Source organism: Stenotrophomonas sp. C-A (assembly GCF_054030835.1).
The window spans coordinates 2,137,928-2,366,687 of record NZ_CM132916.1 but is presented as its reverse complement, the minus strand read 5'-3'; the positions used below and the strand labels follow the sequence as shown (position 1 = coordinate 2,366,687).

Sequence of the window (228,760 nt, the reverse complement as noted above, 5' to 3'; positions counted from 1 at the left end):
CTGGCACGCTGGACCCAGGACGCCCAAGCGTTGGAGAGCGCACGGGTCAAGCTGGCCAATGCTCACGCCGACTTGGCCAAGGAGCGAGAACGGCGTGAACAAGCCGAGGCCGAAGCGTTGCGTGCCGGTGTGCGCCAGGACACCTTGGAGCAGTTGCTGGCGCAGTTGCGGCCCGATCGCGCCGACAGTTCAGGTACCAACAAAAATCCGGCAACCAAATGATTTCACGGAAGAAAAAAAAATTCTGGGGGGCATTTTTGCACGTATCTCGGCTTAACCCCACATCCGCCATCCTTATGGGGTTTCCATGGGGGGTGCGCGTGACTTTGTCCGTCGACTCAACACCGACCTTCGCTCGACGCCTCCAACAAGCCCGCCTGCACACGGGTTTGTCGCAGAAGGAGTTGGGCATCCGGGCCGGTCTGGATCCTTACGTGGCCAGCCCCCGAGTCAACCAGTACGAACGTGGCAAGCACGAGCCCAAGCTGGAGACTGCTGAGCGGTTGGCCCAAGCGTTGGGGATCCCCGCCGCCTTCCTTTACACCGACGATGATCTGCTGGCCAAGTTGCTCCTGCGCTGGGGCTCGCTAAGCAAGCAGCAGAAGCGGGAGTTGGTGAAGCTGATCGAGGCCACACCCGAGAAGTAAACCGAACAAGCGCTAGCCCTATGGGCAACCCTTCGCCTCAACCCGCCCATTGGGCGCTCCTGGAGGGAGCTGCAGTGGCCGTGACTAGTGCGACTGACAAGTGGCGGCATCTCAGGCCTACTTGAGATTTTGTTCACGACCGATACACACGCGCCTTGTCTAAAGTGATTTACAATGTCGCCCGTGTCAGCCTCCTCACTTCTACTGCGACTGCTCCTGATCGTCATGCTCGTGCTTAACGGCGCGTGGTCGGCATTTGCGTCGATCAGTATGAACCCGGCCATGGAAGCGCAGGCCAGCGAAGTGGCTGCCGCGGTGCAAGGCGACGAAGACTGCGTCGCCCATCACAGTGCTGAGAATCATCCCGATGCCACCTCGATTGAAAGGGCTGGCACTGGGCATGGCGACCATGCCGGTCCCGACTGTTGCAAGTCTTCTGCGTGCCGGTGCGCCTGCGTACACGCGTGCGCGAGCGCACTTCCGGCGCGCCTGCATGTTTCGGTGCAACTGGCCTTGGGCCTGGATGTCATGCCGCTGCCCCTAGGGCATGCGGCACCTGCCTTGCCTCATCTGATCCGACCACCGATCGGCTAAGCGTCCCTAAGCGCCGCAATGGCGCCGTTGGTGTGGCTTGCATGCCTATTTATAGGCCAGCCGCCCGCTCTGTACCACCGCCCGCCGGTGGCAACACGACGCTTGGAGCATTTTCATGTCGCATGATGATTTTCGTGGTCCACACGGTGGACCGCCGCTGCTACCTTCGCGGCGGCGATTTGTCCAGGGCTTGGCCTTGGGAGGCGCAGTCGCAGGATTAGGTTTCTGGCCCAAAGCCAGTTGGGCGCTCAAGGGCCCGGGACAACCCAACGTACTATCGGGCACCGAGTTTGACCTAACCATCGGCGAGACGCCGATGAACTTCACCGGCAAGACCCGCACCGCGATCACCGTCAATGGGTCCGTTCCGGCGCCGTTGCTGCGTTGGCGGGAAGGCACCACGGTCAACCTGCGTGTCTCCAATGCATTGCCCGCTAACTCCCTCCATGGCGCGGACACCTCCATCCATTGGCACGGCATCATTTTGCCGGCCAACATGGACGGCGTGCCGGGCCTGAGCTTTGACGGTATCGGACGTGGTGAGACCTACCACTACCGGTTCACCCTGCATCAGGGCGGCACCTACTGGTACCACAGCCACTCGGGGTTCCAGGAACAAGCCGGGCTCTATGGCCCGATCATCATCGACCCATTGGAGCCGGAGCCCTTCAGCTTCGATCGCGACTACGTCGTGATGCTGAGCGATTGGACAGACCTGGACCCGACGGCCCTGTTCGATCGTTTGAAGAAGATGCCGGGCCATGACAATTACTACAAGCGCACGGTCGGCGATTTTGCGCGCGATGTGAAGCGCAACGGCCTGTCGGCCACGTTGGAAGATCGCAAGATGTGGGGCGTGATGCGGATGACGCCCACGGATCTGTCCGACGTCAACGCCAACACCTACACCTACCTGATGAACGGCACGACCTCGCTGGGCAACTGGACCGGTTTGTTCCGCAGTGGCGAGAAGGTGCGCCTGCGTTTCATCAATGGCTCTGCCATGACGTACTTCGATGTGCGTATTCCGGGGCTAAAGATGACCGTGGTGGCAGCAGATGGCTTGTATGTCCATCCGGTTTCCGTCGACGAGTTCCGCATCGCGGTAGCAGAAACCTTCGATGTGATCGTGGAGCCCTCCGGGCAGGACGCATTCACCATCTTTGCCCAAGACTCCGGTCGCACCGGCTACGTCAGCGGCACGCTCGCCGTGCGCGAAGGATTACGCGCGCCCGTTCCGTCTGTGGATCCCCGGCCGCTGCTGACGATGGCAGACATGGGCATGGATCATGGATCGATGGATATGTCTGGCGGCAGCAAGGGCATGGAAGGCGGCTGTGGTGCGGCCATGGGCATGCCTGGCATGACCCCACCTGCCAGCGGTAACGCGACCTCGGCCCATGCAGGCCATGCGATGCCCGCCGCCGGCGATGGTGCCATGGCAGGCATGCAGCACGGGGGCATGCAATCACACCCTGCCAGCGAGACCAACAATCCCCTGTTGGACAACCAGGCCATGAGCGTGAGTTCGCGCTTGGATGATCCGGGTAATGGCCTGCGCGATAACGGCCGTCATGTACTGACGTATTCCATGCTCAAGAGCACCTTTGAAGACCCTGACGGACGCGACCCCGGTCGCGAGATCGAGCTGCATCTGACCGGACATATGGAGAAATTCTCCTGGGGCTTCAACGGTCAGAAGTTCTCCGATGTCAAGCCGCTGCGGCTGAACTACGGCGAGCGTATGCGCATCGTATTGGTTAACGACACGATGATGACCCATCCCATCCATTTGCACGGCATGTGGAGTGACGTGGAGGACGACAACGGCAACTTCATGGTGCGCAAGCACACGGTGGATATGCCGCCGGGTAGCCGACGCACGTATCGCGTGCGTGCCGATGCGTTGGGCAGCTGGGCGTTCCATTGCCACCTGCTTTATCACATGGAAGCCGGAATGATGCGCACGGTGAGGGTCGACGAATGAACATCAATAGACGCGATACCACCCTGACTGCGCTGACGCTGGCTATCTCGCTGGCCCTGGCCAATGCGGCCAGCGCCCAATCCATGCAGCACGGCTCCATGCCGATGGAGCAGGGCGCGCAGACCCAGACTCAGGATCACTCTGCACAACAGGCGCCGACATCAAAACCTGCGCCAGCCCAAAAGCCTGCAACACCGGCCAAGCCGAGCGAAGCGACGATCGATCATGCGACGATGGGCCACGCCGCGCCGCAGGCTAAAGCAGCCGAGCCTGCCATGCAGGGCATGGACCATTCGCAAATGGGGCACGTCTCGCCCGCGAGCACACCTGCGGCGCCCACAGCACAGGCGCAGTCGATGCAGGGCATGGATCACAGTCAGATGGCACAGCCCGCTGCAGCCGACACCTCTAGTACGGCCACGCCTGCGATGCAGGGGATGGACCATTCCAAGATGGGGCACGGCGCGCCTCCGAGCACGCCCGCAACGCCCAAAGCGCAGACACAGTCGATGCAGGGCATGGACCACAGTCAGATGGGACACGGGCCTGCAGTGCCAACGCAGCCGCGCACCCCGATACCCGCGGTGACGGACGCGGATCGCAAGGCGGCCATCGCGCCGGAACACGCGCATCCGGTGCATGACAACTCGATCAAGAGCTACGTGCTGCTCAATCGCCTGGAAGCCTGGGATGCCGATCCGGGCACCGGGCTGGGCTGGGAGGGCCAGGCTTGGATCGGTACGGACCTCAATCGCGTCTGGCTCCGCAGTGAAGGCGAACGCACGGATGGTCAGACCGAGTCGGCTGATCTGGAAGTGCTCTACGGCCGCAGTATCTCCACGTGGTGGGATGTGGTGGCCGGTGTGCGTCATGACTTCAAGCCTGGGGCATCTCAAAACTTCGCCGCTATCGGTGTACAGGGCTTGGCGCCGATGAAGTTCGAAGTGTCCGCCACAGCCTATCTCGGCGAAGGGGGCCAGACTGCCGCCAATGTCGAGGCCGAGTACGAATTGCTGCTAACCAACCGGCTGATCTTGCAGCCGCTGGTGGAAGTCACCGCCTATGGCAAGAACGATCCATTGCGCGGGATAGGTTCGGGTCTGAGTACCGCTGAGGCGGGGCTACGACTTCGTTATGAGTTCACCCGAAAGTTCGCTCCCTACATCGGCGTGGTGTACGAGCGCGCGTTTGGCAATACCGCAGACATGCGACGCGAGCATGGCGAGTCCTTTGAAGACACGCGCTTGGTCATCGGCCTTCGTACCTGGTTCTAAGGGGAACTGACAATGAAATCCAACAAAAGGATGTGGGTATGGCTCGGTGCCGGCGTGGGATTGGTTGCGGTCGCGGCAACTGCCACGGTCTCTCTGGGCGTGTACAACGTGGCCGCCGACGATCCGCATAGTCGCCCGGTGTATGCGCTACTTGAAACGGCGCGCGAGCGTTCCATTGAGGTGCGCGCCGCCAAGCTTCAGGTGCCCACGAACCTGGATGATCCTGAGCGTATCCGCCAGGGTGCGGGCAACTACAACGCCATGTGCGTGACCTGCCATCTTTCGCCAGAGGCGGCGGCCACCGAGATGAGCAAGGGCCTGTACCCCGCGCCACCGAACCTAAGCAAACAGTCGGTCGCTCCAGCTGAGGCGTTCTGGGTGATCAAGCACGGCATCAAGGCCAGCGGCATGCCCGCGTGGGGCGGCAGCATGGACGATGAGTTCATCTGGAACATGTCGGCCTTCCTGCAGAAGCTGCCCACGCTGGACAAGGCCGGTTACCAGGCGTTGGTGGCCAGCAGTGATGGTCATTCGCATGGCGGCGGCGAGACGCAAGGCCACCATGACGACGAAAAGGCCGAGGATCACCCTGCCCTATTCGAGCCGGGCAACAACTCCATGCCGCATGCGCACCCGCCGGGCGTGGACGACGATCACCACGGCCCGACACCCAGCGACACGGAAGTCGGGTTGGTGAGCCACGGCCATCCCGACGGCAAGGTGGAGTCGCACCCTGCACCACACACGCCCGTGGCCGATGACGGCCATGCGCACACCCATTGATCTCCTTGGAGCCCACGCAATGAACGCAACAGCAATCTCGTTCACCCTCGCACTGGCACTGGCCGTCGTGTCCCCCGCAATGGCGCAGGCGACACAGCCGCACGCACATCACCCCGCTGCCGCGGCATCTGCGGACGTCGACGTCCCAGTCACTGCAGAGGCCGCGGTCGCCGTAGCGGAGCGTTTCAACAGGGCCCTGTCTAGCGGCGATCTGGCCACGGTCGAAGCCCTGCTCGCTGCCGACGTCCTCATCCTCGAGTCCGGGGGTGCCGAGCGCAGCCGCGAGGAATATCTGGGTCATCACGCAGTCAGCGATGCGGCATTCCTCAAGGGCGCCCATCGCCAGCTGCTCCGTCAGCGTGCACGCACCGCTGGTGAGTTCGCATGGGTCGGAACCGAAAGCGAGCTGCACGCCCAGAAAGACGGTAAGCCACTGACCGTCCAGAGCACCGAGACCATGGTGCTGAAGCAGACCACCGACGGTTGGCGGATCGCCCACATCCACTGGTCTTCGCGGACCAAGCGCTAAGCGGAGAACCAGAAATGAAAACCTGCAGATTGAACCGACTGGCGTGGGCGGCTTTTGCGGTCGCCGGCCTGGGTGCCTGCACCCAAGCGGCTACACCCGCGCAATCCACCATCGCGCCCACTGCACAGGTCGTCCCGGAAACAGCCGACGCGACTCCAGCCGCCCTGCCACGCATGACCGTCCACAAGACCCCGACCTGCGGGTGCTGCGGTAGCTGGATCGACCACGTGAAGAAGGCGGGGTTCACCGTGGATGTGCATGACATGGATGACCTGGGTCCGGTCAAGGAGCGCCTGGGTGTCCCCTATGCAAAGGGCTCCTGCCACACGGCCGAGGTCGACGGATACGTCATCGAAGGCCATGTCCCGGCCGAGGACATCAAGCGCCTCCTCGAAGAAAAGCCGGACGCACGCGGCCTGGTCCTGCCCGGAATGCCGCTCGGTTCGCCGGGCATGGAGGTCCCGGAAGGACGCCAGCAGCCGTATACGGTCGAGCTGGTCCATCACGACGGAACCACCGAACCCTTCGCACAGCATTGATCCGCAAGAGCAACAGGGGGCGGTGTTGCGGGCGCGCCGATTCTCGTCCGCGATGAAGCAGGAGATCCACATGACTCACCATTCCGAAGACCACCGGTCTCAGGCCATGAACGAGTGCATCGACAACTGCACGCAATGCCACGCGATTTGCCTTGAGACCATCAACTATTGCCTGAGCAAAGGAGGTGCCCACGCAGCCCCGGAGCACATCGCCCTGCTGGCGACGTGTGCCGATATCTGCGCCACCAGCGCCGACGCCATGTTGCGTGGCGCCAGCGCTCACTCGGTGGTTTGCAGTGCCTGCGCGGAGATCTGCCGCCAGTGCGCCGAAGCATGCGACGCCATGAACGGCCCGGAGATGGCGCGCTGCGCCGAAGTTTGTCGCCGTTGCGCGGAAAGCTGCAGCGCCATGGCGGCTTGACGCGTCGAGGATCCCGCCTGAGCGGCGGGATCCTCATCTCAAATATCAAAAGCCGACCAACCGTGGTTTCGGTGACAGCCCGACACCTAACGCTTGTCGGATCCAACACAGCACGGCGCCGAACGGGGCTTTGCATCACATTCGCAATGAGGATTTATCCCTATGAAATCATCAAACGTCCTTCGCTCCTTCGCGCTCGTCCTCGCGATTGCGGCTGGGCAGTTCTCCCTGCAGATCGCGCACGCCCACGCCGCGCTGCAGCAGTCCACACCGGCGGCAAATGCGGTGGTGGCTTCGCCGGGCCAGATCGATCTCGTGTTCAACGAAACATTGATTCCGCGGGCGTCGCGTCTCAAGTTGCTCATGAAGCACGGCAGTTCCACCATGCCGATCGAGAATTTCACGACCGAGATCGTCAACAACGGTAAGACCCTGCGTGCCAAGTTGCCCCAGCCGCTGACTCCGGGCGTCTATACCGTGGAATACCGCGCCGTCGGTGGTGACAACCACCCCATGCCGGGCAGCTTCAGCTTCACGGTGCGCTGAGGAGTCGCGAATGTTCGACCTGTCGGCTTATGCACTGAGATTCCTGGAATACCTTGTCATCATGGTTCTTTTCGGGGTTCCACTCTTCGGTTGGTACGGGTCGCGTCGATCGGCACTCGCCGACGCCTTGGCCGGGTGGTCACTCATGGGCGTTCTATTGGCGGGTGCCGTAGCCGGTCTCGTGCTCACCGGGCTCGATGTCGTCTTCAAGACCGCGGGCATCATGGGAATGCCGCTTGCCGAGGTTGATCGCGCATCGCTTGGCTGGTATCTGCTCGAGACGTCCGCGGGCCGGGCAGCCATGGCGAGAGGCGCGCTGCTGGTCGCCCTGATGTTCGTGCTCGGATGGCATCGTCGCCGCGGGAAGGTGGAGACCGCCTTCCCGCTGGGGGCGATGCTGGCGGGCGGCGCACTCGCTTCGCTGGCATGGAACGGCCACGCCGCCGCTGGCGAGGGCTTGGCAGGCGCGGTCCGGCTTGCTGCAGGCATCGTCCATCTTCTCGCGGCAGGCGGCTGGATCGCAGCGGTCCTGATGTTCCTTGCCATGCTGCTGCGCGGCAAAGAGACGAACGGCAGCGGGCGTCTGCGATCAACGCATGACTTTCTGCATGGTTTTTCGACGCTGGGAACGATCTTCGTTGGTGCGCTCATCGTGTCCGGCATCGCGCACTACGGGGATCTCACCGCGTGGTCGTTTTCGGCCCTGTTCCAGAGCACCTACGGGAAGTTGCTGCTGTTCAAACTGGCCCTGTTCGCTGGAATGCTGGGTTTGGGAGCGCTGCACCGATGGACGCTGGTGCCGCGCTTGGAACGAGCGCTGACCAGCGGAGATCCCGCGCAGGAGGTGCGGGCTTTGCGGCAGAGTGTTACGGCTGAGGCCGCGCTGGCCATCTTGATCCTGATTGTTGTTTCAGTGCTCGGGACGCTCAGCCCCGAATAGCTGTGTAACCCGCAATGGCACACTGCCTTGGCAGTCCATCCCCACTAAAGCGAGCATCGGCATGAACTCACCGTCGTCCCATGACCATCACCATTCTGCAGGCGCAGCCCCTGTCGAGGCTGCGGATGGACGGGTCACCGATCCGGTCTGTGGCATGCAGGTCGATCCCGCCACGACGCAGCATCATGCGACCCACGCCGACACACCTTTCCACTTCTGCTCGGAGCGATGCCGCGCGAAGTTCGTGGCCGATCCGGAGCGCTATCTGACGCCCCAGGACGAACCCGAGGTGGCACAGCCCGGCGCCATCTACACCTGCCCGATGCACCCGGAAGTCCGGCAACAAGGTCCAGGCAACTGTCCCTTCTGCGGCATGGCGCTGGAGCCGGAAATGCCGAGCCTGGAGGACGATGACAATCCGGAACTTCGCGACTTCTCGCGCCGGTTCTGGTGGACGCTTCCGCTGACTGTGGTGACGCTCGTGCTGGCCATGTTCGGCCAGTACCTCCCGCGTGTCGTGCTGGGCGACGTGCAGATCCTGCCGTTGTCGATCGACGTGCAGACCTGGGTCGAGCTGGTCTTGACCACACCAGTCGTGCTGTGGGCCGGCTGGCCGTTCTTCGAGCGCTGCGTGCAGTCGATCCGCAACCGCAGCCCGAACATGTTCACCCTCATCGGGATTGGCGTTGCGGCCGCCTTTGGCTACAGCCTGGTCGCCACGCTGGCACCCGGCTTGTTCCCACCGTCGTTTACCGAACATGGGCGCGTCGGGGTGTACTACGAGGCGGCGGCGGTGATCGTTTCGCTGACCCTGCTCGGCCAGATGCTGGAACTGCGGGCGCGCTCGAAAACGTCCGCGGCGATCAAGGGCCTGCTTGGCCTGGCGCCGAAGGAAGCCCGGCGGGTCAACGCCGACGGCACCGAGGAAGACATCCCGCTGACCCACGTCCACGTCGGCGACCACCTGCGCGTGCGTCCCGGCGAGAAGGTGCCGGTGGATGGCGAAGTGGTGGAAGGCCGCTCCAGCGTCGACGAGTCGATGCTCACGGGTGAACCGATTCCGGTCGAGAAGACCGCAGGCGACCAGGTCATCGGCGCGACCCAGAACGGCACCGGCGCGCTGGTGATCCGCGCCGCCAAGGTGGGCTCCGACACCGTGCTGTCGCAGATCGTGCAGCTGGTCGCGCAGGCGCAGCGCTCCCGCGCGCCGATGCAGCGGATGGCCGATATCGCGGCCTACTGGTTCGTGCTCGCGGTGCTGGCGATCGCGGTGGCCACCTTCTTTATCTGGGGCTCCTTCGGTCCGGAGCCGGCCTGGACCTTTGCGGTGCTCAACGCGGTCTCGGTACTGATCATCGCCTGCCCCTGCGCGCTGGGCCTGGCGACGCCGATGTCGATCATGGTCGCCACGGGCAAGGCGGCGCAGGTGGGCGTGCTGTTCCGCGACGCCGAGGCCATCGAGCACATGCGCCGCATCGACACCCTGATCGTCGACAAGACCGGCACCCTCACCGAGGGGCGCCCCGCCTTCAAGGAAGTCGTGGCCTTCGAGGGCTTCGACGCCGACCGGGTCTTGCACCTGGCCGCCAGCCTGGACCAGGGCAGCGAGCACCCGCTGGCCGACGCCATCGTCGCCGAGGCTCGACGCCGGAACTTCGAGTTCGACCGCGTGGAGGACTTCGACTCGGTGACCGGCATGGGTGTGCGCGGGTCCGTGGCCGGCCATGCGCTTGCGCTGGGCAATACCGCGCTCATGGACGACCTGGGCGCCAATCCCGCTGCGCACGTCGACGTGGCCGAGCGGATGCGCCGCGAGGGCGCGAGCGCCATGTTCCTGGCCGTGGACGGGCGCCTGGCGGGGCTGGTCGCGGTTGCCGACCCGATCAAGGCGTCGGCCGCGGCGGCCATCAACGAGCTCCACGCCGCCGGGCTGCGCATCATCATGGCCACCGGCGACGGGCTCACCACCGCACGGGCCGTGGCCACCGAGCTGGGCCTGGACGAGGTGCATGGCGAAGTCCGCCCCGAGGACAAGGCCGAGCTGGTGCAGCGCCTCAAGCGCGAAGGCCGGCGGGTGGCGATGGCGGGCGACGGCATCAACGACGCCCCGGCGCTCGCCGCGGCCGACGTCGGCATCGCCATGGGCACGGGCACCGACGTCGCGATGTCCAGTGCCCAGATCACCCTGGTCAAGGGCGACCTGCGGGGCATCCTGCGCGCCCGGAAGATCTCCCAGGCCACCGTGGCCAACATGAAGCAGAACCTCACCTTCGCGTTCCTCTACAACGCGCTGGGGGTGCCGGTCGCGGCCGGGGTGCTCTACCCCGCATTCGGGATCTTGCTGAGCCCGATGGTCGCGGCGCTTGCGATGAGCTTGAGCTCGGTGTCGGTGGTGGCCAACGCCCTTCGCCTTGCCAAGTCGGCCGCCGTACCGTCCTCGCCGACCACATCTGTGCCGCGCCAGCCCCTGGGCCTGGCCAAGGATTGACTTGGATCAATTGCATCGGTTCCAGTAAGAGGTAAGCTCACGCCATGGTCCGCATCCGCCATCGGAACTTGTTCCAGCGCACCGCCCTCCTCGCGATGGTGGCCCTGCTCTGGTCCCAGTTCGCGCTCGCAGGCCATGGCGATTGCCTGGATCTCCCAGTCACGCCGGCGGCGTTTGTCGCTGCCGCCACCGACACCCGACACGACCATGGCCACGGCTGCGATGCCGAGCTCCCCTCAGCGAGCAAGGCAGTGTGCGACGCGCACTGCACCGAGGGTGACATCTCGGCGGACAGTGGGCGCATCCCTTCGATTCCGCCGCTGCTGGCCGAAGCCTGGTTCTCCTGGCTTGCGATCGCCGCGATTGCGGATGCTGCGCCAGGTGTCACGGCTACATGGGTGGATTCGCCGCCCAGACCCGCCTGGCACCGACCTACCGCCCATCCAGCGGCACTCCTGCTGATCTGATGCCTGGACGCTGACTGCTCCGCACGTCTGTGCGGCGCAGTCCTGTGCGTTCGCGCCGTGGCTGCGTCACGGCATGTGTTCCTGCCCTCGTCCGAGCGACCTGCGTCGCGTCGGCCCAAGGACACTGATATGGCATCCCCGTTCGACCGACTGCCGGCCAGGCGCCTGCACCCTCGCCCTCTGTCCCGCCGTCTGCCACCGCTCCGGCACCTTCTTGCCGGCGTGCTTGCCGGCGCCTTGTGGGCCCTGGCGCTGCCGGTGACCGCCACCGAACCCGTCCCGGGGCACAGCCTCGAGTCGATCCGCGCCTGGGTTCTGGAACACAACCCGGAATTGCGGGCCATGGACTTCGAGGCCCAGGCCGCCGAAGCACGGATCCAGCCAGCGGGCGCCCTACCCGACCCGACGGCTTCCCTTGGATTCCGCGGCCTCGATCCGGACAAGCCCTGGCGCTCCGCCGGTGCCGAGCGCGAGGTCAACTACGCGCTGCGCCAGCGCCTCCCGCTTTGGGGCAAGCGCGCCCTGGCGCGGACCGCGGCCAGCCAGGACGCGGTCGCGGTCGGACTCGATCGCCTCACCACTGCGCGCGACTTGCTGGCCGACGCCGAGGCGGCCTACGCACGCTACTGGCATGCCGACCAGGCCGTGGCCGTGCTTGATCGCCGCATCGCCCTGCTCCGCCAGGTGGAAGAGATGGCCGGCGTGCGCTACGCCCTGGGTCGCGCGGCGCAGCAGGATGCCATCCGCGCCCAGGTCGAGCAGACCAGCCTCCAGCGCGAGCGGATCGAACGCCTCGCGACCAAGCAGGAGGCGGCCGCCACCTTGAACGCGGTGCTGGGGCGCCGGTCCGATGCACCGCTGGCGACTCCCGACGAGGCGCCGCGCCTCGCCGTCCACAGCGCCTCGCTTGCCGAGGCACTGGATGACGCCGATGCGCATCCCGCGGTGCGCTCGCAGCAGGCTCGCGCCGAGGCGGCGCGCACGAACGTGGTACTGCAGCGTCGCAACCGCTTTCCCGACATCACCCTGGGCGTGGGTGCGATGCAGTTCGGCAACGGCATCGAGAGCACCGAGCTGATGTTCGAGGTCGAGATCCCGTTCCAGCAGCGTGCCCGCCGCGAGCGCGAGCGCGAATCGCGCCTGCTCGAAGACGCAGCGCTTGCCCGCAGGGACGCCACGCTGCGGGCCGTCGAGGAACGCGGCGCTTCCGCCTGGTCGCAGTGGACCAACGCGCGCGAGCGTCGCGGACTGATCGAGAACACGCTGCTGCCGCAGGCCGACGCCACCTGGCAGTCCGCCCTGGCCAGCTACCAGGTCGGTGAAGTCGACTTCGGGACGCTGCTGGAAGCACTCAATGAATGGCAGGGCGCCGACCTCGCACGGGTCGATGCACTGCGTGACGAACTGTTGGGCGCCGCCGCCGTGCGCGCCATCGAAGGAGAGATCCGATGACCCGTGTCCAGACCCTGTCGCTCGCCATCGGCGTTGCACTCGCCGCCCTCGCCGTCGGCTGGATTGCCGGCCGCGCCACGAACGACTCCCCGACCGCGGGCACGTCGATCGACGGCCCGGCCGCAGAACGCAAGGTGCTCTATTACCGCAATCCCATGGGCTTGGCGGACACGTCGCCGGTGCCGAAGAAGGATTCGATGGGTATGGACTACGTCCCGGTCTATGCCGACGACGCACCGCCGGCGGCACCGGGCACGGTGGTGCTGCCGCCGGACAAGGTGCAGGCGCTGGGCGTGCGCACCGAAGCGGTCAAGCGCGGAGCCCTGTCCGCTACCGTGCGCACCAGCGGCACGGTCGAGGTCGACGAGACCCGGCAGTACGCGATCGCCCCGCGCTTCGAAGGCTGGGTGGAGCGGCTGTACGCGAACCAGACCGGCATGCGGGTCAGCGCCGGGCAGCCGCTGCTCTCCGTCTACAGCCCGCAGCTGGCCGCGGCGCAGCAGGAATACCGGCTGGCCGACGAGACCGCCCGCAGGCTGGCCGGGTCCGATCCCGCGAGCGCGGCGTCGATGGTCCGCCTGCGCGATGCCGCCCGCACCCGCCTGCGCAACTGGGAAATCAGTGACGCGCAGATGGGCAAGACGGGCCTGGTGCTCACCGCGCCCGCGGACGCGGTCGTGATCGAGAAGCCGGTGGTCCAGGGCGCGCGTTTCGAGCCCGGCGAAACCATCCTGCGCCTGGCGGACCTGTCGAAGGTGTGGGTGATCGCCAAGGTGCCGGCGGCGCAGGCCGCGGGTATCCAGCCCGGCCAAACGGCCCGCTTTGAAACCGTGGCCCTGCCGGGCCAGGTGGCCGAGGGCGAGGTCACCTTCGTGCAGCCCGTCATCGATGCGATGACGCGCACCGTGGATGTGCGCATCGCCCTGCCCAACCCCGCTGGCGACCTGCGGCCCGGGCTGTATGGGACGGTGGTGCTGGAGGAGCCGGGGGCTGGACCGGTCCTGACCGTTCCGCGCTCGGCCGTGCTCGACAGCGGCACGCGCCAGGTGGTGCTGGTCGAGACCGGCCCTGGCCGCTTCGCACCGCGCGATGTCAGCCTGGGGCGGCGCGGCGGCGATCGCATCGAGATCCTCGACGGCCTGACCGAGGGCGAGCAGGTCGTGGTCTCCGCCAACTTCCTGATCGACGCCGAAAGCAACCTGCAGTCGGCACTCCAGGGTCTTGAGGGTCACACAGGACACGGCGCGCCTTCGGGCACCGCTGAGGATCCACACGCCGGGCACGGCGAGGACGCCGCCGACCCGCACGCAGGTCATGGTGACGAGGCCTCTGATCCGCACGCCGGTCATTCCATGCCGGCTAGCCCGGAAGAGACTCCGCCCGCCCCCACCGGCCACGAGGGGCACTGACATGCTTGGCCGTCTCGTTGAATGGTCGGTGCGCAACGTCTTCCTGGTGCTGCTGATGGCGCTGGCGATTGTCGCCGGTGGCATCTACGCACTGATGAACACGCCGCTGGACGCACAACCGGATCTGTCGGACGTGCAGGTGATCGTGTTCACGGAGTACCCGGGGCAGGCGCCCCAGGTGGTCGAGGACCAGGTCACCTATCCGCTGACCAGCGCCCTGCTCGCGACGCCGAAGTCGAAGGACGTCCGCGGCTTCTCGTTCTTCGGCGCCTCCTTCATCTACGTCATCTTCGAAGAAGGCACGGACCTGTACTGGGCGCGCTCGCGCGTGCTCGAGAACCTCAACGTCGCGTCGAAAAACCTGCCGGCTGGCGTGGCACCGGCACTGGGACCCGACGCGTCCGGCGTGGGCTGGGTCTACCAGTACGTGCTGCAGAGCGACCGCCACTCGCTGGACGAGCTGCGCGCGATGCAGGACTGGTACCTGCGTTACCAGCTCACCACCGCGCCCGGCGTGGCCGAGGTCGCCAGCGTCGGCGGCTTCGTGCGCCAGTACTCGATCACCGTCGATCCGGTCCGGCTGCGCGAGTTCGACATCCCGATTTCACGCGTGTCCGAGGTGATCGCCGAGAGCAACCGCGACGTCGGCGGCCGCGTGATCGAGATGGCCGAGACCGAGTACATGGTGCGGGGCCGCGGCTACCTGCGCGGTATCGAGGATATCGAGAGCCTGGTTCTGCGCGCCGAAGGGGGCGCACCGGTGCTGATCGGCGACGTCGCCCGGGTCGAACTGGTACCCGATGAGCGCCGTGGCATCGTCGACCTGGACGGCGAAGGCGACGTTGTGGGCGGGATCGTCATTGCGCGCTTCGGCGAAAACGCCCTGGCCGTGATCGGGGGGGTGAAGGACAAGATCGCCCAGCTTGCGAGTGGACTCCCCGAGGGCGTCAGCGTCCAGGCGGTCTACGACCGCTCCGATCTCATCGTGCGCGCGATCAAGACGCTACGCACGACGCTGCTCGAGGAGAGCCTGATCGTCGCACTGGTGTGCCTGGTATTCCTGTTCCATGCGCGCAGCGCGCTGGTCGCGATCGTCATGCTGCCCGTCGGCGTGCTGATCGCGGTGATCGCGATGCGCATGCTGGGCATGAACTCCAACATCATGAGCCTGGGCGGCATCGCGATCTCGATTGGCGTGATGGTCGACGCGGCGATCGTGATGATCGAGAACGCGCACAAGCACATCGAGCGCTCCGACGGCTCCCGCAGCCGGACCCAGCTGATCATCGATGCCTGTCGCGAGGTCGGGCCGGCGCTGTTCTTCAGCCTGATGATCATCACCGTCTCGTTCCTGCCCGTGTTCGCCCTGGAGGCTCAGGAAGGTCGCCTGTTCAAGCCGCTGGCCTTCACCAAGACCTTCGCGATGGCCGGTGGCGCGCTGTTGTCGATCACGCTGGTACCGGTACTCATGCTGCTGTTCGTGCGCGGCAAGATCGTGCCCGAGCACAAGAATCCGGTGAACCGGTTCCTGGTTGCGGCCTATCGGCCGGTGATCAACGTCGTTCTGCGGCATCGCATGGCCACAATCATGTTTGCGTTGGCCGCCCTGTTTGCAAGCCTGTGGCCTGCATCGCGGCTGGGCAGCGAGTTCATGCCAACCCTCAACGAAGGCACGCTGCTGTACATGCCCGCGTCGCTTCCGGGCATGTCGGTGACCAAGGCCTCGGAGCTGCTGCAGCAGCAGGACCGGATCATCAAGGGCTTCCCGGAAGTGGAGTCGGTGTTCGGCAAGGCGGGCCGTGCCCTGACGGCCACCGATCCCGCACCGCTGGAGATGTTCGAGACCGTCATCAACCTCAAGCCCGAGGACGAATGGCGGGACGGCATGACCACCGACAAGCTCATCGCCGAGATGGACGCGGCGCTGAAGTTCCCGGGCGTCGCCAACTCCTGGACGATGCCGATCAAGGCGCGCACCGACATGCTGGCCACCGGCATCCGCACGCCCGTGGGCATCAAACTCTTCGGCACGGACCTTGAGCAACTCGACGCGCTGGCCACCGAGATCGAAGCCGTGGTGCGCGAAGTGCCGGGCACGACCAGCGCGTTCGCCGAACGCCTGACCGGCGCCTACTACCTCGACATCACCCCCGACCTTGGCAGCCTGGCCCAGTACGGCGTCACCCTGGGCGAGGTGCAGAACGTGGTGGCCGCCGCGCTGGGCGGCGAGATCGTCACCACCATCCTCCAGGGCCGCGAACGCTTCAGCGCGATCGTGCGCTATCCCCGCGAACTCCGCGACGATCCGCACCGGATAGGCAGCCAAGTCCTTGTGCCGGTGCCCGGCGGCGCCCAGGTGCCGCTGGGCGAACTGGCGCGGATTGAGGTCAGGAAGGGTGCGCCGAGCATCCGCACCGAGAACGCGATGCTGGCGGCGTACATCTACGTCGACACCCGAGAGAGCGATCTCGGCCGCTACGTGAAGGCTGCGCAGGAAGCGGTCACCGAGCAGGTGCAGTTCCCGCCTGGCTACTACGTGACCTGGAGTGGACAGTACGAATACATGCAACGTGCCGCGGAGAAGATGCGTGTCGTCGTTCCGGTGACGCTGGCGCTGATTTTCCTGCTGCTGTACCTCAACTTCCGCCGTGTCACCGAGTCGCTGATCGTGATGCTGTCGGTGCCCTTCGCACTGGTCGGTGGCATCTGGCTGATGTGGATGCTCGACTACAACACCAGCGTCGCGGTGATCGTGGGCTTCATCGCGCTGGCCGGCGTCGCCGCGGAAACCGGCGTGGTGATGCTGATCTACCTCGACCACGCACTTGAAGCGCGTGCCGCGCAGAGGCAGGCCGAAGGCCGGGCACTGGATTCACGGGACCTGCGCGAGGCCATCATCGAAGGCGCGGTCGACCGCGTGCGCCCGAAGATGATGACCGTGGTCGCGATCATGGCGGGCCTGCTGCCCATCATGTGGAGCAGCGGTACTGGCTCGGAAGTCATGCGCCGAATCGCTGCGCCGATGGTAGGTGGCATGGTGTCTTCGACCATCCTCACCCTGGTCGTGATCCCGGCGCTGTACTCGCTGATCAAGCAGCGGCAGCTGGCCAGGAAGCCGCACCCCTCCTCCGCACTACCCAAGGAGAAGTAGTGATGGGGCCGTTCAACGCAGGCAGGGACCGACGGCTCATGCAACTGTGGCCGCGAACATCCGTCCGTCCACGGCCAATTCGCGCGTTACTGGCTTCGCCCACCGCAAGGCCGGTTGACCTGTGTGCGAGACACAGGTCTAGCCTGATCAACACCTCGCCGGGAGCAAGCCGATGACGACCAAGGAAGAAGTGACGCTGCCGCTGATGACGGTCCGCCAGCTGGCACGGCAGGGCGATGTCACGGTGCATGTGGTGCGCAACTACCTGCGGCGCGGTCTGTTGCAAGCGGCCACGCATACCGAGGGCGGCTACCAGTTGTTCTCCACCTCGGAGCTCCTTCGCCTGCACTTCATTCGCACGGCGCAACACCTTGGCTTCACGCTGGGGGAAATCGAGGAAATCATCCACCACAGCCTGCTGCGACATAGTCCCTGTCCGCTTGTGCGGGACATCATTCGGCGCAGGCTCGACGACACCCGCCAACAACTGGACAGGCTGCTCGCCATGCACGGACGAATGGAGCGTGCCATCCACGCCTGGGCGGAGCTTCCGGACTCCATTCCGACTGGCGATGACGTCTGCGCATTGATCGAATCTGTTGCCGCTGCTGAAGGCGGCGGGTTCGTCAAGTCCACCCCCCGGCGACTTCTTGGACGCCGCCCCACAGAGGAGAATTTGCCATGACAGCCTCCAGTCCTGCCCCCTCAGGCTCCCGACGCTGGGTCTTCTGGATCTTCCTGGCGCTGGCCGTGTTCTATCTCGCCGTCGAGCACCGCGCCCACCTTGGGGGGACGCTTCGCTGGTTGCCCCTGGCCATCCTGCTGCTATGTCCCTTGATGCATGTGTTCATGCACAAGGGGCATGGCGGTCATGGAGGTTCCGGAAGTCATGGGCGCGACGGCAATGCCGACGACACACCCCATGGCCAGCATGAGAGCCGTAGCAAGCGGGCACTGAACGACGAAACGTCCGACACCTCGAACGGAGGGCACTGACATGCAGGCACCCGACTCCGGCTACGGTCTTTGGCTCCTCGCCGCCATCAACGCCGCGTTCTTCATCTTCTTCGCCTGGAGCTTCTACAAACCGCTGACCCGTTGGGACTGGCGTGGGTTCGGTATGTTCTCCGCCTTCGTCGTGGCCCTGTTCGCGGAAATGTATGGCTTCCCGCTGACGCTGTACGTCCTGGGCGGCTGGCTCAGCGCCAACTATCCGCAGGTGGACTGGCTGAGCCATGACGCGGGCCATCTGCTCGAGATGTGGTTCGGCTGGCGCGCCAACCCGCATTTCGGCCCATTCCACATCGCAAGCTTCGTCCTGATCGGCGGCGGCTTCTGGCTGCTGTCGGCCGCCTGGCCGGTGCTGTATCGGGCACAGCGTGAAGGCCGGCTCGCCCGCGAGGGCGTGTATGCGCGCATGCGTCACCCGCAGTACGTCGCCTTCCTGCTCGTGCTGACCGGTTTCCTGCTGCAGTGGCCCACGCTGCTCACGCTCGCCAGCTATCCAGTGCTCGTGTGGGCCTATGCCCGCCTGGCGCGTCGTGAGGAAAAAGACTGCTTGAGCCGCTTCGGCGACGACTACGTCCGCTACATGCAGGAAGTGCCGGCCTTCATCCCGCGACGCCGGCGCGGCCCCGCTCCATCCCAAGGAGAAACCCGATGACGCACGTCCACAAACCCACTGTGCGCACGCGCACCTGGCCCATCGGCGACATGGTGAGTGCCGGCTGCGCGCGCACGCTGGAGAAGGCCGTGGCCGCGCTGCCTGGAGTCAACGCCACCAGCGCGAATTTCGCTACCGCGACCCTGCAGGTGTCCTACGACCCGGCCCGCCTGTCGGCGGGCGCGGTCGCCACCGCGATCCGCGACTGCGGCTTCCAATGCAACGCGCCGATGCCCGATGCCGACCCCGCCGCAGGCGCGCACGCCCATGCTGCGCATGCCGGGCACGGACAGGAATTGGCCGCAGAGCGCCCCGCTGACGCCCACGCCGGCCACGGCGATGACGCCACGGATGCCGGGGGCCACGACGCCCATGCGGGCATGAACCACGGCAGCGATCTGCACGCCGCGGCGCGCGACATGGGCCGCCGCTTCCTGGTCGCCCTCGCCTTCGCGATCCCGGTATTCGTGTGGTCGCCCATGGGCGGGCTGATAGAGCCGCCGCCGGTGCCGTTCGGACTGCGCGAGAACGTCTGGTTGTTCCTGCTGGCGACCGGCGCCGTGCTGTATCCGGGCTGGCCATTCTTCAGCGCCGCGATCCGGTCCCTGCGACGGGGTGTGCTGGACATGGCGGTCCTGGTGCTCCTGAGCGTGGGCACAGGTTACGGTTTCAGCATCGCGTCGACGTTCTTCTTCGACGGGCCGAACTTCTACGAGGCCTCGGCCGTCCTGCTGACCTTCGTCCTGCTTGGCCACTGGCTCGAGATGCGGGCTCGCGCCGGCGCCTCGGACGCCATGAAAGCGCTGCTGAAGCTGTCCCCACCCCGCGCGGTCGTCCGGCGCGAGGGGCAGGAGCTCGACATTCCCACCGCTGAAGTGCTGGTCGGCGAGACCGTGATCGTGCGGCCCGGGGCGAAGATCCCGGTCGATGGCATCGTGACGGAAGGCAGCTCTCAGGTCGACGAATCCATGCTGACCGGCGAGTCGATGCCGGTGCGCAAGGATCCCGGAGAGTCCGTCGTCGGCGGATCGATCAACAAGAGCGGCGCATTCGCCTACACCGCCACCAAGATCGGCAGCGACACGGCACTGGCGCAGATCATCAAGCTGGTCCAGACCGCGCAGAACTCCAAGGCGCCCGCGCAGCTGCTCGCCGACCGCGCCTCGCAATGGCTGGTGCTGGCTGCGATCGTGATCGGGCTGCTGACCTTCGCGGTCTGGTTCTGGTGGCTGGGACAGCCGCTGCTGTTCGCGCTCACGCTGACGATCACCGTCTTCGTCATCGCCTGCCCCGATGCACTCGGTTTGGCCACGCCGATGGCGATCATGATCGGCACTGGCCTGGGGGCACGACACGGCATCCTCTTCAAGCATGCCGAATCGATTGAGAAGAGCGCACGCCTGGACGTGGTGATCTTCGACAAGACCGGCACCCTGACGGTCGGCGCCCCCGAGGTGGTCGACATGGCGGTCGCGCCGGGCTGGACGCAGGAGCGGTTGCTGGCCGCGGCCGCCGCGGTCGAGGCGCACTCCGAGCACCCGCTGGCGCAGGCCATCCTGAAGCGTGCCGGTCCGGTAGCCGAGCGCGCTACCGCGTTCACCAACATCGATGGCCAGGGCGCTACCGGCGTGGTTGACGGGGTGCAGGTGGTGCTGGGCAACCGGATCCTGATGGTCGAGCACGGCATCGACCTCTCGGTATTGGAAGCGGAGGCTGCGCGCCTCACCGGTGCCGGTCGCACGGTGATCTATGCCGGGGTGGGTGACCGGCTCGCAGGCTTCTTCGCGATTGCCGACGCGATCCGGGAGACCTCGCGCGCGGCCATCGACGAATTGCACCGGCGCAACATCAAGGTGGCGATGATCACCGGCGACAACCGCCCCACGGCCGAGCGCGTGGCACAGGACCTGGGAATCGACATCGTGCTGGCCGACGTGCTGCCGGGCGGCAAGGCCGATGAGGTCATCAAGCTGCAGTCGCAGGGCCTCAAGGTCGGCATGGTGGGCGACGGCATCAACGACGCACCGGCGCTCACCCAAGCCGACGTTGGGTTCGCGATCGGCGCCGGCACCGACGTCGCCATCGAGAGTGCCGACATCGTGCTCATGCACAGCGACCCTTATGACGTCGTTCGCGCGACCACCATCGCCCACGCCACTCTGCGCAAGATGCATCAGAATCTGGGCTGGGCCGTGGGCTACAACGTGCTGGCCTTTCCGCTGGCGGCCGGTGTGCTCTATCCGTTCGTGCTGTCGCCAGAAATCGCCGCGCTGTCGATGTCGGGCAGTTCGGTGATCGTCGCCCTCAACGCGTTGCTGCTCAAACGCCTTCCACTGGCGGATGCCGCCACCCCTCGCAGCCCATCTAAGGAGTCCACACCATGAATACGGTCACACACGTCGCCCATTCCAGACCCCGAGGTACCAATCGCAGCCATTGGGTCGCCGCACTGGCCCTCGCGCTCGCGTTCGCATTGCCGGGGGTCGTCTCCGCGAACGAGGGTGGGTTCCGCCACAACGTGTTGATGCGCGGCCAGGTGCTGGAAAAGCAGGACGGAACGCTTGTGGTCTGTGTCGGGCAGGCCGACGGTGCCCAGGTCGGGCAGGTGCTGGACGTGATCCGGCACAAGCGCCGTATCCGGCATTCGCGGGCCGGCGGTCCACGCTACCGCCGCGAGAACGTTGGCCAAGTGCGCATCGTCGAACTGTTCGACAGCCACTACGCGGAGGCTGAAGTGATCTCCGGGAGCCCCAAGGTCAACGACACAGTGGAGCTGATCCGCCCCTGACAGGCGCGCGGGCGATGCAGATGCGCCTCGGCCCTCGCCATGCCCTCCGCAATCACTTCCCTTCCAGGACAGGAGCCACACCATGACAGCGTCTTCCAACCCCACCCTGCAATTCCTCGGTGCCGCGGGCACCGTGACCGGCTCGCGCTACCTGGTCGAGGCCAACGGTCAGCGCGTGCTCGTGGACTGCGGCCTGTTCCAGGGCTACAAGCAATTGCGCGAGCGCAACTGGGCTCCGTTTCCCGTCGAGGCGTCATCAATCGACGCGGTGGTCCTGACCCACGCCCACCTGGACCATTCGGGCTACTTGCCCGCACTGGTCAAACAAGGGTTCCGCGGCCGGATCCACTGCACCCATGGCAGCGTGGCCCTGTGCGGCCTGCTGCTTCCCGACAGCGGACACCTGCTCGAAGAGGAGGCCAAGTACGCGGCCCGCAAGGGGTACTCCAAGCACAAGGAACCACGGCCGCTTTATACCGAGGATGACGCCCGCCGCAGCCTGAAGCAGCTCAAGGGGCATGACTATGGTCGCGACATCGAGGTCGCATCAGGCGTCACGATCCGCTTCCATCCTGCCGGCCACATCCTGGGCGCTGCCCATGTCAGCCTTGACGTCCAGGGCCAGCGCCTGCACTTCAGTGGCGACCTGGGACGGCAGCAGGAGTCGCTGATGAATCCGCCGACGCCCCTGCCCGCCTGTGACGTCCTGGTCTGCGAATCCACATATGGCAATCGGGAACACATTCCGATCGACCAAGAAGCCGAGCTGGCACCGATCATCCGCCGCGTTGCCGCCCGCGGGGGCGTGATCGTCATTCCCGCCTTTGCCATCGGCCGCGCCCAGGCGCTCATGCTGCATATCGCCCGGCTGCGTGAGCGCAAGGACATCCCTCACGTGCCGGTCTACCTCAACAGCCCGATGGCGATCAACGCGACCCGGCACTACCACGACCACCACTCCGAGCACCACGTGTCCGACGAGGACTGCCAGCGGATGTTCGACGTGGCCACCTTCGTCAACACTGTAGAAGAGTCGAAGGCACTCAACCGCCAGCGCGGGCCGATGATCATCATCTCGGCCAGCGGCATGATCACCGGCGGGCGCGTGCTGCACCACATCGAGGCGTTCGGCCCCGATGACCGCAACGCGATCCTGCTCGCGGGCTACCAGGCCGGAGGAACACGCGGTGCCGCGCTGGCGGCAGGCAAGCGCACGTTGCGCATGTTCGGCCGCGAGGTCCCCATCCGCGCCGAGGTGGTGCAGCTGGAGGGCTTCTCCGGCCACGCCGACGCCGGGGAGCTGCTGGACTGGATGCGCACCGCGCCGTCCGCGCCGCGCATGGTCTACCTCACCCACGGCGAGCCCGACGCTGCAGACATGCTGCGCGGGCGCGTGCAGCGTGAACTGGGCTGGCGTGCGCGCGTGCCGGGGCACCTGGAGCAAGTCGGATTGGAGGATGCGAGATGACCACGCAGGCCCCGGGCCACACCCGCCTGCGCGTCACCCGTGCCGGCATCGACACCTACCAGCAGCCGGTGGTCTATATGCACCGCGACTGCGAGGTCTGTCGCTCGGAAGGCTTTGCCGCGATGACGCGCGTCAGGCTGGACGTGGACGCCCGCACGCTGGTGGCGACGCTGAACGTGGTCATCGACGATCGGCTCGGCCTGGACGAGGTGGCGTTGTCGGAGGCCGCGTGGACGCTCCTCGATCCCGCGCCCGACGCCCTCGCCGGCGTCAGGCACGCGGAACCCGCGGCGTCGGCGGGCGCGCTCCGTGCCAAGGTGTTCGGCGCCCGGTTGGACGACGCGCAGTACTTCGCCCTGGTGCAGGACGTGATGGAAAGCAGGTTGTCGGACCTGGAGCTTGCAGCTTTCGTCACTGCCAGCGCGGGTGACCGCCTGGACCATGCGGAGACGACCGCGCTGACGCGAGCCATGATCTCCGTGGGCCAGCGCCTGGACTGGGGCGAAGGGCCGGTGCTGGACAAACACTGCGTAGGTGGCCTGCCGGGCAATCGCACCACCCCGATCGTGGTGGCCATCGTGGCTGCGCTGGGCTACCGCATCCCGAAGACCTCGTCGCGCGCGATCACGTCGCCCGCGGGCACCGCCGACACCATGGAAGTGATGGCGCCGGTGGCGCTCGACCTGGCGGCGATGCGCCGGGTGGTGGAGCGCGAGGGCGGCTGCATCGTGTGGGGTGGCAACGTGCGCCTGAGCCCGGCCGACGACATCCTGATCCGGGTCCAGCGCCCGCTGGATTTCGACAGCGACGGCCAACTGGTCGCCAGCGTGCTGTCGAAGAAGATAGCCGCGGGCTCCACCCACGTCCTGATCGACATGCCGGTGGGTCCGACGGCCAAGGTGCGAGGTGAGGCCGCGGCCCACAGCCTCGGCACGCGGCTTGCCCACACCGCGGGCGCGCTGGGATTGCAGTTGGGCATCCATCGCTCCGACGGCACCCAGCCGGTGGGTCGGGGAATCGGCCCGGCGCTCGAGGCGCACGACGTGCTCAAGGTGCTGCGCAACGCGGCCGATGCACCCGCCGACCTTCGCGAACGCGCACTTGCGCTGTCCGCGGCGCTGCTGGACATGGCAGCGGGCAGCAACGCCGGCACCGGACTGGAGCGCGCGCGCGGCGTGCTGGATTCCGGGGCGGCGCTGGCCAAGTTCCTGGCGATCTGCGAGGCCCAGGGAGGCTTCCGCGAACCGCCACGGGCGGCGTTCACCGCCGACGTCCCGGCGCCTGCATCGGGCCGCATCGCGGCGATCGACAACCGCAGGCTGGCCAAACTGGCCAAGCTGGCCGGCGCCCCGACATCCCCCACCGCCGGCCTCGAAACCGGTCTGCGGATCGGCGATACGGTCGAGCGCGGACAGCCCATGATGACCCTGCATGCGGAGTCGCCGGGAGAACTGGCCTACGCCCTGGAGCACGCCGCGACGCTGCAACCCTTTGTGCTTGGAGAGGTTCCATGACCCGTGTGCTGATGCCCTTCCCGGCCGATGCAGTGTTGGCCGGCACCATCAACCAGCCCCTGCAGGCGCGCATTGCACCCGTGGCCTGGCGGCACTTCCCCGATGGCGAGTCGCTGGTCACCCTGGACGACGCACTGGACGGCGCCGATGTGGCGATCCTGGCCAGCCTGCGCAACGCCGATGCCCTGGCCCTCCCGCTGCGCTTCGCCGCCCGGACCGCGCGCGAGTTCGGGGCTCGTTCGGTCGGCCTCATCGCACCCTACCTGGGGTATATGCGCCAGGACACCCGCTTCCATCGCGGCGAGGCGGTCAGTACACCGCTGTTTGCGCAATTCCTCGAAGAGGCTTTCGACTGGCTGGTGACCGTGGACCCGCACCTGCACCGCGTCGAGCGCCTGCAGTCGCTCTACCGCATTCCGACGGTCCACGTATCGGCGACGCCGGCCGTGGCCCGCTGGATCGCTGAGACCGTCCCCGACGCTGTGCTGATCGGCCCTGACAGCGAGAGCGAGCAGTGGGTAGCGGACATCGCCGCCCTGTCCGGCATGCCCTACCAGGTGCTGGCCAAGGAGCGGCACGGCGACTACGACGTGCGCGTCAGCCTGCCCGACCCGCAGGCCGTGGCGGGCCGGACCCCGGTCCTGATCGACGACATCGTGTCGTCCGGCCACACCATCCTGGAGACCCTCGCACACCTGCGCCGGTTGTCGTTGCCGCCGCCACTGCTGGTCGCCATCCATCCGGTGTTCGCCGGCGATGCCTATGCCCGCCTGCAGGAAGCAGGTCTGGCCCGCATCGTCAGTACCGACACCATTGCCCACCCGTCGAACGCGATCGCGCTCGGCGCGGACCTCGCTGACGCGGCATCGACCCTGATGTCCGCTTCGGCCGACTCCCCGGAGGACCCATGAACCTGCATCTCAACTGCTGCACCGCCGACCAGCTGTCGGCCGCCGAGCGCCAGCGGACCCTTGAACTCGCCGACGCCCACCGGCGGGCCGATCCCGCGTTTGACCATTGGGCGGCCGGCTACGGCGTGATCCGACATGACCCGCTCACCCAGCTCCGGGTCCGCCAGATGGTGCACGAGCTGGTGGCCCTGGGCCGCACGCCCGATGCCGGCACCGCCTGGCAGCGGCTCGCCGCGGCCGATCGCGTCACCAGCGCCGGCATGTGGCTGGTGGCCCACATGACCTACAGCCAGCGGGTCCGCACCGACGGCGCGACCCTCGAGGCCGATGACTTCAAGGCCACGCCCGAAGGCCACACTGGCGGGTCCCTCAACATGGTGCCGGCCTACGCCGGCTACCTGCTGATGGACGCCCTGGATGGCGTCACCCGCGCATGGATGATGGGCCAGGGGCACTGCGTGGCCGCCATCGACGCGCTGAACGTGCTGGTTGGCAACATGACCGCCCGGCACGCCGAACGTTACGACCGCTCCGACGCGGGGCTGAGCCGGTTCGTCGGCGACTTCTATGCCTACACCCTCAATCCGGACGGAACACCGGCGTCGCCCCTGGGCTCCCACGTCAATGCGCACACCGCCGGGGGCGTGATGGAAGGCGGCTATCTCGGCTTTGCCGAACTGCAGTACGTGCATGCACCGCTCAAGGACGAACGCCTGGTGGCGTTCCTCAGCGACGGTGCGTTCGAGGAACAGCGCGGCAGCGACTGGGCGCCGCGCTGGTGGCGTGCCGAGGACAGCGGGCTGGTCAGCCCGATCATCATCCTCAACGGGCGGCGCATCGAACAGCGCAGCCAGATCGCCCAGCAGGGCGGCGAGCGGTGGCTGGACCGGCACCTGCGATTGAACGGCTTTGATCCGATCGCGCTGGACGGGCGCGATCCGGCCAGCATCGCGTGGGGTATCCATGTGATGGAGTCGCGCCTGCAAGCGGGCGCCGCCGTTCCCGATGCCGACGTGCGGCTGCCCTATGGCATTGCCGAAACCGTGAAGGGCTTCGGATTCCCCGGCGCCGGGACCAACGCCTCGCACAACCTGCCCCTGCCCGGGAATCCGTCGAAGGAGGCCGAGGCACGCGCGCTCTTCAATCAAGGCGCCGCGGCGCTGTTCGTGGCCGCGTCCGAGCTCGAGGAGGCTGTTGCCGCACTCAACAGCCACGACCTCCAGCAGCGCGTGCGCGAGCGCGACCATGCGCTGGCCGATCGCCAGGTGGAACCGCCCCGCGTCCCGGCGATCGCCGACCGCGGCGCCGGCGGCGAGAGCTCGCCGATGACCGCGCTCGACGAGCAGTTCGTCGCCATCGCCGAAGCGAACCCGGGGCTGCGCGTGCGCGTGGGCAATCCTGACGAGCTGCGCAGCAACAAGCTCGATCGCACCCTGGACGCAATGAAGCACCGGGTGCACGAGCCCGAGCCCGGTGTCGCGGAATCGACCACTGGCGCGGTCATCACCGCGCTTAATGAGGAAGCCGTGGTATGCGCCGCGCTCGGCAACAAGGGCGGGCTGAACCTGGTGGTCACCTACGAGGCGTTCGCACCGAAGATGCTTGGCGCCGTGCGCCAGGAATTGATCTTCGCGCGTCACCAGGCACAGGCGGGGCGACCGCCCGGCTGGCTGGGCGTGCCTCTCGTGCTGACCTCGCACACGTGGGAGAACGCGAAGAACGAGCAGTCCCATCAGGATCCGACCATGGCCGAGGCGCTCCTGGGCGAAATGGCCGACATATCGCGCGTGGTGTTTCCCCCGGACGCCAACGGCGCCGCCGCGGCCCTCGCCCACGCCTACGCGCAACGCGGCACGGTCACCACCCTGGTCGTCCCCAAGCGACCGGTGCCGCACGAGCTGACACCGACGCAGGCGCAGGCGCTGGCCACCCAAGGTGCGCTATGCCTGGCCGGCAACCCGGCGACAGCGGCGATCCTGCTGGTCGCCACCGGTGCTTACCAATTGCAGGAAGTGCGCCACGCGCAGGTGCGCCTCGTTGAACGTGGCGTGTCGGCCGCGATCGTCTATCTCGGCGAGCCCGGCCGGTTCCGCACGCCGCGCGATCCGGACGAGGCGCGGTACGTGCACTCCGACAGCGAGGTCCATGCACTGTTCCCGGCGGAACGGCCGCGCATATTCGTCACGCATACGCGGCCCGAGCCCTTCCTGGGCGCGCTGCGCCGGCTCGACACTGGCCCGGCCACGACCGCGGCGCTCGGCTTCGTCAACCGCGGCGGCACGCTGGACGTGCCGGGACTGCTGTTCGCCAACCGCAGCACCTGGGCGCACGTGGTCGATGCGGCCGCGGGCGTCCTCGGCCAGTCCCGGGGCGGCCTGTTGTCGGAAGCGGAGCTGGCGGCAGTGGATGGTCGGGGCGATCCGGCCACGATCCTGCGTCCTGCAAGTGGGTCGACGCCATGAGTTGTCCAACCGGGAGCGCGCGTTGATGGCGGGCACGGTGCGGCGCGGAGGCCAGATTGCCTGGGCGGGACTCAAGCTCGGCGTCGCCGTGCTGCGCCTGCGCCGACGTGCACCCGACCTGCTTCCGGCATACGTCAGCACCACACTGGTGGGGTTGGGCACCACCTTCGTCAAGCTGGGCCAGGGCTTGAGCCTGCGCTGGGACCTGCTGCCGGCGCCCTATCGCGAGGCGCTGTCGCGATTGCACAGCGATGTGCCCCCCTTCCCGGCGGAGGAGGCCATGCGTATCGTCGAACAGGCGTTTGGCGCGCCGGTCGGCGAACTTTTCGCCAGCTTCGATGACAAGCCCCTGGCCGCGGCTTCAGTGGCCCAGATCCATCCAGCGCGCATGCATGATGGTCGCGATGTGGTCGTCAAGATCACCCGCCCCGGGATCCATGCCCAGGTGCAGGCGGATCTGCTGCTCCTGCGGCGCACGATGCGCGTCGCCCAGTGGATCTGGCCGCCACTGAAACGCCACCGGCCGCTCGAACTGGTGGACGAACTAGGCGCATTCCTGCGTGACGAGATCGACATGCGTCACGAGGCGCAGAACATGCGGCGCATGGCCAAGGTGCTGGATGCCCTGCCCGGCATCACCCAGCCGCACGTCGTCGAGCCGTATGCCACCCGCAACGTGCTTGTGCAGGATCGAAGCCACGGGACCCGTCTGGAGGCCGCGTACGGCACAGCGGCCGCTCCCGCACTGGCAAGGGCGCTGCTCGGTGCCTACGTGCATCAGCTCTTCGGCGCCGGCGTCTTCCATGCCGACCCGCACCCGGGGAATCTGTTCTTCTTTGACGACGGTCGCCTGTGCCTGCATGACTTTGGATCGATCGGCGTGCTCGACCCTGCATCCCGGCTCGCGCTCGGCGGCATGGTCGAGGCCATTGCGGCCGACGACGCCGAGGGCGTGCTGGATGCAGCGATCGCCATGGGCTTCTTCCCGTCGCAGGTCGACCGCCGCTCGCATGTGCGCGAGATCCACCTGATCCTGGCCGAGATGGCCAGCCGTCCGCTGGCGCAGTGGTCCATTGCCGAGGCAATCTGGCGCGTGGCACGCATTGGGCAGGGCGCTGGCTTCCGGCTTCCGGCCCACCTGCTGTCCCTGATCCGGACGCTGTTCCTGGTCGAGAACACGCTGCGGGCGCTGGATCCGAATCTGGACCTGCTGGGGACGCTGTCCGCGCAGGCGGCCGCGATCGCCGACATTGCCGAAGCCAGCCGCCCCAGCGGCAACAGGCCGCTTGCCATGCGGCTGGCCCGCACTGCGCGCCAACTGCCACAGATCGCCACCGACCTGTTGCGGCAGGCGCAACTGAGCGACGGACGACCCGCCTTCTCCGTACACCACCATGGCCTGAGTTCCACGCAGGAGGCAATCGCGCGCACGGGCAACCGGCTGGCGTTGGCCCTGGTCACCTTGGGCCTGTACGTAAGCGGTGCGCTGTTGAGCCTGCATTCCGACGGCCCGCAAGTGTTCGGTCACATGCCTTTCCTGGCTATGGTGGCTTTCGCTGCTGCGGGATTGCTCTCACTGCGGCTGGTGATGGCCATCGCCAGATCGGGACACTTGTAACAGAACACTGATCTATCTCCCCGCTGGTGCCCGGCGCATCAGTGCATCCAGGAAGGCAGACCCATGACGCAACACAATCATCATCATCAAGATCATCAGGCGCACGGCGAGCAACCGCCGCATCCCCGCACGGGTGCTGAAGGTGACGTCCATGCCGGGCACGACAAGCATGCCGGCCACAGCGTGGCGAGCTTCCGCGACAAGTTCTGGCTCACGCTGCTGCTGACCATCCCCACTCTGATCTGGAGCGGGATGATCCAGCATTGGTTCGACTACACCGCACCACAGTTCCCGGGGTCGGCGTACATCCCGGCGGTGTTCGGCACGATCGTGTACTTCTACGGCGGCTCGCCGTTCCTCCGCGGCGGATACCACGAGCTGAGAAATCGCCTGCCGGGCATGATGACGCTGATCTCGCTTGCGATCACCGTCGCCTTCCTTTACAGCGCGTTGGTCACGCTCGGCGTTGTCGAGGGCTTGGACCTGTGGTGGGAGCTGGCGACGCTGGTGGCGATCATGTTGCTCGGCCACTGGATCGAGATGCGTTCGATCAACCAGGCACAGGGCGCTCTCAAGGAACTCGCGAAGCTGCTGCCTGATATGGCGGTGCGGTTGGATGAGGCCGGTACCGCGAAGGAAGTCCCTGTCGCGGAACTGAAGCGCGGCGACCTGCTGCTCATCAGGCCCGGCGCGAGCATTCCCGCCGACGGCGTCGTGAAGGAAGGGACCAGCGCCGTCAACGAAGCGATGATCACCGGCGAGTCCAAGCCGATGGACAAGTCGACGGGCGACCGGGTGATCGCCGGCACCGTCAACGGACAGGGCTCGTTGCGTGTCGAGGTGACGGGAACCGGCGACGAGACCGCGCTCGCGGGTATCATGCGGCTCGTCGAGCAGGCCCAGACGTCGCGCTCGCGCGCCCAGGCCCTGGCGGACCGGGCGGCGTTCTACCTCACGATCATCGCCATCGTCTCCGCCGCGGTTACCGCCATTGTCTGGCCACTCCTCGGTCGACCGTGGAGCTTCACGATCGAGCGCGTAGTGACCGTGCTCGTGATCGCCTGTCCCCATGCGCTGGGTTTGGCCATCCCGCTGGTGACCGCCATCTCGACCACGATTGGCGCACGGAACGGCCTGCTCGTGCGCGATCGACGCGGCCTGGAAGAGGCCCGTTTGCTGAACACGGTCGTGTTCGACAAGACAGGCACGCTCACGCTCGGTTCGCACCGCGTCGTGAAGACCACTGCCGCCGATGGACTCACCGACGACGAGGTGCTTCGCGTGGCCGCGTCGGTCCAGCGCGACGCTGAACATCCGATCGCGCAGGCGCTGATGACCAGCGCCAAGGAACATGGCATCGACGTTCCGATGTCGCAGGACTTCGAGTCCATGCCGGGACGCGGCGTGCGCGCAGTCGTCGAGGAGCGCTCGCTTCACGTTGGCGGGCCGGGTCTGTTGAGAATGCTCGCGGTCGAACCGCCGGAGACGCTTCGGCGGGCTGCCGAATCAGCGGCAGCCGATGGTCAATCTGCAACCTACCTGGTGGAAGGCGACCGGGTGCTCGCCGTATTTGCGATCGCGGATGCCATCCGTCCCGAATCGTTCGACGCGGTCAAGCGGCTGCACGACGAAGGACTGGAGGTTGTCCTGCTGACGGGTGATTCCACGGCGGTCGCAAACGCGGTCGCGAAGGAACTCAACATCGACACCGTCTTCGCCGAGGTATTGCCCGAGGACAAGGTGGCAAAGATCGAGGAGCTGCAGGCCCAGGGCAAGCGCGTCGCGATGGTGGGTGACGGTGTCAATGACGCTCCGGCGCTGCTCACGTCCGACGTCGGCATCGCCATCGGCACAGGGACGGACGTCGCGGTCGAGGCCGGCGACGTCGTACTCGTGCGCAGCGACCCGCGCGACGTGCCAGCGATCATCGAATTGAGCAAGGCCACCTATCGCAAGATGATCCAGAACCTGTGGTGGGCCGCCGGCTACAACATCGTCGCCATCCCTCTCGCCGCTGGCGTTCTCGCCGCATGGGGGATCCTGCTGCAACCTGCGCTTGGGGCAGTGCTCATGTCGCTGAGCACCGTCGTTGTGGCAATCAATGCGCAGTTGTTGCGCCGGGCGGTGCGGTCCCCATGAACATGATTCGGGGACACCTGTGACCACGCGCCGGCTTCTTGCACTCAACGTTGGCTCGTCCACCCTCAAGGGCGCGTCCTATCTGTTCAACACTGAGGGACACGGCGCGCAGTCTCGTCTGCTCGAGCGCTCCCGGGCCGAAATTCCAGTCGGCGTGGATGCGCAGGAGCGCCTTGCCACCCTGCTCGAGGCATTGTCGGAGCCGTGGCCCAGCCCCGACGTGGTGGTGCACCGAATCGTACATGGCGGTGACCTGCACGACGCCCGCGAGCTCGACGAAACCGTGCTCGCGAAACTGGATGCATTGGTGCCGTTCGCACCCTTGCACCAGCCGGTAGCCCTCGCTTTCGCGCGTGCCGCGCGCATGCGTTGGCCGCACGCGCGCCAAGGCGTGGCCTTCGACACCGACTTCCACGCGTCGCTCGCGCCCTGGAGCCGGCGCTTGCCTGTCCCTGAAGCATGGGATGCGCTGGGCATCCGCCGCTACGGTTTCCATGGACTCGCCTTTGCCTCCGCGCTCCGCATAGTGGCCAGCCACGACGCTGGAATCCTGAAGGGCCGCGCTGTCTTCGCGCATCTGGGGGGGGGCTGCAGCGTCTGCGCCGTCGAGGGCGGCCGCAGCCGCGACACCACCATGGCGCTCACTCCGCTGGGTGGAATCCCGAGCCCTACCCGCTCCGGAGATCTCGATCCCGGCGCGTTGCTGTATCTGCTGAGGCATGAACGCCTGGATGCGCAGGCGCTTGAAAACGGCCTGTACCGCAGTGCAGGCCTTGCCGGAATCGCCGGCCATGGCGACATGCGCGTGTTGCTGACGGATCCCGGCCCGCAGGCCCAGCTTGCCGTGGAGCTCTTTGCAGTCCGGATTGCGCAGTCCATCGCGGCCATGGCCACGGCAATTGGCGGTCTCGACCATGTCGTCTTTTCCGGCGGCATCGGCCATCGCGCGCCGGTTTTGCGGGCTCGCATCGTCGCGCGACTGGCCTGGCTCGGCCTGGCGCTGGCACCTGACGTCAACGATGCTGGAGCCACGCGGATCGACCGCGGGGGCGGGCCGAGCATATGGAACGTCGCGATCGATGAGGAGCGCGAACTGGCTGAATCGGCACTCGCCTGGCTGTAGCCACGACACGCCCCAAGGGTCGGCTCCGGTGGGGAATCACTCCTCGATCCGTGACGACGTGAGCACCGCTGCGAATCCACCACCGGGGGTGCGCATGTTCGTGGTCTGGCCCTGGTACAGCCTGGCCGCGAACAACAGGACACCCGCCTCGGACGCGAAGCAGCGCACATCCGCCTTGAGGGACTGGCCCCCATGCACGATCCGCATGCTCGGTGGCGCGAAGGCCTGTGCGATGTAGGTCGCCGACGCCATAGACGCCCAAGTCCGCCGGGTCAACTTGTCGCCCCGATAACTCCCACGGCTGCCAAACCCTGCTGCAGGCTTGAAGAAATATCCGTTGCGCACTGCCCACAACGCATCCCGGTTCGCGGGCACGAGTTCGACCGTGGGCGGGATCACCTGGCCCAGCAGTGCCGTCGAACCCGCATCGACCCCGAACCCGCCGAGCAGAGCCGGGTCCCCGAGCACCGCAAGGTTGCGCTTGTCGGCAAACAGCGCGTGTGCTCGGGGATGCGGCATCAGCGCGACGTCCCCTGCCAGGTAAGCCTCACGAATGTCTGCATGCGAGGCATCCTCGAGCGCGAAATCGGTCAACCGGTTGTAGACAGTGTCGATTCGACCGTGGGCATCCTCAAGCCCGTCCGAACCAAACGACAAATCCTCGGGAGCGCTGATCACGCAGTCCACGCCATGGTCCCGAAACGCGTTCGCGTACAGCACAAACTCGGGGTAAAGGAACTGCGCTCGCGGAGTGCTGTCCACGATGGCCAGGCGCGACGGCGTGCGCCCGGATTGCTGCCGAGCATCCTCCATCCAGGCCGTGACGGCCGCATCACGCGCTTGGGCCGCGTTGGTCCAGGTGGCCCATGCTGGCGGCGCGCAAGACCGCACGGCATCGAGCAACAAGGCATTGAGGAGCAGACCGCCTGGATTGGTGTTGACCTCGATCAGCCGCGGGCCATCGACCGTCAGGTGAAAGTCCAGACCCAGGACGCCCCCCGCCGAACCCGGATCATGGGTTGCAATGTCAGGGGCCCATTGCAGGACCCGTTGGCTATATCCCGGGTTTCCTGCGACGTCGAAGACCGCCGCCGCGACTCGTCCCATGGCCTCCAACGCGGGCCGATCAACGAACAAGGCATAGGGTGAAAATAAGTGCGCGTGTACGGCGGGATCAGTCGTGAACTCCGGAAAGGCACCCCGGATCGACTCGTGCAGACGGAGGATGTCGACCACTTCGCATGCACACCGCTGGTTGAGCGGCGCGCTTTCCAGGGTGGCACAGTCGATCTCGCAGCCTGTCTGTCCAACTATTATCGGAGTCCGCGGTTCAACCACAACAGGGATTGTTCTGTTGGATCGGTGGACATGGCACTGTTCCGAACGAGCAGAACACACAGCAGTCGCCTTGATGCGGACGCAAAACCGCTCCACAGCCCGTGCACTCATAGAAGAATTGACACGCTGTGATGGGCATTGTCTCGGTCGCCCGATGGCCGCACTCCGGGCAGGTCAAGATGCTTTCCAGCTTGACGTCACTCACCGCCAGTCCGCACCTTGGCCGGGAAGCCTGCTTCCGTGACTGCACGCGCGATTCCGGCTGCATCCGTCTGGCTCGATTCGAACGTCACCGTGACTGTTTCAGCCCGGGTGTCCACCTTCACATCGGCCACGCCCGGCACCTTCTCCAGCGCCTTCCTGATGGTGATGCCGCAGGCGGGACAGGTCATGTTCTCAGCATCGAGCATCACTACGGTTGCGGGCGTCGCAAGAGCGGCACCGACCGACAGAGCAGCCACCAGGGCCAGTATCCACTTGTGCATCGCGCCTCCTACAGAATCCAGACGATGTAATAGGGAAACAGCAGCAACAGGACGATGAGGGCTGTCGCCAACCAGAGCCAACGTCGCCTGCGTCGCAGAGCGTCCGGGGCGATGCAACTGCCATCCACACCGCACCGTGCCGCCGGTCGATACAGCATCCAAAACGCCACGGCCAAGGACAGTACGGCGGCGGCGCTGAACCAGGGCCTCAAGGGATCGAGAGCTGTCAGGGTGCCGATCCAGGCGCCACTGATGCCCAGCAGGACCAGCACCAGCGGCACGACGCAGCAGACCGATGCGCCAATGGCGGCGATGCTCGCGCCAACGATGGCTGGAACAGACGATTTGGCCGGGGTTGTTTGCATCAGAGCATACTAGCCTCTGTACCTAGGTACGGAGTCAAGCCGTGCGTCCGAACACGTTTACGATCAGCCGGCTGGCGGCGGCGGCCGATGTGCACGTCGAAACCGTGCGCTACTACCAGCGGCGTAGGCTGCTGCGTCAACCCGAGCGACCCATAGGAGGCGTGCGTCGTTACGACGAAAACGATGTCAATCGGCTTCAGTTCATCCGGCGCGCTCAGATGATGGGATTCAGCCTCGACGAGATCGCTGGCCTGCTAGAGATCACAGGCGAAGGTTCTTGCGAGCAGACCCGTCAGCTGACCGAGCGAAAGCTCGTCGATGTCCGTCTACGAATCCGCGAGCTGCGACAGCTGGAGAGGGATCTCGAACAGAAAATAGCGCGGTGCGCCCAAGTGCCGGCGGGAGAGTGCTGCCCAACCCTCGATTTTCTGGAGCGGCCAATAAAGCCAGCTGCGACAGGCAGTTAGCTCACTTTCGGCCCGTTTTTACACGAATCCCTGCCGACCCTCGACCCGCTCGCTGCCCGCACCGTTGAGGCTGCCCGGACGCCGTACCAGCGCGGTCAGATGGCCGACATGCGGTGAGCGCTGGCAGGCCAGCGCCACGCCCTGCCCCACCAGCCCGGCGGCGCCGGTCAACAGAACACGCAATGCTTCTACCCTGGCCATCACCGTCTCCTGCCCCGCTAGAGCTTCACGAAGCGCTGGATCTTCCGCGCCAACCAGCCACTGAATACCAGCGGCGCATCCAGCGCCGAAACGCAGATGCACGGCACCCCCGGCGCGGTCACCGGCTGGTGCTCCACGTCCTCATCCAGGTCCGCCACGTCGCCGGGCGCGAACAACCCCAGCGCATCGTTGTACGAGCCCCGCAGGATCTGGGTCAGCTCGCTGCGGCCGTGGCTGTGCATCGGCAGGCACTTGCCCGGGGCGATCTTCAGCATGATCAGCGAAGGCATCTGCTCTGCACGGATGCAGTGCACGCCCGGCGCCATCCAGCGCCAGCGCAGGCCGCTGAGCGACGCGCCGAAATACGGGTGAAGCGAAGCAGGAAGATGGTCCGGATCGGCTTCGGGCCGCTCTCTCGAAGCGGGCCGCGACGCCACTGCCACGGCAGGCGCGTCCGTCGCCAGCCGCATCAACATCGCGTCGCGCAACTGCTCGCGGCGTAGATCGCCCGTGGATGGCTGGGTCTGTTCCAGCAAGACCGATCCGATCGCCTCGGCCTCGCGGAGGCGCTGGCGACAGTGCGGGCACTGCTCCAGATGCGCGCCCGCCACGATGCTCAACGGCGCCGGAAGCGCGCCCGCGGCGTAGCTCATCAGCGTGGATTCGTGTAGATGGTGGTGCGGATTCACAGCGCACCTCCCACTTTCGACTGCAATTGCAGGAACGCACGCCGCAGGTGCGATTTCACCGTGCCCAGCGGCATGCCCAGCGCCTCGGCGATCTCGCTGTGGCTCTTGGCCTCGAAGTAGGACATGCGCACAAGCCGCGCCTGCACCGCAGGCAGCTCGTTGATGCGCTGGCGCAACCGGGCCTGTTCGGCGAACTGTTCGGCGCTGCTGCGCTCGACCACGTCCATCATCGCGGCGTGCTCCACCGCCACCTGCACCTGCATCCAGCTGCGCTCGCGGCGCACGCGGTCGATATGCAGGTTGCGGGCGATACGGTACAGCCAGGTGCTCAGCGCACCCTGCGCGGCATCATAGTCGGCCGCCCGCAGCCACAGGCGCAGCAGGCATTCCTGCGCCAACTCCTCGGCCACCGCTTCGGGTGCGCCCAGCCCGCGCAGATAGACGCACAGGCGCGGCATGAAATGGTCATAGATCCGCATGAAACAGTCGCGGTCGCGCAGCCGCGCGACACCGTCCATGTCACCGGCCCAGTTTTTCGGCTCGCTGCTGGGCTGCTGGGAGCTGGACACGGTGCGTGCGCTGTTGAAGTTGGCAAGGGTGCTGGCGGCGTCAGGGTACATCTGCGTTCGCGGCGGGCGGGTGAAGGTCTGTTCCCTGTACGGGCGGGAATGGCAATTGGATGCAGCCCGCATTGCGCATCCAACCCGCCCCTCCTGCCGTACCACCTGGACACGCCCTAACGGATGAATTCCATGCGCATTGCCTGGCTGTTGTTGTGCCTGCCCCATGCCGCGCTGGCGGCCCCCTGGCTGCGAAGCGAGGGCGTGGCAACGTCCTCGCAGGGCCGGATCCTCTACCGGGAAGTTCACTGGCGCCGCGATGCAAGCGAGGGTGCCGAGCGCTGGGTGCTGTACCAGTGCCCGGGGGGCCAGCCGTTCGCCCGCAAGCACCTGCCAGCCAGCACCCGTCCGCAGGCACGCGGCTATTCACTGCAGGACCGGCGCAGTGGCCAGACGGCCGAGATCGAGACCGCCAGCGGTGCCGTGTCGGTCGCCTGGAAGGAGGATGCCGCCAGCCCGCCCCGGCAGCGCAGGCTCGATCTGCCGCCGGACGCAGTGATCGATGCGGGATTCGACGCGGCGGTCCGCCTGCACTGGACAGCGCTGATGCAGGGCGAACGCATTTCGCTGCCCTTCCTGGTGCCCGGGCGGCAGCGCTACTTCCCGGTGCAGGTCCGGCATACCGGCACCCTGCGCTGGCAGGGCATCGACGCCCAGTCCATCGAGGTCAGCCTCGACACCTGGTATGGCGGCATCGCGCCCCGCCTGTCGCTGGTCTATGCCAGCGCCGACCGGCGCCTGCTGGAATTCAACGGCACCAGCAACCTGCGCGATGCGCGCGGCACCTATCCGCAGGTGGCGGTGCGCTTCGGCTCACCTCCCGCGCAACGCCCCGCGTCGGAGTGGCAACAGGCGTGGGCGCAGCCACTGGTCGACCGCTGCCCCGTCACGAACACGTGAAGCCGACATTCACCGCAACACGTCGCATCCATTGCGCATTCTGCTACGTACAGGAAGACACGACACCCGCCGAGATCCGCCATGGCCTCTGTATCGCCCCTCCCCCGTCGACGCTGGCGCCTGCTGCGCACCCTGCAACGTTGGGTTGATACCGGCGACGCCGCAGATGCCGGCACGGAACAGCCGGGCCGCATCGACTGGCTGCGCGCGGTGCCGTTCGCGCTGATGCATGTGGCGTGCATCGCGGTGATCTGGGTGGGTGTCTCATGGACGGCCGTCATCGTGGCCATGGCGCTCTACTCGGTGCGCATGTTCGCCATCACCGCGTTCTATCACCGCTACTTTTCGCACCGCACCTTCCAGGCACCGCGCGCCGTGCAGTTCGTGTTCGCGGTGATCGGCGCGTCCAGCGTACAGCGCGGGCCGTTGTGGTGGGCTGCCCACCATCGCCACCACCATCGCCACGCCGACCAGCCGCTGGACCCGCATTCACCGCGCGAAGGCGGCTTCTGGCGCAGCCACATGGGTTGGTTCCTGACCCGCGAAGCCTTCGCCACCGACCTGTCGCGGGTGCCGGACCTGGCGCGCTTCCCGGAGCTGCGCTGGCTGGACCGTTTCGATACCGCCATTCCCGTGCTGCTGGCCATCGGCCTGTATGCATTGGGTGCAGCACTGGAGCAATGGGCTCCGGGCCTGCACACCTCCGGCCCGCAGCTGCTGGTGTGGGGATTCTTCATTTCCACCATCGTGCTGTTCCATGCCACGGTCACCATCAACTCGCTGGCTCATCGCTTCGGTCGTCGCCGCTTTGAGACCCGAGACGACAGCCGCAACAATCTCTGGCTGGCTCTGCTGACGTTCGGTGAAGGCTGGCACAACAACCACCACTTCTTCCCGGGCACCGTGCGCCAGGGCTTCCGTTGGTGGGAGATCGACCTGACCTGGTATGGGCTGCGTGCAATGGCGGCGTTCGGCCTGGTCAAAGGCCTCAAGCCCATCCCCGAATGGGTGCTGGCCAAGGCGAGGTACTGACATGCGCATCGCCATCATCGGTTCAGGCATCTCAGGGCTGGCCAGCGCCTGGTGGCTGCAGGAACGGCACGACGTGACGCTGTTCGAGGCGAGCGATTACCTGGGCGGCCACACCCATACCCACGACGTGCAGATAGACGGCACGCGCATGGCCGTGGACACCGGCTTCATTGTCTTCAATCCCCAGCACTACCCGCTGCTGACGGCGCTGTTCGAAGAGCTGGGAGTGGCGTCGCAGCCGACCACGATGAGCTTTTCGATGCACAGCGAACGCAGCGGCGTGGAGTACAACGCCACCTCGCTGGATGGCCTGTTCTGCCAGCGACGCAACCTGGTATCGCCGCGCTTCTGGGGCATGCTGGCCGATCTGCGCCGGTTCTACCGGGATGCCCCGCTGTTGCTGGCCGAGGAGGAAGGTCCAACGCTGGGCGAGTACCTGCGAGATCAGCGCTACGGCGAGGCCTTCATTGAAGAGCACCTGCTGCCGATGGCCTCGGCGCTGTGGTCGTCGCCCACCGCCACGGTGCAGGACTTCCCCGCGCGCTATCTGGCCCAGTTCATGGCCAACCACCAGATGCTGCAGATGACCGGGCGGTCGTCCTGGCGGGTCGTTACCGGCGGCTCGGCCCGCTACGTGGATGCATTGCGCCGCCGCTGGCGGGTGCATGAGCGCCTGCAGTGCCCGGTGCAGCGGGTGGAACGCACGCCTGGGGGCGCACGCGTGCACAGCGCCGCAGGCGTCGAGGCCTTCGACGAAGTCATCCTGGCCTGCCATAGCAACCAGGCGCTGGCCCTGCTGGGTGATGCCGACCCCGCTGAGCGCGAGGTACTGGGTGCCATCCGCTACCAATCCAACGAGGCGGTACTGCACACGGATGCATCCTTGCTGCCGCGCAACCGCAAGGCCTGGGCGGCCTGGAACGCGCATGTCCCGCAGGATCCAGCGGCGCCCTGCACGGTCAGCTACTGCATGAACCTGCTGCAGGGCCTGCACGGCAGCACGCCGCTGGTAGTCACCCTCAACCGCAGCGAGGCCATCGATCAGGCGAGGGTGCTGCGCACGCTGCACTATGCCCATCCAGTGCACGATCATGCTGCGGTTCGCGCGCAGCAGCGCTGGGCAGAGCTGCAGGGCCATCGCCACACCTGGTTCGCAGGGGCCTACTGGGGCTGGGGCTTCCATGAAGATGGCATCCGCAGCGCCCGCCGCGTGGTGGATGCGCTGGAGGCCTGCGCACCGCATCGCGAGGTATCGCTGCCGGGCGAGGTGGCGGCATGAGCGCCAGCGCACTGTATTTCGGGCAGGTGATGCACCGCCGGCATCATCCGCACCCGCATGCGTTCCGTTACCCCGTTGCGCAGCTGTTGCTCGACCTGGATGAGGTGGAGACCGTGTTTGCCGGGCGCTGGCTGTGGTCGCTCAATCGCCGCAACCTCGCCGAGTTCCGGCGCAGTGACTATTTCGGCGATCCCGCACAGCCTCTGGCCGATGCCGTGCGCGACCATGCCGCGAAGACGCTCGGTCATCGGCCTTCAGGGCCGGTGCGCCTGCTCACCCACCTTCGCTTCGCCGGGCGTGTGTTCAACCCGGTCAGCTTCTATTACTGCTACCAGGCCGACGGCAGCACGCTGGACTGCATCGTGGCCGAGATCACCAACACGCCCTGGAAGGAACGGCACGCTTATGTATTGCCGGTCGCTACGGCCACGCACGACGGCACCTCACTGCGTTGGCAGTTCGACAAATGCTTCCACGTCTCGCCGTTCATGCCGATGGACTGCCGCTACGACTGGCGCTTCAGCAGCCCCGATGAGGACCTGCGCGTGCACATGCAGGTCTGGCGCGACGGCATCCGGCAGTTCGATGCCACCCAGACGATGCACCGCCGCCGCCTGGATGGCCGCGGGCTGGCGCGGGTCCTCGCCTGCTACCCACTGATGACCACCCAGGTGGTGGCCGCCATCCACTGGCACGCGCTGCGGCTGTGGCTGAAGCGCAACCCCGTACACGACCACCCCACCCTTGCCGGGAAACCACGATGAACTCGATGACGCCTTCGGTGACCCTGCCGCGCCCTGGCGCGCTGGACGCCTTCCTGCGCCGCCGCCTGCTGGCGCAGCTTGCCCCCTTGCGCGATGGCCACCTGTGCGTGCGCGATGCCCTTGGCGAGGTCCGGCTGGGCAACGCCCACGCCGCGCTGCAGGTGACGGTGACCATCGAAGACCCGGCGTTCTATCGCAAGGTCGCTGCGCAGGGCAGCGTTGGTGCTGGCGAGAGTTACATCCAGGGCGAATGGCACTGCGATGATCTGGTGGCTCTGATACGCCTGCTGGTGCGCAACCGCGACCTGCTGGACGGCATGGAGCGCGGCCCGGCCCAGGTGGGTGGGTGGCTGCTGCGCGGCTGGAACCGGCTGCATCGCAACAGCCGTGAGGGCAGCCGGCGCAACATCGCCGCCCACTACGACCTGGGCAACGATTTCTTCGCCCTGTTCCTGTCACCGGACCTGATGTATTCGTCGGCGCTGTTCGCCAGCGAATCCGAATCACTGGAGTCCGCCTCGCGCCGTAAGCTGGACCGCATCTGTCAGCAGCTGCAACTCAAGCCCGGCGATCGCGTAGTGGAAATCGGTACCGGCTGGGGTGGCTTCGCGGAGCACGCGGCGCGGCACTACGGCTGCCATGTCACCACCACCACCATCTCTGCCGAGCAGCATGCGCTGGCCACCGAGCGCGTGCGGGACGCAGGACTGCAGGACCAGGTCACATTGTTGATGCAGGACTACCGCGACCTGCAGGGCCAGTTCGACAAGCTGGTATCGATCGAGATGATCGAAGCGATCGGCGCCGAATACCTGGACACCTACATGGCCACGCTGCAGCGACTGCTGAAGCCCGATGGTGTTGCCCTGCTGCAGGCCATCACCATCGAGGACCATCGCTACGAGCAGGCCCGGCGCAGCGTCGACTACATCAAGCGCTACGTGTTCCCGGGCAGCTTCATCCCATCGATCAATGCGATCATGGCCGCCAAGAGCCGATCCAGCGACCTGCAGCTGATCGCCCAGCAGGATTTCGGCCATTCCTACGCGCTGACCCTGCGCGCCTGGCGCCAGCGCTTCCTCGCACAGCTGCCCGCCGTGCAGGCACAGGGGTTCGATGCGCGCTTCTGCCGCCTGTGGGACTTCTACCTGGCCTACTGCGAAGGCGGCTTCCTGGAGCGTTCGATCGGTGTCTCGCATCTGCTGCTGGCACGCCCGGGCCATCGACCTGCGGTCCCGGCTGGCGAAGGTGACTGACATGTGCCGGTTCTGGGCCAACCTGCTTGGCAACCAGCTGGTCTGGCTGTGCGCGGTGGCCGGCGCCGGGCGCGGCTGGCAGTGGCCCGCGTTGCTGGCTGCGTCGCTGTATATCGGCAGCCAGCTGCTGACGTCGGCGCAACCACGGCTGGACCTGCGGCTGCTGCTGCTTGCGTTGGCCTGCGCCTGGCTGGTCGACGCCAGTGCGGCCGCCAGCGGCACCGTGCGCTACGCCGCGTCTCCGCTGGGATGGGCGCCGCCACCCTGGATCATGGCCTTGTGGGCGGCATTCGCCATGACCCTGACCACCTCGATGCGCTTCCTGCAGCGCCACCCTGCCCTGCCGCCCCTGTTCGGCCTGCTGCTGGCGCCACTGGCCTACCTGTCGGCCGCGCGTGGATTCGATGCGGTGCAGTTCAACAGCCCGATGTGGCATGGCGTCCTGGTGCTGGGCGCAGGCTGGGCCATTGCACTTTCCCTCCTGTGCCGCGCCGCCCGTAGCGGCCCGCGTACTACGCCACAACCACCTCTCGTCGGAGCGTCATCATGATCAACCTGCTCTGGGTGCTGCTCTACGCGCTACTGGTGATGAGCTGGGGCTGGGCCTGGCAGCGCCGCCACCACAACATCGGCGTTGTGGATGTGCTCTGGGCCAAGGGCGTGGGCGCCGCCGCGCTGTTGCTGGCGCTGCTGGGCGAAGGTGCGGTGACACCACGGCTGGCGCTGGCGGTGCTCGGTGGCCTGTGGGGCGGTCGCCTGGCCCTTCATCTCTGGCATCGGGTCCGGCACGAAGCAGAGGACGGGCGCTATCGCTACCTCCGTGAGCACTGGCAGGGACACCAGGGAAAGATCTTCGGGTTCTTCATGGCGCAGGCACTGCTGGTGGTGCTGTTTGCCCTGCCCTTCGTCGCGGTCGCCGCCAATCAAGCCGCTGACACGACGCCCTGGGTGCTGGCGGCCGCGCTCGTCTGGCTGCTGAGCGTGGGCGGAGAAGCGCTGGCCGACCGGCAGCTGGCCCGGTTCCGCGCCAACCCGGCGAACAAAGGCCGCACCTGCCGTGATGGACTCTGGCGGTATTCCCGCCACCCCAACTACTTCTTCGAGTGGCTGCACTGGTTCACCTACGTGCTGCTGGCCGTCGGCTCCCCGCTGTGGTGGCTGGCCTGGCTCGGCCCCGTGCTGATGTATGTGTTCCTGCGCTATCTGAGCGGCATCCCGTTCACCGAGAAGCAGGCCCTGCGCAGCCGCGGCGACGACTACCGCGCCTATCAGCGCAGCACACCGATGTTCTTTCCCTGGTTCCCCCGCCCTTCCAAGGAGCATTCCGCATGAGCGCGATACCGTCACTGAATCCGACCGAGGAAGCAGAAACCGGGCTGACCGCCTGGGCCGAACGCGGCCTGCTGCCGGACGCTGCGCTGCGTGCTGGCATCCGACGGCTGTGCGCGCAACGCCTGCAGGAAGAATCGGCAGGTGGAATCGAAGCGCAGTCCGCGCGTTTCAGCCACCGCATCGCCGAACTGGCCAACAGCCCGCTGGCCCTGCACACCGATGCCGCCAACCGGCAGCACTATGAAGTGCCCGCGGCGTTCTTCCAGGCCTGCCTCGGCAACCGGTTGAAGTACAGCAGCTGCTATTACCCCACCGGGCGCGAAACATTGGACCAGGCTGAAGAAGCAATGCTGCAGTTGTACGGCCAGCGCGCTGGCCTGGCCGATGGACAGCACATTCTCGAACTGGGCTGCGGCTGGGGCTCGCTGACGCTGTGGATGGCCGAGCGCTATCCGCGCGCAACGATCACGGCCGTGTCCAACTCGCACAGCCAGCGCGAACACATCATGGCCCAGTGCCAGGCGCGCGGACTGCCCAATGTTGAAGTGCTCACCCGTGACGTGAACCAGCTGGAACTGGCCACCGCGCAGTTTGATCGCTGCGTTTCGGTCGAGATGTTCGAGCACGTGCGCAACTACGAGCGCCTGCTGGCGCGCATCGCACAGTGGCTGAAGCCGGACGGTGCGTTGTTTGTGCACATCTTCGCCCATCGCACGCTGATGTACCCGTTCGAAACCGAGGGCGGCGACAACTGGATGGGCCGCCATTTCTTCACCGGCGGACTGATGCCGGCCGCCGATACCCTGCTGCATTTCCAGCGCGACCTGCGGCTGGATCAGCGCTGGTTGCTGGACGGCACCCACTACCAACGCACCGCCGAGCACTGGCTGGCCAATCAGGATGCAGCACGCGACCGGGTGATGCCAATACTGGCAGCGACCTATGGGCCGGCGGCTGCGCGCATCTGGTGGCAACGCTGGCGGATGTTCTGGATGGCGTGTGCCGAGCTGTTCGGCTACGACGACGGCCAGCAGTGGCTGGTGGCCCACTACCTGTTCCGGCCCCGCTGAGGTGTGACATGCGAAAGTTTCCACTGCTTCCCCTGATCGCGATCGGCCTGTTCGGTTCCGGCTGCAGCTCCAGCGACACGCGCCCACTGCCGCGTCCGCCATCGGTGGATGTGCCGCGTTTCATGGGTGACTGGTACGTGATCGCGCATATCCCATCGCGGCCTGAACGCGAGGCCTTCGACGCCGTGGAGAGCTATGCCCTGCGCTCCGATGGGCGCATCCAGACCACCTTCACCTATCGCAAGGGCAGTTTCGATGCCCCGCAGAAATCGATGCACCCCATCGGCCGTGTCGAGAAGGAAGGCAATGGCGCGATCTGGGGCATGCAGTTCATCTGGCCGATCCAGGCTGAGTACGTGATCGCCTGGCTCGACGAAGGCTACCGCCAGACCATCGTGGCGCGAAGCAAGCGTGATTACGTCTGGTATATGGCCCGCACCCCGCAGGTGTCGGACAGAGACTACCAGCAGGCAGTCGAGCGGATTGCGGCGATGGGTTACGACACCCGCACGCTGAGACGGGTACCGCAGTCGGTGCGATGACACCGCACCTTCGTCCCAGGTGGATCGTCCTCGAGCAAGAGTCGATCATCAATCATTGCAACGTGGTGCTTTCGCCATGCGCCCTTCAGATACGATGCTGGACAAGCCAGCAGGGTCTGAACGGATACACGACCAATGAATAGCACTCCTGGCAGTACCATCACAGCCTCCTGGAATGGCTTCGCCGTCCGGCAGATCCTTCCGTGCGACCTCGACCTCATCTGCGCTCACCGTGAAGCGATGTTCCGTGAAAGCGGCCGGAGCGAAGAGGTCCTGCAGCAGATGGCAGCCCCGTTCCGTAGATGGCTGGAGCCGCGCCTGGTGTCGGGCGACTACTTCGGCCATGTCCTTTCCGACAATGGACACCCCATCGCAGGCATCGGCCTGATGCTGATCGACTGGCCACCCCACCCCGCCCATCCAGAGCAGGACTCGCGCGGCTACGTACTCAATGTCTACGTGGAGCCCGGCTACCGGCGTCGCGGCATCGCCCGCCAGCTGATGAAGCTGGCCGACCACGCGTTCGCCGGGCGAGGGGTGGCCTACGCGGTGCTGCACGCTACCGCCCAAGGGAAGCCCCTGTATGCCGATCTCGGATGGGCTGCGACCAGCGAAATGGCCCGCGACCTGCGCAGCGGGGGCGACGTGCCCTGAAGGGTCTGACTGTGGCCTGACAATCCACTGCATCAACCGGCAATACTGGATTGATAGATCTTGCACATCGACCCTTAGGAATAATCGCAAAAATCCAACAAATTCGATGCTCGACGCGACAGCAGCGCCAGAATGATCGCCACGCCCTTCGGGCGCCGATCACCTCCCAGCGCATGAATGGATACCCTGCACCGCGCCGACTGCGGCTGGCACTCCTCGACGATCACGAAGTCGTCCGCCGCGGCACCGTCCTGCACCTGTCCCGCGACCTCCGCTTCGATATCGTCGCCAGTCACACCCGCAGCGATGAGCTCGTTGGCAGCCTGCGCCAGCTGGCAGTGGATGTCGCCATCATCGATCTCACCCTGGCGCCCGGCGACCGCAGCAGTGATGAACTGGTCTCCCTGCTGCGCCAGTGTTTTCCTCATGTTCCCCTGCTCGCCTTCGCCACGCTGACGCCAACCACCCGCATCGACCACCTGCTGACGGCCGGCATCAGCGGCGTGGTCAGCAAGTCCGAGCCCCTGGAGATGTTGTCTGAAGCCATCGTGCGCATCTCGCAGGGACTGTGCCGCCTGCCCACCGATTGCCTGTTCCCGGCCAATCGCGAGGAGCTCAGTCGCAATGAACGCGAAGTGCTGGACCTGCTTCTGGCCGGCCTGACCGTCTCGGAGATCGCGCTGCACCGTCATCGCAGCGTCAAGACGGTCAGCACCCAGAAGATCGCCGCCCTGCGCAAGCTAGGGTTGCGCAATGACGTGGAGATCTATGCACTGCGGCGGCAGCTGGAGGTGCGATGAGGCGCCGCGCTCGTCTCCGTCTGCGCACTTCGTGCACCTTGCTGCTGGCCCTGATCCTGCTGCCCGCAGCCTCGGCCGAGGATGCGCAACTGCAGGAATGGTCCGCCGGCCGCGAAGTGCGGGTCGCCACCGCGCCATCACTGCGCCCGCTACCTGCAGCGCTGGCAGATTCAAGCACGCCCCTCACCCTCGCCCATGGTTATGCCGACCTTGTCGCTCAGCATTCCGGCCTGCGCTTCCGTGATCTCACCTACACCAGCACGAGCGCGGCGGTCGCTGCCGTCTGCCGGCACGAGGCCGACCTGGTGCTGGTCATGGGCAATCCTTCGCATCGCCCGCTTCCCTGTCCCGACCTGATGGCATCGGGCGCTTTCCATGGCGGCAGGACGGTGCTGGCCTCGCGTAAAGGCGAGCGCCCACCCCGTGACGTCACCGGGGTGAGGGCGCAGGTGCTGGCCGTAGTTGACGGTGGCCCCTATGCCGACTGGCTGGCGACCCACCATCCACAGATCCACCTGCTGCGCCTTCACGACCGCCATGCGGCGCTGGCCGCCGTAGAGAGCGGTATCGCCGATGCGGCCATCGGCCTGGAAGCAACGCTGCAGTCGATGATCCGGAAGCACTTCGCGGGCAACCTGCAACTGCACCCGTTCGACAGCGATTTTTCCACCGATCTGCACCTGTTTGTCCGCCGCGAGGACCAGCAGCTGCTGGCGCGCATCGATCAGGCGCTGCGCGCCATCACGCTCGAAGAGCACGCAGGCCTGCTGGAGTTGTGGGCACAGCAGATGCTGCCCGCATCCATCGAGAGCACACTTGACCAGATGCGCCTCCCGCTCCTGCGATGGCTGCTGTGTCTGGCCACGGCACTCATCGGCCTACCTGTGCTCTGGCAGGCGCTACGTTGGCGAATCGGCCGCACGGAACGCCGCTTGGGGCGCGCGGCGGGGATGATCAGCCATGAGGTGCGCAATTCCGCGCAGACGATTCTGGCTTCGATCGACCTGCTGAGCCAGTCACACCTGCCCAAGGGGCAGCGCGAACTGCTCGCGGCAGCGCTTGCCGCCGGCCACTCGCTGCGCAGGCTGCTCGATCGCTCACTGACGTTCTCGCGCCTTGCCAGCGGCAGCTTCAGGCCGCATCCCGTGCCCTGTGACGTCGGTCAACTCTGTACGCGTGCACTGGAAGCGATCCGGCCGGAGGCACTACGGAGAGGCCTGTCACTCCAGCTCGATCGCGCGCCCGACCCAGCGCCGGTGGTCGCGCTGGATGCTGATGGACTGCGCCAGATTGTCGACAACCTGCTGGGCAATGCATTGAAATTCACGGATGTCGGCGGTATCGAAGTGCGCCTGCAACTATCGCCCGCCCTGTCTCCCCGGGAGCTGTTGCTGGATGTGATCGACAGCGGCATCGGCATTGCGCCCGCTCAACTGGCGCTTCTGTTCCGGCCATTCCAGCAGAGCGAGGAGGGCCAGAGACGTGGCGGCAGCGGGCTGGGCCTGACGATCGCGCACGAACTGGCCGTTGCCATGGGCGGCAACCTGACCGCACACAGCGTGCATGGGCGCGGCAGCCGCTTCACCCTGCGATTGCCGGTCCGCGCCGTCCACGGCGATCCGCCACCCATCGAGCCGCTGCAGCAGACACCACTGGCCGGCATCGACCTGCTCCTGGTAGAAGATCATGCACTCAGCCGGCACATCGTCGCAGAGCAGCTGCGCCGGCTGGGTGCGGATGTACGCGCGGTTGCCGATGCCGACACCGCACTGGCCGAGCACGCGCTACGACCGCGCGCCACGGTCGTGCTGGACATCGGGCTTCGCGACTCGGATGGCTACGCTCTGGCGCAGCAGCTGCGCGCGCAGGCAGAGCCCCCCCTGCGAGTGATTGCCCTGTCCGCCCGCATGGGGCGCCGGCACGCGGCGCGCTGCCGAAGGGCCGGATTCGACGCCATCCTGGTCAAGCCATTGCAGGTTGCGAGCTTGCTGCAGGCGCTGGGCCTCCCGCCCCCGGCGCACGGTACTGCGCCGGATGACGCCCCTGGCGTCGAGCCGGATTACGCTGCAGACATTGCCTATGAGCTGGACAGGATCGAACAGGCCGTGCAGGACGTCGATGCTGCGACACTACGCCACCATGTGCACCGCCTGCAGGGCACGCTGCAGATGTGCCGGGCAATGGATCAGGCCGGCATGGCGGCCGCTCTGTGGGAGCTGGGGCATGAGACCGCGCCTGACTGGGTCCAGGCGCGGCGGCTGCTGCAGGGATTGCAGCAGTGGCACGGCTCCCGCAGGGCGGAAGCCGCACCATCGGCCTGATCAGGCCGCCAGGCGCTCGACCTGGCGACGGGTCAGGTCATTGAAGCGACCCAGCGACATCAGGTGCTGGTGGATCAGCGCCAACCAGCCGCTGCGGTGCCACTCGACCACGGTCGCTTCCGGCAGGGCCACGAACTTCTCCACGTCCACCACCAGGAAGCCGTTGAGATTGAACTCGCGGCCATCCGGGGTGCGGACGGTGGCATTGCGCTCGACCAGCAGGCCGTTGTCGATCAGGGCCTTGGAGAAAGCCTGGGTCTGTTCATGCTCGCGGGTGTACTGGCCGCAGAACTCCAGCGCCTGCTGCACCATGTCGGTGGCCTTGCCGTCCACGAACAGCGGCTGGCCTTCGTCACCGCCCTTGACCACGCGCGAGCTCTCTTCGTCGATGCCCAGCAGGAAGTCGTTGTCCGCACCGGTGTCGATGAAGATGAAGGGGTGGCGACGCAGGTAGGCCGGGATATAGGCCTCGTCTTCCCACAGGCCGTCCTTGATGAACAGGTTCTGGTCGGAAACACCAACGGCGGCCATCGGCACGGCGGTCGGGCCAGCGAACAGGATCGGGAAGTGGTGCAGGGCCAGCGAGAACTCGCCCAGCACCAGCGGAATGGCGTTGTTGCCGGCGGCAAACTCGAGCTTGCCCGGCAGGATGCGCAGATTGGCATGCACATCGGCCTGCAGCGGCACCGGACGGGTGTAGAACAGGGGGGCGCTGCTCGGCGCCGCTTCGGTGGTGGTGTCGCTGGTGGTCGTCATCTTGGGAACCGTTCGATCATGCGCGCCTGCCATCCCGGGCGCGCCAGCGGGAACAACCTGAATCCCGCATTATCAACAAGCTCGATGACAACGGCCACCCCACCGACGGCCTATTTCAGCTGCAGGGGGTAGCGCTGCCAGAGCACGTGGACCAGGAAGCCGGCCAGCTCGGTGTCGCGCGCGCTGACTGCGGCGCGGATCTTGTCCAGCAGCACCATGTCCGAGCAGGCGCGCACATCGGCGTGGTTGGCCTGCCCTGCCCGGCGCGCGCGGTAGCGTGCGGCCCGCTGCGCGTCACTCATTGCGTACCCGAACTTGGGCGGACGGCCGCGCTTTCGCGGCAGGGTCAGCTCCAGGGTTCCGGGGTCTTTGTCATCACGCATGAGAGGGGTGCGGGCGGCGGCGAGCAACGGGGGGTGCGCAATTTATCGTGAGGCATCACTTTAATCCAGCTTTTTCTGCAGTTTTGTTGCAATGCAATGCAAAAAGCCGTCGCAAAAAAGGGAGCCCGCGAACGGGCTCCCTTCACCTTCCTCATGCAGCGCGTACCGGCTCATAGCCGTGCAGGTGCGCCTCGCTGCTCGCCCGCCCCTGGCTGAGCGAACGCAGCGACGTGGTGTAACCCACCAGCTGCGCCAGCGGCGCAAAGCCACTGACCTCGGCGCGACCGTCCTGGTCGTCGATGCGGGCAATGCGACCATGGCGACGGTTGAGGTCGCCCACCACATCACCCACCGACGCTGATGGCGAATGCACCGTCACCGCCATCACCGGTTCCAGCAGCTGCGTGCCACCCTCGGCCAGCGCGGCCTTGATCGCCTCGGCACCCGCACGATGGAACGCCATCTCCGACGAGTCCTTGGCATGGGTCTGGCCATCGACAAGACTGACCTCGATACCGACCACCGGATGGCCCTGCGGCCCTTCCGACAGCGCGGCACGCACGCCCTTCTCCACCGCAGCGATGAAGCTGCGCGGCACCACGCCACCGACAATGCGGTCGTTGAACACCACCTGGTCGTCCTCGCGCGGCAATACATCCAGTACCACGTGCGCGAACTGGCCCTGGCCACCGGTCTGCTTGACCAGCCGCCCGACGACGCCGGTCATCGCACGCATCGGCGTCTCCTGGTAGGCCACGCGCGGCGAGCCCACGCCCACATCCACCTTCCATTCGCTGCGCAGGCGTTCGACCATCACCTCCAGGTGCAGCTCGCCCATTCCCCAGACCAGGGTCTCCGCCGTGTCGCGATCGGTTTCGACGCGGAACGACGGATCTTCCTGGGCCAGGCTGGCCAGGCCCTGCGCCATCCGGATCAGGTCGGCCGCACGCGCCGGCTCCAGCCGCCAGGCCAGCACCGGCGCCTGTGCCTGGATGTTCTCCAGGCGCAGCGGCTGCGCACGGCCGCTCAGCGTTTCGCCGCTGACCGCATCCTTCCAGCCCAGCACCGCGACGATGTCACCGGCCACGGCCTGTTCGATGTCGTGAGTCTGGTCGGCCTGCACCCGCACCAGCCGGCTGACACGCCGGCCCTGCGGATGCTGCGAGCTGGCCACCGCGTCGCCCACCTTCAAGGTGCCCGAGTACAGGCGCACGAAGCTGAGGGCGCCGTGCTGCTGATGGGTGATCTTGAACAGCAAGCCTGCCAGCGGACCATCCGGGTCCGGCGGCAGTACCACCTCGCCGCGCTCGCTTTCAGCGGTCACGGCAGGCCGGTCCAACGGCGATGGCAGGTAATCGACCACGGCGTCCAGCAGCGTCTCGATGCCCTTGTCCTTGAACGCGGCACCGGCCAGCACAGGCACGCCCGCACCCGCCAGCGTCGCCCGACGGATCGCTGCGCGCAGCTGTTCGGCATCGATCACGCGCCCTTCCAGCCAGGCATCGGCCAGCTGCTCGTCGTGATCAGCCACGGCTTCGACCAGCGCATCGCGCTGTGCCTGCCACTGGGCGCGCACCGCGCCGTCCCACGGGGTCATCGTGGTTGCGGCACCATCCTGCCACTGCAGCACGCGCTCATCGACCAGATCGACCCAACCGTTGAAGCCACCTTCGCTGCCCAGCGGTACGCCCAGCGCCCACGGACGTGCCTGCAGCTTGTCCTGCAGCTGCTCCAGCACGCGCTCGAACGAAGCGCCGACGCGGTCCATCTTGTTGACGAAAGCGATCAGCGGCACGCGATGGCGGCGCGCCTGGCGCCACACCGTCTCGGACTGCGGCTGCACGCCGTCCACGGCCGAGAACACGGCCACGGCACCGTCGAGCACGCGCAGTGAACGTTCGACTTCGATCGCGAAGTCGATGTGGCCGGGGGTGTCGATCAGGGTGAGCCGATGCGGCGGCAGGTCACGCGGCGCCCACTGCGCCTGCACGGCGGCAGCGCCGATGGTGATGCCACGCTCGCGCTCGATCGCCGAAAAGTCGGTGGTCGCATTGCCGTCGTGCACTTCGCCGACGCGATGGATCTCGCCGCTTTTCCACAGCAGGCGTTCGGTCAGGGTGGTTTTGCCGGCGTCGATGTGGGCAATGATGCCAAGGTTGCGACGGCGGGAAAGGACTTGGGTATTCATGAGAAAGGTTCCTGCAAAGCCAACTTCGGGGGCCGCGCACCCCGGTTGGCGACAGGGTGCGCGGCTAGCGTTCGGTCTCGGCGATCTGGTGCATGGCACGTTCTCCTTGCGGTACATCGGGTTACGGGAAATGGAACTGCGGAAACGAAAAGAGCGCCCCGGAGGGCGCTCTGTCGAAGGTCCAGCGATGGCCGCTTCAACGGCCTCGTGGGGCTCCAGGCAGACACGCCCGTTCCGCGCTTGCGCGGGTCAGGGTGAAAAACTTCAGGAGCGGCATCCGGTTCATGGGGCGCATTCTAGACCTGCCAATCTGGCGCGCAAGTGAATATTGCGCACATAAATGGAACGATGAAGCCGGCGGGCATCGGGGTCGGACCCCTTTGCGACGGCCAAGGGCTCTGACCCCTCCCCTGCCTTAGTTGCAGTTGTGCAGCTTGCGCGCCTCACCCACGGTCGCCGCCTGGTCGCCCCCCATCGAGATCCATCCCTTCAACGACATCGCCAGATCCACCTGCGCCTGGCGCGGGCCACCATGGATCACCACCTCGGTCCAGCTGCCGACCGGCGCCAGCTCCGACAATCGTGCAGCCTGGTCGTCTTCGGTGCTGAACATATCGCCTGGCTCCGCAGGCTTGGCCTTGTTCATGGTCTCGGTCTTGCGCGCCCGGATCCGCAGCGCGCCATCGGCCATGCGTTGGGTGGTGACTTCATGGCGTTCCACCCCGTAGGCCCAGCTGCTCTCTCCCGCGCGACGGGTCTCGCTACCGTCGTCTGCCACCACCACGGAATCACCCGCCGCTTCTGCCACGGCCGCAACCGAACCCATTCCGGACATCAGCGCCTGGTAGGCAATCATCTGCCGCTGTTCGGTGGCCAGCGCAACGTCACCTGCCTTGCCGGCAGGAATCTGAAGGTACACCGCCTCCCTGCACAACATCAGTACCTGCTGGTCGTCCCAGCTGATGAGCACTTCATCACTGGCGAAATAGCGGGTCGCCACCGGAACCACAGGAGCGCTCCCGCCAGCGGAATACCGGCTCTCGATCAGCGAGGCCTGCTCGGCGGCCTTGATCAGGGAAACCGAGGATGCCGACGCAGTGCTGGCGGCGCATACGGAGGCGACCATTGCCGAGAGCAGCACGCCATGTGAAACAGTACGGATCATTGCATCAGTCCATTGAAGAGAACGAACCGCACATGATACGTCGCCTGGCAGAGCGCGTTGATGCTCAGGTCACCACCACCAGCGGCACCCCGCGCCGCGGATGCTCCAGCACCACCACATCCTGCTGGTAGACCCGCTGCAGGTTGTCTTCGGTCAGCACCTGCAATGGTGTTCCGTCGGCCGCCACCCTGCCCTGCTCCAGCAGCACGATGCGATCGGCATAACCGGCCGCCAGATTCAGATCGTGCAGCACCACGATCACGCACGCACCGGCCTCGGCACAGGCACGCACACTGCGCAGCGTGCGCTCCTGATGACGTAGATCCAGTGCGGCGGTCGGCTCGTCCAGCAGCAGCAACGGGGTGTCCTGTGCCAGCACGCGCGCGAACGTGGTACGCGCGGATTCGCCACCGGACAGCTGCTGCACCTCGCGCAGGCGCAGCGCCTGCAGTTCGGCGGCATCGATGGCCGCTTCCACCTGGGCGTCATCCACCACTGGATCCGGCGGATGTGGCAACCGCCCCATCGCCACCACTTCCTCCACGCTGAAGGCAAAGCGCACGCCGTGCTCCTGTGGCATCACCGCGCGCTCGCGCGCCAGTGGTCCGGCCTTGTAGCTGGCCAGCGGCTTGCCCAGCAGGCTCACCTCGCCCGCATCAGCGCGCAGGTCGCCGGCCGCGACCGCCAGCAGCGTGGACTTGCCCGCGCCATTTGGGCCAACCAGAGCGGTCACCGTACCCGGTTCGAACGCCAGCGAGATACCGTGCAGGATTTCACGCTGCTGGCGGCGGACCACTACCTCATGCAGCTTCAATAGCACGCTCATGGGGCAGCCTTGCGGCGCTGCTGCAGCACCAGCCAGAGGAAGAACGGCGCACCCAACGCTGCCGAGAACAAGCCCAGCGGAATCTCTGCCGGCGGATCCAACGTGCGAGCCGCGGTGTCGGCCACCACGATCAGCAGCGCGCCCAGCAGGCCGGACAACGGCAGCAACCAGCGATGACCGGGACCGACCAGCAGGCGCGCCACGTGCGGCACCACCAGGCCAACGAAACTGATCGAACCGGCAAACGCCACCGCCGCCCCTACCAGCAACGCACTGAACGCCACCAGGCGACGGCGCGTGCGGGTGACATCCAGCCCGAGGTGCTGTGCCTGGCACTCGCCCAGCGCCAGCATGTCCAGCGGCGTGGCCAGCCGCTGCAACGCGAACACGCCAATCGCAAACAACGGCACTACTGCCGCCACGTCGGCCCAGTTGGCGCGCGCCAGCGAGCCCATCTGCCAGAACACCAGCGACTGCAGCTCGCTCTCGCTGGCGATGTACGTGAGGAAACCGATCAGCGCCGAGCAGAACGCGGCCATCGCGATACCGACCAGCAGCAGCGTGGCATTGCCACTGCCCTTGCCGGGCCGCGCCAGCGCGTAGGTCAGGCCGATCGCCAGCGCACCGCCGGCGAACGCCGCCACAGGCACCAGCCAGCCCGCCGCACCCGCAGCGCCCAGCACGATGGCGGCCACCGCGCCCAGCGCAGCACCCTGGCTGACACCGACGATGCCGGGGTCGGCCAGCGGGTTGCCGAACAGGCCCTGCAGGCTGGCACCGGCCATCGCCAGCGACGCGCCCACCATCGCGCCCAACAGGGCGCGCGGAATGCGCAGCTGCCAGACCACGGCGAGGTCGCGGCTGCTGACCGCCTGCGGATCGAGCAGGCCCAGCTTCACCGCCAACGCCTGCATCACCTCCAGCGGCGGCAGCCGCAGCGGGCCCACGGCGAACGAGGCCAGCACCGCACCCAGCAGTGCCAGCAACGCCACCATCAACATCGTCCGCCCGCGACGGCGGCGGCGATCCGCTGGACTCATGCCTTCGGCATCGCCGCGAACGCCTTCGCCAGCGCCTTCGCCAGCGCCAGCGCACCGGCACCGGAGCCGACACTGGTGTACTTCAGCTGCACATCCGGCATTACCCAGACCCGGTTGGCCTGCCCAGCCGGGGTCTGCCTCAGCGTCGGGTACGCCTTCCACAGGCCTTCGGCACCGCCGAACAGCTGCAGATCGTGCTCGGTCACCAGGATCACCTCCGGTGCCGCGGCAACCACGCCTTCATTGCTCAGCTGCGAGTAGTTCTTCACCCCGGCCTCGGTGCCGATGTTGACGCCACCGGCCAACGCGATCAGCTGCGCCGACGCGCTGTCGGCGCCCGCAACGGTCGGCGAGCCACCGGCACCTGTTGCCGAGACATGGATCACTCGTGGCGCATGGCCCAGGCCCTTGCCAATCGCTGCAGCCTCGTCGAGCTGACGCTGCACCTGCGTGGCAAGTGTCTGCCCTGCCTCGGCCAGCCCTAGTGCGGCGGCGACCTTGCGCACCTTGTCCGGGGCCGGCTGCAGGTCATCGATGACCACGGCCGGCTCGCCCACTTCGCGCAGCTTCCTGGCCAGCTCGGTGTGGCGGCGCAGGCTGTTGCCGAGGAACAACGAGCCCTGCAGGCTCAGCACGCCCTCCACGCCAGTGGTTCGGTTGAACAGGAACTGGTGCGGTGCGGCCAGGCCGGCGTGGGTGGTGGTGTTGGTTGGCGCAGCGAACACCTGCTTGCCCAGCCCCAGCGCCTCGATCACCGCGATGACATCGTCACCACCGGCAATGATCCGGCTGGTGTCGGCCACTTCGACGTCGGCGCCATCATCGGAATGCACCTTGGCCGGAAGCACGGCCTTCTGGTCGTGTACGGCCGGCATTTCGGCACCGGCCACACGCTGCCAACCTGCCGGCAGCGCGGTTTCCGCAGCCGCCGCCGTTGCCGCGGGCGGCTCGGCCGGCGCCTTGCCATCGGAGGGAGCCGACGAGCCGCCACAGGCGGCCAGCGCCAGCGAAACGGCCAGCGGGAGCGCACACAGGCGCAGACGGGACGCGATGTTCATGGACGTTCTCCTTGCTGGCAGGGCGACGCGCACGCCGCCCTGCCCTGTGACTTACTGCTTCGGGGTGATACGGGTGATGCGGTCACCCTTCGGGTCTTCAGCGCCACGCGACTTGTTCACCGCGAACACGTTGCCCTTGCCATCGGCGCGGACGTGGTTCGGCAGCGTGCCGCCATCAAGGTTGGCGACCACCTTGCCGTCACCGTTCACCACGGTGACCGTGCCAGCGCCACGGTTGCTGACGTAGGCCAGGCCGGAGGCATCATCGAAGGCGACGTTCAGCGCGCCGGCGCCGACCGGCACATCGTGCAGCACCTTGCCGGCGGCCACATCAACGATCAGCAGGTTGTCGGTGCCCTGCGAGGCCACGTACAGGCGGTTGCGCGCGGCGTCGAAGGCCACGCCCGAGGCACTGATTGAGTTGCCCAGGTCGATGACCTTCTCGACCTTGCCGCTGGCCACATCGATCACCGCCGCTTCCGGGGTGCCGATGCTGACGGTGAACAGCTTGCCAGCCTTTTCGTCCAGCACCAGGCTCATCGGGGTGAACTTGCCGTCATCCACGCCGGATTCCAGCGTCACCTGCGGCAGTTCCTCGAACGTCTTCGCATCGAACACCGACAGATGGTCCTCTCCCGTGGCCGAGGCGAACACCTTGCCGTGGGTGCCGTCGACCACCACGTCACGCGCATGCGGCACGGCATCGATCGGGAACTGGTGGACCAGCGACAGATCCTTCTGGCGATAGACCGCAATCGAATTCTGGCGGGTATTGGTCACCCACACATTGCCGTTGGTGTCATCCACGCCCACGCCATAGACCGCGTACACCGCACCATTGGTGCTGCCCGGCACCTGCGCCGGGGTGATCGCCCTGGTCACCTTCAGGGTCTTCGGGTCCAGCTTCAGAAGCTGCGACTGGGTCACCGGCGGGCGGCCCACGGCCGAGGTGACGAACACGGCATTGCTGGCGGCGCTGTAGGCGGACTGGTACAGGCCCGGCACCAGCTTGTTGGACTGGGTGGCGAACTGCGCCTGGCCGGACAGCGGCAGCTGCGGCGACACGCGCAGCTTCAGCACGGTGGCTGCAGCCGGCTGGCTGGCGCGTACCACCACCGGGTGGGTACCCGGCACCGCATCGCCCGGAATGCTCAGCTGGGTCTTGAAGTTGCCATCAGCATCGACCACCACCGGCTGCGTGTTGAGCACGCTGTCGCCACGCAGCAGGCTGACTTTCTGGCCCGGCACGAAGCCGCGACCGACCACGTCGGCAGTGCTGCCGGGAACCACGTTCTCACCGCGCGAGACGACCTCGCCCTTGAAGGTGGCGTTGGCCGGCTGATCGAACACCGGCTGCGCGGTGGCGGTCACGGCCAGCAACAGGCCGGCGGCGAGAGAGGTAAGACGGAAAGACGGACGGAACGACATGGAAGGCTCCTTGCACACGTAGGCCGCGCCACGTAGCGCGGGATTCATCGGTTGCCTGGGCCGCTGCACGTCGGCAGCCTCGCCTGGGTAGTGGGGTCGCACGACGTCGCGTGCGAAGGGATTCATTCGGCGCCGTTGTCACCACCGCTGGGCGCGCCATCGCCGGCACTGCGGTCGGTTACGCCGTACAGCTCATGCAACGCGGCATGGAACGACGCGGGCAGCATCGGGCCGTGGCCGAGGCCGTCGAACTCGCGGTACTGCACGCTCAGGCCCGGCACCTTGGCCAACCGTTCGGACAACTGCATCGCCGCATCCGGGGTGGCGCCACCGATGCGGCGCAGGTGCGCGACCACGCGCGGATTGTTCATGTCGCGCTTGCCACGATCACCGACTCGCTCGGCGCCGCCCAGCATCAGCCAGAGCTTTGCCGGCTGGCCATGCACGTTCTGCACGAACTGCTGTTCCGGATCACCCAGCGCCGCGCCCTGGCTCCACCACAGCGACGGGCTGGCCGCCAGATAGGACTGGAAGGCGGCGGGACGGGTGTACAGCGCATTGAGCACGAACAACCCGCCCAGCGAGTGCCCCCACAGCGCTTGCTGCTGCGTATTGATGCGTGCACGACGCTCGACTTCCGGCTTGATGCGGCGCTCGATCACATCCAGGAAGGCCGCGGCACCACCACCGACCACCTGGGTTGTACCGCTCTCGTCGTCGGCACGGTCGATCCACGCGGTGTAGTCACGGGTGCGCGCCTTGGAATCGATGCGCAGGTCATTGTCGTAGCCCATCAGCACCAGCACCGGTGGCGCCTTGCACGTGGCCAGTTCGGCCAGCAGCGGCTGGTCCAGGACCATGGCGACGGCGTTCCCGTCCAGCGCGTACAACACCGGGGATGGCGTCTTGCCGGCCTTGGCCGGGATCGCCAGGTTCACCCGCCAACGGCGCTGCTGGTCCGGGCTGTCCACCACGAAATGCTCGAAGCGATAGCTGGCCGCCGGCTCGTCAAGCACGGTGTGGCCGATCTTCTGCAGCGGATTGCGCTGCTGTGCATAGGCATACGGGGTGGCCAGGAGCAGACCCATCATCAAGGCGGCCAGGCCGCGGGCCAGCAGGCCACGGCGCGAAGGCGGGACGAAATGCTTCATCAGCGGCGGCAGAAGCGGCCCAGGGCCGCCGGTTCACAAGGGACCGCAGTCTACCTTAAACGCGAATGATTATCACATCGATCGAACGTCACGCTGTGTATCGCGCGTGCGACGACCCGGTTGCGCTGGGCACGGCATTTCCCCTATTTTGCCGGCCACCGGGGCATTGGATCGCCCCGCTTACAGCGCGGCCACGGAGGGCGGGCACCTGCCGCCGGCCGGGTCGCGTTCATCGCGCCACGACCGCCATGGGATTGGATCCCATGATTGTGAGACCCCCTTGAAGCACACCGCACTGATCGCCCTTACCCTCGGCCTGCTTGCACCGTTGGCCGCGCACGCCGCGCAGGATCTGCCGACGCTCTACCAGGCCTATGAAGAGGCCGGCAATTCGACCCTGAGCATGGAAGAACTCAACCAGACGGTGACCTTCACCGCTGTGGCGCTGGGCGTCTCCAGCAACCTGGCGGGCGAACCGCTCATCGAGGCCGGCGATGACCAGGGCAATGTCCTGGCCCGGCTGACCACCTCCGATGACCAGCAGGCCGCCAGGCTGGGCGCCCTGGAGGAAGGTGCCATCTTCACCGCCAGTTGCACGCTGCAGTTCAGCTCCGGCACGGACTACCTGTCCTTCGGCGATTGCAGCCTGAAGTAACGACGAAGCCGGCGAAATGCCGGCTTCTCTTCCTTGCCTCTGTAGAGTCGAGCCATGCTCGACTCGCGCAGCGTCACGGCCCCGAAGGCACCGGACCATAGACATTCTCCTGCGGCGTGCCCGGCAGCAGCGAGAAGATCATGATCACGATTCCACCGCCCGGCACCAGCGCCAACAGGAACAGCCAGCCCGACTGGTTGCAGTCATGCAGGCGCCGCACGGTCACCGCGATCAGCGGCACGATCGTCGCCAGCCACATCACACAGAGCAGCACCACCATCCCGATCAGGATGCCGGCCAGCGCATCGGGACTGTTGCGCAGCAGGATCGCCAGCACGCCGGCCAGCAGCATCACCGCCGTCGCCACCAGGAACAGGAACAGCTGGTACATCCAATACTCGCGGCGGTTGGCGCGGCCCTCGAACTGGGCATAGCGCTTCAACGGCAGAATCATTTCCTGCACGGCATCGATCCTTGAAAAGAGAAGCCGCGCAGTGTGCCAAATGAACGCGCGCAGGACAATGTAGCGCCGAGCCCTCCTCGGCTACCTTAGTGAGGGACGCCTCCGGGCGCCCCTTCTGTTCCTCACCGCGGCATTTGCGTCAACGCCATTTGCACAGCGCAGCAACATCACTACGCTGGGCAAATGAAGAGCATCCTGATCGCTTTACTGCTGACGTCCGCACTGCCCTCAAAAGAACCTGACTACATAGAGCCCGGCTACATAATGGGCAGCCTCAAGGCAAACCCGCCACCGATGCCTGGCGCACTCAAGGCAGTGGATGCGCAATGGGAAATGGACTACAAGGCGCTGCGCCGCGCCCTGTTAAAGGCTGGGTGGGTCGCAACGCCACGCGAGTATTCTCACCCTACCGTCCAGGGATTCCCCGAGGTCAACTGTGGGCAAGGCTGGCAAGCAGTCTGCTCGTCTGGCTTCCGCAAGGGCAAGCAGGAAGTCTTTCTCTGGCTTCATCCCACAGGCACCAACCTGATCCTAATCGGCGCAGATTGACGTATCCGCCACACAAGCAGGGTCAACGGCCCTTTGCCGCCCGCGCCGCTTCGCGTTCAGCGCGCAACCGATCCAGCTTTTCCTTCAGCTTGATCTCCAGGCCACGCGGCACCGGGTTGTAGTACACCCGTTCGCCCATCGCATCCGGGAAACCGGTCTGGTCCAGTGCGATGCCGCCTTCGGCGTCATGGTCGTACTGGTACTCGGCGCCGTAGCCGAGTTCCTTCATCAGCTTGGTCGGCGCGTTGCGCAGGTGCAACGGCACTTCTTCGGTGCCACTTTCGCGCACGTCGGCCTTGGCCTGGTTGAAGGCCGCGTAGCCCGCATTCGACTTGGCGGTGCTGGCAAGATAGAGCACCAGCTGCGCGAATGCCAGCTCGCCTTCCGGGCTACCCAACCGCTCGTAGATGTCCCAGGCTTCCAGCGCCATGCTCTGCGCGCGCGGATCGGCCAGGCCGATATCCTCGATGGCCATACGGGTCAGCCGGCGCGCCAGGTAGGACGGATCGCAACCGCCATCGAGCATGCGGGTCAGCCAGTACAGCGCCGCATCAGGATTGGAACTGCGTACCGATTTGTGCAGGGCCGAAATCTGGTCGTAGAACTGCTCGCCACCCTTGTCGAAACGACGGGTACGATCGGCCAGCACCTGGGTCAGGGTCTGCGGCGTCATGCGTCCGCCCTCCCCGCCTGCCAGTTCGGCGGCGATCTCCAACAGGGTCAGCGCACGACGCACATCACCATCGGCGGCGGTGGCGATTTCCAGCAGCAGTTCGGGAGCGACCTCGATGCCCTCCTCGCCCAGGCCACGCTCGCGATCACCCAGCGCACGTTCCAGCGCCTCGACGATGTCGGTCGGCGAAACGCCTTCCAGCACATGCACGCGGCAACGTGACAGCAGCGCCGAGTTCAGCTCGAAGGACGGGTTCTCGGTGGTGGCACCGACGAACAGGATCGTGCCGCGCTCGATGTGCGGCAGGAACGCATCCTGCTGCGCCTTGTTGAAGCGATGCACCTCGTCCACGAACAGCACGGTGCGACGGCCTTCGGCGAAGCGCTGCGCGGCCTCGGCCAACACCTGGCGCACCTCCGGCAGGCCGGACAGCACCGCGGAGATGGCACGGAATTCAGCGTCGGAGTACTCGGCCAGCAGCAACGCCAGCGTGGTCTTGCCGCAGCCGGGCGGCCCCCACAGGATCATCGAATGCACGCGCCCGGATTCGACCGCGCGGCGCAGCGCACTATCCGGCGCCAGCAGGCGTTTCTGCCCGACCATTTCGTCGAGGGTGCGCGGACGCATGCGCTCGGCCAGCGGGCGCAGGTGATCCCGATCAACGCTCAGCAGATCGGGGCCGGGGAAGGAAGTGGAGCGATGTCTTGGCACGCGGCTATTGTACCGCGCCGGGTGACCACGATTCCGGTAGTGCCGGCCGCTGGCCGGCAGATCAAGAGCGTGTCAACCAAGGTTGACACCTGCCAAAGCAGATCAAGAGCGTGCCAACCAACGGTTGGCACCCACCAGGGCACGGACTGAATCAATTACCGATGACGTCGGTGCCCTTCGGCGGGGTGAAGCTGAAGGTACCGGCGGCGAAGCCCGGGTTGCGCTTCCAGCCACTGAAGCTGATCACGGTGCGCTGGCCGACCGCGTCGGTGATTTCCATCTTGGCCAGGCCCTGGGCGTTGAAGCCCAGCGCGGCGTACTGGAAGCTGGCTTCGGTTTCGCGCTTCGGCGACAGCGACAGCCACTGCAGGCCATCGCGCTGCGCGGCCTCTTCGCTGACGTCGTATTGCTGCTCCAGCAGCGCCGGGTTGATCAGCGCGGTCAGTGGGCTGTTCTGCTCCTCCTTGCCCTGCTCGCGCACGGTGGCCTGTTCCAGGTCCGGCTCGTACATCCAGACCTTCTTGCCGTCAGCCACGATCAGCTGCTCGTGCGGGCGCACGTATTCCCAACGGAACAGGCGCGGCGCCGACAGGGCCACGCGGCCGCTGGTCGATTCCTTCACCTTGCCGCGGCTGTCAAACACCTGCTGGCTGAACTGGCCATCCAGACCCTTCAGGCCGCTGGTGAAGGTCTTCAGGTCATCGCGGGCGCCTGCCCAGGCGCTGCCGGCGGCGGTGCAGGCCACGGCCAGGGTGGTGGTGGCAAGGAAACGGCGGAGGCGGAAGTTCATGCGGGAATCCTGTGGGCGCGGGCGCCAGGAAAGGTGGTTGCCAGTGTGCCCGGATAAAGATGAATGGGCGATCAGGGCGACATTATGCCGCCCTGAACGTCCATCGGCGATTCAGCCGCCCGAGCCGGGCAGCTTGCCGTACAGCACCTGGCCACGGAAGCCGCGCCGCACTTCGCGATACAGCGCGCGGAACGCCGGATAGTCCCGCGGCTGGCACAGCGCCTCCGGCCCACGCACCGCGTTCTGCTGCAAACGGTGATGCACGATCACGTCCTGCCCCTCGCGACTCCAGTCCACGCGGTACTCGCCGGCAGCATTGCTGAACCGCTGGCTCGCCGGGATGGCGATGATCGGTGCATTGGCCGGGAACTGCAGGCGATAAGTTTCCTCGCGCAGGCTGGCGTTGCAGTAGAACGGCGTTTCGTTGGCCGGCGCCGAGGCAGTGGCGTACAGGCCGCGCACCGACTCGCCACCCGGCGGGTCCGGCACGGCCATGCCGCCGGCCACGCTGAAGTCGGCGTAGTCCTCGGCCTGGAACGCCATGCGATAGCCGAAGGGCCGGGTCAGGTCGCCTGGCACGCCCTGGATCTGCAACTGCCCTCGCCCATCGAAACCGGACGCGGCCATGATCTGCTCTTCAGCACGCGCACGGTTCTGCGCGTTGAGCTGGGAGAACTGGGCGCGCATGCCGATCTCGGCGTTCTCGCCCAGCTTCGGGATCGTCTCGCCGCGCAGGTTGCCGTTGGCGTCGAAGGTGAAACGCACCTCCATCGAGGTGGCGTTGCGTTCGGGCGTGTTGGCCGGGGTGCGTGCCAGCGTGGCGTCGCGTGTGCGCATCACCGGCGCACCCAGGTCACCCTCCGGCAGCTGGCCGAAGCGCGCCCACGCGGTGGTCGAATCGAGGTACAGATCGAATTCGGGGATGTAGGTGATGGCGTGGTTGAAGCGGCCCAGCACCGGAATCTTCGGCAGCGTCGGGCCGCCGCCCGCACCGATCAGCACCGGCGAGCTGGCGATGCCCTTGGCCGCCAGCAGTGCCTCGAGGATCGTCACGTGATCCTTGCAGTCACCATAGTGGTTGTCGAGGATGCTCTGCGCGCTGTTCGGTTCCAGGCCACCGTTGCCCAGGTACACCGCCACATAGCGGATGTTCTGCGCGACCCAGCGATACAGCGCATCAGCCTGCTCGCGACGGTCGCTGATGCCGGCGGTGATCTGGTCGGCCAGCGCCTGCAGTTCCGGCGTGACCTGCGCCGCCGGGCCAGCCTTGAGCTGGTAGGCGCGACCCATCTGCGACCAGTCACGATACGTGCTGGCCATGATGTTCGGGCCGAACTCCCAGCCCGCCGCCGACCAGTTCTGTGCTGGCATGGCTTCACGCCGCTGGTAGCGCCAGCGCCACTGCGCCTGTCCATTCTTGACCGTCGGGCGATCGCTGCCCTGCACGCCGCGGCTGTCGACGAACATCGGCAGGTTGGCCGGTGCACTCAAGGTGACCTCGGCGTCCTCGTACTCGGTGAAGACATTGAAGGTTTCCCACAGGCCGAAGTAGCCGGGGAAGTACGGCGTGGCCTGGGTGCGGCGCACCTGGTAATACAGGCGCGTGCCCGGGGCCAGGTTCGGGAATACGATCACCCTCACCTTGCGGTCGGCATACATTGCCGCCGAGGCGCTGGAGTAGCTCTCCTGGGTGTAGATGCGGTCGGCTGGCACGTCGCGGCGCTGGCCGTCGGCGGTGATGGTATAGGCGCCGAGTACTTCCAGCGTCTCCATCTTCTCGCTGTAGCTCAGCCGCACCTGGCTGAACTGCTCGACCGAGGCCTTGGTCTTGAGCAGGACTTCGTAGGTTTCGGTCTGCACATTGCCCGCGTCCGGCCGCACCTGGTAGTCGGCGCGGTAACGGACAATGCTGAAATTATTGCTGGCTTCGGTATCGCCGCTGGTGGAAGGCGGCGCCGTGGCGGGCGCGGAGGTGGCGGTGTCTGCCAGTGCCGGGCCAGCAGCCAGGAAGGCTGCCAGCGCCAGTGCCAGCGCGCTTGGTACGGGGTGAAGCATGCGTCGGTTCCTTGGACGTCGTGGGGGATACGTCAGGTCTTACTTCGGCGGCGGCGGTGCCAGCACCGTGCGGTCGCCGTTGTGCTCGGGCGAACTGACCACGCCGGCCGCTTCCATGGCCTCGATCAGTCGCGCCGCGCGGTTGTAGCCGATCTTCAGCCGGCGCTGCACGCCGGAAATCGAGGCACGGCGGGTCTCGGTGACCACCCGCAGCGCTTCGTCATACAACGGGTCGGACTCATCGCCGGCAGCGCTGTTCTCGGGCAGGCCGGTGGCGCCGACGACCACGCCGTCACCCATCGTCTGCACTTCGTCCAGCACGCCGTCGACATAGTCGGCGGGGCCCATCGCCTTGAGGTGTTCGACAACGCGGTGGACTTCCTCGTCGGAGACGAAGGCGCCGTGCACGCGCTCGGGCATGGCGGTGCCCGGCGGCAGGTACAGCATGTCGCCGTGGCCCAGCAGGGTTTCCGCGCCGGACTGGTCGAGGATGGTGCGCGAGTCGATCTTGGAGCTGACCTGGAAGGCGATACGGGTCGGGATGTTGGCCTTGATCAGGCCGGTGATCACGTCCACCGACGGGCGCTGCGTGGCCAGGATCAGGTGGATGCCGGCCGCACGCGCCTTCTGTGCGAGGCGCGCGATCAGCTCTTCCACCTTCTTGCCGACGATCATCATCATGTCGGCGAATTCGTCGATGAAGATGACGATGAACGGCAGTGTCTCCAGCGGCCGCGGCGCCTCGCCCAGCTCCGGGTTCGGCTTGAACAGCGGGTCCATCAGCGGCTGGCCGGCGTCCTGGGCTTCCTTCACCTTCTTGTTGAAGCCGGCCAGGTTGCGCACGCCCACCGCGCTCATCAGCTTGTAGCGGCGCTCCATTTCGGCCACGCACCAGCGCAGGCCGTTGGCAGCCTCCTTCATGTCGGTGACCACCGGCGCCAGCAGGTGCGGAATGCCCTGGTAGACGCTCAGTTCGAGCATCTTCGGGTCGATCATCAGCATCCGCAGGTCTTTCGGCGAGGCCTTGAACAGCAGGCTCAGCACCATCGCGTTGACCGCCACCGACTTGCCCGAACCGGTGGTACCGGCCACCAGCAGGTGCGGCATGCGCGCCAGATCGGCCACGGTCGAGCGCCCGGCGATGTCCTTGCCGAGCGCCAGGGTCAGCACGCTGGCCGACTTGTCGTATTCCTTCGAGCGCAGCAGCTCGGACAGGTAGATCATCTCGCGGGTGACGTTGGGAATTTCCAGGCCGATCACCGACTTGCCCGGAATCACATCGACCACGCGCACCGACTTCACCGACAGGCCGCGCGCGATGTCCTTGTCGAGCGAACTGATCTGGCTGACCTTGATGCCCGGCGCGGGCTCGATCTCGAAGCGGGTGATGACCGGACCGGGGTTGGCGCCGACCACCTGGGCCTCGATGCGGAAGTCCTTCAGCTTGAACTCGATCTGCCGCGACAGCGCGTCCAGGGTTTCCTTGTCGTAGCCCACCGGCTGCGGCTTGGGGTCGTCCAGCAGGGCCAGCGGCGGCAGGTCCGAGCCGTCGCCGTTGACGCCACGGAACATCGGGATCTGCGTGTCCCGCTTGGCCCGATCACTCTTCTCGATCACCGGCTCCGGGCGCGGCTCGATCTTCACCGGCTCGCGCTTGGCGCGCACCTCGGCGTCGGCCTTGCGCACTTCCTGGCGCTCCTCGCGCATCACCCGCGTCTGCTGCCACTCGGTGACTTCTTCCTTCTTGCGCGCCAGCAACGGCGCCAGTGACATCACCCCGCGGCCGATCTTCTCCATCACCGTGAACCAGGACAGCCCAGTGGCCAGGGTGATCGAGGCCAGCAGCAGCACCAGCACGAACAGGTTCGCGCCCAGCGCGCCGAAGCCCACCGTGAGCGAGTTGCCGACCAGCTTGCCGAGGATGCCGCCGGCACTGGAGACATCGCCACTGAACAGGCGCACATGCAGGAAGCCGGTGCCGGCGATCAGGAAACCGACCAGGCCAACCAGGCGCAGCGCCGGGTCCAGGTCGTTCTCGCCCTTGCTCTCGCGCTTGAGGCCGAACATGGCGATCCACGCCAGCGCGCCCAGCACCACGGGCAACAGGAAGGCGATGTAGCCGAACAGCTGCAGCAGCACGTCGGCGATCCAGGCGCCGGCGCGGCCACCCAGGTTGTGCACCGGCGCGACCACGCTGCCGGTATGCGACCAGCCCGGATCAGTCGCTGAATACGTGAAGAGACTGGCCGCCAGATACAACAGGGCCGGCGCGATGGCGATCAGGCCCAGATCGCGCCAGAGGCGCTGGCGGCGTGGATTGTCGGTCGTCGCCGCCGCGGCCGTGCGACGTGACGCCTTGCTGTCGTCGGACTTGGAGCGTTCGGGGACCTGCTTCGCCACCTTAGACCATACCTTTGGAATGCGCTGTTAGTGATTGATAATAAATGAGACGGCGTCAGTTTTCAGTTATGCGACATCCGACAGGGCATTCAGAGCGCCGGAACCACCGCTGGATGACGGCGTTCTGTTCATCGGCTTGAATCGCCCTGTCCCAGCCGCCACTCTATGACCTGCCACGGATGCTGCGCAAATATCGCCAGCGCCTTGTCCCATCTACCTTTTCGCGAGTTTACATGAGCACCAGCCTGCCCTCCCGCCACCAGCGCCTCGTCATCCTCGGTTCCGGCCCGGCCGGTTGGACCGCCGCCGTCTACGCCGCCCGCGCCAACCTGAAGCCGGTCGTCATCACCGGCCTGCAGCAGGGCGGCCAGCTGATGACCACCACCGAGGTGGACAACTGGCCGGGTGACGCCCACGGCCTGATGGGCCCGGACCTGATGGCGCGCATGCAGGCCCATGCCGAGCGCTTCGAGACCGAGGTCATCTTCGACCACATCCACACCGCCGACGTGTCGCAGCGCCCGTTCAAGCTGATCGGCGACAGCCACGAGTACACCTGCGATGCGCTGATCATCGCCACCGGCGCCACCGCCAAGTACCTGGGTATCCCGACCGAAGACGAGTTCAAGGGCCGCGGCGTCTCCGCCTGCGCCACCTGTGACGGCTTCTTCTACCGTGACCAGGACGTGGTCGTGGTGGGTGGCGGCAACACCGCCGTGGAAGAGGCCCTGTACCTGTCCAACATCGCCCGCAAGGTCTACCTGGTCCACCGCCGCGACACCCTGAAGGCGGAAAAGATCATGCAAGACAAGCTGTTCAAGAAGGTGGCCGAAGGCAAGATCGAGACCGTCTGGCACCACCAGGTGGAGGAAGTGCTGGGCAACGACGCCGGCGTGACCGGTGTGCGCGTAAAGTCCACCCTGGACGGCAGCACCCGCGACATCGACGCCCACGGCTTCTTCGTGGCCATCGGCCATCACCCGAACACCACCCTGTTCGACGGCCAGTTGGCGATGAACAACGGCTACCTGGAAATCCGCTCGGGCCTGGGCGGCAATGCCACCCAGACCTCGGTGGAAGGCGTGTTCGCCGCCGGCGACGTGGCCGACCAGCACTACCGCCAGGCGATCACCTCGGCCGGCTTCGGCTGCATGGCCGCACTGGACGCCGAGCGCTACCTGGACGCACAGGGCAAGGCCAGCTGAGACGCTGACCCGCTTCTGTAGGGTTGAGCCATGCTCGACTCCGGATAGAAGGCCGACGCCAGTGCGTCGGCCTTTCTGTTTCATCTGCCCTATCCTTCCCTCATGCCCTCCCCCCGCTTCCTCGACTCCCTGCAGTCCATTGCCGCAACCGACTGGGACGCCCTGCACGACGGCTGCAATCCCTTCGTCAGCCATGCCTTCCTTTCCGGGCTTGAACAGCACGGTTGCCTGCGCGAGGACTGGGGCTGGCAGCCCCGGCACTTCACGCTGTGGGAGAGCGGCACGCTGGTCGGCGCCATTCCGGGCTACCTGAAGACCAATTCGCACGGCGAGTTCGTGTTCGACCATGCCTGGGCCAATGCCTATGCCCGCCATGGCCGCGACTACTACCCGAAGTGGCTGGGCGCGGTACCGTACTCGCCAGTCACCGGCCCTCGCCTGCTGGCCCGTCACGATTCAACGCGCGCCACATTGCTGTCGGCATTGCGCGAGGCGCTGCCCGCGCTGCACGTATCCTCGGCCCATATCAACTTCCACACCGCCAGCGATGAAGCTCTGTTCGGTGACGACTGGCTGCTGCGCGAGGACGTGCAGTTCCAGTGGCAGAACCCGGGCGACTGGGCCACGTTCGACCAGTTCCTCGCTGCGATGGACCACAAGCATCGCAAGAACATCCGCCAGGAACGGGCCAAGGTCACCCGCCAGGGAATCACGTTCCGCGCGGTACATGGCGACGAGGCCAGCCGCGCCGACCTGCAGGCGATGTACCGCTTCTACCTGCAGACGTTCCTTGAGTATGGCAACGCCCCGGCCCTGACCGAGGCCTTCCTGCGCCATCTGGCCATTTCATTGGGTCGCGGGCTGGTGCTGTTCCTGGCCGAGCAGGACGGCGAGCCGATTGCCGGCGCGCTGTGCCTACGCGGTGGCGATACGCTGTACGGCCGCTACTGGGGCGGCGCCACCCTGCCCGGCCTGCACTTCGAGGCCTGCTATTACCAGGGCGTCGAATACTGCCTGCGCGAAGGGCTGACCCGTTTCGAACCCGGCGCACAGGGCGAGCACAAGCTGGCGCGGGGCTTCCTGCCTGCGCTGGTGCGCAGCCGGCACTGGGTGGCGGATAAGGACTTCGCAGAAGCGCTGCAGGACTGGTGCCGGCAAGAGCGGCAGAGTGTGCGGCGGTACCAGCAGGAGCTGCGGGGGCATGGGCCGTTCCGCGCAGGAGCGTAGAGTCGAGCTTGCTCGACTTAGGCGCTGTGCTCAGGTGCACTGCCAGAAATGCCCACTCACCCGGCATTTCGCGCACCAGAAGGTGTAGAGCATGCCGCCGCTGCCCCATAGCAGCGCGCCTCCACCGGTGGTCGGCAGCGTCGAATCCAGCTGCATCACGAAGGGCATTTCCTCGCCGCAATCCGAGCACGCTGGGTACCAGGCACTCTGCACCCAGCTTGGCGCACCGCCCACGCGCGACAGGTTCTGCCGATGATTGGACTGGCCCCAGTCCTGCTGCTCCCACCGCATGGTGTCCATGGCGACCAGGCCGACCTCGGCCTGCATCAGGTCACCGCTGTCGGTCGGCGTGGCCGGCACCTCCAGACGCTGACTGGGGTGGCAGCTGGGCAGGCCGCTGGCATCGTGGCGATAGAAACGCACGGGCGGATCTTCCCAGCCGCAGCAGTCCAGGCACAGGCCCAGCGTGATCTCACCCGCCGCGCCCGGCTGCAGCGCGGCAGCGTCGGTTCGCAGCAGGCGCTGCAGCGGTGCATGGCAGCTGCCACACAGCGCTTCCAGCGGTCCTCCCATATGCCCGGCGTGACGCACCTGCCCACCATTCCAGGTCGGGTGCAGGCGCCAGATACGCTTGCGCCAGCTCGGCTCGTCCGCCTGCTGCGCGCGATGCTGCTCGCGGCCGAAGCGGATGTGCAGCGGTCGCTCCCCATGCAGGCGCCGCGGTTGCGGTCCGTCGGCGACGCCGACCCAGTGCGCCCAGACCTCGGCGTCCAACCGCCCCCAGTCGACCACGTAGCCGCGGGCAATGGCATAGGTCTCGGGCTGGGCGACGAGCAGCAGCGCGCTGGCCCGCGCCATCTCGCGATCGTCATCGGCCTCAGACAGGATCTGCGCCCACTGTGCAGAAATGGCAGAGGGCAGGCCCTGCCATACCTGCGAAGCCAGCTGCAGCTCGTCTTCGGTGGCCAGCGCCAGCAAGGCCTCCCAGTCGTCCTGCAGCACCTGCGGCGCCTGGTAGCTCGTGAATTCGATCACGCTGGACAGCAGTTCGCCGCGCTCGCCATCCCGATAGCGGCGCCAGGCCTCGGCACAGACCGGCACAATCGCTTCATCGGGCAGCAGATCCAGCGCCATGTCGAGAAAGGCCGAGCTGGGTGAACGCCGGGCAAGGGCCAGCAGCATCAGCGCACCGAGCTGGCCGGGCTGTTCAGTGGCCAGCGCCAGCAGCATGCCCTGGCTGTCGTTGCGCGTGCGCGGGGTATCGTGCACATCGAGGATGGCGGTGATCGCGTCACTCATGCGTGGGCTCCTTGCCGTTGGACGCTGATGGTGCCAGACATCAGCGATCGCCACGACGAATACAATGGCGGCATGACCCGCCAGCTGCCCTGGCGCCTGGCCGATGCGCCGGACGCTCCCTTCCCTCCGGCTGAAACCGCACTGCGCCAGCCCGACGGCCTGCTCGCGGTGGGCGGCGACCTGCATCCGGTGCGCCTGCTCAATGCCTACGCCGGCGGTATCTTTCCTTGGTTCAGCGAGGGCGAGCCAATCCTGTGGTGGTCACCGGACCCGCGCATGGTGTTCCGCACCGAGGGCGTGCATCTGTCCAGCCGCTTCCGCCGCCAATTGCGCGGCAGCACGTGGGAGATCACGGCCGACACCGCTTTCAGTCGTGTGATGCGCGCCTGCGCCGCGGCACCGCGGCCCGGCCAGGATGGCACCTGGATCAGCCCGGCGATGGTCGAGGCCTACAGCCAGCTGCACGATCTCGGCTTCGCCCATTCCTTCGAGGTCTGGGATCGGCAGACGCTGGTCGGCGGCATCTATGGCGTCGCGATCGGCGCCATGTTCTTCGGTGAGAGCATGTTCAGTGGCGCCAGCGGCGGCTCCAAGATCGCCTTGGCCGCCCTCGCATCCACCCTGCGTGACTGGGGCTGGGAACTGATCGATGCCCAGGTGGAGAATCCGCACCTGCTGCGGATGGGCGCCGAGCACCTGCCGCGCGCGGACTTTCTGGAGCACGTCCGCCAGGCCGTACACCGTGACGGCCGTGAAGGCGCCTGGACCCAGGCGGTAGGACGCTTGCCAGCACAGCGTTTGGCCGGGGGTTAACACAAACTTTGCAAGCCGGGCCCATCACGCGTAAAATACCGCGCCTTAGGCCCAGCGTGGCCGTTTTCTGAACCGCACAGGACTACATGTCGAAAGACGATTCCATCGAGTTCGAGGGCACCGTCAGCGAGACGCTGCCGAACACCACTTTCCGCGTTCGTCTGGAAAATGGGCACGAAATCATCGCCCACATCTCCGGCCGCATGCGCAAGAACTACATCCGCATCCTCACCGGTGACCGGGTCAAGGTTGAAATGACCCCGTACGACCTGACCAAGGGTCGTATCACCTACCGCATGAAGTAAGCGGTCGGCGCAGTGCGCCACTCCGACAGGGCCGGCCTCGCTGCTGGCCCTTTGTCGTGCGCGGAAGAAAATACGCGGCACCGAGATCGTCCGATTTTCGTCCTTGTCTGAAATCCAGCATCGCGCCGGAACTCTAGACTCAACGCGTTCTTCACAGAGGGCGCTGCGCGCATGACCTACCTGATCGTCCTGGACCCGCAGTCCGTCACCAGCCGCTGCTACGCCAGCAAGGGCCCGGACGGCACCTGGTTCGGCCAGCCCTGCCTGGTCTGCACCAGCATGGACGCCTCGCACCCGCTGTACCTGGCCGTGCAGCGCGAGATCGCACATGCGGGAGTCACCCTGAAGCAGCGCCTGCACATTCCACATGAGGCCGTCGCATTCGTCATCGAGGATGGCGGCGACCAGGGGCGCCAGCAGGGATTCCGTTCGATCGCAGCCTGATGCGCCAAAGGTCATCGTGACCGATCTCACCGTGACGTCGGTCAGCCCTGCTTGCGGCAGATTCGCATTTGCAGCGGCGGCGGCATCCTGGGATCCGATCCAGCCCGGATCGCCGCCCCCTGCCCCGCCATGAACCTCTCTTCCCTGCTCATCCCCCTGGCTTTGTCTGCCGTCACCCTGCTGGCATCATCCGCCCATGCCGCCAACACCCCACCGGCGCAGTGCGTATCACTGGCCGGCGAACAGCAGATCGTTCGTGCAGGCGCCGACAAGAACATCCTGCTTCGCTCCGGCGAAGACCACTATGTCGTGCATTTCCGAAACAGCTGCCCTTCTGCCGTGCTGGCCACCCGCCTCGGCTTCAAGACCGACGGCAAGGAGGCTGACCAGCTGTGCAGCGAGGGCCGAAGCGCACTGGACACCGGTCGCGGCAGCTGCGAGGTTGCGCGCATCGAGCCGATCGATGCCGAGCGGTTCAAGCGCGAAGCGCGCCGCCGCAGCCGCTGACCCCGGACAGGACAAGGGCGGCCGAAGCCGCCCTTGTCGCGATATACGTCAACGCGTCGCAGCAACCAGCGACAACACTCTCGGTTGCGCGCGCTGCCGTGCCAACCAGAGATCGTAACTGGACTGCAGCCCCATCCAGAAAACCGCAGTACTCACTCCCGCCATCTCAAGGCGGATGGCCAGGTCAGGACTAATACCCGCCTTGCCGTTCAGAACCCGCGAAAGGGCTACCCGCGACATTGCCAGGCGCTCGGCCGCCTCGGTTACAGACAGATCCATTGGATCAAAGACCATTGCCTTGATCGTCTGCCCCGGATGCGGATGGTGATGAATCATGCGCGGCCTCAGTGATAGTCCAGGTAATCCAGCAACTCCACGTCGCTGCCGGTGAAACGGAAGGTAATCCGCCAGTTTCCGTTGACCCATACAGACCAATGCCCTTTCAGGCCGCCCCGGAGCTTATGCAGGCGCAATCCAGGCATGGCAAGATCCTCAGGACCCGAAGCCACATCCAGGATCGACAGGATCATCAACACCTTGCTGGCATGACTGTGGCGGATTCCACTACTGCTGCCGGAACGGTAGAGCCGCTCGAGGCCCTTGTGACGAAAACCAATGATCATCACTGTATCCTGTATCGTTTCGCGATACAAACAGGGCGACACCCCATCGCGATCGGAAGACAGCATTGACACCTCCATTCCGCTCAATCAAGGCCGCGGACGACAGGCCCACTGAAAACAACAAGGGCGGCCGAAGCCGCCCTTGTCATTTCCAGTCTTTCACGCCAAGCCTTCAGCTCACTCCACCGTAACCGGCAGCAGCCGTTCCGGTTCGGCCTGAGTCTCGACCACCAGCTCGTCGTCGCGGACGTCGATGCTGACCTTGCCGCCGTTGACCAGCTTGCCGAACAGCAGTTCGTCGGCCAGCGGGCGCTTGATCTTGTCCTGGATCACGCGGGCCATCGGGCGCGCACCCATCAGCGGGTCGAAGCCGTGGTGAGCCAGCCAGTCGCGCGCGGTCGGGGTGGCCGACAGGCTGACGTGCTTGTCCTGCAGCAGCATCTCCAGCTCGATCAGGAACTTGTCGACCACGCGCAGGATGTGCTCGAAGCCCAGCGCCTGGAACTGCACCACCGCGTCGAGGCGGTTGCGGAATTCCGGGGTGAAGCTGCGGCGGATGGTCTCCATCGCGTCGGTGGCATGGTCCTGCTTGGTGAAGCCGATCGAACGCCGCGAGGCCTGCGCCGCGCCGGCATTGGTAGTCATCACCAGCACCACGTTCTTGAAGTTCGCTTCACGACCGTTGGTATCGGTCAGCACGCCGCGGTCCATCACCTGCAACAGGATGTTGAAGATGTCCGGGTGCGCCTTCTCGATTTCGTCCAGCAACAGCACGCAGTGCGGCGTCTTGACGATCTTCTCGGTCAACAGGCCGCCCTGGTCGAAGCCGACGTAGCCCGGAGGGGCACCGATCAGGCGGCTGATCGAATGCGGCTCCATGTATTCGGACATGTCGAAGCGGACCAGCTCGATGCCCAGCTGCAGCGCAAGCTGCTTGGTCACCTCGGTCTTGCCGACACCGGTCGGACCGGCGAACAGGAAGTTGCCGATCGGCTTCTCCGGATTGCCCAGGCCCGAGCGGGCCAGCTTGATCGCCGAGGACAGCGTCTCGATGGCCGGATCCTGGCCAAAGATCACCATCTTCAGGTTGCGCTCCAGGTGCTGCAGCACATCCTTGTCGGTGGCGCTGACCTGCTTGGTGGGGATGCGTGCCATCTTGGCGACGATCGCCTCCACTTCCTCGACGTCGATCAGCTCCTTGCGCTGGCCTTCCGGCAGCAGGCGCTGGCGGGCGCCAGCCTCGTCGATCACGTCGATGGCCTTGTCCGGCAGCAGGCGGTCGCCGATGTGCTTCACCGACAGGTCCACCGCGGCCTGCAGCGCCTCGTCGGAATAGGTCACGCCGTGGTGCAGCTCGTACTTGGACTTCAGGCCCTGCAGGATCTCGTAAGTCTCCCCCACCGTCGGCTCGACGATGTCGATCTTCTGAAAACGGCGGGCCAGCGCCCGGTCCTTCTCGAAGATGCCACGGTATTCCTGGAAGGTGGTCGAGCCGATGCAGCGCAGCTCGCCGGACGCCAGCGCCGGCTTGATCAGGTTGGAGGCATCCATGGTGCCGCCCGACGCCGAGCCAGCACCGATGATGGTGTGGATCTCGTCGATGAACAGCACCGCGTTGGGCACCTTCTTCAGTGCCGTCAGCACGCTCTTCAGGCGCTTCTCGAAGTCACCACGGTACTTGGTACCAGCCACCAGTGCGCCCAGGTCGAGCGAATAGATCACCGCATCGGCCAGCACTTCAGGCACCGAACCTTCGACGATGCGGCGGGCCAGGCCCTCGGCGATGGCGGTCTTGCCCACGCCGGCCTCGCCCACGTACAGCGGGTTGTTCTTGCGGCGGCGGCACAGGACCTGGATGGTGCGCTCGATTTCGTCGGCACGACCGACCAGCGGGTCGATGCGACCGGCCCGGGCCTGTTCATTGAGGTTGCTGGCGAACTCGGTCAGGGCATCACCCTTCGGCTCGCCCTCCCCGCCTTCGATGCGGCCTTCGCCTTCGGAGGAGGAGGACGGCTGCTCGCCTTCCTCGCCCAGCTTGGCGATGCCATGGGACAGGTAATTGACCACGTCCAGCCGGGTGACGTCCTGCTGGTTGAGGTAATAGACGGCGTGGGAGTCCTTTTCGCCGAAGATGGCGACCAGCACATTGGCGCCGGTGACCTCCTTCTTGCCCGAGGACTGCACGTGGTACACGGCCCGCTGCAGCACGCGCTGGAAGCCCAGGGTCGGCTGGGTATCGCGGCCGTCATCTTCGGCCAGGCGGGACACGGAAGCCTCGATGGCCTGCTCCAGCTCCTGGCGCAGGCGTTCGGCGTCGGCGCCACAAGCCTTCAGTACGGCCTGGGCGGACGGGTTGTCGAGCAGTGCCAACAGCAGGTGTTCGACCGTCATGAACTCATGCCGGGCCTCACGGGCGCGCTTGTAGCACTGGCCGATGGTGTGTTCGAGGTCTTTGCTGAACATGGATTACTCCGGCGGCAGATGGGGACAATATGCGGCCTGACTACGCGATTTCCATCACCCTAGCGGATTGCTGCGTTCAGATGGCGTTAGCAGTACACATCGCTTGATCTTCATTCACTCCAGGACAGCCCGCCCAGCATGAGCGAACCCTACCTGAGCCGCTGGCGATTGCGGCGTGATGGCGCGTCCATCGAAACGCCCCATGCCCAGCTCTGGCCGGTGCTGACCACCGCCGGCGAGCCGGCCATGCTGAAGATCAGCAGCGAAACCGAAGAGCAGAACAGCCATCGCCTGCTGCGCTGGTGGGAAGGCGATGGCGCCGCCCGCCTGCTGGCCCACGAGGGGCCGGCGATCCTGATCGAACGTGCCGGCGGCGACTCGCTGCGGCAACGTTCGATAGAGGGCGACGATGACGCCTGCACCACGATCCTGTGCCAGGTCCTGCAGCGGCTGCACCGGCCACGGAGCGCGCCACCAGCGGAACTGGTCTGCCTCCGTAGATGGTTCGCCGACCTGCTGCAGCCAAGGGCTGCGCTGCCGCCACTGCTGGAACAGTGCAGATCACTGGCGGAGGCGTTGCTGCAGGAAGAGCGCGAGATCCGACCGCTGCACGGTGACCTGCACCACGACAACGTGCTCGATTTCGGCGCGCGCGGCTGGCTGGCGATCGACCCGAAGCGGCTGCTGGGTGATCGCGCCTTTGATTACACGACACTGTTCAGCAACCCGGACCTGTGCGGTCCGGGCATCCACGTTGCGACGCAGCCTGAGCGGTTTGCCGCTCGGCTGGAACAGGTCAGTGCACTGGCGGGCCTGGAGCGCACGCGCCTGCTGCGCTGGATCGCAGCCAGCGCGGGGCTGTCGGCAGTCTGGTTCCGGGATGACGGCGACCCCGCCGAGGTCGACGAGGCAGTGGCGCGCATGGCGCTGGAGGCGTTGGCGGAGGCCTGATCCAGCTGTAGAGCCGAGCCTGCGCTCGGCTGCTGCTGGCTGCCTGGGTGAACAGCAGCCGAGCGTGGGCTCGGCTCTACAGGTCGGGGCCGGTCAGGCCTTTTCCATCGTGCACAGCAGCGGGTGCTGGTTCATCCGCGAATACTCGTTGACCTGGGCAACCTTGGTCTCGGCCACTTCGCGGGTGAACACCCCGCACACACCGCGGCCGCGGGTATGGACGTGCAGCATCACCTGTGTGGCCTTGTCCAGGTCCATGGTGAAGAACTGCTGCAGGACGTCCACCACGAAATCCATCGGGGTGTAGTCGTCATTGAGCAGCATCACCTGGTAGAACGGCGGCGGCGCCACTTCCGGGCGCGCGGGTTCCACGGCAACGCCGTGCTCGTGATGGGAATCGGGGGAAGACTCGCGGGGCATCTGCTCATTATAGAGGCTCGAGCGGGCCTGCGTCGGCCCGCCTCAGATTGGACGGCACGCACGGCCGCCGTCACAATTGCATCCTCTCTCAACACTGTTTCACAGAATCTTCATGAAAAGGACCCTTCTCTCCGCCCTGCTGATCGCCCTGGCCGCCGCCGGCTCCGCCGCCGCTGCGCCGGAGGGCGACAAGGCCGTGGCCCGTCACCTGGACAAGCTGGGCTACACCTACGAGCTCGACGAGGACGGCGACTACCGCATGGTGTTCGACGTCGAGGGTGACCGCACCCAGATGGTCTACGTGCGCTCGTCGGTGGAAGACTTCGGCACCCACAACATCCGCGAGATCTGGTCGCCGGCCTACAGCGCCAAGACCAAGCAGTTCCCGGTGGCCGTGGCCAACCGCCTGTTGGAAGATTCGCAGGACGCCAAGATGGGCGGCTGGGTGAAGCAGGACACCACCGCCATGTTCGTGGTCAAGATCGACGCCGATGCCACGGCCGACCAGCTCAGCGACGCCATCGATGCGGCCATCCGCACCGCCGACGCGATGGAGCTGGAACTGACCAAGAAGGACGAGTTCTGAGTTGAACGCCACGCCGGACCCGCGCTGGGCACCGCACGCCACCGTCGCCACCGTGGTGGTCGACGGCGGCCGCGTGTTGCTGGTTGAAGAGACCGTCGACGGTCGCCAGGCGCTGAACCAGCCGGCCGGCCACCTTGAGCCGGGCGAAAGCCTGGCCGAGGCAGCCCTGCGCGAGACCCGCGAGGAAACCGGCTGGACGGTGCAGCTGACCCACTTCATTGGCTGCTACCAGTGGACCGCCGGCGACGGCACGACCTTCCTGCGCTTCTGCTATGCCGCACGCCCGGTCTCGCATGACCCGGCGCAGCCACTGGACACCGGCATCGACCGCGCACTGTGGCTGACCCCGGCCGAACTGCAAGCCGCCGGCGAGCGCCAGCGCAGCCCGCTGGTCTGGCAGGTGGTGGCTGATTACCTGGGTGGCCAGCGCCATCCGCTTTCCCTGGTCCGGGAGGTCGCATGAGCACTCCGCGCGTGATGGTGGGCGTCTCCGGTGGCGTCGACTCCTCGGTCGCCGCCTGGCGCCTGGTACAGCAGGGCGAGGCCGTAGCCGGCCTGTTCATGCAGAACTGGGCCGACGACGGCAGCGGCGACTGCCGTGCCGAGGACGACCGCCGCGATGCGGTGGCAGTCTGCGGCCTGCTCGGCATTCCGTTCCACTTCCGCGATTTCTCCAGCGAGTACTGGCAGGGCGTGTTCGAGCACTTCCTGGCCGAGTACGCGGCCGGGCGTACCCCGAACCCGGACGTGCTGTGCAACCGCGAAGTGAAGTTCAAGCACTTCCTGGATGCCGCCCGCGAGCTGGGCGCCGAGCGCATCGCCACCGGCCATTACGCGCGCGTGACCCAGCGCGGCCACCAGTGGCTGCTGCTGCGTGGTGCCGACCGTTCCAAGGACCAGAGCTACTTCCTGCACCAGCTGGGCCAGGAGCAGCTGGCGGCCACCCTGTTCCCGATCGGCGACCTGGAAAAGACCGACCTGCGCCGGATCGCGCGTGACGTCAGCCTGCCGACCCACGCCAAGAAGGACTCCACCGGCATCTGCTTCATTGGTGAGCGCGACTTCCGTGAATTCCTCGGCCGCTACCTGCCGGCCAAGCCCGGCCAGATCCTCGACCCGACCGACGGTAGCGTGATCGCCGAACATCCGGGCGTGTTCTATTTCACCCTTGGCCAGCGCGAAGGCCTGAACATCGGCGGCGTGCGTGGACGTCCGGCCGCGCCGTGGTACGTGGTCGGCAAGGATGTGGCCAGCAATGTGCTGTACGTGGATCAGGACCGCGACAGCAAGTGGATGCTGTCCCAGCGCCTGCGCTCGGAAACCGCGCACTGGATCGCCGGCGCGCCGCCGGCACGGCGCTTTGAATGCACCGCCCAGACCCGCTACCGCCAGCCCGATGAGCCGTGTACGGTCGAGGTGCTGGACGATGGCAGCGTGCTGGTCACCTTCGCGCGCCCGCAGCGCGCCGTTACCCCCGGTCAATCACTGGTGCTGTATGACGGTGACGTGTGCCTGGGTGGCGCGGTGATCGCCGCCACCGATGCGCCGCTGGAACAGCGCCTGCGCACCACCCCCTCCCCTTTTGAGGTAATCGCTGCATGAGTTTCACTGTCGACGACCGCGTCCTGGCCTTGGCCGGCATTGCCCAGGCCCTGCAGCAGGTACGCCGCATCGCCGATACCGGCCACTCCGACGCCGCCGCCGTGCGCACCGCCGTGGACAGCGTGTTCCGTGTCGATGCGTCCTCGCCGCAGGAGGTGTTTGGAGATCGCCATGCACTGAAGGCCGGCCTGCGCCTGCTGCACAATTACTTCCGCAGCCAGGGCCAGGACCCGATCCTGCCCAAGCTGGCCCTGTCGGTGCTGCAGCTGGAGCGCCGCTTCGTGCAGGACGGCGCCACCGTGAACAAGGTCGCCTCGGGCATCGAGCGCGCCCAGCGCCAGGCCACCGAGCTGGGCGACAGCGGCCATCCGGACGTGCTGGCCAATCTCGGCGGCCTGTACGCCGACACCATCAGCCACCTGAAGCCGCGGGTGATGGTGCAGGGCAACCCGCACTATCTGGGCCAGGCCGGCGTGGTCGCCGAGATCCGCGCCCTGCTGCTGGCGGCGGTGCGCTCGGCGGTGCTGTGGCGCCAGCTGGGCGGCAGCTACTGGGACTTCCTGTTCAGCCGCAAGGCGATGATCGAGGCCGTGGACCGGCAGCTGGCCTGAGCCCGAGGGTCGGATCCCTTTCCGGCACGGAAAGGGCTCTGACCATGAAGCCGCCAAGGCGCCGGAAAACCGGCGCATTCAGAATGCACTTCCGGGCACATCGACGTTAAAGAGAAAGGGGGTACGGCCGATACATCCTCCGTGCACCTCCCGAGAACGTCCATGTACTCACGCATTTTCATCCGTCTGGCCGCCCCCCTGGCTCTGACCCTGCTGCTCCCCTTCGCCATCGGTTTCGAATGGCCGGCCGCCCTGCGCTGGGCGATCCTGACAACGATGACGCTGAGCTGGCTTGGCTTTGCGTGGTGGACCACCCGCGCCCAGGCGCACCGTTCCCCCGAACATGCCCGTGTCCTGCGTGAGCAGGACCAGCTGCTGACCGAACTGCGCAACTTCGTCGGCAACGAGATCGACGGTTCGCGTGGCGAAGTGGAACGCGCCCGTGACCTGATCCGCCAGGCGGTCTCCAGCCTGGGCGGCAGCTTCGATGCCATGAACCGAAAGTCGCGCCAGCAGAGCCAGGCCCTTTCGCGCATCGTCGATCGCGCCGGTGATGAAGGCAATGCCGGCCTCGACGTTGCCCGTTTCGCCCAGCACGCCAACCACCGCATGGAACAGCTGGTGGAAGCACTGGAACAGGTCAGCGGCCAGAGCAGCACCACCGTGCAGCACATCGACCAGATGGCGCAGCACCTGGATGGCATCTTCGCGCTGCTGGAAGACGTCAAGTCGATCGCCGACCAGACCAACCTGCTGGCCCTGAACGCCGCAATTGAAGCAGCGCGTGCCGGTGAAGCCGGTCGTGGCTTCGCCGTGGTGGCCGACGAGGTCCGCAACCTGTCCGAGCGCTCGACCACCTTCAACGAGCAGATCCGCAAGCTGGCGCACAGCTCCAAGGACGCCATTGCCAAGGTGCGCGAGACGGTCTCGCACATGGCGTCGCGTGACATGGATCGCTCCCGTGAAGCGCGCCAGGAAGCGGCCGCGATGCTCGACAACGTGGCCCAGATCAATGCATCGCTGGGCGACGGCATGCGCGAAGTCTCCGAGTGCGCCCGTTCGATCGATGGCAGCGTGGCCGAAGCCGTGCGCGCCCTGCAGTTCGAAGACATCGCCACCCAGGCGCTGGGCGGCGTGCACACCCACCTGGACCGCCTGACCGCGATCAACCGCGAAGCGGTGGCCCTGCAGGAACTGCTGCACCGCAATGGCGGCGTGTTCGACGAAGAGATCGCCACCGCCCTGCAGCGCACCGGCAGCCGCCTGCGCGAACTGCGCAGCGAGTGGGAACGCCCGCCGCACAAGCCGGTTGCCCAGCAGAGCATGGGCGCCGGCACCGTCGAGCTGTTCTGAACCTGATGTCCGCTGCCTTCGCCGGCAGCCCGCAAGGCCCCGGTTTGTCCGGGGCCTTTGCCTGTAAACTGCCGTTGGATGCATCCTGTACACGCACCATGACCCTGATCCGCGCCCTGCCCTCCCTCACCGATACCGAGCGCCCGCGCAACGCGAGCGTGCGTGAGCAGCTGCAGCAGCTGGAAGATGTGGCACGCGAGGAGATCCGCGAGCTGCAGCAACTGGCGGATGCACGTCCGGCGCCGTCCCGCGCGGACGAGGAGCTGCTGGGGCTGGCATGGGACCTGGGGCTGGATGGCGAAGCGTTGAGGTAAATCCACGCCATGCGTGGATGGCGTCCGGGAACACGCGCTGCCACATCATCCACGCATGGCGTGGATCTACCAGATGGGCTGAATCGCTGTGGCATGATGCACCGGTCCCGCTCATGGAAGACCGATGGCCATCGCCGTAATCGCATTGATGGTGTTGGAACTGCTGCTTCTGTTGTTCTGGGCACCGATCTTCTTCCGCACCGGCATCGTCCTGTTCAACCAGCGCATCACCGCCTCTCCGGCTGAACTGACCCAACTGTCATTGATCGGGCTGGAGTACGACCTTCCTACCGACAAGTGGCTGAGCTTTGTGTTCCGTGTACTGCCCGACCGCAGTGTGGCGTTCCGGGAGAGCTTCGCGCCGGGCTATGGCGGCCGCTATTTTCCGTTGATGCACGGCCAGCTGGTGGTCGACAAACGACGCCGCGAGGTGCGTGTGATCGGGCGATGCAGCTGGTTTGCGCTGGCCCTGACCGTGCTGGTGCTGCCCATCATCCTGGTGCGCCCGGTGGCGTGGCCGATGCTGGGCATGCTGCTGGTGTTCTATATCGGCTATCGCATCCAGCGGCGACGCTATGTCGAAGTTGTGGAAGCCGTTCGCGCGCGGGTGCGCTCCGAGCTCCCGCGACGGTTCGTTGACCCTAGCCGGTAGATCCACGCCATACGTGGATGATCGCGAGTGCAGGCATTAGTGCCGACCAAGGTCGGCACCCACCAGAGCGGCGTTACACCAGAGTCGGGCCACACCTGGGCCGGCATCCGCCAGCACAGACCGTCACCGCACCAGCACCACTTCCCCGCTGGCATCGGTACGCAGCGAAACCGGCTGTGGCTGGCGCAACCACTGCGCCAGGTCGCGCGGGCTGAGCGGGCGCGAGTACAGGTAGCCCTGGATCTCGTCGCAGCCCTGGCGGCGCAGCATGTCTTCTTCCTGGTGTGTTTCCACGCCCTCGGCCACCACCTTCATGCCCAACGCGTGGCCCAGGTGCACGATCGCCTGGGTCACTTCGGCCGTGCCCGAATCGTGCAGCATGCCTTGCACGAAACTGCGGTCGATCTTCAGGCGGCCCACAGGGAAACGGTTGAGATAATTGAGGTTGGAGAAGCCGGTACCGAAATCGTCCACTGCCAGCGGCACGCCGTGGCGCTCCAGCACATCGAAGCAATGCCGCAGGATGTCGGTGTCACGGATCAATGCCGACTCGGTCAGTTCCAGTTCCAGCCGCTGCGGTGGCCAGCCATGGGCGTGGCAGATCTCGATCACGCGCTCGGCAAAGCCGCGGTCACGCAGCTGCACCGCGGAGACATTCACCGCAATGCGGTCGAAACGCAGGCCGGCGCGATCCCAGGCTGTGGCCTGGCGGCAGGCCTCGTTCAGTACCCAGTCGCCGATCCGTACGATCTCGCCGCACTTCTCGGCGATGGGGATGAACTCGGCCGGGCTGCAGTAACCGATCCCGGGCCGGTGCCAGCGCAGCAGCGCCTCGATTGCAGGTGGCTCGCCGTGGTGGGCGTGCAGCAGCGGCTGGTAGGCCAGGCTGAACTCTTCGCGTTCGATCGCCCCATGCAGGGCGTGCTCCAGCTCCAGCTTGCGCTGGATGCGGGCCAAGGCGTCCTGGCTGTAGTACTGGTAGGTGTTGCGCCCCGCTTCCTTGGCCGCGTACATCGCCGCATCGGCGGCGCGCAGCAGGGAATCGAAGTCGGTCTGCGCGTCGCCCAGCATCGCGATGCCGACACTGGCGCCGACCTTCAACGTGGTTTCGCCACGGCGCAGCGGCTCGGCCAGCGATGCGATCAACTTACGCGCCACGTGGCCGGCATCTTCCGGCTCGGCCAGATCGCGCAGCACCACGATGAACTCGTCGCCACTGAAGCGGCCAAACAGATCGTTGTTGCGCAGGTTCTGGTGCAGGCGCGTCGCGGCGGCCTTCAGCAGGGCATCGCCGGTGGCGTGGCCGAAGCTGTCATTGATGGTCTTGAAACCGTCCAGATCGATGAACAGCATCGCCAGCGAGGAGCCACGGTCGCGTGCTTCCTCGATGGCTTCTGCCGTCTGCTCGCCGAGCAGCACGCGGTTGGGCAGGCCGGTGAGCAGATCGTAGTGGGCCAGCAGCTCGATGCGCTCATTCGCCTCGCGCTCGCGGGTGATGTCACGGAACAGCACCACGAAGCGCGGCGGCAGGCCGTCGCGACGGTCCAGCTCGATCAGCACCTGCACCCAGACGCGCAGGCCGGACTGGCGGTAGAAGCACAGGTCCAGCTGTTCGGGCAGTCCGCCATCGGCGATGCGCCCCAACGCCGCTTCGAAGGCGTTGCGTGAGTCCTCGGTGTAAAGCGCCAGCGCCTGGTCGAGGGTGATCGGCTCCTTGCGCAGGCCGTGGATGCGATAGCACTCCTCGGTCCACTGCATGTGCCGGGTCTGCACCTCGATCTCGCAGCCGCCGATGCGGCCCAGCGCGGAGACGCGGTTGAGCAGCTCGGTACGCCAGCGGATCAGCGCATCGGTCTGGTGCTGCTCGGTGATGTTCTGCACCTGTCCGAGCAGCCGCTTGGGCTGTCCGTCCATGTCCAGCAGCGGCTGCATCCATAGCCGCAGATGCTGCGACGGTTCATGGCCGCGGGTCAGTTCCAGTTCGATGTTGGCGGCCCGGCCATCACGCCACAGGCGCCGCCAGGCTGCGCGCAACGCACCCCGCGAGCGCGGATGCAGCTGCTTCATCCAGCGTCGCTGGCCGGGCGCGCTGCCCTGCTCCAGCGCCAGCATCGAGCGCAGCTCCGGCGACCACCAGAAATGACCGCTGTTGGGGTCGAACGACCAGCTGCCCATGCTGGCGATGCGCTGGGCCTCGCTCAGGTGCAGCTGCTGTTCCTGAAGCAGCCCTTCCAGCTGCTTCTGTTGTTCGATATCGGTATGCGTGCCGACCATGCGTAGCGGCTGGCCATCGGCGGTGCGCGCGACCACGCGCCCGCGGTCCAGTACCCAGCGCCACTGGCCATCGGCCTGGCGGAAACGGAACTGTGCGCTGTACTGCTCGCTCAAGCCACGCAGATGCTCGTCCAGTGCGACCCGCACCTGGGCGATATCCTCGCTGTGCACGCGGGCCAGGATCTCGGTGGCGGTTTCGTCACCCAGCGCCGGGGTGCGCACCACACGGTCGCTGGGAATGTCCCAGTCCCAGAGGCTGTGCCCGGCACTGTCCAGCGCCAGCTCCCAGCGCCCACCGCCGCCAAGCGGCACCGGTTCGGGAATGCTCAGCGTGAAGGCCAGCAGATTGCCGGCGCCATCGTGCACGGCCCGCAGGTGGCCGTCGTAGTGCCCGTGCGGGCCACCCGGCAGCGTGCAGGCCACGATGCCGCCATCGGCGGCCATCAGGCGCAGATCTTCCAGCATCGGCGCATACGCAGCCACGGTAGCCGGCAAGCCGTGCTCGCACGCAGCCGGATTGGCCGCCAGCGGGCGGCCCGTGCGGTCGACGATGACCAGCGCCGACGCAAGCGGGTGCTGCAGCAGGCTGGCGATGATCCCTTGGTCCACGCGATCTTGCTCCGGATGACACGCCCGTCAGCGGGGCACGCAGTGGTTAACGGCGCCTGCGGCGGATAATTGAGTGGTCTGGGCGCACCTGCGCGGTAAGATGGCCGGCGCCCCTTTCTTCCACCCTGTCCATGCCCGCAGAACCGACCGGCAACGCCCCAGTTCCCGACCCGCGGATGGCGCAGGCGCTGAGCCGCGACCGGCGCCGGGTGGTGCTGAGCTACCTGGCGATGGCGCTGGCCTGGATGATCTCCACCGACAGCGCGGTGCAGGCACTGGTGCCCGACCCGCAGCAGGCGGCCTTGTGGCAGGGCCTGAAGGGCTCGTTCTTCGCCCTCGCCAGTGCCGGCCTACTGTATCTGCTGCTGCGCCCGCTGGCCGAGCACGTGCTGCACACCCATGCACGCCAGCAGGCCTCGGAGCTGCGCCTGCGGCAGATGTTCGAAGGCAACCCCGGCCCGATCCTGGTCTATGACCTCGATACGCTGGCGATCCTCGATGCCAATCCGGCGGCCTGCACCGCCTTCGGCTGGGACCGTGACGAACTGCTGGAGCAGACCATCGACGCGTTGTGGCCGCCAGGCCAGGACCAGGCACTGCAGACCAAGCTGGAGGCGATCCGCGAGGCACCGGAGGAACTGTGCATCCTGCGTACCCAGCTGCAGCTGCGTGACGGCTCGCTGCGGCAGATGGAGCTGCGCTCCAACGCCATCAGCTACGACGGCCACAACGCCCGCTTGTTGATTGCCATCGACCGCACCGCCGAAGACCTGGCCCAGCTGCGCCGCGACCAGGCGCTGGCCCGGGTGGAAGAAGCCCATGAGCTGGCCCGCATCGGCGCCTGGGAGCTGGACCCGTCCACCGGGCTCGGCCGTTATTCCAACCAGGTCTACCGCCTGCTCGGTCGCCGCCCGCCCGAGGCCCGGCGCTGGCATCGCTTCGACGAACTGCTGGTGCCGGCCGACCCGGCCACCGCCACCCAGACCGAACAGCTGCTGGCTGAACTCTGCTCCGGCGATCCCGTACACGTGGACGTGCTGCTGCCGCTGTTGTCGATGGATGGCCGCGCCTTGATGGTGCATCTGCGTGCTGCCAGCGGCATCGACGAGGCCGGCCGCAACCGCGTGCTGGGCACGCTGCAGGACGTGACCGAGCGCGAGCAGTCGCGACGCCTGCTGCGCGAGCGCGAGGAGCAGTTCCGCGAGCTGGTACGGGTACTGCCCGATGGCGTGGTGATCCTCTCCGAAGAACACGTGTTGTACGCCAATGCCTGGGCCGCCAGCCTGTTCGGCTATGGCAGCCACACCCTGCTGGGCGAGCCGCTGTCAGCACTGGTGGACAACGCCGATCTGTCCCGCGTGCGCAGCCAGCTGCGTGCCGGCCAGCCTCACTTGGGGCCCGGTCACAGCAGCGTGGTGGCGATGCAGCGCGCTGATGGCCGCAGCTTCCATGCCGGCCTGGCGGTAGGTGAAGTGCGTTATGGCGGACGCGACTGCAAGCTGCTGATCGTGCGCGACCTGAGCGATTCCGAGCGGACCCGCAGCGCACTGGAAACCAGCAACCGTGAACTGCAGGCGATGGCCGGCCGCCTGTTCTCGCTGCAGGAGGATGAACGCCGCGCGATCTCGCGCGATCTGCACGACGACATCGGCCAGGCGATCACCGCGATCAAGCTGTCCGCCTACGCAGCACAGGACGAGGATGATCCGCAGCGCCGCGCCGATGATCTGGCGCAGATCGTCAGCCTGGCCGATACCACGGTGGCCAAGCTGCGCGACATCTCTACCCTGCTGCGCCCGCCGCAGCTCGACGCGCTGGGCCTGGAAGCAGCCTTGAGCTGGCAGGCACGGGTACTGTTCCGTTCGTCGCCGGTGGAACTGCTGGCCGAGATCGAGCCCCTGCCGCACCGTCCCGACAACAGCATCGAGCAGGCCTGCTTCCGTATCGCGCAGGAAAGCCTGACCAACGTATTGCGCCACGCCCGTGCCAGCCAGGTGCTGCTGCAGCTGCGCGATGTCGGCCAGCGCGGCCTGCACCTGCAGATCCGCGACGATGGCGAGGGTTTCGACCCCGATGGTCCGCGCGGGCTGGGCCTGATCGTGATGCGTGAGCGCGCGCAGAGCGTCGGTGGCCATGTGCGGATCGAATCCGCGCACGGCGAAGGCACGCTGATCGACGTTCACCTCCCCTACCAGGCGGCCAGCATGGCCGCCGTTGAGTCACCGGAATACTGAGCCTATGTGGAATCCCAACCAGCCCCCGGTCAGCATCGATGATGCGCCTGATCGCCTTGGCGCCGGCAACCCCGAGCTGCAGGTAATGGTCGCCGAGGCGGCCTCGGGCGGCACCGCACTGATGCTGATGCATGTCGACATCGACCACTTCGCCTCGGTCAACGAAAACATGAGCGCCGAGGTGGGTGACCAGGCACTGGCGCTGGTGGCGCAGCGGTTGCAGTCCTATCTGCGCGGGCGCGGCAAGCTGTGGCGCCACGGCAGCGATGAGTTCCTGATCGCCGTGCCACGCACCGCCGACGTGCCGCTGCCGGAGGACTTTGCCGAGGAGATCCGGCAGCAGATGGAACTGCCACTATCGGTGCTGCCGTACACACTGTTCATGACCGGCAAGCTGGGCGTGAGCCTGTGCCCGGACCATGCCAGCAGTGCCTCGCGCCTGCTCGATCATGCCGAGGATGCGCTGTACCAGGCGGCCCGCGAAGGCGGCAACGCGGTGCGCATCCACGCCGTGGACACGCCGCCGAGCGCGCACAGCGAAAGCATCATCGCGCGCCAGATCGTCGACGCGATCCCCAACGGCGAGCTGAAACTGCGTTACCAGCCGCTGGTCAGCGCCCGTGATGGCCACGTGGTGGGCATGGAGGCGCTGCTGCGCTGGCAGTCGCCGACGCTGGGCATGCTGGTGCCGGAGCGCTTCATGCGCACCGCCGAACGGCTGGGCATCATCGTGCAGATCGGCACCTGGGTGCTGGAGGGCGCATTGAAGCAGGCCCGCCTGTGGCGCGACCAGGGCTTCGACGACTTCACCATCGCCGTGAACGTGTCGACCCTGCAGCTGCTGCGGCCCAATTTCTTCGCCGAAGTGATGGGCCTGATCCAGGCGGCAGGCGTGCCGGCGCAGATGCTGACGCTGGAGATCAACGAAAGCGCGCTGACCAACAACGTCAACTTCGTGCACGAGACGCTGGCCAACCTGCGCAACGAAGGCATCAGCCTGAGCCTGGACAATTTCGGCACCGGCGATTCCAGCCTGAGTGCGCTGGTGCGCTACCCGGTGGACAAGCTGAAGATCGACCGCAGCTTCATCAAGAGTGCGCCGGCCGGTAACCGCGAAGCGGCCATCGCCCGCGCGATCATCGCCATGGGCCACCAGCTGGGCATGACCGTGATCGCCAACGGCGTGGAATCGCAGGCGCAGCTGGGCTTCCTGCGCCGCAACGACTGCGACGTGTTCCAGGGCTACCTGTTCGGCGAACCGATGTCGGCCGATGCCTCCGGCATGACCCTGCGCCGCCGCTACCTGCGCCCGGAGGCCTTTGCCGAGACCCGTCCCGACCGCACGCTGCTGTTGCTGGACGACGAGGAGAACGTGCTGCGCTCGCTGGTGCGCCTGTTCCGCCGCGATGGCTACCGCATCCTGGCGGCCGGCAACGTGCGCGATGCGTTCGACCTGCTGGCGATCAACGACGTGCAGGTGATCCTGTCCGACCAGCGCATGAGTGACATGAGCGGCACCGAGTTCCTGGGCCGGGTGAAGATGCTGTACCCGGACACGATCCGCCTGGTGCTGTCCGGTTACACCGATCTGAACACCGTGACCGACGCGATCAACCGCGGTGCGATCTATCGCTTCCTGACCAAGCCGTGGAACGACGACGAGCTGCGCAAGCACATCCACCAGGCATTCCGCACCTATGAGGAGCAACGCCGCAGCAACGCCGGTCCGGCGCCGGTGGAGAACGGAGATGGTGGTGAGGATCGTCCGCTGCGGTGACCCACATGTAGAGTCGAGCCATGCTCGACTACGGCGAAAAGCAGTCGAGCATGGCTCGACTCTACAGAAGCGATCAGCGCGGCTGCTTCACCGGCAGTACCACGCGGAAGCGCGAGCCGACGCCCGGGGTGCTGTCCAGGTCGATGCGGCCATGGTGCTTGTTGATGATGCTGTAGGAGATCGACAGGCCCAGGCCGGTGCCACTGCCCACCGGCTTGGTGGTGAAGAACGGATCGAAGATGCGCTGGCGCAGTTCCGGCGAGATGCCACCGCCGGTGTCTTCAAATTCGACCCACACGTGATCGCCATCAACGCCGGTGCGCACCGTGATCGTGCCGCGCTCGGCGATGGCGTGGCCGGCGTTGAGCAGCAGGTTCATGTAGACCTGGTTCAACTCCGACGGCAGGCATTCCACCAGCGGTAGCTGGCCGAACTCCCGCACCAGGGTGACCTTGTACTTCAGCTCGTTCCAGATGATGTTGATGGTCGATTCCAGGCCTGCATGCAGGTCGACCAGCTTCCACGACTCGTCGCGGCCGGAATACGAGAAGTCTTTCAGGTCACGCACGATACGCGTCACCCGCTCGATGCCTTCGCGCGACTCGGCCATCAGCTGCGGCAGGTCGCGGCTGATGAAATCGATGTCCAGGCGGTCACGGATATCGTCGATTTCCGGGATCAGCGCCTTCGGGTCCGGCGCACGCAATGCGCGTTCGTAGGCTTCGATCACGGTGAACAGGCTGCGCAGGTACTCCTGCAGGCTGCCCAGGTTGGAGTGCACGTAGCCGATCGGGTTATTGATCTCGTGCGCGACGCCGGCAGCAAGCTGGCCGATCGAAGCCATCTTTTCCGACTGCAGCAGCTTCTCCTGGGTGCCGTTCAGACGCAGGTAGGCCTGGCGCAGCTCGGCGTGGCGCTGCTGGAGTTCGCGCTCGTAGTCTTCCTGCCCCTCGATATGGCGGAACAACGCCAGGAAGTGCCCCTGGCCCACCGGGCCGTGGTGATACAGATGGGCGATGACCACGCCCTCGCCCAGCGGCAGGCTGCCATTCCAGTGGCCATGCTGGCGCGCCTGCTCCAGCGCATCGGGCGGCAGCAGTTCACGCAGCCGCTGCGGTGGCGGCAGACCGCCACCCTCACCACTGGCCAGCAGGTTCTGCGCGGCCGGATTGGCCAGCGCCACCTGCCCGTCTTCAGTGAAAAGCAGCAGCCCTTCGCGTAGGCGCTCAAGCAGGGCCTGCAGCACCGGCTGTGGCGGAAGGGGGGCGGTAACCAGGGCGTTGGCAGCGGACACGGCGACTCGGGGCGTTCGAACAGGCGCCCAATATACGCGGTCACGCAGCGGGCTTCAGCCCGCTTGATGGGGTTGTGCGGCCGCCGTCGCGTCAGGCGACAGCGAGTGGGCGGCGCGCAGTGACGGTGTGCGCCTGGCCCTTGGCATCGTAGGCCGAGGCATCTTCAGTGCGACCGAGCTGGCGCAGCGCCCAGTTGACCTCGCGGCGGCGGCGCGACAGCAGTACGCCGTTGGCGCGGTTGCGCTCGGCCAGTTCCTGCAGCTGTTCGCCCTCGCCCACCGGCGGCGCGCCTTCCAGCGCACGCAGCGCCTCCAGCTTGGCGCCGGTGGCCCGGATCAGGGCGTGCACGTCGTGCTCGACCAGGGCCTGGCGTTCAACGTCCAGGGCCTGGGCAAGACGCTGCAGCGGCTCGCTCATCGCCGCAGTCATCCGTGCAGCTGCTGGTCCAGCTCGAGCATGCGCGATGCGATCGCGTCCGGATTGATCTTGTAGGTACCGTTCTGCAGTGACTCGCGCACGGCGGCCACGCGCTGGGCGTCGATCGCCGGGGCGGTGGTCAGCTCACGCTCGATGGCCTGCAGATTGGTGGCCTCGCCGGTCAGGCGCAGGCTGTCGGCCGCCTCGACCGGGCGCGCCGCCGCATCGGTGCTGACGCCGGGCTTGTTGGCCGGGGTCGTCACGCTGCGCAGTGCCTGGGGGACCTGCAGGTTGCCGTCGATTTTCTGGCTCATGGGGTGTCCTGGAGTTGCCGTTCACAAGGGATAACGGCCGCAGGGCCGTGATCTTTAGGGATATTCTGCAGTAATTCAACGCGCCACGATTACGTCACCAGCGGCATCGACCGTGCCCTGCACGATCCGTCGCGAGGACAGGTTCTCTACCGAGACCCGTTCGTTTTCACCGGCATCGCCCATCGCGCGACCGGCAATGCGGACTTCGACCGAGCCGCGACGCGATACCAGGGCCACATTGTCTCCCCGTTTGATGAGACGCTGCACCACCAGATCGTTGTTCGACAGCAGGGCTCCGGCCTGCAACGGACGGCGGGCGATGCGGCCGATTGCTGCGTTGGGATCGGCCAGCACCGCACCGGCAATCCGGGCGGCGTCACGCTGGGCAGTGGTGATATCGGCAGCGGTGAGGGTTTCTCCAGTACCGATTCCGCGATTGAGCACCAGCACGGTCTGGTTGCGCCGCACCTTTACGGGCACGAACAGGCGCCAACCACCGGCATCCGGGCAGCTGACTTCGACCGTGGTGTTGGCGGTGGGCTGCACCTGCAGCGCGCCACCACACTTGGGCAGGCGCAGCGCATCGGCCACCTGGGCCTCGCCCTCGCTGCCGGCCGGCAGCGTCGACAGCGCCGCGGTGCGAATGCTGGCCACCGGCTGCCAGTCGGAGGCGGCCGCCCACGGCGAGCCCAGCGCGAGCGCGATGGCGAGTAGAGATGTGACCCGGCGCATGGCGCCTCCTGTCGAGGGGATCTGGCCCTGCTGCGTGCAAGCGGTGTGCCAGAGCACTGGCTTTGCCGCGACGAGCCCTGCTCCACCCCACAAAAGGCCGCGTGGAGCGCGCGGGCGGCAGAGCGCCCTCAAGTTCGCCCCCTGCCACGCCGATACAGCAGCCATGTCCCATGACCTGCTCAACCGGATCGACCAGCGGACCCGTCTGGCCGGCCACAATCGCCTGGCGCTGCTGCTGTTCCGTCTCGGCGGACGTCAGCTTTTTGGCGTCAATGTCTTCAAGGTGCAGGAAGTCCTGCGGCGCCCGGAGCTGTTCCAGGTGCCCGGGCTGCCCAGCCAGTTCTCCGGCGTGGCCGACGTGCGCGGCCGTTCGGTGCCGGTGCTGGACCTCGGGCTGGCGATCGGCCATCCCGAGCGCGAGCCCGATGCGGACACCTCGCCCGGCTATCTGGTCGTCACCGAATTCAACCGTTCGATCCAGGGCTTCCTGGTCAGCGGCGTGGAGCGCATCGTCAACATCGCGGTGGAAGACATCCACCCGCCGCCGGAACTGGGCGCCGAATCGAGCTACCTGACCGCGGTGACCCGCTTCCAGGGCGAGCTGATCCAGGTGATCGACGTGGAAAGCGTGCTGGCCGACATCGCCCAGGTACGCGGTGAAGCAGTACTGGACCCGGCCATGGCAATGCCGGCCGACGGCCCGCAGCTGCAGGTGCTGGTGGTGGACGACTCGCGCGTAGCCCGCCAACAGATCCGCAGCGTGCTGGACCAGCTGGGGGTGGGCGCCACCCTGCTTTCCGATGGCAAGCAGGCACTGGACCACCTGCTGCAGATCCATGCCTCCGGCGAGAACCCGGCCGAGCGCTACGCCATGGTCATCTCGGACATCGAGATGCCGGCCATGGACGGCTATACGCTGACGACGGAAATCCGGCGCCATCCGGGCCTGGCCGGCCTGTACGTGCTGCTGCACACCTCGCTGTCGGGCGTATTCAACAATGCGATGGTCGAGCGCGTCGGCGCCAACGCCTTCGTCGCCAAGTACTCGCCCCACGAACTGGCCGACTTCGTGCTGGACCGCCTGCGCAAGGTCGCGATGGCGGCGTAGGGCCCTGTCCTGTAGAGCCGGGCCCATGCTCGGCTTGTGCGGCGCCTGAACGAAATGCAGCCGAGCATGGCTCGGCTCTACCAAGACGCACCGTGCTTTGGCACACCCCTTGCAGCTTCCCGGGCAACGTTCCTGTGGGAGTGCACCGTGCGCAACCTGATTACCGACTACCTGGGCGTCCACGCCCAGGCCATGCCGTTGCGCGAACAGCGGATGAAGCTGATCGCCAGCAACCTCGGCAATGCCGACACTCCCGGCTACAAGGCCCAGGACCTGGACTTCGATGCCGCCCTGCGCCATGCCCAGGGGCAGGATGCCAACGGCCTGATGACCACCACCAACGAGCAGCACTACGAAATCAGTAGTGGCTTGAACCCGTTCCAGATCGCGCGCGACGGCGTGCAGCCCAGCCTGGACGGCAACACCGTCGATCCCGATGCCGAGCGTGCCGCCTATGGCCGCGCCGCACTCGAATACCGCGCTTCGCTCAGCTTCGTCGAGAGCAAGGTGCGTTCCATGCTGACCGCGATCACGGGGCAATAAGCCATGAGCAACCTGCCGATCTTCGATATCGCCGGCTCCGCGCTGCAGGCGCAGTCGGTGCGCATGAGCACCATCGCCTCCAACCTCTCCAACGCCGACACCGTCGCCGGTTCCGCCGACGCCGTGTACAAGCCGCTGGAGCCGATCTTCCAGGCCGTGACCAGCAAGAACGATCCGAACATCACGTCAGTGAAGGTCAAGGAAATCACCCAGAGCGAGGCCGCGCCGATCAAGCGCTATGAACCAGGCCACCCGCTGGCCGATGGCGATGGCTACATCTACCAGCCCGACGTCGATCCGGTGGCGCAGATGGTCAACCTGATCTCGACCTCGCGCAATTACCAGGCCGGCGTGGAGATGCTGACCACCGCCAAGGAACTGGCCCTGGCCACCCTGACCATGGGCCGCTGAGGCCCGCAGCACCGGACACCGCCATGACCACCGCCGTCAACAACCAGACCAGCCAGGACGTCTATTCCGCGCTGGGCCTGAACGCTCCGAACAGCAACGCCACCAAGAAGAAGAACACGCTGGACCAGGCCGATTTCCTGCGCCTGATGACCGAGCAGCTGCAGCACCAGGATCCGCTGAAGCCGATGGACAACACGCAGATGGTCGCGCAGATGGCGCAGATGTCCACCGTGCAGGGCATCACCGATCTGAACAAGACGGTGAAGGGCTTCCAGGAGTCGATGGCCAGCGACCAGGTGTTGCGTGGCGCTGCGCTGGTCGGCCACCAGGTACTGGTGCCATCGGAAAAGCTGGTGCTGGAAAAGGAAGGCAACGTCGAGGGCACGGTGGCCGCACCCTCGGCCGGCATCATCACCGTGGACATCACCGATGCCAACGGCACCAAGGTCACTTCGCTGAGCGTTGAAGCCAAGGCCGCCGGCGAAACCGCCTTCCAGTGGGACGGCAAGGACGCCAACGGCAAGCGCATGGAACCGGGCAAGTACTCGGTCGTCGCCAACCACGTCGACACCGCCGGCAAGAGCACCAAGCTGTCCACCTACGTACAGGCACCGGTGGAGAGCGTGACCGTCGGTTCCGACGGCCTGTACCTGAACCTCAAGGGCCTGGGCACGGCCCCGATCGACTACGTGCTCCGCGTCAGCTGAGCCGCACACCCCGTACTTATCAGGAGCATCCCATGGGATTCAATGTCTCGCTGTCCGGCATCAATGCCGCCAATTCCGACCTGAGCGTTACTGCCAACAACGTCGCCAACGTCAACACCACCGGCTTCAAGGAATCGCGCGCCGAGTTCGCCGACCTGTTCTCGGCCACCGGCTACGGCCTGTCGAAGAACGCGGTCGGTTCGGGCGTCCGCGTCTCCAACGTCGCCCAGCAGTTCAAGCAGGGCCACAACGAACAGACCGGCCGCAGCCTGGACATGGCCATTTCCGGTGAAGGCTTCTTCACCATGAACATGAACGGCAGCCGCGTGTACTCGCGCGCCGGCAACTTCCAGACCGATCCGTCCGGTTACGTGGTCAACCCGCAGGGCGCACGCCTGCAGGTGTTCGCGCCGAATGCGGACGGCACCAACTTCGATGCCGGCCGCATGGTCGACCTGCAGCTGCTGACCACCGACAGCCCGCCGAAGCAGACCAGCGAAGTGAAGGTCGGTTTCACCCTGCCGGCCAACGCCAAGCAGCCGACGGTCACCACGTTCGACCCGACCGACTCGAACAGCTACAACCACTCCAGCGGCGGCATCACCGTGTACGACTCGCTGGGCGTCAGCCACATCCAGGTCTCGTACTTCGTGAAGGGTGCCAACCCGAACGAGTGGACTGTGCGCAACTACGTGGATGGCCAGCCGGCCGGCGCGCCGACCCCGGTCACCTTCGACAACAGCGGCAAGCTCACCGCGCCAGCCAACGGCAAGGTCAGCCTCGGCACCTTCACCCCGACCACCGGTGCGGGCGTGCTGAACATGACGCTGGATGTGAGCGGCTCGACCCAGTACGGCGAGAAGTTCGCCCTGCGCAACACCCAGCAGGACGGCTACGCCGCCGGCAAGCTCAACGAGATCACCGTGTCGGAAACCGGCGTGGTCTATGCGCGTTACTCCAACGGTGCAGACAAGCCGCTGGGCCAGGTCGCGCTGACCACCTTCAACAATCCGCAGGGCCTGGAATCGAAGGGCAACAACCTGTGGGTGGACACCTTCAGTTCGGGCACGCCGCGCACCGGCATGCCGGATACCTCCAACCTCGGCAAGATCCAGGCCGGCTCGCTGGAAGCGTCCACCGTCGACCTCACCGAGCAGCTGGTCAACATGATCACCGCGCAGCGCAACTTCCAAGCCAACGCGCAGATGATCACCACCCAGGATCAGATCACCCAGACCGTCATCAACATCCGTTGATGACGCGCTGACCTTGTCACGGAACTCCCCGCATGGATAAAGCCCTTTACGTGGCGATGACCGGTGCCCGCGCCTCCCTGCAGGCGCAGGGCACGCTCAGCCACAACCTCGCCAACTCCGACACCCCCGGCTTCAAGGAAGCGCTGGCCAACACTGAAGCCTTCCCGATCCGTGGCCCGGGCTTTGCCTCGCGGGTGGATGCGCTGCATGTCGACGCCGGGTTCAACCGCACGCCCGGCTCGCAGCACATCACCGGCAAGCCGCTGGATCTGTCCCTGCAGACCGGCACCTGGCTGGCCGTGCAGTCCAGTGACGGCAGCGAGGCGTACACGCGCGGCGCGGCGCTGTCGGTGACGCCGAACGGCCAGCTGGTGACCTCCAGCGGCCGTCCGGTACTGGATGACAACAACAACCCGATCGCCATTCCGCCCTACCAGGCGATGGAGATCGGTGCCGACGGTACGCTCTCGATCATCCCGCAGGGCGAAGGTCCGCAGACCATGGCGCAGATCGGCCGCATCAAAGTGGTGCAGGCACCGGATGAACGCCTGGAGCGTGGCCTGGATGGCCTGTTCCGCAACACCGACCCACTGCAGCCGTTCGCACCGGCACAGGGCACGGCCGTGCACAGCGGCCAGCTGGAAGGCAGCAACGTGGATGCCGCTGGTGCGCTGGTGCAGATGATCCAGCTGCAGCGCCAGTACGAAATGCAGGTGCAGGTGATCAAGCACGGCGACGAAAACGCTCGCAGCGCCAACAGCATGCTGCGCCTCGGCAGCTGACGGAATTCCGGCGCCGGCTGATGCAGGCGCTGGCACACCACTTGCACACCCGCATTCAAGGGCCGCACCACGCGGCCGGCTTCACCAGACAGGACACCGAAGATGAACCAGGCATTGTGGATCGCGAAAACCGGACTGGATGCGCAGCAGATGCGCATGTCGGTGGTTTCCAACAACCTCGCCAACACCAACACCACCGGCTTCAAGCAGGACCGTGCCAGTTTTGAAGACCTGCTGTACCAGCAGGTGCGCCAGCCCGGCGGCTCCTCGTCGGCGCAGACGCAGCTGCCGACCGGCCTGCAGTTGGGTACCGGCGTGCGCGTGGTTGCCACCGCCAAGAATTTTGAACAGGGCGGCCAGCAGCAGACCGGCCGCGCCCTGGACGTTATGGTCAATGGCCGCGGCTTCTTCGAGGTTCAGATGCCTGATGGCAGCTCGGCCTACACCCGTGATGGCTCGTTCAAGATCAACCAGGACAGCGAGCTGGTCACCAACAGCGGCTACCCGGTGCAGCCGGGCATCCAGATTCCCGAAGGCGCGCAGTCGGTGACCATCGGTACCGACGGCACCATCAGCGTGAAGATGGCCGACGGTGCGGCGTCGGTGGAAGTGGGCGCGCTGACCCTGACCGACTTCGTCAATCCGGCTGGCCTGCAGGCTCGCGGCGAGAACCTGTTCCTGGAGACCACCGCTTCCGGTCCGGCACAGAACGGCAACCCCGGGCTCAACGGCCTCGGCACCGTGGTGCAGGGCGCGCTGGAAGGCAGCAACGTCAACGTGGTGGAAGAGCTGGTGTCGATGATCGAAACCCAGCGCGCCTACGAAATGAACGCCAAGGCGATCTCCACCACCGATTCGATGCTCGGCTACCTCAACAACAAGCTCTGACCGGCCAAACCGGGAAACTGCCATGTCGCCCATTTCCAACTTCGCCCGCACTGCCCTCGCCTGCGCCGTGGCCGCCCTGCTCGGTGGCTGCGTGATCGCCGGCGACGTGCGTCCCTACCCGACGATGGCACCGATCCAGCCGATCATGCCGCCGCAGGCACAGCCGACCGCGGGTGCCATCTATGCCGCCGGCCCGACCCTGCAGCTGTATTCGGACCGCCGCGCACGCGATGTTGGCGACCTGCTGACCATCACCCTGCTGGAAAACACCACCGCGCAGACCAGTGCGAATACCGCAACCAACAAGGAATCGAACCTGAGCCTGGGCACGCCGTCCATTCTCGGCGCGCCGGTCACCCTCGGCGGCAAGGACATCCTGAGTGCCACGGCCAAGGGCGCGCGTGACTTCACCGGCAAGGGCAACAGCGCGCAGAGCAACCGCCTGCAGGGCAGCGTCACGGTCACCGTGGTCCAACGCCTGCCCAACGGCAACCTGGTGGTACAGGGACAGAAGAACCTGCGGCTGAACCAGGGTGATGAACTGGTGCAGGTGCAGGGCATCGTCCGCCCAGGCGACATCAGCCAGGACAACACCATTCCGTCCAGCCGCGTGGCCGAGGCCCGCATCGTCTACGGCGGCCGCGGCCCGGTCGCGCAGTCCAACGCGATGGGCTGGCTGAGCCGCTTCTTCAACTCCGGCCTGACGCCGTTCTGAGTATGGCCATGAAACTCTTTTTCATTTCCTCCTGGCAGCGCCGCGTGGCGTCGTTCGCCGCGCTGATGCTGCTGGCCGTGACGGCGCCCGCCAGTGCCGAGCGCATCAAGGACCTGGCCCAGGTCGGCGGCGTTCGCGGCAACGCGCTGGTGGGCTATGGCCTGGTGGTCGGCCTGGATGGCAGCGGCGACCGCACCAGCCAGGCTCCCTTCACCGTGCAGAGCCTGAAGAACCTGCTCGGCGAGCTGGGCGTCAACGTACCGCCGAACGTCAACCCGCAGCTGAAGAACGTGGCCGCCGTGGCGATCCACGCCGAACTGCCGCCGTTCGCCAAGCCCGGCCAGCCGATCGACATCACCGTGTCCTCGATCGGCAATGCAGTCTCGCTGCGCGGCGGTTCGCTGCTGATGGCGCCGCTGCGCGGTGCCGACGGCCAGATCTACGCGATCGCCCAGGGCAACCTGATCGTCGGCGGCTTTGGTGCGCAGGGCAAGGATGGTTCCCGTGTCTCGGTGAACGTGCCCAGCGTCGGGCGCATTCCCAACGGCGCCACGGTTGAACGCGCCCTGCCCGATCCGCTGGCCAACGGCGGCGACATCACCCTGAACCTGCACAACAACGACTTCACCACGGTCTCGCGCATGGTCGCCGCGCTCAACAACGCCTTCGGCGAAGGCGCAGCGCGTGCGGTCGACGGCGTGACCGTCGCCGTCACCGCACCGACCGATCCGGGCGCACGCATCGGCCTGCTGGCGCGCATCGAGAACCTGGAACTGACCCCGGGCAGCGCCCCGGCCAAGGTGGTGGTCAATTCGCGCACCGGCACCGTGGTCATCGGCCAGCAGGTACGCGTGGGACCAGCTGCGATCTCGCATGGTTCGCTGACCGTGACCATCCAGGAAAACACCAACGTCAGCCAGCCCAATGCGCTGTCCGGCGGCCGCACCGTGGCCAGCCCGCAGTCGACCATCACTGCCACCAACGACGGCAGCCGCATGTTCAAGTTCAGTGGCGGCACCACCCTGGACGAGATCGTGCACGCGGTGAACGCGGTAGGCGCGGCACCGGGCGATCTCATCGCGATCCTGGAAGCCCTGAAGCAGGCCGGCGCCCTGAGTGCCGAGCTCGAGGTGATCTGATATGCGCATCAATCCCGCATTCGATCTGCACCCGGCGCAACAGAACGATCCGGCCAAGATCGACAAGGTCGCGCGACAGCTGGAAGGCCAGTTCGCGCAGATGCTGGTCAAGAGCATGCGTGACGCCAGCTTCGGCGACTCGCTGTTCCCCGGCGAAAACAAGATGTTCCGTGAGATGTACGACCAGAAGATTGCCGAGGCGATGACCCGCGGCAAGGGCCTGGGCCTGTCGGGCATGATCAGCCGGCAGCTGTCCGGGCAGGCCGCCGAGGGTCCGGCGCTGGATACCCGCGTGGACCCGGCCAAGGCCAGCCGTGCTTACCAGCTCAATGCACCGGCCAAGCCGGCGCCGTCGCTGCCATTGGAAGATGGCAGCCAAGCGGTGCGCCTGCTGCAGCAGATGGCCGCCGGCGCACAGCAGGGTGCACAGGCGGCTGTCGCGCCGATGGAGCAGGCCTTGGACCTGATCGCCGGCCGTGAGAGCAGCAGCATGCACCGCTCGCTGGGCACCGAGGATCCGTACATCGGCAGCCTGCAGGGCGAGGACTGGGCCGCCAGCAGCGATCAGTGGTCGGCTACCGCCAGCAACCGCGGCACGGCCATCAGCCCAGCCGATGCGATGGCCACGCGCACCGCCGTCGCCCAGCTGGGCGAACACACCCCGGAAGGTTTCGTTGCAAGCATCTGGCAGCACGCACAGAGCGCAGCCAAGGAGCTGGGCGTGGATGCCCGCGCCCTGGTCGCCCAGGCGGCGCTGGAAACCGGCTGGGGCAAGCGCCACATCAAGCATGCCGACGGCAGCACCTCGCACAACCTGTTCGGCATCAAGGCCAATGGCTGGAACGGCCAGCGCGCCACGGCCGGCACCCATGAATATGTCGATGGCGTGCGCCGCAACGAGACCGCCAGCTTCCGCGCCTACAGTTCGCCGGCCGAGAGCTTCGCCGACTACGTGCGCCTGCTGAAGACCAGCCCGCGTTACCAGCAGGCCCTGCAGGCCGGCACCGACGTGCAGGGCTTCGCCCGCGGCCTGCAGCGCGCCGGCTATGCCACCGATCCGCGCTATGCGGCCAAGATCGCCGCGATCGCCGGCGGACCGACCATCGAGCGCGCCGTCAGTGCCGTCGCCGATGCCGGCTCGCGCATTGGCCAGACCTTCGCCAGCACCGCAACCGCGGCGCTGGGTATCACTCGTCGTTGAGGAACCCCATGTCCAGCGTACTTTCCACCGGTACCGGTGCCCTGCTCGCCTTCCAGCGTGCGTTGGCGACCACCAGCCACAACGTGGCCAACCTCAATACACCCGGTTACAGCCGGCAGAAGGTCAACTTCGCCACCGCCGATCCGCAGAACTACGGCTATGGCACGGTCGGCAACGGCACCCGTATCACCGACATACGCCGCACCGCCGACCAGCTGGCGATCTCGCGGCTGCTCGACAGCAGCGGTGAACTGGCGCGCCTGAAGCAGCTTTCCAGCATGGCCGACCGCGTCAACGCGCTGGTCTCCGATCCTGCCACCAACGTCTCCGGCGTCTGGTCGAACTTCTTCGATTCGGTCAGCGGCCTGTCCTCCAATGCCTCCGGCACCGCCGATCGCCAGAACATGCTCGACGGCGGCAAGGCCCTGGCCAACCGCTTCGTGCAGCTCAATACCCACCTGAACAACCTCAACAGCGAGGTCAACAACGGCCTGCTGGCCGGTGCCACCGAGATCAACCGGCTTGCGCAGGAGATCGCGCAGATCAACGGCGCCATCGGCACCAACATCGCCACGGCTGCACCCGACCTGCTCGATCGCCGTGACCAGCTGATCACCCAGCTGATCGGCTACACCGGTGGCACGGCGGTGATCCAGGACGGCGGCATCATGAATGTCTACACCGCCGGCGGCAACGCGCTGGTTGTGGGCACCACGGCGACCAAGGTCACCACCGTGGCCGACCCTTACCAGCCCGAACGGCTGCAGCTGGCCCTGGAAACCCAGGGTAATACGATCCGGCTCGACCCGAAGGCGGTCGGCGGCCAGATCGGCGGCCTGATGGAGTTCCGCGACACCGTGCTGACCCCGGCCCAGGCCGAACTGGGCAAGCTGGCCGTGGGCCTGGCCGAGACCTTCAACCAGGCCCACCACCAGGGTGTTGACCTGTACGGCAAGATGGGCGGCGATTTCTTCAACATCGGCAACCCGCGCGTCACCGCCAACAACAGCAATACCGGCACTGCCAGCCTCAGCGCGACCTATGGCGACCTGGGCAAGCTGGACGCGCAGAACGTGGTGCTGCAGTTCGATGGCACCAACTGGAAGGCCAGCCGGGCCGACACCGGCGCCAGCGTGCCGCTGACCGGTTCGGGCACCGCTGCCGACCCGCTGATGATCAACGGCGTCAAGCTGGTGGTCGGCGGCACGCCATCGGCCAATGACCGCTTCCTGCTGCAGCCCACCGCAGGCGTGGCCGGCAGCATGGAGATGGCCATCACCGATCCGTCGCGTATTGCCGCCGCGGCGGCGGTCAAGGGTGCGGCCGCGACCGCCAACACCGGTACCGGCAAGCTGAGCGGCGTGACCGTGACCGACGCGAGCAACGCCAACCTGCGCAATCCGGCGGCCATTGTGTTCACCTCGGCCACCACCTATACCATCGACGGTGGCCCGCCGCAGACCTACACCCCCGGCCAGACCATCAGTGCCAACGGTTGGAGCTTCGTGCTGGATGGTGCGCCGAAGGTCGGCGACACCTTCAACATCACCCCGACCCCGGCCGGGTCCTCTGACAACAGCAATGCCGCCAAGCTGGCAAAGGTTGAAAGCGCCAAGGCGTTCAACGCCGGCACGGTGACGCTGAACGGCGCGCTGGGCGGCCTCACCACCCAGGTGGGCGCCGCGGCCCGTTCGGCCGAGTACTCGCTGGACGCCCAGCTGGTGATCAACGACAAGGCGCAGGAAGCGCGCGATGAAGTGTCCGGCGTCAACCTGGACGAGGAAGCCGCTGACATGCTGCGCCTGCAGCAGGCCTATCAGGCGGCCTCGCAGCTGATCTCCACCGCCGACAGCATGTTCCAGACCATCCTGGGAGCCGTCCGCCGATGAGCAGCCGCATCTCCACCAGCATGATGTACAACCAGTCGGTGTCGCTGATGATGGCCAAGCAGGCCAAGCTCAGCCACCTGGAGCAGCAGATCGCCACCGGCAGCAAGATCGTCACCGCCAAGGACGATCCGGTCGGCGCCGGCGCTGCGGTCGGACTGGACCGCAGCCTGGCCGCACTGGACCGCATGAAGCTCAACGCCGGCAACGTGCAGAACCGGCTGGGTGTGCAGGAAAACACCCTGGCACAGGTCAACGACCTGATGGGGCGGGTCAACGACCTGACCATCCAGGCCAGCAACCCCGCGTTGAGCGCGGCCGACAAGAAGACGCTGATCACCGAGCTGAACCAGATCCGCGACGGCCTGCTGTCGCTGGCCAACGCCGAGGACGGCACCGGTCGCTATGTGTTCGGCGGCACCAACGATGGTGATCCTCCGTTCGCCAAGATCAACGGCAAGGTGGTCTACCGCGGTGACCAGACCCAGCGCCAGATCGAGGTTGGGCCCGATACCTACGTCCGCGATGCCCTGCCCGGCAGCGAGATCTTCATGCGCATCCCCACCGGCGATGGCTTCGTCGATGGCGGTGCCGCCGCCGGCAACACCGGCAATGGCGTACTGACCAACATCACCCGCGATGGCAGCGACAGCTGGAACGGCCAGAGCTTCAGCGTCCGCTTCACCGCCGCCAACCAGTACGAAGTGCTGGATGGTGCCGGCAATGTGACCGGCACCGGCACGTACAAGGCCGGTGATGATCTGGAAGTGAACGGCGTACGCCTGCAGATCACCGGTGCGCCCGCCGCAGGCGACAGCTTCAACGTGAAGCCGGCGAGCAGCCGCGACATCTTCGACACCATGGACAAGCTGATCACCGCGCTTGACGCCGACACCGGCACCACCGCAAAGATGAGCGCACAGCAGAACGAATTGCAGAGCGCCTTGCGTGACGTGGCACGGGCGTCGGAGCGGATGATCGACTCACGTGCGGCCGGCGGTGCGCAGCTGAAAGCCCTGGACAATGCCGCCGACATGCGCGAAGCCAACAGCGTGACGTTGAAGACCACGCTGTCGCAGATGCGCGACCTGGACTACGCCGATGCCCTGAGCCAGTACCAGCTGCAGAGCACCGCGCTGCAGGCGGCACAGACGATCTTCTCGCAGATGCAGTCGATGTCGTTGTTCAACAAGATCGGCTGACAGCTCTCCCACCTCAGCCCTCAAAGGCCGCGATGCCCTGCATCGCGGCCTTTTTCGTTTCTGGGGCCCGTTGCCGCCGGGCGCGTCGACCCACCTTCCGCGGATTTTCCGTGATTGCCCATCAAGCCCGGCTGGCCCCCGCCGATACCTTCATCAGCGCTGGCCGGGCTTGCCCAGCCGCCCCTTCCGGGGTCGCCTTCACGCCCCTCCAGGGCTGGAAAACCCCGGAAAAACAGCCTCCGGCAATGAATTACGGCTTCAGCGGAATTCACGGCTAAAGGTTGTTGACAAAGCGCCGTTATTCATTTGGCAACAACGAAGCACACAGCCACACAAAAAAACAGGCGGCGCTTCGTTTCATTCACCAACGGGTTCCATATAAGAGGAGACGACCCCATGGCACAGGTAATCAACACCAATACGATGTCGCTCAACGCTCAGCGCAACCTGAGCACCAGCGGCAACTCGCTGGCCACCACCATCCAGCGCCTCTCGTCCGGCCTGCGCATCAACAGCGCGAAGGACGACGCCGCCGGCCTGGCGATCTCGGAGCGCTTCAGCACCCAGATCCGCGGCCTGGACGTGGCCATCCGCAACGCCAACGACGGCATCTCGCTGGCCCAGGTCGCCGAAGGCTCGCTGAGCGAAGTCGGCAACAACCTGCAGCGCATCCGCGAATTGGCCGTGCAGGCCTCCAACGCCACCAACTCCAGCAGCGACCGCAAGGCCCTGCAGGCCGAAGTGACCCAGCTGGTCAGCGAAATTGATCGCGTCGCCAAGCAGAGCGACTTCAACGGCACCAAGCTGCTGGACGGCTCGTTCACCAGTCAGCTGTTCCAGGTCGGCGCCAATGCAGGCCAGGCCATTGCGATCAACAGCGTGGTGGATGCTAAGGCTGATGCGCTAGGTAACAGCAAGTTCGCCGCCCCGGTTGCCAGCACTGCTGACATTGCGACCATCACCGATCTGAGCGGCGTCACCATCAACGGTGTGGCCATCGGCACGATCAGCGGCAAGACGACCTCCGAGTTCGCTGCATCCGCCGCTGCACAGATCAACAGCAAGATCGGCGAGGCTGGCGTGTATGCAGAGGTCGTGACCACTGCTGGCGTCTCACCGGCTCCCGATACCTACCGTCTCAAGCTGACCTCGGTCCAGGCTGATCGTGATCTGGTAATCGATGGGGCTACCCAGCTGAACTTCGCCAACTCCACCAAGGCCACTCCCAGCTCTGTCGCTGCAACCGCTACGTCGAGCTTTGTCAAGGATCTAGACGTTTCCGACTACGTCGGTGCGCAGAAGGCCTTGGGCATGGTCGACAAGGCCTTGGAGTCGGTCAACAGCGTCCGCGCCGATCTCGGTGCAATCCAGAACCGCTTCACCTCGGTGGTGGCCAACCTGCAGACCTCCTCGGAGAACCTGTCGGCCTCGCGCAGCCGCATCCGCGATACCGACTTCGCCAAGGAAACCGCAGAACTGACCCGCACCCAGATCCTGCAGCAGGCCGGTACGGCCATGCTGGCCCAGGCCAACCAGGTACCGCAGAACGTGCTCAGCCTGTTGCAGCGCTGACATGAGCCGCCCCCGGGGCACGTCGGGGGCGTCTAACCCAACTCACGTGCAACCGCTCAAGGACCTCTCCTCATGGCACAAGTCATCAACACCAACACGATGTCGTTGAATGCTCAGCGTAACCTGAGCACCAGCGGCAGCTCGCTGGCCACCACCATCCAGCGCCTGTCCTCCGGTTCGCGCATCAACAGCGCCAAGGACGACGCCGCTGGCCTGGCGATCTCCGAGCGCTTCGGCACCCAGATCCGCGGTACCGACGTCGCCATCCGCAATGCCAACGACGGCATTTCGCTGGCCCAGGTCGCCGAAGGTTCGCTGACCGAGATCGGCAACAACCTGCAGCGTATCCGCGAGCTGGCTGTGCAGGCCTCCAACGCCACCAATTCGAGCAGCGATCGCAAGGCATTGCAGGCCGAAGTGACCCAGCTGAAGTCGGAAATCGACCGCGTTGCCAAGCAGTCCGAGTTCAACGGCACCAAGCTGCTGGACGGCTCGTTCTCCAGCCAGCTGTTCCAGGTTGGCGCCAATGCCGGTCAGGCGATCGCCATCGACAAGACCGTCGACGCAACCGTTGCCAAGCTGGGCGGCTCGAGCTTCAAGAGTGCCAGCCTCACTCCGCCTGGCGGAGCCACGGCTGAAGCCACCCGCATTGGCGGCACCATTTCCGTGAAGGGTGCCGATGGTACCGTCAGCGCCATCAAGCTGGACAGCATCGAAGTCGCCAAGGGCGCCAGCGTTGCAGAACAGAACAAGGCGGCTGCAACGGCCATCAACGCCAAGCTGGGCGAGACAGGCATCCTGGCCGAAGTCAGCGATGACGGTGCCACAGTGAAGCTCACCCAGGTCAAGAATGGCGGCGATCTCGCCACCGGCGTCGACGCAACCGTCGCTGGCACCGTGGCGCTAACCACGTCGGTGAAGGCCGCCGACGGCACTTGGCCGACCCCTACTGCTGCCATGGCAACCGGTACGGTTGCCACCGCCAACGAGCACGCCATCGATCTGGATGTCAGCACCACCACTGGTGCGCAGAAGGCACTGTCTCTGGTTGACGAAGCACTGGGCTCGATCAACAGCACCCGCGCTGACCTGGGCGCGATTCAGAACCGCTTCACCTCGGTCGTCGCCAACCTGCAGACCTCGACGGAGAACCTGTCGGCTTCGCGTAGCCGCATCAAGGATACCGATTTCGCCAAGGAAACCGCCGAGCTGACCCGCACCCAGATCCTGCAGCAGGCCGGTACGGCCATGCTGGCCCAGGCCAACCAGGTGCCGCAGGGAGTGCTCAGCCTGCTGCGCTGAACCGCAACCTGATCCTCTTCCGGGCACCGGTTGATCCGGTGCCCGGATACTGAACCACGCATCACCTTCGCCAAAGGAAAGCACCATGGCACAAGTCATCAACACCAACACGATGTCGTTGAACGCTCAGCGCAACCTGAGCACCAGCGGCAGCTCGCTGGCCACCACCATCCAGCGCCTGTCCTCCGGTTCGCGCATCAACAGCGCCAAGGACGACGCCGCAGGCCTGGCGATCTCGGAGCGCTTCGGCACCCAGATCCGTGGCACCGACGTCGCCATCCGCAATGCCAACGACGGCATTTCGCTGGCCCAGGTCGCCGAGGGCTCGCTGACCGAGATCGGCAATAACCTGCAGCGCATCCGTGAGCTGTCGGTTCAGTCGTCCAACGCCACCAACTCGGCCAGCGATCGCAAGGCACTTCAGGCCGAAGTGACCCAGCTGAAGTCGGAGATCGACCGCGTCGCCAAGCAATCCGAGTTCAATGGTACCAAGCTGCTGGACGGCTCGTTCTCCAGCCAGCTGTTCCAGGTCGGCGCCAATGCTGGTCAGGCCATCGCCATCGACAAAGTCGTCGACGCCAAGACCGAGTCACTGGGAAGCGCTGATTTCGCGAAGGTCTACAAGGGCACCAAACTCGATGTAACCGCCGGTACTCCGCCTGTCGACAATGACAAGGCCGCCGCTGACATGAACATCGACAAGATCACCATCAAGGTGACCGACGCCGACGGCAAGGCTTCGGACGTTGTGGTGAACGCCTTCACCATCAAAGCAGGCGAATCCATCACCAAGTCCACTGCCGCGGCAATCAATGCCAAGTTCGGCGAGACCGGTGTGCAGGCCTCCGTCGACGATGCCACCATCAGCCTGACCTCGGTCAAGGCTGGCCAGACCTTCAGCTTGACCTACGCAACGGCAGCAAATGAAGGTGCAACTGGCTTGACTCAGGTTGGTACTGATGGCGGAACGATGACCGGCATCACCTCCAGCAAGCTGGCAGACGTAGACGTCTCCACTGTCTCGGGTGCTCAGCAGGCGCTGGAAATCGTCGACAAGGCTTTGGGTTCGATCAACAACACCCGTGCTGACCTCGGTGCGATCCAGAACCGCTTCACCTCGGTCGTGGCCAACCTGCAGACCTCGACGGAAAACCTGTCGGCCTCGCGTAGCCGCATCAAGGATACCGATTTCGCCAAGGAAACCGCCGAGCTGACCCGCACCCAGATCCTGCAGCAGGCCGGTACGGCCATGCTGGCCCAGGCCAACCAGGTGCCGCAGGGCGTGCTCAGCCTGCTGCGCTGATCCACGGCAAGAAGGTTCCGCTACCGTCGGGTCAAACCGACGGTAGCAGCAACCCGGAAGTCACGGTGCACGAAGGCGCGGGCCATGCCCGGCCCGGGATCACTCCCGAACCGGCTTGGCATCGCCCGCTCCTGCGGACCTCTCTTTCAGCGCTGTACCTTTGACTGTACGTACCGGGCGGCTTCGTCTCCCCCCGATTGTCAGTAGCCTGATCCCTCCCCTGCATTGGGGGAGGGTCTTTTGCAGACCCCCGGCAGCCCGCGGTGAACATCCCCGCACCCTGCCCCAACCCTCCTGCAATCCGCGTGCCAGAACCTGCGCCAGACCATTGGCACGGCGCATGCATCAACGAAGTCCTCAAGACCCAGCGGCGCAGGCCGCTATTTTCGTTGACGACGGGCCAGCACCTAGCGGCCAGGCCCGATACCAGGAGAATCACATGGCAAGCTTTGGATACGGTGGCATCGGCTCGGGCCTGAACATTTCAGACATCGTCAGCCAGCTGGTGGCGGCCGACCGCAAGCCCGCCGACAACGCGCTGAACCTGCAGCAGTCCAAGGCCAAGATGCAGCTGTCGTCGATCGGCACCGTCACTTCGGCCTTTGACAAGCTGAAGACCGCTTTGACCGCACTGAAGGCCACGACAGCCTTCGACACCCGCACAGTAACCGCCACCGGCAAGGCCGGTCCCAACAATGCCGATGACGTGCTGTCGGCGTCGGTGGCACTGTACGACCAGGGTTTGACCAAGGCGGCAGCCGCCAACGGCACGCACCAGGTGGAGGTGAAATCCCTCGCCACGGCACACAAGCTGATTGCCAACGCCTCGGTGCCGAAGACCGACACGTTCGGCGCCGGAACCTTGACGCTGACCGTTGGTGTGGGCGACAAGGCAAAGACGATGAAGGTCGAGGTGGAAGCCGGCGATACGCTGACCACCGTACGCAACAAGATCGACGCCGCAGGCCGCAAGGAAGGCGTGCAGGCGACCCTGATCGCTTCGGGCGACAACCAGTACCTGTCGATCGCCCAGGAGAAGACCGGCGCCGCCAATGCAATCAAGCTCGAATACGGTGGCAGCGACCCGAAGTTGAGCGCACTGGTTGGCAGCCTTCAGGAGAATACCGCGGCAGCCGATGCCGAGCTGACCATCGATGGCGTCACGGTGATCAGCGACAGCAACACCGTGACCGATGCCGTACCAGGCCTGACCCTGAACCTCAAGGTCAAGGGCAAGAGCACGGTCGTGATCAGTACCGACACCACTGCAGCCACCAAGGTGATGCAGGACTTCGTCAAGGCCTACAACGATGCGATCGCCGCCATCAATACCGAGACCAAGTACGACGCCAAGACCAAGGAAGCGGCGACGCTGACGGGCGATGCGCAGATGCGCGGCGCATCCAGTCAGCTGCGTTCGATGATGGGCGCTGTACTGAAGGACCTGTCCGCGGATGGATTGGATCCGAAGAAGCTCGGCCTGCAGACCCGTGGCTATCCCAATGCCGACGGTAGCCTGGTGCTGGACGCGACCAAATTCGCAGCGGCGCTTGCCAGCCAGCCGGAGAAGATCCGCTCGGCGATCACCGGTGATACCGGCGGCGCCGGCAAGCTCTACACGATGGTCGACGGTTACGTCAGTACGACCACGGGCAAGGAAGGCGCCTTCGTCGCCCGTACCAAGGGCCTGAACACCACGCTGGACAACATCGACAAGCGACGCAAGGACCTGGATGTCCGCATGAAGAACGTCGAGGAGCGCTACAAGAAGCAGTTCCTGGCATTGGACAGCCTGATGGGCAAACTGCAGCAGAGCAACACCGCATTGCAGCAGCAGCTGGCACAGCTGAACCGCTAAAGGACTGCGTGCGACGCTCAAGTTTGACGTGTAACGCACCGATAACGGACGCAACAGCAATCATCGCCGCGCCGTCGGCAACGGTCCCCACGATCGCCCGACGGCACCCCGCGCAAGGAGAATCACGAATGTACGGTTCCAGCCGTCAGTATGCCGAGCAGTACCGCCAGGTGGGAGTGACCAGTGCGGTCGCCGATGCCGATCCGCACAAGCTGGTGGCGATGCTGCTGGCCGGCGCGCTGGAGCGCGTACGGCGCGCGCTGGCCAGCCTTGAGCGCGGCGACCAGGCCGGCAAGGGCAAGGCGATCGGCGAGGTCTGTGCGATTGTCGGCCACCTCAACGGCTCGCTGGATCATGAAGCCGGCGGCGAGATCGCCGGAAATCTGTCGGCGCTGTACGACTACGTGCTGCAGCGCCTGACCGAGGCCAACCTGCACAACGATCGTGCCGCGCTGGATGAATCGCTGCAGCTGCTGGGCGAGATCGACAGCGCCTGGAATGCGATCCCGCAGGAACAGCGCCGCCCGCCCGCGGTGGCGCCATGAGCCTGCATGAACTGCACGCCCAGCTGGACGCCTTCGAGAAGGCCCTTGGCGAAGAATCCCTTGACCAGGCCGACAGCCTGCTCGACGGCCACGACAGCACGCTGCATGCGCTGCTCAGCCAGCCGCTGACCGCCGCCGACCACGCGCCGCTGACCGCAGTGTTCGAACGCCAGCAGAACCTGCTTGGCCTGCTGCGCCAGCGCCGTGATGCCGTCGCCGCGCTGATGAACGACGGCCAGCGCTCGCTTCGCGCGGCACATGCCTACCTGCAGGCAGAATCGCTGGCATGACCCAATTGCCGACCACGTCGCTGCACCATCCGGCCGAAAGCGAGCTGTTCGACGAAACGCTCAGCTGCGAGCTGGCCCTGCCGGCCGAGTTCCAGGCAGGCAGCGCCGCCGGTCGCACCAGTAGTGCCGAAGGCCTGCTGCGCAGCCTTGCCCTGGTCGAGGACAGCCGCGCAGACGAGCATGACGACCGCAACGAAGCCAGCCTGCAACTGCAACGACTGGAAGCCAAGCTGGACCTGGCGATGGTGCTGCTGGGCCGGCTGGTACGCCAGCAGGGCCAGGAACTGACCCTGCGCCCGGTGCGCTGGTCACGGCGCGGCATCCGCCTGCAGCTGGGTCCGCGCAGCGGTGCCAGCACCGGCCAGGCCGGCGTGGTGCGCCTGCAGCCGAGCGACTGGCTGCCCGACCATATCGACCTGCCCGTGGAAGTGATCGCCGAAGCGGCCGACGGCGGCGGTGGCCACTACCTGTGGCTGCGTTTCCAGCGCCTCGGCGATGGCCTGGAAATGGCGATGGAGCGGCATCTGTTCCGCCTGCATCGCCGCCAGGTGGCCGAAGCACGCCGCGCCCGCTGAAACCTGCCACCATGGCGGCGGATGGGCAAGCCTTGGCGCGCCCGTTCAGCTAAGTTAAGGTGGACTCCCCTACACGGATCTGTTGCGTGCCTGTGCGAGTTCTCATCGTCGACGATCACACCCTCGTCCGCGCCGGCCTGGCGCGGCTGCTGCAGGGGTTTGCCGACGTGCAGCTCGTCGCCGAGGCCAGCAACGCCGAACAGGCACTGCAGCTGGCCCTGCAGCACGCACCGGATGTGGTGCTGATGGATCTGTCGCTGCCCGGCCGCACCGGCCTGGAAGCCCTCAGTGACATCCGCCTGCGCGCTCCCGGCACGCGGGTGGTGATGATGACCATGCACGACGACGCCGCGCACGTGCGCGATGCGCTCGATCGCGGTGCGGTCGGGTTCGTGGTCAAGGATGCGGCGCCGCAGGAGCTGGAACTGGCGCTGCGTGCCGCGCACGCCGGCCAGGTGTTCCTGAGCCCGCAGATCTCCGCCAAGATGCTGGCACCGATGCTCGGCCGCGAGAAACCCACCGGCATCGCCGCGCTGTCGCCACGCCAGCGTGAGATCCTGCGCCGCATCGGCAAGGGTGAGAGCAACAAGGAGATCGCCGCCGACCTCGGCATCAGCGTCAAGACGGTGGAGACCCACCGCGCACGCATGATGGAGTCGCTCGGCTGCCGCCGCGCCAACGATCTGCTGCTGCTCGCCGCGCGCCACCAGCACGAGCTGGAATGATCCCCTGAGAAGGGGGCGGATCCCTTTCCAGGGGAAGAGGATCTGACCCGTGCCAGGCCCGCACTGACGACGAATTTCCGTCACCCTGACACGCCCCGACAGGAATCCGTACACGGCGCAGCCCGATCAACCCGGCACCCACACCGGAAATCAGCCACTTAGCGGCGATCATCGTCAACATTCCGCGCCAATGTAGGGAATGCCCCTACATCCTGTCAGGACATTCACGAAGCCCCTCAGGAACCCCCTGATTCCGCCCCCGCCGGATCAAAAGCAAGATGCGTTCCACAAGGCGCCGGGGAGCGGTGCCGGGGAACCACGATGAAGGCTGCACTCTCGACCCAGCTGGGCCAACAACTTCACCTTACCCCGCAGTTGCTGCAGTCGATCCGGCTGCTGCAGCTCGATGGCCTGCACCTGGAACAGGAGATCCAGCGCCTGCTGGACTCCAATCCGCTGCTGGAGATCGAAGAGGCCGAAGCGCCCGCAGCCGATGCCACCGAGGCCAGCGCCACCACGATGGACACCGCCGCCTTCGACGAGCTGCCGGAGTCTTCGATGTGGGACGTGGCCGGCGCCAGCTGGCAGGACGGCGACGACGACCGCATGGCGCGCATCGCTGCCGGCGAATCGACCGACCCACAGCTGTGTGTGCTGCAGCGCCTGTCGCTGGACATGGACGACCGCGAACTGGCGGTGGCCGCGTTCTGGCTCGATCACTGCGACGAGGCCGGCTACCTGCAGGCACCGCTGGACCAGCTGCAGTTGCTGGCCAGCGCCCAGTTCGATATCGCCGCCGACGGCGTCGAAGCCATCCGCCAGCAGCTGCTGCACGGTGAGCCCGCCGGCATGGCTGCGCAGGACCTGCGCGAAGGCCTGCAGGCGCAGCTGCGCAGCCTGCATGGCGCGGTTCCCGCCCGCCACCTGGCTACCCGCATTCTCGACGGCGCACTCGAAGCACTGGCCGCACACGACTACCCGGCCCTCGCCCGCCTGCACGACGCCGAGATCGACGACATGCGCGAAGCCGTGCGCCTGATCCTGTCGCTGCAGCCGCGCCCGGGTGACAGCCTGCTGCCCGAACGCAATGCCGTGGTGGTACCGGACGTGGTCGCCTGGCACGCCGACGACCAGTGGAAGGTGGCACTGAACCCGGCCACCAGCCGCCGGGTCTCGATCAACAGCCAGTACGAACAGACCTTGGCCGAGACCAGCGAGGCCGCACCGGCACTGCGCGAAATGCTGCAGGAAGCGCGCTGGTTCAGCCGCGGCCTGTCGATGCGCTACGACACCCTGCTGCGCACCGCGCGGGTGATCGTCGAGCGCCAGGCCGCGTTCCTGGTGCGAGGCGAGGAAGCCATGGCGCCGCTGACCCTGAAGGAAGTGGCCGAGGAAATCGGCATGCACGAGTCCACCGTCTCGCGCATCACCACCGGCAAGTTCCTGCAGACCCCGCGCGGCACCTTCGAACTGAAGCACTTCTTCGCCGTGCGCCTGGAAGGCGCCAGCGTCTCCGGCCAGGCCGTGAAGGCCATGGTCCGCCGCCTGATCGACGCCGAACCGGCCGGCCGGCCGCTGGCCGACGAGGCCATCGCCGGCCTGCTGTCGCGCCAGGGGGTGAACATTGCCCGCCGAACCGTCGCAAAATACCGAGAACAACTGGACATCGCCCCGGCCCGTGAACGGCGCCGGCTTGGCGCCAGGCAACCGCAGCTGGCCCGGGTGGGCTGAAAAGGATGTTGGACATGAACAAGCTCACGGTCCTGTTGGTCGATGACCACGAGGGCTTCATCAATGCGGCGATGCGCCATTTCCGCAAGATCGACTGGCTGCAGATCGTCGGCAGTGCCGGCAACGGCCTGGAAGCGATCGAGCGTTCGGAAACGCTGCGCCCGCAGGTCGTATTGATGGATCTGGCCATGCCGGAGATGGGTGGCCTGCAGGCCACCCGCCTGATCAAGTCGCAGGACGATGCACCGTACATCGTGATCGCCAGCCACTTCGACGACGCCGAGCACCGCGAACACGCGCTGCGCGCTGGCGCCGACAATTTTGTCAGCAAGCTGTCCTACATCCAGGAAGTCATGCCGATCCTGGAAGGCCTCAGGGAGGATCGATCGTGAGCGAATCGCGCATCCTGGTGCTGGACAACGACGCCGTGCGCGCAGAGCGCACCGTTGCCCTGCTGGAATTCATGGACTTCAACCCGCGCTGGGTCTCCGACGCGGCCGACTTCGACCTGGGTCGCCAGCGCCAGAACGACTGGATGGCCGTGATCGTCGGCAGCCTGGACGACAACGCCGCCAGCACCGCACTCTACAACTGGCTGGGCGGCAGCAGCCTGCCACCGCCGGTGCTGCTGGCCGATGGTGACGGGGTAACGTTTGCCCGCCAGCACGGCCTGCACGAAGCCAACATCTGGCCACTGGAAACGCCGCTGCGCCATGCGCAGATGGAAGCTCTGCTGCGACGCGCCAGCCTCAAGCGCCTGGACGCCGAGCACCAGGCCGGCGCCGCGCAGGAGCAAGGCCCGACCGGCAACGGCCCGGCGGTGACTGCGTTGCGCACCATGATCGAGCAGGTCGCCGCGTTCGATACCACCGTACTGGTGCTGGGCGAATCCGGTACCGGCAAGGAAGTCGTGTCGCGTGCGATCCACCAGCGTTCGCCGCGCCGTGATGGCCCGTTCGTGGCGATCAACTGCGGCGCTATTCCGGCGGACCTGCTGGAAAGCGAACTGTTCGGCCACGAAAAGGGTGCCTTCACTGGCGCGCTGACCGCGCGCAAGGGACGTTTCGAAATGGCCGAGGGCGGCACCCTGCTGCTCGACGAAATCGGCGACATGAGCCTGCCGATGCAGGTGAAGCTGCTGCGCGTGCTGCAGGAACGCAGCTTCGAGCGCGTCGGCGGCAACCAGACCATCCGCTGCAACGTGCGCGTCGTGGCCGCGACCCACCGCGATCTGGAAACGCGCATCGCCGAAGGCAAGTTCCGCGAGGATCTGTTCTATCGCCTCAACGTGTTCCCGATCGACGTGCCCGCCCTGCGCGAGCGTCGCGAGGACCTGCCGGCACTGGTGGAAACCATCGCCGCGCAGCTGGCGCGTACCGGCCGTGGCGAAGTGCGCTTCACCGCCGAGGCGCTGCAGGCCCTGGCCGGCTACGAATGGCCGGGCAACGTGCGCGAACTGACCAATCTGGTCGAGCGCCTGGCCGTGCTGCACCCGGGTGGTTCGGTGCGCGTGCAGGATCTGCCGGCCCGCTACCGTGGTGACGCCGCACTGGCGGCGGTGACCGCACCGGCGCCGACGCAGCCGGCCACCAGTGAAGAACGCCTCGACCTGCGCAGCTTCTCGTTCCATACCCCGGGCGGCGGCAGCCAACCGGCACTGGAACACGGTATCGCCGTCAACCGCGCAACGGCTCCTGCCGCACTGCCCGACGACGGCCTGGACCTGCGCAACCACATGGCCAACATCGAACTGGGCCTGATCAACGAAGCACTGGAACGCACCCAAGGTGTCGTCGCCCACGCCGCCCAGCTGCTCGGCCTGCGCCGCACCACCCTGGTGGAAAAGCTGCGCAAGTACGGCATCGAGCGCGAGCAGGCCGAACTGGCCGGCTGAAGCGCGCTACCCGCATGAAGGGGGCACGAACGCCTGGGCTTGCCCGGGCGTTCGTGCTTCCAGAACCCGGAGTCGGATCCCTGCGCATCTGCAGCGCCAGAACGCCGCCCGCTGGACACCGCAGCCGTAGGCCAGAAAACCGACGCCGGTTAAATGGCGCGTCACAGCCCAGAAACGCGCCATCTATCTATCCATGCCGTGGATCAAGCGTGTCGACCAAGGTCGACACCCACCAAGAGCAGCTCATGCCGCTCTGACAGCAGCGGGAAACTGTCGAAGGCGGGGTGGGTCCGGTTGCGGGGGTGTCCGCGGCATGGATGCCGCGGCCAAGCCCCCAAGGACGGGTTTACGGCGTCCCCCGCCACCGGACCCACCCCGCCAACCTCAGGAATCCAGCTTCTGCCGTTGCTCCGGCCTTTGCCGTTGCTTCGGCGGGTGCAGGGCGCAGCCCTGCCAGCCCCCCCAACCCTCACTTCACTGAATCGAAAACCGGTTTCGGCACGGCACTTGCACTGGCTCCAGCAGACAACCCCATCCCTGTTTCTGGAACCGTTGCAGATGTCCCACTCCGTCACTTCGATCCTTTCGCAGATCCGCTCCTATCAGACCCAGATGGGACAGCCGGCGCTCAACCCGCTGGGCGAAACGCCGCGCAGCAACGCCCTGCCGGGCACGGTGCTGGACGCACCGCAGGCCCAGCCGGCCAGCTTCACCGAAACCCTGCGTGGTGCGATTGCCGGCGTCAACGATGCGCAACAGAAATCCGGCGCGCTGGCCAAGGCCTTCGAAATGGGCGACCCCAGCGCCGACCTGGCCAAGGTGATGGTCGCCTCGCAGCAGTCCCAGATCGCCTTCCGCGCCACCGTGGAAGTCCGCAACCGTCTCGTCCAGGCTTACCAGGACGTGATGAACATGCCGCTGTAAGGAATAGAGACGCATGGCACTGACGCTCTCCAAGGACAGCCTGAACGCCGAAAAGGCCGGGCAATGGTTCGACCGCCTGCAGAGTCTGCAGATCACCCGTCGGCTGGGCCTGATGGCGATGATCGCGGTGGCGGTGGCGGCAGGCCTGTCCGTGTTCTTCTGGTCGCAGAAGCCCGGCATGGTCCCGCTGTACACGGGCCTGGACCAGAAGGCGACCGCTGAAGCGACCGACCTGCTGCGCGCCGCGCAGATTCCGTTCGCGCTCGACGCGGCCACCGGCGGCATCACCGTGCCGGAAAAGAACCTGCACGACGCGCGCCTGAAGCTGGCCGGCTCCGGCCTGACCGACAGCGGCAAGCTCGGCTTCGAGCTGATGGAGCGCGACCCCGGCTTCGGCGTCAGCCAGTTCGTCGAAAGCGCGCGCTACCAGCATGCGCTGGAAACCGAGCTGTCGCGCACCATCAACACGCTGCGCCCGGTGCGCGATTCGCGCGTGCACCTGGCCATTCCCAAGCCCAGCGCCTTCACCCGCCAGCGTGACGTGGCCAGCGCCTCGGTGACCCTGGAACTGCGTGGCGGCCAGCAGCTGGAACGCAGCCAGGTGGACGCCATCGTGCACATGGTCGCGGCCAGCATCCCGGATCTCGCCCCGGAACGGGTGACCGTGGTCGACCAGAGCGGGCGCATGCTCAGCGTCAGTGACCCGAACAGTGAGGCGGCGGTCAACGCTGCCCAGTTCGAGCAGGTGCGCCGCCAGGAAACCTCGTTCAACCAGCGCATCCGCGAGCTGCTGGAGCCGATGACCGGTCCTGGCCGCGTCAATCCGGAAGTGAGCGTGGACATGGATTTCTCGGTAACCGAGGAAGCCCGTGAGCTCTACAACGGTGAACCGCAGAAGCTGCGCAGCGAGCAGATGAGCGAGAACACCACCAGCACCCCGGGCCCGCAGGGCGTGCCGGGTGCGACCAGCAACAGCCCGCCGGGCCAGCAGGCCGCCCCGCCCACCGCGCAGACCCCGACCGAAAGCAGCAAGAACGCGACCCGCAACTACGAGCTGGACCGCACCCTGCAGCACACCCGCCAGCCGGCGGGCCGCATCAAGCGCGTCTCGGTGGCGGTACTGGTGGACAACGTGCCGCGCGCCGGTGCCAACGGCAAGGTCAGCCCGCAGCCGCTGTCGGCGGCCGAACTGACCCGCGTCGAGGCACTGGTCAAGCAGGCCGTCGGTTTCAATGCCGAGCGTGGCGATACCGTGTCGGTGATGAACGCCCCGTTCGTGCGCGATACCACGCCGGTCGAAGGACCGGCCTGGTGGGAGCTGCCGTGGGTGCACGATGCCGGCCGCATGCTGCTGGGTGCCGTGGTGGTACTGGCATTGCTGTTCGGCGTGCTGCGCCCGGCATTGCGTGCGATCACCGGCCAGAACAGGAAGAACGACGAGCAGGCACTGGAACCGCACACCGCGGACGTGCAGCTGGTCGATGACGATGGCATGCCGCTGCCGGCGCTGGGCGCCGACCGGGCCAGCCTGGGCGGGCCGGATGCACTGGCCCTGCCGGTGGATTCATATGAGGAACGACTGCGGATGGCGCGTGAAGCCGTGAAGACCGACTCCAAGCGCGTGGCCCAGGTGGTCAAGGGCTGGGTGGCCAATGACTGAGGCACAACTGACCGGCGTACAGCGCGCGGCCGTGCTGCTGCTGTCCCTGGGTGAGCTGGACGCAGCCGAAGTGCTGCGCCACATGGAACCCAAGGAGGTGCAGAAGATCGGCATCGCCATGGCCACCATGACCGACATCACCCGCGAACAGGTGGAACGGGTGATGGACCAGTTCGGCCAGGAGCTCGGCTCGAAGACCTCGCTGGGCGTGGGCTCGGACGACTACATCCGCAACATGCTGGTGCAGGCGCTGGGCAGCGAGAAGGCCGGCAATCTGATCGACCGCATCCTGCTCGGCCGCAACACCACCGGCCTGGACGCGCTGAAGTGGATGGACCCACGCGCGGTGGCCGATCTGGTGCGCAACGAGCACCCGCAGATCATCGCCATCGTGATGGCGCACCTCGAAACCGACCAGGCCGCCGACGCGCTGAAGCTGCTGCCGGACCGTACCCGCGTGGACGTGCTGCTGCGCATCGCCACCCTCGACGGCATTCCGCCGAACGCGCTCAACGAACTCAACGAGATCATGGAGCGCCAGTTCGCCGGCAACCAGAACCTGAAGTCGTCCAACATCGGCGGCGTGCAGTGCGCGGCCAACATCCTGAACTTCATGGACAGCGGCCAGGACCAGGCGATCCTGGGCGAAATCGCCCGCATCGATGCGCCGCTGAGCAACCGCATCCAGGACCTGATGTTCGTGTTCGACGACCTGGTGGACCTGGACGACCGCGAAATGCAGCTGGTGCTGCGCGAAGTGAGCGGCGAGCGCCTGGGCCTGGCCCTGCGCGGTGCCGACATCAAGGTACGCGACAAGATCACCCGCAACATGTCGCAGCGCGCGGCCGAGATCCTGCTGGAAGACATGGAAGCCCGTGGCCCGGTGCGCCTGTCCGACGTGGAAGGCGCGCAGCGCGAGATCCTGGCCATCGTCAAGCGCATGGCCGATGAAGGCACCGTCACCATTGGTGGCAGCGCGGAGGCCATGCTGTGAGCAACGTCGTGCGCTGGCTTGCCCCGGACCTGCTGGCCCAGCCCGAACCGGTGCTGGATCAGGAGGATGCGTTCGAACTCACCGAGCCGGACCCGGAACACGAACCCGAGCCGCCGCTGCAGCTACCGACTCTGGAGGAAATCCAGGCCATCCAGGACAGCGCCGAGAAGGAAGGCTTCCAGCACGGCCATAGCGAAGGTTACGGCCAGGGACAGGCGGAGGTGCGTCGCCTCGCCGCGCAGATCGAGGGCATCCTCGACAACTTCAGCCGACCGCTGGTGCGTCTGGAGAACGAAGTGGTCGGCGCACTGGGCGAGCTGGCGGTACGCATCGCTGGCGCGCTGGTCGGCCGCGCCTACGAAGCTGACCCGGCACTGCTGGCACAGCTGGTCGGTGAGGCGATCGACGCGGTGGGTGGCAGCACCCGCGAGGTCGAAGTGCGACTGCACCCGGACGACATCGCTGCCCTCGCCCCGCTGTTGAGCCTGCCGCCACAACAGCGCCTGGTGCCAGACACCAGCCTGAGCCGCGGCGATCTTCGCGTGCACGCCGAAGCCGTGCGCATCGACGGCACCCTGGAAGCCCGCCTGCGAGGCGCGCTCGACGCGGTGATCCGCCAGACCGGAGCCAATGCATGAACCCCGATCCGCAGCCAACGCCGCCACCGGCCGACTGGGCCATGGCCCGCAACCTGCGCCTGGCCCGTCGGCTCGATGGCCTACGCGTGGATACCGCCCATGGCCGTGGCCTGATCCGCGAAGGCGTGCTGCGCCGCGCGGTCGGGCTCACCCTGGAAGCAGTTGGCTGCGAGGCACCGCTGGGCGCGAGCTGCAAGGTGGAGGTGGTCGATGGTGGCTGGGTCGATGCCGAAGTGGTCGGCTTCGCCGGCGAGCGCACCTACCTGATGCCCAGCGCCGAACTGCACGGCCTGCTGCCCAACGCCCGCGTGGTGCCGTCGGCGCGCCGCGGTGGCGTGGAAGTGGGCGAAGGCCTGCTCGGCCGCGTCATCGACAGCGACGGCGTGCCGCTGGACGGCAAGGGCCCGATCCGCGCCGAAGGCCATGTCGGCATGGCCGGCGTTTCGATCAATCCGCTGGCACGTGAACCGATCACCCAGCCGCTGGACGTGGGCGTGCGCGCGATCAACGCACTGCTGCCGATCGGCCGCGGCCAACGTGTCGGCCTGTTCGCCGGTTCCGGCGTCGGCAAGTCGACGCTGCTGGGCATGATGACCCGCTACACCGCCGCCGACGTGATCGTGGTCGGCCTGATCGGTGAGCGTGGCCGCGAAGTCCGTGATTTCGTCGAAACCACGCTGGGCGAGGAAGGCCTGCGCCGCGCCGTGGTGGTGGCCAGTCCCGCCGACCGGCCGCCGCTGGCACGCCTGCACGGTGCCTACCGCGCTACCGCCATCGCCGAATGGTTTCGCGACCAGGGCCTGAACGTGCTGCTGCTGATGGACTCGCTGACGCGCTTCGCCCAGGCGCAGCGCGAGATCGGCCTGTCGGTCGGCGAGCCGCCCACCACCCGCGGTTACCCACCGTCGGTGTTCGCCAAGCTGCCGGCACTGGTCGAACGCGCTGGCAACGGCGCCAAGGGGCGTGGTTCGATCACCGCGTTCTACACGGTGCTGACCGAAGGCGATGATCCTCAGGATCCGATCGCCGATGCAGCGCGCGCGATCCTCGACGGCCACATCCTGCTCTCGCGGCGCGTAGCCGACAGCGGCCTGTACCCGGCCATCGATGTCGAATCGTCGGTCAGCCGCGTGGTCACGGAAATCGCCGACGAGCCGTGGCGCCTGCGCATCCGCAAATTGAAGCGACTGGTCTCGGCCTACTCGGCCAACCGCGACCTGATCGCCATCGGTGCCTACCAGCGCGGCAACGACGCGGCCACCGACGAAGCCCTGGAACGCTGGCCGGAAATCATGGAGTTCCTCGGCCAGGACGTTGCCAAGGCCGCAGATCTCCCGCACAGCCAGGCGGCGCTGCAGCGCCTGGTGGAACAAGAGAGTTAAGCCATGAACCAGTCCAAGCGCATCGATCCCCTGCTCAAGCGGGCCCAGGAACACGAGGACGCGGTGGCCCGCGATCTGGCCGAACGCCAGCGCGTGCTCGATACCCATCTGTCGCGACTGGACGAACTGCGCCGCTACGCCGAGGAGTATGCGAATGCGCAGATGGCGGCGACCAGCCCGGCACAGCTGCTGAACCGGCGTGCGTTTCTCGACCGCCTCGACAGTGCGGTCGAACAGCAGCAGGCCACGGTCAATGGCAACCGCGAGAAGGTGGAAGCCGAGCGCGCCCGCCTGATCCTGGCCAGCCGTGACAAGGCCGTGCTGGAACAACTGGCCGCCAGCTACCGCGCACAGGAGAAGGTGGTGACGGACCGCCGCGACCAGCGCGAGATGGACGACATCGGTGCCCGCCGCGCCCGCCTGGTACAGACCGAAGACCAGGACGGCGCCGAGCAGGGAGGCCGCTCGTGATGCCCGCCCCGCTCGCCAGCAGCGCCAACGCACAGTCGCAGAACGCCGGCAGCGGCCCAGCGCGCGCATCACGCAGTGACGGCAGCAAGGATTTCAGCCAGCTGCTGCAGGGTGGTGCGCCGGGCGCCGATGGATCCTCCAGGCCCTCGAACATGCCCACGTCGCCTGCACAGGGGCCGGCATCCGACAGCAATGGCCAGTCCAGCGCCGAGCGCAGGCCGGACAGCGCTGCCGTACCCGAAGAGACCGCAGCGACGGTGCCCACAGCGCAGGCCAGGCCCGCTGCCGAAAAGGACGCCTCGGCGACGACCGAGGAAGCCCCATGGCCGCCGCTCGGCCTGGCAGGACTGGTACTGGCGGTACCGACACCTGCCGATCCTGCCGCCGCTCTGCCAGCAGTGGCGACGGCCACCGATGCAGACGGCAACGCACTGGCCTCGCCCGCTGCACTGCCGGTCGCAGCAGCCCTGCCCTCCACAGCAGCGGCGACCGCTACGGCCACCGCCGAAGGCGACGCCCCCAATGGGGCCGACCAGGCGACCACTCTGCCGTTGCCTGAGCTGGTGCTGCCCGGCAAGCGCGGCGAGCGCGGTGAAGGCAGCGACGCAACCCTCATCGGCGACCGCGCCACGGCGCCGCTGCTGCATGCACCGGGCAACGCGGCTGTGCAGGATCTGAAGGCCGCGCTGGCCACGGGCAATGCCATCTTCAATGGCGAACCGACACCGAAGCCGGTGCTCGGCGACGATGGTTTCGACCAGGCAATTGGTGCGCGCCTTGGCTGGCTGGCCGACCAGAAGATCGGCCATGCCCACATCCGGCTGAGTCCGGACGACATGGGCCCGGTCGACGTGCGCCTGCAGTTGAACGGCGACAAGGTGCATGCCAGCTTCAGCAGCCCGCACGTGGATGTACGCCAGGCACTGGAAAGCAGCCTGCCGCGCCTGCGCGAACTTCTCGGCGAGCAGGGCTTCCAGCTGGCTCATGCCGATGTCGGCCACCAGGCCCCCGGTGGTGACGGCAATGCGTCGGGCCAGGCCGGTGGTGGCGGCATGGCAGGTGACGGAGAACCGTCGCCAGGCGACGCCAGCCTGTCGTCCGCGCAGTTGATCCGCCAGCGCGGGTTGCTGGACGCATACGCCTGACAGGTGTGCCAACCAAGATTGGCACCCACCAGAGCGGTGTGGTCGGCACCTGCCAGTATCGCGTTGGTGGGTGCGGAGCTTGCTCCGCACGGCCCCACCGGCACCCTGACGGAATTCCGTCGCCCCCCTCTGCCCCGGCTCCGGCACACCCCTTGCATATCCCGGTGAAGCAACCCTCAGGAGCTTCACCCCGTGGCCGCAGCCGCTGACAAAACCAAGAAGACCGCCGAGAAGGACAAGGCCGCCAAGCCGCGTAGTCCGATCCTGATCACCGCACTGGTGGCCGTATTGGCCGCCGCTGCCGCTGGTGGCGGCGTCTGGTTCTTCACCCAGTCCAAGCACGAAGAGAAGACCGCGCAGGCCCCGAAGAAGGCCAGCACTCCGGCACCGGCGCAGTACTTCGCGCTGGACCCTGCGTTCGTGGTCAACCTCAACGGCCCGGTCGACGGTCCGCGCTACCTGCAGCTGGAAGTACAGCTGATGACCCGTGACCCGGCCGCGCTGGAAGCGATCAAGACCCATGCGCCGGCCATCCGCGCACGCCTGCTGATGCTGTTCTCGCAGGTCAGCCCCGATCAGATCGCCGACGTCGCCGGCAAGCAGAAGCTGCAGGCCGCCTCGCTGGCCGAGGTGCAGAAGGTGCTCAAGGCCGAGACCGGCAGCAACGGCGCCGACGATCTGCTGTTCACCAGCTTCGTGACCCAGTAAGGGCCCACCGATGAATGACCTGCTGTCCCAGGACGAGATTGATGCCCTGCTCCACGGCGTGGACAGTGGCGCGGTCGAGACCGATCCGGAACCGCCCTCCGGCGAGGCCCGTTCGTACGATTTCGCCAGCCAGGACCGCATCATCCGCGGTCGCATGCCGACCCTGGAAATGGTCCACGAGCGTTTCGCGCGCCTGTGGCGGATCGGCCTGTTCAACCTGATCCGGCGTTCGGCCGAACTGTCCGTGCGCGGCATCGAGCTGATCAAGTTCAACGATTACATGCACTCGCTGTATGTGCCGACCAACCTGAACCTGATCCGCTTCAAGCCACTGCGCGGCACCGGCCTGATCGTGTTCGAACCGACCCTGGTGTTCGCCATCGTCGACAACTTCTTCGGTGGTGACGGGCGCTACCCCACCCGCATCGAAGGCCGCGAGTTCACCGCTACCGAAATGCGGGTGATCCACCTGCTGCTGAAGCAGACCTTCGCCGACCTGCGCGAGGCGTGGGCACCGGTGATGGATGTCGACTTCGAGTACATCAACTCGGAGATCAACCCGCACTTCGCCAACATCGTGACGCCGCGCGAGTACGTGGTGGTGTGCCGCCTGCACGTCGAGCTCGACGGCGGTGGCGGCGACATCCACGTGACCCTGCCGTATTCGATGCTGGAGCCGATCCGCGAGCTGCTCGACGCCGGCATCCAGAGCGACCGCAATGATCGCGACGAGAGCTGGGGCCAGACACTGCGCGAACAGCTCAACATCGCCGAAGTCACCCTGTCCAGCGTGCTGGCCAGCAAGCGCATGACCCTGCGCGACCTGACCCAGCTGAAGGTCGGCGACATCCTGCCGATCGAACTCAGCCCGCAGGTGCCGCTGTGCGTGGAGAACATTCCCGTGTTCACCGGCGAGTTCGGCATCGCCAACGGCATGAACGCCGTGAAGATCACCGCTACCCATCCGCCGGGCACCCGCCCGCGCGCACCCGTCATCCAGGAAGACCCGCAATGAACGATATCGACGCCCTCGAACCGACCCCGGCCCAGTTCAGCAGCCTGCAGGCCGATGAGGCGAACGGTCCGGACCTGAACCTGGACGTGATCCTGGACGTGCCGGTGACCCTGTCGCTGGAAGTCGGTCGCGCCCGCCTGCCGATCCGCAACCTGCTGCAGCTCAACCAGGGTTCGGTGGTGGAACTGGAACGGGGTGCCGGCGAATCCCTGGATGTGTTCGTCAACGGCACCCTGATCGCCCATGGCGAAGTCGTGGTGATCAATGACCGCTTCGGCGTGCGCCTGACCGATGTGGTCAGCCCAAGTGAGCGGATCCGGAGACTGCGTTGAGCCTGCTGGCCTCCACCCTGCTGGCGGTCGGCAAGGCCGCCGCCCCGGTTGGCCCGCAGGTCGGCCAGCATGCGGCCGCCGCACCGAGCCTGTTCGGTGCGGTGCTGGCGCTGCTGGCCGTGCTGGCCCTGGTCATCGGCCTCGGCTGGCTGCTCAAGCGCATGCCCGGCAGCGGCTTCCGCCCGGCCGAAGGCATGAAGCTGGTGGCCAGCCTCAGTGTCGGCGCCAAGGAACGCGTGGTGGTGGTCGAGGTCAATGGCCAGCAACTGCTGCTGGGCGTCACCGCCGGCGGCATCAACACCCTGCATACCCTGCCCGAACCGCTGCCGCCGCCGGCACCGGTGCGCGTGCCGGACTTCAAGAACCTGCCGAATTTCGCCCAGCTGCTGCAGCAGCGGCTGCGCAAGGACCCCTGACATGCGTGTCACCCGTACCCGTCTTGCCACCCTGATACCGTGGCTGCTGTTGCTTGCCCTGTGCCTGTTGCCGGCACTGGCGTTCGCTGCGCCCGGCGCACCGACCACGCCGCTGCCGGATATCAACGTCGGCAAGATCGGCGGTGCGCCGGTCAGCCTGCCGCTGCAGACCCTGCTGCTGATGACGGCGATCACCCTGATCCCGTCGATGCTGCTGGTGCTGACCTCGTTCACCCGCATCATCATCGTGCTGGGCCTGCTGCGCCAGGCGCTGGGCACCGGCCAGACGCCGTCCAACCAGGTGCTGCTGGGCCTGGCGCTGTTCCTGACCGCAATGATCATGCTGCCAACCTGGGACAAGGCCTGGAGCACCGGCATGGCGCCCTATCTCAATGGCGAGATCGACTTCCAGACCGCCTGGACGCTGACCACCTCGCCGCTGCGCGCCTTCATGCTGGCGCAGATCCGCGAGACCGACCTGATGACCTTCGCCGGCATCGCCGGGCACGGCACCTACGCCAGTCCCGATGCGATCCCGTTCCCGGTGCTGGTCGCCTCGTTCGTCACCAGCGAGCTGAAGACCGCTTTCGAGATCGGCTTCCTGATCTTCATCCCGTTCGTGATCATCGACCTGGTCGTGGCCAGCGTGCTGATGTCGATGGGCATGATGATGCTGTCGCCGATGCTGGTGTCAGCACCGTTCAAGATCCTGCTGTTCGTGCTGGTGGATGGCTGGGTGCTGACCGTGGGTACGTTGGCGGCGAGCTTCAATCCGGCGTGATCGAAAGGCAGTCGAGCATGGCTCGACTCTACATAAGCAGATGGAATCCGAATGTCTCCCGAACTTGCCTTGACCGAACTGCGTGGCGGCCTGATCACCGTATTGTGGGTGGCCGGCCCGCTGCTGCTCACCGTGCTGGTGGTGGGCGTGGTGGTGGGCGTGGTGCAGGCCGCGACCCAGCTCAATGAACCGACCATCGCCTTCGTCGCCAAGGCGGCGGCACTGACCGCGGTGCTGTTCGCGCTGGGCAGCCTGCTGATCGGCCACCTGGTGGAGTTCACCACGCTGCTGTTCCAGCGCATTCCACACCTGATCGGCTAGGACACGCGCTTCGATGGACGCCGCCACCCAGATGGCAGCCGACGGCCTGCAGGCCTTCGGCATGATCGGCACCGTGCTGTGGACCATGCTGCGCATCGGTGCCGTGGCCATGGCCATGCCGATGGTCGGCACCCGCGCGGTGCCGGCACGGATCCGTGTGATCCTGGCCGGCACCCTGGCCATCGCATTGGCGCCGTTGCTGCCGCCAGTACCGGACTGGACCGGTTTCGATGCCGCCACGGTCCTGACCATCGCCCGCGAACTGGCCATCGGCGTATCCATCGGCTTCCTGCTACGGCTGGTGTTCGAAGCCGGCGCGATGGCCGGCGAACTGATTGCCCAGGGAACTGGCCTGGCCTTCGCGCAGATGAGTGATCCACTGCGTGGCGGCACCTCGGGCGTGATCGGCCAGTGGTTCTATCTGCTGTTCGGCCTGCTGTTCTTCACCGCCAACGGGCACCTGGCGCTGATCTCACTGGTGGTGGACAGCTACCGGGCGCTGCCGATCGGCGCGCCGCTGCCCGACCCGCACGCCTTCTTCAGCATCGCCCCGACCTTCCTGCTGACCGTACTGCGCGGCGCACTGACCCTGGCGATCCCGCTGACGGTGGCGATGCTGGCGGTCAACCTGGCGTTTGGCGTGCTGGCCCGTGCGGCCCCGGCGCTGAACCCGATCCAGCTGGGCCTGCCGGTCTCGCTGCTGCTGGGCCTGTTCCTGCTGGCCCTGCTGGCAGGGGAAATGGGCCCGCCGGTACAGCGCCTGTTCGATGCCGCCTTCCAAGCTGCGGACGCGGTCACACACTGACCTGATCATCACGTTTTACTGCTTGCCATGCCTTTGTTTCTGTAGAGCCGAGCCCATGCTCGGCTGTCTTCGGCGGGAGCGGCAGCCGAGCATGGGCTCGGCTCTACACGGGCGCAATTTCACGTTTTACTGCTTGCCCTTCCCCCGGGTCCGCGCGTTAGAGTGAATGCGCGGCAACCGGGGGGATGCCGCACGTGGCCGCCGCCCGGCGTCGGCCTGCCTCATGCATGCCCCACCGTGGTTTCCGTCGACAGGCAGGTCCGGGAGACTGACGAATGCTGGTAGGCACGTACAACCCGTGGCTGGTGGCGATATCGCTGCTGGTTGCCGTGATGGCTTCGTACACTGCGCTGGCAATGGCCGGGCGCACGGTCACCGCACCCGGCAAGGGCGCGGCGTGGTGGTGGCGGCTGGGCGGCGGCTTCGCCATGGGCCTGGGCATCTGGTCGATGCATTTCATCGGCATGCTCGCCTTCGACCTACCCATTCCGCTCGGCTACGACCTGCCCATCACCCTGCTCTCCCTGGCCCTGGCCATCGCCTCGTCAGTGTTCGCACTGTGGCTGGTCTCGCTGCGCACCCTGCCGCATCCGCGCCTGGCTGGCGGCGCACTGTTGATGGGTACCGGCATCGCCGGCATGCATTACGTTGGTATGGCCGCAATGCGCATGCAGCCGGGCATCGACTATGACCCGGGCTGGCTGCTGTTTTCACTGATGGTGGCAGTCGCTGCGTCGTGGACGGCCCTGTATGTGGCGTTCCGCCTGCGTGCGCAGCGCACCCGTGTCGGCGACCGCCTGGCAGCGGCCGGCCTGCTCGGGCTGGCGATCGTCGGCATGCACTACACCGGCATGGCCGCCGCACGTTTTCCGGAAGGCAGCATCTGTGGCGCGGCGGTCGGCGATGGCCTGCAGAGCGAATGGCTGGCGATGCTGGTGGTGGTACTGACCGTCGCAATCCTGGCCGTGGTGCTGGTGGTGTCCTGGCTGGACCAGCGGGTGGGGGCGCAGCTGCTGCGCCTGCGCAATTCCCTGTTGAGCACCTCGCTGACCGACGCACAGCAGGAACTGACCCAGGCTGCACTGCACGACCCGCTCACCCGCCTGCCCAACCGCCTGCTGCTGCAGCGTCGGATCGTGCAGGCACTGGCCGAGGCCGAACAGGGCGGCAGCCGATTCGCAGTGATGTTCATGGACCTGGATGGCTTCAAGCAGGTCAACGATGCCTATGGTCACCAGGCCGGTGATGCACTGCTGGTGGCGGTGGCCGAACGCACGCGCCAGCTGCTTCGGCCCAACGACATGCTGGCCCGTCTGGGCGGGGACGAGTTCGTATTGGTGGTGCGCATCGAGCATGACGAGGACCTTCCGACCCTGGCCCGGCGCATCCTACAGGCGGTCGGCAGTGGGCCCCTGCTACCGGACAACGAACTGCAGGTGACCGCCAGCATCGGCGTGGCGATCTGTCCCGACCACGCTGCCAGCGAGCGGCAGCTGATGGCCTTTGCCGATGCAGCGATGTACCAGGCCAAGGAATCCGGACGCAACGCCTTCGTGCTGTTCGCCGACTGGATGAATGACAGCGCCGAGCAACAGTTCCGGCTGCTGGCCGACCTGCGCCGAGCCATTGGCAGCGAGCAGCTGTTCCTGCACTACCAACCGAAGATCCAGGTAGCCACGCAGAAGGTGGCCGGTGCCGAAGCGTTGATCCGCTGGCGCCATCCGGAGCATGGCCTGATCCCGCCGGACCGCTTCATCCGGCTGGCCGAGCGCAGCGGCGCGATCAACGACATCGGGCGCTGGGCGCTGGATCAGGCCTGCCTGCAGCTACGCCGCTGGCATGACGCCGGTCACGAAGGCTGGTCGATGTCGGTGAACCTGTCGCCGATACAGTTCAGTTCGCCGCACCTGCTGCAGGATGTGCGTGAAGTGATCGAACGCTACGACATTGCCCCGCGCCACCTGGTGCTGGAGATCACCGAAAGCACGGTGATGCGCGATACCGATACCAGCCTGCGCCTGCTGCAGGCGCTCTCGGCGCTGGGCGTGGGCATCTCCATCGATGACTTCGGCACCGGCTACTCCAGCCTGCTGTACCTGAAGCGGCTACCCGCTACCGAGATCAAGATCGACCACGCGTTCGTGCGCGATCTGGAGCACAGCGCCGAGGATGTGGTGATCGTCTCGGCCATCGTGGCGCTGGGCCATGCGCTGGACATGGACATCGTCGCCGAAGGCGTGGAAACCGCCGCCCAGCGCGCCTACCTGGAGCGCCTGGGATGCGATTACCTGCAGGGCTACCTGCTCGGCCGCCCGGTCGATGCGGCGCGCTTCATGCAACTGCACGACCTGCCCCGGCCGCGGGTGGAGCTGGCGCAGAGCCCACCGCCCAGCGACAACGCTTCTTTGTAGAGCCGAGCCTGCGCTCGGCTCCCGCCGGGCACGGCCCGGCGCTACCATTGGTTGGCCTTCGGTAGATCCACGCCATGCGTGGATGCGCCGTTCCACCACCCTCCAAGGAAGCGTCCGTGGCCCTACGCACCATCCTTGCCGGCCTGTTGCTGGCCCTTGCTGTCGGCCATGCCGCCGCCGCTGATCTGCCGTGGTCGTTGCCCACCGATGCTTCCCCGGCTCAGGTCGACGCCGCCCTGCAGGTCCTCGGCAAGGGCGTGTTGAAGTCCTACAGCCTGAGCGATGCACAGCGCGGCCACGCGCTGCTGGCGATGGGCCAGACGGCCGAAGCGCGGCAATCGATCCAGCGGGTACGCGCATCGCTGGCAAGCGACGGCGACACCGCGGCGATGCAGCGCTGGCTGCCGATGCTGCTGCTCGCCACCGCCGGCGAGCGGGACAACGCCGCCTATGTGCGTGCCTTCCACAGCACCTTCGCTGCCCTCGACGACGTCGCCGCGGTGCAGGCCGATGCCGCGCTCTCGGTTGAGCCGGCCCGAGTGCGCGCCCAGCTGGAGCAGGCCATCGCGGCGCAGGCGGGTGCCGCGACCATCGCCGAGGCCGTCGCCCTGGACCTGCTGCGGCTGCGGGCGGTACTGCGTGCACAGACCCTGGCCGCCGCACTGGCCCCTCCGCTGGTCGCGGCGGAAGAGCAGCGCCGCTTCGCCATCGACGACGCGTTGCGCATCCCCGTTGGCGATGGCGTCGTGCTGTCGGCGCAGCTGGCCCGCCCTCGCGCCGCATCGGTACCTCTGCCGACGGCAATGCTGTTCACCATCTACACCGATCCGCCGAAGAACCGGCAGAAGATGCTGCTGGCCGCCGCGCATGGCTACGCCGGCATCGTGGTCGATGCACGCGGCAAGGGCCAAGGCAGCGGCACCATCGCGCCCTACGAACACGATGGCGAGGACGCCAACGCGGCCATCGACTGGATCAGCCACCAGCCATGGAGCGATGGCCGGGTCGCCATGTATGGCGGCAGCTACGAGGGCTTCACCGCCTGGGCTGCGGCGCGCCACCACCATCCTGCGTTGAAGACCATCGTGCCCTACGTTGCCGCCATCCCCGGCCAGGGCCTGCCGATGGAGAACAACGTGTTCCTGAGTGCCAACTACGGTTGGGCGTTCTATGTGGCCAATGGCCCGATGCTGGACAACGACACTTACGACCAGAACGAACGCTGGTCGCAGCTGCCGCGCCGCTGGTATGCCTCCGGCCGCCCTTACCGGCAGATTGACCACGTCGATGGCACGCCCAATCCCTGGCTTCAGCGCTGGCTCGACCACCCGGTGTACGACGCTTACTGGCAGTCAATGGTTCCCTATGGCGACCAGTTCGATGACATCCGCATCCCGGTACTGACCATCACCGGCTACTACGACGATGGCCAGATCTCGGCACTGCAGTACTTCAAGGACCACCTGCGGCACCGCCCTGATGCCGATCATGCCCTGCTGATCGGCCCCTACGACCATCGCGGTGCGCAGTCGGCGCTCAAACCGATGCAGCTGCGCGGATACGACCTGGATGCCGTCGCGCAGTTCGACACGCCTGCACTGACCTTCCAGTGGCTGGACCATGTGCTGCGCGGCGCCCCTCGCCCGGCGCTGGTACCCGACCGCGTGAACTACCAGCTGATGGGCAGCAACCGCTGGGGGCATGCGGCAACGCTGGACGCCGCCGCGGGTGCCCACCGCCGCTACCACCTGTCGGCCGCACCCGCTTCGGCCGATGGCTACCACCGCCTGCAGGAACAGCCGCCAGCGCCGGGCCAGCTGGGGCAGACCGTGGACCTGGCCGACCGCAATGAAATGCGGCATGGCTACTACCCGTTCCCCATCGTCGCAGCACAGGATGAAGCTGATACCGCGCTGGCCTTCGCCTCCGAACCGTTCACCGCACCGATGGACCTGATCGGCAGCTTCTCTGGCGACCTGAAGGTCCGCCTCAACAAGCGCGACTTCGATTTCACCGTCACCCTGTACGAGCTGCTCGCCGATGGACGCCGGATGCAGCTGTCCTACTACCTGGGCCGGGCCAGCCACGTGCGTGACCCGAGCACGCGCCAGTTGCTGCAGCCGGGGCAATGGACCCACCTGCCCTTCGACCGCACGCGCATGGTCGCCCGCCGCTTGGCTGCAGGCAGCCGCCTGCTGGTGAAGGTGGATGTGCTGAAGGACGCCATGCACCAGGTAAATCACGGCACCGGCCGCGATGTCAGCGACGAGAGCGTTGCAGATGCAGGTGCCCCCCTGCACGTGGAGTGGCACAGCGACAGCGTGTTGTCGATTCCGCTGCAGCTGGTGACGCCGGACGGGTGATTGCGCCGGGCACGGCCCGGCGTTACCCGTGCCGCCGCCCGCCATCACGGAACGATTCCTGCAGCACCCTCCGGTAGAGCCGAGCCCACGCTCGGCTGCGCTTCGCGCCTGGACCCAACCGCAGCCGAGCGTGGGCTCGGCTCTACAAGACGGGCCGTCGGTAGATCCACGCCATGCGTGGAACAGTTCTTGCACGCACCCCGGCATCCCCTGCCGCAGTGCCCGTGATGTCCGAGAACGAATCCGCCGGCGAAAAGACCGAACAACCGACCGAAAAACGCCTGCGCGATGCCCGTGAACAGGGCAACCTGCCGCGCTCGCGCGAACTCGGCACCGCCGCCGTGTTCGGTGCCGGCGTACTGGCGGTGATGGCCATGAGCGGCTCGATCGGCCGCGGCGCCACGGCCTGGATGAAGCAGGCGCTCAGCCCGGAACAGAGCCTTCGGCAGAACCCGAAGGAACTGTTCGGCCACTTCGGCGACCTGCTGCTGCAGTTCATGCTGGTGATCGCACCGCTGGTGCTGGTCTGCCTGCTGGCCAGTTTCGTCGCACCGCTGGTGATGGGTGGCCTGCGCTGGTCGCAGAAGGCGTTGCTGCCCGACATCAACCGCATGAACCCGATGAGCGGGCTCAAGCGCCTGTATGGCCCGGAGGCCATCGCCGAATTCACCAAATCGCTGCTGCGCGTGGCCTTCGTCGGCGTCGCCGCGGGGCTGGTGGTCTGGACCGGCTTCGACACCCTGCGTGGGCTGATCCACCACCCGCTGGAGACCGCCATCACCGACGGCCTCGGCTTCACCCTGCGCCTGCTGCTGGCCACAGCCGGCGCCATGCTGGTGCTGGCCGCCATCGACGCGCCGTACCAGCGCTGGAACTGGATGCGCAAGCTGAAGATGACGCGTGAAGAGCTGCGCCGGGAAATGAAGGAAAGCGAGGGCAGCCCCGAGGTCAAGGGCCGCATCCGCCAGCTGCAGCAGCAGATGGCCAACCGCCGGATGATGGAAGCGGTACCCACCGCCGACGTGGTGGTGGTCAACCCCACCCACTACGCGGTGGCCCTGAAGTACGAAGGTGGTGCCATGAACGCCCCGACCGTGGTTGCGCTGGGCGTGGACGAGACCGCCCTGCGCATCCGTGAAGTGGCCGACGGCAACAAGGTCGCGATCGTCTCCGCCCCGCCTTTGGCACGCGCCTTGTATCGGGAAGGCCAACTCGGAAAGGAAATCCCCGTGAGACTGTATTCGGCCGTCGCCCAGGTCCTGTCATACGTCTACCAGCTGCGCGCCTGGCGCACTGGCCCGATGCCGGACGCCCCGCACATCCAGGTGGATGAATTCGGCAAGGGAGGCCGCCCGTGAGCGCCCATCCCTCCGCCGGCTTCAACACCCGCCGCGCTCTGGAAATGATCCGCCAGGGCCTTGGCGCACCGCTGATCGTGCTGGCCCTGCTGGCCATGGTCGTGGTGCCGCTGGCCGCCCCCGTGCTCGACGCGTTGTTCACCTTCAACATCGCCATCTCGCTGATGGTGCTGCTGGCGGTGGTCTACGTGAAGCGCCCGCTGGACTTCACCATCTTCCCGATCGTGCTGCTGATCACCACCATGCTGCGGCTGGCGCTGAACGTGGCGTCCACCCGCGTGATCCTGCTCAACGGCCAGAACGGCCACGACGCGGCCGGCAAGGTGATCGCCGCGTTCGGTGAATTCGTGATCGGTGGCAACTACGCGGTCGGCATCGTGGTGTTCGCGATCCTCACCATCATCAACTTCGTGGTCATCACCAAGGGCGCCGGCCGCGTCTCGGAAGTAACCGCGCGCTTCATCCTGGACGCCATGCCGGGCAAGCAGATGGCGATCGACGCCGACCTCAACGCCGGTTTGCTGACGCGTGAAGAAGCCAAGCTGCGCCGTGAAGAAGTCCGCGAGGAAGCCGACTTCTACGGCGCGATGGACGGCGCCAGCAAGTTCATCCGCGGCGACGCCATCGCCGGCATCCTGATCCTGTTCATCAACATGCTCGGCGGCCTGGCCGTGGGCGTGCTGCAGCATGGCATGCCGTTCGGCGACGCCGCCGCCACCTACACCCTGCTCTCCATCGGTGACGGCCTGGTGGCGCAGCTGCCGGCACTGCTGGTGTCCAGCGCGGTGGCAATGCTGGTCACCCGCGCCTCGCGTTCGCAGGACATGGCCCAGGCCATGACCGGCCAGGTGTTCGGCCAGTACCGCGCACTGGCGATCACCGCCGGCATCATCGGCGTGGTCGGCCTGGTGCCGGGCATGCCCAACGTCGCCTTCCTGACGCTGTCCGCGATCCTCGGCTTCATCGCCTGGAAGGTCTACCGCAAGGGCAAGACCGCCGCCACCGATCCGGCAGCCGCAGGCAACGACGCCGCCGCACTCAATGCGCTGGGCCGCCCTGCCGCGCCGGCACCGACCGCCGAGCTGAGCTGGGACGAGCTGCGCCCGGTCGATCCGCTGGGCCTGGAGGTCGGCTACCGGCTGATTCCGCTGGTGGACAGCAACCAGGGCGGTGAGCTGATGGCGCGCATCAAGGGCGTGCGCCGCAAGCTGACCCAGGACGTGGGCTTCCTGATTCCCTCGGTGCACATCCGCGACAACCTGGAGTTGCCGGCCAATGGTTACCGCGTGCTGGTGCACGGCGTGCCGGTGGCCACCGCCGAGATCCATCCGGACCGCGAACTGGCACTGGACCCGGGCAGTGCGCTCGGCGCGCTGGAAGGCATCGCCGGCAAGGACCCCGCGTTCGGCCTGGATGCCACCTGGATCCAGCCGCACCAGCGCGCCCAGGCCGAAACGCTGGGCTACACCGTGGTCGACCCGGCCACCGTGGTCGCTACCCACCTCTCGCACCTGATCCGCGAACACGCACCGGAACTGCTCGGCCACGAGGAAGTGCAGCACCTGCTGGCCAACCTGGCCAAGAGCGCGCCCAAGCTCGTCGAAGATCTGACGCCAAAGGCTCTGCCGCTGTCGGCGGTGGTGCGCGTGCTGCAGAACCTGCTGGTCGAGCGCATTCCGATCCGCCAGCTGCGCAAGATCGCCGAAGCCCTGGTCGAACACGCGCCGAACAGCCAGGACCCGGCTGTGCTGACCGCCGCCGTGCGCACCGCACTGGGCCGCTTCATCGTGCAGGAGATCGCCGGAATGTCGGCGGAGCTGCCGGTGTTCACCCTCAACCCGCAATTGGAACGTGTCTTGCAGGAGTCCACGCAGGGCAACGGCGCCGCGCTGGAACCCGGACTCGCTGAGCGACTGCACCAGAGCCTGGCCGAATGTGTCAGCAAGCAGGAAGCGCGAAACGAGCCGGCGGTCGTGCTGGTACCGGGCCCGGTGCGCGCCGCGCTGGCGCGCCTGGTCCGCCACAGCGTTCCGTCGCTGTCGGTCCTGGCGTACAGCGAGGTGCCGGAGGACAAGCGCCTGAAGCTGGTCGGAACGATCAGCTGACACCGCTCTCCGATGCGCCAGAAAACAGACACCACTTTCGAACCAACGCAACAGACAGATACCAAGGGGAACCCGCACCGTGCAGACCACCGACCACCCGAGTTCTCCGACCGCCACCCCGCCGTCTTCGTCCCGTGACCACAGCATGAAAATCAAACGATTCGTCGCCGCCGACATGCGCTCGGCCATGAACCTGGTGCGCAAGGAACATGGTCCTGACGCCGTGATCCTGTCCAACCGCCGGATCGAGGAAGGCATCGAGATCGTCGCCGCCGCGAACTATGACGAGAGCGCCGTGCAGCGTGCACTGGAAGCCTCGCGCCGTGACGTCGCTCCGCCGCCGGCACCCAAGCCGCGCACCGCCGCCGACGCGGTGATCGCCGCCGTCACCCGCCGCCGCAGCAGCACCCCGGCGCCGGAACCGGTCGCCGCCACCACCTCGGCCGTGGCCGCCCTCGCCCGTGCGGCCGTTGGTGCCACCGGCCGCACCCTGGACAGCGCCGACGAGATCGTGCCGACCCGTGGCAGCACTGGCTTTGCCGCCACCCTGGCGCGCGCCGCCGTCAACGAACCGGCGCTGCCGGAACAGATCTTCGCTCCGTACGCTGAAGCCTCCGTTGCACCGGCACCTGCCAACGCTGTGCCGGCCAACCGCGCCCACTTCCAGATCGATCCGCCGCACGAGGCGCATCACGAAAGCCCGGCACCGGCTGTGCAGCCGCCACCGCTGCCGACCGCTGCTGTGGCTGATGTGCAGCCCGGGATCACCGCCAGCGAACCGGCACCGGCTGAAGCCAGTGACGAAACCAGCCCGGCACCGGTACTGGCCCCGGCACCGACGCTGACCGTGGTTGCCCAGGACGACGCCGAGATCCGCCAGCTGCGCCAGGAAGTGGCCGGCATGCGCCATGTGATCGAGCGCGAAATGAACCGCTTCACCGACGAGCGCCTGCGCGGCTGCCCGGTGCGCGCTACTGCGCTGGACCTGATGGACGAGTACGGCTTCGACGCCGGCCTGGCCCGCGACGTGGCCATGCAGATCCCGCTGGAGACCGAGGCTCACCGCGGCCGCGGCCTGATGCTGGGGCTGATCTCGCGCAAGCTGCCGATCGCCCCGGTCGACCCGCTGGAGGAAGGTGGCGTGATCGCCCTGGTTGGCCCGACCGGCGCCGGCAAGACCACCACCATCGCCAAGCTGGCCTCGCGCTTCGCCGAGAAGCACGCGCCGCGTGATGTGGCCCTGGTCACCACCGACACCACCCGCATCGGTGCCCGCGAGCAGCTGTACGGCTACGGCCGCCAGCTCGGCATCGCGGTGCACGAGGCCAACAGCGGCACCGACCTGGACCAGCTGCTGGAACGCCTGAAGGACTACAAGCTGGTACTGATCGACACCGCCGGCCTGGGCCCGCGCGACCGCGCACTGGCCGCCCAGCTGCAGTGGCTGCGCGCCGCCCGCCAGGTCCGCACGCTGCTGGTGCTGCCGGCCAATACCAGCTTCGGCGACATGGACGAGGTGGTCCGCCGCTTCGGCGCTGCCAACCTGCAGGGCCTGGTACTGAGCAAGCTGGACGAGACCGGCCGCTTCGGCAATGCCCTGTCGGTGGCCGTGGACCACGCCCTGCCGATCACCTGGGTGACCGATGGCCAGGACGTTCCGGAGGACCTGCACCGGGCCAGTGCAGCCAATCTCGTACTTCGCCTTGAAGATTTGCGCCGCGCGGCCGATATGCCCTGCAACCCGGAGTTGAACCATGCCGTCGCGTGAGTACGCCAAGCTGACCAAGACCTTCCCGCTGTCGGCCACCCGCAGCGAGCCGCTCGGCCCTGTGCGCACCATTGCCGTCACTGGCGGCAAGGGCGGCGTGGGCAAGACCAACGTTTCGGCCAACCTGGCCGTGGCGCTGGCTGGCATGGGCAAGCGCACGCTGCTGCTGGACGCCGACCTCGGCCTGGCCAACATCGACGTGATCCTGGGCCTGAACCCCACCTTTACCCTGGCAGACCTGGTCGCCGGCCGCTGCACGCTGGATGACGTCATCGTCGAAGGCCCGAACGGCGTGCTGGTGGTCCCGGCCGCATCTGGCCGCCGCCACATGGCCGAACTGGCCCCGGCCGAGCACGTCGGCCTGGTCAACGTATTCTCCGAGCTGGAACGCGAACTGGACATCATGGTGGTCGACACCGCCGCCGGCATCACCGATGGCGTGCTGACCTTCTGCCAGGCCGCGCAGGACACCGTGGTGGTGGTCTGTGACGAGCCGGCCTCGATCACCGACGCCTATGCGCTGATCAAGGTGCTGTCGCGCGAACGCGGCGTGGACCGCATCCAGGTGGTTGCCAACATGGTGCGCGACCCCAACGAAGGCCGCGTGCTGTACGAGAAGCTGACCCGCGTGTGCGAGAAGTTCCTTGCCGATGTCTCGCTGAACTACCTGGGCTGCGTGCCGCAGGATGACTGGCTGCGTCTGTCGGTGCAGCGCCAGCAGCCGGTGGTGAAGGCCTACCCGTCCAGCCCGGCCGCGCTGGCGATCACCGAGATTGCCCGCCGCACCGCACGCTGGCAGGCGCCGACCGAACCGCGTGGCGGCGTCGAGTTCTTCCTCGAGCGTATCCTCAAGCAGCGCGGGGTGGCCGCATGAAAGGCGCAGCCCAGTACCGGGAAGTCCAGCGCACGGCGGCCAACGAGGTCATCGCCCAGCATTCGGACCTCGTGCGGCGCATCGCCCACCACCTGGCCGCACGCCTGCCGGCGAGCGTCGAGGTCGACGACCTGATCCAGGCCGGCATGATGGGGCTGATCGAAGCCTCGCGCAGCTATGACGCCGACCAGGGTGCTTCGTTCGAGACCTACGCCTCGATCCGCATCCGCGGTTCGATGATCGATGAGATCCGCCGTGGCGACTGGGTGCCGCGCTCGGTGCACCGCCGTGCACGTGATGCCGCCGCCACCATCCGCCGCCTGGAACAGAGCAGTGGCCGTGCCGCCAGCGCCACCGAAGTGGCCGCCGCGATGGAGATGCCATTGCCCGAGTACCTGCGGCTGATGGAAGACGCTGCCCGTGGCCAGGTACTGAGCCTTGAATCGCGCATCGAGGACCAGGGCGAGCTGGACACCGTGGCCCAGGGCGGCCCAACCCCGCAGCAGGTGCTGGAGCGCGGCGAGTTCGGCCGCGAGCTGGGCAAGGCCATCGGCCACCTGCCCGAGCGCGAACAGCTGGTGCTCTCGCTGTACTACGAGCAGGAACTGAACCTGAAGGAGATCGGCGCGGTGCTCGGTGTGAGCGAGTCGCGGGTCTGCCAGATCCACGGCCAGGCGGTACTGCGCCTGCGTGGCCGGCTGAAGCTGTTCGAGGCCGCCGACGCCGGCCTCGAAGAATGAACATCCCCGAGGCGGCTGCCCCCGGCCGTCCGGAATGAACAACAAAGGAATTCTGCTTTGAACAAGAACATGCGCATCCTGATCGTCGACGACTTCTCGACCATGCGTCGAATCGTCAAGAACCTGCTGGGCGATCTGGGCTTCACCAATACCGCCGAAGCCGAGGACGGGCATGCCGCGCTGTCGCTGCTGCAGAGCCAGCCGTTCGATTTCGTGGTGACCGACTGGAACATGCCGGTGATGACCGGCATCGAGCTGCTGAAGGCGATCCGCGCCGACGCCAAGCTGAAGACGCTGCCGGTGCTGATGGTCACCGCCGAAGCCAAGCGCGAGCAGATCATCGAAGCCGCCCAGAGCGGCGTGAACGGCTACATCATCAAGCCGTTCACCGCGCAGACGCTGGAAGAGAAGCTGGGCAAGATCTTCGAACGCCTGGCGGCCAGCGCCTGATGGATACCACGGTCGACAAGAACGCCCTCGCCCTGCGCCTGCAGGAGGCCTTGGACGCGCTGGAGTCCGGTGACGAAGCCGCCTGGCGGCAACGCATCGACGGACTGGTCGCGCTGCGCACGCAGCCGATGATGAGCGGTCTTTCGCGGCTGGCCCGCGAGCTGGGACAGGCGCTGGGTGAACTGCCGACCGTGCCGAGCGAAGCCGGCGAGCTGGACGATGCCTGCGCGCGCCTGGACCACGTGGTGGCGATGACCGAACAGGCCACACACCGCACCCTGGACCTGGCCGAGGAATGCCGCAACCTGACCGAACAGCTGCGCGCCGAAGGCCTGCAGCCGGGCCAGGACGCGCAGCTCGAGCGCATCCGCCACAACCTGACCGAGATCGCCCTGACCCAGAGCTACCAGGACCTGACCGGGCAGATCATCCGTCGCGTGGTCGGCATCGTCCGCCGCGTGCACGAAGGCTTCGGCGCGCTCGGCCTGCCGCCGGAACAGCATCGCACCGACCCGGAACTGGCCGGGCCGGCACTGAAGGGACTGGACCGCCACGCGGTCTCGCAGAACGACGCCGACGACCTGTTGTCGGATCTGGGGCTGTAAGCATGAGCGCGGTATCCGACGACATCACTGCCGATTTCATCATCGAGGCACAGGAAATCCTGGATCGCCTCGGCGAACAGCTGGTGTCGCTGGAGCAGGCACCGCAGGACAGCGATCAGCTCAACGCGGTGTTCCGCGGCTATCACACGCTCAAGGGCGGCGCCGGCTTCCTCGGCGTCACCGCCATGGTGGAGCTGTGCCATGCCGCTGAAGAAGCGCTGGGCGCCGCGCGTGCCGGCCAGGCGGTGCTGCAGGCCCATCACTTCGACGCGGCCCAGCAATCGCTGGACTACCTGCAGTCGATGCTGGATGCAGTTTCCTCCGGCACCGAGCCGGGCTATGCGCCGCCGGACCTGATCGCCCAGTTCGACGTGCACGGCGGTGCCGTGGCGGCACCCGCCGCCGCAGCAGCACCCGCCGCGGGTGGCAGCGACCTGATCACCGACGACGAATTCGAGGCCCTGCTCGACCAGCTGCATGGTGGCAACGCGCCGACCGCGGTCGCACCAGCGAAGAAAGCCGACGACGGACTGATCAGCGAAGACGAGTTCGAAGCCCTGCTCGACGAGCTGCACGGTGGCGCCGCACCGGGCACCAAGCCTGTTGCCGCCGTGGCACCGGCGCCGGTTGCAGCCCCGCGCCCGGTCGCCGCACCGGCACCGGTGGCAAAGCCGGCCGCCAAGCCGTTGGCCGAGGCCGAACACACCGTACGCGTGGACACCAAGCGCCTGGACGCGATCGTCAACCTGATCGGCGAACTGGTGCTGTCACGCAATCGGCTCAAGACCCTGCGTGCACGCCTGCGCGATGAAGAGTTGGACCGCGCCGTGTCCACACTGGACATCGCCACGGCCCGCCTGCAGTCGGCGGTGATGCGTACCCGCATGCAGCCGGTGGGCAAGGTCTTCTCCCGCTTCCCCAAGGTGGCCCGCGACGTCGCCCGCTCGCTGAAGAAGGAAGTGGACCTGGAACTGATCGGCGCCGAGACCGAGCTCGACCGCAACCTGGTCGAAGCGCTGGCCGACCCGCTGGTGCACCTGGTCCGCAACGCCATCGACCATGGCGTGGAAATGCCCGACCTGCGCGAGGCGCAGGGCAAGCCGCGGATGGGCCACGTGCGGCTTTCGGCGCAGCAGGAAGGTGACTACGTCAGCATCGAGGTGCAGGACGATGGCGCCGGCATCGACCCCGAAAAGCTGCGTGCCAAGGCACGCGAGAAGGGCCTGATCGACCCGGAAGCGGCTGCGCGCCTGAGCAGCGAGGAATGCCTGCACCTGGTGTTCCTGCCCGGTTTCTCGACCAAGCAGCAGGTCACTGACATCTCCGGCCGCGGCGTCGGCATGGACGTGGTGCAGTCACGCATCCGCGAACTGAGCGGCCAGATCCAGATCCAGTCGGAGCTGGGCCGTGGCAGCCGCTTCCTGATCCGCGTGCCGCTGACCCTGGCGATCCTGCCAACCCTGCTGGTGCAGGCCGGCGAGGACGTCTACGCGCTGCCGCTGGCGCGCGTGATGGAAGTGCTGCACGCACCGCGCACGTCGCTGGGCTGGTTCGATGGCCGTGCCGTGCTCGACCGCCGCTCGCACACCCTGCCGCTGGTCGATCTGCGCCAGTGGCTGGATGTGACGCCGGCCGCCTCGCCCCTGCTGACCATCGTGGTGCTGCAGGCCGGCGAAGCGCGCTTCGGGCTGGTCGTGGACCAGGTGCGCGGGCGCGAGGAAGTGGTCATCAAGCCGCTGCCGAAAGCCCTGCGCGGCCTGCGTGGTTATGCAGGTGCAACCTTGATCGGCGATGGTCGCATGGCCCTGATCCTGGACGTGGACGGACTGCGATGACCCCCGCCGGGCGTCGCCCGGCGACCCGAAAACTGTGACTACCGTCTGTACGCGATCTACCGGTGTCTCAAGTCCCATTCATACACGCCGATACCGGAACCATGGATAGACTCAGCCTCATTGGACTCTTTCTCGCCCTGGCCTCGCTGGTCGGTGGCAGCATCCTCAAGGGCGCCGGCCTGGCGTCGTTGTGGTCGCCTGCGGCGTTCGTGATCGTCATCGTCGGCACCGTCGCCGCGATCCTGCTGCATACCTCGCCGGCGGTGTTCAAGCATGCGTTCAAGATCGTGCGCTGGGTCGTGCGCCCGCCGCACAGTGATCGCCGCCAACTGATCCAGCAGATCGTCGAGTGGAGCAACATCGCCCGCCGCCAGGGCCTGCTGGGCCTGGAGTCGCAGGTGGAAGCGCAGCAGGACCCGTTCCTGCGCAAGGGCCTGCAGCTGCTGGTCGATGGCGTTGAACCCGAATCGATGCGGCACATGCTGGAAATCGAACTGGGCAGCCAGGAGCATCAGGACCAGGCCGGCGCCAAGGTCTTTGAAGCGATGGGCATCTACGCACCGACCCTCGGCATCATCGGCGCCGTGCTCGGCCTGATCGCGGTGATGAAGAACCTGGCCGACCCGAGCAAGCTCGGCCACGGCATCGCCGCAGCGTTCACCGCCACCATCTACGGCATCGCCTCGGCCAACCTGCTGTTCCTGCCGGTGGCCGCCAAGCTCAAGAGTGTGATCTCGCACAACACCCGCGACCGCGAAATGGTCATCGAAGGCCTGATCTCGATCGCCCAGGGCGAGAACCCGCGCAACATCGAAACCAACCTTTCCGGCTTCCTGCACTGACATGGCCCGCCGCAAGCACCACGAAGAGCACGCCAACCATGAAGCATGGGCGATCCCCTATGCCGACCTGATGACGCTGCTGCTGGCCTTCTTCGTGGTCATGTATGCGATTTCCTCGGTCAACGAGGGCAAGTATCGGATCATGGCCGACGCGCTGACCGATGCCTTCGGTGGCGCACCGCGCACCATCAATCCGGTGCAGGTGGGTAACAAGCAGGTGCAGGGTGGCGGCTGGGACAGCCCCTCGGTGATCAAGTCCGGCACCAAGATCGGGCCCTCGGCGCCTGCGCCCTCGCACGACCCGACCCTGCTGCCATCGATGGCCTCGCAGATGCGCATGCCGGTGTCGGTGCACAACCAGGAGCAGATCGCGCGGGCCGAGCGCCAGCTCAACAGCATCGCCGACCGCCTTACCGCTGCACTGGCGCCGTTGATCGACCGCGGCATGATCAGCGTGCGCCGCACCGAGCTGTGGATCGAAGTCGAGATCAACAGCGACATCCTGTTCCCCACCGGCTCGGCCGCGCTGGACGTGCATGCACGGCAGACCCTGGCCAGCCTGGCCGAGGTGCTGCGTGACGTGCCCAACAGCGTGCGCGTGGAAGGGCACACCGACAATGTACCGATTGCTACCGCCACCTTCCCTTCAAACTGGGAACTGTCGGCCGGCCGCGCGGCCAGCGTGGTGCACCTGTTCGCCGACCAGGGCGTGCAACCGTCGCGGCTGGCGATGGTCGGCTACGGCCAGTTCCGCCCGCGCGAAGAGAACGACAGCGCGCAGGGCCGCAACCGCAACCGTCGGGTGATGGTCATCATCCTGGCCGACACCTCGCATTCGGTGGACCCGCTCGGCCAGCGCCTGAACGCAGCCACCGGCGCCACCCAAAGCACCGACACCGAGCAAGCCGCGGCAACTCCGGCTACCGCCCCCACCTCCCCCATCGCACCGGTGAAGTTGCCGCCGGTGCCGGCTGGCAGCCGCGTCGGCGCCGCCGTTCCCCCGGCAATGAAGGAGTAAACCGATGCGCATCTGGGCAGTCGCCAACCAGAAGGGCGGAGTCGGCAAGACCACCACCACCCTCGCCCTCGGCCGCGGCCTGGCCGCGCTTGGCCATCGCGTGCTGCTGATCGATCTCGATCCGCATGCCTCGCTCAGCCGCGCCTTCGGCGTGCCGGTGGATCCGCCGCCGGCCGGCGTGCTGGAACTGTTCGGCGCCCCGCCGGCCGATCTTTCCAGCCTGTGCCATGCCAGCAGCATCCACGGTCTGGACTATGTCTGTGCACAATCCGCGCTGGCCACATTGGAACGCCGCAGCGCCAACCAGCCCGGCCTCGGCCTGGCCCTGCAGAACGCGCTTGGCCGCCATCAGGGACAGCACGACTACATCCTGCTGGACTGCGCACCCACCCTCGGCCTGTTGATGATCAACGCACTGGCCGCGGCCGACCGCCTGATCATTCCCACCCAGGCCGAGCCGCTGGCTCTGCATGGCCTGGATGGGATGGTCCGCACCGGCGAGATGGTCGAGCGCTCGCGCCGTCGCCCGCTGCCGATCTCGATCCTGCCCACCCTGTTCGACCGCCGCACCCGCGCCGGCAACGAGTCGCTGCGCACGATGCAGGATCGTCACGGCACCCGCGTGTGGGAAGACGCCATTCCGATCGACACCCGCATCAGCAACGCCGCCGGCCTGACCCTGCCAAGCGTTGGTGAGGACTACCCGGGCCGCGGCCTGGCCGCCTACCGCCGCGCCCTGAACTGGATCCTCGGCGAGGATGCCCGCGCCCTGGAGCAGGCCGCATGAACAGCACCGGCGTACTGGACGACTATCTGGACGAACTGCTGGGCGAAGCGATCGCCGTGGCGCCACCGGCTGCACCGCCGCCGGCCAGCGACGAAGCGTGCCCGGCGATTGCAGCGGACGCCGAACGCGAGCCGACCTGGGACGATCTTCCGGCCGAAGTGATCTACGAGACCGACACCGCGGCCAACACACTGATCGAGGACGATGCTGCGCTGGAAGCTGCATTCGAGGCCGCTGCTGGCGCGCCCGAGCGCGAGCCGACCTGGGACGACCTGCCGGCCGAAGTGATCTACGAAACGGAGACTGTTGCTGCTGCCCCGGCAGAAGACAACGCAGCGCTGGAAGCCGCTTTCGAGGCCGCCGCAACGCCTGTCGCCGCTCCCGAGCGCGAACCAACCTGGGACGACCTGCCTGACGAGGTGATCCACGAGACGCCCCCTGCTCCGACCGCCGCCAAGGCAGGTCCGGAACCCACCTGGGACGACCTGCCGGACGAAGTGATCTACGAGACCGATACGGCCGACAGCCATCGCCTCGCCCACACCGACAGCCCCGGCCTGCAGGCTGCATTCGAGGCCGCAGCAGGCGGTGAGGACGTTCCTGCGCCGCCACCGGCCGTAGTCGCAGCACCCGCTCCAGCGGCACGCACCGATGCCGCGCCGCCACCGCGCGTGGCCGTGGACGCACCAGCAGGCAACCGTCCGAACAGCTGGCAGGAACTGCAGGCACAGGCACATCGGCCCGCCAGCAGTCCGCATCCGCAGAACCGACGCGCCGGCGAGCGCACCTCGCGCTGGCTGCGCCTACGCTGCGGCACCCAGGCCTATGCACTGGAACTGCTGAAGGTGCAGGAAGTGGTGCTGCCGGTGCCGCTGCTGCCGTTGCGCGGCACCGCGCCAGCCATGCTCGGCATCATGAACCTGCGCGGCCAGGTGGTACCGGTGATGGATCTCGGCCTGCACCTCGGCGCGGCGGCCGCTGAAGACGACTCACAGACCCGCATCGTGGTCCTGGAAGAAGACGGCGAGACCATCGGCCTGCGCGTGTCGGCGGTGGAAGATGTCGCCAACCTCACCGATTCGCAGATCGAACCGCCCGATACCGCGCGCATCTGCCAGATCTCCAACGACCTGTTCCGTGGCGTCGCCCGGGTCAGCCAGCGCCCGATGATCCTGCTGGATGCCACCCGGCTGTTGAGCTGAGTCGGCGCTTTGCGCCGACGCGTTGCCTGTCGGGGACGCAAGGAATTGATCCGTTGGATCAACACCTTACGTCCCCACTGCGCCGTCGCCATTAAAAAGGGGACGGAGGGGATTAAGTCGCATCCGCCTCCATCAGCAACGGCGCCTACGCAGCGGGGACGGCAGGTGCCGATGCGCAGCATTGGCATCTCCCGTCCCCGAACAACACCGCATCGGCGCACCGCGTCGATTCCCCTAAAGAACCCCGCCGGGGTGCCGTTATGGATCACGGAACCGTTTGTCCGGAGCAACGATGAGCACTGTCGAACTGGGTGGGGATCTCGGCATCGAGAGCACCACCGAGCTCAAGAACCGCCTCGCCCCGCTGGTGGCGCAGGCAGGCGAGCTGACCCTGGATGCAAGCCAGGTCGCCCGCATCCACACGGCCGCCGTGCAGGTGCTGTGTGCGTTCGTGCAGGCCCGCCGCGAGGCAGGTCTCGGCACCGGCTTCCACGGTTGCACTGCAACCTTCCGTGACGCCGCGCGCCTGCTGGGCGTCACCCAGGCCCTGGGCCTGGACGTAACCCATGACAACCTGAAATCTGTGGAGAACGCTGCATGAGCGCACGTATCTTGGTGGTGGACGATTCGGCGTCGATGCGCCAGATGGTGTCCTTCGCCCTCACCTCGGCCGGTTTTGCCGTCGAAGAAGCTGAAGACGGCGCGGTCGCGCTCGGTCGTGCCAAGGGCCAGCGCTTCAATGCGGTGGTCACCGACGTCAACATGCCGAACATGGACGGCATCGCGCTGATCCGCGAACTGCGCCAGCTGCCGGACTACAAGTTCACCCCGCTGCTGATGCTGACCACCGAATCGGCCGCCGACAAGAAGTCCGAAGGCAAGGCCGCCGGCGCCACCGGTTGGCTGGTCAAGCCGTTCAATCCCGAACAGCTGGTCGCCACCGTGCAGAAAGTGCTGGGCTGATCGCCCGCCACCGCTCCCCCTCTTCGCTTCCGGACCACCACTGCCATGAGCATGGACCTGCAACGCTTCCACGCCACCTTCTTCGAGGAGAGCCGCGAAGGCCTCGACGCGATGGAGGCTGGCCTGCTGGCCCTGGAATCGGGGCAGCAGGACGCGGAGATCATCAATTCGGTGTTCCGCGCTGCCCACTCGATCAAGGGCGGCGCCGGCACCTTCGGCTTCGACGCGATCGCCGGCCTGACCCATGTGCTGGAAACGCTGCTCGATGAGCTGCGTGCCGACAAGCGGGCACTTGAAGGCCACGCCGTCGATGCCATGCTGTCCTCGGTGGACGTGCTGCGCGCCCTGCTGCGCGAAGCCGAACACGGCCAGGCTGCCGATCCGGCTGCGGTCGCTGCGGTGAAGGCGCGCCTGGAAGCGGTCCTTTCCGGCCAGACCGCACCCAGCACCCCCGCTGCCGTCGCGGCCAAGGTGGACGACACGCCGGAAGCCTGGCAGATCGGCTTTACCCCGGCGCCGTCGCTGTTCATGAGCGGCAACGATCCGCTGCGCATCATCCGCGAGCTGGAACACCTCGGCTCGCTGCAGGTGGCCGCGCGCATGGAACGCCTGCCCGGCTTCGCCCAGCTCGACCCGCTGGAGGCCCACCTGGCGTGGGACCTGGGCCTGGTCGGCAAGGTGCCGCGCAGCAAGATCGAAGACACCTTCGCCTGGGTGCTGGACGACTGCGAGCTGGACATCCGTCCGGCCGCGCCACCGAGCCTGGCCACCGAGGCACCTGCTACACCCGCCCCTTCCATACCGGCTGCCGTTGTACCGGCGGCACCTGCCGCCGCTGCCAGCAGCGGTGGCGGCCAGGAAGCCGAAACCTCGATCCGCGTCAGCGTCGACAAGGTCGATGCGCTGATCAACCTGGTCGGCGAACTGGTCATCACCCAGGCCATGCTCAAGCAGGTCTCGCACGCACTGGACCCTGTCCACGCCGAGAGCCTGTTCGCCGGCCTGGACCAGCTTGAACGCAACACCCGCGACCTGCAGGAAGCCGTGATCGGCGTGCGCATGCTGCCGGTCGATGCAGTGTTCCGCCGCTTCCCGCGCCTGGTCCGTGATTTGTCCAGCCGGCTCGGCAAGCAGGTCCGCCTGCGCACTGTCGGCGAAGGCACGGAACTGGACAAGGGCCTGATCGAAAAGATCGCCGACCCGCTGGTACATCTGGTGCGCAACTCGATCGACCATGGCCTGGAAATGCCCGACGTGCGTCGTGGCGCAGGCAAGGACGAGACCGGCACGATCACCCTGGCCGCCTCGCATCAGGGCGGCCACATCGTCATCGAAGTCAGCGACGACGGTCGCGGCCTCGACCGCGCCAAGATCCTGACCAAGGCCCACGAACGCGGCCTGGCCGTGCCGGACAACCCGACCGATTCGCAGGTCTGGGACCTGATCTTCCAGCCTGGCTTCTCCACCGCCGATGCAGTCACCGACCTGTCCGGGCGCGGCGTCGGCATGGACGTGGTCCGCCGCAACATCCAGGCGCTGGGTGGCGAGGTGCAGATCGAAAGCAGCCTTGGTGCTGGTACGCGCACGCTGATCCGCCTGCCGCTGACTCTGGCCATCCTCGATGGCATGACCGTGGCAGTGGCGGGCGAAACCCTGATCCTGCCGCTGGCCTATGTGCTTGAGGCCCTGCAGCCGCAGGCCGAGGACATCCGCAGCATGGCCGGCGAAGGCCGCGTGCTGCGCGTACGTGGCGAGTACCTGCCGATCCTGTCGCTGAGCGAATACTACGGCTACGGCAACCGTGCGCCGGGCAGCGAATCGCTGGTGGTGGTGGTCGAAGGCGATGGCCAGAAGATCGCGCTGGAAGTGGACGAACTGGTCGGCCAGCAACAGGTCGTGGTGAAGAACATCGAGAACAACTACCGCCGCATCGGCGGGGTGTCCGGTGCCACCATCCTCGGCGATGGCCGCGTGGCCTTGATCGTCGACATCGGCGGGCTGGTGCGCTCGCTGCGGATGCCGCAGGCCGCCTGATTCACACCGCATGCGTGTATTGGACCGCTGCCCTTCGGGGCGGCGGTTTTTGTTTGCGTGCTCCCTGCCAAGGGGTCAGATCCCTTTCCTGCGGACAGGGATCTGACCCCGACCCACAGCGCTCCGCATTCCGTGAACTCCGTCAACGCGATGGTTTCGGGCGCAGCCACGTCACCCAAGCGCAAGCCCCGCCACTGCAGCACTTTCGCGTCGTCTTCCCTACGCAACCGAATGTGATCTGCGTCCATAAAGTCCGCCCGCAGCACGCCGCTATCTCGCTTTGACGGCCGTCACCGAACCCCACCGGGCACTCCCGTTCGCTCTGCAACCACCCCCAGCCGACGCACCGACGTCGGCACCCTGCCCACCTGGAGCACCCTGCATGAAGTGGTTCCAAGATCTGCCCATCGCCCGCAAGCTGGCCGTGGGGTTCACCCTCACCACGTTGATGACCCTGGTCCTCGGCGCCTTCGCCCTGGTCCGCCTGAGCGAGGCCAACAGTCAGTTGGGCGAGATGGCCAGCAACGATATTCCGTCGGTCCAGCATCTGGGCGAAGCACGCTCGCAGTTGGGCGAGTTCCGCACCTACGAACTGGCCCTGCTGAGCATGCTCGATCAGCCGGAGAAGGTCATCGACTACAACAAGCGCATGGACGACACCGCCAAGGCCGTGCATGACGAGCTGGCCGCGTACTCGGCGCTGCCGGCACTGGACAAGGAGCGCGAACTCTATCGCGCGGCCAACGTGCAGCTGGAACGCTATTTCGCCGCCAACAAGGCGATGCGCGAGGCGGTGGCCGCCGGCGATGGTGCCTTGGCACAACAGATCTCCGACGAACAGTCGCGCCCGGCCCGTCGTGACCTGTTCGCCGCGATGAAGACCCTCGGCACCCACATCGCCGGCCTGATGGACGGCAAGATCGCCGCTGCCAATGCCACCCACCGCACCAGCATGATTGCCATCATCGGCTGCATCGTGCTGCTGTCGCTGGTGGCCGCTGCGCTGGCCATGGTCATCTCGCGCGCCGTCACTGGCCCGCTGGGCAAGGCCGTGCATGCCATCCAGGCGGTTGCCCGCGGCGACCTCAGCGTCAGCACCCAGGCCACCAGCAAGGACGAAGCCGGCAAGATGCTGGCCGCCACGGCCGAGATGACCGCGATGCTTCGCCGTTTCAGCGAACAGACCCAGCTGATGGCAGAGATGCACGCTGGCCCGGACATCAGCCACCGCATCCCGGAAGACTTCCCGGGCGTCTATGGCCAGCTGGCCGGTGGCATCAATACGGTGATCTTCGAGCACCTCGATGCGATCCGCGATGCCATCGACGTGCTCAACCAGTACGCCACCGGCAACCTCGCCCCGGATGCACGCCGCCTGCCCGGCAGCCGCGCGATCCTGCACGAGTCGATGGATGCGGCCAAGGCCAGCCTGCTGGCCATCAACACGCAGATCCAGCAGCTGGCCTCGGCCGCCGCCGCCGGCGACTTCAGCCAGCGCGGGGATGCGCAGCGTTTCGATCACGACTTCCGCGTGATGATCGAGCAGCTCAACAGCATGATGCAGGTGGCCGACGGCAACCTCGGCCAGCTCTCGCAGCTGCTGCAGTCGATCGCCGCCGGCGACCTGACCGCACGCATGGACGGCCAGTTCAACGGCGTGTTCGCGCGCATGCGTGACGACGCCAACACCACCGTTGCACAGCTGACCCAGATCGTCGGCCAGATCCAGGCCAGTGCTTCCAGCATCACCCTGGCCGCCGGTGAGATTGCTTCGGGCAACAGCGACCTGTCGCGCCGTACCGAGCAGCAGGCCGCCAACCTGGAAGAAACCGCTGCCTCGATGGAGGAACTGACCTCCACCGTACGCCAGAACGCCGAGCATGCCCGCCAGGCCAACCAGCTCGCGATCGGTGCGCATGGCGTCGCCTCGCAGGGCGGCGAGGTGGTCGGCCAGGTGGTCAGCACCATGTCGGCCATCGAAGCCTCGTCGAAGAAGATCGCCGAGATCATCTCGGTCATCGACGGCATCGCCTTCCAGACCAACATCCTCGCATTGAACGCCGCCGTCGAAGCCGCCCGTGCCGGTGAGCAGGGCCGAGGCTTCGCCGTGGTCGCCAGCGAAGTGCGTACCCTCGCCCAGCGCTCGGCCGCTGCCGCCAAGGAGATCAAGGGCCTGATCGATGATTCGGTCGGCAAGGTTGCCGAAGGCTCCAGCCTTGTCCATCAGGCCGGCAGCACCATGGGCGAGATCGTCGCCTCGGTGCAGCGCGTGACCGACATCATGGCCGAGATCTCTGCGGCTTCGCAGGAGCAGTCGGCCGGCATCGAGCAGGTCAACCAGACCGTGGTGCAGATGGACGAGACGACCCAGCAGAACGCCGCACTGGTGGAGGAAGCCACCGCCGCCGCGCGCGCGATGGAAGACCAGGCCGTGCAGCTGGGTGAAGCCGTGGCCCGCTTCCGGTTGGCATCACAGGGCACCACCGTCGCGCCGGCACGCCTGACCACCGCGCCGCTGCCGCGCCAGGTGGCAGCTGCCGCGCCGGCTGCCAGGCCCGCCTCCGTTCGTCCGCTGCGTGCGTCGGCGGCACAGCCCGTACTGGCAGCGGACGGCGATTGGCAGGAGTTCTGACCCCACGCGGAACGCATCCGCTCATCGCGTGGATCCACCTGCGCGGCGGGCCATGGGCCAGGATCCCTTTCCTTCGGGAAAGGGATCCGAACCCGGGCGCATGGAAAGTGATGCAATTCTCACTTCATAATCCGGCACACTGGCCGATATCCCCATCGAGCCTCGCGCCAACGCGTGCTGGCGCCCGCCCCTGACCGTAGATTCCATGTCCGACGGCAACGACACTGCAGTGCATGATGTCCACGCGGCTGATGCCGCTGACGAACGTTTCCTGGTCCGTAATCCGCGCCAGCTGCGGCAGCTGCTGCGATCGCTGATCGACCAGCGATCACTGATCAATGCGCATATCGACGGCCGCGACCGCTCGTTCCCGACCGCGCTGCTTGAGCTCGACGAGGACGAAGACACCCTGCTGCTCGATGGCAGCCCGCAGGAGGCGTCCAACCGCGCCGCCGAACAGGCCGATCATCTGCTGTGCTTCGCCCAGCTCGAACGCGTGCTGGTGCGGTTCCGCCTGCAGGCACTGCAGCGTGTGGACAACGACGGCCACGTCGCCTTCCGCGCCCCGCTGCCGGACGAGCTGGTCCATCTGCAACGACGTGAGATGTACCGGCTGGAGACGCCCGTCACCGATTCGCCCCAGCTGCTGATCCCCGCCGGCGAGAGCCGCGCCGAGGCGCTGTCGATGCGGGTGGTGGACATCAGTGGTGGCGGCCTGGCGGTGGCCGTGCCTACCGACTGCGCGGTGTTCAGCCTGCAGAAGCGCTACCCGGCGGTGCTGTCGCTGCCCGACGGCCCGGACCTGGAGATCGAGCTGGTCGTCTGCAACCTGCTGCCGCAGCGCCAACCCAACGGCATCGAGATCAAGCGCGTGGGCATGCGCTTCGACATCCTGCCGCGTGGCGCCGACAGCGCCATCCAACGCTACATCTTCCGCATCGACCGCCAGCGCAAGGCGCGCCGCAACGGCGAGCTGTAAGGCCCGTCCAACCGGTAGTGCCGGCCGCTGGCCGGCAACCTCGCGACAACGCGGGGGCCCACACCTAAAGTCCCCCGACGAGGGGCCGATATCGAGCCTGACACCGGGACTTCCGGCAGAACCAGGACCCCTCGATGAACGACAAGACCAGCTCCACCGCCAGCGCCGGTGGCGAATTCCTCAGCTTCACCCTCGGTGCCGAGCACTACGGCGTGGACATCCTCAAGGTGCAGGAAATCCGCGGCTACGACGCGGTCACCCGCGTGCCGGATGCGCCGGACTACATCAAGGGCGTGATCAACCTGCGCGGCACCATCGTCCCGGTCATCGACCTGCGCCTGAAGCTGCGCCTGGACGATGCCCGCTACGATGCCTTCACCGTGATGATCGTGCTGAACGTCGACGACCGCGTGGTCGGCATCGTGGTCGACAGCGTCTCGGACGTGATCCCGCTGTCGGCAGAGCAGATCCGCCCGACCCCGGAATTCGGCGCCGCCGTCGATACCCGCTTCATCTCCGGCATCGGCACGCAGGACGACCGCATGCTGATCCTGCTCGACATCGAGACCCTGCTGGACAGCGCCGACATGGGCCAGGCCAACGTCGTTGAAGACGCCGCCGCCTGATCAAGCGGACCTGCTTCACGTTCTGGTCACACAACCCTTCAGTTCCCTCCGGCAGTGCCGATAGGGGGACAGAAGCCGGTCGCGCAGGAGCGCGCAGAACCGGAACGACCATCACCATCCCCGGAGATACACCTCGATGAAGTCCCTGCTTGCGTTCGTTTCGGCCGCTGTCCTGGCCACCACCGCTTCCGCCGCGTTCGCCCAGTCGGCCGACATGATCCCGCCGGAACTGGCCCCGCGCTCGGTCGGCAAGGACGGCATGGTCTGCGGCAAGGTCGAGAAGGCCCGCTACGCAGAAGGTTCCGAAGGCCAGCCGACCTTCCTGTACATGGGCGGCGCCTTCCCGCGCCACACCTTCTCGGCCCGCATCGCCGGCGAGAACCGCGGCAAGTTCTCCTTCCCGCTGGAAACCCTGGAAGGCAAGACCGTCTGCGTGATCGGCAAGATCCAGCGCGACGCCTCGCGCGCGGAAATCGAAGTCAGCTCGCCGGCCGGCCTGAAGCTGGCCAACATCAAGTAATCCGCTGTCCGTCGAACCACGCCGGACCTGGTACCGGCGTGGTTTCTGCTGCAACCGGGCCCGATGCCCGGACGCGTCTGCCTTAGGAGATCGCAACGCCCATGCCGTGGATCAACAACCTCAAACTGATGCCGAAGCTGCTGCTGACCTTCGGCGTCCTCCTGCTGGTGATGTTGCTGCAGGGCATCGTCGCCTATCGCGGCCTGCATTCGCTGAACAATGTCACCACCGAGCTGGCGGGTTCTCGCATGGAGAGCATCCGCATGGCCGGCGAGATGCGCGGCATGCTGGGTGAATACCGCAACGCCGCCTACCAGCAGCTGATCCGCGCCAGCGACGACGTCAAGGCGGATGCACGCAAGCAGACCGTCGAGCTGCGCGAGAGCATGGACAAGTCGATCAAGGGCTATCCGACCCTGGTCGACAACCCGCAGCAGAAGAAGCTGTTCGACACCTTCGCCAAGGAATGGAAGGACGCCCTGGCCTCCTATGACAGCGTCACCGAGATGCTGGAACTGGACCTGCCGGACGACGCCATCGATACCTTCGTCGGCGAGACCCGCACCAAGCACCGCAAGGCTGCCTCGGCGCTGGAAGCCCTCATCGCCGAAGACAACCGCCTCGCCCGCGCCTCGCGCGAAGAGGCCGAATCCACCTATTCCGCCTCGGCCGTGCTGACCGTGATCGCCCTGCTGGGTGGCGCCGCGCTTGGCCTGGTGCTGGTCTGGCTGTTCGCCCGCGCCCTGGTCGGCAGCGTGCGCGGCGCCGTGTCGGTTGCCAACGACGTGGCCGGCGGCAAGCTCGATGGCCACATCGACGTCAGCCGCCAGGATGAAGTGGGCGAACTGATGCAGGCCATGCAGCGCATGCAGCGCGACCTGCGCGAGCGCATCGAAACCGACCAGGCCGTTGCCCGCGAGAACCTGCGCATCCGCACCGCGCTGGATTACAGCTCCACCGGCGTGTACCTGACCGATACCAGCAACACCATCGTCTACAGCAACCGCGCCCTGCAGCAGACCCTGAGCCAGTACCAGGACGAGGTACGCCGCGACCTGCCCGACTTCGACGCCCAGGCCTCGCTGATCGGCAAGCCGGTCACGGTGCTTGAACACCGCGGCGAGATGGACCAGACCCTGCTGGGTAACCTGAAGGCACACGGCGTGGCCCGTCGCCCGATGCAGTACGGCGACGCTCAGTTCGCCCAGGTCGTCTCGACCATCCGCAATGAAGGCGGCGACACCGTCGGCTACGTGGTGGAATGGCGCGATCGCACCCAGGAAGCGCAGGTGGAAGCCGAAGTGGCGCGCGTGATCGCCCAGGCTGCTGCCGGCGACCTGTCCGGCCGTATCGATTCCAGCGACAAGGAAGGCTTCTTCCTGCAGCTGGCCCAGCAGATCAACGGCCTGCTCGACGCCAACGCCGGCAGCATCGAACAGATCTCCGGCCTGCTCGCCGCGCTGTCGCAGGGTGACCTGACCGTGCGCATGCATGGCGACTACCAGGGCGTGTTCGCCCGCATGCGCGACGACGCCAACGCCACGGCCGCGCAGCTGAGCGAAATCGTCACCCGCATCAAGCAGTCCAGCCGCGCGATCAGCTCGGCCGCCGGCGAGATCGCCTCGGGCAACAGCGACCTGTCGCGCCGTACCGAACAGCAGGCCGCCAACCTGGAAGAAACCGCTGCCTCGATGGAGGAACTGACCTCCACCGTGCGCCAGAACGCCGAGCACGCCCGCCAGGCCAACCAGCTCGCCATCGGCGCACATGGCGTCGCCTCGCAGGGTGGCGAAGTGGTCGGCCAGGTGGTCACCACCATGTCGGCCATCGAAGCCTCGTCGAAGAAGATCGCCGAGATCATCTCGGTCATCGACGGCATCGCCTTCCAGACCAACATCCTGGCACTGAACGCCGCCGTGGAAGCCGCGCGTGCCGGTGAGCAGGGCCGCGGCTTCGCCGTGGTCGCCAGCGAAGTGCGCACCCTGGCCCAGCGCTCGGCGGCGGCCGCCAAGGAGATCAAGGGCCTGATCGACGACTCCGTCGGCAAGGTCAATGACGGCTCGGCACTGGTGCACAAGGCCGGCGCGACCATGGGCGAGATCGTCGCCTCGGTGCAGCGCGTGACCGACATCATGGCCGAGATCTCTGCCGCCTCGCAGGAACAGTCCGCCGGCATCGAGCAGGTCAACCAGACCGTGGTGCAGATGGACGAGACCACCCAGCAGAACGCCGCGCTGGTGGAAGAAGCCACCGCCGCCGCACGTGCGATGGAAGAACAGGCCGGCCACCTCAGCGAGGCCGTGTCGATCTTCGTGGTCGACGAAGCCGATACCGTGGTTGCACCGCCGCGCGTTGCTGCCCCGGCCCCGCGTACTGCTGCACCGGCAGCACCGGCTCCGGCTGCCCCACCCGCCCGCCGCAGCGCGGGTGGTCGCCCGATGGCCACCGAACTGGCGGACGGAGACTGGCAGGAATTCTGAGGCCTGCCTGACCTGACGGACGAAGACGCCCCGGCCCTGCGCTGGGGCGTTTTCGTTTAAGGGGTATCTGGATATCCAGCCAACGGCGAAGCCCCTCGGGGTGGTCGGCCGAATCGCTGGGTTACTGAGAGTTGGCCGGGAGGGTCGGCTGCGCAGGGGACGCCGTGAATGCGTCCCTGTAGGCTCGGGCGCGCCATCCATGGCGCGGACACCCCTGCGCAACCCACCCTCCCGGCCACGGACAGTTTCCGTGCGCGTCCACCCCGGATTGAAGAAAGAAGAGCAAAAAACAAAAGCCAGGTCACTTCCGGGGTCAGATCCGTTTTCTGCAGGAAAACGGATCTGACCCCTCTTTCCACTTGGAAACCCAACGCTCTTGCCGTCCGACGCCGGGATATCGAATGGGCCGGGCCAGGGTGGGTTGGCGGGGGTGTCCGCGGCATGGATGCCGCGGCCAAGCCCCCAGGGACGGGTTTACGGCGTCCCCCGCCAACCCATCCTGGCCCGGCCCTTCTCGCAACCCCTGACCACCGACCAAGCGCCGTTGCTGTTGCTGTTGCTGTTGCTGTTGCTTCAAAACCAGCCTGCCGCAGGCAGCGCCGCAGCCGCCGCTGCAGGGAAACCTGAATACGTTCGGACACTGCGCCTCAATCCCCCGCCCCATCGGCCGATAACGGGGTTGTCACGGCTTGTCCCGCCGCTGACCGGCTCGGCGCCGCCCGCCCGCTTCGACCTGGTCCTGCTCGATGAATCTCCTGCATCGCTGGCAACACTACTTCAGCAACCTCTCCGTCCGGCGCAAGCTCAACCTGCTGACGCTGCTCATCGCGCTCGGCGTGATCGCGCTCTCGGTGATCGCCGCCCGCATGCAGTACCTCGACCTGACCGAGACCCGCAAGACCGCGCTGAAGACCCAGGTCGAACTGAGCTACGGCATCCTGCAGCACTACCACCGCCTGGCCGGTACCGGCGAACTCAGCGAAGAGGCTGCCAAGAGCGCGGCGCTGCAGGCGCTGGAAGTGATGCGCGCCGAGAACGATGCCTACTACTTCAACATCTACGACACCGGCTACCGCCTGCTGATGCACCCGTTCCGCAAGGACCTGGTCGGCAAGGACATGAAGGACTTCCGCACCGACGACGGCGTACGCATCTACTACGACCAGGTCGAAGCAGCCAGGGCCGGTGGCGGCTTCGTCAACTACCGCTGGGCCAAGCCAGGCAGCAAGGGCGAGGTCGAGAAGGTGGCCTACGCCGGCCTGTTCGCGCCGTGGAACTGGGTGGTCAGCAGTGGCGTCTACATGGACGACGTGCAGAAGCAGGCGCTGGTGTTCACGGCCATCATGGCCGTCTCCGGTGGCGTGCTGGTGCTGATCGTGCTGGCCCTGAGCTGGCTCATCGGCAACCGCATCGCCGTGCCGCTGAAGCAGGCAACGGCCGTCGCCGAGGGTATCGCCCGCGGCAAGCTGGACAGCCACATCGGCCCGCAGCCGCATGACGAAACCGGCCGCCTGCTGGACGCCATGTCCGGCATGCAGCAGCAGCTGCACGCAGTAATCAGCGGACAGCGCGAAATGGCGCGCCGCCACGACGGCGGCGAACTGAGCTACCGCATCGACGCCAGTGCCTTCCCCGGCGAGTACGGGCTGATGGTGCAGGAAACCAACACCCTGGTAGGCGGCCACGTGCAGACCTTGCACGACGTGCTGGACGTGGTGCAACAATACGCGGTCGGTGATCTCAGCCGCGACATCGCGCGCTACCCCGGCGAGAAGGCCGCAATGACCACCACCGTCGACACGGTCAAGACCAACCTCGGCCGCATCAACGCCGAGATCAAGCAACTGGCCAGTGCCGCCGCCGCCGGCGACTTCAGCCGCCGTGGCGATGCGCAGCGCTTCGATCACGATTTCCGCCTGATGCTGGAAAACCTCAACGCGATGATGGCGGTCAGCGATGACAACCTCGGCAAGCTCTCGCAGCTGCTGTCGGCCATCGCCGAAGGTGATCTGACCGCGCGCATGCAGGGTGACTACCAGGGCGTGTTCGCCCGCATGCGTGACGACGCCAACACAACCGTCGCGCAGCTGACCCAGATCGTCGGCCAGATCCAGGCCAGTGCTTCCAGCATCACCCTGGCCGCCGGTGAGATTGCTTCGGGCAACAGCGACCTGTCGCGTCGCACCGAGCAGCAGGCTGCGAACCTGGAAGAAACCGCCGCGTCGATGGAGGAGCTGACCTCCACCGTGCGCCAGAACGCCGAACATGCCCGCCAGGCCAATCAGCTGGCGATCGGCGCGCAGGGTGTTGCGTCTCAAGGCGGCAGCGTGGTCGGCCAGGTGGTCAACACCATGTCGGCCATCGAAGCCTCGTCGAAGAAGATCGCCGAGATCATCAGCGTCATCGACGGCATCGCCTTCCAGACCAACATTCTGGCGCTGAATGCTGCAGTGGAAGCCGCACGTGCCGGTGAACAGGGCCGCGGCTTTGCCGTGGTCGCCAGCGAGGTGCGCACCCTTGCCCAGCGCTCGGCCGCCGCCGCCAAGGAGATCAAGGGCCTGATCGATGATTCGGTCGGCAAGGTTGCCGAAGGCTCCAGCCTGGTCCACCAGGCCGGCAGCACCATGGGCGAGATCGTCGCCTCGGTGCAGCGCGTGACCGACATCATGGCCGAGATCTCCGCCGCCTCGCAGGAACAGAGTGCCGGCATCGAGCAGGTCAACCAGACCGTGGTGCAGATGGACGAGACGACCCAGCAGAACGCCGCGCTGGTGGAGGAAGCCACCGCTGCCGCACGCGCGATGGAAGAACAGGCTGGCCAGCTGGCCGACGCCGTGGCGATCTTCCGCCTGGACAACCAGGTCTCCGCCGCAATGAAGGCGGTGGCCGCGCGTGTCGAGCCGGTCCGTGTTGCCGCCGCCGTGGCGCGCCCGCAGCCGGTTCCAACGCCGGCACCGGTCCGCCGCGCCGGCAGCAACGCCAGCACCTTCGTGGCCAGCGACAGCGACTGGCAGGAATTCTGAGACCCACCCGCGGCGGCTTCGGCCGCCGCCTCTGCCGATGGACACGTCCCCCGTGCAAAGTCCTACTCCCATCGTCACCGGCCCGCGCGAATTCGAGTTCGCCGACCGTGATTTCCGCCGCGTCTGCGACTTGATCTACCAGCGCGTGGGCATCGCCCTTGCCCCGGCAAAGCGCGACATGGTTTATGGCCGCCTGTCGCGCCGCCTGCGCACGCTGGGCATGCGCAGCTTCCAGCAGTACCTGGACCATCTGGAACAGGAAGACGGCGACGAGTGGCAGGCGTTCACCAACGCGCTGACCACCAACCTGACCTCGTTCTTCCGCGAACCGCACCACTTCGACAAGCTGCGCGAGGAGCTGCAGCAGCGCTCCAGCCGCACGCCGCTGCTGCTGTGGTCATGCGCGGCGTCCACCGGTGAAGAGCCCTACTCGATGGCGATCACCGCCTGCGAGGCCTTCGGCACCCTGAAGCCGCCGGTACGCATCATCGCCACCGACGTCGATACCCAGGTGCTGGCCACCGCCGGCCGTGGCGTCTACAACATCGACCGCGTCACCAATCTCGACCCGGACCTGCGCCGCCGCTATTTCCAGCGTGGCAGCGGCCCCAATGAGGGCCAGTGCCGTGTGCTGCCGGCACTGCGCGAGCTGATCGAGTTCCGCCCATTGAATCTGCTCGCCCCGCGCTACGACGTCGGCGGACCATTCGACGCGCTGTTCTGCCGCAATGTGATGATCTATTTCGACAAGCCGACCCAGCGTGCCATCCTCGGCCGCCTGGTGCAGCACCTGGCCGACGACGGGCTGCTCTACACCGGGCACTCGGAGAACTACCTGCACGCCGCCGACCTGATCCAGCCCTGCGGCCGTACGCTGTATCGCCGTGCAGCAAAGGCCGGCGCATGAACGCCTCGCTGCGTACCGACGATGTGATGCGCTACCAGGATGCGCGCTTCCAGACCATCGCGGCCAAGCTGCTGCCGACCCAGTACCTGGTGGTGGACGACACCACCGCGCTGACCACCACGCTGGGTTCCTGCGTGGCGGCCTGCCTGCGCGACCCGGTGCTGAAGATCGGCGGCATGAACCACTTCCTGCTGCCCGAGGGCAATGCCGGCGACGGCGCGCCCGCGCGTTACGGCAGCTACGCGATGGAACTGCTGATCAACGACATGCTCAAGCGCGGCGCCCACCGCAAGCGCATCGAAGCCAAGGTGTTCGGCGGCGCCAACGTGCTCAAGGGCTTCACCAGCAACCCGGTCGGCACGCGCAACGCCGAGTTCGTGCGCCAATACCTGCAGGCCGAGCATATTCCGATCATCGCCGAGGACCTGTGCGGCATCCATCCGCGCAAGATCTGGTTCTTCGCCGATACCGGCCGCGTAGTCGTGCAGCGCCTGCCGCATGCCCATGAAGCCGAAGTCGCCGCAACCGAATCGGCCGTGCGTGCGCGCCTGTCCAAGGCCCCTGTCACCGGCGGCGTGGAGCTGTTCGAATGACCTTGACCGGCAACGCCCCCTGCCGGGTCCTGATCGTCGACGACTCCGCCGTCGTGCGGCAGATGCTCACGGAAATCCTGTCCAGCGATCCGGCCATCGACGTGGTCGGCACCGCCGCCGACCCGCTGCTGGCCCGTGAAAAGATCAAGCGACTGGCCCCGGACGTGATCACCCTGGACGTGGAAATGCCGCGCATGGACGGGCTGGCGTTCCTGGAAAACCTGATGCGCCTGCACCCGTTGCCGGTGGTCATGATCTCTTCGCTGACCGAGCGCGGCGCCGACACCACCCTGCAGGCACTGGCGCTGGGTGCGGTGGATTTCGTCTCCAAGCCGAAGCTGGACGTGGCGCGCGGCCTGCAGGCCTACGCCGACGAGATCATCGCCAAGGTCAAGATGGCGGCGCGCTCGCGGGTACGTCCGCTGGTGCGCGCTGCAGTCCCGAAGCTCACGCTGGACACAGCCCCCTCGATGCGTCCTGCCTCACCGCAGTTCCGCACCACCGACCGCCTGATCGCGATCGGCTCGTCGGCCGGTGGCACCGAAGCCCTGCGCGTGGTGTTGGAAGGCATGCCCGCCGATGGCCCAGCCGTGGTGATGACCCAGCACCTGCCGGCCAGCTTCAGCAGTGCCTTCGCCGAACGCCTGGACCGCCACTCGGCCATGGCCGTTCGCGAAGCCAGCGATGGCGAAGCGGTGCTGCCCGGCCACGCCTACCTGCCGCCGGGCGGCAAGCACCTGCGGATCATCCGTGACGGTGCACGCTGGCGCTGCCGGGTCGACGACGGCCCGGCAGTGAACCGGCACAAGCCAGCGGTGGACGTGCTGTTCCGCTCGGTCGCGCAGAGTGCGGGTGGCAATGCCATCGGTGCCATCCTCACCGGCATGGGTGACGACGGCGCACGCGGCCTGCTGGAAATGCGCCAGGCCGGCGCCCCGACGCTGGTGCAGGACGAAGCCACCAGCGTGGTCTGGGGCATGCCTGGTGCCGCCTTCAAGCTCGGCGCCGCCGAGGAACAGGTACCGCTGGAACGGATTGCCGAGCGGCTGCTGGCGCTCGCTCGCGGCTGATAGCGCGCCCCGGCTCAAGGACTCCGCGGGCAGTAGATCCACGCCATGCGTGGATGCCTTTGTAGAGTCGAGCCGCGCTCGACTCATCGCGCATCGCACGAACAGCAGCCAAGCATGGACTCGGCGCTACAGGCCATCATGCAACAAGAAAAGGTGCCGGCTTTCATCGGGGTTCTTCGTTTCAACGCGCTACCCGCATGTGTGCTTTGATAGCGGTATTGCACAAGGAATGCTGCACATGATCAAAGGCATATGGAAGGCCGCCCTGGCGGCCGTACTGCTTTCATTGCCACTGGCACCCGCCAGCGCCAGTGGCGATCTGTTCTACTTCGAGGCCAAGCAGGGTGATGTGTTCTTCATGCTGATGCTGGTGGGTCGCGAAGACCCCGGCGCGGTAAGCGTCAGCTGGAAAGGCGCGTCGATCCCGACGTACCCCAACGTGCATCGCCGCTACTACATCGAATTCAACCGTGCAAAGCGCCAGGCCTACGTGCGTCCACTTGACCGTGATGGACTGCCCTGGTTCGAGATGGATGTCTCCGGTAAGCGCGGCAACGTGCTGATCGGCGGCCGTCGGTTGCAGGGCAACGCAGACTGGACCGTGCAATAGCGGATGCAGCAGACAAAAACCCCCGGCTCTCACCGGGGGTTTTTCATTTCAACGAGATGCCGGCCAGCGGCCGGCACTACCGCATCAGGCAGCGACCGTCTTGGCCACGTCCTGGTATTCCTCGATCTGGTCGAAGTTCATGTAGCGGTAGATCTCCGCGCCGCTGGCGGCGATCACGCCCACATCGGCCATGTACTCTTCCTTGGTCGGGATGCGGCCCAGGCGCGAGCAGATCGCGGCCAGCTCGGCCGAACCCAGGTACACGTTCGTGTTGCGGCCCAGGCGGTTCGGGAAGTTGCGGGTCGAGGTCGACATCGCGGTGGAGCCTTCGCGGATCTGCGCCTGGTTGCCCATGCACAGCGAGCAGCCCGGCATTTCCATGCGTGCGCCGGTGGCACCGAAGGTGCCGTACACGCCTTCCTTGGTCAGCTCCGAGGCATCCATCTTGGTCGGCGGGGCCACCCACAGGCGGGTCGGCAGGTCACGCTTGCCTTCCAGCAGCTTCGCAGCGGCACGGAAGTGACCGATGTTGGTCATGCACGAACCGATGAACACTTCGTCGATCTTGGCGCCAGCGACTTCGGACAGGGTCTTCACGTCGTCCGGATCGTTCGGGCAGGCCACGATCGGCTCGTGGATGTCGGCCAGGTCGATCTCGATGACGGCAGCGTATTCGGCGTCCGCATCCGGCTCCAGCAGCTGCGGGTTGGCCAGCCACGCTTCCATCTTTTCGATACGACGCTGCAGCGAACGCGGATCCTGGTAGCCCTCGGCGATCATCCACTTCAGCAGCGTGATGTTGCTGGTGAGGTACTCGATGATCGGTTCCTTGTTCAGGCGCACCGAGCAACCGGCCGCCGAACGCTCGGCCGAGGCATCGGACAGTTCGAACGCCTGCTCGACCTTCAGCTCCGGCAGGCCTTCGATTTCCAGGATACGGCCGGAGAAGATGTTCTTCTTGCCAGCCTTGGCCACGGTCAGCAGGCCCGACTTGATCGCGTACAGCGGAATCGCGTTGACCAGGTCACGCAGGGTCACGCCCGGCTGCATCTTGCCTTTGAAGCGCACCAGCACCGACTCCGGCATATCCAGCGGCATCACGCCGGTGGCCGCGGCGAAGGCGACCAGGCCCGAACCGGCCGGGAACGAAATGCCCACCGGGAAACGGGTATGCGAGTCACCGCCGGTACCGACGGTGTCCGGCAGCAGCATGCGGTTGAGCCAGCTGTGGATCACACCGTCGCCCGGGCGCAGCGAGACGCCGCCGCGGGTGGAGATGAACTCCGGCAGGGTGTGGTGGGTCTTCACGTCCACCGGCTTCGGATAGGCGGCGGTGTGGCAGAACGACTGCATCACCAGGTCGGCCGAGAAGCCCAGGCAGGCCAGGTCCTTCAGCTCGTCGCGGGTCATCGGGCCGGTGGTGTCCTGCGAGCCGACCGAGGTCATCTTCGGTTCGCAGTAGGTGCCCGGGCGCATGCCCTGGCCTTCCGGCAGGCCACAGGCGCGGCCGACCATCTTCTGCGCCAGCGAGAAGCCCTTGCCGGTGTCGACCGGCTGCACCGGCAGGCGGAACAGGTCGGTCGGAGCCAGGCCCAGCGCTTCGCGCGCCTTGCCGGTCAGGCCACGGCCGATGATCAGCGGAATGCGGCCGCCGGCGCGCACTTCGTCGAACAGCACGTCGGACTTGACCTGGAACTCGGCGATCACTTCACCGTTCTTCAGCGCCTTGCCTTCGTACGGACGCAGCTCGACCACATCGCCGTGCTCCATCTTCGACACATCCAGCTCGATCGGCAGTGCGCCGGCATCTTCCATGGTGTTGTAGAAGATCGGGGCGATCTTCGAACCCAGGCAGACGCCACCGGCACGCTTGTTCGGAATGAACGGAATGTCATCACCGGTCCACCACAGCACGCTGTTGGTGGCCGACTTGCGCGAAGAACCGGTGCCGACCACGTCGCCGACGTAGGCGACCAGGTGACCCTTGTCCTTCAGGTCCAGGATCTGCTGGATCGGGCCGCGCTTGCCGTCCTCTTCCGGGGTGAACGGCGCGTCGTCGCGCTTGTTCTTCAGCATCGCCAGGGCGTGCATCGGGATGTCCGGGCGGGTGGTCGCGTCCGGCGCCGGCGACAGGTCGTCGGTATTGGTTTCGCCCGGCACCTTGAACACGGTGACGGTCAGGCTCTGCGGCACTTCCGGGTTGCTGGTGAACCACTCGGCATCAGCCCAGCTCTGCAGCACGGCCTGGGCGTTGGCGTTTCCGGCCTTGGCCTTTTCCTGCACATCGTGGAAGGCGTCGAACACCAGCAGGGTCTTCTTCAGCGCGTCGGCGGCGATGGCACCGACGCTGGCATCGTCCAGCAGCTGCACCAGCGGGGCGACGTTGTAGCCGCCGAGCATGGTGCCCAGCAGTTCGGTGGCGCGCTCGCGGCTGATCAGCGGATTCTGCTCGCTGCCCAGCGCGATCGCGGCCAGGTACGAGGCCTTGACCTTGGCTGCGTCATCGACGCCGGCCGGCACGCGGTGGGTCAGCAGGTCGAGCAGGAACTCGGCCTCGCCCTGCGGCGGGTTCTTCAGCAGTTCGATGACATCGGCCGTCTGCTGCGCGCTCAGCGGCAGCGGCGGGATGCCAAGCGCAGCGCGCTCGGCGACGTGGTGGCGGTAGGCTTCCAACATGACAACTCCCGGGTAATGCGTAGGTTGAAATAACAAAGTGGGCTCAGGCGTGCGGCACGATCAGCTTCAGGCCCTTGAAGTAGTCGCGGTAAAACGTGTCGTTCCAGGTGATCAGGCCGTCGCACTGCAGCAGTGCGTGGGCGCCGACCATGAATTCGTCCAGGCTGCGGCGGCTGCCGCCGCGCTGGCGATGACGGCGGTGCATCTCGCCGGCGCGCAACGCCGACTTGGCTTCTATCGGGTTGAAGTGCACGCCCATCTCTTCCAGTGCTTCCAGCACTTCGGCGCCGCCGCGCAGCGATGCGCAGACTTCGGCCAGGGTCGCGCCACAGACGACCACGCGGCCACCGACCAGGCTCTGCCGGAGGATGGCTTCCACCGCATCGGCCTGCGGACCATTGCTGAGCAGCTCGACCAGCACCGGCGAATCGACGGCGATCATCACGGCTTACTCCTCGTCACGCACCGCGCGTACGGCCGCGTCGGATGACTCGAAGCCGTCCAGCGCGAACTTGCCGCGCGCCCGTGAAATGGCATCGTCAACACTCTTGCGCAGGATGATGCGGCTGCCGTCCAGCTCGACCTTCAGCAGCGTGCCCTTGGTCAGGCCGAGGGCGTCACGCACCGCCTTGGGCAGGGTGATCTGTCCGCGTTCTGCAACAGTGGCTTCCATCGGTAGGCCCTCCAGAGTATGCACAAATTATACATACTTCCCTGGGCATACTTCCACCCTGAACAGGACCGGCGCCCCGCCAGCCCTTGCCTCGCAAAGGATCGGCCACAAACGTGACATACGCCATACACCTTCCCCTGTAGTCTGGAACCGATGCCGCAGGCCGGAACCCGGCCCGGATGAATCCATTCAGTCTGGGGTTCATACTGGGACCACCGGGGCCGCCAGGCCCACGGCGACCGCAAGCAGGTCCGCCCATGCGCGGGCCAGTGCAAGCCATCCGCAAGAAGGAGTTACCCCGCATGAGCGATTCGTTCTCCACCCGCAGCCAGCTGAACGTCGGCGGCAAGACCTACGACTACTTCAGCCTGCCCACGCTGGGCCAGCGCTTCGATATCTCCCACCTGCCCTACTCGATGAAGATCCTGCTGGAGAACCTGCTCCGGCACGAGGATGGCGGCATCACCGTCGGCAAGGACCACATCGAAGCCGTGGCCCGCTGGAATCCGGCGGCCGAACCGGACACCGAAATCGCCTTCATGCCGGCGCGCGTGGTCCTGCAGGACTTCACCGGCGTGCCCTGCGTGGTCGACCTGGCCGCGATGCGCGACGCGGTGGTCAAGCTCGGCGGCTCGCCGGAGCAGATCAACCCGCAGATCCCCTCCGAACTGGTCATCGACCACTCGGTGCAGGTCGATGTGTTCGGCAAGCCCGACGCGCTGGACCTCAACGGCAAGATCGAATTCCAGCGCAACCAGGAGCGTTACGGCTTCCTGCGCTGGGGCCAGAAGGCCTTCGACAACTTCAAGGTGGTGCCGCCGAACACCGGCATCGTCCACCAGGTGAACCTGGAGAACCTGGCCCGCGTGGTGATGACCGCGGACAAGGACGGCAAGGCGGTGGCCTACCCGGACACCGTGTTCGGCACCGACAGCCACACCACGATGATCAATGGCATCGGCGTGCTGGGCTGGGGCGTGGGCGGCATCGAAGCGGAGGCCGCCATGCTCGGCCAGCCGTCGTCGATGCTGATCCCGCAGGTGGTCGGCTTCAAGCTGACCGGCAAGCTGCCCGAAGGCGCCACCGCCACCGACCTGGTGCTGACCGTCACCCAGATGCTGCGCAAGCTGGGCGTGGTCGGCAAGTTCGTCGAGTTCTACGGTGACGGCCTGCAGCATCTGCCACTGGCCGACCGTGCCACCATCGGCAACATGGCCCCGGAATACGGCGCCACCTGCGGCATCTTCCCGATCGACGCCGAATCGCTGAACTACCTGCGCCTGTCCGGCCGCAGCGAAGAGCAGATCGATCTGGTCGAAGCCTACGCCAAGGCGCAGGGTCTGTGGCACGACGCCAACAGTGCACATGCGCAGTACAGCACCACGCTGGAACTGGACATGGGCACGGTGAAGCCGTCGCTGGCCGGCCCCAAGCGCCCGCAGGACCGCGTGCTGCTGGAAGACGTGCAGAAGAACTACCGCGAAGCGCTGGTCGGCATGACCGCCAACCGTGACAAGCGCAGCGACGACGTCTCCTCCTTCGTCAACGAAGGCGGCGGCGCCGCGGTCGGCAACGAGCAGCTGGCCAAGGGCTTCGCCGACATCGAGATCGAAGGCCGCAAGGTGCGGCTGAAGGATGGCGCGGTGGTGATCGCGGCCATCACCTCCTGCACCAACACCTCCAACCCGGCGGTGATGATCGGTGCCGGCCTGCTGGCCCGCAACGCGGCCGCCAAGGGCCTGAACCGGCAGCCGTGGGTGAAGACCTCGCTCGGCCCAGGCTCGCGCGTGGTCACCGACTACCTGGAAAAGGCCGGCGTGCTGAAGGAGCTGGAGAAGATCGGCTTCTACGTGGTCGGCTACGGCTGCACCACCTGCATCGGCAACTCCGGCCCGCTGCCGACCGAAGTCAGCGCCGGCATCGCCGCCGGTGATCTGGTGGTGACCTCGGTGCTGTCGGGCAACCGCAACTTCGAGGGCCGCGTGCACCCCGAAGTGAAGATGAACTACCTGGCCAGCCCGCCGCTGGTGGTCGCCTACGCCATCGCCGGCACCACCGACATCGACCTGACCACCCAGCCGCTGGGTACCGGCAGCGATGGCCAGCCGGTGTTCCTGCGCGACATCTGGCCGAGCAACAAGGAAATCGGCGACGTCATCGCTGCCACCATCGGGCCGGAGATGTTCAAGCAGAACTACGCCGACGTGTTCAAGGGTGACACCCGCTGGAACACCATCGCCTCGCCGGACGGCAACCTGTACGCGTGGAGCGACGCCTCCACCTACATCAAGAACCCGCCCTACTTCGATGGCATGACCATGCAGACCGGCAGCATCGACGACGTGCACGGCGCACGCGTGATGGGCCTGTTCGGCGACTCGATCACCACCGACCACATTTCCCCGGCAGGCAACATCAAGAAGGACTCGCCGGCAGGCCGCTTCCTGCAGGAGCGCGGCGTGCAGCCGGCCGACTTCAACAGCTACGGCAGCCGCCGCGGCAACGATGACGTGATGGTCCGCGGCACCTTCGCCAACATCCGCATCAAGAACCTGATGTTCGGTGGCGAGGAAGGCGGCAACACCCTGTACTACCCGGCCGGTGGTGGCCAGCCGGAAAAGCTGGCGATCTACGATGCGGCCATGAAGTACAAGGCCGACAAGGTGCCGCTGGTGGTACTGGCCGGCAAGGAATACGGCACCGGCTCGTCGCGTGACTGGGCGGCCAAGGGCACCCTGCTGCTGGGGGTGAAGGCGGTCATCGCCGAGAGCTTCGAGCGCATCCACCGCTCCAACCTTGTCGGCATGGGCGTGCTGCCGCTGCAGTTCCGCAACGGCGAGAACGCACAGACGCTGGGCCTGGACGGCTCGGAAGTGATCGACATCACCGGCCTGCAGGACGGCGCCAGCAAGCGCGCCACGGTCACCGCCACCAAGGCCGACGGCACGAAGAAGACCTTCGAGGTGTCGGTGATGCTGCTGACCCCGAAGGAAGTCGAGTACTTCCGCCACGGCGGTCTGCTGCAGTACGTGCTGCGCCAGCTGGCCAGCAAGTAATGCATCACCTGTAGAGCCGAGCCTGCGCTCGGCTACATCGCCACAGCATCAGCCGAGCATGGGCTCGGCTCTACAAGAAGAAGGGCCGGATCCTCGCGGATCCGGCCCTTTCTGCTTCACCGCAGCCAGGCATGGCCTGGCTCTACTGCATCAACGGCGGCATCGGGATAGCCACCGGATACCCGCTCACCGCCGTGGCGCATCCGGATCGGTGCGCAGCGCCTTCAGCAGGCCCCACATGTAGAACGCCAGGGTGAACGAGAACGGCAGGCCGCACAGCACCACCGCCGTCTGCATCGCGCTGAAGTTGCCGGCCAGCAGCAGGCCGACGCTGGCCACGGTGATGCCGGCCGCCCAGAACACGCGCAGCCAGATCGGCGCGTCGTGGCCGTCCTCCACGCCGTCATCGACACGACGGGTGCACAGGTTGGCGATCATCAGCGTGCCCGAATCAACCGGGGTCAGGAACAGCACGAAACCGATCACCACCGCGGCACCGGCCACGTACGGCGCGGCGGGCAGGTATTCCAGCAGCTTGAACAGCGTCATCGCCGCATCGTGCTGGGCGACGTCGCCCAGGATCGCCTGGCCGTGGTTGAGCACCAGGTCGATGGCGGTGTTGCCGAAGATCGACAGCCAGGCCAGGGTGAAGCCGAGCGGGATCAGCAGCACGCCCATGATCACTTCGCGGATGGTGCGGCCACGCGAGATGCGCGCCACGAAAAGGCCCACGAACGGTGCCCAGGCAATCCACCACGCCCAGTAGAACAGCGTCCACGAGCCCATCCACTCACGGCCCTTCGGGTCGTTGAGGTACATGTCGAAGCTCTTGCGCACGAACGCGCCGAGGTAATCGCCGGTGTTCTGGATCAGGCCGTCGAACAGGTGCAGGGTCGGGCCGGTGACCAGCACGAACAGCAGCAGGCCGCACAGCAGGCGCACGTTGAGGTTGGACAGCCAGGCAATGCCCTTTTCCACACCCGCAACCACGCCGATGGTGGCCACCACCATCATCACCAGCACGATCGCCACCAGCACCTGCGGCGTATCCGGGATGTGGAACAGGTAGACCAGGCCGGACTGCACCACCAGCGCACCGATGCCAAGGTTGGTGACCATCGAGATCAGCGTGGCGAGGATGCCGAAGCCATCGACCATGTCGCCGATGCGGCCATGGATGCGCTCACCGAAGATCGGGTACAGCGCCGAGCGCAGCGCCAGCGGCAGGTCGCGGCGGTAGGCGAAGTAGCCCAGCGCCACGCCCACCAGCGCATACAGCGCCCAGCCGTGCAGGCCCCAGTGCAGGAAGGTCAGCACCATCGCCTCGCGGCCGGCGGCCACGGTACCGCCAGGCTGCCCGGGCGGATTGAGGAAATGGTCCAGCGGCTCGTAGGCGCCGTAGTACAGCAGCGCGATGCCGATGCCGGCCGAGAACAGCATCGACACCCAGGCCACGTAGCCGAATGCCGGTGATTCCTCGTTGTGGCCCAGGCGGATGCGGCCATACGGCGAGAACGCCAGCCACAGCACGAACCCCAGGCACAGCACGATCAGCAGCATGTACCACCAGCCGAACGCCGCCGAGACCTCGGCCTGCGCCCATTGCAGCCAGTGCTCGCTGCCTTCGGGATAGAGAACGGTGAGCAGCCCGAGGATGCCAATCGACACCGAGGAACTGAAGAACACAAAACGGTTCAAGCGCAGGGGCGAACGCTTGGGATGAGCCAGGGAAGACATGGGGTCGTCTCATCAAGTCCGAGGGAGCACATGGGCGGGGCCGGACCGGTAAACCGGGCCCATGGCGTGGGGCGCGAGCGCATCCTAGGGTTTATTGATTGAACGTTCAATCAATAAAAAGCATAATGGCGGGCAGCCCGGTCCTTCGGGTCGCAATCCGTGGAGAGACAATGCCGAAGAAAGGCGTGGAACCGGTACGGCGCGAGCAGCTGATCCGGGCCACTTTCCAGACCATCGACGAGATCGGCATGGCCGATGCGACCGTCGCCACCATCGCGAAGAAGGCCGGGCTGTCCAGCGGCATCGTCGCCCACTACTTCGGCGACAAGGACGGCCTGCTCAATGCTGCAATGCGGCAGATCCTGCGCGAACTGAAGGACGCGGTCGCCCGTTACCGTGCCGAGGTTGGCGACGACCCGCGCGACCAGCTGCGCGCCATCGTCGATGGCAACTTCGACGACAGCCAGATCAACGGCACCGCGATGCGCGTCTGGCTCACCTTCTGGGCCGCCAGCATGCACCAGCCGGAACTGGCACGGCTGCAGCGCGCCAACGACCAGCGCCTGTTCTCCAACCTGTGCCACCAGTTCAACCGCCTGCTGCCCCACCCGCAAGCCCGCCTGGCCGCCCGTGGCCTGGCCGCGATGATCGACGGCCTGTGGCTGCGCGGCAGCCTGGTCGGCGGCCAGTTCAACGCCGAGAAGTCCCGGCGCATCGCTTACGGCTATATCGACTTCCAGTTGCAGGCTGGCGCGCTATAAGCGCTTCAGCACCCGCCCCCTTCCAAGGAGTACGCCCCATGACCACCCTGCCCGTCCAACAGCTCTACATCCACGGCCAGCGCGTCGACGCCACCAGCGGCAAGACCTTCAAGACCGTCAACCCGGCCACCGGTGAAGTGATCGCCGAGGTACAGGTCGCCAGCCAGGCCGACGTCGAGCGCGCCGTGCAGAGCGCGGCCGACGGCCAGAAGGTGTGGGCCGCGATGACCGCCATGGAGCGTTCGCGCATCCTGCGCCGCGCCGTCGAAATCCTGCGCGAGCGCAACGACGAGCTGGCCCACCTGGAAACCCTGGATACCGGCAAGGCACTGGCCGAGACCACCACCGTGGACATCGTCACCGGTGCCGACGTGGTCGAGTACTACGCCGGCCTGGCCACCGCCATCGAAGGCATCCAGCTGCCGCTGCGCGAATCGAGCTTCTTCTACACCCGCCGCGAGCCGCTGGGCGTGGTGGCCGGCATCGGTGCCTGGAACTACCCGATCCAGATCGCCATGTGGAAGTCGGCCCCGGCGCTGGCCGCGGGCAACGCGATGGTGTTCAAGCCGTCCGAAGTGACCCCTCTGACCGCGATCCGGCTGGCCGAGATCTACACGGAAGCCGGCGTGCCCGCCGGCGTGTTCAACGTGGTGCAGGGCCCGGGCCGCGAGATCGGCCAGTGGCTGACCGAGCACCCGGTGATCGAGAAGATCTCCTTCACCGGCGGCGTCGCCACCGGCAAGAAGGTCATGGCCAGCGCCGCGTCCTCGTCGCTGAAGGAAGTGACCATGGAGCTGGGCGGCAAGTCGCCGCTGGTGATCTGCGATGACGCCGATCTGGACCGTGCCGCCGACATCGCGGTGATGGCCAACTTCTTCAGCTCCGGCCAGGTCTGCACCAACGGTACCCGCGTGTTCGTGCCGCGCAGCATGCTGGCCGCGTTCGAAGCCGCTGTTGTCGAGCGCGTCAAGCGCATCCGCATCGGCGACCCGATGGCCGCCGAGACCAACTTCGGCCCGCTGACCAGCTTCCCGCACATGGAAAACGTGCTGCGCTACATCGAAAGCGGCAAGACCGAAGGCGCCCGCCTGCTGACCGGCGGCGGCCGCGCCACCGAAGGCGCGCTGGCCAATGGCGCCTACGTGCTGCCGACCGTGTTCTCCGACTGCCGCGATGACATGACCATCGTCAAGGAAGAGATCTTCGGGCCGGTGATGAGCATCCTCGCCTACGACGACGAGGACGAAGTGGTGCGCCGCGCCAACGACACCACCTTCGGCCTGGCCGCCGGCGTGGTCAGCAAGGACGTCAGCCGCGCCCACCGCATCATCCACCGCCTGGAAGCCGGCATCTGCTGGATCAACACCTGGGGCGAATCGCCGGCCGAAATGCCGGTCGGCGGCTACAAGGAATCCGGCGTCGGCCGCGAGAACGGCATCTCCACCCTCGGCCACTACACCCGCATCAAGTCGGTGCAGGTCGAGCTGGGCGACTACGCCAGCGTGTTCTGACCGGCGCGCCCTGCGCGCGCCCCATCGTCCGGCCATCGTGCCGATCCGACATTCCGCCGGGACGCCTGCATGCAGCGCGCCCCGGCCTGCAGGAGACACCCATGAGCACCCATAACGAGTACGACTACATCATCATCGGCGCCGGTTCGGCCGGCAACGTGCTGGCCACCCGCCTCACCGAAGATGCCGATGTCAGCGTGCTGCTGCTGGAAGCCGGTGGCCCGGACTACCGGCTCGACTTCCGTACCCAGATGCCGGCGGCACTGGCCTTCCCGCTGCAGGGCAAGCGCTACAACTGGGCGTACAAGACCGATCCCGAGCCCTTCATGAACAACCGCCGCATGGACTGCGGCCGCGGCAAGGGCCTGGGCGGTTCGTCGCTGATCAACGGCATGTGCTACATCCGCGGCAACGCGATGGACTACGACAACTGGGCCAGCATGCCGGGCCTGGAAGACTGGACCTACCTGGACTGCCTGCCGTACTTCCGCAAGGCGGAAACCCGCGACATCGGCCCCAACGACTACCACGGTGGTGAGGGCCCGCTGCGCGTGACCACGCCGAAGGCCGGCAACAACGAGCTGTTCGCGGCGATGGTCGAAGCCGGCGTGCAGGCTGGCTATCCGCGCACCGACGACCTCAACGGCTACCAGCAGGAAGGCTTCGGCCCGATGGACCGCACGGTGACCCCGAAGGGCCGTCGCTCCAGCACTGCCCGCGGCTACCTGGACCTGGCCAAGCCGCGCCCGAACCTGACCATCGTCACCCACGCGCTGACCGACCGCATCCTGTTCTCGGGCAAGCGTGCGGTGGGCGTGCAGTGGCTGCACAACGACCAGCCGCAGCGTGCCACCGCGCGCCGCGAAGTGCTGCTGTGTGGCGGCGCCATCGCCTCGCCGCAGATCCTGCAGCGCTCCGGCGTCGGCCCGGCCGATCTGCTGCGCAGCCTCGATATCGACCTGGTACACCACCTGCCGGGCGTCGGCGCCAACCTGCAGGATCACCTGGAGATGTACCTGCAGTACGAGTGCAAGAAGCCGGTCTCGCTGGCGCCGGCACTGAAGCTGTACAACCAACCGGCCATCGGTGCCGAGTGGCTGTTCCTGGGCACCGGCATCGGCGCCAGCAACCAGTTCGAGGCTGGTGGCTTCATCCGCAGCGACGCCGAGTTCGACTGGCCGAACCTGCAGTACCACTTCCTGCCGGTGGCCATCAATTACAACGGCTCCAACCCGATCAAGGCGCACAGCTTCCAGATGCACGTCGGTTCGATGCGCTCGCCCAGCCGCGGCCGCATCCATGTACGTTCGAAGGATCCGCGCGAACATCCGAGCATCCTGTTCAACTACATGTCGCACGATCAGGACTGGCGCGAGTTCCGCGCGGCGATCCGCATCACCCGCGAGATCTTCGCGCAGCCGGCACTGGCACCGTACAGCGGCCGCGAGATCTCCCCGGGCAGCGCGCTGCAGACCGATGCGCAGATCGATGCGTTCGTCCGCGAACATGCCGAGACCGCCTATCACCCGTCGTGCTCGAACAAGATGGGCCACGCCGATGACCCGATGGCGGTGGTCGACGGTCAGGGCCGCGTGCACGGGCTGGAAGGCCTGCGCATCGTCGATGCTTCGATCATGCCGCAAGTGGTGACCGGCAACCTCAACGCGCCGACCATCATGATGGCCGAGAAGCTGGCCGACGTGATCCGCGGCCGCACCCCGCTGGCCCGCAGCACCGCGCCGTACTACAAGGCCAACGGTGCACCGGTGCGCAAGCAGGGCTGACGCAAGCGACCCTTCGGCAGACTCACACCCCAAACCGGTAGGTGCCCACCTTGGTGGGCACGTCTCCACAGCGCCCCTCGCAATCCCGTGCCGACCAAGGTCGGCACCTACCGTTGCAGCCTCCGCGAACCCCTCTTCGCGTTTTCCCTACGGCGGGGTATGCTGCAATGAACGGCCATTGTCGATACGCTCAGGGCCGTAACCTAAAACATCACGATTCCTGGAGGGGGAATATGAGTCTGGATCGTCCCTGGCTGCAGAGCTATCCGAAAGGCGTTCCCGCCGAAATCGACGTCAATGAATTCCATTCGGTCGCCTCGGTCTTCGACGCTTCCGTCGCGAAATTCCGCGACCGTCCCGCCTACTCCAGCTTCGGCAAGGTCCTCACCTATGGTGAGACGGACGCGCTGGTCACCCAGTTCGCCGCCTACCTGCTGGGTGAGCTCAAGCTCAAGAAGGGTGACCGCGTCGCCCTGATGATGCCCAACTGCCTGCAGTACCCGGTGGCCACCTTCGGCGTGCTGCGCGCCGGACTGACCGTGGTCAACGTCAACCCGCTGTACACCGCGCGCGAACTCAAGCACCAGCTGGTCGACGCCGGCGTCAGTGCGCTGGTGGTGGTCGACAACTTCGGCGACACCGTCGAGCAGGTCATCGCCGACACGCCGGTCAGGCACGTGGTCACCACCGGCCTGGGCGACCTGCTCGGCGCCAAGGGCGCGATCGTCAACTTCGTGCTGAAGTACGTCAAGAAGATGGTGCCCAACTACCACATCAAGGGCGCCGTCCGCTTCAAGCAGGCGCTCAAGCTGGGCAGCCGCCACGCGCTTCCGCCGGTCGAGATCGACCACGACGACATCGCCTTCCTGCAGTACACCGGTGGTACCACCGGCGTGGCCAAGGGTGCGATGCTCACCAACCGCAACCTGATCGCCAACATGCAGCAGGCCTCGGCGTGGCTGTCGACCTCGGGCATCGAGCCGGGCAAGGAAGTGATCATCACTGCCCTGCCGCTGTACCACATCTTCGCGCTGACCGCGAACGGCCTGGTCTTCATGAAGTTCGGTGGCTGCAATCACCTGATCACCAACCCGCGCGACATGAAGGGCTTCGTCAAGGAGCTCAAGGGCACCCGCTTCACCGCCATCACCGGCGTCAACACGCTGTTCAACGGCCTGCTCAACACCCCGGGCTTCGACGAGATCGACTTCTCTTCGGTCAAGTTCACCCTGGGCGGCGGCATGGCGGTGCAACGTGCCGTGGCCGAACGCTGGAAGAAGGTCACTGGCGTGACCCTGGTCGAAGCCTACGGCCTGACCGAGACCTCGCCGGCAGCCTGCATCAACCCGCTCACCCTGCCCGAGTACAACGGCGCCATTGGCCTGCCGATCCCGTCCACCGATGCCTGCATCAAGGACGACAACGGCAACATCCTGGCGCTGGGCGAAGTGGGCGAGCTGTGCATCAAGGGCCCGCAGGTAATGAAGGGCTACTGGCAGCGGCCGGAAGAAACCGCCACCGCCATCGACGCCGACGGCTGGCTGCACACCGGCGACATGGCGAAGATGGACGAACAGGGCTTCTTCTACATCGTGGACCGCAAGAAGGACATGATCCTGGTGTCCGGCTTCAACGTGTACCCGAATGAGGTCGAAGACGTCATCGCGATGATGCCGGGCGTGCTGGAAGTCGCCGCCGTCGGTGTCCCGGACGAGAAGTCCGGCGAAGTGGTCAAGGTCGTGATCGTGAAGAAGGACCCGAACCTGACCGCGGAAATGGTCAAGGAACATGCGCGGGCAAACCTGACCGGTTACAAGCACCCCAGAATCGTAGAATTCCGAAAAGAGCTGCCGAAGACCAATGTCGGCAAGATTCTCCGTCGCGAGCTGCGTGATACGCCCGCCCAGTAAGGGTTTCCGGGGAACGGGACAATACAGGGACCCCGCCGGAGACGGCGGGGTCTTTCTGTTACCGGAACATGGCCGGTACAGCGCTTGCGGGCGGTTCACGACGGGTGCATAGAATCAGTCGCCGCCGCACGTTCAGCCCGCCCCCTCACTCCTCTCCGTCCGCTCTGCGGTTGGCCGGACGGTCACACGGAGAACTCCCATGTCCGCAGTACGCCCCATCATCACCCACCCCTCGCAGCACCCTACCCTGCGTATCACCGAGGAGCCCGAGCGGGATGTCTACTGGATCCACATGCACGCCAACCTGGTCAACCAGCCGGGCCGGCCGTGCTTCGCCTCGCGCCTGGTCGATGACATCGTCGACTACCAGCGCGACCTGGGCGACCGCCTCAGCGCCTCGCACGCCCTGTCACCCCATGTCGTTCTTGCCTCGGACAGCGACGTGTTCAACCTGGGGGGCGACCTCGAACTGTTCTGCCGCCTGATCCGCGAAGGCGACCGCGCCCGCCTGCTCGACTATGCCCAGCGCTGCGTGCGCGGCGTGCATGCCTTCCATGCCGGCCTGGGCACCCGTGCCCACAGCATCGCCCTGGTCCAGGGCAATGCACTGGGTGGCGGCTTCGAGGCCGCACTCAGCTGCCATACCATCGTCGCCGAGGAAGGCGTGCTGATGGGCCTGCCCGAGGTGCTGTTCGACCTGTTCCCGGGCATGGGCGCCTACTCCTTCCTGTGCCAGCGGATCAGCCCGCGCCTGGCCGAGAAGATCATGCTGGAAGGCAACCTCTACACCGCCAGCCAGCTGAAGGAGATGGGCCTGGTCGACATCGTGGTGCCGGTGGGCGAAGGTGTTGCTGCAGTCGAACAGGTGATCAAGGAAAGCCGACGCATTCCCCACGCATGGGCAGCGATGCGTGAGGTCAACGAAATCGCCACCATGGTGCCGCTGCATGAAATGATGCGGATCACCGAGATCTGGGTGGACACCGCCATGCAGCTCGGCGAGAAGTCCCTGCGCACCATGGATCGGCTGGTACGGGCGCAGGCCCGGCGCAATGGCGACCCGGCCTGAGCGTCTGGCGGGTCAGGACGGGCTGCGCTCGCTGTCGTCGCGGTGCGGTGTCCCCGCGCTACGGGCAGCCAACGCATTCCTGCCGTTGCGCAGGGCGGTCGCCAGGCTGCCGAGGCGGGCGCTCCATTCACCCTTCAGCTGCCAGTCCGCCATGCGCATGATTTCGCCACTGGAGGCGGCAACCTGGACAAGCCCCAGGTTGCTCGCCACACCGCGCAGCGCGTGTGCGTGTTCGCGGAAATCCTCCCAGGCCTGGTGCTCGCCGCAGCCCTGCAGCTGGCCCATGCTCGCGTCGACGTCCGCCAGGCATTGGTCGATGAACTTGCGTTCGAAGCCATCGCCCATGCCCAGTGACGCCAGCTCGTCCAGTACTGCGGTATCGAGCACGCCATCGCCGACCGGCAATGCCGGCACCGACTGGATGCCCGACTCGGCGCGGGTGTTGGCGGCGACATCGGCCAGCACTTCAAGCAGGCGGGTGGCCACCACGGGCTTGGCAAGGAAGGCGCGGGCACCGGCCTGCTCGCAACGCAGGATGGACTCGGGGGTGACGTCCGCGCTCAGCACCATGACTGGAACGTAAGGCATGCCACTGGCCTGCATCACCCGCAACTGCTTGAGCAGGTCCAGTCCGCTCATGCCGGGCATGTGCAGGTCGACGATCGCTGCGTCGTAGCTGGCCTGCTCCAACGCATCCAGCACTTCGGCGCCGCCATTGACGCAGGTGACCTTGTGGCCGGCCTTCTCCAGCAACCGCTGCAGCACCATGCGGTTGGCTTCGTGGTCGTCGGCCACCAGAACCCGCAGGCTGCGCACCCGTGCACGATGGCGCAGGAAGGGATTGGAAAACGCGATGACATTCCCAGCTTCAGCCACCTCGGACGGAACCGCCGGGGTTGATGAGGTGTCTGCGACGTCCAGCGTGATCTCGACCCAGAACACGCTGCCGCGCGGGCTGTTCGGCGCATAGCCGACCTGCCCGCCCATCGACTCGACCAGGCCCTTGGCAATGGCCGTGCCCAGACCGGTGCCTTCATGGCGACGGGCCAGGCCGACATCGCCCTGCTCGAAGGCATTGAACAGGCGCCCGCGCAACGCCACCGGCACGCCGATGCCGGTATCGACGATCTCGAATCGCAGGCGCATCCGCTCGCTGCCCAGCGCATCGGGGCTGGACACGCGCAGATGCACGTAGCCGCTGTCGGTGAACTTGACCGCGTTGCCCATCAGGTTCAGCAGAATCTGCTGCAGATGCCCGGCATCACCCAGCAGGCGCGGCGGCACGTTGTCGTCCACCTGCACGCGATAGTCCAGCGATTTGGAGCGGGTCTGCGGGGTCAGGATCAGGTTGATCGCCTGCAGCACATCGGCCAGCGCGAACTCGTGCCACTCCACGCGCACCTTGCCGGCTTCGATCGCGGAGATGTCCAGCACCTCTTCCACCAGCGCCAGCAGGCTGCGGGTCGAGGCCTGGATGGTGTTCAGGCACTCGCGCTGTTCATCGTCCAGGCGGGTGGTGGCCAGCACTTCGGTCATGCCGGCCAGCCCGTTCAACGGCGTGCGGAATTCATGGCTCATGTTGGCCAGGAAGCGGCTCTTGGCTTCATTGGCCTGGCGCGCCTCGGCCACCGCCCGGGTCAAGGCATGCAGCAGCGAATCGAAGTACAGCGGAATCGCGCCCAGGCCCAGCAGCAGGCCCCAGCCCAGATAGTCGTGGCCGCGCCAGTATGGCGACAGCATCACCGTGCACAGGAAGGCCAGGCAGCCCATGGCAGTAGCCACGCGCAGGTAGGTGCTGCCGTAGCGCATGCCGTTGCCGATCGTGACCCACAGCATCACCGCATACAGCGGTGCCGCCGGCTCGCCCTGGATCGTCATGATCCAGGCCATGCAGGTGTAGTCGGTCAGCATGCCGATCACCCGGCGCACATGCGACACGCCCGGATTGACCAGGATCGCGGTCAGCAGGCCGGCGGAAATGGTCAGCTCGAAGGCGAGGATCAGCCACGTCGTCGTCAGCGCTTCACCGCCACCGCTCAGCGAACGCCAGCCGAGATAGCTGATGAACAGCGCCGTGATGATGATGCGGATCAGGTTCTGCGCGTGCTCGCTGTCCTCGCGCCCGGACAGGCGCTGCTTGAAGCGGGCCAGCAGCGAGCGCTTGTCGGAGCCAGCGGCGGGCGTCGTATCCATGGTCGGATGTCGCATCCTTCGGCGCAGCAGGGAGGAGCAGCACAACGGTACTGCCAGCAACCCCAACCACAGGGAAATGGCCAGGCCCAGGTTGGCCTGCCAGTAAGGGGTCAACAGCACGGTGGTGCCGAAACTGACCATCGCCAGCACGATGGCAGCGGCCAGGTAGCGCGGCCCGAAGCGCAGGCCGTTGCCCACCGTGACCCACATCACCACCGCATACACCCACGCCAGCGGCTCGCCCATCTGGATCATGCCGACCGCGATCAGGCCGTAATCGGCCAGCATCCCGGCCACGCGCCGTGGGTCCGAGCGCTCAGGCTTCCACAGCAGCCAGCCGCACAGCAGCAGCGACAGGCCCAGCCCGGTCAGCACCGTTGCCAGCACGCCCTGGTACTGGTCCAGCCGTTGCAGGCGGGCACCGGACAACAGTACATAGACCAGGATCAGCGAGATCAGCACCACCCGCACGATCGCCTGGCCATGTTCGGAATCCGGACGCTGCGCCAGCCGACGCCTCACGCGTGCGAACAGATCCTGCATGTCACCCACCCGGTCGCGTCGATGCCGTCGAGTGCTGGGCGCAGATATCCATCAACTGCTGGTGACCGCGCATCAGCGCATCCACGCAGCGCGGGTCGAACAGTCGGCCACGCTGGGCGTACAGATAAGCCAGTGTGGCTTCCATGGTCCATGCTTCCTTGTACGGACGGGGTGAGATGAGTGCGTCGAAGACATCGGCCACGGCGACGATGCGTGCTTCCAGCGGAATCGCCTCACCGACCAGCCCATCCGGGTAGCCGCTGCCGTCGTAACGTTCGTGGTGGCGCAGCGCGATCAATGCGCCGACCTGGATGAAGCGGTTCTGGCTGCCGCTGAGCAGTTCATGGCCGATGCGCGGGTGACGGCGCATGATCGCCAGCTCCTCGTCGTTGAGCTTGCCCTGCTTGAGCAGCACGGCATCGGGAATGGCGATCTTGCCCATGTCATGCAGCGGCGCCGCCATCTCGATCAGGCGCACGTCGTCTTCGGGCAGGCCCAGCTGCTCGGCGATCAGCCCTGCCACGCGCGCCATGCGCTCGAGGTAGGCACTGGTGCCGGCATCACGGAACTCGATCGCCCGCGCCAATCGCGACAGGGTCTCGCGTTCGCGTTCCTCGACCTCGTGCATGCTTGCCAGCAAGCGCTGCTCCAGCGACAACGCGCGTTGCTTCACGTTCTCGGTCTGCTGGCGCAGCTGCAGCAGGTTGTAGCAGCGCGCGCGCAGTTCGCGCGGGCGGATCGGCTTGACCAGGAAGTCGATGACCCCCGCTTCCAGCGCCGCCTGACGAATCGGCTCGTCGCCGACCACGGTGATCAGGATCACCGGAATGTCGCGATGCTTGGGCAGGCGGCGGAAACGGCGGGCGAACTCCAGCCCGTCCATCTCCGGCATGCGGTAATCGAGCAGCAGCAGGTCGACCGGATGCGCCTCGCACCAGGCCAATGCGGTCAGCGGATCACCGAAGTCATACACGCTCAGTTCGGGCGCGATGTCCTCGATGACGTGACGCAGCATCGTCCGGGCGGACGTCTGGTCGTCAACAATGACGATGTTCAACGCGTACTCTGCCTGGTTTCTCGACCATGCTGGATCATCAGCAGGCGAGGATACCCTGCCGCTGCGAACGCTCGCACCCTGCATCGGCCTGACTCCCGTGTCATGCGTCCCGGTTCATGATCGTCATCACATTGTGAAGCGGACTCTCCACAATGCGCACTCCCCCTGGCGCCGATCAAGCCATAACAGACGTCAAGGTAGTGCATTAACGATACGCCGAGTGCGGGAGGCGTCAATCGCGCCGTCTCATTTCGCGACGGCGCGCACAAACAGGAGTCAAAAAGACGACTTACTGCTCCGGACGCATGTACGGGAACAGCAGCACGTCGCGGATCGAGCTGCTGCCGGTCAGCAGCATTACCAGGCGATCGACGCCGATGCCGAGGCCGCCGGTCGGGGCCATGCCGTACTCCAGCGCACGGATGTAGTCGGCGTCGTAGTGCATGGCCTCGTCGTCGCCACCCTCCTTCGCCGCTACCTGGGCCTGGAAGCGCTGGGCCTGGTCTTCCGGGTCGTTCAACTCGGAGAAGCCGTTGGCCAGCTCCTTGCCGTTGACGAACAGCTCGAAGCGGTCGGTGTAGCCCGGATCGTTATCGTTGGCGCGGGCCAGCGGCGAGACTTCCACCGGGTGGTCGGTGATGAAGGTCGGCTGGATCAGGGTGTGCTCGACAGTGGCCTCGAAGATCTCCAGCAGCAGCTTGCCCCAGCCGTAGGACGGCTTGACTCGGATCTTCAAGCGCTCGCAATGGCGCAGCAGCGCGTCGCGGTCGGTGCAGTCGGCCGCAGAGATTTCCGGGTTGTGGTGACGCACCGCCTCGTCCATGCGCCAGCGGCGGAACGCCGGGCCCAGGTCGATCTTCGCACCGTCCCACTCCACCTCGGTGCCGCCGTTGACCGCCTGGGCCACGTCACGGATCACGCCTTCGGTCAGGTCCATGATCTCGTTGTACGTGGCATAGGCCTCGTACAGCTCCATCATGGTGAATTCCGGATTGTGGCGGGTGCTGACGCCTTCGTTGCGGAAGTTGCGGTTGATCTCGTACACGCGCTCCAGGCCACCCACGGTCAGGCGCTTGAGGTACAGCTCCGGCGCCACGCGCAGGTACAGGTCCAGGTCCAGCGCGTTGTGGTGGGTGGTGAACGGCTTGGCCGCCGCGCCGCCGGGGATGTAATGCATCATCGGCGTCTCGACTTCCAGGAAGTCGCGGTTGTCCAGCCACGCGCGCATGGCGCGGATGATCTTCGAGCGCTTGATGAACACCGCGCGCGATTCCGGGGTCACGATCAGGTCGACGTAGCGCTGGCGATAGCGCTGCTCGACGTCGGCCAGGCCATGCCACTTGTCCGGCAGCGGGCGCAGCGACTTGGTCAGCAGGCGGATCGATTCGGTCTTGACCGAGAGCTCGCCGGTCTTGGTCCGGGTCAGGCCGCCTTCGACGGCGATGATGTCGCCCACGTCCCAGCCCTTGAAGGCGGTATAGGCATCGCCCAGCACCGTGCCCTGCAGGAACAGCTGGATGCGACCGGACTCGTCCTGGATCTGCGCGAAACTGGCCTTGCCCATGATGCGCTTGGCCATCAGGCGGCCCGCCATCTTCACCTGGCGGCCGTTGCCTTCCAGGGCCTCGGCGGTCCACTGTTCGGCATCGGCGAACTCTTCCTGCAGGCGGCCGGCGAAGTCCTCGCGACGGAAGTCGTTCGGGTACGCGATGCCCTGCCCACGCAGCGTTTTGAGTTTCTCGCGGCGCTCGGCGATCAACTTGTTTTCGTCAACGGGGGGGGTATCGGTAGCTTCGCTCATGGATCTGCGGGAATCGTGTAGTGAGGGGGGATGTTGCACCCGGCACAGCCGGTTGCCCAGCATACCAAAACCGCCCCGCCCCGGCCCCGGCAGCGCCCGGTAGCGCCGGGCCATGCCCGGCGGTCGGTCGGCGCACGAATCCGCCGGGCGTGGCCCGGCGCTACCTCAGCCGTTCCCCGGGAAGGCCTGCCGCAGCTCGTCCACCAGCACCCGCTGGTTTTCCGAGTAATCCACCGGCACCGATACCAGGTGCACCCCGCCCTCGTTGAACGCCGCCTCCAGGGTCGGAATGAACTGCTCGATGGCGGTCACCTCATGACCCTTGCAGCCATAGGCCTGCGCGTACTTCACGAAATCGGGGTTGCTGAAGGTCATGCCGTAGTCGGTGAAGCCATCCACCGCCTGCTTCCAGCGGATCATGCCGTAGGCCCCATCGTTGAGGATCAGCACCACCAGGTTCAGGCCCAGCCGTCGGGCGGTCTCCAGCTCCTGGCTGTTCATCATGAAGCCGCCATCGCCACATACCGCCAGCACCCGGCGCTGCGGATACAGGATCGAAGCCATGATCGCCGACGGCAGACCCGCACCCATGGTCGCCAGCGCGTTGTCCAGCAGCAGCGTGTTGGCCACCTGGGTGCGGTAGTTACGCGCAAACCAGATCTTGTACATGCCGTTGTCCAGCGCCACGATGCCGTCCGGCGGCATCACCTGGCGCACGTCATGCACCAGCCGCTGAGGCGTGAAGCCGTCCTCCTCGGCACGGGCGGCCAGGTGCTCCAGGATGGTCGCGCGCAACGGCAGCAGCGCATCGGCGTTCGGCACCGCGCCTTCGATGCGGTCGGCCAGCTGGGTCAGCGAGCGGCCGATATCGCCGATCACTTCCACCTGCGGGAAGTACACCTGCTCCACCGCCGCCTGCGAGTAGCCGATATGGATCACGGTCGGCCCACCCGGGCGCATAACGAACGGCGGCTTCTCGGTGACCTCGTGGCCGATGGTCACGATCACGTCGGCCTGGTCGATGGCCATGTGCACGTAGTCGCGCTCGGTCAGCGCCGCGGTGCCCATGTACAGGCCCGAACCACCGGCCACCGCGCCCTTGCCCATCTGCGTGGTGAAGAACGGAATGCCGGCACGCAGTACGAACGCCGACAGCGCTTCGCTGGACTGCGGCCGCGACGCCGCCGAAGCGATCATCAGCAACGGCCGCTTGGCATTGCGAATGAACTCCGCTGCGCGGTCCAGTGCCTCCGGACTGGCGATGGGACGATCCACTGCATGCGGCGGAATCAGCGCCACGTCCCCGACCTCATCAGCCGCGATGTCTTCCGGCAGTTCCAGCAGTACAGGGCCCGGACGCTCTTCCAGCGCCGTGCGGAATGCCTCGCGCACGATGGTCGGGATGGTGCGCGCCGAGACGATCTGCCGCGCCTGCTTGGTCAGTGGCTTCATCGTGCTGACGATGTCGACGATCTGGAAGCGCGCCTGCTTGCTGGCGACGATGCCCTTCTGGCCGGTGATCATGATGACCGGCCACGCACCGAGCAGCGCATAGGCCGCACCGGTGGTGAAGTTGAGCGCACCCGGGCCAAGCGTGGCCAGGCACACGCCGGGCTTGCCGGTCAGGCGGCCATAGGTGGCCGCCATGAACACCGCCGCCTGCTCGTGACGGGTGATGACCAGCTCGATGCTGGAATGGCGCAGCGACTCGACCACGTCGAGATTCTCTTCGCCGGGGATGCCGAAAATGCGCTCGACGCCTTCGTTCTCAAGCGCGGCGACAAGCAGATCTGAACCCTTGGACATTGGAATGCCGTCCTTTTCGCTGGACTGATGATGGATCGTTGCAGGAAGGATGGAAGCTGCGCGTCAACGCTTGTCGAACCAGACCGTCTGCGCGTTGACGAACTCGCGGATGCCGAAGTGCGAGAGTTCGCGGCCGAAGCCGCTCTTCTTCACGCCCCCGATCGGCACGCGCGGGTCGGAAGCAGAGAATCCGTTGACGAACACGCCGCCGGTCTGCAGCCGGCGCGCCAGCTGCATCGCACGGGCGCGGTCGCCGCTCCACAGGTTGCCGCTGAGGCCGAACTCGCTCTGGTTGGCCAGCTCCACCGCATGGTCGGCATCACGAGCGCGGCTGATCGAGGCCACCGGCCCGAAAGTCTCGGTATCGAAGGCCTGCATGCCCGGCTCCACGTCGGCCAGCACGGTGGGTGCGTAGAACGCACCCGGGCGATCCAGCTGATGGCCACCGACCAGCAGCTTTGCGCCCGCGTCCACCGAGGCGCGCACCTGCGCATCCAGCTGTTCCAACAGGTCCTGGCGTGCCATCGGACCAATGCGATTACCCGCTTCACGGCCATCACCGATGGTCAGCGCCTGCACCTTCTGGCAGAACTGCGCCACGAAACGGTCGTATACCGCGTCTTCAACGATGATGCGCTTGCCGGCGATGCAGACCTGCCCGGTGTTCTGGAAGCGTGAGGCCACCGCCGCATCGACGGCAGCGTCCAGATCGGCGTCGGCCAGCACGATGAACGGATCCGAGCCGCCCAGCTCCAGCACCACTTTCTTCAGCGCCTGCCCGGCCTGGGCGGCGATGCTGCGGCCGGCCGCCACGCTGCCAGTCAGAGTCACCGCCGCGATGCGGTCATCGGCAATTGCACGGCTGGTGCCGTCGCGGCTGATGTTGGCGGCGATGAAGGTGCCTTCCGGCAGCCCAGCATCACGCCACGCCGCGTCGAGCAGCTGCGCGGTACCGACGATGTTCTCGGCCGGCTTCAGCAGGAAGCCGTTGCCGCCCATCAGGATCGGCACCGCTGCGCGCATCACCTGCCAGTACGGAAAGTTCCACGGCATGATACCCAGCACCACGCCCAGCGGCAGGTAGGACACGTAGGCCTTGTCGTCGGGCACCTGGGTCGGTTCGTCGCGCAGGAACTGCGCACCGTTGTCGGCGTACCAGTCGCACAGCACGGCGCATTTCTCGATCTCGGCCAGCGATTCGGCCTGGACCTTGCCCATTTCGGCGGTAGCCAGCGCAGCCAGCTTTTCACGGTCGCGGCGCAGTACCGCGGCCATCGCACGCAATACGTCTGCACGCTGTTCGAGGCTCCTCGTGCTCCAGGCGGCGAAGCCAACCTGGCCGCGATCGAGGATGGCTTCCAGTTCGGCGTCGGTAGCGAAGGGGTGGCTGGCGATCTGCTGGCCGGTGGCCGGATCGCGGGAAATGGCAGTGGTGGGGGCAGCGGACATGCAGGGCTCCTGTTGTCTCGACAACGGGCGGTGGCCCGTCTCCTGCACAGGAATGTGGACCCGATTGGCGGAAGCAACAAGGCGTCTGCTTATCCTGTGACCTGCACTTACCTGCCTGAATGGGGTTATCGGCAGGGCTGCGCCCTGCACCCGCAGAGACCAGGGCAACGTCAAGGTCAAAGGCCTGCATTCCGTGGGATGGCGGGGTGGGTCCGGTTGCGGGGGACGGCGTGAACACGTCCATGTAGCCTCGGTCGCGCCATCCATGGCGCTCACGCCCCCGCAACCGGACCCACCCCGCCTTCGACAGTTTTCCGCGATCTGTCGGAAATACTCTTGGGGTCAGATCCGTTTTCCTATGGAAAACGGATCTGACTCCGGAATTTCTTTCGATATCTGACAGATGTGTCGACCAAGGTAGGCACCTACCAACAGCCGCGCGAAATCTGTCAGAGGTGGGGCGGTGTGGGTTGGCAGGACCGTTGGCGCCATGGATGGCGCCATCGAGCCCCCATGGATGGGTTTACGGCGTGTCCTGCCAACCCACGCCGCCCCGCCATCCCACGGAATGCCCGCCTTTGCTGTTGCCGTTGCTTCGGCCTCTGCGGGTGCAGGGCGCAGCCCTGCCGACCAACCTACCTACGCGGCAGGTAGGTCACCAGTGACAGGTCGTGCCGGCTCTCCGGCACCAGCGCCACATACTGCAGGTCCAGCAACCCACGCGTGGGATGGTTCAGCTTCTTCGCCCCTTCATCGAACCGTCGCACGTCGTGCTCCGGCCACCACTGGCGGAACTCCTCGCTGTGCGCGGCGATGTCCTCGACCAGCGCCAGGAACGGGGCCTTGTCCGGCGCCTGCGCCATCGCCGCGCGGAAGCCTGCCAGCAGGCCGCGGGTCATTTCTTCCCAGTTGAGGATCAGCGTGCGGTAAGGCGGGTACAGGAACATCAGCCGCAGCGTATTGCGCTCATGCGGCGCCAGCTGGCTGTAGTCCACGAACAGCTCGGCGATGGCCGGGTTCCAGGCCAGGATGTCGAAGCGGGTATTGCGCACATACGCAGGGATCGGCTGCATCGCCTCCACCAGCTGGCGCAGGCCGTCGGTCACGCTTTCGTCCGGTGACTCCAGCGGCACGCCATAACCAGACAGCGCGAACGCATAGGCGCGTTCGTCGTCGCTCATGCGCAGTACCTGCGCCAGGCGCTCAAGCACTTCGGGCGATGCGCGCACTTCGCGGCCCTGCTCGATCCAGGTGTACCAGCTGACACTGACCCCGATCGCCAGCGCCACTTCCTCGCGTTTCAGGCCCGGGGTGCGCCGGCGCCCGGCCGGAAGGCCGAGCGTGGCGGGATCGACACGGGCACGGCAGGCCTTGAGAAAGCCGCCCAGTTCCTTGCGTTCACTTTCGCTGCGCATCATCGCTACCGCCGCACGTGTTGTAGCGTCGAGCCATGCTCGACGCATCTGCCAGCCCGCGAAAAGCAGCTGAGCATGGCTCAGCTCTACAGAAAGCGTGATCGGCCACCCTCGGCGTTGCGCACGAGGGTGACGATATCCGCGCAGGCGCGTCGATCAGGCATCGACGCGCTTGGAGCCCACGGCCAGGCCGGCCTTCAGGCTGGCCTCGACGAACTCGTCCAGGTCGCCATCCAGCACCTTCTGCGTATCTGAACGCTCGATGCCGGTGCGCAGGTCCTTGATGCGGCTCTGGTCCAGCACGTAGTTGCGGATCTGACTGCCCCAGCCGATGTCGGACTTGGTGGCTTCCACGGCGTCCTTCTCGGCGTTGCGCTTCTGGATCTCCAGCTCGTACAGCTTGGCGGCCAGCATCTTCATCGCATTGTCGCGGTTCTGGTGCTGGCTGCGGCCGGTCTGGCAGGCCACGACGATGTTGGTCGGGATGTGGGTGATTCGCACCGCCGACTCGGTCTTGTTCACGTGCTGGCCACCGGCACCGGACGAACGGTACACGTCGGTACGCAGGTCGGCCGGGTTGATGGTGATGTCGATGTTGTCATCGATCTCCGGCGACACGAACACCGAGGTGAAGCTGGTGTGGCGGCGGTTGTCCGAGTCGAACGGCGACTTGCGCACCAGGCGGTGCACGCCGGTCTCGGTCTTCAGCCAGCCGTAGGCATAGTCGCCTTCCACGCGCAGCGTGGCCGACTTGATGCCGGCGACGTCGCCACCGGAGACTTCCATCAGCTCGGTCTTCCAGCCGCGCGATTCACACCAGCGCAGGTACATGCGCAGCAGGATCTCGGCCCAATCCTGGGCTTCGGTGCCACCGGCACCGGCCTGGATGTCGACGAATGCGGCAGCATTGTCCATCTCGCCGGAGAACATGCGCTGGAATTCCAGCTTCTCGACGTGCGACTGGTGCTTGTCCAGGTCGGCGACCACGGCCAGCGCGGTGTCCTCGTCCTGCTCGGACTCGGCCAGCTCAAGCAGTTCGGCGGCATCAGCCAGGCCGTCGAGCACCGAGGCGATGCCGCCCACGGTCTTTTCCAGGCTGGAGCGCTCGCGGCCCAGGTTCTGGGCGTATTCGGCGTTGTTCCAGACGTCGGGGCTTTCCAGCTCCCGCGTTACTTCTTCAAGACGCTCTTTCTTGGCGTCGTAGTCAAAGATACCCCCGAAGCGACAGCACGCGATCGGTCAGATCGGTGATGCGCTGGCGGACAGGATTCAGTTCGATCATGTCGGCGGTTATGCATTCAAAAGATGACTGGTAATGATACCGCAGGCCGGGGATGCCCGGAATGAGGGCCTCACCCTGCACCCAGCGCCTGCCGCAGCAGCGGCAGCTGGCGCCGGCTGCAGGGCACCTTCGCCCCGTCGGCCATGTGCAGCAGGGCCTCCCCGCCGTCCAGCGGCTCGATCGAGCGTAGCTGGCGACGGTGGATCAGCCAGCTGCGGTGCGGGCGCAGGAACTCGCCCGGGTCCAGCCGCTGCTCCAGCACCGCCATGGTGATCCGCAGCGGGTAGTCGTGGCCGCGTACCCGCAGGTTCACGTAGTTCCCCGCCGCCTGGGCATACTCCACGTCGGCGGTGGCGACCAGGAACTCCTTGCCCAGCTTGCGCACCAGGAAGTGCTGGGGGCGCTCGACCGGCTCCACTGGCGGGCCGACATCGGGCTCGGCCAGCAGGCTCGCCTCACCCTGCCTGCGCCGCCCGAACCAGCTGGCGAAGTGCTCCAGTGCCACGAACATCGCGAAGGTGCGGATATCCTTCAGGTATTCGTAGGCAAAACGCTCCAGCCATCCCGCATCGTCCTGGTAGCGGTAGCCCATCGACGCATAGGCCAAGTGCCGCAGCACCATCATCCCCACCACGTGCAGCAACGACCAGCCCACGCTGGCCAGCAGGTACAGTGGCAACCGCCGCTTCCAGGTATCGGCATGCAGCGGCCAGCGCTCACAGCCCCACCACAGCAGCGGCAGGGTCAGCAGGATCAGGGCGAGGCTGCTGAACTCCCAGATCATCGGTTCCCAAAGGCCGAGATCGCTGCCCCGCCGCGAGGCGTCCATCACCTCAACCAGCGCGTTGGTCACCGCCGAGGCCGACAGGATCGCTGCCCAGACCAGCAGCCGGGTGGTGGTGCGCCAGCGCGGTGGTCGGCCCTGGGTCATTGCTGCATCCATGTCGTTGCGGTGCTCCAGCCTGCCTCAATGGCCAAAGGGTAGCGGCTCCATTGGTCCCGCCACCCCCGCCATTGGTCACTGCGCGGGTTCCGGCAGCCCCTTGGCAGTCGCTGCACGGACCGGGCGGCGTCACCTTGGGTCGACTCTCCGGCACACCACCACCATGACCCGACGCCACGACATCGACGCCCTGCGCGTGTTCGCCTTCGCGCTGCTGATCCTCTACCACACCGCCATGGCCTACGTGGATGACTGGGGTTTCCACCTCAAGAGCCTGCATACCGCCGAATGGCTGCAGTGGCCGATGGTGTTCGTCAATCGCTGGAGGATGTCACTGCTGTTCCTGATCTCGGGCATCGCCATCGCACTGATGCGGCCCGAAGGCAGGCTGCTGCGCTTCGCCGGCCTGCGTACCTGGAAGCTGCTGTTACCTCTGCTGTTCGGCATGTTCGTGATCGTACCGATCCAACCGTACTGCGAAGGCGTGGCCAACGGTCATGTTGCGCCCGGCTTCGGGCATTTCCTGCTGCGCTACTGGCAGGTGCGGCCGTGGCCGGAAGGCAGTTTCGCCGGCTGGCAGTACGGCATCACCTGGAACCACCTGTGGTACCTGGCCTATCTGTGGAACTACACGCTGGCCCTGGCCCTGCTGATGCCATTGCTGGGAACGGCCGTGGTGCGCCGTGCGATCGCGTTCTGCGCCGCCTCGCCGATACTGCTGATCGGAATTCCGTCTGCGCTGCTGCTGGCCTGGGTGATCTGGCTGGAGCCGATCTATCCGTCCACCAATGCCCTGCTTGGCGACTGGTACCAGCACGCGAAGTACGCGACAGTGTTCCTGGCCGGCTACCTGCTCGGTCGTGAGCCGGTGTTCTGGCAGCGTGTGGTCTCACTGCGCCGCACCACGCTGTGGCTGGCGCTGGCGGCGGTCGGCTGGTATCTGGGGTTGCGCATCCTCGGCCAGGTGCTGCCGGCTGACTCCCCCCTGCGGCAATGGCCCGAACCGTTCTGGGACCTGCAGGTCCGGACCAGCCAGTCGCTTTACGTATGGACCGCGCTGCTGGCCATCCTCGGCTGGGGAAAGGTCTTCCTCGATCGCCCGTTCCGCTGGCTGCCGTACTGCACCGAAGCCATCTATCCCTGGTACATGCTGCACCAGAGCCTGATCATCGCCCTGCTGTTCTGGCTCAAGCCGATGCAGCTGGGCCCTTGGCTGGAGCCAGCGCTGCTGCTGGGCGGCACCGTCGGCGGCTGCCTGCTGATCCACGAGTTGCTGATCCGGCGCACGCGCTGGCTGCGGCCCCTGTTCGGCCTGCGCGCCAATCCGCCAGCATCGCCGGTTGCACACGCTGCGCAGTTGTAGAGCCGAGCCAACGCTCGGCTGCCTCTGACATGAGCCGAGCGCAGGCTCGGCTCTACATTGAGGCAGTCGAGCAAGCTCGACTCTACACTGGCGTCCGAGCAGTCATTTCACCTCGAACTCGCCCACCAGCACGGTCTCGGCGCGGTCCTTCAATCGCATCGTCACCATCTGGTCTTTCTGCTTGGCCGTGCCCCAGTGGGTGGTCAGGCGCAGCATCAGGGTCGTGGCACCGGTCACCAGCTGCTGGCGGCTGCCGAAGTAATTCGCTTCCACCTTGTACTTGCCGGGCTTGGCGTTGCGCAGCGAGAACTGCTCGGGGCCATAGCCGCCGGTGAAATCCTGCGACATCTGCCCGCCCTGGTAGGTCAGGCGGTTGCCGTAGTACGCGCGCTCGCCGTTCGGGTCGGTCACCCACAGGTCCATGTCGCTGTTGTCGGCATCCCACGACAGCACCACGCGCAGGTCCAGCGGCATCGCCTGCAGCAGGCGCGGGTCGATGCTGGTGGTGTCCAGCCGGGGCGTGCTGCGGGCCACCAGGTTGGTCAGCTCATCCAGTGCGATCAGGGCGATGCCGTCGAAGCGGCTGTCCCATGGCCGCACCACCACCTGGTACAGCGGCGCCAGTGCCTGCTGCGGCTTGCCGGCCGCTGCCAGTGCCAGGCCCAGGTCGCGGAAGCTCTGCGGTTCTTCCTGGCCCATCGCCAGCACCTGCTCGAACACCGGCACCGCCAGTGCGGGGGCATCAGCCTGCATCAGTCGATAACCGAGCACGCGCAGCAGGTGCCGGTTGTCCAGATCCATCTCGGCCAGGTTCGACAGCACACGCAGCGCGAGGTCGCGCTGCCCCTGCTCCTGCAACAGATCGGCCACGTCGAGGAAGAATGCGCTGCTGTCGGTGTGGGCATCACGCTCGGCCAGGTAGCGGTCATACAGTTGCGACGGCGGGCCCTGGCGCAGGCGCCTGGCGATGGCCGAGTCCGGCTGCCAGGCCGCCAGCTGGATGCCAAGCTCGCCCTCGTTGGCCGCAACGGGCGCAGCGACACGGCCCCCCGTGACCGTGATTGAATCCAGGGCCTTGTTCGATGCAGGCGCTGAGCGACGTGCACGCGCGCTGCTGGCTTCCATGCGCTGCTCGGCGGCGGCCATCGGTGCCGGGGCGGGCGGTGCCGCAGGGGCCGGCGCGGCGAGCATCGCTACTGGCGCCGATTCCATCGCGTAGTCCGTGGAAGCCACTTCCAGTGCCCCGCCCTTCGCCTGCGGCGGCATTCCTTTCGGCCAGCTGCGGTTCCACCACTGCTGGCGCTCCTTCCAGCGTGCCGCCACTTCATCCAGGCGCTGGCGATCAGCAGCGGCGCGATCACTTGCCTGCACTGCAAACCTGGCGTCGTACTCGGCGCGCAGCGTGCCCGAAGGGCGGATCGCATAACGCAGGTAGTCCTCCAACGTCTCCAGCACGATCAGCGAGGTATCCGGTCCGACCAGGCCAAACTGCTGCGACAGGCGCTGCATCGCCTCGCGGTTGCCATGACGGTTGGCGGCCAGCTGCTGCAGGCGCGCCTGCGCCCACAAGCCCGCCAGCAGTTCACCTTCATTGCTCTTCTGCGTGGCAGGCAACGCCTGCCATTCGCCGCCACCCACGCGCACCCGCATCGGCACACCATCGGCCGCCAGTCGTGCATGCAGCCACAGCCAGCCTTGGGCTTCACTGCGTCGATCGATCACCACGTCCTGCACGCCGCGCCCTGCATCGACCTGCACATCCAGCGGCGACGACAGCAACTCACGGGCGGCCAATTCGACATCCTTCCCTAGCGCGACGAAACGGCCACCATGCGCTTCGCTCCAACCACGCAGTCGCACGGCATCGGTGCGCGCACCGGCGCTGCTGATCGCAAACAGGCGTTGATCCGCCACCATCGCCGGTAGCTGTTCCGGCCCATAAGTCAGCAGGCCATCGCTGACCAGCAGGTATTCCTTCACGCCCGGCTGCGGCTGCCACTGTGCCAGCGCGCTGGCACCGTCCGGGCGCACGGCCTGCAGCGCTGCGCGCAGCTCATTCCAGTTGCCGGCGCGGATACGGAAGCGCCTTACCGGTTCGGCGCGATCGCGCAGCACGGTCAAGGCCACGGTGCCGTCGCTCATCGCGGCGAAGTAGCGATCCAGCAGTGCGAACTCGCGCGTGCGATCGCGTTGCCCCGCCGAGCCGGAGCCATCCCACAGCAGGCCGATCTCGCTGGGCAGCGTGCGGGGCGTGCTACTGGCCGCCACCGGCAGCTGCGCCAGCAGGTAATGGCCATCCTGCCAAGGCGCCACCTGCACCTGTGCCTGGCGGGCTGCCGGCAGGCGCCACTGCAGCTGCTTCGGCAGCTGCGCGCCCTTGCCCCGCCACTGCAGCTGGCCCGCGCTGATGCGGAATGGCGCCGTACCTGCGCTCGCCGCGCCGGGGGCCTGCAGCTTCAGTTCAACCGAGGCGGCACCGGCGGCGAACTGCAGCGGCAGCGTCCACTGCCAGCCTTGGCCGGTGAAGCCCAACGGCTCACGAATCACCAGCTGCACGCGCCGACTGCCACCGGCCGGCAGCGGGTAGATGCGCAGGCGGAACTGGTTGCCAGCGGTCTGTTCCAGCAGGCCCGGATCGACGCCCCGACGGGCGATCTCCTCGAACACCTGGCGGCCGCGGTCCTTCGGCACCGGCACCGCGTCACGCATCTCGCCGTTGATATCCAGCGCAAAGCCGCTGATCTGCTGACCGTCGGCCAGCGGGAACTGCAGCTCGCCCTCCAGCACGCGCCGGTTCGGGTTGTGGAATTCCAGCGTGATCCGGGTCTGGGCGATGCCGGCCTGGACCTCGCCTTCGATGCGGGCACGCTGCAATTGCACCGGTTGTTCGGCAGCGGGGGCGATCAGGAGAGGCGTGGCGGCCTGCGGCCGGGAGATCGGCGGCGACTGTGCGCCAGCGGGCCAGGCCACGAGGGCCAGCAACAACACAGTGCAGCATCGGGCGAAGACCATGACCGGACTCCAGTGGGATCGTGGACCTTTGAACGCACGGACAGCCGGAACGGGGTTGGACGATGCACAGCTTTTCTTTGCCCCCACCCACAGGCACCATGCCCCACTCTCCCACACGCGCAAGGATGCCGATGCGATTCCCGCTGATTTTCGCCCTGCTGGCCCTGGCCTGCCCAGTGGCCACCCGCGCTGCAGCACCGCCCAAGCGCCTGTATTTCCAGCACCACGACTGGGTCGTAGCCTGCGACAACACGCTGACCTGCCGCGCCGCCGGCTATGCCCCCGACGATGGCAGCACCCTGAGCGTGCTGCTCACCCGCAACGGCGGTCCTGCCCAGGTCATCCAGGGTCGCCTGTCGCTGCAGCCGGAAGAAGGCCAGCCCCAGCCCAAGGGCGCGTTGCACCTTCGCATCCAGCGGCAGGACCTGGGCGTCCTGGCTCCCGCCAAGGGCGAAGGCACGCACAGCTTGGATCCCGCGCAGACCAGCGCGTTGCTGTCCGCACTGGTGCGCGACGGTGGGATCATCGTGACCGATGCCGCAGGCCGCCGCTGGCCGCTGTCGGACAAGGGGGCCGCAGCGGTGCTGCTGAAGATGGATGAGTACCAGGGCCGTCTCGGCACACCCGGCGCGGTGATGCGCAAGGGCAGCACACCGGAATCCAGCGTCCCGGCAGCACTCCCGGTGCCCGTGGTACGCAAGGCCGCAACCTTGGACTCGCCTCCGGACGATCCTGCGTTTGCGCGGCTGGCCGCCTCACCCGCGCTTCGTGCGGCGCTGCGTGCCACGTTGAAGGACAACAGCTGCGAGGGACTGCTGGAGACCGACGCCGAGGTTCCGCTCAGCAACGCCCCGCTGCAGATCCAGCGCCTGGACGCGCAGCATGTGCTGGTCACTGTCCCGTGCTGGCGCGCGGCCTACAACACCGGCGACGGCTACTGGGTCGCCCGCCCTCAGGCGCCGTTCCAGGCGCAGTGGGTAACCAGCGATGCGATTGATTACGCCGACGGCCAGATCATTGCCGCGCAGAAGGGCCGTGGCCTCGCTGACTGTATTTCGCAGGCAACCTGGACGTGGAACGGCACAGCCTTCGTCGCCACCTCGGAGGTGGCAGCCGGCCTGTGTCGGGGCGTGCCCGGCGGCACCTGGGAACTGCCAACGCTGGTGACCGGGGGCCGCTGATCCCCCGAAAAGGGGACGGAGTGGATCAAGTCGCAAGTGGCAAACAAGGCACAAGCGACTTGATCCCCTCCGTCCCCTTTTTCATGCGGGGAGGCTGTGCTCGACGATCAGCTGGATGGCGCTGCCGCCGCGGTAGTCGTCGCAGGCCAGGCGGTAGGCGAGATGCACGTGGCGGCCCGGCGCGTTGCCGTGCCAGCCGCCGAAGTGAATCGCGTTGATCGTGCCGGGTACGCCTGGCAGGCGCAGTTCCAGCTTGAGGTGGCGTTCCTTCAGTACGCGCCAGTTGGCCACTTCGAAGTGGCCGTCGAACAGCGGCTCGGGGAAGCCTTGGCCCCACGGTCCAGCAAGACGCAGCGCATCGGCGTGGCGATGGTCGAGTTCGTCCGCCGCCAGTTCGCCGTCGCTGAGGACCTGCTGCTGCAGCGCGGCCGGGTCGAGCATTTCCAGCACCACGGCGACGAAGGCGGCCTTGAAGTCATCGACGTGATCCAGCCGCATGCTCAGTCCAGCCGCCATGGCATGCCCACCGAAGCGTTCGATCAGCCCCGGATGGCGCGCATCGACCAGCGCCAGTGCGTCACGGATGTGCAGGCCGGGGATCGAGCGCGCCGAGCCTCGCAGGGTGTCGGCGCCCGGTTCGGCCGGCGCGAAGGCAATTACCGGGCGATGCAGGCGATCCTTCATCTTCGACGCAACCAGGCCAACCACGCCCGGGTGCCAATCGGCATCGAACAGGCAGGCCGCCACCGGGCGCTGACCGGCCATGTCCAGCACCACGCGGGTCAATGCCTGCTCGGCGTCGTCGGTCATCGACTGCTGCACCGCGCGCCGTTCCGAATTGATCTGCTCCAGCGTCTGCGCGATCTCGCGCGCCTGGCGTGGGTCTTCGGTCAGCAGCAGCGCGATGCCCAGCGCCATGTCTTCCAGCCGGCCCGCCGCGTTCAGGCGCGGGCCGAGCGCGAAGCCGATGTCAGTGGCGGTCAGTCGCGTGGCGTCACGGCCGCTGGCTTCGATCAGCGCACGCAGGCCGACACAGCCCTGCCCTGCGCGCAGACGGCGCAGGCCCGCGCTCACCAATGCACGGTTGTTCGGGTCCAGCGCTACCAGATCGGCGACGGTGCCGACCGCCACCAGGTCCAGCAGCGTGGTCAGGTCCGGTCCCTTGCCATCGGCAAAGACACCGGCTTCGCGCATCTGTCGGCGCAGCGCCATCAGCACGTAGAAGATCACGCCGACACCGGCCAGCGATTTACTGGGGAAGGCGTCGCCGTCCAGATTCGGATCGACAATGACGTCGGCCGGCGGCAGCTGCGGGCCCGGCAGATGGTGGTCGGTGACCAGTACCTGCCAGCCACGTGCCTTGGCCGCAGTCACGCCGGCATGGCAGGCAATACCGTGGTCGACCGTTACCAGCAGGTCCGGCTTCAACTCGGCCAGTTCTTCCACCAGCGACGGCGACAGGCCATAGCCGTGCACCATGCGGTTCGGCACCGCGTGGAAGACATGTTGCGCGCCGAGCATGCGCAGGCCGCGCACGCCGACCGCGCAGGCGGTGGCGCCATCGCAGTCGAAATCGCCGACCACCAGGATGCGCTTGTCATTGGCGATGGCCTCGACCAGCAGGCCCACCGCATCGTCGATGCCGGTCAGCAGTTCGGGGGCGTGCAGATTGCCCAGCTTCGGCTGCGCCAGCTCCGGTGTGCCCGCGCCCCGGCTGGCATAGAGACGCGCCAGCAGTGGCAGCGTGCCGTCCGGCCAGCTGCCGGGTGCGACCGCATCACGGCGGCGGATCATCGGCGGATCAGAGGACGGCTGCACAGCATCGGCGGCAAGGGACATCGGCATCGCCGGGTGACGGAAGACCCGGGCATGATACCCCGCCCGGCTTGCCGGGCTCTTCCCGGGCTTGGCGCAGACGTGGCGATCGCCCATGCTTGTTCGCTTCTGAAACGGAATTCGCCATGTATCGCCCGTTGTCCGCATTGATTGTCGGCCTGTTGCTGCCGCTCGCCAGCCATGCCGCAAACACGCCGGTCACAGCCGGTATCGAGTTCGTGCACCACGACTGGTTCCTGGCCTGCGACAACACCGGTACCTGCCGTGCCGCGGGTTATGGCCCCGAGAGCGCAGACAGCCTGCTGGGCCTGATGTTGGAACGTGCCGGCGGTCCCGGTACGGCAGTAAAGGCACGGCTGCGGGTGGGCGAGGATGGCGAAAGCGCAATGCCTGAGGGAGCGATGCGCCTGCAGGTGAACGGCCGTGATCTGGGCCCGGTGCAGGACACCGGTGCCGACGAGGCCGTGACGCTGCGGCCCGCGCAGGTGGAAGCCCTGCTGGCGGCCCTGCCCGGCCAGGCCCGCATCGAGGTCATCGACAACAACGGCACCCGCTGGCCGATTTCCGACCGTGGGGCTGCCGCCGTACTGCTGAAAATGGACGAGGCACAAGGGCGGATCGGAACACCCGGCGCCCTGGTGCGGCGTGGCACGCATGCCGAAACGAGCGTGCCGGCTGCGCACGCCAAGCCGGTGATCGTGAGCGCGGCACTGGTGGCCCCACACCCTGGAGACAGCGAACTGGGAAGCAGCGAAGCGCTGCGCGACGCGCTGATCGCCACGCTCGGCGACAGTGACGACTGTCCGCGCATGATCGAGTACACGGGCACCCCGGAAATGGTGATCGAGCGGCTGGACGAGCACCACGTACTGGTGCAGGCGCTGTGCCAGATGGGCGCGTACAACTACAGCAATGGCTTCTGGATCGCGCGCGACCAGCCCCCGTTCGCCCCGCAGACGGTCACGATGGAAGCAGAGGGCTTCTCGCGCGGCGAACGCACGCTCTACGCGCGCTACAAGGGCCGCGGCATCGGCGACTGCGTTTCCGGTTCGGACTGGGTATGGGATGGCCACAGATTCCAGCCCAGCAGTGCGTTCAGTACCGGCCTGTGCCGTGGCGTGCCGGGCGGGCACTGGATGCTGCCAACCCTGCTCAGCGAGGTGCGTTGAATGCATGCATCTTCACTGTTATGCACGCCGCTGCTGCTGGCGTCGCTGACGATGGCCTCGGTTGCCCCGGCTGCCGAACCGGCGGGCATTTCGTTGGCGAAGGGCGACGGCGTGATGGCCTGCGACAACACCCGCACCTGCCGGCTGGCAGCCTACGGTCCACTGGCGCCGTTGATGCTGAGCGCGCTGATCGAACGCAGTGGCGGGCCGCGCACGGCGGTCACCGCCCGGCTGTCAATGGCCGAGGGCGGCGAGGACGCGCCTGCGACCCCTGCGCCGGTGGCCCCCGAAGGAACGTTGCGACTACACGTGGACGGAAAGGACCTCGGTGCCATCGGCCACAGCGAAGCGCTCGACTCTGGTCTGGAGCTGCCCACCCGCTACGTGACCGCCATGATTGAAGCACTGCTGGCGGGCAAGCGCGTCGAGATGAGCGACGCCTCAGGTCACGCGTGGCCGCTGTCTGACCGCGGCATCCGCACGCTGCTGCTGAAGATGGACGAAGCACAAGGTCGGCTGGATACTCCGGGCGCGCTGGTGCGCAAGGGCTCACAGCCGGAGTCGAAGGTCCCGGCTGCGGTTGCCGCGCCGCCCCTGAAGGCACCGCCGCTTCTGGCTGAAGCACAGGAAAGCGATGCGCAGCTGGCCGAGCGGGCGGATCTGCTGCAGCAGCTGCAACCAGTGGCCGCTGCGGGAAACGCGTGCGACCGGATGTCGTCACGCCAACTCCGCATCGAACGGGTGGATGCCAGCCATGTCCTGGCGCTGTTGAACTGCACAACCGACCGCTACATCGTGCCGGCGGGGACCTGGCTGATCCGCGATCGTCCACCGTTTTCGCCCACGCTGATCGCCCCAAGCACGCTGTTTCCGCTCTACCCGCATGCCGTATTTCTTGAAGAAGGTTCTGTGACCGACACCGATCCCTGCGGCACGAACCGGCACTGGGCCTGGGATGGCTCGCGCCTTGTCCTGAGCGCGACGTATCTGGGTGAATACTGCTCAACCCGCAGCCGCAGGCACTGGTCATTGCCGACCTACGTTACAGAAGTCCAGTAGTGATGAAGCCGAGCATGGGCTCGGCGCTACAGGGGGAATCAGCAGCACCCGTGGCTGTGCGGCAGCGCGCAGCGTTGGCTTCAATCGTGCAGCTGGCGCGGCTTCTTCCAGAACTGCCAGCGCTGTCCACGGTCCAGCTGGAACTGCAGGCCGTCTTCGAAATCCAGCACCAGCCGCTGCAGCTCACCACGCTTGAGCGCGGCCAGCAGCGGACGGATCGCTTCATTGCCGAGCTGCTGCAGGGAACGCAGCTGGCGCAGATCCACCAATGCATCCACCGCCTGCTCGCCGTCCACGGCGACGCCAGCCGCCAGGGCCAGGCCCTGCAACAGGGCATCGCGGCTACGCACCTGTGCGTGCGGCGTGCTGACCGACACCGGCATCACGCCACCGCCCCAGAACCACAGCGAATTGATCGGCTGTTGTCCCTGCGCGGCGCGCTGCTGGTTCCAGGAATGGTTGTGCAGCAGCACCTGCGCCTCGGTCATCAGCGCCCGCCAACGGCGGCCGCCCTCGCCTGCCGGCAGGTGCGAGAACAGGTCATCGCCGAGCACCTCATCCGGGCTGTCGAAGTCAGGCAACGCCAGGTCGATCGGAAGCCGCAGGTACCAGCGCGAAGGATCCGGTGCGTCGAGCACTAATCCGGCATCGGCAAACAGCGGCTGCAGCACCGGCAACAGGGCCAGGCAGTCCGCCAAGGTCGGCCGCAGCGTCTCGCCGTAGGCCATCATCCGCGCGCCGTGCATGTCCGGCACCATGCAGGCCGGGTCGGCACGCAGCCAGCACGCGCCGGCCGCATCGCCGACGTCACGCTGGCGGCTCAGTGCGGCCACAGGCCAGTGCGGCGCGGCGACGGTGAAATGGCGCTGCAGCTGTGCCCGCTCGCCGGCTTCAAACTGCGAGACGTTGGCGCGGCCCAGGGCGCGCGCCACGTCATCAGGCAGCGCAGCCGCGGCAAAGCGGCTGCGTGCCGGCAACAGCAGGGTCGCCGTTGCCACGTGGTCAGTCCACGTAGCTGACGCTGACGATCTCGTACTCGCGCTGGCCGGCCGGGGCGTCGATCACGATCGAATCGCCTTCCAGCTTGCCGATCATCGCGCGCGCCACCGGCGAGGAAATCGCGATCAGGCCCAGCTTGATGTCCGCTTCCAGGTCACCAACGATCTGGTACTTCTTCTCTTCGTCGGTTTCCACGTCAGCCAGCGTCACGCTGGCGCCGAACACCACCTTGGAGCCGGCGTTGAGCTTGCTCACGTCGATGATCTCGGCGTGCGACAGCTCACCTTCCAGCTGCTTGATGCGGCCTTCGATGAAGCCCTGTTCCTCGCGCGCAGCGTGGTACTCGGCGTTCTCCTTCAGGTCGCCGTGCTCACGCGCTTCGGCGATCGCGGCGATCACCTTCGGGCGCTTGACCGACTTCAGGTGATCCAGTTCATCGCGCAGACGCTGCGCGCCCTTCATCGTGATGGGGGCTCTCATGCATTCAACTCCTTGTGCAGCTCCTGCAGCGACCAGACGGGGCCGGTGCCGCGGAATTCCAGTGAATCCACCAGCGCCTTGGCGCCGGCAATGGTGGTCGAGTAGGTGACGCGATGCTGCAGCGCCTCGCGACGGATCGAGAACGAGTCGTTGATCGCCGAACGACCTTCGGTCGTGTTGACGATGTAGACGATCTCGCCGTTCTTGATCGAGTCGACGATGTGCGGACGGCCTTCGACCACCTTGTTGATGATCTCGCAGTCCATGCCGTGCTGCTGCAGCCATGCGGCGGTGCCACGGGTGGCGACCAGGCTGTAGCCACGCGCCAGCAGCGCCTTGGCCACCGGCAGCACGCGCTTCTTGTCCGGATCACGCACCGAAACGAAGGCCTTGCCGACCGGCGGCGCCTTGATGCCACCGGCTTCCTGCGCACGCGCGAAAGCGGCGTTGAAGGTGCGGCCTACGCCCATCACTTCACCGGTGGAGCGCATCTCCGGCCCGAGGATCGGATCGACGCCCTGGAACTTGGCGAACGGGAAGATCGCTTCCTTCACCGAGTAGTAGTCCGGCACGATTTCCTTGGTCGCGCCCTGCTCGGCCAGGCTCTTGCCAGCCATGCAACGGGCGGCGATCTTCGCCAACGGCATGCCGGTGGCCTTGGACACGAACGGCACGGTGCGCGAGGCACGCGGGTTCACTTCCAGCAGGTAGATGGTGTCGGCACCTTCGTCGCTGGTCTGGATCGCGAACTGGGTGTTCATCAGGCCGACCACGTTCAGGGCCTTGGCCAGCTCCACCACCTGGCGGCGCAGCTCGGCCTGGGTTTCCGCCGACAGCGAGTACGGCGGCAGCGAGCACGAGGAATCGCCCGAGTGCACGCCGGCTTCTTCGATGTGCTCCATCACGCCACCGATCAGGACGTTGCCATCCTTGTCGGCGATGATGTCGACGTCGCACTCGACGGCGTTGTCGAGGAAGCGGTCCAGCAGCACCGGCGAATCGTTGGACACCTTCACCGCGTCGCGCACGTAGCGGGCCAGGTCGGCTTCGCCGTAGACGATTTCCATGGCGCGGCCACCCAGCACGTAGCTCGGGCGCACCACCAGCGGGTAGCCGATCTCGCGGGCCAGCAGCAGGGCTTCCTGGTCGTTGCGGGCGATGCGGTTCGGCGGCTGCTTCAGGCCCAGCTTGTCGACCAGCTGCTGGAAGCGCTCACGGTCTTCGGCCAGGTCGATCGAATCCGGGCTGGTGCCGATCACCGGCACGCCGTTGGCCTCCAGAGCGCGCGCCAGCTTCAGCGGGGTCTGGCCGCCGTACTGCACGATCACGCCCTTCGGCTGTTCCAATTCGACGATTTCCAGCACGTCTTCCAGGGTCAGCGGTTCGAAGTACAGGCGGTCGGAAGTGTCGTAGTCGGTCGACACGGTTTCCGGGTTGCAGTTGACCATGATGGTTTCATAACCATCCTCGCGCAGCGCCAGTGCCGCGTGCACGCAGCAGTAGTCGAACTCGATGCCCTGGCCGATGCGGTTCGGGCCACCGCCCAGGATCATGATCTTGTCGCGGTTGCTCGGTGCAGCCTCGCACTCGTCCTCGTAGGTCGAGTACAGGTAGGCGGTACCGGTGGAGAATTCACCGGCACAGGAGTCCACGCGCTTGTAGACCGGGCGCACCTTGTGCGCACGGCGCAGCGCGCGGATGGCGGCTTCGTTGGTGCCGGTCAGCTGCGCCAGGCGCGCGTCGGAGAAACCGGCGCGCTTGAGCTTGCGCAGGCGTGCAGCGTCCAGCGCATCGATGCCACCGGCAGCAACCTCAGCTTCGGCAGCGATGATTTCCTCGATCTGGTCCAGGAACCAGTGGTCGATGAACGACAGCGCGTAGATCTCTTCCACGCTCATGCCGGCGCGGAACGCGTCGGCGACGAAGAACAGGCGCTCCGGGCCCGGCGCCTTCAGCTCGCGACGCAGGGTCTGCAGGTCTTCTTCGTTGGCCAGGTCCAGGCCGGTTGGGTCGAAGCCGACCTTGCCGGTTTCCAGACCACGCAGGGCCTTCTGCACCGACTCCTGGAAAGTGCGGCCCATCGCCATCACCTCGCCCACCGACTTCATCTGGGTGGTCAGGCGGGCATCGGCGGCCGGGAACTTCTCGAAGGCGAAGCGCGGGATCTTGGTGACGACGTAGTCGATGGACGGCTCGAACGAGGCCGGGGTCAGGCCACCGGTGATTTCGTTCTTCAGTTCGTCCAGGGTGTAGCCCACGGCCAGCTTCGCAGCAACCTTGGCGATCGGGAAGCCGGTGGCCTTGGAGGCCAGCGCCGACGAACGAGAGACGCGCGGGTTCATCTCGATGACGACCACGCGGCCGGTCTTCGGGTTGATGCCGAACTGCACGTTCGAGCCACCGGTGTCGACGCCGATCTTGCGCAGCACGGCGATGGAGGCATCGCGCAGGCGCTGGTATTCCTTGTCGGTCAGGGTCTGTGCCGGCGCCACGGTGATCGAGTCACCCGTGTGCACGCCCATCGGGTCGAGGTTTTCGATCGAGCAGACGATGATGCAGTTGTCCGCGGTATCGCGGACCACTTCCATTTCGAACTCCTTCCAACCCAGCACCGACTCTTCCACCAGCACTTCGGTGGTCGGCGACAGTTCCAGGCCGCGGCTGACGATCTCGACCAGCTCTTCGCGGTTGTAGGCGATGCCGCCACCGCTGCCGCCCAGGGTGAAGCTGGGGCGGATGATTGTCGGGTAGCCGACGCGGGTCTGGATCTCCAGCGCTTCGTCCAGGGTGTGGGCGACGGCGGCGGTCGGGCATTCCAGGCCGATCTCACCCATGGCGACGCGGAACAGGTCGCGGTCTTCGGCCATGCGGATCGCTTCGCGCTTGGCGCCGATCAGTTCGACGTTGTACTTCTCCAGCACGCCGTGGTCGGCCAGGTCCAGCGCGCAGTTCAGCGCGGTCTGGCCACCCATGGTCGGCAGCAGCGCATCGGGCTTTTCCTTGGCGATGATCTTCTCGACCGTCTGCCAGTTGATCGGCTCGATGTAGACGGCGTCGGCCATCTCCGGGTCGGTCATGATCGTGGCCGGATTGCTGTTGACCAGCACCACGCGGTAACCCTCGTCACGCAGGGCCTTGCAGGCCTGGGCGCCGGAGTAGTCAAACTCGCAGGCCTGGCCGATGACGATCGGGCCAGCACCGATGATGAGGATGGTCTTGAGGTCAGTGCGCTTGGGCATTTTCTTCTCTAAGTCAGTACAGCGTGACAAGGGGGAGTGATCGCACGCTGTCGATCAGGAATCTTGATCCGCAGCGCCGCGCCAGGGGCAGCAGCGATGCGGCGGTTTACGGTCCATCGCGACGCCACCGGCGGCCGGCGGCGTACTGATCACGCCTTGGCCTGCTCCATCAGCACCACGAAGCGGTCGAACAGCGGACCGACGTCGGTCGGGCCCGGCGACGCTTCCGGGTGGCCCTGGAACGAGAACGCCGGCACGTCGGTGCGGGCGACGCCCTGGTTGGTGCCGTCGAACAGCGAACGGTGGGTCACGCGCAGGGTGGCCGGCAGGGTCGCTTCATCGATCGCGAAACCGTGGTTCTGCGAGGTGATCATCACCCGGCCGTTGTCCAGGTCCTGCACCGGGTGGTTGGCACCGTGGTGGCCGTGGCCCATCTTCATGGTCTTCGCGCCCGAGGCCAGGCCCAGCAGCTGGTGGCCCAGGCAGATGCCGAAGGTCGGGATCTTCACATCGATGAAGGTCTTGATCGCTTCGATGGCGTAGTCGCACGGTTCCGGGTCACCCGGGCCGTTGGACAGGAACACGCCGTCCGGCTTCAGTGCCAGCACCTCGGCGGCCGGGGTCTGGGCCGGCACCACGGTCACTTCGCAGCCGCGCTCGGCCAGCATGCGCAGGATGTTGGTCTTCACGCCGAAGTCGTAAGCCACGACCTTGAACCTCGCCGGCACGCTGACGAAGGCATTGGCATCCAAGTCCAGCTGGCCCTCGGTCCAGGTGTAGGTCTTCTCGGTAGTGACGACCTTGGCCAGATCCATGCCCTTCAGCCCCGGGAACTTGCGGGCGGCTTCCAGTGCCTTTTCCACGTCGATGTCGCCGGCCATCAGCGCACCGTTCTGCGCGCCGTTCTCGCGCAGGATGCGGGTCAGCTTGCGGGTGTCGATGCCGGCGATGGCGACCACACCACGCTGGATCAGCCAGTCCTGCAGCGACACCTGGCTGCGCCAGTTGCTGGGACGGCGGGGAACGTCGCGCACGATCAGGCCGGCCGACCACACCTTGGACGCTTCATTGTCCTGGTCGGTCATGCCGGTGTTGCCGATATGCGGATAGGTCAGCGTGACCATCTGCCGGGCGTAGGACGGGTCGGTCAACACTTCCTGATAGCCGGTCATGGCGGTGTTGAACACCACCTCACCGACGGACAGGCCGGGCGCGCCTACGGATTCGCCCTCGAATACGGTGCCGTCTTCGAGGACGAGGATTGCGGCTTGGGTCACGGGAATCTCACTTTGGCTACCGAGGGGGCTGCCGAAGTCACGCCTGCGCTTCACGGAAATCCGGTTGCAAAAAAGCGCGGACGTACGGTCTGGGACCGGTCCGGCTTTCGTGATTCGGCGAGTGCGAATTGTAGCGCTGCCGGGGCGCTCGCGCCAGCGGTTATCGCGCTTCATGAACAGGCGATTGCGCATTCATTTCAATCCGGCGGCGTATGCGGGGTCCGCCACGGCCCGGTAGATGCCAACCTTGGTTGGCGCTTCCCGCAAAGTCTGCCAACCAAGGTTGGCATCTACCATCAGCCTGGGCCGGTTACCCGGGCCCGTCCAGTAGATCCCGCACCCGGTAGCTGCCCGGAGCCCGGCCCTTCAGCTGGCGGGCGGCGAACAGGGCGCCGCGGGCGAAGATGTCGCGGTTGGTGGCCCGGTGCACCAGCTCGATGCGCTCGCCCAGCCCGGTGAACTGCACCAGATGCTCGCCGACGATGTCACCGGCGCGCAGGCTGGCGTAATGCGGTTCCGCCCCACCCCGCTGCGCGGCCGCGCCCAGGGTCAGCGCGGTGCCCGACGGCGCATCCTTCTTCTGGGTGTGGTGCGACTCGACGATGTCACAGTCCCAGCCGGCCAACGCCTGCGCCGCGCGCTCGACCAACTCGTCCAGCACCGCCACGCCCAGGCTGAAGTTGGAGGCCCAGACCAGCGGGATCTTCGCAGCCGCCGCGTCCAGCGCCTGGCGCTGCGTGCTGGAGATCCCGGTGGTGCCCGACACCAGCCCTGCACCCCGCTCCACGCACAGCGCCAGCAGCGGGTCGAAACCCTCCGGCAGGCTGAAGTCGATCGCCACGTCGAATGCCGGCGCCCCGGGCAGCTCACTGGCAGCGAAGAATGGTACGCCGTCGACCACGCGCTGCGCCGGCGCACGGCCGGTCACTGCGGCCACGATCTGCAGGGTTTCGGGATGATCGGCGGCCAACCGCAGCAGGGCCTGGCCCATGCGCCCGGAGGCGCCGTGAATGAGCAATCGCAGGGGAGTCTGGTTCATGCCTGCAGGCTAGCGGCAGCACGCCCGCTCCGGCAAGCGCCATCGCTGCTACGCTGCATGCCCTTTCATGCAATGGATGGCAGCTCCCTCATGCAGATCAGCGAACAGCTGGTGCTGGTCACCGGCGCCGGCCGCGGCCTTGGCCAGCACATCGCCCGCGCCTTCGCCGCACAGGGCGCGCGCGTCATCGTCAATTACCACCGCAGCGAAGGCGCCGCACGTGCCCTGGCTGCCGAGCTGGGCGGACAGGCGATCGCACTGCCGGCCGACGTCACCGACCGCGGCCAGGTCGATGCGATGCTGCAGCAGGCACTGGCCCACTTCGGGCAAGGCGTGACAACCGTGGTCAACAACGCGCTGGCGGCGTTCTCGTTCAATGGCGATGCCCGCGACGACGCCGCCGATATCGGCTGGCCGGCCTTCCAGGCGCAGTTCGAGGGCAGCGTGCGCAGCGCGCTGAACACCGTGCAGGCCGCCCTGCCCGGCATGCAGGCCCGCCGCTTCGGCCGCGTGATCAACATCGGCACCAACCTGTTCCAGAACCCGGTGGTGCCCTACCACGACTACACCGCCGCCAAGGCCGCACTGCTGTCGCTGACCCGCACCCTGGCCGGCGACCTCGGCCCGCATGGCATCACGGTAAACATGCTGTCCGGCGGCCTGCTGCGCACCACCGATGCCAGTGCCGCCACGCCCGAAGCGGTGTTCGACTACATCGCCGCCAACACGCCACTGCGCAGCGTCACCACCCCGGCCGAGTTTGCCGATGCCGCGCTGTTCTTCGCCAGCCCCTGGTCGCGTGCGGTGACCGGCCAGAACCTGGTGGTCGATGGCGGGCTGGTGCGGGACTGAGCCGATGCGCATCTCCGAAGTCAGCCGCCTGACCGGTGCCAGCGCCAAGGCCATCCGCCTGTACGAGGCGCGCGGACTGCTGCCGCCGGTGCCACGCCTGAACCGCTATCGCGACTACAGCGAACAGGACGTGGCCTGGGTGCAGCTGATCCGACAGGCACTGGGGCTGGGCATCAGCCTGGCCGCGATCTCGCGCCTGCAGGGCCGCGACGGACGGCTCGACTGGCCTGCGGTGCTGGCCTTGCTGGAACAGCAGCGCACACGCATTGCCAGCGAACGGGCTCGGCTGGCGCAGGTCGAGCTCGCCCTGCAGCAGGTCAGCGACGAACTGCAGCAGTGGCTGCACTCCGGCAGCGGCGACTGCATCCTGGATCCCAGCGGCTGCACCACCCCGGTTTGACTCTGCCCCTGGGACAGACCGCAGCCTCGCGCACTTTCCATTGTCCGAGGTTGCCGTGTCCCGCTCCATCCTGATCCTGCTCGGCCATCCCGACCGCGACAGCCTGTGCGGCGCGATCGCCCAGCGCTATGCCACCGCCGCCGAAAACGCCGGCCACCGGGTGCGCCTGATCGCACTGGGCGACCTTGAATTCGAACCGGTGCTGCGCCACGGCTACCGCCAGATCCAGCCACTTGAAGCCGATCTGCAGGACGCCGCCGATGCGATCGAAGCCTGCGATCATCTGGTGCTGGTCTACCCCATCTGGTGGGGCGGGATGCCGGCCCTGCTGAAGGGCTTCTTCGACCGCGTGCTGCTGCCGGGGTACGCCTTCCGCTACCGGCGCGGTTCGGTGTGGTGGGACCGCCTGCTGGCCGGGCGCAGTGCACGGGTGATCACCACGCTGGATACGCCGCCCTGGTACTACCGCTGGATCTACCGCGACCCAGGCATCACCCAGATCCGCGCCACCATCCTGGAGTTCTGCGGCATCCGCCCGGTGCGTGTCAGCCGCCTCGGTGCGGTACGCAGCAGTACCCCAGCGCAACGCAGCAAGTGGCTGGCGCTGGCAGCGGAGCTGGGAGCGCGGGCTCGGTAGATTCAGGCGATGGGCAAGGCGTGCGAACCAAGGTTCGCACCCACCTGCGACGCGCATCGCGCGTGTCGCGTTTGCCAATTGACCGCCAGGCACTGCGCCTCAAGGCTGTGGGGCCCTCTTCCGGCCCAGGCAACGCCCATGAAATCCTCGACCGTCTTCAGCAAGTGCGCCAGGAAGACCGGCTTTGCCGGCACGTCGACGACCCGCTACCGCTTGCTGGATGACGCCCTGCTTGTCGTGAATCACCAACGCGCCAGCGAAAGCCGGGGCTTCTATGTGAATGCTGGACTCTACTTTCCAGAGCTGCTCGAGTATCCCCTCGCGCCTGACGATCTTGAAACGGCTTTCAGATACCGCTCCAGCATTCCCACGCCCCATGTCGACTGGCGGATCGAAGAAACGCCGGGCCTGCGCCGGACCTTCATCCAGCAGGATCTCGAAGATCTGCTGGAAGCCGGTAACCGCGACGCACTGAAAGGCCTGCTGCTCATTGCCCTTGCCGACGTAGCCGGCTTCGCGGCCAGCCATGGAAACCGGGAATCGGTGCGGCGATTGAATCAGGATGGTCGCTTCCGGGCGATCATCCGCAAAGAGGTCTAGTAGATCCACGCCATGCGTGGATGAAGCCCGCAAGCGTGCGAACCAAGGTTCGCACCCATCAGGGCAGGAAAGGCAGCGTCAGTGCTGCTTCGGCGGAGTCGGCCCGCAGCTGTCGCAACCGCCACAGGCACCCGCACCGCCGCTGGCCGGCGGCGCGATCTTCCGCCCCAGCGCCTGCAGCCAGGCGGCACGGCCCGGCTTCAACAGCGCCAAGGCCAGCGCCCCGCGCAGCTTGCGCACGGTGCCCGGGAACTGCTTCTTCAGCACCACCCAGGCACTGACCAGCACGGCCACCGCGATGATCAGGTACTGGATCAGCAGGCCGGTATCCATCAGCCGCCTCCCAGCGCCTTGGTCACCTGGTAGGTGATCAGCGCGGCCACGTAAGCCGCGGCAAACAGGTAGAACGCGGCGAAGCCCATCTGCTTCCACGAGTTGGTCTCGCGCTTGATGGTGGCCAGCGTCGAGATGCACATCGGTGCGTAGATGTACCAGACCAGCAGCGACAGCGCAGTGGCCAGCGACCAGCCGTCGCTGATCAGCGGGGTCAGCGCCTGGCTGGCGGCGTCATCATCGGCGGCCGACAGCGCATACACCGTAGCCAGCGAGGCCACCGCCACTTCACGCGCGGCCAGGCCCGGGATCAGCGCGATGCAGATCTGCCAGTTGAAGCCCAGCGGCGCGAAGAACACCGCCATCGCGTGGCCGATCTGGCCCGCGTAGCTGTAGTCGATGGCCGGCATCGTGGCGCCGGCCGGTGCCGCCGGGAACGACAGCAGCACCCACAGCAGGATGGTCAGCGCCAGGATGATGCCGCCGACGCGCTTGAGGAAGATCATGCCGCGCTCGTACAGGCCGACCGCCAGGTCGCGCACGTGCGGCAGCCGGTACGACGGCAGCTCCAGCATCAGCGGGTGCTCGCTCTTGTCGCGGCGCCACTTCTTCATGATCCACGACATCGCCAGTGCGCTGAGGATGCCGGCCGCATACAGGCCGAACAGCACCAGGCCCTGCTGGTTGAACACGCCCCACACCGTCTTCTGCGGGATGAACGCACCGATCAGCAGCGCGTACACCGGCAGGCGTGCGGAACAGGTCATCAGTGGCGCCACCAGGATCGTGGCCAAGCGGTCACGCGGGTCCTGGATGCTGCGCGTGGACATGATGCCCGGCACCGCGCAGGCGAAACTGGACAGCAGCGGGATGAACGAGCGGCCGGACAGGCCGGCGGCGGCCATCATGCGGTCGAGCAGGAACGCCGCACGCGGCAGGTAGCCGGATTCCTCCAGCACCAGGATGAAGAAGAACAGGATCAGGATCTGCGGCAGGAACACCACCACGCCGCCGACGCCGGCGATGATGCCGTCGGTCAGCAGGCTGGCCAGCGGCCCTTCCGGCAGCACGCTGCCGACGAACTGACCCAGCCAGGCAAAGCCGGCTTCGATGCCGTCCATCAGCGGCGTCGCCCAGGCGTACACCGCCTGGAAGATCAGGAACATCACCACCGCCAGGCTGACCAGGCCGAACACCGGGTGCAGCAGCCAGCGGTCCAGCGCGTCGTCAATCTTCGCGGTCCGCGCCGGCATGCGCACGGCCACCGACAGGATCTGGCGCACCTTGGCGTGGTAGTCGATGCCACCTTCCGGCCCGGGTACCGGCGCATCCAGGTGCGGCACCATCGCGTCCAGCCGCTCGACCAGGGCCTTGGCACCCTGCTTGCGCACCGCCACGGTCTCCACCACCGGCACGCCCAGCTCGCGCTCCAGCGCGGCCACATCCACCTGGATGCCACGGCGCTGGGCGGCGTCAACCATGTTCAGGGCCACCACCATCGGCTTGCCCAGCTCGCGCAGTTCCAGCGCGAAACGCAGGTGCAGGCGCAGGTTGGTGGCGTCGATCACGCACAGCAGCACGTCCGGCGCGGCCTCACCCGGATAGAAGCCCCGGCACAGGTCACGGGTGATCGCCTCGTCCAGGCTGGCCGGATGCAGGCTGTAGGCCCCCGGAAGGTCGAGTACCGCGAACTCGCGGCCGGACGGCGCACGCAGGCGGCCTTCCTTGCGCTCGACGGTGACGCCGGTGTAGTTGGCAACCTTCTGCCGGCTGCCGGTCAGCTGGTTGAACAGAGCGGTCTTGCCGCTGTTGGGGTTACCGACCAGCGCGATGCGCAGGGGCGCGGTGGAGGCTGCAGCGGTCATGCACGTCGTTCCTGGCTGGCGGCGTCGACAACGACGCGCTTGGCTTCACTGATCCGCAGCGCGAAACGGGTGAACCCGACCTGCACCAGCAGCGGCTCGCCCCCCACCGGACCCTTGGCCACCAGGCGCACTTCCTCGCCCTTCACGAAACCCAGCTCGCGCAGGCGACGGGCGATGGCATCGTTGGCATGCAGGTCCTGCACGGACTCGACCACGGCCGAGGTGTGCAGCGGCAGTTCGGACAGCGTCATCTAGCGTGTTCTCTGCTGGATGTAAATGGTTCTCGATTCTAACATTCCCGCGTCGCGTCATGGCCCATGACCAATGGCCCGCTATGATCCATACAGGTATGGAGTGACCCTGGAATCCCATGAACGATGCTTTGCAGATCGAGCGCAGCGGCGCCGTCCTCACCCTTTGGCTGAACCGGCCGGAGTTGCACAACGCCTTTGACGCCGGGCTGATCGCCCGCCTGACCGCCGCACTGGAGGCCGCCGGCCACGATGATTCGGTGCGCGCGGTGGTACTGGCCGGCCACGGCGCCTCCTTCTCGGCCGGTGCCGACATGCAGTGGATGCGCGGCATGGCCGCCGCCAGCGAGGCCGACAACCGCGAGGATTCACTGGCCCTGGCCCGGCTGATGCGCACCCTGGACGAGCTGCCCAAGCCGACCCTGGCCCGGGTCCATGGCGCGGCCTTCGGCGGCGGCGTCGGCCTGGTCGCCTGCTGCGACATCGCCATCGCCAGCACCTCCGCCCGCTTCGGCCTGACCGAAAGCCGCCTCGGCCTGCTGCCGGCGGTGATCTCGCCCTATGTGATCGAAGCCATCGGTCCGCGCCAGGCCCGCCGCTGGTTCGCCACCGGCGAGCACTTCGATGCCGACACCGCGCTGCGCATCGGCCTGGTCCACCAGTTGGTCGAGCCCGAACGCCTGGACGAGGCCGTGCAACGCCAGCTGGCCCTGCTCGACAAGGCCGGCCCGATCGCCTCGTCCACCGCCAAGCAGCTGGTGCGCCAGGTCCGCGACAGCCATGACCGCGACACCCTGGATCGCGATAATGCCGCCCTGATCGCGCGCCTGCGGGTGTCCGCCGAGGGCCAGGAGGGCCTGGGCGCCTTCCTCGACAAGCGCGCGCCCCACTGGGTCACGGAAGCCTGAACATGCTCGATCATCTTGGTTTGACCAGCGCCGACCTGGCGCGCAGCAAGACCTTCTTCCTGCAGGCACTGGCGCCACTGCAGATCGGCGTGGTGATGGAAGTGACCGCCGAACAGACCGGCGCCCACGACCACATCGGCTTCGGCAGCGACGGCAAGCCGTTCTTCTGGCTTGGCAATGGCGGCACTGCCAGCCACGGCGTGCACGTGGCCTTCGCCTGCACCAGCCGCGACCAGGTGGACGCCTTCCATGCCGCCGCCCTCGCCGCTGGCGGTCGCGACAACCGCGCCCCGGGCCTGCGCCCCTGGTACCACCCGGATTACTACGGCGCCTTCGTGCTCGACCCGGATGGCAACAACATCGAGGCGGTCTGCCACCGCCCCACCGCCGGGGAGGCCGCATGAACGATTACGTCCGCATCGTCGAGGTCGGCCCGCGTGACGGCCTGCAGAACGAAAAGCAGTCGGTGTCCACCGCCGACAAGATCGAACTGATCAACCGGCTGTCGGCCACCGGCCTGCGCAGTATCGAGGCGACCAGCTTCGTCAGCCCGAAGTGGATTCCGCAGCTGGCCGACGCCGCCGAGGTCTATGCCGGCATCCAGCGCCGGCCGGGCATCCACTACCCGGTACTGGTGCCGAACGAACAGGGCTACGACCGCGCCCGTGCGGTGGGCGTGGAGGAAGTGGCGGTGTTCACCGCTGCGTCCGAGGCGTTCAACCGCACCAACACCAATGCCGGCATCGATGAATCGTTGGCCCGCTTCGAGCCGATCCTGCGCCGTGCCGCCGCCGATGGCGTGCGCGTGCGCGGCTACGTCTCCACCGTGCTCGGCTGTCCTTACCAGGGCGAGGTGCCGCTGGCCGACGTGGTGCGGGTGGCGCGCGCCCTGCACCAGATGGGCTGTTACGAAATCTCGCTGGGCGACACCATCGGCGTCGGCACCCCGCGCAAGGCACGGGCGATGCTGCAGGCGGTGGCCGCCGAGATCCCGATGGCGGCGCTGGCCGTGCACTTCCACGACACCTATGGCCAGGCCATCGCCAACATCGCCACCTGCCTGGAAGAAGGCGTGCGCGTGGTCGACAGTGCCGTCTCCGGCGCCGGTGGCTGCCCGTATGCGAAGGGCGCCAGCGGCAATGTGGCCAGCGAAGACGTGGTCTATCTGCTGCAGGGCCTGGGCCTGGACAGCGGCGTGGACCTGCCGGCACTGGCCGAGACCGGCCGCTGGCTGGCCGGCCTGCTCGGCCGCGCCACCGCCAGCCGCACCGGGCAGGCGCTGGCCGCCGCCGGTTGACCACCGCACTGCGCCGCCCTGTACCGGCGGCGCAGTGCACAACAGCGGCGGTCGCGGCTTCCGTTAGGATCGGCGGTTCTCGAACCTGCAGGACCGTTCAATGCAGCTGTCTTCCGTACGTGCCGTGATCACTGGCGGCGTCTCCGGCCTCGGCCTGGCCGTGGCCCAGCACCTCGTCGCCCAGGGCGGCAAGGTGGCCCTGTTCGACCTCAACGACGACAAGGGCGCAGCCGCCGTTGCCGGGCTGGGGGCCGACAAGGCCCGCTATTTCAACGTCAACGTCAGCGATGAGGCGGCCGTGGCTGCGGCCATCGACCAGGCCCACGATTTCCTCGGCGGCCTGAACGTGGCGATGAACTGCGCCGGCATCCTCGGCGCTGGCCGCGTGCTTGGAAAAGAAGGTCCGATGCCGCTGGCCGGCTTCCAGGGCACGGTGATGGTCAACCTGGTCGGCAGCTTCAACGTCGCCAAGGCCGCGGCCAATCGCATGCAGCATAATGAAGCCGGCACCGACGGCGAGCGCGGCGTGATCATCAACACCGCCAGCATCGCAGCCTATGAAGGCCAGATCGGCCAGGCCGCGTATGCCGCCAGCAAGGGTGGCGTGGTGTCGATGACGCTGCCGATGGCGCGCGAACTGTCGCGCTTCGGCATCCGCGTCAATACCATCGCCCCGGGCGTGTTCTGGACGCCGATGGTCGACGGCATGCCCGAAGCCGTGCAGCAGTCGCTGGCGGCCTCGATTCCGTTCCCGTCGCGCCTGGGCAAGCCGGAAGACTTCGCCAGCCTGGTCGGCTTCATCCTCGGCAACACCTACCTCAACGGCGAGACCATCCGCCTGGACGGCGCCACCCGCCTCGCTCCGAAGTGATTCCCCCGGGCGCCGGGACGGCGCCCTCCCCCAACGACCTAGATCACCATGAAAGCCAACGACATCAAGAAGGGCAACGTCGTCGAGTACAACAACGGCGTGTACCAGATCCGCGACATCGAGCGCAGCTCGCCGCAGGGTCGCGGCGGCAACGTCCGCTTCCGCTTCATCATGTACAGCGTGCCGGGCGGCAACAAGCTCGACGCCAGCTTCGATGCCGACGACAACCTGGTCGAGGTCGAGCTGCTGCGCCGCCAGTCCACCTATTCGTACAAGGACGGTGATGCGTTCGTGTTCCTCGATGACGAGGACTACACCCCCTACACCCTGGACGCGGACGTGATCGGCGACGACGCCGGCTACATCACCGACGGCCTGACCGGCATCTACGTGCAGGTGATCGACGAGCAGCCGGTGGCGATCCAGCTGCCGGCCTCGGTGGTGCTGGAAGTGATCGAGACGCCGCCGGAACTGAAGGGTGGCACCGCCACCAAGCGCCCGAAGCCGGCCAAGCTCAACACCGGCATCGAGATCATGGTGCCGGAGTACATCGTCAACGGCGAACGCGTGCTGGTGAACACCGCCACCGGCGAATTCGCTGGCCGTGCCGACTAAGCGCCTTGCGCTGATCGGTTGCCTGTCCCTGCTTGCGGCGTGTTCGCCGCAGGCAGCGGACAGCACGGCCAATGCTGCGCCGAAGGCCGCGCCTGTCGAACCGGCGGTGACGGCCGCACCGGCGGTGGAGACACCGGCCGCCGTCGAGGCCACTACCGAAGCCGAGCCCACTACCGACCTGCCCTCGGGTGATGAGGCGCTGGACAAGGCACGTGCAGCCGCAGGCTGCCCGGTTCCTGCCGACGTGTATGACGTCGACGACGTGCGTATCTACTGCACGATGCCGGCCGACGTGCAGGCCTTCCTCGCGCGCGAAAACACCTGCCAGCACTTCGCCGGCGAAGAGGCGTACGACGACAAGCGCCGCCGCGAACTGGAAGAGGCCGGCGCGAAGTACTGCGAGGGCCGCGAGAAGAACTTCACCGATCTGGTCGCGCGCCATCGCAGTGACTGTGCGATCCGTGATGCGCTGATCGCGATCAACAGCCGCTATGACCTGGACTTCGAGCTGGACCTGAAACCCTGCGAGGGCTGAACCGCAATGTTGATGTAGAGCCGAACCCACGCTCGGCTGCAGTGCCTGTGCAGAGCACAACGCAGCCGAGCGTGGGCTCGGCTCTACAGAGGGCTTACGGCTGCTTCGCGCCGAAATTGCCGCAGCCGTGGTACTGGCGCGTGCCGACAGTCAGCATCACCTTGGCCTCGAACGCCTCGCCACTCATGTCGTCCTTGCAGGTGGTACGCTGGAAGCTGAGCTTGACGTCGGTACCATCGGACGCCTTGCCACTCCAACCGTCAGCACCTTCGGTGGGCTTGGCGACGTCGAAACGACGCTCACCGTAATCCACTTCCACCTGCAGGCCCGGCGTGTCGCCGTCGACAACTGCCAGCCAGCCGGGTTCATTGCCGGTGGCACGGAACGCGGCATTGCCTGCGCTGCCATCGCCTTCAGTGGCTTCGACCGCATGGCACTCGCGGTCCGCCTCGCCCTTCAGGCTCAGCAGCACGTCATCGCTGCCCTTGGTCCAGAAGCTGTTGCCCTGGCCATCGCCGTACTTGGCGCCGGATGCCGCGCGTTCGGAGGTCATGGCGAAGGTGCGCTCGCCGATCACCACCGTGGCCGCATCCTCGCCATTGAAGGTCGCGCGCACGCTCAGATCACCACACTGGTAGGTGGTCTCGCTGCCACCTTCGGTGCTGGCGCTCGGTTGCGGCGTGGCAGGCGGGACATCATTGCCGCCCGCGGCGGGCGGCTGGGCCGGCTGGCACGCGGCCAGCACCAACCCGAGGGAGGCTGCCAACAGACTGGGAACTACACGCATGGCTCGACTCCTTGTCGACACTACAGAGAGGCTCGACCCTACCACCTGCCGGTGAGCGGGGCCTGAAAGCGGCCTGACCGCACTCATGCGGCCAGTACCGCCATCGACAACAGCTGCGCACCGCTTTCGCCGGAACTGCAGGTCCACACCCGCAGCAGGCGCAGTTTCAGCTCGCGCTCCTGGTCCTGCTGCCACACCGACAGCCGCACGTCGCTGGACAGCAGTGCCAGGCGGCCACACAGCAGGGTTTCCACCGCGTGCAGCTGCAGGCTTCGTACCTGCAGGCCACCGGCCAGCCAATCGCCCAGCCACGGCAGGTCGAGCATGCGCCCGCCGTGGCCATCCATCATGAACAAGGCCGGCGATACCAGCGCGGTCAGCGCATCGTGATCATGTTCCAGCAGCGCGGTGCACAGGCGCTGCTCCAGCACCATCAACTGTTGCTCGTGCAGATCTTCAACGATGTTCCGTTCCATCCACGGTTCCTCCCGGCATCGGCCGGCGCCTGCGCAGGCGTTGCGCGATCCACTGCCGCGCGCCCTGCACCACTACATAGAAGACCGGTACGAAGAACACCGCCAGCACGGTCGCGCTGACCATGCCGCCGAACACACCGGTTCCAATCGCCTGCTGGGTTTCCTTCGACGCGCCCTGCGCCAGCATCAGCGGCACCACGCCCAGCGCGAACGCCAGCGAGGTCATCACGATCGGCCGCAGGCGCAGCCGCGCCGCCTCAAGCGCTGCTTCAACCAGGCCGCGACCCTGCTGCTGCAGCTGGCGCGCGAACTCGACGATGAGGATCGCGTTCTTCGCCGACAGCCCGATCACGGTGATCATGCCGACCTTGAAGAACACGTCGTTGGGCATGCCCCGCAACAACACCGCAGCAACCGCACCGAGCAGACCCAGCGGCACCACCAGCATCACCGCCAGCGGGATCGACCAGCTCTCGTACAGCGCCGCCAGCACCAGGAACACCACCAGCATCGACAGCAGCAACAGCCACGGTGCCTGCGCGCCCGATTCACGCTCCTGCAGCGACTGGCTGGTCCACTGCAGGGCAAAACCGGACGGCAGCTTTTCGGCCAGCCGCTCCATCTCCGCCATGGCCTGTCCGGTCGACACGCCGGAGGCCGGTGCGCCAGACAGGTTCAACGCCGGGAAGCCGAGGTAGCGCTGCAGCTGCAGCGGCGCCTCGGTCCAGTGCGGTGTCACCAGTTCCGACAACGCCACCATGCCGCCTTCGCTGTTGCGAACGTACAGCTTCAGCACATCCTCCAGCTCCATCCGGTGCGGTGCGTCGGCCTGCAGGATCACCTGCTGCAGCCGGCCCTTGTTGGGGAAGTCGTTGACGTACTGCGAGCCCATCGCCGCCGACAGCGTGCTGCTGATCTGCTCGAACCCTACGCCCATCGCCTCGGCCTTGGCGCGATCAATGTCCAGCCGCACGCTGGTACCCGCCGGCAGGCCATCGGCATGCACCTCCGACAGCAGCGGGCTGGCCTCGGCCGCCTTCAGCAGCTGCTGCAGCGCAGCGCGCAGCTCTGCCTGGCTCTGCCCGGTGCGCGCCTGCAGCGCCAGTGAGAAGCCGGAGGAGCGCCCCAGGCTGTCGATGGCCGGCGGCATCACGCTCATCACCTCGCCCTCGGCAATCGTGGCCATCGCCTTCTGCGCGGCCTCCACTTCGCCGGCCGCGGTTGCCCCTGCACGCTCGCCCCAGTCCTTCAGCATGGTGTAGGTCAGCGCCGCGCTCGGGCCGGTCCCGGAGAAGCTGTAGCCGAGGATCGACTGGTTGGAGCCGATGCCCGGGCGTGACGCCACATGCCGTTCGTAGGCTTCCACCACCGCCAGCGTGCGTTCGGCGGTGGCTTCGGCCGGCAGCTGGATCGAGGTCATGAAGTAGCCCTGGTCCTCTTCCGGCAGAAACGCGCCCGGCAGCCAGTGCAGGCCCAGCAGCAGCGCCGCCACCAGCGCGGCGAACACGCCCATGACCCGCCCGCTCCGCTGCAGCACCGACGCCACACCACGCTGGTAGCGCCCGGTCATCTTCTCGAAGCCACGGTTGAAGGCGCCGAACAGCCCACCACGACCATGATGGCCATGGCTGTTCGGGCGCAGCAGCGTCGCGCACAGCGCTGGCGTCAGGCTCAAGGCCAGCAGCGCCGAGAACAGGATCGACACCGCCATCGCCACGGTAAACTGGCGGTAGATCGCGCCCACCGAACCGCTGGCCAGCGCCATCGGAATGAACACCGCGGTCAGCACCAGGGTGATGCCGATCACCGCACCGGTCAGTTCGCGCATGGCCTTGATGGTGGCCTCGCGCGGCGGCAGGCCCTCCTCGGCCATGATCCGTTCCACGCCTTCGACCACCACGATCGCGTCGTCGACGATGATGCCGATTGCCAGCACCATGCCGAACATGGTCAGCACGTTGATCGAGAAGCCCAGCGCCAGCATAACCGCGAAGGTACCCAGCAGCGCGATCGGTGCGACCAGCGCCGGAATCAGCGTGTAGCGCCAGTTCTGCAGGAACAGGTACATCACCGCGAACACCAGCAGCATCGCTTCCAGCAATGTCTGCACCACCTTCTGGATCGAGATCTTGACGAACGGCGCGGTGTCGAACGGAATGCTCGATTCCACGCCGCGCGGCAGCAGCGGCGCCAACTCGGCAATGCGCTCGCGCACCGCAGATGCGGTCCGGACGGCATTCGCGCCGGGGCGCAGCTGCACGCCGGCGGCGGTGGCCGGATGGCCGTCCTCGCGGGTGCCCCAGGCATAGCTCTGCGCGCCCAGCTCGACGCGGGCGACATCGCCCAGCAGAACCCGCGAGCCGTTGGCCCCGGCGCGCAGCACGATGGCGGCGAACTGCTCCGGCGTGGACAGCTGGCCATCGGCACTCAGCGGCACAGTGATGCGCTGGCCCGGCACACCCGGCGAATCGCCGATGCGCCCCGGCGAGATCTCCAGGTTCTGCTGCTCGATGGCGGTGGCCACATCGCCCATGGTCAAGCCGTAGCCGGTCAACCGGGTCGGGTCCAGCCACACCCGCATCGCCTGCTCCGCGCCGAACAACTGCACGCGGCCGACGCCATCGATACGGCGCAGCTCTTCGATGATGTTGCGCGCCATGAAGTCGCCCAGCGCCGCTTCGCTGACGCTGGCATCCGGCGAACGCAGGCCGACCAGCATCAGGAAGCCGGAATCGGCGGCCTCCACGAACAGGCCGTTCTGGCGAACGCTGCGCGGCAGGCGCGGTTCGATCGCCTTGATCCGGTTCTGTACGTCCACCTGCGCCAGCTCCGGATTGGTGCCCGGCTTGAAGGTGGCGGTGATCGAGGCTTCGCCGGAGGTGTCCACCGACGACTCGAAGTACAGCAGGTGCTTGACGCTGGACAGCTCGCGCTCGATCAGGCCGACCACCGCGTCATTCAGCGTCTGCGGGCTGGCACCGGGGTAGCTGGCATAGATGCTGACGCTGGGTGGCGCCACCGCCGGATAGCGCTCAACGGCCAGCCGTGGGATCGCCAGTACACCGGCCAGGATGATGAAGATCGCCAGCACCCAGGCGAACACCGGGCGGTCGATGAAGAAACGTGCCATGTTGGATTTTCCTGGAGGGACCGGCCCGGGACAGGCTCAGCCCTTGCTGCCGGCCTGCACGGCACCGGCGCCTGCGACCGGCAGCTGCCAGTCGCGCGCATCGACCACCACGCCTTCCTGCAGGCGTTCCTGACCCTCGACCACCACCTTCTCGCCGGCCTTGAGGCCCGTGCGCACCAGCCACTGGCGATCGACGCTGCCATCAACCTCCAGCGTGCGGATCACCGCCTTGCCATCGCCCGCGATCACCCAGGCATAGGCCTGGCCGCCGGCGCTGCGCAGCACGGCCTGCTGCGGCACGGTCAATGCGCTGGCCGGTGCGCCGCGCGGCACCTTCGCACGCACGTACATCCCCGGCAGCAGCTGGCGCTGAGGATTGTCGACCAGGATGCGGAGGATCACATCACCGGTACGCGCATCGACGTTGATGCCGGAGAACAGCATCTGGCCACGCTCGGACAGCGGCTTGCCGGCCGCACCGATGATCGTCACCGGCAGCTCGCCACCACCGGCAGCGCTGCGCTGCAGCGATTCCAGCTGGGCCGCCGGCTGGCGCACATCGACGTAGACCTGGTCGATCTGCTGTACCACCGCCATCGGCTCGGCATCGGCAACACCGACCAGTGCGCCTTCGGTCACCAGCGCCTGGTCGATGCGGCCGGCAATCGGCGCGCTGACCGTGGCATAGCGCAGGTCGAGCTGGCGACGCGCCAGGATCGCGCGCGCTTCGTTCACCGCGGCACGGGCCTGTTCGTACTCGGCACTGGCATCGTCGCGGTGCTGCTGGCTGACCGCCTGTGCGGCGGCCAGTGCATGCAGGCGCTGCGACTGCACACGGCTGCGGCCCAGCGCGGCCTCACTGCGCTGCAGCGCGGCCAGTGCCGAATCAACATCTGCACGGAACGCCGCCGGATCGATCTGGAACAGGGCCTGGCCGGCGCTCACTTCTGCGCCCTGGTCGAACAGGCGGCGTTGCACGATGCCGCCCACCTGGGCACGGATCTGTGCGGTGCGCACGGCAGCCACGCGGCCGGGCAGTTCGTCATCGCGCTGTACCACCTGCGGGCCGACGGTGACCACGCTGACACGCGGTGTGGCTGCCGGCGTAGCTTCGGGGGTTGAGCAGGCCGTCATGGCCAGGGAGAGGGCCGCGATCAACGTGGCCGGAGTCCTGAAGGTTCTCATTGCTGTGCACAATGCCGCGCAGGCGGCTGATAGGTTCTGAAGCGTGAAGTGTGCGTGGCGATGATGGGGTTTCGATGGAGGAACTGTGGAGATACGATGGAGGCAAGCACCTTAAGGCCCCGCCCCTGCATGCATGCCGCCCCTGCCCTCGCCGCCCTCGTCCTGATCGTCGAGGATGAGGCCGAGATCGCCGATATTCTCACCGCCTATCTGGAACGCGAAGGACTGCGTACGCTGCGCGCCGCCGACGGCCACAGCGCCCTGGACCTGCACCGCAGCGCCCGCCCCGACCTGGTCCTGCTCGATGTGCAGCTGCCGCGCCTGGATGGCTGGAGCGTGCTGACCCAGCTGCGCCAGCGCGGCGAAACGCCGGTGATCATGCTGACCGCACTGGACCAGGACCTGGACAAGCTGACCGCACTGCGCATGGGCGCCGACGACTACGTGGTCAAGCCGTTCAATCCGGCCGAAGTGGCAGCACGCGTGCGCGCCGTGCTGCGGCGTACGTTGCGCGCCTCGCGCGTGGATGCACCGACCGCGCTGCGGGCGGGCCCGCTGCTGATCGACTCGGCCACCCATGCCGTGCATGTGGAGGGCGAAGGCTACAGCCACGAAGTGCTGCTCACGCTCACCGAGTTCAAGCTGCTGCACTGCATGGCGCTGGCGCCGACCCGCATCTTCAGCCGCAGCGAACTGATGTACGAATGCCTGCCGGAAAGCGAAGCGCTGGAACGCACCGTCGACAGCCATGTCAGCAAGCTGCGCCGCAAGCTGGACGAAGTGGGCATGGTCAATGTTCCGGCCAGCGTGCGCGGCGTCGGCTACCGGTTGATGGCCGACCGCTGATGGCCCGCCTGCGCCGCTCCGGGCTCAGTCGACACATCATCGTCTCGATGTCGTTGATGGTGATCGGTGTGATCGTGATGATGATCCTGTCGTCATGGTTGCTGTACGCGGTGCTGGTCGAGTTCTTCCCCGGCAGTGCCGAGGAACCGGAAAGCTGGCTGCCGACCGGACCGGAGCTGGCGTGGATGGTTGGGGTGATCCTGACCGGCCTGGCACTGGCCATTGCCGCCTCGTTCCGACTGGCGCATCGCATCCTGTCGCCCTTGAATTCGCTGGTCGACAGCGTGCGCGCGCTCGCGGGCGGCGACCTCGGCGCGCGTGCCAGCGCCGAGGAGAACTCGCCGGGCGAAGTGGCCACCCTGGTTGAAGACTTCAATGCGATGGCGCGCCGCCTGCAGCACATGGAAAGCGAGCGTGCGATGTGGCATGCAGCCATCGCCCATGAACTGCGGACGCCGGTCACCATCCTGCGCGGGCGCCTGCAGGGCCTGGCCGAGGGCGTGTTCCAGCCAGACGAGACGCAGTTCCGCAGCCTGCTTGCACAGGTCGAGGGCCTGTCGCGCCTGATCGAGGATCTGCGCGTGCTGAGCCTGTCCGACAACGCGCGGCTGGACGTACGCCGCGCGCGCACCGACGTGGTGGCCGAGGTGCATTCGGTGATGACCCTGGTCGACCCGCAGTTCCGCGCCGCCGGCTTCGTGCTGGAGCTGGAAACCAGCCGCGAGGAACACAATGCGCACTGTGATTCGACCCGCCTGCGCCAGGCGCTGCTGGCACTGTTGGAAAACGCGCGCCGCTATGCCAGCCCGGGCAAGGTACGGATTGCCGTGCATGACACACCGGGCCATGTGCAGGTAGCAATCGAGGATGAGGGTCCGGGCATCGATCCGGAGCTGCACGCCGACATCTTCAGCCCGTTCATGCGTGCCGACGGTTCGCGTTCACGCCAGGGTGGCGGCAGTGGCCTCGGCCTGGCGGTGGTCAAGGCCATCGCAGACGCCCACGGCGGCCGCGTCTACTGCACGGCGGGCAACGCCGGTGGCAGCCGTTTCGTCATCGAACTCCCGCGCCAATAGCGGGCGCGGCGGCCTGTTCCCGCAGGCGCGCGCCGAGTGCGGCGAGGTTGGCATCGATCGCATCCATCTCGTTGCGCTGGCCTGCCGGCAACTGATGGCGCAGCTGCACGCGCAGCGCCTGCCAGGCCGGCACCGCCTGTGCGCTGGCGGTGGCAACTGCTTCGGCCAGCACCGCCTGCTCATCGGCCAGCGGCAACCCATAGCCACCGTCCACCAGCAGCGTACCCGGGCGCAACCATTGCCCACCCTGCTCCAGCAGCTGGCGCAGGCCGCGCGTCTCGGCACTGTCCGGTGCGGCCAGCAGACGCCGTTTCAGCACATCGCGCGCACGCAGCTCGGCACGCCGCTGTGCCGCCTGTTCCAGCAGCAGCAGCCCGGCGCTGGCACGCAGGTCACCCTGCAACAGCCACGGCGCACGCTGCGGTGCGGGCAGCTTCAGCCAGCCGCGCACATCACGCACCGGCAGCCCCAGCTGTGAGCTCGCCACGGCGAACAACTGCTGATAGTGATCGCGCGCCGAGGCAAAGTAGTAGCCCTGCGCCTGCGCTGCATTGCGGTCCGTGAGCACCTGCTCGTCCAGCACACGCAGCTTGGACAGCCGACGCTTCAACCCGCGCGGACTCAGCTGGGCCAGGCCCGCCTCACCCAGGCGCGGCACACCCGCCTGCAGCAGCTTTGCGGTTTCCACCGCGCAGTTGTTGCTGACGAAGTAATAGCGCCCGTCATAGCTCCAGTGCACCTGTGCAGTGCGCTCGAGCAGGCTGGCGATCTCGCCGGGCGACAACCGCAACGGCAGCGACTGCAACCCCCGCAGTTCCACCTTGGTGTACTCGTCCACCACCTGCTGCAGCGGCAGCACGAACAGGCGCGACGGGTAGCCACCGGTCAGGCCACGCCAGTTGGAAATCTGTACGTCGCCGACGAACGCGCGGAACGACAGCACGCGGTGGTATTCCAGGTCCAGGCGACAGTCCGGCCCCGGCGCACGGCCCGGCCGGCAGATCACCAGCCGCAGCATGCTGTGGCCCCAGCGGCTCATCGGCTGCGCACTGCCTTCGGCGAACAGGTAATCCACGGCATAGACACGCGCGGGGTCGAGCTGCAGCAGCGATGCGGCACCGTCTTCTGAGTCGGCCTGGAGCAAGGGCAGCGTCGTAGCGCAGTGCGACTGCGGCAGCGATGGCGGCGTTCCGAAATGGACCTGGTACCACTGCGCCAGCGCTGGGCGCCGGCAGGCGAACTCGCTGTCGAGCACGAAAAGCTCGGCGTTCACTGCCAGGTACTCGGCCGGGTCCTTCAGTTCATACGCATCGGGACTGCGGTCACGGAAGTCGTTGTCGCCACGACCGAGATGCCAGGGCTTGCGCTGCCATCCGGCCAGATCACGCCAGCGCACACTGCGCGACCAGGTCGCCCCCGTACGGTCGGCAACATGGGTCACTTCGTGCACCAGCGCACTGCGGCGCGCGCGGCGCGCGCCGGGCACGGCATCATCCAGCAGATCGCGGCGCAACGTGATACGACCGGCGAAGGCGCGGCCATGCACATCGGCCGGCAGGTCATCACGCCAGCGCACCTGGACCTGTGCCGGCAATGCGCGCAGCAGGCCATCAGGCAGCAGTGCCTGCACGTCGGCCAGGGTCTGACTGGCGATCTGCTGCTGCGCCGGGTCGAGACCGTAAGGATCAAGCTGCAGGCGATCGGCCGCATGCGCGGAAGGAATGAGCAGCCACGCCAATGCGGCGATCCACCCGCACCGCCCGCTGTGCCTCTGTAGAGCCGAGCCATGCTCGGCTGCTGTTGCGATCCGCATGTGCCGGGCATTCAGCCGAGCATGGCTCGGCTCTACAGAAAGCGATGACGCCGAGGTCATGCAGCCTGGATCAACGTGCCAGCAGCGCGCGGGCCAGTTCCAGATCGCTCTGCTGCTGTGCGGCGGCGCTCTGCTCACGCAGGTGGATCAGCGCGGCCTGCAGGCGGGCGCCACGGATCTGGCCGTCGCTGGCGACGAATGCAGCCGCATCGTCGCGTGCAGCCAGCACCACCTTGTCATCACCCGAGCTGCTGCCCGAGGAACCGGAGGACGCACCCGTGGCCGAACCGGCCGACGTACCGGCGAAGCTGGAAGCGAAGCCGGCCAGCGGCAGGGACAGCAGGGCGAGCAGCAGAAGCGGACGGGTCATCGGTTCGAAGCCGGTTGTGAGGAAGCGTGGAGCGTAACGGGTGTGTGAAGGATTTGCCCGGCTCAAACGTCGAACAGCTTGCCGGGATTCAGCCGCGCTTGGGGATCGAACGCGTGTTTGACCGCCTTCATCAGCGCGATCTCGGCCGGACCGCGGGTGCTGTCCAGGTAGCCCTTCTTGACCAGGCCGATGCCGTGTTCAGCCGAAATGCTGCCGTGGAAGCGCGCCAGCACCTGCGCCAGCAGCTTGGTCACCTGCTCGCACTGCGCCACGAAATCGGCGTCGCTGGTGTCATCCGGCTTGAGCACGTTGATGTGCAGGTTGCCGTCACCGATATGGCCGAACCAGACCACGTCGAAGTGCGGGTAGGCCTGCCCGATCAATGCCTGGGTTTCAGCCAGGAACGCCGGCATCGACGAGATCCGCACCGAGACATCATTCTTGTAGGGCTTGTAGCGCGCCAGCGATTCGGTGATGCCTTCGCGCAGGCGCCACAGCTGGGCGGCCTGGGCGTCGCTGGCGCTGATCACGCCATCGCTGACCCAGCCATTGCCCATGCAGTCCTCGAAGGCCGCCATCGCCGCCGCTTCCTGTGCCTCGTCATTGGCCGCGAATTCGGTCACCACGTAGTACGGATGCACCTCATCGAACGGCGCCTGCGCACCGTGCGCCAGCACATGTTCCAGCGCCCGGTCGGTGAAGAACTCGAAGGCCTGCAGCTGCAGGCGCGCGCGGAACGCCGCGAATACCTGCATCAGCACTTCGAAGCTGGGGAGTGCCAGCAGCATCACGTTGCTGGCCGGCGGCGGGTCGGTCAGCTTCACCGTGGCTTCGACGATCACGCCCAGCGTGCCCTCCGAGCCGATCAGCAGCTGGCGGAAGTCATAGCCGCTGGAGTTCTTGATCAGGCCTTTGTTGAGCTCGAGCAGTTCGCCACCGGCGGTGACCACCTTCAGGCCGGCAATCCATTCACGGGTGTTGCCGTAGCGGATCACCCGGATGCCACCGGCATTGGTAGCGATGTTGCCTCCAATGGTGCAGGAACCACGCGCGGCGAAATCCACCGGGTAGATCAGGCCGTGGTCCAGTGCGGCATTGTGCACGGCTTCCAGCGGCATGCCGGCCTGCACCACCAACGTGCGATCGACCGCATCGTAGGCCAGCGCCTTGTTCATCCGTTCCAGGCTGAGCACCAGCTCGCCGTTGGCCGCCACCGCGCCACCGGACAGGCCGGTACGGCCACCGGACGGCACCACCGCCACGTCATGCTCGGCGCTCCAGCGCATCACCGCCTGCACCTCCTCGACCGTGGCCGGCAGTGCGATCGCCAGCGGCGCCGGCGTCCAGCGCCGGGTCCAGTCGCGCCCGTAATGCTCCAGGTCGGCCGGGTCGGTCTTCAGCTTCAGGCCGGGACAGGCCTGCTGCAGCGAGGCAATGCGGGAATCGGTCATGACGGTCCAGCGCGGTGCGTGAAGAACGGGCAAGCGTGCCAGCGGCACGCGTCAGCGTCCAGCCCCCGCAGCCGTACAGATAGCTACGGATGCAACCAATTGCGCACTGCACCATGGGCGCTGCGATCTGGCATAGTGGTCAGCCCCTGTCCCACTGGCCGTGTCGCCCCATGTCGCCGAAGAAGACCTCGTTCCCGAAGCAGGATATCCGCGTGCTGTTGCTGGAGGGGGTCAGCCAGACCGCCGTGGAGGTGTTCAGCGCCGCCGGCTACAGCCAGATCGAGGCGCACACCAAGGCGCTGCCCGAGGACGAGCTGAAGGCACGCATCGCCGAGGCGCACATCGTCGGCATCCGCTCGCGCACCCAGCTCAGCGCCGAGGTGCTGGCCGAGGCCAAGCGCCTGATCGCGGTGGGCTGCTTCTGCATCGGCACCAACCAGGTCGATCTGGACGCGGCCGAGCTGGCTGGCATTCCGGTATTCAACGCGCCCTATTCCAACACCCGCAGCGTGGCCGAGCTGGTGATCGCCGAGGCCATCATGCTGACCCGTGGCATTCCGCAGAAGAATGCCGAGTGCCATCGCGGCGGCTGGTCGAAGTCGGCCAGCGGCAGCCATGAAGTGCGCGGCAAGACGCTGGGCATCATCGGTTACGGCCACATCGGCACCCAGGTCGGCGTGCTGGCCGAATCGCTGGGCATGCAGGTGATCTTCCACGACGTGGAAACCAAGCTGGCGCTGGGCAATGCCCGTGCAGCGGCCAGCCTGGACGACCTGCTGGCGCGGGCCGACATCGTCACCCTGCACGTGCCGGAGACCCCGTCCACGCAGTGGATGATCGGCAGCACCGAGCTGGCGAAGATGCGCAAGGGCGCGCACCTGATCAACGCCGCGCGCGGCACCGTGGTCGACATCGATGCGCTGGACGCGGCACTGGCCAGCGGGCACGTCGGTGGCGCTGCGCTGGACGTGTTCCCGGTCGAGCCGAAGGGCAACGGCGATATCTTCGAATCGCCGCTGACCCGCCACGACAACGTGATCCTGACCCCGCACGTGGGCGGCAGCACCCTGGAAGCGCAGGACAACATCGGCATCGAAGTGGCGGCCAAGCTGGTGCGCTACAGCGACAACGGCAGCACCCTGTCGGCAGTCAACTTCCCGGAAGTGACCCTGCCCGAACACGCAGACAGCCTGCGTCTGCTGCACATCCACCAGAACGTGCCGGGCGTGCTGTCCAGGGTCAACGAGATCTTCTCGCGCCACAACGTCAACATCGACGGCCAGTTCCTGCGCACCGATCCGAAGGTGGGCTACGTGGTGATCGACATCACCGCCAGCGAGGAACAAGCCGCCGCCGTGCGCGACGAACTGGCCGCGATTGCGGGCACGCTGCGTACCCGCATTCTGTATTGATCAAAAAGGGGACGGAGGGGATTAAGTCGTCTGTGGCACAAACGACTTAATCCCCTCCGTCCCCTTTTTGCCTCACCGTGCCAACCACCGGTGCGCCATGCGCTGCATCGACTCGTCCGATTCCGGATCGGCGGCGACCTCGGTCACCGGCCGCCAGGCCAGCTCCAGCGACTCCTCGCTGAGCACGAAGGCCTCGCCACCCAGCGCCCGGATCACGAAACGCACGTCGTAGTGCCAGTGTCCCGGCACGTCCTTGCGCTCCGGAATCCAATGCTTGTCGATGTCGAAGATGGCCGGGTCTTCCAGCACCAGGCCGCTCAGGCCGGACTCCTCCTCGGCTTCCTTCAGCGCCACCTGGGCCAGG

At 66.7% G+C, this 228,760-nt stretch carries 206 protein-coding genes and 1 pseudogene (2 of these 207 cut by a window edge); 146 read left to right on the top strand and 61 right to left on the bottom strand.

The features are described from left to right. The 28 genes from ACW5IY_RS11195 to ACW5IY_RS11060 form a co-directional block, all read left to right on the top strand. Window positions 1–222 carry the 3' end of a DNA-binding protein gene (locus ACW5IY_RS11195; protein WP_017354988.1) on the top strand. 819 nt of this gene lie to the left of the window's left edge, so only the last 222 of its 1,041 coding nucleotides appear in the window; the start codon falls outside the window, past its left edge; its stop codon occupies window positions 220–222. A gap of 74 nt (window positions 223–296) precedes the next feature. Then, on the top strand, window positions 297–647 hold the full coding sequence (locus ACW5IY_RS11190; RefSeq protein WP_049404629.1) for a helix-turn-helix domain-containing protein: 351 nt from the start codon (window positions 297–299) through the stop codon (window positions 645–647). A gap of 174 nt (window positions 648–821) precedes the next feature. Continuing rightward, the gene (locus tag ACW5IY_RS11185; protein ID WP_080354476.1) at window positions 822–1,241 is read left to right on the top strand and encodes a CopL family metal-binding regulatory protein; all 420 of its coding nucleotides are present in this window, start codon (window positions 822–824) and stop codon (window positions 1,239–1,241) included. Window positions 1,242–1,356: 115 nt separating this feature from the next. Next, on the top strand, window positions 1,357–3,228 hold the full coding sequence (locus tag ACW5IY_RS11180; protein WP_017354985.1) for a copper resistance system multicopper oxidase: 1,872 nt from the start codon (window positions 1,357–1,359) through the stop codon (window positions 3,226–3,228). After that, on the top strand, window positions 3,225–4,502 hold the full coding sequence (locus tag ACW5IY_RS11175) for a copper resistance protein B (RefSeq protein WP_017354984.1): 1,278 nt from the start codon (window positions 3,225–3,227) through the stop codon (window positions 4,500–4,502). Before ACW5IY_RS11180 ends, ACW5IY_RS11175 begins: the two co-directional genes overlap by 4 nt. Before the next feature lie 12 nt (window positions 4,503–4,514). After that, window positions 4,515–5,285, top strand: a complete 771-nt coding sequence (locus ACW5IY_RS11170; protein WP_026070603.1) for a c-type cytochrome — start codon at window positions 4,515–4,517, stop codon at window positions 5,283–5,285. Window positions 5,286–5,304: 19 nt separating this feature from the next. Further along, entirely contained in the window at window positions 5,305–5,814 is a 510-nt protein-coding gene (locus tag ACW5IY_RS11165) for a DUF4440 domain-containing protein (protein WP_026070602.1), read from the top strand. Between the two features lie 14 nt (window positions 5,815–5,828). Next, complete coding sequence (locus tag ACW5IY_RS11160) at window positions 5,829–6,353, top strand: DUF411 domain-containing protein (protein WP_229301210.1); 525 nt, start codon at window positions 5,829–5,831, stop codon at window positions 6,351–6,353. 70 nt (window positions 6,354–6,423) lie between these two features. Then, complete coding sequence (locus tag ACW5IY_RS11155; protein WP_049436432.1) at window positions 6,424–6,774, top strand: four-helix bundle copper-binding protein; 351 nt, start codon at window positions 6,424–6,426, stop codon at window positions 6,772–6,774. A gap of 162 nt (window positions 6,775–6,936) precedes the next feature. After that, window positions 6,937–7,320 carry a copper homeostasis periplasmic binding protein CopC gene (gene copC, locus ACW5IY_RS11150; protein ID WP_017354979.1) on the top strand — a complete coding sequence of 128 codons (384 nt, stop codon included), beginning with the start codon at window positions 6,937–6,939 and terminating at the stop codon, window positions 7,318–7,320. Between the two features lie 10 nt (window positions 7,321–7,330). Further along, a complete protein-coding gene (copD, locus tag ACW5IY_RS11145) occupies window positions 7,331–8,260 on the top strand; it encodes a copper homeostasis membrane protein CopD (RefSeq protein ID WP_017354978.1) in 930 nt (309 codons plus the stop codon). Window positions 8,261–8,321: 61 nt separating this feature from the next. Then, entirely contained in the window at window positions 8,322–10,748 is a 2,427-nt protein-coding gene (locus ACW5IY_RS11140) for a heavy metal translocating P-type ATPase (protein WP_080354477.1), read from the top strand. 44 nt (window positions 10,749–10,792) lie between these two features. Then, on the top strand, window positions 10,793–11,215 hold the full coding sequence (locus ACW5IY_RS11135) for a hypothetical protein (RefSeq protein WP_049404632.1): 423 nt from the start codon (window positions 10,793–10,795) through the stop codon (window positions 11,213–11,215). A gap of 342 nt (window positions 11,216–11,557) precedes the next feature. After that, window positions 11,558–12,667 (top strand): TolC family protein, encoded by a 1,110-nt coding sequence (locus ACW5IY_RS11130; protein WP_234413151.1) that lies wholly within the window; start codon window positions 11,558–11,560, stop codon window positions 12,665–12,667. After that, entirely contained in the window at window positions 12,664–14,076 is a 1,413-nt protein-coding gene (locus ACW5IY_RS11125) for an efflux RND transporter periplasmic adaptor subunit (RefSeq protein ID WP_049404637.1), read from the top strand. The genes ACW5IY_RS11130 and ACW5IY_RS11125 overlap by 4 nt, the downstream gene beginning before the upstream one ends. Window position 14,077: 1 nt before the next feature. Then, window positions 14,078–17,227 carry an efflux RND transporter permease subunit gene (locus ACW5IY_RS11120; RefSeq protein ID WP_049404640.1) on the top strand — a complete coding sequence of 1,050 codons (3,150 nt, stop codon included), beginning with the start codon at window positions 14,078–14,080 and terminating at the stop codon, window positions 17,225–17,227. Between the two features lie 172 nt (window positions 17,228–17,399). Beyond that, window positions 17,400–17,912, top strand: coding sequence for a MerR family transcriptional regulator (locus ACW5IY_RS11115; RefSeq protein WP_017357196.1), 513 nt, complete (start codon window positions 17,400–17,402; stop codon window positions 17,910–17,912). Beyond that, window positions 17,909–18,223 (top strand): DUF2933 domain-containing protein, encoded by a 315-nt coding sequence (locus ACW5IY_RS11110; RefSeq protein WP_065427866.1) that lies wholly within the window; start codon window positions 17,909–17,911, stop codon window positions 18,221–18,223. Before ACW5IY_RS11115 ends, ACW5IY_RS11110 begins: the two co-directional genes overlap by 4 nt. A 1-nt stretch (window position 18,224) precedes the next feature. Beyond that, complete coding sequence (locus ACW5IY_RS11105; protein ID WP_017357195.1) at window positions 18,225–18,890, top strand: methyltransferase family protein; 666 nt, start codon at window positions 18,225–18,227, stop codon at window positions 18,888–18,890. Next, the gene (locus tag ACW5IY_RS11100; protein WP_049404642.1) at window positions 18,887–21,274 is read left to right on the top strand and encodes a heavy metal translocating P-type ATPase; all 2,388 of its coding nucleotides are present in this window, start codon (window positions 18,887–18,889) and stop codon (window positions 21,272–21,274) included. The genes ACW5IY_RS11105 and ACW5IY_RS11100 overlap by 4 nt, the downstream gene beginning before the upstream one ends. Then, a complete protein-coding gene (locus tag ACW5IY_RS11095; RefSeq protein ID WP_049436410.1) occupies window positions 21,271–21,678 on the top strand; it encodes a hypothetical protein in 408 nt (135 codons plus the stop codon). Before ACW5IY_RS11100 ends, ACW5IY_RS11095 begins: the two co-directional genes overlap by 4 nt. Before the next feature lie 133 nt (window positions 21,679–21,811). Beyond that, complete coding sequence (locus tag ACW5IY_RS11090) at window positions 21,812–23,146, top strand: MBL fold metallo-hydrolase RNA specificity domain-containing protein (protein ID WP_425603911.1); 1,335 nt, start codon at window positions 21,812–21,814, stop codon at window positions 23,144–23,146. Then, entirely contained in the window at window positions 23,143–24,660 is a 1,518-nt protein-coding gene (locus ACW5IY_RS11085) for a thymidine phosphorylase family protein (RefSeq protein WP_049404647.1), read from the top strand. Before ACW5IY_RS11090 ends, ACW5IY_RS11085 begins: the two co-directional genes overlap by 4 nt. Continuing rightward, entirely contained in the window at window positions 24,657–25,571 is a 915-nt protein-coding gene (locus tag ACW5IY_RS11080) for a ribose-phosphate diphosphokinase (RefSeq protein ID WP_017355176.1), read from the top strand. Before ACW5IY_RS11085 ends, ACW5IY_RS11080 begins: the two co-directional genes overlap by 4 nt. Beyond that, the gene (locus tag ACW5IY_RS11075; RefSeq protein WP_229296418.1) at window positions 25,568–28,033 is read left to right on the top strand and encodes a phosphoketolase family protein; all 2,466 of its coding nucleotides are present in this window, start codon (window positions 25,568–25,570) and stop codon (window positions 28,031–28,033) included. The genes ACW5IY_RS11080 and ACW5IY_RS11075 overlap by 4 nt, the downstream gene beginning before the upstream one ends. A gap of 25 nt (window positions 28,034–28,058) precedes the next feature. Next, a complete protein-coding gene (locus ACW5IY_RS11070; RefSeq protein ID WP_017355174.1) occupies window positions 28,059–29,651 on the top strand; it encodes an ABC1 kinase family protein in 1,593 nt (530 codons plus the stop codon). Between the two features lie 63 nt (window positions 29,652–29,714). Continuing rightward, window positions 29,715–31,790 (top strand): heavy metal translocating P-type ATPase, encoded by a 2,076-nt coding sequence (locus ACW5IY_RS11065; RefSeq protein ID WP_082316348.1) that lies wholly within the window; start codon window positions 29,715–29,717, stop codon window positions 31,788–31,790. 19 nt (window positions 31,791–31,809) lie between these two features. Beyond that, the gene (locus ACW5IY_RS11060; RefSeq protein ID WP_036196077.1) at window positions 31,810–32,913 is read left to right on the top strand and encodes an acetate/propionate family kinase; all 1,104 of its coding nucleotides are present in this window, start codon (window positions 31,810–31,812) and stop codon (window positions 32,911–32,913) included. A gap of 36 nt (window positions 32,914–32,949) precedes the next feature. Here the strand turns inward: ACW5IY_RS11060 and ACW5IY_RS11055 are convergent, their stop codons facing one another. The 4 genes from ACW5IY_RS11055 to ACW5IY_RS11040 all read right to left on the bottom strand — a co-directional run bounded on the left by ACW5IY_RS11055 (window position 32,950) and on the right by ACW5IY_RS11040 (window position 35,101). Beyond that, window positions 32,950–34,149 (bottom strand): hypothetical protein, encoded by a 1,200-nt coding sequence (locus ACW5IY_RS11055; RefSeq protein ID WP_017355170.1) that lies wholly within the window; start codon window positions 34,147–34,149, stop codon window positions 32,950–32,952. A gap of 94 nt (window positions 34,150–34,243) precedes the next feature. After that, window positions 34,244–34,456 (bottom strand): GDCCVxC domain-containing (seleno)protein, encoded by a 213-nt coding sequence (locus ACW5IY_RS11050; protein ID WP_080354540.1) that lies wholly within the window; start codon window positions 34,454–34,456, stop codon window positions 34,244–34,246. Beyond that, on the bottom strand, window positions 34,449–34,736 hold the full coding sequence (locus ACW5IY_RS11045; protein ID WP_017355169.1) for a heavy-metal-associated domain-containing protein: 288 nt from the start codon (window positions 34,734–34,736) through the stop codon (window positions 34,449–34,451). Before ACW5IY_RS11045 ends, ACW5IY_RS11050 begins: the two co-directional genes overlap by 8 nt. 8 nt (window positions 34,737–34,744) lie before the next feature. Next, window positions 34,745–35,101: a mercuric transporter MerT family protein gene (locus ACW5IY_RS11040; protein ID WP_017355168.1), complete on the bottom strand. Its 357-nt coding sequence runs from the start codon at window positions 35,099–35,101 to the stop codon at window positions 34,745–34,747. A gap of 41 nt (window positions 35,102–35,142) precedes the next feature. Here ACW5IY_RS11040 and ACW5IY_RS11035 point away from each other — a divergent pair, with 41 nt between their 5' ends. Next, window positions 35,143–35,568, top strand: a complete 426-nt coding sequence (locus ACW5IY_RS11035) for a MerR family transcriptional regulator (RefSeq protein WP_017355167.1) — start codon at window positions 35,143–35,145, stop codon at window positions 35,566–35,568. 42 nt (window positions 35,569–35,610) lie between these two features. Here ACW5IY_RS11035 and ACW5IY_RS11030 read toward each other — a convergent pair. From ACW5IY_RS11030 to ACW5IY_RS11020, 3 genes and pseudogenes are all read right to left on the bottom strand, one after another. Beyond that, a pseudogene (locus tag ACW5IY_RS11030) lies at window positions 35,611–35,769 on the bottom strand (oxidoreductase); the annotation flags it as partial. A 17-nt stretch (window positions 35,770–35,786) separates the two neighbouring features. Next, the gene (locus ACW5IY_RS11025; protein ID WP_049436408.1) at window positions 35,787–36,458 is read right to left on the bottom strand and encodes a ChrR family anti-sigma-E factor; all 672 of its coding nucleotides are present in this window, start codon (window positions 36,456–36,458) and stop codon (window positions 35,787–35,789) included. Next, entirely contained in the window at window positions 36,455–37,078 is a 624-nt protein-coding gene (locus ACW5IY_RS11020; RefSeq protein ID WP_049436407.1) for a sigma-70 family RNA polymerase sigma factor, read from the bottom strand. Before ACW5IY_RS11020 ends, ACW5IY_RS11025 begins: the two co-directional genes overlap by 4 nt. Window positions 37,079–37,210: 132 nt before the next feature. Here ACW5IY_RS11020 and ACW5IY_RS11015 point away from each other — a divergent pair, with 132 nt between their 5' ends. The 12 genes from ACW5IY_RS11015 (at window position 37,211) to ACW5IY_RS10960 (ending at window position 49,028) form a co-directional block, all read left to right on the top strand. Then, window positions 37,211–37,978: a hypothetical protein gene (locus tag ACW5IY_RS11015; RefSeq protein WP_049436406.1), complete on the top strand. Its 768-nt coding sequence runs from the start codon at window positions 37,211–37,213 to the stop codon at window positions 37,976–37,978. A gap of 81 nt (window positions 37,979–38,059) precedes the next feature. Next, window positions 38,060–39,010: an acyl-CoA desaturase gene (locus ACW5IY_RS11010; protein ID WP_049436405.1), complete on the top strand. Its 951-nt coding sequence runs from the start codon at window positions 38,060–38,062 to the stop codon at window positions 39,008–39,010. 1 nt (window position 39,011) lies between these two features. Then, window positions 39,012–40,289 (top strand): FAD-dependent oxidoreductase, encoded by a 1,278-nt coding sequence (locus tag ACW5IY_RS11005; RefSeq protein ID WP_049436404.1) that lies wholly within the window; start codon window positions 39,012–39,014, stop codon window positions 40,287–40,289. Further along, on the top strand, window positions 40,286–41,053 hold the full coding sequence (locus ACW5IY_RS11000) for a DUF1365 domain-containing protein (RefSeq protein WP_054171733.1): 768 nt from the start codon (window positions 40,286–40,288) through the stop codon (window positions 41,051–41,053). Before ACW5IY_RS11005 ends, ACW5IY_RS11000 begins: the two co-directional genes overlap by 4 nt. Continuing rightward, a complete protein-coding gene (locus ACW5IY_RS10995; protein ID WP_049436402.1) occupies window positions 41,050–42,309 on the top strand; it encodes an SAM-dependent methyltransferase in 1,260 nt (419 codons plus the stop codon). Before ACW5IY_RS11000 ends, ACW5IY_RS10995 begins: the two co-directional genes overlap by 4 nt. A gap of 1 nt (window position 42,310) precedes the next feature. Beyond that, window positions 42,311–42,859 (top strand): DUF2878 domain-containing protein, encoded by a 549-nt coding sequence (locus tag ACW5IY_RS10990; protein ID WP_049436401.1) that lies wholly within the window; start codon window positions 42,311–42,313, stop codon window positions 42,857–42,859. Further along, a complete protein-coding gene (locus ACW5IY_RS10985; RefSeq protein ID WP_049487009.1) occupies window positions 42,856–43,641 on the top strand; it encodes a DUF1295 domain-containing protein in 786 nt (261 codons plus the stop codon). The genes ACW5IY_RS10990 and ACW5IY_RS10985 overlap by 4 nt, the downstream gene beginning before the upstream one ends. Next, window positions 43,638–44,711 carry an SAM-dependent methyltransferase gene (locus ACW5IY_RS10980; RefSeq protein WP_049436400.1) on the top strand — a complete coding sequence of 358 codons (1,074 nt, stop codon included), beginning with the start codon at window positions 43,638–43,640 and terminating at the stop codon, window positions 44,709–44,711. The genes ACW5IY_RS10985 and ACW5IY_RS10980 overlap by 4 nt, the downstream gene beginning before the upstream one ends. A gap of 8 nt (window positions 44,712–44,719) precedes the next feature. Beyond that, the gene (locus ACW5IY_RS10975) at window positions 44,720–45,253 is read left to right on the top strand and encodes a lipocalin family protein (protein WP_049436399.1); all 534 of its coding nucleotides are present in this window, start codon (window positions 44,720–44,722) and stop codon (window positions 45,251–45,253) included. 240 nt (window positions 45,254–45,493) lie between these two features. Next, window positions 45,494–45,907, top strand: coding sequence for a GNAT family N-acetyltransferase (locus ACW5IY_RS10970; protein WP_457327231.1), 414 nt, complete (start codon window positions 45,494–45,496; stop codon window positions 45,905–45,907). 173 nt (window positions 45,908–46,080) lie between these two features. Next, window positions 46,081–46,707: a response regulator transcription factor gene (locus tag ACW5IY_RS10965; RefSeq protein ID WP_049436397.1), complete on the top strand. Its 627-nt coding sequence runs from the start codon at window positions 46,081–46,083 to the stop codon at window positions 46,705–46,707. Further along, on the top strand, window positions 46,704–49,028 hold the full coding sequence (locus tag ACW5IY_RS10960) for an ATP-binding protein (protein ID WP_100049928.1): 2,325 nt from the start codon (window positions 46,704–46,706) through the stop codon (window positions 49,026–49,028). The genes ACW5IY_RS10965 and ACW5IY_RS10960 overlap by 4 nt, the downstream gene beginning before the upstream one ends. Here the strand turns inward: ACW5IY_RS10960 and ACW5IY_RS10955 are convergent, their stop codons facing one another. From ACW5IY_RS10955 to ACW5IY_RS10915, 9 genes are all read right to left on the bottom strand, one after another. Continuing rightward, window positions 49,029–49,784, bottom strand: a complete 756-nt coding sequence (locus tag ACW5IY_RS10955; protein ID WP_049436396.1) for a SapC family protein — start codon at window positions 49,782–49,784, stop codon at window positions 49,029–49,031. A 110-nt stretch (window positions 49,785–49,894) separates the two neighbouring features. Next, complete coding sequence (locus tag ACW5IY_RS10950) at window positions 49,895–50,167, bottom strand: hypothetical protein (RefSeq protein WP_006366874.1); 273 nt, start codon at window positions 50,165–50,167, stop codon at window positions 49,895–49,897. 151 nt (window positions 50,168–50,318) lie between these two features. Further along, a complete protein-coding gene (gene fusA / locus ACW5IY_RS10945) occupies window positions 50,319–52,355 on the bottom strand; it encodes an elongation factor G (protein ID WP_049436395.1) in 2,037 nt (678 codons plus the stop codon). 415 nt (window positions 52,356–52,770) lie between these two features. After that, window positions 52,771–53,520 (bottom strand): hypothetical protein, encoded by a 750-nt coding sequence (locus tag ACW5IY_RS10940; RefSeq protein ID WP_049436394.1) that lies wholly within the window; start codon window positions 53,518–53,520, stop codon window positions 52,771–52,773. A gap of 64 nt (window positions 53,521–53,584) precedes the next feature. After that, window positions 53,585–54,346, bottom strand: a complete 762-nt coding sequence (locus tag ACW5IY_RS10935; RefSeq protein ID WP_021201792.1) for a heme ABC transporter ATP-binding protein — start codon at window positions 54,344–54,346, stop codon at window positions 53,585–53,587. Beyond that, entirely contained in the window at window positions 54,343–55,386 is a 1,044-nt protein-coding gene (locus ACW5IY_RS10930; RefSeq protein WP_049436393.1) for an iron ABC transporter permease, read from the bottom strand. The genes ACW5IY_RS10935 and ACW5IY_RS10930 overlap by 4 nt, the downstream gene beginning before the upstream one ends. Next, on the bottom strand, window positions 55,383–56,444 hold the full coding sequence (locus tag ACW5IY_RS10925) for an ABC transporter substrate-binding protein (protein WP_049436392.1): 1,062 nt from the start codon (window positions 56,442–56,444) through the stop codon (window positions 55,383–55,385). Before ACW5IY_RS10925 ends, ACW5IY_RS10930 begins: the two co-directional genes overlap by 4 nt. Before the next feature lie 51 nt (window positions 56,445–56,495). Further along, the gene (locus tag ACW5IY_RS10920; RefSeq protein WP_049436391.1) at window positions 56,496–57,872 is read right to left on the bottom strand and encodes a beta-propeller fold lactonase family protein; all 1,377 of its coding nucleotides are present in this window, start codon (window positions 57,870–57,872) and stop codon (window positions 56,496–56,498) included. Window positions 57,873–57,994: 122 nt separating this feature from the next. Next, window positions 57,995–59,023, bottom strand: coding sequence for an alpha/beta hydrolase-fold protein (locus ACW5IY_RS10915; RefSeq protein WP_049436390.1), 1,029 nt, complete (start codon window positions 59,021–59,023; stop codon window positions 57,995–57,997). A gap of 280 nt (window positions 59,024–59,303) precedes the next feature. On the opposite strand from ACW5IY_RS10915, the gene ACW5IY_RS10910 reads away from it, so the two are divergent. Then, complete coding sequence (locus ACW5IY_RS10910; protein WP_049436389.1) at window positions 59,304–59,678, top strand: hypothetical protein; 375 nt, start codon at window positions 59,304–59,306, stop codon at window positions 59,676–59,678. Between the two features lie 73 nt (window positions 59,679–59,751). Here ACW5IY_RS10910 and ACW5IY_RS10905 read toward each other — a convergent pair whose 3' ends face one another. Beyond that, a complete protein-coding gene (locus ACW5IY_RS10905; RefSeq protein WP_029550756.1) occupies window positions 59,752–60,141 on the bottom strand; it encodes a DUF805 domain-containing protein in 390 nt (129 codons plus the stop codon). Between the two features lie 183 nt (window positions 60,142–60,324). On the opposite strand from ACW5IY_RS10905, the gene ACW5IY_RS10900 reads away from it, so the two are divergent. Then, the gene (locus tag ACW5IY_RS10900; RefSeq protein ID WP_049436388.1) at window positions 60,325–60,690 is read left to right on the top strand and encodes a hypothetical protein; all 366 of its coding nucleotides are present in this window, start codon (window positions 60,325–60,327) and stop codon (window positions 60,688–60,690) included. Window positions 60,691–60,712: 22 nt separating this feature from the next. Here the strand turns inward: ACW5IY_RS10900 and ACW5IY_RS10895 are convergent, their stop codons facing one another. The 4 genes from ACW5IY_RS10895 to ACW5IY_RS10880 form a co-directional block, all read right to left on the bottom strand. Next, window positions 60,713–61,990 (bottom strand): replication-associated recombination protein A, encoded by a 1,278-nt coding sequence (locus tag ACW5IY_RS10895; protein ID WP_239682881.1) that lies wholly within the window; start codon window positions 61,988–61,990, stop codon window positions 60,713–60,715. Between the two features lie 235 nt (window positions 61,991–62,225). Beyond that, complete coding sequence (lolA, locus tag ACW5IY_RS10890) at window positions 62,226–62,864, bottom strand: outer membrane lipoprotein chaperone LolA (RefSeq protein ID WP_049436386.1); 639 nt, start codon at window positions 62,862–62,864, stop codon at window positions 62,226–62,228. A 111-nt stretch (window positions 62,865–62,975) separates the two neighbouring features. Then, window positions 62,976–64,919: a DUF3857 domain-containing protein gene (locus tag ACW5IY_RS10885; RefSeq protein ID WP_049436385.1), complete on the bottom strand. Its 1,944-nt coding sequence runs from the start codon at window positions 64,917–64,919 to the stop codon at window positions 62,976–62,978. A 39-nt stretch (window positions 64,920–64,958) separates the two neighbouring features. Continuing rightward, window positions 64,959–67,319: a DNA translocase FtsK gene (locus tag ACW5IY_RS10880; protein ID WP_049436384.1), complete on the bottom strand. Its 2,361-nt coding sequence runs from the start codon at window positions 67,317–67,319 to the stop codon at window positions 64,959–64,961. Between the two features lie 233 nt (window positions 67,320–67,552). On the opposite strand from ACW5IY_RS10880, the gene trxB reads away from it, so the two are divergent. Together trxB and ACW5IY_RS10870 are read left to right on the top strand one after the other, a co-directional pair. Then, window positions 67,553–68,524: a thioredoxin-disulfide reductase gene (trxB, locus tag ACW5IY_RS10875; protein ID WP_014037154.1), complete on the top strand. Its 972-nt coding sequence runs from the start codon at window positions 67,553–67,555 to the stop codon at window positions 68,522–68,524. 102 nt (window positions 68,525–68,626) lie between these two features. Beyond that, a complete protein-coding gene (locus ACW5IY_RS10870; protein WP_049436383.1) occupies window positions 68,627–69,751 on the top strand; it encodes a GNAT family N-acetyltransferase in 1,125 nt (374 codons plus the stop codon). 30 nt (window positions 69,752–69,781) lie between these two features. Here ACW5IY_RS10870 and ACW5IY_RS10865 read toward each other — a convergent pair whose 3' ends face one another. Beyond that, window positions 69,782–71,050: a hypothetical protein gene (locus tag ACW5IY_RS10865; RefSeq protein WP_049436382.1), complete on the bottom strand. Its 1,269-nt coding sequence runs from the start codon at window positions 71,048–71,050 to the stop codon at window positions 69,782–69,784. Between the two features lie 72 nt (window positions 71,051–71,122). On the opposite strand from ACW5IY_RS10865, the gene aat reads away from it, so the two are divergent. From aat to ACW5IY_RS10845, 4 genes are all read left to right on the top strand, one after another. Further along, complete coding sequence (aat, locus tag ACW5IY_RS10860) at window positions 71,123–71,863, top strand: leucyl/phenylalanyl-tRNA--protein transferase (protein ID WP_049436429.1); 741 nt, start codon at window positions 71,123–71,125, stop codon at window positions 71,861–71,863. Window positions 71,864–71,949: 86 nt separating this feature from the next. Beyond that, window positions 71,950–72,168 (top strand): translation initiation factor IF-1, encoded by a 219-nt coding sequence (infA, locus tag ACW5IY_RS10855; protein ID WP_005409596.1) that lies wholly within the window; start codon window positions 71,950–71,952, stop codon window positions 72,166–72,168. Window positions 72,169–72,339: 171 nt separating this feature from the next. Continuing rightward, window positions 72,340–72,612, top strand: coding sequence for a hypothetical protein (locus ACW5IY_RS10850; RefSeq protein WP_049436381.1), 273 nt, complete (start codon window positions 72,340–72,342; stop codon window positions 72,610–72,612). A 129-nt stretch (window positions 72,613–72,741) separates the two neighbouring features. After that, window positions 72,742–73,119, top strand: coding sequence for a hypothetical protein (locus ACW5IY_RS10845; protein ID WP_049436380.1), 378 nt, complete (start codon window positions 72,742–72,744; stop codon window positions 73,117–73,119). A 48-nt stretch (window positions 73,120–73,167) separates the two neighbouring features. Here ACW5IY_RS10845 and ACW5IY_RS10840 read toward each other — a convergent pair whose 3' ends face one another. The 3 genes from ACW5IY_RS10840 to clpA all read right to left on the bottom strand — a co-directional run bounded on the left by ACW5IY_RS10840 (window position 73,168) and on the right by clpA (window position 76,205). Next, window positions 73,168–73,455, bottom strand: coding sequence for a HigA family addiction module antitoxin (locus tag ACW5IY_RS10840; protein WP_019659640.1), 288 nt, complete (start codon window positions 73,453–73,455; stop codon window positions 73,168–73,170). A gap of 8 nt (window positions 73,456–73,463) precedes the next feature. After that, window positions 73,464–73,808: a type II toxin-antitoxin system RelE/ParE family toxin gene (locus tag ACW5IY_RS10835; RefSeq protein WP_401743462.1), complete on the bottom strand. Its 345-nt coding sequence runs from the start codon at window positions 73,806–73,808 to the stop codon at window positions 73,464–73,466. Between the two features lie 111 nt (window positions 73,809–73,919). Continuing rightward, window positions 73,920–76,205: an ATP-dependent Clp protease ATP-binding subunit ClpA gene (clpA, locus tag ACW5IY_RS10830; protein ID WP_010485852.1), complete on the bottom strand. Its 2,286-nt coding sequence runs from the start codon at window positions 76,203–76,205 to the stop codon at window positions 73,920–73,922. A 138-nt stretch (window positions 76,206–76,343) separates the two neighbouring features. Here clpA and ACW5IY_RS10825 point away from each other — a divergent pair, with 138 nt between their 5' ends. Further along, on the top strand, window positions 76,344–77,156 hold the full coding sequence (locus ACW5IY_RS10825; RefSeq protein ID WP_049436379.1) for an APH(6) family putative aminoglycoside O-phosphotransferase: 813 nt from the start codon (window positions 76,344–76,346) through the stop codon (window positions 77,154–77,156). Window positions 77,157–77,249: 93 nt separating this feature from the next. Here ACW5IY_RS10825 and clpS read toward each other — a convergent pair whose 3' ends face one another. Then, window positions 77,250–77,576 (bottom strand): ATP-dependent Clp protease adapter ClpS, encoded by a 327-nt coding sequence (gene clpS, locus ACW5IY_RS10820; protein ID WP_006366596.1) that lies wholly within the window; start codon window positions 77,574–77,576, stop codon window positions 77,250–77,252. A 112-nt stretch (window positions 77,577–77,688) separates the two neighbouring features. Between clpS and ACW5IY_RS10815 the strand changes: the two genes are divergently transcribed. The 7 genes from ACW5IY_RS10815 (at window position 77,689) to ACW5IY_RS10785 (ending at window position 82,694) form a co-directional block, all read left to right on the top strand. After that, window positions 77,689–78,162: a hypothetical protein gene (locus tag ACW5IY_RS10815; RefSeq protein WP_043395631.1), complete on the top strand. Its 474-nt coding sequence runs from the start codon at window positions 77,689–77,691 to the stop codon at window positions 78,160–78,162. A gap of 1 nt (window position 78,163) precedes the next feature. Then, window positions 78,164–78,625, top strand: a complete 462-nt coding sequence (locus ACW5IY_RS10810) for an NUDIX hydrolase (protein ID WP_049436378.1) — start codon at window positions 78,164–78,166, stop codon at window positions 78,623–78,625. Then, entirely contained in the window at window positions 78,622–79,764 is a 1,143-nt protein-coding gene (gene mnmA / locus ACW5IY_RS10805) for a tRNA 2-thiouridine(34) synthase MnmA (protein ID WP_049436377.1), read from the top strand. Before ACW5IY_RS10810 ends, mnmA begins: the two co-directional genes overlap by 4 nt. Further along, a complete protein-coding gene (gene hflD / locus ACW5IY_RS10800) occupies window positions 79,761–80,375 on the top strand; it encodes a high frequency lysogenization protein HflD (RefSeq protein WP_010485865.1) in 615 nt (204 codons plus the stop codon). Before mnmA ends, hflD begins: the two co-directional genes overlap by 4 nt. Window positions 80,376–80,537: 162 nt before the next feature. Further along, a complete protein-coding gene (locus ACW5IY_RS10795; protein ID WP_049436376.1) occupies window positions 80,538–81,728 on the top strand; it encodes a methyl-accepting chemotaxis protein in 1,191 nt (396 codons plus the stop codon). Between the two features lie 98 nt (window positions 81,729–81,826). Beyond that, entirely contained in the window at window positions 81,827–82,042 is a 216-nt protein-coding gene (locus tag ACW5IY_RS10790; RefSeq protein ID WP_049436375.1) for a hypothetical protein, read from the top strand. Window positions 82,043–82,166: 124 nt separating this feature from the next. After that, on the top strand, window positions 82,167–82,694 hold the full coding sequence (locus ACW5IY_RS10785) for a hypothetical protein (RefSeq protein ID WP_049436374.1): 528 nt from the start codon (window positions 82,167–82,169) through the stop codon (window positions 82,692–82,694). A 123-nt stretch (window positions 82,695–82,817) separates the two neighbouring features. On the opposite strand, the gene ACW5IY_RS10780 is transcribed toward ACW5IY_RS10785, so the two are convergent. Continuing rightward, window positions 82,818–85,577 carry a bifunctional diguanylate cyclase/phosphodiesterase gene (locus ACW5IY_RS10780; RefSeq protein WP_049436373.1) on the bottom strand — a complete coding sequence of 920 codons (2,760 nt, stop codon included), beginning with the start codon at window positions 85,575–85,577 and terminating at the stop codon, window positions 82,818–82,820. 131 nt (window positions 85,578–85,708) lie between these two features. Between ACW5IY_RS10780 and ACW5IY_RS10775 the strand changes: the two genes are divergently transcribed. Together ACW5IY_RS10775 and ACW5IY_RS10770 are read left to right on the top strand one after the other, a co-directional pair. Continuing rightward, window positions 85,709–87,811: a sensor histidine kinase gene (locus tag ACW5IY_RS10775; protein WP_049436372.1), complete on the top strand. Its 2,103-nt coding sequence runs from the start codon at window positions 85,709–85,711 to the stop codon at window positions 87,809–87,811. A 4-nt stretch (window positions 87,812–87,815) separates the two neighbouring features. Then, window positions 87,816–89,588, top strand: coding sequence for an EAL domain-containing protein (locus ACW5IY_RS10770; RefSeq protein ID WP_457327228.1), 1,773 nt, complete (start codon window positions 87,816–87,818; stop codon window positions 89,586–89,588). A gap of 73 nt (window positions 89,589–89,661) precedes the next feature. Here the strand turns inward: ACW5IY_RS10770 and ACW5IY_RS10765 are convergent, their stop codons facing one another. From ACW5IY_RS10765 to flgA, 4 genes are all read right to left on the bottom strand, one after another. Then, window positions 89,662–90,882 (bottom strand): ATP-binding protein, encoded by a 1,221-nt coding sequence (locus ACW5IY_RS10765; RefSeq protein WP_019337422.1) that lies wholly within the window; start codon window positions 90,880–90,882, stop codon window positions 89,662–89,664. 91 nt (window positions 90,883–90,973) lie between these two features. Next, window positions 90,974–91,312: a flagella protein gene (locus ACW5IY_RS10760; RefSeq protein WP_010485882.1), complete on the bottom strand. Its 339-nt coding sequence runs from the start codon at window positions 91,310–91,312 to the stop codon at window positions 90,974–90,976. Then, window positions 91,309–91,614, bottom strand: coding sequence for a flagellar biosynthesis anti-sigma factor FlgM (flgM, locus tag ACW5IY_RS10755; RefSeq protein WP_019337421.1), 306 nt, complete (start codon window positions 91,612–91,614; stop codon window positions 91,309–91,311). The genes ACW5IY_RS10760 and flgM overlap by 4 nt, the downstream gene beginning before the upstream one ends. Before the next feature lie 75 nt (window positions 91,615–91,689). Next, window positions 91,690–92,346, bottom strand: coding sequence for a flagellar basal body P-ring formation chaperone FlgA (flgA, locus tag ACW5IY_RS10750; RefSeq protein WP_049436371.1), 657 nt, complete (start codon window positions 92,344–92,346; stop codon window positions 91,690–91,692). 163 nt (window positions 92,347–92,509) lie between these two features. Here flgA and ACW5IY_RS10745 point away from each other — a divergent pair, with 163 nt between their 5' ends. The 64 genes from ACW5IY_RS10745 (at window position 92,510) to ACW5IY_RS10430 (ending at window position 162,366) form a co-directional block, all read left to right on the top strand. Further along, window positions 92,510–93,454 (top strand): chemotaxis protein, encoded by a 945-nt coding sequence (locus ACW5IY_RS10745; protein WP_049436370.1) that lies wholly within the window; start codon window positions 92,510–92,512, stop codon window positions 93,452–93,454. A 147-nt stretch (window positions 93,455–93,601) separates the two neighbouring features. Then, window positions 93,602–93,997, top strand: a complete 396-nt coding sequence (flgB, locus tag ACW5IY_RS10740; RefSeq protein WP_010485889.1) for a flagellar basal body rod protein FlgB — start codon at window positions 93,602–93,604, stop codon at window positions 93,995–93,997. Between the two features lie 3 nt (window positions 93,998–94,000). Further along, window positions 94,001–94,408 carry a flagellar basal body rod protein FlgC gene (flgC, locus tag ACW5IY_RS10735; protein ID WP_010485892.1) on the top strand — a complete coding sequence of 136 codons (408 nt, stop codon included), beginning with the start codon at window positions 94,001–94,003 and terminating at the stop codon, window positions 94,406–94,408. A gap of 23 nt (window positions 94,409–94,431) precedes the next feature. After that, entirely contained in the window at window positions 94,432–95,115 is a 684-nt protein-coding gene (locus tag ACW5IY_RS10730; RefSeq protein WP_049436369.1) for a flagellar hook assembly protein FlgD, read from the top strand. A 32-nt stretch (window positions 95,116–95,147) separates the two neighbouring features. Continuing rightward, window positions 95,148–96,371 carry a flagellar hook protein FlgE gene (flgE, locus tag ACW5IY_RS10725; RefSeq protein ID WP_049436368.1) on the top strand — a complete coding sequence of 408 codons (1,224 nt, stop codon included), beginning with the start codon at window positions 95,148–95,150 and terminating at the stop codon, window positions 96,369–96,371. Between the two features lie 32 nt (window positions 96,372–96,403). Then, on the top strand, window positions 96,404–97,153 hold the full coding sequence (locus ACW5IY_RS10720; protein ID WP_032127377.1) for a flagellar basal body rod protein FlgF: 750 nt from the start codon (window positions 96,404–96,406) through the stop codon (window positions 97,151–97,153). 102 nt (window positions 97,154–97,255) lie between these two features. Further along, a complete protein-coding gene (gene flgG, locus ACW5IY_RS10715) occupies window positions 97,256–98,041 on the top strand; it encodes a flagellar basal-body rod protein FlgG (RefSeq protein ID WP_005409571.1) in 786 nt (261 codons plus the stop codon). 22 nt (window positions 98,042–98,063) lie between these two features. Further along, on the top strand, window positions 98,064–98,756 hold the full coding sequence (gene flgH / locus ACW5IY_RS10710; RefSeq protein WP_010485899.1) for a flagellar basal body L-ring protein FlgH: 693 nt from the start codon (window positions 98,064–98,066) through the stop codon (window positions 98,754–98,756). 2 nt (window positions 98,757–98,758) lie between these two features. Continuing rightward, window positions 98,759–99,895, top strand: coding sequence for a flagellar basal body P-ring protein FlgI (locus ACW5IY_RS10705; protein ID WP_152906236.1), 1,137 nt, complete (start codon window positions 98,759–98,761; stop codon window positions 99,893–99,895). Between the two features lies 1 nt (window position 99,896). Further along, window positions 99,897–101,096 carry a flagellar assembly peptidoglycan hydrolase FlgJ gene (gene flgJ, locus ACW5IY_RS10700; RefSeq protein ID WP_049436367.1) on the top strand — a complete coding sequence of 400 codons (1,200 nt, stop codon included), beginning with the start codon at window positions 99,897–99,899 and terminating at the stop codon, window positions 101,094–101,096. 8 nt (window positions 101,097–101,104) lie between these two features. After that, window positions 101,105–102,985 (top strand): flagellar hook-associated protein FlgK, encoded by a 1,881-nt coding sequence (flgK, locus tag ACW5IY_RS10695; protein ID WP_049436366.1) that lies wholly within the window; start codon window positions 101,105–101,107, stop codon window positions 102,983–102,985. Continuing rightward, a complete protein-coding gene (gene flgL, locus ACW5IY_RS10690) occupies window positions 102,982–104,184 on the top strand; it encodes a flagellar hook-associated protein FlgL (protein WP_049436365.1) in 1,203 nt (400 codons plus the stop codon). The genes flgK and flgL overlap by 4 nt, the downstream gene beginning before the upstream one ends. A gap of 396 nt (window positions 104,185–104,580) precedes the next feature. After that, window positions 104,581–105,756 (top strand): flagellin, encoded by a 1,176-nt coding sequence (locus tag ACW5IY_RS10685; protein ID WP_049436364.1) that lies wholly within the window; start codon window positions 104,581–104,583, stop codon window positions 105,754–105,756. A 72-nt stretch (window positions 105,757–105,828) separates the two neighbouring features. Further along, window positions 105,829–107,058 (top strand): flagellin, encoded by a 1,230-nt coding sequence (locus tag ACW5IY_RS10680; protein ID WP_049436363.1) that lies wholly within the window; start codon window positions 105,829–105,831, stop codon window positions 107,056–107,058. A gap of 85 nt (window positions 107,059–107,143) precedes the next feature. Further along, complete coding sequence (locus ACW5IY_RS10675; protein WP_049436362.1) at window positions 107,144–108,361, top strand: flagellin; 1,218 nt, start codon at window positions 107,144–107,146, stop codon at window positions 108,359–108,361. Window positions 108,362–108,800: 439 nt separating this feature from the next. Beyond that, window positions 108,801–110,219, top strand: coding sequence for a flagellar filament capping protein FliD (gene fliD / locus ACW5IY_RS10670; protein ID WP_010485908.1), 1,419 nt, complete (start codon window positions 108,801–108,803; stop codon window positions 110,217–110,219). A gap of 128 nt (window positions 110,220–110,347) precedes the next feature. Next, complete coding sequence (gene fliS / locus ACW5IY_RS10665; RefSeq protein WP_049436361.1) at window positions 110,348–110,764, top strand: flagellar export chaperone FliS; 417 nt, start codon at window positions 110,348–110,350, stop codon at window positions 110,762–110,764. Further along, window positions 110,761–111,054, top strand: coding sequence for a hypothetical protein (locus tag ACW5IY_RS10660; RefSeq protein WP_049436360.1), 294 nt, complete (start codon window positions 110,761–110,763; stop codon window positions 111,052–111,054). The genes fliS and ACW5IY_RS10660 overlap by 4 nt, the downstream gene beginning before the upstream one ends. Next, window positions 111,051–111,629 (top strand): PilZ domain-containing protein, encoded by a 579-nt coding sequence (locus tag ACW5IY_RS10655; protein ID WP_049436359.1) that lies wholly within the window; start codon window positions 111,051–111,053, stop codon window positions 111,627–111,629. Before ACW5IY_RS10660 ends, ACW5IY_RS10655 begins: the two co-directional genes overlap by 4 nt. Before the next feature lie 92 nt (window positions 111,630–111,721). Continuing rightward, window positions 111,722–112,354, top strand: a complete 633-nt coding sequence (locus ACW5IY_RS10650; protein WP_005413261.1) for a response regulator — start codon at window positions 111,722–111,724, stop codon at window positions 112,352–112,354. Window positions 112,355–112,675: 321 nt separating this feature from the next. After that, window positions 112,676–114,085: an RNA polymerase factor sigma-54 gene (gene rpoN / locus ACW5IY_RS10645; RefSeq protein WP_049436358.1), complete on the top strand. Its 1,410-nt coding sequence runs from the start codon at window positions 112,676–112,678 to the stop codon at window positions 114,083–114,085. 14 nt (window positions 114,086–114,099) lie between these two features. After that, entirely contained in the window at window positions 114,100–114,477 is a 378-nt protein-coding gene (locus tag ACW5IY_RS10640; RefSeq protein ID WP_010485922.1) for a response regulator, read from the top strand. Next, window positions 114,474–115,979: a sigma-54 dependent transcriptional regulator gene (locus ACW5IY_RS10635; protein ID WP_049436357.1), complete on the top strand. Its 1,506-nt coding sequence runs from the start codon at window positions 114,474–114,476 to the stop codon at window positions 115,977–115,979. Before ACW5IY_RS10640 ends, ACW5IY_RS10635 begins: the two co-directional genes overlap by 4 nt. A gap of 558 nt (window positions 115,980–116,537) precedes the next feature. Then, window positions 116,538–116,903 (top strand): flagellar hook-basal body complex protein FliE, encoded by a 366-nt coding sequence (gene fliE, locus ACW5IY_RS10630; RefSeq protein WP_005409552.1) that lies wholly within the window; start codon window positions 116,538–116,540, stop codon window positions 116,901–116,903. Between the two features lie 13 nt (window positions 116,904–116,916). After that, window positions 116,917–118,563 (top strand): flagellar basal-body MS-ring/collar protein FliF, encoded by a 1,647-nt coding sequence (gene fliF, locus ACW5IY_RS10625; protein ID WP_049434688.1) that lies wholly within the window; start codon window positions 116,917–116,919, stop codon window positions 118,561–118,563. A gap of 7 nt (window positions 118,564–118,570) precedes the next feature. Further along, on the top strand, window positions 118,571–119,557 hold the full coding sequence (fliG, locus tag ACW5IY_RS10620; protein ID WP_024958226.1) for a flagellar motor switch protein FliG: 987 nt from the start codon (window positions 118,571–118,573) through the stop codon (window positions 119,555–119,557). Beyond that, on the top strand, window positions 119,554–120,195 hold the full coding sequence (locus ACW5IY_RS10615) for a FliH/SctL family protein (RefSeq protein ID WP_049434689.1): 642 nt from the start codon (window positions 119,554–119,556) through the stop codon (window positions 120,193–120,195). Before fliG ends, ACW5IY_RS10615 begins: the two co-directional genes overlap by 4 nt. Further along, window positions 120,192–121,577: a FliI/YscN family ATPase gene (locus tag ACW5IY_RS10610; protein WP_005413257.1), complete on the top strand. Its 1,386-nt coding sequence runs from the start codon at window positions 120,192–120,194 to the stop codon at window positions 121,575–121,577. Before ACW5IY_RS10615 ends, ACW5IY_RS10610 begins: the two co-directional genes overlap by 4 nt. 3 nt (window positions 121,578–121,580) lie before the next feature. After that, a complete protein-coding gene (gene fliJ / locus ACW5IY_RS10605) occupies window positions 121,581–122,048 on the top strand; it encodes a flagellar export protein FliJ (RefSeq protein WP_049434692.1) in 468 nt (155 codons plus the stop codon). Beyond that, entirely contained in the window at window positions 122,048–123,193 is a 1,146-nt protein-coding gene (locus tag ACW5IY_RS10600; protein WP_049434694.1) for a flagellar hook-length control protein FliK, read from the top strand. Before fliJ ends, ACW5IY_RS10600 begins: the two co-directional genes overlap by 1 nt. 192 nt (window positions 123,194–123,385) lie before the next feature. Beyond that, window positions 123,386–123,901 carry a flagellar basal body-associated FliL family protein gene (locus ACW5IY_RS10595; RefSeq protein WP_005409545.1) on the top strand — a complete coding sequence of 172 codons (516 nt, stop codon included), beginning with the start codon at window positions 123,386–123,388 and terminating at the stop codon, window positions 123,899–123,901. A 10-nt stretch (window positions 123,902–123,911) separates the two neighbouring features. Beyond that, the gene (gene fliM / locus ACW5IY_RS10590) at window positions 123,912–124,916 is read left to right on the top strand and encodes a flagellar motor switch protein FliM (protein ID WP_010482429.1); all 1,005 of its coding nucleotides are present in this window, start codon (window positions 123,912–123,914) and stop codon (window positions 124,914–124,916) included. Next, window positions 124,913–125,248 carry a flagellar motor switch protein FliN gene (gene fliN, locus ACW5IY_RS10585; protein WP_005409543.1) on the top strand — a complete coding sequence of 112 codons (336 nt, stop codon included), beginning with the start codon at window positions 124,913–124,915 and terminating at the stop codon, window positions 125,246–125,248. The genes fliM and fliN overlap by 4 nt, the downstream gene beginning before the upstream one ends. A 17-nt stretch (window positions 125,249–125,265) precedes the next feature. Next, entirely contained in the window at window positions 125,266–125,664 is a 399-nt protein-coding gene (gene fliO / locus ACW5IY_RS10580) for a flagellar biosynthetic protein FliO (protein ID WP_180848852.1), read from the top strand. A gap of 1 nt (window position 125,665) precedes the next feature. Then, the gene (fliP, locus tag ACW5IY_RS10575) at window positions 125,666–126,445 is read left to right on the top strand and encodes a flagellar type III secretion system pore protein FliP (RefSeq protein ID WP_049434698.1); all 780 of its coding nucleotides are present in this window, start codon (window positions 125,666–125,668) and stop codon (window positions 126,443–126,445) included. A gap of 51 nt (window positions 126,446–126,496) precedes the next feature. Further along, window positions 126,497–126,766, top strand: a complete 270-nt coding sequence (locus ACW5IY_RS10570) for a flagellar biosynthetic protein FliQ (protein WP_005413254.1) — start codon at window positions 126,497–126,499, stop codon at window positions 126,764–126,766. A gap of 13 nt (window positions 126,767–126,779) precedes the next feature. Next, the gene (fliR, locus tag ACW5IY_RS10565; RefSeq protein WP_005409539.1) at window positions 126,780–127,571 is read left to right on the top strand and encodes a flagellar biosynthetic protein FliR; all 792 of its coding nucleotides are present in this window, start codon (window positions 126,780–126,782) and stop codon (window positions 127,569–127,571) included. 275 nt (window positions 127,572–127,846) lie between these two features. Continuing rightward, a complete protein-coding gene (locus tag ACW5IY_RS10560) occupies window positions 127,847–129,982 on the top strand; it encodes a putative bifunctional diguanylate cyclase/phosphodiesterase (protein WP_457327227.1) in 2,136 nt (711 codons plus the stop codon). 116 nt (window positions 129,983–130,098) lie between these two features. Then, window positions 130,099–132,345 (top strand): CocE/NonD family hydrolase, encoded by a 2,247-nt coding sequence (locus ACW5IY_RS10555; RefSeq protein ID WP_049434702.1) that lies wholly within the window; start codon window positions 130,099–130,101, stop codon window positions 132,343–132,345. 227 nt (window positions 132,346–132,572) lie between these two features. Next, window positions 132,573–133,703, top strand: a complete 1,131-nt coding sequence (gene flhB / locus ACW5IY_RS10550; protein WP_005416428.1) for a flagellar biosynthesis protein FlhB — start codon at window positions 132,573–132,575, stop codon at window positions 133,701–133,703. A gap of 44 nt (window positions 133,704–133,747) precedes the next feature. After that, on the top strand, window positions 133,748–135,808 hold the full coding sequence (gene flhA, locus ACW5IY_RS10545; RefSeq protein WP_180836375.1) for a flagellar biosynthesis protein FlhA: 2,061 nt from the start codon (window positions 133,748–133,750) through the stop codon (window positions 135,806–135,808). Window positions 135,809–135,953: 145 nt separating this feature from the next. After that, entirely contained in the window at window positions 135,954–137,576 is a 1,623-nt protein-coding gene (gene flhF, locus ACW5IY_RS10540) for a flagellar biosynthesis protein FlhF (protein WP_049434707.1), read from the top strand. Next, entirely contained in the window at window positions 137,563–138,450 is an 888-nt protein-coding gene (locus ACW5IY_RS10535; protein WP_010482449.1) for a MinD/ParA family ATP-binding protein, read from the top strand. The genes flhF and ACW5IY_RS10535 overlap by 14 nt, the downstream gene beginning before the upstream one ends. After that, window positions 138,447–139,190, top strand: coding sequence for an RNA polymerase sigma factor FliA (locus ACW5IY_RS10530; protein ID WP_010482450.1), 744 nt, complete (start codon window positions 138,447–138,449; stop codon window positions 139,188–139,190). Before ACW5IY_RS10535 ends, ACW5IY_RS10530 begins: the two co-directional genes overlap by 4 nt. Before the next feature lie 57 nt (window positions 139,191–139,247). Beyond that, the gene (gene cheY / locus ACW5IY_RS10525) at window positions 139,248–139,640 is read left to right on the top strand and encodes a chemotaxis response regulator CheY (protein WP_006365466.1); all 393 of its coding nucleotides are present in this window, start codon (window positions 139,248–139,250) and stop codon (window positions 139,638–139,640) included. Beyond that, window positions 139,640–140,245 (top strand): protein phosphatase CheZ, encoded by a 606-nt coding sequence (locus ACW5IY_RS10520; RefSeq protein WP_049434710.1) that lies wholly within the window; start codon window positions 139,640–139,642, stop codon window positions 140,243–140,245. Before cheY ends, ACW5IY_RS10520 begins: the two co-directional genes overlap by 1 nt. 2 nt (window positions 140,246–140,247) lie before the next feature. Continuing rightward, entirely contained in the window at window positions 140,248–142,080 is a 1,833-nt protein-coding gene (locus ACW5IY_RS10515) for a chemotaxis protein CheA (protein ID WP_049434712.1), read from the top strand. A 101-nt stretch (window positions 142,081–142,181) separates the two neighbouring features. Then, window positions 142,182–142,922, top strand: a complete 741-nt coding sequence (locus ACW5IY_RS10510) for a flagellar motor protein (protein WP_049434714.1) — start codon at window positions 142,182–142,184, stop codon at window positions 142,920–142,922. Window position 142,923: 1 nt separating this feature from the next. Next, window positions 142,924–143,940 (top strand): flagellar motor protein MotD, encoded by a 1,017-nt coding sequence (motD, locus tag ACW5IY_RS10505; RefSeq protein WP_049434715.1) that lies wholly within the window; start codon window positions 142,924–142,926, stop codon window positions 143,938–143,940. Between the two features lie 4 nt (window positions 143,941–143,944). Beyond that, window positions 143,945–144,727 (top strand): ParA family protein, encoded by a 783-nt coding sequence (locus tag ACW5IY_RS10500; protein ID WP_049434718.1) that lies wholly within the window; start codon window positions 143,945–143,947, stop codon window positions 144,725–144,727. Further along, complete coding sequence (locus tag ACW5IY_RS10495; RefSeq protein WP_049434719.1) at window positions 144,724–145,929, top strand: chemotaxis protein CheW; 1,206 nt, start codon at window positions 144,724–144,726, stop codon at window positions 145,927–145,929. The genes ACW5IY_RS10500 and ACW5IY_RS10495 overlap by 4 nt, the downstream gene beginning before the upstream one ends. A gap of 292 nt (window positions 145,930–146,221) precedes the next feature. After that, complete coding sequence (locus ACW5IY_RS10490) at window positions 146,222–146,530, top strand: STAS domain-containing protein (protein WP_014037092.1); 309 nt, start codon at window positions 146,222–146,224, stop codon at window positions 146,528–146,530. Then, window positions 146,527–146,892 (top strand): response regulator, encoded by a 366-nt coding sequence (locus ACW5IY_RS10485; RefSeq protein ID WP_005409521.1) that lies wholly within the window; start codon window positions 146,527–146,529, stop codon window positions 146,890–146,892. The genes ACW5IY_RS10490 and ACW5IY_RS10485 overlap by 4 nt, the downstream gene beginning before the upstream one ends. A 45-nt stretch (window positions 146,893–146,937) precedes the next feature. Continuing rightward, window positions 146,938–148,926: a chemotaxis protein CheA gene (locus tag ACW5IY_RS10480; RefSeq protein WP_049434721.1), complete on the top strand. Its 1,989-nt coding sequence runs from the start codon at window positions 146,938–146,940 to the stop codon at window positions 148,924–148,926. A 382-nt stretch (window positions 148,927–149,308) separates the two neighbouring features. Continuing rightward, window positions 149,309–151,558 carry a methyl-accepting chemotaxis protein gene (locus tag ACW5IY_RS10475; protein WP_049487004.1) on the top strand — a complete coding sequence of 750 codons (2,250 nt, stop codon included), beginning with the start codon at window positions 149,309–149,311 and terminating at the stop codon, window positions 151,556–151,558. A gap of 205 nt (window positions 151,559–151,763) precedes the next feature. Beyond that, window positions 151,764–152,537, top strand: a complete 774-nt coding sequence (locus tag ACW5IY_RS10470) for a flagellar brake protein (protein WP_049437805.1) — start codon at window positions 151,764–151,766, stop codon at window positions 152,535–152,537. Between the two features lie 134 nt (window positions 152,538–152,671). After that, complete coding sequence (locus tag ACW5IY_RS10465; RefSeq protein ID WP_010482468.1) at window positions 152,672–153,163, top strand: chemotaxis protein CheW; 492 nt, start codon at window positions 152,672–152,674, stop codon at window positions 153,161–153,163. Window positions 153,164–153,299: 136 nt separating this feature from the next. Further along, on the top strand, window positions 153,300–153,683 hold the full coding sequence (locus tag ACW5IY_RS10460) for a hypothetical protein (RefSeq protein ID WP_010482470.1): 384 nt from the start codon (window positions 153,300–153,302) through the stop codon (window positions 153,681–153,683). A gap of 101 nt (window positions 153,684–153,784) precedes the next feature. Then, window positions 153,785–156,163, top strand: a complete 2,379-nt coding sequence (locus tag ACW5IY_RS10455; RefSeq protein ID WP_281055600.1) for a methyl-accepting chemotaxis protein — start codon at window positions 153,785–153,787, stop codon at window positions 156,161–156,163. A 746-nt stretch (window positions 156,164–156,909) separates the two neighbouring features. Next, window positions 156,910–159,186, top strand: coding sequence for a methyl-accepting chemotaxis protein (locus ACW5IY_RS10450; protein WP_049435030.1), 2,277 nt, complete (start codon window positions 156,910–156,912; stop codon window positions 159,184–159,186). A 37-nt stretch (window positions 159,187–159,223) separates the two neighbouring features. Then, window positions 159,224–160,093: a CheR family methyltransferase gene (locus ACW5IY_RS10445; RefSeq protein ID WP_049435029.1), complete on the top strand. Its 870-nt coding sequence runs from the start codon at window positions 159,224–159,226 to the stop codon at window positions 160,091–160,093. Then, window positions 160,090–160,686, top strand: coding sequence for a chemoreceptor glutamine deamidase CheD (gene cheD, locus ACW5IY_RS10440; RefSeq protein WP_014037083.1), 597 nt, complete (start codon window positions 160,090–160,092; stop codon window positions 160,684–160,686). Before ACW5IY_RS10445 ends, cheD begins: the two co-directional genes overlap by 4 nt. Beyond that, entirely contained in the window at window positions 160,683–161,756 is a 1,074-nt protein-coding gene (locus ACW5IY_RS10435) for a protein-glutamate methylesterase/protein-glutamine glutaminase (RefSeq protein WP_152906239.1), read from the top strand. Before cheD ends, ACW5IY_RS10435 begins: the two co-directional genes overlap by 4 nt. A gap of 238 nt (window positions 161,757–161,994) precedes the next feature. Beyond that, window positions 161,995–162,366, top strand: a complete 372-nt coding sequence (locus ACW5IY_RS10430; RefSeq protein WP_197579978.1) for a hypothetical protein — start codon at window positions 161,995–161,997, stop codon at window positions 162,364–162,366. Between the two features lie 84 nt (window positions 162,367–162,450). Here ACW5IY_RS10430 and acnB read toward each other — a convergent pair whose 3' ends face one another. From acnB to ACW5IY_RS10415, 3 genes are read right to left on the bottom strand one after another with little or no spacing between them, the layout of a single operon-like run. Continuing rightward, entirely contained in the window at window positions 162,451–165,042 is a 2,592-nt protein-coding gene (gene acnB / locus ACW5IY_RS10425) for a bifunctional aconitate hydratase 2/2-methylisocitrate dehydratase (RefSeq protein WP_049435027.1), read from the bottom strand. A 43-nt stretch (window positions 165,043–165,085) separates the two neighbouring features. Further along, on the bottom strand, window positions 165,086–165,484 hold the full coding sequence (locus ACW5IY_RS10420; protein ID WP_049435026.1) for a type II toxin-antitoxin system VapC family toxin: 399 nt from the start codon (window positions 165,482–165,484) through the stop codon (window positions 165,086–165,088). Window positions 165,485–165,490: 6 nt separating this feature from the next. Beyond that, entirely contained in the window at window positions 165,491–165,715 is a 225-nt protein-coding gene (locus ACW5IY_RS10415) for an AbrB/MazE/SpoVT family DNA-binding domain-containing protein (protein WP_005409505.1), read from the bottom strand. Window positions 165,716–166,017: 302 nt separating this feature from the next. Here ACW5IY_RS10415 and acnA point away from each other — a divergent pair, with 302 nt between their 5' ends. Further along, a complete protein-coding gene (acnA, locus tag ACW5IY_RS10410) occupies window positions 166,018–168,771 on the top strand; it encodes an aconitate hydratase AcnA (RefSeq protein WP_049435025.1) in 2,754 nt (917 codons plus the stop codon). 186 nt (window positions 168,772–168,957) lie between these two features. On the opposite strand, the gene ACW5IY_RS10405 is transcribed toward acnA, so the two are convergent. Then, a complete protein-coding gene (locus tag ACW5IY_RS10405; RefSeq protein ID WP_014037077.1) occupies window positions 168,958–170,508 on the bottom strand; it encodes a BCCT family transporter in 1,551 nt (516 codons plus the stop codon). A gap of 170 nt (window positions 170,509–170,678) precedes the next feature. Here ACW5IY_RS10405 and betI point away from each other — a divergent pair, with 170 nt between their 5' ends. From betI to ACW5IY_RS10380, 5 genes are all read left to right on the top strand, one after another. Further along, the gene (gene betI, locus ACW5IY_RS10400; RefSeq protein WP_049435024.1) at window positions 170,679–171,269 is read left to right on the top strand and encodes a transcriptional regulator BetI; all 591 of its coding nucleotides are present in this window, start codon (window positions 170,679–170,681) and stop codon (window positions 171,267–171,269) included. A 38-nt stretch (window positions 171,270–171,307) separates the two neighbouring features. Then, the gene (betB, locus tag ACW5IY_RS10395) at window positions 171,308–172,780 is read left to right on the top strand and encodes a betaine-aldehyde dehydrogenase (RefSeq protein ID WP_049435023.1); all 1,473 of its coding nucleotides are present in this window, start codon (window positions 171,308–171,310) and stop codon (window positions 172,778–172,780) included. A gap of 101 nt (window positions 172,781–172,881) precedes the next feature. Further along, entirely contained in the window at window positions 172,882–174,564 is a 1,683-nt protein-coding gene (gene betA / locus ACW5IY_RS10390; RefSeq protein ID WP_014037074.1) for a choline dehydrogenase, read from the top strand. 233 nt (window positions 174,565–174,797) lie between these two features. After that, the gene (locus ACW5IY_RS10385; RefSeq protein WP_049435022.1) at window positions 174,798–176,474 is read left to right on the top strand and encodes a long-chain fatty acid--CoA ligase; all 1,677 of its coding nucleotides are present in this window, start codon (window positions 174,798–174,800) and stop codon (window positions 176,472–176,474) included. Window positions 176,475–176,673: 199 nt separating this feature from the next. Continuing rightward, the gene (locus ACW5IY_RS10380; RefSeq protein ID WP_049435021.1) at window positions 176,674–177,543 is read left to right on the top strand and encodes a crotonase/enoyl-CoA hydratase family protein; all 870 of its coding nucleotides are present in this window, start codon (window positions 176,674–176,676) and stop codon (window positions 177,541–177,543) included. A gap of 12 nt (window positions 177,544–177,555) precedes the next feature. Here the strand turns inward: ACW5IY_RS10380 and ACW5IY_RS10375 are convergent, their stop codons facing one another. From ACW5IY_RS10375 to ACW5IY_RS10340, 8 genes are all read right to left on the bottom strand, one after another. Next, window positions 177,556–180,279: a response regulator gene (locus ACW5IY_RS10375; protein ID WP_100049944.1), complete on the bottom strand. Its 2,724-nt coding sequence runs from the start codon at window positions 180,277–180,279 to the stop codon at window positions 177,556–177,558. A gap of 1 nt (window position 180,280) precedes the next feature. Beyond that, the gene (locus ACW5IY_RS10370; protein ID WP_006364528.1) at window positions 180,281–181,420 is read right to left on the bottom strand and encodes a response regulator; all 1,140 of its coding nucleotides are present in this window, start codon (window positions 181,418–181,420) and stop codon (window positions 180,281–180,283) included. 205 nt (window positions 181,421–181,625) lie between these two features. Then, complete coding sequence (lysS, locus tag ACW5IY_RS10365; RefSeq protein WP_049435020.1) at window positions 181,626–183,137, bottom strand: lysine--tRNA ligase; 1,512 nt, start codon at window positions 183,135–183,137, stop codon at window positions 181,626–181,628. A 165-nt stretch (window positions 183,138–183,302) separates the two neighbouring features. After that, window positions 183,303–184,943 carry an acetolactate synthase large subunit gene (locus ACW5IY_RS10360; RefSeq protein ID WP_049435019.1) on the bottom strand — a complete coding sequence of 547 codons (1,641 nt, stop codon included), beginning with the start codon at window positions 184,941–184,943 and terminating at the stop codon, window positions 183,303–183,305. 63 nt (window positions 184,944–185,006) lie between these two features. Beyond that, on the bottom strand, window positions 185,007–186,392 hold the full coding sequence (locus ACW5IY_RS10355; protein WP_049435018.1) for an NAD-dependent succinate-semialdehyde dehydrogenase: 1,386 nt from the start codon (window positions 186,390–186,392) through the stop codon (window positions 185,007–185,009). 635 nt (window positions 186,393–187,027) lie between these two features. Further along, complete coding sequence (locus ACW5IY_RS10350) at window positions 187,028–187,810, bottom strand: helix-turn-helix transcriptional regulator (RefSeq protein ID WP_024958346.1); 783 nt, start codon at window positions 187,808–187,810, stop codon at window positions 187,028–187,030. Window positions 187,811–187,963: 153 nt separating this feature from the next. Further along, window positions 187,964–189,089, bottom strand: a protein-coding gene (prfB, locus tag ACW5IY_RS10345; RefSeq protein ID WP_152906241.1) for a peptide chain release factor 2 whose coding sequence is annotated in 2 segments (ribosomal slippage) — window positions 187,964–189,013 and window positions 189,015–189,089 — 1,125 coding nt in all. Because the reading frame shifts where the segments join, the coding sequence is not laid out codon by codon here. A 70-nt stretch (window positions 189,090–189,159) separates the two neighbouring features. After that, window positions 189,160–190,020, bottom strand: coding sequence for a LytTR family DNA-binding domain-containing protein (locus ACW5IY_RS10340; RefSeq protein WP_049435017.1), 861 nt, complete (start codon window positions 190,018–190,020; stop codon window positions 189,160–189,162). Window positions 190,021–190,195: 175 nt separating this feature from the next. Here ACW5IY_RS10340 and ACW5IY_RS10335 point away from each other — a divergent pair, with 175 nt between their 5' ends. Continuing rightward, window positions 190,196–191,395 carry an acyltransferase family protein gene (locus ACW5IY_RS10335; RefSeq protein WP_049435016.1) on the top strand — a complete coding sequence of 400 codons (1,200 nt, stop codon included), beginning with the start codon at window positions 190,196–190,198 and terminating at the stop codon, window positions 191,393–191,395. Window positions 191,396–191,497: 102 nt separating this feature from the next. On the opposite strand, the gene ACW5IY_RS10330 is transcribed toward ACW5IY_RS10335, so the two are convergent. Beyond that, the gene (locus ACW5IY_RS10330; protein WP_049435015.1) at window positions 191,498–194,407 is read right to left on the bottom strand and encodes a VIT domain-containing protein; all 2,910 of its coding nucleotides are present in this window, start codon (window positions 194,405–194,407) and stop codon (window positions 191,498–191,500) included. A gap of 131 nt (window positions 194,408–194,538) precedes the next feature. On the opposite strand from ACW5IY_RS10330, the gene ACW5IY_RS10325 reads away from it, so the two are divergent. Then, on the top strand, window positions 194,539–195,588 hold the full coding sequence (locus tag ACW5IY_RS10325; RefSeq protein WP_049435014.1) for a DUF1176 domain-containing protein: 1,050 nt from the start codon (window positions 194,539–194,541) through the stop codon (window positions 195,586–195,588). A gap of 81 nt (window positions 195,589–195,669) precedes the next feature. Here ACW5IY_RS10325 and recJ read toward each other — a convergent pair whose 3' ends face one another. Then, window positions 195,670–197,427, bottom strand: coding sequence for a single-stranded-DNA-specific exonuclease RecJ (gene recJ, locus ACW5IY_RS10320; protein WP_049435013.1), 1,758 nt, complete (start codon window positions 197,425–197,427; stop codon window positions 195,670–195,672). Window positions 197,428–197,549: 122 nt separating this feature from the next. On the opposite strand from recJ, the gene ACW5IY_RS10315 reads away from it, so the two are divergent. Further along, window positions 197,550–198,593, top strand: coding sequence for a DUF1176 domain-containing protein (locus tag ACW5IY_RS10315; RefSeq protein WP_049435012.1), 1,044 nt, complete (start codon window positions 197,550–197,552; stop codon window positions 198,591–198,593). Continuing rightward, on the top strand, window positions 198,594–199,652 hold the full coding sequence (locus ACW5IY_RS10310) for a DUF1176 domain-containing protein (protein WP_049435011.1): 1,059 nt from the start codon (window positions 198,594–198,596) through the stop codon (window positions 199,650–199,652). 80 nt (window positions 199,653–199,732) lie between these two features. Here ACW5IY_RS10310 and ACW5IY_RS10305 read toward each other — a convergent pair whose 3' ends face one another. The 5 genes from ACW5IY_RS10305 to ACW5IY_RS10285 all read right to left on the bottom strand — a co-directional run bounded on the left by ACW5IY_RS10305 (window position 199,733) and on the right by ACW5IY_RS10285 (window position 206,638). Continuing rightward, window positions 199,733–200,650, bottom strand: coding sequence for a phosphoglycerate mutase (locus ACW5IY_RS10305; RefSeq protein WP_049435010.1), 918 nt, complete (start codon window positions 200,648–200,650; stop codon window positions 199,733–199,735). A 4-nt stretch (window positions 200,651–200,654) separates the two neighbouring features. Then, window positions 200,655–201,119 carry a transcription elongation factor GreA gene (greA, locus tag ACW5IY_RS10300; protein WP_170272484.1) on the bottom strand — a complete coding sequence of 155 codons (465 nt, stop codon included), beginning with the start codon at window positions 201,117–201,119 and terminating at the stop codon, window positions 200,655–200,657. A gap of 8 nt (window positions 201,120–201,127) precedes the next feature. After that, window positions 201,128–204,370: a carbamoyl-phosphate synthase large subunit gene (gene carB / locus ACW5IY_RS10295; protein ID WP_457327209.1), complete on the bottom strand. Its 3,243-nt coding sequence runs from the start codon at window positions 204,368–204,370 to the stop codon at window positions 201,128–201,130. 149 nt (window positions 204,371–204,519) lie between these two features. Continuing rightward, window positions 204,520–205,647 (bottom strand): glutamine-hydrolyzing carbamoyl-phosphate synthase small subunit, encoded by a 1,128-nt coding sequence (gene carA / locus ACW5IY_RS10290; RefSeq protein ID WP_049435007.1) that lies wholly within the window; start codon window positions 205,645–205,647, stop codon window positions 204,520–204,522. A 310-nt stretch (window positions 205,648–205,957) separates the two neighbouring features. Then, window positions 205,958–206,638 (bottom strand): 4-hydroxy-tetrahydrodipicolinate reductase, encoded by a 681-nt coding sequence (locus ACW5IY_RS10285; RefSeq protein WP_049435006.1) that lies wholly within the window; start codon window positions 206,636–206,638, stop codon window positions 205,958–205,960. 138 nt (window positions 206,639–206,776) lie between these two features. Between ACW5IY_RS10285 and ACW5IY_RS10280 the strand changes: the two genes are divergently transcribed. The 4 genes from ACW5IY_RS10280 (at window position 206,777) to ACW5IY_RS10265 (ending at window position 209,175) form a co-directional block, all read left to right on the top strand. After that, a complete protein-coding gene (locus tag ACW5IY_RS10280) occupies window positions 206,777–207,538 on the top strand; it encodes a 3-oxoacyl-ACP reductase (protein WP_425602562.1) in 762 nt (253 codons plus the stop codon). Between the two features lie 4 nt (window positions 207,539–207,542). Next, entirely contained in the window at window positions 207,543–207,938 is a 396-nt protein-coding gene (locus ACW5IY_RS10275) for a MerR family transcriptional regulator (protein ID WP_049435004.1), read from the top strand. 55 nt (window positions 207,939–207,993) lie between these two features. Next, entirely contained in the window at window positions 207,994–208,575 is a 582-nt protein-coding gene (locus ACW5IY_RS10270; RefSeq protein WP_049435032.1) for an NAD(P)H-dependent oxidoreductase, read from the top strand. A 138-nt stretch (window positions 208,576–208,713) separates the two neighbouring features. Then, window positions 208,714–209,175: a DUF4304 domain-containing protein gene (locus ACW5IY_RS10265; RefSeq protein ID WP_049435003.1), complete on the top strand. Its 462-nt coding sequence runs from the start codon at window positions 208,714–208,716 to the stop codon at window positions 209,173–209,175. Window positions 209,176–209,253: 78 nt separating this feature from the next. Here the strand turns inward: ACW5IY_RS10265 and ACW5IY_RS10260 are convergent, their stop codons facing one another. Genes ACW5IY_RS10260 through ACW5IY_RS10250 form a run of 3 tightly spaced genes read right to left on the bottom strand, consistent with a single transcriptional unit; the run spans window position 209,254 to window position 211,624 of the window. Continuing rightward, complete coding sequence (locus ACW5IY_RS10260) at window positions 209,254–209,508, bottom strand: DUF6587 family protein (protein WP_049435002.1); 255 nt, start codon at window positions 209,506–209,508, stop codon at window positions 209,254–209,256. After that, on the bottom strand, window positions 209,508–211,373 hold the full coding sequence (gene feoB / locus ACW5IY_RS10255) for a ferrous iron transporter B (protein ID WP_049435001.1): 1,866 nt from the start codon (window positions 211,371–211,373) through the stop codon (window positions 209,508–209,510). The genes ACW5IY_RS10260 and feoB overlap by 1 nt, the downstream gene beginning before the upstream one ends. Then, on the bottom strand, window positions 211,370–211,624 hold the full coding sequence (locus ACW5IY_RS10250; protein WP_005409473.1) for a FeoA family protein: 255 nt from the start codon (window positions 211,622–211,624) through the stop codon (window positions 211,370–211,372). Before ACW5IY_RS10250 ends, feoB begins: the two co-directional genes overlap by 4 nt. 119 nt (window positions 211,625–211,743) lie before the next feature. Between ACW5IY_RS10250 and ACW5IY_RS10245 the strand changes: the two genes are divergently transcribed. The 6 genes from ACW5IY_RS10245 to ACW5IY_RS10220 all read left to right on the top strand — a co-directional run bounded on the left by ACW5IY_RS10245 (window position 211,744) and on the right by ACW5IY_RS10220 (window position 215,850). After that, window positions 211,744–212,532 (top strand): enoyl-CoA hydratase/isomerase family protein, encoded by a 789-nt coding sequence (locus ACW5IY_RS10245; RefSeq protein ID WP_049435000.1) that lies wholly within the window; start codon window positions 211,744–211,746, stop codon window positions 212,530–212,532. Window positions 212,533–212,534: 2 nt separating this feature from the next. Continuing rightward, entirely contained in the window at window positions 212,535–212,936 is a 402-nt protein-coding gene (locus tag ACW5IY_RS10240) for a VOC family protein (protein WP_457327203.1), read from the top strand. After that, on the top strand, window positions 212,933–213,829 hold the full coding sequence (locus tag ACW5IY_RS10235; protein WP_049434998.1) for a hydroxymethylglutaryl-CoA lyase: 897 nt from the start codon (window positions 212,933–212,935) through the stop codon (window positions 213,827–213,829). Before ACW5IY_RS10240 ends, ACW5IY_RS10235 begins: the two co-directional genes overlap by 4 nt. A gap of 100 nt (window positions 213,830–213,929) precedes the next feature. Then, window positions 213,930–214,700 (top strand): SDR family oxidoreductase, encoded by a 771-nt coding sequence (locus tag ACW5IY_RS10230; RefSeq protein ID WP_043399005.1) that lies wholly within the window; start codon window positions 213,930–213,932, stop codon window positions 214,698–214,700. Window positions 214,701–214,748: 48 nt separating this feature from the next. Beyond that, entirely contained in the window at window positions 214,749–215,315 is a 567-nt protein-coding gene (gene yeiP / locus ACW5IY_RS10225) for an elongation factor P-like protein YeiP (protein ID WP_005409468.1), read from the top strand. Continuing rightward, entirely contained in the window at window positions 215,305–215,850 is a 546-nt protein-coding gene (locus ACW5IY_RS10220) for a hypothetical protein (protein ID WP_049434997.1), read from the top strand. Before yeiP ends, ACW5IY_RS10220 begins: the two co-directional genes overlap by 11 nt. A gap of 94 nt (window positions 215,851–215,944) precedes the next feature. Here the strand turns inward: ACW5IY_RS10220 and ACW5IY_RS10215 are convergent, their stop codons facing one another. From ACW5IY_RS10215 to ACW5IY_RS10200, 4 genes are all read right to left on the bottom strand, one after another. Next, a complete protein-coding gene (locus tag ACW5IY_RS10215) occupies window positions 215,945–216,637 on the bottom strand; it encodes a COG3650 family protein (protein WP_049434996.1) in 693 nt (230 codons plus the stop codon). A gap of 83 nt (window positions 216,638–216,720) precedes the next feature. Next, on the bottom strand, window positions 216,721–217,113 hold the full coding sequence (locus tag ACW5IY_RS10210; RefSeq protein ID WP_049434995.1) for a nuclear transport factor 2 family protein: 393 nt from the start codon (window positions 217,111–217,113) through the stop codon (window positions 216,721–216,723). Beyond that, window positions 217,094–220,243 (bottom strand): multidrug efflux RND transporter permease subunit, encoded by a 3,150-nt coding sequence (locus tag ACW5IY_RS10205; protein WP_457327198.1) that lies wholly within the window; start codon window positions 220,241–220,243, stop codon window positions 217,094–217,096. The genes ACW5IY_RS10210 and ACW5IY_RS10205 overlap by 20 nt, the downstream gene beginning before the upstream one ends. Before the next feature lie 36 nt (window positions 220,244–220,279). Then, window positions 220,280–221,428 carry an efflux RND transporter periplasmic adaptor subunit gene (locus ACW5IY_RS10200; RefSeq protein ID WP_049434993.1) on the bottom strand — a complete coding sequence of 383 codons (1,149 nt, stop codon included), beginning with the start codon at window positions 221,426–221,428 and terminating at the stop codon, window positions 220,280–220,282. A 129-nt stretch (window positions 221,429–221,557) separates the two neighbouring features. Between ACW5IY_RS10200 and ACW5IY_RS10195 the strand changes: the two genes are divergently transcribed. Then, window positions 221,558–222,274 carry a response regulator gene (locus ACW5IY_RS10195; protein ID WP_192840206.1) on the top strand — a complete coding sequence of 239 codons (717 nt, stop codon included), beginning with the start codon at window positions 221,558–221,560 and terminating at the stop codon, window positions 222,272–222,274. Then, window positions 222,274–223,350 carry an ATP-binding protein gene (locus ACW5IY_RS10190; protein ID WP_049434991.1) on the top strand — a complete coding sequence of 359 codons (1,077 nt, stop codon included), beginning with the start codon at window positions 222,274–222,276 and terminating at the stop codon, window positions 223,348–223,350. Before ACW5IY_RS10195 ends, ACW5IY_RS10190 begins: the two co-directional genes overlap by 1 nt. On the opposite strand, the gene ACW5IY_RS10185 is transcribed toward ACW5IY_RS10190, so the two are convergent. The 3 genes from ACW5IY_RS10185 to ACW5IY_RS10175 form a co-directional block, all read right to left on the bottom strand. Then, complete coding sequence (locus tag ACW5IY_RS10185; RefSeq protein ID WP_444454885.1) at window positions 223,328–225,163, bottom strand: Lnb N-terminal periplasmic domain-containing protein; 1,836 nt, start codon at window positions 225,161–225,163, stop codon at window positions 223,328–223,330. The genes ACW5IY_RS10190 and ACW5IY_RS10185 overlap by 23 nt on opposite strands. A gap of 70 nt (window positions 225,164–225,233) precedes the next feature. Continuing rightward, window positions 225,234–225,533 (bottom strand): DUF2388 domain-containing protein, encoded by a 300-nt coding sequence (locus ACW5IY_RS10180; RefSeq protein ID WP_049434989.1) that lies wholly within the window; start codon window positions 225,531–225,533, stop codon window positions 225,234–225,236. A gap of 62 nt (window positions 225,534–225,595) precedes the next feature. Further along, window positions 225,596–226,984, bottom strand: coding sequence for an FAD-binding oxidoreductase (locus tag ACW5IY_RS10175; protein WP_049434988.1), 1,389 nt, complete (start codon window positions 226,982–226,984; stop codon window positions 225,596–225,598). Between the two features lie 170 nt (window positions 226,985–227,154). Here ACW5IY_RS10175 and serA point away from each other — a divergent pair, with 170 nt between their 5' ends. Further along, window positions 227,155–228,396 carry a phosphoglycerate dehydrogenase gene (gene serA, locus ACW5IY_RS10170; protein WP_049434987.1) on the top strand — a complete coding sequence of 414 codons (1,242 nt, stop codon included), beginning with the start codon at window positions 227,155–227,157 and terminating at the stop codon, window positions 228,394–228,396. Window positions 228,397–228,468: 72 nt separating this feature from the next. Here the strand turns inward: serA and ACW5IY_RS10165 are convergent, their stop codons facing one another. Further along, on the bottom strand, window positions 228,469–228,760 hold the final stretch of the coding sequence (locus ACW5IY_RS10165; protein ID WP_100049946.1) for an NUDIX hydrolase. It continues 323 nt past the right edge of the window; the window shows 292 of its 615 coding nt (coding positions 324–615); its start codon lies beyond the right edge, outside the window — the gene reads right to left on this strand; the stop codon is at window positions 228,469–228,471.

Excerpts from the sequence above, each read along its gene's own strand:
- ACW5IY_RS11190 (WP_049404629.1), top strand. The coding sequence starts at position 297 with ATGGGGTTTCCATGGGGGGTGCGCGTGACTTTGTCCGTCGACTCAACA.
- ACW5IY_RS11185 (WP_080354476.1), top strand. The coding sequence starts at position 822 with ATGTCGCCCGTGTCAGCCTCCTCACTTCTACTGCGACTGCTCCTGATC.
- ACW5IY_RS11180 (WP_017354985.1), top strand. The coding sequence starts at position 1,357 with ATGTCGCATGATGATTTTCGTGGTCCACACGGTGGACCGCCGCTGCTA.
- ACW5IY_RS11175 (WP_017354984.1), top strand. The coding sequence starts at position 3,225 with ATGAACATCAATAGACGCGATACCACCCTGACTGCGCTGACGCTGGCT.
- ACW5IY_RS11170 (WP_026070603.1), top strand. The coding sequence starts at position 4,515 with ATGAAATCCAACAAAAGGATGTGGGTATGGCTCGGTGCCGGCGTGGGA.
- ACW5IY_RS11165 (WP_026070602.1), top strand. The coding sequence starts at position 5,305 with ATGAACGCAACAGCAATCTCGTTCACCCTCGCACTGGCACTGGCCGTC.
- ACW5IY_RS11160 (WP_229301210.1), top strand. The coding sequence starts at position 5,829 with ATGAAAACCTGCAGATTGAACCGACTGGCGTGGGCGGCTTTTGCGGTC.
- ACW5IY_RS11155 (WP_049436432.1), top strand. The coding sequence starts at position 6,424 with ATGACTCACCATTCCGAAGACCACCGGTCTCAGGCCATGAACGAGTGC.
- copC (WP_017354979.1), top strand. The coding sequence starts at position 6,937 with ATGAAATCATCAAACGTCCTTCGCTCCTTCGCGCTCGTCCTCGCGATT.
- copD (WP_017354978.1), top strand. The coding sequence starts at position 7,331 with ATGTTCGACCTGTCGGCTTATGCACTGAGATTCCTGGAATACCTTGTC.
- ACW5IY_RS11140 (WP_080354477.1), top strand. The coding sequence starts at position 8,322 with ATGAACTCACCGTCGTCCCATGACCATCACCATTCTGCAGGCGCAGCC.
- ACW5IY_RS11135 (WP_049404632.1), top strand. The coding sequence starts at position 10,793 with ATGGTCCGCATCCGCCATCGGAACTTGTTCCAGCGCACCGCCCTCCTC.
- ACW5IY_RS11130 (WP_234413151.1), top strand. The coding sequence starts at position 11,558 with ATGGACTTCGAGGCCCAGGCCGCCGAAGCACGGATCCAGCCAGCGGGC.
- ACW5IY_RS11125 (WP_049404637.1), top strand. The coding sequence starts at position 12,664 with ATGACCCGTGTCCAGACCCTGTCGCTCGCCATCGGCGTTGCACTCGCC.
- ACW5IY_RS11120 (WP_049404640.1), top strand. The coding sequence starts at position 14,078 with ATGCTTGGCCGTCTCGTTGAATGGTCGGTGCGCAACGTCTTCCTGGTG.
- ACW5IY_RS11115 (WP_017357196.1), top strand. The coding sequence starts at position 17,400 with ATGACGACCAAGGAAGAAGTGACGCTGCCGCTGATGACGGTCCGCCAG.
- ACW5IY_RS11110 (WP_065427866.1), top strand. The coding sequence starts at position 17,909 with ATGACAGCCTCCAGTCCTGCCCCCTCAGGCTCCCGACGCTGGGTCTTC.
- ACW5IY_RS11105 (WP_017357195.1), top strand. The coding sequence starts at position 18,225 with ATGCAGGCACCCGACTCCGGCTACGGTCTTTGGCTCCTCGCCGCCATC.
- ACW5IY_RS11100 (WP_049404642.1), top strand. The coding sequence starts at position 18,887 with ATGACGCACGTCCACAAACCCACTGTGCGCACGCGCACCTGGCCCATC.
- ACW5IY_RS11095 (WP_049436410.1), top strand. The coding sequence starts at position 21,271 with ATGAATACGGTCACACACGTCGCCCATTCCAGACCCCGAGGTACCAAT.
- ACW5IY_RS11085 (WP_049404647.1), top strand. The coding sequence starts at position 23,143 with ATGACCACGCAGGCCCCGGGCCACACCCGCCTGCGCGTCACCCGTGCC.
- ACW5IY_RS11080 (WP_017355176.1), top strand. The coding sequence starts at position 24,657 with ATGACCCGTGTGCTGATGCCCTTCCCGGCCGATGCAGTGTTGGCCGGC.
- ACW5IY_RS11075 (WP_229296418.1), top strand. The coding sequence starts at position 25,568 with ATGAACCTGCATCTCAACTGCTGCACCGCCGACCAGCTGTCGGCCGCC.
- ACW5IY_RS11070 (WP_017355174.1), top strand. The coding sequence starts at position 28,059 with ATGGCGGGCACGGTGCGGCGCGGAGGCCAGATTGCCTGGGCGGGACTC.
- ACW5IY_RS11065 (WP_082316348.1), top strand. The coding sequence starts at position 29,715 with ATGACGCAACACAATCATCATCATCAAGATCATCAGGCGCACGGCGAG.
- ACW5IY_RS11045 (WP_017355169.1), bottom strand. The coding sequence starts at position 34,736 with ATGCACAAGTGGATACTGGCCCTGGTGGCTGCTCTGTCGGTCGGTGCC.
- ACW5IY_RS11040 (WP_017355168.1), bottom strand. The coding sequence starts at position 35,101 with ATGCAAACAACCCCGGCCAAATCGTCTGTTCCAGCCATCGTTGGCGCG.
- ACW5IY_RS11020 (WP_049436407.1), bottom strand. The coding sequence starts at position 37,078 with ATGTACCCTGACGCCGCCAGCACCCTTGCCAACTTCAACAGCGCACGC.
- ACW5IY_RS11015 (WP_049436406.1), top strand. The coding sequence starts at position 37,211 with ATGCGCATTGCCTGGCTGTTGTTGTGCCTGCCCCATGCCGCGCTGGCG.
- ACW5IY_RS11010 (WP_049436405.1), top strand. The coding sequence starts at position 38,060 with ATGGCCTCTGTATCGCCCCTCCCCCGTCGACGCTGGCGCCTGCTGCGC.
- ACW5IY_RS11005 (WP_049436404.1), top strand. The coding sequence starts at position 39,012 with ATGCGCATCGCCATCATCGGTTCAGGCATCTCAGGGCTGGCCAGCGCC.
- ACW5IY_RS11000 (WP_054171733.1), top strand. The coding sequence starts at position 40,286 with ATGAGCGCCAGCGCACTGTATTTCGGGCAGGTGATGCACCGCCGGCAT.
- ACW5IY_RS10995 (WP_049436402.1), top strand. The coding sequence starts at position 41,050 with ATGAACTCGATGACGCCTTCGGTGACCCTGCCGCGCCCTGGCGCGCTG.
- ACW5IY_RS10990 (WP_049436401.1), top strand. The coding sequence starts at position 42,311 with ATGTGCCGGTTCTGGGCCAACCTGCTTGGCAACCAGCTGGTCTGGCTG.
- ACW5IY_RS10985 (WP_049487009.1), top strand. The coding sequence starts at position 42,856 with ATGATCAACCTGCTCTGGGTGCTGCTCTACGCGCTACTGGTGATGAGC.
- ACW5IY_RS10980 (WP_049436400.1), top strand. The coding sequence starts at position 43,638 with ATGAGCGCGATACCGTCACTGAATCCGACCGAGGAAGCAGAAACCGGG.
- ACW5IY_RS10975 (WP_049436399.1), top strand. The coding sequence starts at position 44,720 with ATGCGAAAGTTTCCACTGCTTCCCCTGATCGCGATCGGCCTGTTCGGT.
- ACW5IY_RS10970 (WP_457327231.1), top strand. The coding sequence starts at position 45,494 with ATGTTCCGTGAAAGCGGCCGGAGCGAAGAGGTCCTGCAGCAGATGGCA.
- ACW5IY_RS10965 (WP_049436397.1), top strand. The coding sequence starts at position 46,081 with ATGAATGGATACCCTGCACCGCGCCGACTGCGGCTGGCACTCCTCGAC.
- ACW5IY_RS10960 (WP_100049928.1), top strand. The coding sequence starts at position 46,704 with ATGAGGCGCCGCGCTCGTCTCCGTCTGCGCACTTCGTGCACCTTGCTG.
- ACW5IY_RS10955 (WP_049436396.1), bottom strand. The coding sequence starts at position 49,784 with ATGACGACCACCAGCGACACCACCACCGAAGCGGCGCCGAGCAGCGCC.
- ACW5IY_RS10950 (WP_006366874.1), bottom strand. The coding sequence starts at position 50,167 with ATGCGTGATGACAAAGACCCCGGAACCCTGGAGCTGACCCTGCCGCGA.
- fusA (WP_049436395.1), bottom strand. The coding sequence starts at position 52,355 with ATGAATACCCAAGTCCTTTCCCGCCGTCGCAACCTTGGCATCATTGCC.
- ACW5IY_RS10940 (WP_049436394.1), bottom strand. The coding sequence starts at position 53,520 with ATGATCCGTACTGTTTCACATGGCGTGCTGCTCTCGGCAATGGTCGCC.
- ACW5IY_RS10935 (WP_021201792.1), bottom strand. The coding sequence starts at position 54,346 with ATGAGCGTGCTATTGAAGCTGCATGAGGTAGTGGTCCGCCGCCAGCAG.
- ACW5IY_RS10930 (WP_049436393.1), bottom strand. The coding sequence starts at position 55,386 with ATGAGTCCAGCGGATCGCCGCCGCCGTCGCGGGCGGACGATGTTGATG.
- ACW5IY_RS10925 (WP_049436392.1), bottom strand. The coding sequence starts at position 56,444 with ATGAACATCGCGTCCCGTCTGCGCCTGTGTGCGCTCCCGCTGGCCGTT.
- ACW5IY_RS10920 (WP_049436391.1), bottom strand. The coding sequence starts at position 57,872 with ATGTCGTTCCGTCCGTCTTTCCGTCTTACCTCTCTCGCCGCCGGCCTG.
- ACW5IY_RS10915 (WP_049436390.1), bottom strand. The coding sequence starts at position 59,023 with ATGAAGCATTTCGTCCCGCCTTCGCGCCGTGGCCTGCTGGCCCGCGGC.
- ACW5IY_RS10900 (WP_049436388.1), top strand. The coding sequence starts at position 60,325 with ATGAAGAGCATCCTGATCGCTTTACTGCTGACGTCCGCACTGCCCTCA.
- ACW5IY_RS10895 (WP_239682881.1), bottom strand. The coding sequence starts at position 61,990 with ATGCGTCCGCGCACCCTCGACGAAATGGTCGGGCAGAAACGCCTGCTG.
- lolA (WP_049436386.1), bottom strand. The coding sequence starts at position 62,864 with ATGAACTTCCGCCTCCGCCGTTTCCTTGCCACCACCACCCTGGCCGTG.
- ACW5IY_RS10885 (WP_049436385.1), bottom strand. The coding sequence starts at position 64,919 with ATGCTTCACCCCGTACCAAGCGCGCTGGCACTGGCGCTGGCAGCCTTC.
- trxB (WP_014037154.1), top strand. The coding sequence starts at position 67,553 with ATGAGCACCAGCCTGCCCTCCCGCCACCAGCGCCTCGTCATCCTCGGT.
- ACW5IY_RS10870 (WP_049436383.1), top strand. The coding sequence starts at position 68,627 with ATGCCCTCCCCCCGCTTCCTCGACTCCCTGCAGTCCATTGCCGCAACC.
- ACW5IY_RS10865 (WP_049436382.1), bottom strand. The coding sequence starts at position 71,050 with ATGAGTGACGCGATCACCGCCATCCTCGATGTGCACGATACCCCGCGC.
- aat (WP_049436429.1), top strand. The coding sequence starts at position 71,123 with ATGACCCGCCAGCTGCCCTGGCGCCTGGCCGATGCGCCGGACGCTCCC.
- infA (WP_005409596.1), top strand. The coding sequence starts at position 71,950 with ATGTCGAAAGACGATTCCATCGAGTTCGAGGGCACCGTCAGCGAGACG.
- ACW5IY_RS10850 (WP_049436381.1), top strand. The coding sequence starts at position 72,340 with ATGACCTACCTGATCGTCCTGGACCCGCAGTCCGTCACCAGCCGCTGC.
- ACW5IY_RS10845 (WP_049436380.1), top strand. The coding sequence starts at position 72,742 with ATGAACCTCTCTTCCCTGCTCATCCCCCTGGCTTTGTCTGCCGTCACC.
- ACW5IY_RS10840 (WP_019659640.1), bottom strand. The coding sequence starts at position 73,455 with ATGATTCATCACCATCCGCATCCGGGGCAGACGATCAAGGCAATGGTC.
- ACW5IY_RS10835 (WP_401743462.1), bottom strand. The coding sequence starts at position 73,808 with ATGCTGTCTTCCGATCGCGATGGGGTGTCGCCCTGTTTGTATCGCGAA.
- clpA (WP_010485852.1), bottom strand. The coding sequence starts at position 76,205 with ATGTTCAGCAAAGACCTCGAACACACCATCGGCCAGTGCTACAAGCGC.
- ACW5IY_RS10825 (WP_049436379.1), top strand. The coding sequence starts at position 76,344 with ATGAGCGAACCCTACCTGAGCCGCTGGCGATTGCGGCGTGATGGCGCG.
- clpS (WP_006366596.1), bottom strand. The coding sequence starts at position 77,576 with ATGCCCCGCGAGTCTTCCCCCGATTCCCATCACGAGCACGGCGTTGCC.
- ACW5IY_RS10815 (WP_043395631.1), top strand. The coding sequence starts at position 77,689 with ATGAAAAGGACCCTTCTCTCCGCCCTGCTGATCGCCCTGGCCGCCGCC.
- mnmA (WP_049436377.1), top strand. The coding sequence starts at position 78,622 with ATGAGCACTCCGCGCGTGATGGTGGGCGTCTCCGGTGGCGTCGACTCC.
- hflD (WP_010485865.1), top strand. The coding sequence starts at position 79,761 with ATGAGTTTCACTGTCGACGACCGCGTCCTGGCCTTGGCCGGCATTGCC.
- ACW5IY_RS10795 (WP_049436376.1), top strand. The coding sequence starts at position 80,538 with ATGTACTCACGCATTTTCATCCGTCTGGCCGCCCCCCTGGCTCTGACC.
- ACW5IY_RS10790 (WP_049436375.1), top strand. The coding sequence starts at position 81,827 with ATGACCCTGATCCGCGCCCTGCCCTCCCTCACCGATACCGAGCGCCCG.
- ACW5IY_RS10785 (WP_049436374.1), top strand. The coding sequence starts at position 82,167 with ATGGCCATCGCCGTAATCGCATTGATGGTGTTGGAACTGCTGCTTCTG.
- ACW5IY_RS10775 (WP_049436372.1), top strand. The coding sequence starts at position 85,709 with ATGCCCGCAGAACCGACCGGCAACGCCCCAGTTCCCGACCCGCGGATG.
- ACW5IY_RS10770 (WP_457327228.1), top strand. The coding sequence starts at position 87,816 with ATGTGGAATCCCAACCAGCCCCCGGTCAGCATCGATGATGCGCCTGAT.
- ACW5IY_RS10760 (WP_010485882.1), bottom strand. The coding sequence starts at position 91,312 with ATGACTGCGGCGATGAGCGAGCCGCTGCAGCGTCTTGCCCAGGCCCTG.
- flgM (WP_019337421.1), bottom strand. The coding sequence starts at position 91,614 with ATGAGCCAGAAAATCGACGGCAACCTGCAGGTCCCCCAGGCACTGCGC.
- flgA (WP_049436371.1), bottom strand. The coding sequence starts at position 92,346 with ATGCGCCGGGTCACATCTCTACTCGCCATCGCGCTCGCGCTGGGCTCG.
- ACW5IY_RS10745 (WP_049436370.1), top strand. The coding sequence starts at position 92,510 with ATGTCCCATGACCTGCTCAACCGGATCGACCAGCGGACCCGTCTGGCC.
- flgC (WP_010485892.1), top strand. The coding sequence starts at position 94,001 with ATGAGCAACCTGCCGATCTTCGATATCGCCGGCTCCGCGCTGCAGGCG.
- ACW5IY_RS10730 (WP_049436369.1), top strand. The coding sequence starts at position 94,432 with ATGACCACCGCCGTCAACAACCAGACCAGCCAGGACGTCTATTCCGCG.
- flgE (WP_049436368.1), top strand. The coding sequence starts at position 95,148 with ATGGGATTCAATGTCTCGCTGTCCGGCATCAATGCCGCCAATTCCGAC.
- ACW5IY_RS10720 (WP_032127377.1), top strand. The coding sequence starts at position 96,404 with ATGGATAAAGCCCTTTACGTGGCGATGACCGGTGCCCGCGCCTCCCTG.
- flgG (WP_005409571.1), top strand. The coding sequence starts at position 97,256 with ATGAACCAGGCATTGTGGATCGCGAAAACCGGACTGGATGCGCAGCAG.
- flgH (WP_010485899.1), top strand. The coding sequence starts at position 98,064 with ATGTCGCCCATTTCCAACTTCGCCCGCACTGCCCTCGCCTGCGCCGTG.
- ACW5IY_RS10705 (WP_152906236.1), top strand. The coding sequence starts at position 98,759 with ATGGCCATGAAACTCTTTTTCATTTCCTCCTGGCAGCGCCGCGTGGCG.
- flgJ (WP_049436367.1), top strand. The coding sequence starts at position 99,897 with ATGCGCATCAATCCCGCATTCGATCTGCACCCGGCGCAACAGAACGAT.
- flgK (WP_049436366.1), top strand. The coding sequence starts at position 101,105 with ATGTCCAGCGTACTTTCCACCGGTACCGGTGCCCTGCTCGCCTTCCAG.
- flgL (WP_049436365.1), top strand. The coding sequence starts at position 102,982 with ATGAGCAGCCGCATCTCCACCAGCATGATGTACAACCAGTCGGTGTCG.
- ACW5IY_RS10685 (WP_049436364.1), top strand. The coding sequence starts at position 104,581 with ATGGCACAGGTAATCAACACCAATACGATGTCGCTCAACGCTCAGCGC.
- ACW5IY_RS10680 (WP_049436363.1), top strand. The coding sequence starts at position 105,829 with ATGGCACAAGTCATCAACACCAACACGATGTCGTTGAATGCTCAGCGT.
- ACW5IY_RS10675 (WP_049436362.1), top strand. The coding sequence starts at position 107,144 with ATGGCACAAGTCATCAACACCAACACGATGTCGTTGAACGCTCAGCGC.
- fliD (WP_010485908.1), top strand. The coding sequence starts at position 108,801 with ATGGCAAGCTTTGGATACGGTGGCATCGGCTCGGGCCTGAACATTTCA.
- fliS (WP_049436361.1), top strand. The coding sequence starts at position 110,348 with ATGTACGGTTCCAGCCGTCAGTATGCCGAGCAGTACCGCCAGGTGGGA.
- ACW5IY_RS10660 (WP_049436360.1), top strand. The coding sequence starts at position 110,761 with ATGAGCCTGCATGAACTGCACGCCCAGCTGGACGCCTTCGAGAAGGCC.
- ACW5IY_RS10655 (WP_049436359.1), top strand. The coding sequence starts at position 111,051 with ATGACCCAATTGCCGACCACGTCGCTGCACCATCCGGCCGAAAGCGAG.
- rpoN (WP_049436358.1), top strand. The coding sequence starts at position 112,676 with ATGAAGGCTGCACTCTCGACCCAGCTGGGCCAACAACTTCACCTTACC.
- ACW5IY_RS10640 (WP_010485922.1), top strand. The coding sequence starts at position 114,100 with ATGAACAAGCTCACGGTCCTGTTGGTCGATGACCACGAGGGCTTCATC.
- fliE (WP_005409552.1), top strand. The coding sequence starts at position 116,538 with ATGTCCCACTCCGTCACTTCGATCCTTTCGCAGATCCGCTCCTATCAG.
- fliF (WP_049434688.1), top strand. The coding sequence starts at position 116,917 with ATGGCACTGACGCTCTCCAAGGACAGCCTGAACGCCGAAAAGGCCGGG.
- ACW5IY_RS10610 (WP_005413257.1), top strand. The coding sequence starts at position 120,192 with ATGAACCCCGATCCGCAGCCAACGCCGCCACCGGCCGACTGGGCCATG.
- fliJ (WP_049434692.1), top strand. The coding sequence starts at position 121,581 with ATGAACCAGTCCAAGCGCATCGATCCCCTGCTCAAGCGGGCCCAGGAA.
- ACW5IY_RS10600 (WP_049434694.1), top strand. The coding sequence starts at position 122,048 with ATGCCCGCCCCGCTCGCCAGCAGCGCCAACGCACAGTCGCAGAACGCC.
- fliM (WP_010482429.1), top strand. The coding sequence starts at position 123,912 with ATGAATGACCTGCTGTCCCAGGACGAGATTGATGCCCTGCTCCACGGC.
- fliN (WP_005409543.1), top strand. The coding sequence starts at position 124,913 with ATGAACGATATCGACGCCCTCGAACCGACCCCGGCCCAGTTCAGCAGC.
- fliP (WP_049434698.1), top strand. The coding sequence starts at position 125,666 with ATGCGTGTCACCCGTACCCGTCTTGCCACCCTGATACCGTGGCTGCTG.
- ACW5IY_RS10570 (WP_005413254.1), top strand. The coding sequence starts at position 126,497 with ATGTCTCCCGAACTTGCCTTGACCGAACTGCGTGGCGGCCTGATCACC.
- fliR (WP_005409539.1), top strand. The coding sequence starts at position 126,780 with ATGGACGCCGCCACCCAGATGGCAGCCGACGGCCTGCAGGCCTTCGGC.
- ACW5IY_RS10560 (WP_457327227.1), top strand. The coding sequence starts at position 127,847 with ATGCTGGTAGGCACGTACAACCCGTGGCTGGTGGCGATATCGCTGCTG.
- flhB (WP_005416428.1), top strand. The coding sequence starts at position 132,573 with ATGTCCGAGAACGAATCCGCCGGCGAAAAGACCGAACAACCGACCGAA.
- flhA (WP_180836375.1), top strand. The coding sequence starts at position 133,748 with ATGATCCGCCAGGGCCTTGGCGCACCGCTGATCGTGCTGGCCCTGCTG.
- flhF (WP_049434707.1), top strand. The coding sequence starts at position 135,954 with ATGAAAATCAAACGATTCGTCGCCGCCGACATGCGCTCGGCCATGAAC.
- ACW5IY_RS10535 (WP_010482449.1), top strand. The coding sequence starts at position 137,563 with ATGCCGTCGCGTGAGTACGCCAAGCTGACCAAGACCTTCCCGCTGTCG.
- ACW5IY_RS10530 (WP_010482450.1), top strand. The coding sequence starts at position 138,447 with ATGAAAGGCGCAGCCCAGTACCGGGAAGTCCAGCGCACGGCGGCCAAC.
- ACW5IY_RS10520 (WP_049434710.1), top strand. The coding sequence starts at position 139,640 with ATGGATACCACGGTCGACAAGAACGCCCTCGCCCTGCGCCTGCAGGAG.
- ACW5IY_RS10515 (WP_049434712.1), top strand. The coding sequence starts at position 140,248 with ATGAGCGCGGTATCCGACGACATCACTGCCGATTTCATCATCGAGGCA.
- ACW5IY_RS10510 (WP_049434714.1), top strand. The coding sequence starts at position 142,182 with ATGGATAGACTCAGCCTCATTGGACTCTTTCTCGCCCTGGCCTCGCTG.
- motD (WP_049434715.1), top strand. The coding sequence starts at position 142,924 with ATGGCCCGCCGCAAGCACCACGAAGAGCACGCCAACCATGAAGCATGG.
- ACW5IY_RS10500 (WP_049434718.1), top strand. The coding sequence starts at position 143,945 with ATGCGCATCTGGGCAGTCGCCAACCAGAAGGGCGGAGTCGGCAAGACC.
- ACW5IY_RS10495 (WP_049434719.1), top strand. The coding sequence starts at position 144,724 with ATGAACAGCACCGGCGTACTGGACGACTATCTGGACGAACTGCTGGGC.
- ACW5IY_RS10490 (WP_014037092.1), top strand. The coding sequence starts at position 146,222 with ATGAGCACTGTCGAACTGGGTGGGGATCTCGGCATCGAGAGCACCACC.
- ACW5IY_RS10485 (WP_005409521.1), top strand. The coding sequence starts at position 146,527 with ATGAGCGCACGTATCTTGGTGGTGGACGATTCGGCGTCGATGCGCCAG.
- ACW5IY_RS10480 (WP_049434721.1), top strand. The coding sequence starts at position 146,938 with ATGAGCATGGACCTGCAACGCTTCCACGCCACCTTCTTCGAGGAGAGC.
- ACW5IY_RS10475 (WP_049487004.1), top strand. The coding sequence starts at position 149,309 with ATGAAGTGGTTCCAAGATCTGCCCATCGCCCGCAAGCTGGCCGTGGGG.
- ACW5IY_RS10470 (WP_049437805.1), top strand. The coding sequence starts at position 151,764 with ATGTCCGACGGCAACGACACTGCAGTGCATGATGTCCACGCGGCTGAT.
- ACW5IY_RS10465 (WP_010482468.1), top strand. The coding sequence starts at position 152,672 with ATGAACGACAAGACCAGCTCCACCGCCAGCGCCGGTGGCGAATTCCTC.
- ACW5IY_RS10460 (WP_010482470.1), top strand. The coding sequence starts at position 153,300 with ATGAAGTCCCTGCTTGCGTTCGTTTCGGCCGCTGTCCTGGCCACCACC.
- ACW5IY_RS10455 (WP_281055600.1), top strand. The coding sequence starts at position 153,785 with ATGCCGTGGATCAACAACCTCAAACTGATGCCGAAGCTGCTGCTGACC.
- ACW5IY_RS10450 (WP_049435030.1), top strand. The coding sequence starts at position 156,910 with ATGAATCTCCTGCATCGCTGGCAACACTACTTCAGCAACCTCTCCGTC.
- ACW5IY_RS10445 (WP_049435029.1), top strand. The coding sequence starts at position 159,224 with ATGGACACGTCCCCCGTGCAAAGTCCTACTCCCATCGTCACCGGCCCG.
- cheD (WP_014037083.1), top strand. The coding sequence starts at position 160,090 with ATGAACGCCTCGCTGCGTACCGACGATGTGATGCGCTACCAGGATGCG.
- ACW5IY_RS10435 (WP_152906239.1), top strand. The coding sequence starts at position 160,683 with ATGACCTTGACCGGCAACGCCCCCTGCCGGGTCCTGATCGTCGACGAC.
- ACW5IY_RS10430 (WP_197579978.1), top strand. The coding sequence starts at position 161,995 with ATGATCAAAGGCATATGGAAGGCCGCCCTGGCGGCCGTACTGCTTTCA.
- acnB (WP_049435027.1), bottom strand. The coding sequence starts at position 165,042 with ATGTTGGAAGCCTACCGCCACCACGTCGCCGAGCGCGCTGCGCTTGGC.
- ACW5IY_RS10420 (WP_049435026.1), bottom strand. The coding sequence starts at position 165,484 with ATGATCGCCGTCGATTCGCCGGTGCTGGTCGAGCTGCTCAGCAATGGT.
- ACW5IY_RS10415 (WP_005409505.1), bottom strand. The coding sequence starts at position 165,715 with ATGGAAGCCACTGTTGCAGAACGCGGACAGATCACCCTGCCCAAGGCG.
- acnA (WP_049435025.1), top strand. The coding sequence starts at position 166,018 with ATGAGCGATTCGTTCTCCACCCGCAGCCAGCTGAACGTCGGCGGCAAG.
- ACW5IY_RS10405 (WP_014037077.1), bottom strand. The coding sequence starts at position 170,508 with ATGTCTTCCCTGGCTCATCCCAAGCGTTCGCCCCTGCGCTTGAACCGT.
- betI (WP_049435024.1), top strand. The coding sequence starts at position 170,679 with ATGCCGAAGAAAGGCGTGGAACCGGTACGGCGCGAGCAGCTGATCCGG.
- betB (WP_049435023.1), top strand. The coding sequence starts at position 171,308 with ATGACCACCCTGCCCGTCCAACAGCTCTACATCCACGGCCAGCGCGTC.
- betA (WP_014037074.1), top strand. The coding sequence starts at position 172,882 with ATGAGCACCCATAACGAGTACGACTACATCATCATCGGCGCCGGTTCG.
- ACW5IY_RS10385 (WP_049435022.1), top strand. The coding sequence starts at position 174,798 with ATGAGTCTGGATCGTCCCTGGCTGCAGAGCTATCCGAAAGGCGTTCCC.
- ACW5IY_RS10380 (WP_049435021.1), top strand. The coding sequence starts at position 176,674 with ATGTCCGCAGTACGCCCCATCATCACCCACCCCTCGCAGCACCCTACC.
- ACW5IY_RS10375 (WP_100049944.1), bottom strand. The coding sequence starts at position 180,279 with ATGCAGGATCTGTTCGCACGCGTGAGGCGTCGGCTGGCGCAGCGTCCG.
- ACW5IY_RS10370 (WP_006364528.1), bottom strand. The coding sequence starts at position 181,420 with ATGCAGGGTGCGAGCGTTCGCAGCGGCAGGGTATCCTCGCCTGCTGAT.
- lysS (WP_049435020.1), bottom strand. The coding sequence starts at position 183,137 with ATGAGCGAAGCTACCGATACCCCCCCCGTTGACGAAAACAAGTTGATC.
- ACW5IY_RS10360 (WP_049435019.1), bottom strand. The coding sequence starts at position 184,943 with ATGTCCAAGGGTTCAGATCTGCTTGTCGCCGCGCTTGAGAACGAAGGC.
- ACW5IY_RS10355 (WP_049435018.1), bottom strand. The coding sequence starts at position 186,392 with ATGTCCGCTGCCCCCACCACTGCCATTTCCCGCGATCCGGCCACCGGC.
- ACW5IY_RS10350 (WP_024958346.1), bottom strand. The coding sequence starts at position 187,810 with ATGATGCGCAGCGAAAGTGAACGCAAGGAACTGGGCGGCTTTCTCAAG.
- ACW5IY_RS10340 (WP_049435017.1), bottom strand. The coding sequence starts at position 190,020 with ATGACCCAGGGCCGACCACCGCGCTGGCGCACCACCACCCGGCTGCTG.
- ACW5IY_RS10335 (WP_049435016.1), top strand. The coding sequence starts at position 190,196 with ATGACCCGACGCCACGACATCGACGCCCTGCGCGTGTTCGCCTTCGCG.
- ACW5IY_RS10330 (WP_049435015.1), bottom strand. The coding sequence starts at position 194,407 with ATGGTCTTCGCCCGATGCTGCACTGTGTTGTTGCTGGCCCTCGTGGCC.
- ACW5IY_RS10325 (WP_049435014.1), top strand. The coding sequence starts at position 194,539 with ATGCGATTCCCGCTGATTTTCGCCCTGCTGGCCCTGGCCTGCCCAGTG.
- recJ (WP_049435013.1), bottom strand. The coding sequence starts at position 197,427 with ATGTCCCTTGCCGCCGATGCTGTGCAGCCGTCCTCTGATCCGCCGATG.
- ACW5IY_RS10315 (WP_049435012.1), top strand. The coding sequence starts at position 197,550 with ATGTATCGCCCGTTGTCCGCATTGATTGTCGGCCTGTTGCTGCCGCTC.
- ACW5IY_RS10310 (WP_049435011.1), top strand. The coding sequence starts at position 198,594 with ATGCATGCATCTTCACTGTTATGCACGCCGCTGCTGCTGGCGTCGCTG.
- carB (WP_457327209.1), bottom strand. The coding sequence starts at position 204,370 with ATGCCCAAGCGCACTGACCTCAAGACCATCCTCATCATCGGTGCTGGC.
- ACW5IY_RS10285 (WP_049435006.1), bottom strand. The coding sequence starts at position 206,638 with ATGGGCCAGGCCCTGCTGCGGTTGGCCGCCGATCATCCCGAAACCCTG.
- ACW5IY_RS10280 (WP_425602562.1), top strand. The coding sequence starts at position 206,777 with ATGCAGATCAGCGAACAGCTGGTGCTGGTCACCGGCGCCGGCCGCGGC.
- ACW5IY_RS10275 (WP_049435004.1), top strand. The coding sequence starts at position 207,543 with ATGCGCATCTCCGAAGTCAGCCGCCTGACCGGTGCCAGCGCCAAGGCC.
- ACW5IY_RS10265 (WP_049435003.1), top strand. The coding sequence starts at position 208,714 with ATGAAATCCTCGACCGTCTTCAGCAAGTGCGCCAGGAAGACCGGCTTT.
- ACW5IY_RS10260 (WP_049435002.1), bottom strand. The coding sequence starts at position 209,508 with ATGGATACCGGCCTGCTGATCCAGTACCTGATCATCGCGGTGGCCGTG.
- feoB (WP_049435001.1), bottom strand. The coding sequence starts at position 211,373 with ATGACCGCTGCAGCCTCCACCGCGCCCCTGCGCATCGCGCTGGTCGGT.
- ACW5IY_RS10250 (WP_005409473.1), bottom strand. The coding sequence starts at position 211,624 with ATGACGCTGTCCGAACTGCCGCTGCACACCTCGGCCGTGGTCGAGTCC.
- ACW5IY_RS10245 (WP_049435000.1), top strand. The coding sequence starts at position 211,744 with ATGAACGATGCTTTGCAGATCGAGCGCAGCGGCGCCGTCCTCACCCTT.
- ACW5IY_RS10240 (WP_457327203.1), top strand. The coding sequence starts at position 212,535 with ATGCTCGATCATCTTGGTTTGACCAGCGCCGACCTGGCGCGCAGCAAG.
- ACW5IY_RS10235 (WP_049434998.1), top strand. The coding sequence starts at position 212,933 with ATGAACGATTACGTCCGCATCGTCGAGGTCGGCCCGCGTGACGGCCTG.
- ACW5IY_RS10230 (WP_043399005.1), top strand. The coding sequence starts at position 213,930 with ATGCAGCTGTCTTCCGTACGTGCCGTGATCACTGGCGGCGTCTCCGGC.
- yeiP (WP_005409468.1), top strand. The coding sequence starts at position 214,749 with ATGAAAGCCAACGACATCAAGAAGGGCAACGTCGTCGAGTACAACAAC.
- ACW5IY_RS10215 (WP_049434996.1), bottom strand. The coding sequence starts at position 216,637 with ATGCGTGTAGTTCCCAGTCTGTTGGCAGCCTCCCTCGGGTTGGTGCTG.
- ACW5IY_RS10210 (WP_049434995.1), bottom strand. The coding sequence starts at position 217,113 with ATGGAACGGAACATCGTTGAAGATCTGCACGAGCAACAGTTGATGGTG.
- ACW5IY_RS10205 (WP_457327198.1), bottom strand. The coding sequence starts at position 220,243 with ATGGCACGTTTCTTCATCGACCGCCCGGTGTTCGCCTGGGTGCTGGCG.
- ACW5IY_RS10200 (WP_049434993.1), bottom strand. The coding sequence starts at position 221,428 with ATGAGAACCTTCAGGACTCCGGCCACGTTGATCGCGGCCCTCTCCCTG.
- ACW5IY_RS10195 (WP_192840206.1), top strand. The coding sequence starts at position 221,558 with ATGCATGCCGCCCCTGCCCTCGCCGCCCTCGTCCTGATCGTCGAGGAT.
- ACW5IY_RS10190 (WP_049434991.1), top strand. The coding sequence starts at position 222,274 with ATGGCCCGCCTGCGCCGCTCCGGGCTCAGTCGACACATCATCGTCTCG.
- ACW5IY_RS10185 (WP_444454885.1), bottom strand. The coding sequence starts at position 225,163 with ATGCGGATCGCAACAGCAGCCGAGCATGGCTCGGCTCTACAGAGGCAC.
- ACW5IY_RS10180 (WP_049434989.1), bottom strand. The coding sequence starts at position 225,533 with ATGACCCGTCCGCTTCTGCTGCTCGCCCTGCTGTCCCTGCCGCTGGCC.
- ACW5IY_RS10175 (WP_049434988.1), bottom strand. The coding sequence starts at position 226,984 with ATGACCGATTCCCGCATTGCCTCGCTGCAGCAGGCCTGTCCCGGCCTG.
- serA (WP_049434987.1), top strand. The coding sequence starts at position 227,155 with ATGTCGCCGAAGAAGACCTCGTTCCCGAAGCAGGATATCCGCGTGCTG.